This window comes from Micromonospora sp. WMMD812, from assembly GCF_027497215.1.
Taxonomy (GTDB): Bacteria; Actinomycetota; Actinomycetes; order Mycobacteriales; family Micromonosporaceae; genus Micromonospora.
The window spans coordinates 2,705,973-2,930,958 of record NZ_CP114904.1 but is presented as its reverse complement, the minus strand read 5'-3'; the positions used below and the strand labels follow the sequence as shown (position 1 = coordinate 2,930,958).

Below are 224,986 nucleotides of genomic sequence, written 5' to 3'. Positions count from 1 at the left end.
CCGAGCCGCATCCGTCCCGGCTGTCGTCCGGGCATCCGGACCGGGAGCGGATCCTCGCGGCGCACGCCGCCGCGCTGGCGTCCGGCGAGGCGGGCTACCTCGACCCGGCGACCGGGCTGTTCGTGCTCAGCGCGGGCTTCCTGGCCCGCCGCGGCACCTGCTGCGGCCGCGGCTGCCGGCACTGCCCGTACGTCGATGATCCACCCGGTGGCGCCGACGTGACAGCGGGGCGAAGCAACGGCTGAGGGCTTTCGCCCGGGCCGGACGTTCCGTACGGTGTCCGACGGACCTCGGGCGGGCGGCGCCCCGCCGTCGACGAGCGGGAGAGTGCGCGTGCGCGGGCGGATCGTGGTGGCCGGGCTGGTCGTGCTGGCGGTGTCCGGCTGTGGCGCGGAGCGCGGGCCGGTGCGGGTGCCGCCACCGGCGCCGATCGCGGTCGACGTGGCCGCCGCCTCGTCCGGCGGCGCCTGCCGGCTGCTGGACTTCGCGGTGATCGAGCAGCACGTCAAGGTCCGGTTCGACGTGGCGGCGGCCAGTGACCGGGGCGACACCCACACCTGCGTCGTCCGGACCGAGAAGGCCACCGTGCCGGAGCTGACCCTGACCGTCACCGAGACCTCGATGGACAAGGCGACCTTCGCCGCGGACCTGGTGCCCGACTCGGCCGCCAAGGTGGCCGGGCTGGGTCAGCAGGCGTACCGCCGGACCACCGCGGCCTCGGCCGGGCACGGGCCGGTCGTCGAGGTCGGCTGGCTCTCGACCGACGGGCGGTTGGCCACGCTGCACTGGACCAGCCCGCGCGGCACCGCCAAGCCGGCGGCGGACAAGGTCGCGGCCGATCTGACGGCGCTGGCGAAGAAGGTCAACACCCGCGCGCTGTGACGCGAGAAACAGCGCGCGGTGCCGCCGGGGTCAGCCGGCGGCGACGAAGACCCGGGACGCGACCTCGCGGGGCAGCCGCACCCGGTCGCCCGAGCGGTCGATCGACACGCCGTCGCGCTCCTGGGCCACGGTCACCGTGGCGCCCGGGTCGACACCCGCGGCGTGCAGCTGCCGCAGCACGTCCGCGTTGGTCTGCACGCTCTCGCAGATCCGCCGGACCACCACCGGCCCGGAGAGGCCGGGGAACGCCAGGTTGCGCTCACCGTCGACCACCGCGGTGTCCTCCGGCTCCGGCGAGCCCAGCTCCTCCAGCCCCGGGATCGGGTTGCCGTACGGCGACCGGGTCGGTCGGTTGAGCAGGTCGTAGACCCGCTTCTCGACCGCGTCGCTCATCACGTGCTCCCACCGGCAGGCCTCCTCGTGGGCCTCCTCGTAGGGCATCCCGATCACGTTCACCAGCAGCAGCTCGGCGAGGCGGTGCTTGCGCATCACGGAGACGGCCGCCGTGCGCCCGTCCGAGGTGAGCGCCAGGTGCCGGTCACCCTCGACGGTGAGCAGGCCGTCGCGCTCCATCCGCGCGACCGTCTGGCTCACCGTGGGACCGCTCTGCTTCAGCCGCTCGGCGATCCGGGCACGCAACGGCGGCACCCCCTCCTCTTCGAGCTCGAGGATGGTGCGCAGGTACATTTCGGTCGTGTCAACCAGGTCGTGCTTCACGTCAACGGCCCTCCAGTGATCGATGTTACCGCGCCGTCGGTGTAACGACCGAAACCGAATCGCGACCTCGCTGCCCGGATGGTGTTGACTGTTCGTCATGTCCGGTACCGACGACCTCCTGGTGGAGCCCGACCGGCTCGCCGCCGAGCTCGACTCCGCCGAGCCGCCCACCCTGCTCGACGTCCGCTGGCGGCTCACCGGCCCGCCCGGCCGGGACGACTACGCCGTCGGCCACCTGCCCGGCGCCGTCTTCGTCGACCTGGACACCGCGCTCTGCGGTCCGCCCGGCGCCGCCGGCCGGCACCCGCTGCCCAATCCCGGTGCGCTCGAGGCCGCCCTGCGGGCCGCCGGCGTCCGGGACGGTCGTCCCGTCGTGGTGTACGACGGCGGCGACGGCATGGCCGCCGCGCGCGCCTGGTGGACGCTGCGCTGGGCCGGGCACTCCGCGGCCCGCCTGTTGCACGGCGGCTACCCGGTCTGGGTGGCGGCGGGCCTGCCCACCAGCACCGAGGCGCCCGAGCCGGCCCCGGGCGACGTGACCGTCCGGCCCGGCGCGCTGCCCGTGCTCGACGCGGGCGAGGCCGCCCGCCTGGCGACGGCCGGGTCCGGGGTGCTGCTGGACGTCCGGGCGGCGCCCCGCTACCGCGGCGAGACCGAGCCGATCGACCCGGTGGCCGGGCACGTGCCCGGCGCGGTCAACCTGCCCGCCCCCGACTACGTCACCGACGGCCGGTTCCCCGCCGCGGCGGCGCTGCGTGAGCGGTTCGCCGCCGCCGGGGTGGCCGAGGGCGCACCGGTCGGGGCGTACTGCGGGTCCGGGGTGACCGCCGCGCAGGCGGTGCTCGCCCTGCACCTGGCCGGCCGGCCGGACGCCGCGCTCTACATCGGGTCGTGGAGCAACTGGGTCGCCGACCCGCAGCGACCGGTCGCCACCGGGCCGACACCCGGCGCGTGACCAGCGCCTACGCTGCTCCACACCGGTCCACGTGCGACGATGGGCCCATGTCCGACGACACGGTGGTGGTGTGGGACGAGTCCCTGCTCGCCTACGACATGGGTGACCATCCCCTCGACCCGGTCCGGGTGGAGCTGACCGTCGCGCTCGCCCGCGAGCTCGGCATCCTGGAGCGGCCGGGGGTGCGCCTGGTCAAGCCGGAGCCGGCCGACGACGCGCTGCTCACCCGGGTGCACGACCCGCGCTACGTGGACGCGGTCCGGTCCGCGCCCGGCGACCCGCTCTTCGCCGGCTTCGGGCTCGGCACCTCCGACAACCCGGTCTTTCCCGGGATGCACGAGGCCAGCGCGCTGGTCGCCGGGGCGAGCGTTGCCGCCGCCGAGGCGGTCTGGCGGGGCGAGGCCCGGCGGGCGGTCAACGTGGCCGGCGGGCTGCACCACGCCATGCCGGCCCGCGCGGGCGGGTTCTGCGTCTACAACGACCCCGCGGTGGCCATCGCCCGGCTGCTCGACCTGGGCGCGGAGCGGATCGCGTACGTGGACGTGGACGTGCACCACGGCGACGGCGTGCAGCAGGTGTTCTGGAACGACCCGCGGGTGTTGACGGTCAGCCTGCACGAGACCCCGCTCGCCCTCTTCCCCGGCACCGGTTTCCCGGACGAGACCGGCGGCCCGGGCGCCGAGGGGACCGCGGTCAACGTGCCGCTGCCGCCGGGCGTCAACGACGCCGGCTGGCAGCGCGCGTTCCACGCGATCGTCCCGTCGGTGCTGCGCGCGTTCCGGCCGCAGCTGCTCGTCAGCCAGTGCGGCGCGGACGCGCACCGGCTCGACCCCCTCGCCGACCTGCACCTGTCGGTCGACGGGCAGCGCGCCACCTACCTCGCCCTGCGGGCGCTCGCCGACGAACTCTGCGAGGGTCGCTGGGTCGCCACCGGCGGCGGCGGGTACGCGCTGGCCGAGGTCGTGCCCCGGGCCTGGACCCACCTGCTGGCGGTCGCCACCGGCGATCCGATCGACCCGGCGACGCTGATCCCGCCGGCCTGGCGGGAGCTGGCCAGCGCGCGCTGCCCCAACCGGGAGGTCCCGCTGCGGATGACCGACGACGCGGACCCGACGTACCAGCCGTGGCAGCCGACCGGCGAGCCGAACGCGGTGGACCGGGCCATCGCGGCCACCCGCAAGTCCGTCTTCCCGCTGCTCGGGCTCGACCCGTACGACCCGCGCGACTGAGCCGGCCGGGGGAGGACCGGCGGGTGACGACCGTGGACCAACCGGTGGACGTGCTGCTCAGCGACGGCACGACCGTCCAGCTGCGACAGATCCGCCCGGAGGACGGGCCGGGGATCGTGGCGATGCACTCGCGATTCTCCGAGCGCACCCGCTACCTGCGCTACTTCTCGCCGTACCCCCGGATCCCGGACCGGGACCTGCAGCGGTTCGTCAACGTCGACCACCGCGACCGGGAGGCGTTCGTGGTGCTGGCCGGCGGGCGGATCGTCGCCGTCGGCCGGTACGAGCGGCTCGGGCCGCAGGCGCCGGAGGCCGAGGTGGCGTTCGTGGTGGAGGACGAGTACCAGGGCCGGGGCATCGGCTCGGTGCTGCTGGAACACCTGGCCGACGCGGCCCGCCAGGTCGGCATCGTGCACTTCGTCGCCGAGGTGCTCCCGGCCAACGGGGCGATGCTGCGGGTCTTCTCCGACTTCGGCTACCAGGTGCAGCGGCAGTTCGCCGACGGCGTGGTGCACCTGACCTTCCCGATCGCGCCCACCGACGCGACCCTCGCCGTGCAGCGCGGCCGGGAGCACCGCACCGAGGCGCGCTCGATCGCCCGGCTGCTCGCTCCGCGGGGCGTCGCCGTCTACGGCGCGAGCGCCACCGGGCAGGGAGTGGGCGCCGCGGTGCTCGGGCACCTGCGCGACGGCGGCTTCGCCGGTGCGGTCGTCCCGGTGCACCCCGGCGCGGCGACCGTCGCCGGGCTGCCCGCGTACGCCTCGGCGGCCGACGCCGGCGTGCCGGTCGACCTGGCGGTCGTCGCGGTGCCGCCCGGTTCGGCGCCGGCCGTGGTCGCCGACGCGGCCGCCGCCGGGGTGCACGGGTTGGTGGTGATCTCCGCCGGCTTCGCCGAGTCCGGGGCCGAGGGCGCGGCCGCGCAGCGGGCCCTGGTCCGGGCCGCGCACGCCGCCGGCATGCGGGTGGTCGGCCCGAACTGCCTCGGCGTGGCCAACACCGACCCGGCGGTACGCCTCAACGCCACCCTCGCGCCGGCACTGCCGCCGGCCGGTCGGGTCGGCGTCTTCAGCCAGTCCGGCGCGTTCGGGGTGGCGCTGCTGGCCGAGGCGGACCGCCGGGGCCTCGGCCTGTCCAGCTTCGTGTCGGCCGGGAACCGGGCCGACGTCTCCGGCAACGACCTGCTCCAGTACTGGCAGGACGACCCCGGCACCGACGTGATCATGCTGCACCTGGAGACCTTCGGCAACCCGCGCAAGTTTGCCCGGCTGGCCCGACGGATCGGGCGCACGAAGCCCGTGGTGGCGCTCGCCTCGCCGGCCCGCCCGCTCGGCGTGGGTGACTCGGCCGGCCCGGACGAGGTGGCGGTCGCCGCGCTGTTCACCCAGTCCGGCGTGATCCGGGTGGACACCGTTGCCGAACTGCTGGACGTCGGGGTGCTGCTCGCCAACCAGCCGCTGCCGGCCGGCCCGCGGGTCGCGGTGGTGGGCAACTCGTCGGCACTCACCGGCCTCGCCGCGACCGCCTGTGCCGCCCAGGGGCTCACGCTCGCCGACGGCTATCCCCGGGACGTCGGGCCGAACGCCGGTGCCGCCGAGTTCGCCGCGGCCCTCGCCGGTGCGGCCGCCGACGAGCGGGTGGACGCCCTCGCCGTGATGGTCGCCCCGCCGCTGCCCGGGCAGCCGGCCGACGCCGACCTCACCGCCGCGCTGCCCGCGGCCCTCGGCACCGGCAAGCCGGCCGTGACGACCGTCCTGGCCGGACGGACGCCGGTCGGGATGCCGTCGTACGGAGGTGTGGAGGAGGCGGTCCGGGCGCTGGCCCGGGTGCACCGGTACGCCGACTGGCTGCGTCGCCCGGCCGGCAGCCTGCCGGAGTTGTCCGGTGTGGACCGGGCCGCCGGTCAGGCCGCGCTGCGCCCCGACGGCGCGGACGTCGACGGCCTGCTCGCCGCGTACGGCATCGATCTGGTGGCGTCGGTGCCGGCGCGGTCGGCCGACGAGGCGGCGGACGCGGCGCGGCGACTCGGATTCCCGGTGGCGTTGAAGGCCGCGGCGCCCGGGCTGCGGCATCGGCTCGACCTCGGTGCGGTCCGGCTCGACCTGCCCGACGCGGCCGCGGTCCGGCGCGCGTACGCCGAGATGTCCGCGGTCTTCGGCGCGGACGTCCTGGTCCAGCCGATGGTGCCGCCTGGGGTGGCCTGCGTGGTCGAGCTGGTCGAGGATCCGGCGTTCGGGCCGGTGGTCGGTTTCGGGCTGGGCGGCGTCGCCACCGAGTTGCTCGGCGACCGGGCCTGGCGGGCGGTCCCGGTGACCGACCGGGACGCCGCCGACCTGGTGGACGAGCCGCGGGCGGCGCCGCTGCTGCGCGGGCACCGGGGCGCCGCGCCGGTGGACCGGGCGGCCCTGATCGACCTGCTGCTGCGTGTCGGCCGGCTCGCCGACGAGCAGCCCCGGGTGCGCGCGCTGACGCTGAACCCGGTGCTCGCGCGACCGGACGGCCTGTCGGTGCTGCACGCCACCGTCCGCGCCGGCTCCGCGACGGTTCGCCCGGACACCGGTCCCCGCCGGCTCTGACGGGGGCCGCTCGCCCCGGACGGCTCGGGCCGGGGACAGGGGGGCGGAGACGCGGAGGGCCCCGGCGAACCGCCGGGGCCCTCCGTTCGAGGGTGCGTCAGCAGGCGTACGCCTCCAGGCGCTGCGCCCGCTCCGGCGCGCGCAGCTTGAGCAGCGTCACCTTCTCGATCTGCCGGATCCGCTCCCGGGACAGGCCGAACTCGCGGCCGACCTCGTCCAGCGTGCGCTGCCGGCCGTCGTCGAGGCCGAACCGGAGCCGGATCACCGCCTGCTCGCGCTGGGAGAGGGTGGCCAGCACGATCCGGACCTCGTTGCGCAGCTCGCCCTGCGCCGCGGCGTCGCCCGGCTCCTCCCGCGGGTCGACCGCGGCGACGAAGTCGCCGAGCGCGCTCTCGCCGTCCTCGCCGACCGCCTGGTCGAGGCTGACCGGCTCCCGGTCGTAGGAGATCAGCTCGATCACCTGGAACTCGGGGATGTCGAGCGCCCGGGCGACCTCGGCGACGGTGGGCTCCCGGCCCAGCGACACCGACAGCTCGCGGCGGGCCCGGACCATCCGGTTGACCTGCTCGACCATGTGCACCGGGATGCGGATGGTGCGGGCCTGGTCGGCCATGGCGCGGGTGATGGCCTGGCGGATCCACCAGGTGGCGTAGGTGGAGAACTTGTAGCCCTTGGTGTAGTCGAACTTCTCGACCGCGCGGATCAGGCCGAGGTTGCCCTCCTGGATCAGGTCGAGGAAGGCCATGCCGCGTCCCGTGTAGCGCTTCGCGATGCTCACCACCAGCCGCAGGTTCGCCTCGAGCAGGTGGTCCTTGGCCGCCCGGCCCTCCGCGACGATCAGCTCCAGATCCGCCGTCAGGTCCGGCGAGACGGGGGTGCAGGTCGCCAGCTTCTCCTCGGCGAACAGGCCGGCCTCGATCCGCTTGGCCAACTCGACCTCCTGGGCGGCGGTCAGCAGCTTCGTGCGGCCGATCCCGTTGAGGTACGCCCGGACCAGGTCGGTGGAGACGCCGCGCTCGTCGGTGGCGTCCAGGTCGGTCAGGGCCTCGCTGCCCGGGTCGTTCTCGGTGCCCGCGGCCGGGCGCATCTGGTGCTCCGTCATCTGCAGGGCCATTTCGTCTCTCCCCGTGTACGTGTGGCGCGATTCCCGGTCTGGTGCTGCCGGTGACACACAGCTTGGCGGCCGGGGCGTAAAACGGGAGTGAGGCGATCGGGGACCCGACAGCAATCCGGTCGGATCGGCGGACGCCGGCCCGTGCTCGGCGCCGGACCGATCCGCTCCCGCCGGCCGGGCGGTCCGATTTGTCGGCCTGGCGGGTCCGTGTGTCGGCCCGGTCCGCTTGCCACGCCCGGTTACCGTGCCAGCGGCCGGCCGACGGGGCCGGCACGGCACAGGCGACGGAGGGCGTTGTGGTCTTCAAACGGCTCATGCAGGCGATGGGCGTCGGTGGCCCGTCGGTGGAAACCGTGCTGGCCAACCCGAACTGCCGCCCGGGCGGCCAGCTCGAGGGCCGGATCCAGGTGGCGGGCGGCGACCACCCGGTCGACATCGAGTACGTGGCGCTCGGCCTGGTCACCCGGGTCGAGGTGGAGAGCGGCGACAACGAGTACAACACCAACCAGGAGTTCCACCGCCAGCGCGCCACCGGCGCGTTCCGGCTGGAGCCGGGGCAGCGCCACGACATCCCGTTCCGCTTCGACGTGCCCTGGGAGACTCCGGTCACCGAGCTGTACGGCCAGCACCTGCACGGGATGACCATGGGGCTGCGTACCGAGTTGGAGGTGGCCCGGGCGGTGGACAAGGGCGACCTGGACGCCGTGGCGGTGCACCCGCTGCCGGCGCAGGAGCGCCTGCTGGACGCGCTGCTGCGGCTGGGCTTCCGGTTCGCCCGGGCCGACGTGGAGCGCGGCCACATCTACGGCGTACGGCAGACCCTGCCCTTCTACCAGGAGATCGAGTTCCTCCCGGCGCCGCAGTACGCCCGGGCGATCAACCAGCTGGAGGTCACCTTCGTCGCCGATTCGCGGCAGATGCAGGTGGTGCTGGAGATGGACAAGCGAGGTGGCCTGCTCAGCGAGGGCCGGGACGCCTTCGGCCGGTTCACCGTCGACTACGCCACGCTGGACCAGACGGACTGGACCGCCCAGCTGGACGGCTGGCTGCGCCAGTCCGTGCAACGCCGCGGCCTCTTCTTCTGACCCCTCCCTCCCCGGTGTGCCCGCCCGGGTGTGGCGTCGGTGATCAAGAGGTTCGCGTCAGAGCCGGCCGGGGTTCTGACGCGAACTTCTTGATCAACAGGGCGGGGGTTTGGGGGATGGGGAGAGGGCCGGGGTCAGAGGTCCAGGAGGATGGTGCGGGGGCCGATGTTGACGCTCTCGACCAGCATGTGGGCGCGGAAGCGGCCGGTCTCCACCTTGGCGCCCCGGGCGCGCAGCGCCTCGACGACCTCCGTGACCAGGGGTTCGGCCACCTCCGCCGGGGCGGCGGCGGTCCAGGTCGGGCGGCGGCCCTTGCGGGCGTCGCCGTAGAGGGTGAACTGGCTGACCACCAGCACCGGGGCGCCGGTGTCCGCCGCCGACCGCTCCTCGTCGAGGATGCGCAGCTCGTACACCTTGCGGGCCATCGTCCGGGCGGTCTCGACGGTGTCGGTGTGCGTCACCCCGAGCAGCACCAGCAGGCCGTCGTCGATCGCGCCGACCACCTCGCCGTCGACGGTCACGCTGGCCCGGCCGACCGTCTGCACCACCGCCCGCATCAGCTCGCCCTCCCTACCCGTACCGATCCGCGGCCGGACGCCCTGACCGCCGCCATCAGCCGGCCACCGGCTCGATGATCCCGCGTTCCACCAGGTGCGCCACGATCGGTCCGGACGCCTCGGCCAGCTCGTCGGCCGTGACGTCGTGCGCCGCCGCGAGCAGGGCGAGCTGGTCGCGCAGCGGCAGCCGGCCGTCGGCGCCGCCGACCAGCGCCAGCACCAGCGGGTCGATCTCCTCGGTCCAGCGCAGCCCGTGCGGCATGGCCAGCACCTGCCGGTCCACCGCCCAACCGTCCTCGCCCATGGTCGCCTCCTGCCGCAGCTGGAGCCCGTCGGCGGCCCGGTAGCGCTCGGCGAGCAGCCCCTCGGTGTCGCGTACCCGCAGGAAGTCCTGTCGGTCGAACCAGGCGGCGATCCGGTCGCCCATCGGTGGCTCCACGCGCTGCCGCAGCTCCTCCACCCGGACCACCGGGTCGGCGTGCCCACCCCGGCGCAGCGACACGATGCCGAAGCCGATCGCCTCCACCTTGTGCGCGTCGAACCAGTCCAGCCAGGCGGCCATCCGCTGCGGGTCGGCCGTCTCCCCGACGTCGGTCAGCCACAGGTTCACGTACGCCATCGGGTCGGCCACCTCGCGCTGGATCACCCACGCGTCCAGGCCGGTGCCGGCGAACCAGCCGGCCACCCGCTCGTCCCACTCCTCGCCGGCGACGTGCACCCAGTTCGCCAGGTACTGCATGGTGCCGCCCTCGGTGAGCAGGTCGGGCGCGGCGGCGGCCAGCTCGGCGCCCATCGCGTCGCCGACCCGGCCGGAGTCGCGGTAGACGTGCGTGGTGGTGCCCGGCCCCACCACGAACGGCGGGTTGCTCACCACGAGGTCGAACCGGCGGCCGGCAACCGGCGCCACCATGTCGCCGCGGAGCAGCTCCCACTCCTGGCCGTTGAGCGCGGCGGTGGTGGCGGCGAACCGCAGCGCCCGCTCGGAGACGTCGGTGGCGGTGACCGAACGGGCGTGGGTGGCCAGGTGCAGGGCCTGCACGCCGGAGCCGGTACCCAGGTCCAGCGCGGCGTCGACCGGCCGCCGGACGGCGGCGCCGATCAGCGTCTGGGTCGCTCCGCCGATGCCGAGCACGTGCTCGGCGTGCAGCGGCCGGCCCGGCCGGGCGCTGGCCGGCACGTCGGCGAGCACCCACCACTCGTCGCCGTACGGTTCCAGGTCCACACCGGCGCGCAGCCCGTCGCCGTGCCGTTCCAGCAGCCCGCCGGCGACCGCCTCCGCGAGGTCGAGCGGGGCCAGCGCGGCGGCCACCGTCTCCTCCGTCTCGGTCTGGTCGCAGATGAAGACCCGGATCAGCGTGCCGAGCGGGTCGCGCTCCTCGGTGGCCCGCAGCGCGGCCCGGTAGTCGTTGCGGGCCACCCCGCCGGTGGCCTGCGGGCCGAGCCGGTCGGCGATGCCGTTCGAGGTGAACCGGGCCCGGGTCAGCGCCGTCCGCAGCGCGTCCACCCCGGCGGGGGAGAGCAGCATGTCGTGTTCGTCCACGTCGTCATCCTGCCTCCCGCGGTGTCCCGGCTCGGCGCCACCCGGCAGATCCGTGGGCGCCGGATGCGCGGGTGCCGGGGCGTCGGTGGCCCCTGTCCCCGGCGACCGGGCAGGATGGTGCACATGACGCTCGTGCTGCCCATCGACCCCGAGGCCAACCGGCTGCTGGAGCGCAGCCCGCTCGCCCTGCTGGTCGGCATGGTCCTCGACCAGCAGGTGCCGATGGAGAAGGCGTTCTCCTCGCCGTACGTGCTGGCCCAGCGGCTCGGCCACGACCTGGACGCCCGGGAGCTGGCCGAGTACGACCCGGAGGAGCTGGTCGCCGTCTTCGCCCAGCCGCCCGCGCTGCACCGGTTCCCGAAGGCGATGGCAGCCCGGGTGCAGGAGGTGTGCCGGGTGCTCGTCGACCGGTACGACGGCGACGCCGCGACGCTCTGGTCCGAGGTGACCGACGGGCGGGAGCTGCTGCGCCGGATCTCCGACCTGCCCGGCTTCGGCAAGCAGAAGGCGCAGATCTTCCTCGCGCTGCTCGGCAAGCGGTTCGACGTCCGGCCGGACGGCTGGCGGGAGGCGGCCGGCGGCTACGGCGACCCGGGTGCCCACCGCTCGGTGGCCGACGTGACCGACGCCGAGTCGCTGCGCCGGGTCCGCGAGTACAAGCAGCAGATGAAGGCCGCCGCCAAGGCCGCGAAGGGCTGATCCTGGCCGGCGGGGCCGGTCCGGGCCGGACCGACCGATCTCGTCCCGGCGCCCGCGCCGCGTGGTACGACTCTGGGGTATCTGGCACCGAGCGGACGGAACCGGCGGCCGATGACCACCGCGAACGGCGTTGGACTGCTGCGGGGCGGCGTCGCGGAGCCGCAGCGGGCGACGTTTCTCGAGCTGTTCTTCGACCTGGTGTTCGTGTTCGCGCTGACCCGGGTCTCGCAGCGGCTGATGGAGGACCTCACCGGGGGTCGGCAGATGGTCCTGCCGGCGGTCGGCCAGACGACGTTGTTGCTGTTGGCGCTGTGGCTGGTCTGGACGAACGCGGCCTGGGTGACCAGCCGCTACGACCCGCGCCGCCTGCCGGTCCAACTGATCATGATCGGGCTCATGTTCGCCAGCATGATCATGGCACTCGGGGTGTCCGGGGCCTGGGACGATCGAGGCCTGATCTTCGCGGTGGCGTACGTCGTCGCCCAGGTCGGCCGTCCCGCGGCCTTCCTGCTCGTGCTCCGCGGCCGGGAGCGGCGCATCCCGGCGCGGCTGGTCTGCTGGCATTCGGCGACGGGCGGGTTGTGGATCGTCGGGGCGCTCGTTCCGGAGGCGCCGGTGGGCGGCGCGCTGTGGACGCTGGCCCTGGCGATCGAATACGCCGGGCTCGTCCTCGGCTGGCCCACGCCGGGGCTCGGCCGGTCACCGATCACCCGGTTGGCGATCGCCAGCGAGCACCTGGCCGAGCGGTACGGGCAGTTTGTTCTCGTCGCGCTCGGCGAGTCCATCCTGCTCACCGGGGTGACCTTCGACGGCGGCCGATTCGGGGTCGGGCAGACGACGGCCTTCGTGGTGGCCTTCGCCACCACCGTGCTGCTGTGGCGGATCTACTTCTTCGGGTCCCGACGGGTGATCCCCAGGGCCATGACGGCCGGCCCCGGGGCGGAGGCCCGGATCGGGGCGGTGGGCGGCTACGGCCACCTGGCCATGGTGGCGGGCATCCTCGCCACCGCGGTCGGCTACGAGCTCGTCATCCGGCATCCGTCCGGGCACCTGGATCCGGCCTGGCTCGGGGTCATCCTCGGCGGACCCGCGTTGTTCCTGGCCGGCGGCGGCATGATCGAGTACTACACGCTGCGCCGGCCGCACTGGTCCATGGTCGCCGGGCTGGTGGTCCTGATCGCGCTGGCCCCGGTGGTGGCCCTCGGGCCGCCGCTGGCGGCCGCCGTCGTCGCCGTCGCGGCCCTGGCCGGGATCGCCGTGGCCGACGCGATTCGGCCGCCGGCCACGCCCCGTGCGGAGGTGCCGCCGCCGAGCTGACCCGGGACGCGCACCGTCCGCCGGCGCGCTCCCGGCCGGCCCCGGGGTCGGTGCCCGCGTCAGGCGGCGGTCGGGTGGGCCAGCGAGGCGAGCGCCCGGCGGACGTCGGCGAGCGAGACGGTGGCCGAGTCGTCCAGGTCGGCCAGGCCCGCCTCGATCCACTGCCGCATCAGGGTGGTCACCCCGATGCCGCGCGCGTCGGCCGCCGCCCGCACCCGTTCGTACGTCTCCAGCGGCAGCCGCACCGACCGGCTCACCATCGGCACGTCGGTGTCGGGGGTCGGCAGCTCCACCGGCTGACTCTCGTCGATCAGCTCCGCGAGCCGGTCGTCGCCGCTGTGGAACTGCTTGGTCGCGTCGTTACGGTGCATCGTCACCGCCTCCTCATCGGCGAGATCTCCGCACGGCCTCGTCGTAGCGCTTGGACTCGACGTCGCTAAGCTCGCGGGCGGAGAGGATGTCCCAGTCGTTGTCGGTGCCGTCGGCCTCGGCGAGCAGCACGGCCAGCCGGCGGCCCCGCCGGGCGGCGGCGTAGACGACCATCACGTCGTCGCCCAGGTGGCGGATGACCCGCCGGGCGCTGTGCAGCGCCTCCCAGACTTCCCCCGGTGTGACGTCGTAGACCTTCAGGTTGGCCAAGGCTTCGTCGGTGAAGCTGAACCTGCTGCCCACGACGGGAGCGTACCACGCACGTAACACGGACCGCTGCTGCGTCGAAGCTCGCTGATCACGGCAGGTGAGTGACAGGATGGGGCGTAATCCCCTCGAGGAGGTCCGTGGTGAAGCGTCAGGCGTACCAGCCGATTCTGATCACCGACGCCTCACGCAGCCAGGACGATCAGCTCACCACTCGTCAGCGACGCTATGTGCTGATGATGGGGATCCGGGTCGCGTGCCTGGTCGTGGGCGCGATCCTGGTGGGCGCGCAGCCCCCCCTGCTCTGGCTCTGGCTGTCGCTCTGCGCCCTGGGCATGGTGCTCATCCCATGGCTGGCGGTGCTGCTGGCCAACGACCGGCCGCCGAAGGAGGAGCACCGGCTGGCCAACCGGTTCCACCACCAGCACCGCGACGAGGCCCCGCCGATGAGCCTCACCGCCGAGGAGCGCCCCCACAAGGTCATCGACGCCGAACCCTGATCCCGGCGTCAGCGGGTCGGGCGGGCGCCGACGGTGGCGACCGCGAGCGCGCCGAGGTCGCCGGCCCGGGCCAGCGCGGCCTGCGGCTCGGCCCCGCCCAGCCACGCGGTCAGCAGACCCGCCGCGAAGGCGTCCCCGGCGCCGGTGACGTCCACCACCGCCACCCGCCGGGCCGGGGCCACGCTGACCGTTGCCGTCCGGTCCACCCACACCGCGCCGGCCGCCCCCCGCTTCACCACGACCCGGCGGGCCGTCGCCGACAGCACCCGCGCCTGGGCCGCCGGGTCCAGCCCACCGGCCAGCACGGTCGCCTCGTCGGCGTTGACCAGCAGCAGGTCGACATCGCGTACCCAGGCCAGGAAGGCCGCCGCCCCGACCCGCCGCAGGGGCGCCGCGGAGGCCGCGTCGACGCTGGTGGTGAGCCCGCGCTCGCGGGCGGCGGCCAGCGCCCGCAGCCCGGCCCCGCGCGACCCGGCATCCAGCAGGGTGTACGCGGACAGGTGCAGATGCCCGGCGTCGGGCGCCTCGGCGAGGGCCCGCTCGACGTGCGCGGCGGTCAGCCGCAGGTTCGCCCCGCGCTCGGTGACCATGGTCCGCTCGCCGTCGGCGGCCAGCACGACGACCGTGCCGGTCGCGGCGCCCCCGACGCGGTCGACCGCGCAGTCGACGCCACCGTCGGACAGTTCGGCCACCCGGTCGCGCCCGGCGGCGTCGTCGCCGACCGCGCCGACCAGCGTCACGGCCACCCCCTGGGCGGCGATCCAGGCGGCGGTGTTCGCCGCCTGCCCACCGCCGCCGAACCGGATCTCGGCCGGCGTGTCCGAGCCGGTGGCGAGGGGCCCGGACAGCACCGCGACCACGTCGGTGATCACATCGCCGACGATGACGACGCGCGACGCGCGGCTCATGCCGGGGCGTCGGTGCGGTGGGCGGCGGCCACCGCGATCCGCGCCGCCAGGTCGGCGTTGCGCAGGATGATCCGCACGTTCACCGCCAGGCTGGCGCCCTCGGTGGCGGAGTGGAAGTGGGCGAGCAGGAACGGCGTCACCGCCTTGCCGCTGATCCCGTCGCGCCGCAGCAGCGCCAGGCCCTCGGCGAGCGTACGGTCGTGCAGCGCCGGGTCGAGCTGCTCGCCGGCCGGGAGCGGGTTGGCCACGATCAGGCCCCCGGCGGGCAGCCCGTGCTGCGCGCGGGCGGCGAGCACGTCGGCCACCTGCTCCGGCGAGTCCACCGACCAGTCGAGGTCGAAGCCACCGTCGGTGAGGTAGAAGCCCGGGAACCGGCGAGTGCGGTAGCCCACCACGCCCACCCCGAGGGTCTCCAGGCGCTCCAGCGTGGCGCCCACGTCGAGGATCGACTTGACCCCGGCACACACGACCGCGATCGGCGTCCGGGCGAGGGTGACCAGGTCGGCCGACTCGTCGAAGGTCTGTGCCGCCTCCCGGTGCACGCCGCCCAGTCCACCGGTGGCGAAGACGCCGATGCCCGCCGCGGCGGCCACCGCGCTGGTCGCCGCCACGGTGGTCGCGCCGTCCGCCCCGGTCGCGGCGGCCACCGCGAGGTCGCGTACGGAGAGCTTGGCCACCCCGTCGACGGTGGCCAGCCGGGTCAGCTGCGCGTCGTCGAGGCCGACCACCAGCTCCCCGCCGACCATGCCGATGGTGGCCGGGACCGCGCCCGCGTCCCGGACGGCCGCCTCGATCTGCCGGGCCACCCGCAGGTTCTCCGGACGGGGGAGACCGTGCGAGACGATGGTGCTCTCCAGGGCGACGACGGGACGCCCGTCGCGCAGGGCCCCGGCCACCTCGGTGCCGTAACGGATGTGAAAGTTGGTCACGGTGATCACCGTACGTCCCGGCCCCGAAAGGGCTGAAGTGGACCGGACCGCGGTGACCTGCCAGACTTGTCGGTTGGAGGTGCAGACGTGAGCACACAGGTTCTCGAGCGTCCGGAGCTGAAGGACGCCGACACCGGTCCCGAGATGTTCCACTACGTCCGCAAGGACAAGATCGCCGAGAGTGCCGTGATGGGCACCTTCGTCGTCGCGCTCTGCGGGGAGACGTTCCCGGTGACCAAGGCCGCCAAGCCGGGTTCGCCGGTCTGCCCCAAGTGCAAGGAGATCTACGACTCCTGGGGCGAGTGAACCGGGGCGGCCTCCCCGGCCGCCCACGTAACCTGCGGCGGTGACCACCTCCACCGCCCTTCTCATCGCCGACCTCGTCGGCGTCGCGGTCTTCGCCGCGTCCGGCGCCTCCGCCGCGGTGGCCAAACGGCTCGACCTGTTCGGCGTCGTCTTCGTCGGCTTCGTGGCCGCCCTGGGCGGCGGGATCTTCCGTGATCTGGTCATCAACGAGGTTCCGCCGCTGGCCTTCGCCGACTGGCGGTACGCCACCGCGGCCGCGGTGACCGCGGCGGCGGTTTTCTGGTTGCATCCCCAACTGGCCCGGCTGCGGACCACCGTGCTGGTGCTGGACGCGGCCGGGCTCGGCCTCTTCACGGTCACCGGCACGCTCAAGGCCCTCGACGCCCGGGTCCCGGCGGTCGGGGCATGCGTGATCGGCATGCTCACCGCGATCGGCGGCGGGCTGGGCCGGGACCTGCTCACCGGCGAGATCCCGGTGGTGCTGCGCCGGGAGATCTACGCGGTGGCCGCTCTCGCCGGCTCGATCGTGGTGGCGGTGCTGCACGGCCTGGGGTACGTCGGCCCGGTGCCGCTGGTCACGGCGGCGGTGCTCATCTTCGGGCTACGGCTGGTGGCGCTGCGTCGACGGTGGGCCGCGCCGGTGGCGCCGATGCGTCCGCCGCGCACCCGGTCGGAGCCGGGGCCGGACGCGGAATGGTGACGGGCCGGGCCGCCGGCCGGCGCCCGGAGGTGGACCGCCGCCGGCGGTGACCGGCGGCACCTGAGTGGCGGATGTGACCAGCGTGGCGTCGCCTGGGCCGGGCGGCGCCCGCTGGTTATGCTGAGTCGGCCTTCGCGGCATCTTCGGCGCGGAGGCGTTTTCATGGGCGGCGGCACCCGTGGCCCTCGGCCGGGGTCCGCCTTCGTGCGGTCGGAGAGGAGCCTTCGCGTGGCAGCCCGGTTGCCGGCGATCGAGACGTTCCCGGCACTTCGCGCCTGGCAGCGCAAGGCGATGGTGGAGTACCTGCGCCGGCGTGCCGAAGACTTCACGGCGGTCGCCACGCCGGGAGCGGGCAAGACCACGTTCGCCCTGCGCATCGCCGCCGAACTGCTCGCCGACGGCACGGTCGAGGCGGTCACCGTGGTCGCGCCGACCGAGCACCTGAAGAGCCAGTGGGCGGAGGCCGCCGCGCGGGTCGGCATCCAGCTCGACGCCGCGTTCCGCAACGCCGACCTGCACTCCTCGGCCGACTTCCACGGGGCCGTGGTCACCTACGCCCAGGTCGGGATGGCCCCGCAGGTGCACCGGCGGCGCACCATGACCCGACGCACGCTGGTGATCCTCGACGAGATCCACCACGCCGGCGACTCCCGGTCCTGGGGCGACGGCGTGAAGGCCGCCTTCGAGCCCGCCGTACGCCGGCTGATGCTCACCGGCACGCCGTTCCGCTCCGACGACAACCCGATCCCGTTCGTCACCTACGAGCGCGGCGGTGACGGGCTGCTGCGCTCCCGCGCCGACTCGGTCTACGGCTACTCGGACGCGCTGCGCGACGGGGTGGTCCGGCCGGTGCTGTTCCTCGCGTACTCGGGGGAGACCCGGTGGCGGACCAACGCCGGGGAGGAGTTGGCGGCGCGGCTCGGCGAACCGATGACCCAGGACCTGATCGCGCAGGCCTGGCGGACCGCGCTGGATCCGGCCGGGGACTGGATGCCCCAGGTGCTGCGAGCCGCCGACGCCCGGCTCACCGTGCTGCGCGGGGCCGGGATGAGCGACGCCGGCGGCCTGGTCATCGCCACCGACCAGCAGACCGCCCGTGCGTACGCGAAGCTGATCGAGCGGCTGACCGGTGAGAAGGCGGCTGTCGTGCTCTCCGACGACGCCGGCGCCTCGGCGCGCATCGCGACGTTCTCGGCGTCCGACCAGCGGTGGCTCGTGGCGGTGCGGATGGTCTCCGAGGGTGTGGACATCCCGCGCCTGGCGGTGGGCGTCTACGCGACCAGCGCCAGCACGCCGCTCTACTTCGCCCAGGCGATCGGCCGGTTCGTCCGGGCTCGCCGCCCTGGCGAGACCGCCTCGGTCTTCCTGCCCAGCGTGCCGCACCTGCTCGGGCTGGCCAGCGAGATGGAGGCCGAGCGGGACCACGTCCTGGGCAAGCCGAAGGACTCCGACGGCTTCGACGACGACCTGCTCGAGCGGGCCCAGCGTGATGACCAGGCCAGCGGCGAGCTGGAGAAGAGGTTCGCCGCGCTCTCGGCCACGGCCGAGCTGGATCAGGTGATCTTCGACGGTGCGTCGTTCGGCACGGCCGCCCAGGCCGGCACCCCGGAGGAGGAGGAGTATCTGGGCCTGCCCGGTCTGCTCACCGCCGATCAGGTCTCCATGCTGCTCACCAAGCGGCAGGCGGAGCAGTTGGCCGCCCAGCGGCGTAGGGCGGCCGTCCGGACGGCTGAGCCGGCCGCTGCGGCCCCGGAGGCGCCGGCCGCGCCGATGAGCGCCGCCCAGCGGCGGGTGGCGCTGCGCCGCCAACTCAACGCTCTGGTGGCCGCCCGGCATCACCGCACCGGCCAACCGCACGGCAAGATCCACGCCGAGCTGCGTCGCCTCTGCGGCGGCCCGCCCAGCGCCCAGGCGACGATCGAGCAGCTCGAAGAGCGCATCGCCACCGTGCAGACCCTCTGAGATCCCCGCCCCGCCCCGGCGGGCTCCGCGGCCGTGGCGCCGGTTTGCGTTGATCAAGAGGTTTGCGTCAGGAATCGCGATCCGCGTGACGCGAACCTCTTGATCACGCGTGGGGCCGGACGGGGCGCGAGGGCGCGCTTGCGGGGCACGGGGCGGCCGGGGTGCGGGCGTGAAAAAGCCGGCCGGAGGCACCCATCGGGTGCCTCCGGCCGGCTGTGCCGGTTATGGAATCAGTTCGCCATCAAATCGGCGCCACGCCAGCTGAACTCGGGGTCCGCCGCGTACCGCACGGTGATCTTCACGAGATCCTCCGCGTACTTGTTCGCGTGGTGCCCACAGAACACCAACTCGCTCCCACCCGCCAGAGTGATGCGGAGCTTGCCGGCAGCATTGCAGCGGTCGCACCGTTCATCGGCGGCCGGGGGGCTCACCGTCTCGGGCGGCGGCGTGAGGGTCGGGGTCATCGCCTTCCTCCTCTGGTCGTCACCGATGAACACTCTCTTCGGTTGCTCACCTATCCTGCAACATCCTCGTCGGGCCTGGCCTTCCCTGTGTGCCCGCGGGGGACCGAGGTCACACATGGCAGGGACAGTGTGCCGTGTACCAAGGGTGCCACGTCAACGATCACAATCGTGCAACCGGTCGATCACCATCCGGCGTTGCACGCCAAGTGGTCAAACCGACACGCCGGGTTGACGATTCGGGCTCAGTCCAGGTAATCCCGCAGGACCTGGGACCGCGACGGATGGCGCAGCTTGGACATGGTCTTCGACTCGATCTGCCGGATCCGTTCCCGGGTCACCCCGTAGACCTGGCCGATCTCGTCCAGCGTGCGCGGCTGCCCGTCGGTGAGGCCGAAGCGCAGGCGTACCACGCCCGCCTCACGCTCGGAGAGCGTCTGGAGCACCTGCTGGAGCTGATCCTGCAGCAGCGAGAACGAGACCGCGTCGACCGCGACCACGGCCTCCGAGTCCTCGATGAAGTCGCCGAGCTGGCTGTCGCCCTCGTCACCGATGGTCTGGTCGAGCGAGATGGGCTCCCGGGCGTACTGCTGGATCTCCAGCACCTTCTCCGGTGTGATGTCCATCTCCTTGGCCAGCTCCTCCGGGGTGGGCTCGCGGCCCAGGTCCTGGAGCAGCTCGCGCTGTATCCGGCCGAGCTTGTTGATCACCTCGACCATGTGCACCGGGATGCGGATGGTGCGGGCCTGGTCGGCCATGGCGCGGGTGATGGCCTGGCGGATCCACCAGGTGGCGTAGGTGGAGAACTTGTAGCCCTTGGTGTAGTCGAACTTCTCGACCGCGCGGATCAGGCCGAGGTTGCCCTCCTGGATCAGGTCGAGGAAGGCCATGCCGCGACCGGTGTAGCGCTTCGCCAGCGACACGACGAGTCGCAGGTTGGCCTCGAGCAGGTGGTTCTTGGCCCGCTCGCCGTCCCGGGAGATCCACATCAGGTCGCGCTGCATCTCGCGGCTGAGCTTCTCCTCGCCCTCGTCGGCGGCGCGCAGGCGCTCCGCGGCGTAGAGCCCGGCCTCGATCCGCTTGGCCAGCTCGACCTCCTGCTCGGCGTTGAGCAGCGGGACCTTGCCGATCTGCTTCAGGTACGCCCGGACCGAGTCGGCGGAGGCGGTCAGCTCGGCGTCACGCCGGGCCTGCTTGAGGGCCTCCGACTCCTCGTCGTCCCACTCGAAGTCGTTGTCGGTGGCCGAACTCGCCGCGTCGGCTTCGGCGGCCTGGGTCAGCTCGGCCGGCTCCTCGACCACCACGTCCTCGATCTCGGCGGCGAGCGCCTCCGGATCGATCTCCGCCTCGCCGTCCTCGCCCTTGGCCTTCTCCGGCGCGGCCTTGGCCGGCTTGCCGGCGGCCGTGGCGACCGTCGCCTTGGTGGCCCGGGTCGACTTCGCGGCCTTGGCCGGCGCCGCCGCCTTGGCCACCGCGGCGGTGGTGCCGGCGGCCTTGCGCGCGGTCGCCTTCCGCGGGGCGGGCGCCGGCGACTCGTCGGCGGCGGGAGCCTGCTTCGGGGCGGGCGCGGCGGCCTTCTTGGTGGTCTTGGCGGTGGTGGCCCGGGACGCCGGCGTGGCGGAGCGGGCGGCGGCGACCCGGCGACGGGTGCTGGCCGAGCCGTCCACGACCACGGTCACTCCGGCCTCGGAGAGCGCCCGGAGGATCTTCTTGGCCTGGGCCGGAGTCACCTCGGCGGACTCGACGGTGCGCGCGAGCTGGGCCGACGTGAGCTGGCCGCCGGCGCTCTGCGCGTGGGCGATCAGGGTGTCGGTGAGCGAGCGAACGTCGGCGCCGGTCTGGCGGGGTTCTGTCACGAATGACCTTCCGGAGGCGAAGAGCGAGCACGGCCGGGTCGCCCGGCGCAGCAGGGGTTACCGTGCCGGACGATGTGGTTGAGGAACCCCCGTGTCCCGGGCCGGCCGGCCGGTCGTCGGCGGTCCGTGGCGCGTGGGCAGGGGTGAATTGTAACGCCGTCTGCGGCGATCATCCTGCGCCGCACGGCGTACGGGGCGCGGGGACCGCCAATTCGACGCAGATGTGGACTTTGTAAGGATGATACCCGCGCGTGAGCCGGAACGCCCCGGTCGTGCGGGAAGGGGACGAAGGATGGACCGTACGGTGCCGTCGCCGGGCAGTTTGCTGGAGATCGCGATCGAGGTCGCGCGGGACGCCGCGGCGACCGCGTACCGGATGCGGGCCGAGGGCGTCTCGGTGGCCGCGACCAAGAGCACGGTGACCGACGTGGTCACCGCCGCTGACCGGGCGGTCGAGCGGCAGGTTCTCGGCGCGCTGGGCCGGATCCGGCCGGCCGACGCGGTGCTCGGCGAGGAGTACGGGTCGGGTGACACCGGGCCGGTCGGCGCCGGCGGCGTGCGGTGGATCGTCGATCCGATCGACGGCACCGTCAACTACCTCTACGGGCTGCCCCACTGCGCGGTGTCGCTCGCCGCCGAGGTGGACGGCGAGGTGGTGGCCGGCGTGGTGCGCAACGTGGCCACCGGGGAGGAGTGGACCGCCACCGCCGGCGGCGGCGCGTGGCGCGACGGCGAGCGGCTGCGCTGCTCCACGGAGGCGGACCTGGGCCAGGCCCTGGTCGCCACCGGCTTCGGCTACGACCCGAAGCGTCGGGCGCACCAGGCTCGCGTGGTGGCCGAGTTGATCTCGCACGTCCGCGACATCCGCCGGTTCGGCGCCGCGGCGCTGGACCTCTGCCTGGCCGCCGAGGGTCGGGTGGACGCCTACTACGAGAAGGGGCTGGCCGCCTGGGACCAGGCGGCCGGAGCGCTGGTGGCCACCGAGGCCGGGTTGACGGTGGCCGGGCTGGGCGGCCGACCGGCGGGGCCGGAGCTGGTGATCGCCGCGCCGCCGGCGCTCTTCGCGCCGCTGCACGACCGGCTGGCCGACCTCGACGCGTCCGGCGGCCCCTGATCGCCCGCCGGCCGCGGTGCGGTCAGGTCACCTGTCCGCCGGGCCGGGGGCCGGGGGCCAGGTCACTTGTCGACCGGGGCGGGGCAGGAGCCGGGCGGCGCGACGGGGGAGCCCAGGTCACCGAGGGACTGGTTCACCTCGGTGGTGGTCGCGAGTTGCTGGAAGCTGTTGCCCAGCACGACATCCACCGTGTCGTCGGTCCGCTTCGCGTCGTAGACCGGCTCGGCGTTGTCGAGGAAGTACGCCCGGAGCAGGTGCGCCGAGCCGACGCCCTTCGGGCCGTACCGCAGCTCGGCGACGTCGTCCACCTGCTTCTTCTCGTTGCCGACCTTCTTGACCTGGAACTTGCGGTTGCGGAAGTCGTCGGCGACGGTCGCGGCGCGGCCGGCCTCGTCGGTCGCGTTCAGTACGTTGATCTTGACGTCCTTGGGCTCGTGCAGGGTGACGTCGGCGAGTGGCCAGCCGTCCGGGCAGCCCGCGGCGGTGCCGGCGTTGCCCTGGCTGTCGCGGACCAGCGCGACGACCACGAAGACCAGGGCGAAGACCGCCAGCAGGCCGACGACAACGAGTGCCCGCACTCGCGCAAAACTCATCTGGGCGCTCCCCGGACTTCAGAAGGGTGGCGGCGGCCGGCGGCGGATGCGCCGCCCCGGGCCGTCGGGTACGCCGCTGAGGTTAACGGTTGTCCGGCTGTCGCGTGGAAACAGCCGGACATGCCGGCGCGCCATCCCGGAACCAGGTACTACTACCCCTATCTTCGTGTCGCCTGAGTCACATTGGGAACATCTTCCCGTGCGGGGGCGTACATCTTTGCCACAAGGGCGGTATACATGCCTCGCCCAAAGGGGGGGTAAGGTACCGCGCTCGCTGGGGGGTTTCCTGGCGGCCCCGGGCCGGGATCGATTTCGGGTCGGGTGACCGACACAACGCGTGGCCGGCCAGCGGAACCGAAACAGCGTCGTCCGGCGTTACAACCGGAAGCGACAACATCGATATGGGAGAGTGAAACCGATGGCCACCGACTACGACGCCCCGCGTCGCGACGAGGTCGACCTCGGCGAGGACAGCCTGGAAGAGCTCAAGGCCCGGCGCGTCGACACACAGTCGGGCGCTGTGGACGTCGACGAGGCCGAGGTGGCCGAGAGCTTTGAGCTGCCCGGCGCCGACCTGGCCGACGAGGAGCTCACGGTCAAGGTGCTGCCGATGCAGCAGGACGAGTTCCGCTGTGCTCGCTGCTTCCTGGTCCACCACCGCAGCCAGCTGGCGGTCGAGCGCAACGGCGAGCTGATCTGCCGCGAGTGCGTCTGACCTCTGTCCACACCAGCGGCGGCCTCCCGATCGAGGCCGCCGCTGTCGGCGTCACCATGCGCCGCTAGCCGGGAACTGCTTGACTCGTAACGGTCAACCTACGACGACGTCAGCATCCGGAGGTCGGGACCGATGAGCGAGCAGGGCGGCGCACCCGAGCGCGACCCGGCGGAGCTGGGCGCCACCGTGGCGGCCTTGACCGAGGACGACATCGCGCCGGCGCGGCGCCGGCAGTTGCTGACCCGGCTCGTCGGCCAGGCCCGCACCCGCGGCCTGGGCGACCTGTTCAAGCCCCGGGCGGCGGTCCGCTGGATGGTCGACACCGTCACCGACATCGCCCCGCACGTCCCGGTCCGGGACCTGGCCACCCTGCGCCGGCACTTCGAGGGCCTGGACGATGAGGCGCTCGCCGAACGGCTGGTCCGCAACGCCGCCCGGGCGACCGCCGGGGTCGGCGCGGCCGGTGGCGGCGTGGCCGCGGTCGAGTGGACGGTCACCCCGACCCTGCTCTCCGCCCCGGTGCTGCTGGCGGCGGAGACGGTCGCCGTGGTGGCTGTCGAGCTCAAGCTGATCGGCGAGCTGCACGAGATCTACGGGGTCCCGCTGCCCACCGGCCGCAGCCAGCGGGCCGTCGCCCTGGTGCACGCCTGGGCCACCCAGCGCGGGGTCAACCCGATGATGCCGGGCGCGGGTATCGGGGCGGTGCTCGGCACCGCGGCCCGCCGGGAGCTGCGGGACACCCTGCTGCGGCGTTTCGGCCGCAACCTCACCACGCTGGGGCCGTTCCTCACCGGAGCGGCCGTGGCCAGCTTCCTCAACCGTCGGGCCACCCGCTCGCTCGGCGACCAGGTCCGCGGCGACCTGCGCCGCAAGCGCCTCGCGCTGCCCGGCCCGCCGCGCAACCTGCCCGGGCCGTCCGATCAGCCCTGAGCGTCGCGGGCGGCGAGGACCGCCTCGGCCAGCGCGACCGGATGCCGGGTGCTGACCACCCAGAACGGGGTCGGGTCGTCCGGATCGTCCAGCACCACCTGGACCGCGCCACCGATCCACGGACGCTGGACCACGAACGCCAGCGGGTCGGCGCCCACGCCGAGCACCTCGCGGCGGCCGGCGGCGTCCAGCGGGACCACGTCGGCGACGTACCGCACCGGCAGGCGGGCGTCGTCCACCAGCAGCTCGCCGTCGCGCACCGCCACCCGGATCCGGCCCAGCCACCACAGCCCGGCGGCGGTGACCGGCGGCAGGACCGCGAACGGCAGCCAGGAGCGCAGCCCGGGCGCACCCATCCAGATCTCCGCGGCGAGCAGGCCGGCGACCGCCAGCCCGGCCAGCCAGAGCCACCAGGACAGGCCGAGGCGCTCGGAGTACGCGGCGGGCGCCGCCACGGGCGGCGCCGGTGACGGCGAGGACGGCGACAGGCTCACAGTCCGAGGGTACGGCGGACGGCGGCCCGGGTACCCGGCAGGATGGCAGGGTCACCACTGGACCGGACGGAAGAGGGAATCGTGACCGACGTCGTACCCGTGCCCCTACGGCGGCTCGATCCCGAGCTGCCGCTGCCGGCGTACGCCCATCCCGGCGACGCGGGGGCCGACCTGGTGGCCGCCGCGGACGTCGAGCTGCCGCCCGGCGGGCGCGCCCTGGTCCCGACCGGGGTGGCGATCGCGCTCCCGGAGGGGTATGTGGGCCTGGTCCACCCCCGGTCCGGGCTCGCGGCCAGGCTCGGTGTGACGGTCCTCAACGCGCCCGGTACGGTCGACGCCGGCTACCGGGGGGAGATCCTCGTGAACCTGATCAACCACGATCGGGTGACGCCGGCGAAGATCGCCCGTGGCGACCGGATCGCCCAGCTCGTTGTGCAGCGGGTGGCGCGGGCGGACTTCCAGCCGGTGGCCGAGCTGCCGTCGTCCCGGCGGGGGACCGGCGGGCACGGCTCCACCGGCGGGCACGCCGGTCTGGTGCCGCCGCCGGCGGAGCCGCCGCGACCGGACCGGCGTAGCGAAGAGGTGACAGGGTGAGCGCGAACAGCGGAGGGTGGGCGCAGTGATCTTCTCCCGGAAGCGGGCCGGTGCCGGACGGCAGACCCGCGACGAGCGGCCCGAGGTCCGCGACGAGAACGAGATCGAGGCGGTGACCACGCCCGTCCTCACCCGTGGCCCGTACGACATCTCCGAGGCGCCGGCCGGCGTGGCTCGGCTGGACCTCGGCAGCCTGCACATCCCCGCGGTGCCCGAGGTCGAGGTGCGGGTGCAGGCCGACCAGCAGGGTGTGATCCAGCAGGTCGTGCTGGTGCACGGGGAGAACGCCCTGCAGCTCGGCGTCTTCGCCGCCCCCCGGTCCGAGGGGATCTGGGACGAGGTGCGCGAGGAGATCCGCCAGTCGCTGTTCACCGACGGCGCCGCCGCCCAGGAGGTCGCGGGCGAGTACGGCACCGAACTGCGGGCCCGGGTGACCACCCCGGACGGCGTGACCGACCTGCGCTTCGTGGGCATCGACGGCCCGCGCTGGATGGTGCGCGGTGTCTTCCAGGGCCCTTCGGCGAGCGATCCGGCGGCGGCCGGGCCCCTGACCGAGTGCCTGGACGGCCTGGTGGTCGACCGGGGCAACGAGGCCAAGCCGGTCCGCGAGCCGCTGCCGCTGCGGCTGCCGCGTGACGTCGCCGACCAGGCCGAGCTGCAGGGCGAGCCGGAGGGGGCGTCGCCGGACGGCGGGCGACCGGCCGCGCGGCCGCGCCAGGTCTGACCGCCCACCACCCGACCACCGGGACCGGCCCGATCGGCGTACGCTGGCGGGGCGGTCCCGGACGCCGGGTCCGGGCGGTGCCGGCGCGGGCCGGCCGGCGTGGAGAGGGTGACGCGGGGGTCATGACGACCGACGAGAGCCGGGTGTCGCTGCGGCGCATCCTGCAACGGCTCACCGCGAGCGAGGCCGAGATCGAGGCGGAGGAGCTGCAGCGCGAGAGCGCGGAGTGCGGCGGCACGCTGGCCCGGCAGTGCTCCCGGGGCCAGGTGGTCTCGGTCGCCGGGCGGCTGCGCACCGTGGTCTACACGCCGCGGACGAACCTGCCCACCCTCGAGGCCGACCTCTACGACGGCAGCGACGTGGTGACGCTGGTCTGGTTGGGCCGGCGGCACATCGCCGGAATCGAGCCGGGTCGGCACCTCACCGCCCGGGGGCGGGTCGCGATGCGAGACGACCGCAAGGTCATCTACAACCCGTACTACGAGCTGGACGCGCCGAAGTGAGTGACGGCGTGGGCACGGCGGACGGACGAGGGCCGATGACGACCGGACAGCACCCAGCGGCCGGGCCGGCGACCGGGCCGGAGGACGAGGAGCGGCTGCCCACCATCGCCGAGCAGATGGCCGACCAGCTCGGCGGCTGGCGCGGGCTGGTGGAGTCGAGCATCCCGGTGGTGGTCTTCGTGATCGCCAACATCGTCGGCGAGCTGCGCCCCGCGGTGATCGCCTCGGTGGCGGTGGCGCTGCTGATCGCCGGGCTGCGGCTGGCCCAGCGCCGCCCGATCCGGCACGCGGTCAACGGGCTCTTCGGCATCGCCATCGGTGCGGCGATCGCCTGGCGTACGGGGAACGAGCGGGACTTCTACCTCCCCGGCATCCTCTACGGCATCGGCTACGGCGTGGTCCTGCTGCTCTCCGCCGCCATCCGCCAGCCGCTGGTGGGCTGGATCTGGTCGGTGCTGGTCGCCAAGGGCCGGTCCGAATGGCGCGACGACCCCCGCCTGGTGCGGACGTTCACCTCGCTGACCGTGCTCTGGGGCGTGGTCTGGCTGGCCAAGGTCGGCGTGCAGGCCGGGCTCTACCTCGCCCACCAGGACACCGCGCTCGGTGTGGCCCGGCTGGTGCTGGGTTACCCGCCGTACGCGCTGCTGCTGCTGATCACCGTCTGGTGGGTGCGCCGGGTGACCCGGGAGACCCAGCCGGACCCGCTGCCCGGCAGCTGACCGACCCGCCCGGGCCGCCGGTCCCCGGCCCTCCGACCGGTGGTGGGGGAGCCGGGTGACGCGGTCGGCTCAGCTCGCCCCGCGGGTGCGCTCCACGCTGTCCGGGCCGAGGATCACCGCGCGCACGGCGTCCTCCACCTCGGCCGTGCACACGAAGATCAGCTCGTCGCCCGCCTCGATCGGGTCGTCCGAGCTGGGGACCAGCACCCGCTTGCCCCGCAGGATCGCCACCAGCGCGGAGTCGCGGGGCAGCGGCACCGCGTGGATCGGTTGGCCGACGTAGGGCGCGGTCGGCGGCAGGGTGATCTCGACGAGGTTCGCCTCGCCCTGCCGGAAGGTCATCAGCCGGACCAGGTCGCCGACGGTAACCGCCTCCTCGACCAGCGCGGCCATCACCCGCGGCTTGCTCACCGCGACGTCGACGCCCCACTGCTCCGTGAAGAGCCACTCGTTCTCCGCGCGGTTGACCCGGGCGACCACCCGCGGCACCGCGAACTCGGTCTTGGCCAGCAGCGAGACCACCAGGTTGACCTTGTCGTCCCCGGTGGCGGCGACCACCACGTCGCACCCGGCGAGGTTGGCCTCCTCCAGGCTGGCCAACTCGCACGCGTCGGCGAGAACCCACTCGGCGGTGGGCACCCGGTCCGGCCGGAGCATCTTCGGCTGCCGCTCGATCAACATCACCTGGTGGCCGTTGTCGATCAGCTCCTGGGCGATCGAGCGGCCCACGTTGCCGGCGCCGGCGATGGCGATCCGCATGGCTCAGTGCCCCCCTTCCGGCGGCGCCGCCGCCACCGACGTGACGGTGGTGGCGATGTCGTCGGTGACCAGCATGAACACCTGGTCACCCTCCTGCAGCAGCGTGGACGCGGTGGGCAGCGTGCCGATCCCGAAGCGGATCAGGTACGCCACCCGCGCCCCGACCGCCTCCTCCAGCCCACGTACCGACCGGCCGACCCAGTCCTTGTGCACCGGCACCTCGACGATCGACACCGTGCTCGTCGGATCGCGGAAGATCTCCACGTTCCCCTCCGGCACCAGGTGCCGCAGCATCCGGTCGGCGGTCCAGCGGACGGTGGCCACGGTCGGGATGCCGAGCCGTTCGTAGACCTGTGCCCGACGCTGGTCGTAGATGCGGGCCGCCACCCGGGACACCCCGAACGTCTCCCGGGCCAGCCGGGCGGAGATGATGTTGGAGTTGTCGCCGCTGGAGACCGCGGCGAACGCGTCGGCCCGCTCGATGCCGGCCTGCCTCAGCACGTCACCGTCGAAGCCGGCGCCCGTCACGGTGATCCCGGCGAAGTCCGGGCCGAGCCGGCGGAAGGCGTCGGCGTCCTGGTCGATCACCGCGACCGAGTGCCCCCGGGACTCCAGGCTGTGGGCGAGGGTCGAGCCGACCCGGCCGCAGCCCATGATCACGACATGCACGCTTCCTCCCAAGCTGCGACCCGTCCGCGCCGGGCCCGTCGACTGCGAGCCTGCCACGTCCCGGCCAGGAACGGGGACCGACCGTACCGCCGGCACGGGCGGTGATGATCGCCCACCCCCGCACCCCCGGCACGGTGGTCGTACTCTTGGCGTTCGTGGCCCACCCCACCTCGCTGCTGAAGCGGCTGCTCCTCGGTCGACCGTTCCGGTCCGACCGGCTGCAGCACACCCTCCTGCCGAAGCGCATCGCGCTGCCCGTCTTCGCCTCGGACGCGCTCTCCAGCGTCGCGTACGCGCCGGACGAGATCCTGCTGACCCTCTCCATCGCCGGGGCCTCGGCGTACGTCTTCTCGCCGTGGATCGCGCTCGCCGTGGTGGTGGTCATGCTGACCGTGGTGGCCAGCTACCGGCAGAACGTGCACGCCTACCCGTCCGGCGGCGGCGACTACGAGGTGGCCACGGTCAACCTGGGCCCGAAGTTCGGCCTCGGGGTGGCCAGCGCCCTGCTGGTCGACTACGTGCTCACCGTCGCGGTGTCGGTCTCCTCCGGGGTGGCCAACCTCGGCTCGGTGGTGCCCTTCGTGGCCACCCACAAGGTCATGATCGCGGTGCTCGCGGTGGTGCTGCTGACCGCGGTCAACCTGCGCGGACTGCGCGAGTCGGGCACCGCGTTCGCCATCCCCACGTACGGCTTCGTGATCGTGATGGGCGGGATGCTGCTTACCGGGCTGGTCCGGGTCTTCGTGCTCGGCGACGACCTCCGCGCGCCGAGCGCCGAGCTGGTCATCCAGGCCGAGCACAGCGTGACCGGGTTCGCCCTGGTCTTCCTGCTGCTGCGGACGTTCAGCTCGGGCGCCGCCGCGCTCACCGGCGTCGAGGCGATCTCCAACGGCGTGCCGGCGTTCAAGGCGCCGAAGAGCCGCAACGCGGCCACCACGCTGCTGCTGCTCGGTGTGATCGCGGTGAGCCTGCTGGTCGGGATCATCTGGCTGGCCCGGCTGACCCACCTGCAGTTCGTCGAGGACCCGGCCCTCCAGATCGTCTCCGGCCCCGAGGGGTACGTGCAGAAGACCGTGACCACCCAGCTGGGCGAGGCGGTCTTCGGGTCCGGGTCGATCCTGCTCTACGTGGTCGCCGGGGTGACCGCCCTGATCCTGTTCCTGGCCGCGAACACCGCCTTCAACGGGTTCCCGGTGCTCGGCTCGATCCTCGCGCAGGACCGCTACCTGCCCCGGCAGTTCCACACCCGGGGCGACCGGCTGGCCTTCTCCAACGGCATCCTCTTTTTGGCCGTCTTCGCGATCGTGTTGATCGTCGGCTTCCAGGCCGAGGTGACCCGGCTCATCCAGCTCTACATCGTCGGGGTCTTCGTCTCGTTCACCGTCTCGCAGGCCGGCATGATCCGGCACTGGAACCGGCACCTGCGGACCGAGCGGGATCCGGAGGCGCGCCGCCGGATGCACCGCTCCCGGGCCATCAACACGTTCGGCATGGGCCTGACCGGCACGGTGCTGGTGATCGTGCTGGTCACCAAGTTCCTGCTCGGCGCCTGGATCGCGATCGCCGCGATGGCGGTGATCTACCTGGTGATGCTGGGCATCCGCGCCCACTACGACCGGGTCGCGCGGGAGTTGACCCCGCCGGACGAGGGGCGCGCCGTCCTACCCGCCCGCAACCACGCGATCGTGCTGGTCAGCAAGCTGCACCAGCCGACCCTGCGGGCCATCGCGTACGCCCGGGCCACCCGGCCGGACACGCTCACCGCGGTGACCGTGAACGTGGACGAGAAGGACACCCGGGACCTCCAGGCGGAGTGGGAGCGGCGGGAGCTGCCGGTGCCGCTGACCGTGGTCGACTCGCCGTACCGGGAGATCACCCGGCCGATCCTGGACTTCGTCGCCAACACCCGACGGGAGTCGCCGCGCGACGTGGTCACCGTCTTCATCCCGGAGTACGTCGTCGGGCGCTGGTGGGAGAACTTCCTGCACAACCAGAGCGCGCTGCGGCTCAAGGGCCGGCTGCTCTTCGAGCCGGGGGTGATGGTGACCAGCGTGCCGTGGCAGCTCGCCTCGACCGCGAGCAAGGACCTCGACCGCCTGGACGCCACGCTGTCCCGCGGCCCGGCCCGCGGCCCGCGGGTGGCGCCGCGCAGCACCCTGCCGCCGAGCGTCCCGCCGGTGGTCTCCGCGCCGCCGGGCGAGGGCGGTGGCCGTGACTGAGCCGGCGGTGGGCCCGGGCGGCCCGGAGCTCGGCGAGCGCCCGGACGGGGCCGGAGCGGACGAGCCGGCCGGCGCGGACGACCGCCGCGGTCTGGCCGAGGCGGAGCGGGTCGAGCTGACCGTCGGCCCGGTCGCCCCCGGTGGGCACTGCGTGGCCCGGGTGGACGGGCAAGTCGTCTTCGTCCGGCACGCGCTGCCCGGCGAGCGGGTCGTCGCCGAGGTCACCGAGGTGCACAAGGGGTTCGTCCGCGCCGACGCGGTGACCGTGCTGAGCGCCTCCCCGGACCGGGTGGAGGCACCCTGCCCGTACGCCCGACCGGGCCGCTGCGGTGGCTGCGACCTCCAGCACGTCGCCCCGGCGGCGCAGCTGGAGTGGAAGGCCGCCATCGTGCGCGAGCAGTTGACCCGGCTGGGCGGGCTGACCGAGACCGAGCTGGAGCGGCTGGGTGTCCGGGTCGAGGCACTGCCGGGCGGGCCGCTGGGCTGGCGCTCCCGCGTTCGGTACGCGGTAGACGCGGCGGACCGGGCCGGGCTGCTCAAGCACCGCTCGCACGAGGTGGTGCCGATCGACCGGTGCCTGATCGCGCACCCGGCGATCCAGCGGCTGCGGGTGCTGACCCCGAGCGGCGCCCGCTGGCCGGACGCCGAGGCCGTGGAGACCGTCGCGTCCACCGGCGGCGACGTGGCCGTCGCGGCGGTGAGCGCGGGCGTGGCCACCCCGGCGGAGGGGCCGGCCACCGTCCACGAGGTGGCCGCCGGCCGGGACTGGCGCCTGCCCGCGACCGCCTTCTGGCAGGTCCACCCCGCCGCGGCGGACACCCTGGTCGGGGCGGTGCTGGAGCTGGTCGACCCGCGTCCGGGGGAGTCGGCCTGGGACCTCTACGGCGGCGCCGGGCTCTTCGCCGCCGCGCTCGCCGGCCGGGTCGGTGACTCGGGCCGGGTCACCCTCGTCGAGGCGGCCGAGCAGGGCGTCGCCGCGGCCCGGGAGAACCTGCGTGACCTGCCCCGCGTCGAGGTGGTGGCGGCCCGGGTGGAGACCGCGCTGACCCGCCGGCGGATCACCGGCCCGGTCGACGTGGTGGTGCTCGACCCGCCGCGTACCGGCGCCGGCGCCCGGGTGGTCCGCCAACTGGTCGCCGCGGGGCCGCGGGCGATCGGGTACGTGGCCTGCGACCCGGCCGCGTTCGCCCGGGACGTGCGCACCTTCGCCGAATCGGGCTGGCGGCTCGCCGCGCTGCGCGGTTTCGACCTGTTCCCGATGACCCAGCACGTCGAGCTGGTCGGCCTGCTGCTGCCACCCGACTGAGACCCGGTCGCCGGCGCTAACCTGGCGCGGTGAAGATCGTCGGGTTGATGTCGGGGACGTCGTACGACGGGGTCGACGTGGCCGCCGCCGAGTTCCGCACCGAGGGGGACACGCTCTGGCTGCGTCCGCTGGGGCACCGGGGCATCGACTACGACGCGGAGCTGCGCGCGCGGATCGGGGCGCTGCTGCCCCCGTCGGCCACCACCATCGAGGCGGTCTGCCAGCTGGACAACCGGTTGGGCGGGGTGTTCGCCGAGGCGGCGGCGATCGGGCTGGAGCTGGCCGGCGGCGCGGCCGACGTGGTGGTCTCGCCCGGGCAGACCGTCTTCCACTGGGTGGAGGCCGGGGTCGCCCGGGGCACCCTGCAACTCGGTTCGCCGGCCCGGGTGGCCGCCCGGGCCGGCGTACCCGTGCTCAGCGACCTGCGCTCGGCGGACATCGCCGCCGGCGGGCAGGGCGCGCCGCTGGTGCCGGCCTTCGACGCCCTGCTGCTGGCACCCGACGACGGGGCGCCCGCCGCGGCGCCGCGGGCCGCGCTGAACCTCGGCGGCATCGCCAACCTCACCGTGATCGCACCGGGCGCGCCGGTCCTCGGGTACGACGTCGGGCCGGCCAACGCGCTGCTGGACGCGGCGGCACGCCGTCTCCTGAACCGGCCCTGCGACCTCGACGGCGCGCGGGCGGCGGCCGGGCGGGTGCATCCGGGCCTGCTCGACGCGCTGCTCGCCGAGCCGTACTACGCCGCGCCGCCGCCGAAGTCGACCGGCAAGGAGCTGTTCCACGCCGGCTACCTGGACGAGCGGCTGGTCGGGCTCGGTGAGCCGGTCCCGGCCGACGACGTGCTGGCCACGCTGACCGAGTTGACCGCCCGGGTGGTGGCGGCCGAGTGCGACCGGCACGGGGTGGTCGAGGTGGTCGCGGCCGGCGGTGGAGTGCGCAATCCCACGCTCCGCGGCCGGCTCGCTGCGCTCGGCGCCGGCCGGTGGCGGCTGAGCACCACCGACGAGCTGGGCGTGTCGGCGCAGGCCAAGGAGGCGTACGCCTTCGCGCTGCTCGGCTGGCTGTCCTGGCACGGACTGCCGGGGGCGATCCCTTCGGTGACCGGCGCCTCCCGGCCCTCGGTGCTCGGCTCCTGGACCCCCTCCGGGCCCGGCCCGCGGACCGCGCCTCCGGCACCGCCGCGCCGGCTGCGAATCGACTGCTGACGCCCAGCTCAACGGCCGGATACACCCTGTACCCGGCACGCTCGGGCGTCGGGCCGGGCTGCGGAGTACCGGCCGGCCGATAGACTCTGCGGTCATGAGTGTTGAAGAGGACACGGCCAACCACGGCCGGCTGCTGGCCACCGTGCGGGGTCCGCAGGACGTCAAGCGGATGTCCGCCGAGCAGTTGGACATTCTCGCCGCCGAGATCCGTGACTTCCTGATCGCCAAGGTGTCCCGCACCGGTGGGCACGTCGGCCCCAACCTCGGCGTGGTGGAGCTGACACTCGCGATGCACCGGGTCTTCGACTCGCCGCGGGACCGCTTCCTGTTCGACACCGGCCACCAGGCGTACGTGCACAAGATCGTCACCGGGCGGCAGGCCGGTTTCGACCGGCTGCGCCAGCGCGGCGGCCTCTCCGGCTACCCGAGCCAGGCGGAGAGCGAGCACGACCTGATCGAGAACTCGCACGCCTCCACCGCCCTCTCCTACGCCGACGGGCTCGCCAAGGCGTACGCGCTGCGTGGCGAGCCGCGCAGCGTGGTCGCCGTGGTCGGCGACGGCGCGCTGACCGGCGGCATGTGCTGGGAGGCGCTGAACAACATCGCCACCGCCGGCAACCCCCTCGTCATCGTGGTCAACGACAACGGCCGGTCCTACGCGCCGACCATCGGCGGGCTCGCCGACCACCTCTCCTCGCTGCGGCTCAACCCCGGTTACGAGAAGGTCCTCGACACGGTCAAGGACGCCCTCGGCTCCACCCCGCTGGTCGGCCGGCCGATGTACGAGGTGCTGCACGCGGTCAAGAAGGGGATCAAGGACGCGGTCGCCCCGCAGGCCATGTTCGAGGACCTCGGCATCAAGTACGTCGGCCCGGTCGACGGGCACGACGTCGCCGCGGTCGAGTCGGCGCTGCGGGCGGCGAAGCACTTCGGCGGCCCGGTGATCGTGCACGCGGTCACCCGGAAGGGCTACGGCTACCGGCCGGCCGAGGAGGACGAGGCCGACTGCCTGCACGGCCCGGGGGGCGCCTTCGACGTCGAGACGGGCCAGCTGGTCGCCGCGCCGTCGGTGAAGTGGACCCACGTCTTCGCCGACGAGCTGGTCGCGATCGCCGACGAGCGGCCGGACGTGGTGGGTATCACGGCCGCGATGGCCGAGCCGACCGGCATCGCCACCCTGGCCCGCAAGTACCCCGAGCGGGTGTACGACGTCGGCATCGCCGAGCAGCACGCGGCCACCTCCGCGGCCGGCCTGGCGCTGGGCGGCCTGCACCCGGTGGTGGCGGTCTACGCCACGTTCCTCAACCGGGCCTTCGACCAGGTGCTGCTCGACGTGGCGATGCACAAGCTGCCGGTGACCTTCGTGCTCGACCGGGCCGGCATCACCGGCCCGGACGGGCCGAGCCACTACGGCATCTGGGACATGTCGGTCTTCGGGGTGGTGCCGGGTCTGCGGATCGCCGCGCCCCGCGACGCCGCCACGCTGCGTGAGGAGCTGCGCGAGGCGATCGCTGTCGACGACGGTCCGACCGTGGTCCGCTTCCCGACCGGCACCGTCGCCGCCGACCTGCCGGCCCTGCGCCGGGTCGGCGCGGTCGACGTGCTCGCCGAGTCGGCGCGCACCGACGTGCTGCTGGTCGCCGTGGGCGCGTTCGGCCACCTCGGCATGGAGGTCGCCGCCCGGGTCGCCGAGCAGGGCTACGGGGTCACCGTGGTCGACCCCCGCTGGGTCCGTCCGGTCCCGGCCGAGCTGGTCGAGCTGGCCGCCGGACACCGGCTCGTGGTCACCGTCGAGGACGGCGTACGGGTCGGCGGCGTCGGTGACGCCCTCGCCCAGGCGATGCGGGACGCCGACGTCCGGGTGCCGCTGCGCGACCTCGGCGTGCCGGCGGCCTGGCACCCGCACGGCACCCGTGCGCAGATCCTCACCGACCTGCGCCTCACCGCGCAGGACGTCGCGCGGGACGTCACCGGCTGGATCTCCGGGCTGGACGGCGCGCCGGTCGAGCTCACCGCCGACGACGCGGCCGCGCAGAACTGACGACCACACGGCGGGCGGCTCCGGCACCGGAGCCGCCCGCCGTCGCGTCTTTCCGGACCGGTGCGACGGCGGCGCCGAACCGGTCGTCGCTCAGCGGCCGCCGACCGAGCGGTAGTGCGTCTTCTCCGTACCGGCCAGGCTGAACGTCTCGGTGTGCTCGGGCTGCGGCACGACCGCCAGCCCTGGTCGCTCCACCAGCAGCGGCGTGTCCGGCGGCACCGCCAGGTTGGTGTCGCGGCTGGCCCGCCAGCTCAGCACAACCAGCGGCCGACCGGGCACCGGCAGCCGGTACGTCTGCAGTGGGGTCGACCGGTCGGCCGGCGACACCACCGGTGCGCCACCGTCGGCCGGCCGGTAGACCACCGCGGTCATCGTGTCGGTCGCGCTCTCCCAGGTGAGCTGCTGAAGCTCGGCCGGCCCGCCGCCGAGGGCCACCTCGCCCAGTGATCGGACGGCCACCTTCGCCATCGGCCAGGAATCCGGCACCGAGCGCGGCGCGTCCCGGTCGCCGACCCGGCGCGGGATGCTGCCGAACGGGCCCTTGTCGCCGGCCAGCGCGCAGGTGTCCAACCCGGTCAGTGCCCGCTTGCCGGAGCCCGTCTCGTCGCGGACCAGCGGGTACCGCGGGTCGGCGGTGTCGGTGCCGAGGTCGAGCAGCCGGTCAGCGGCCCGGCCGCGAGGCAGCGACTCGGTGGTCCGCAGGGTGGCCGTCACCGGCACCGCCCGGCAGCCCGGCACGTCGACCGGCGCGCTGATTCCGTCCCGGGTCTCCAGGGCCCGGCCGTCCGGCCCGAGCAGGCGTTCCACCCGGGCGGAGGTCAGGTAGCGGCGCCCGGTGGGGGTCCGCACCGGCAGCACGTCGGAGTAGACGAGGTAGCCGGGATCGGTGTACTCGGTGGCCCGGGTGACCGCGTACCGGCCGCCGTCGCCGGTGAGTTGCAGCAGCCAGGAGGCGCTCTCGCCGGGGACATCCGCGGCGACCAGGGCCACCGGCACGCCGTCCATCTCGCCGGAGAAGAGGATGCCGGACGACGACAGGTGCACCCGGTCGTCCGCCGGCGAGCGCCAGGCCCGTACCGCCCGGGTCACCGCCGCGGTGGCGGCGGTGTCGCCGGCCAGGCTGCCCCGGGGCGGCCAGACCGCGAGTGACCCGTCCAGGCTGTCGTAGCCGACGGGCAGGTCGTCGGCCTTCCGGTCGGCGACCGGACCGCAGGCCGTCACGGCCAGCAGCACGGTGAGAAGTGCGGTGACCGTCTTGCCGCTCGTGCGGACTGGCGCCACCTGTACGCCCCCGATCGCTCGACTCCTGCCGGAAGCGTCATGGTACGAGATGTCCGACCAGTGCGACCCGCCGCCTCGTGCCGGGCCGGCCGTGCACCGGACAGCCCACCACAAAGGACCGACTCCATGGCTTTGGCTGCCATTTCGGTGCCTGAGGTAGACTCCGCCGACTGTGACGCCTGCCGAGCTCCGCGCCGAGTCCGCTCGCGAGACCGACGCCGCCGCGGACGTCCCGTCCGGTCCGACCGTCAACAGCGTCGCCGGCGGCGCCGTCGCGACCCTGCCCGAGGTCGCCGATCCGTCGGCGTCGCCGATCGACGAGCTCGCCGACCGGGTTGACGGTGCCACGGCGGCCCCGACCGACAGCGCCCCGACCGACGGCCCTTCGACCGACGGTGCCCCGACCGACGGTGACCCGACCGACGACGACGGCGCACGGCGCGCCCCCGCGGCGCGCCGCCGGTGGACCCGTCGCCGGCAGGACCTGGCGGTGTACGCGCTGTTCCTGCTCGCCGCGCTCTGGGTGACCAGCCGAATCTGGGCGGACCCGGCCGGCCGGGTGGCCTCGCTCTACAGCAGCGACCCGGCGCAGGTGCAGTTCTTCCTCGCCCACTCCGTCCGGGTGGTGCTGCACGGGGAGTTCCCGTTCTACACCGACCAGTTCAACTACCCGGACGGCGTGAACCTGATGGCCAACACGGCCGTCCTCGCGCTCGGCATCCCGATGGTGCCGGTGACCCTGCTCTTCGGACCGGCGGTCTCCTTCGTGCTGCTGGTCACGCTCGGCCTCGCCGGTACCGCCGCCGCCTGGTACTTCGTGCTCTCCCGGCACCTGGTCCGCACGCCGCTCGCCGCCGCGGTCGGCGGCTGGTTCTGCGGCTTCTCCCCGGCCATGCTGTCGCACGCCAACTGGCACCCGAACATCATCAGCCAGTTCCTGCTGCCGTTCATCGTGTGGCGGGTGCTGGTGCTGACCCGCTCCCGCCGGCCGGTCCGCGACGGCGCGATGCTGGCCCTGCTGGTCACCGCGCAGGCGTTCATCAACGAGGAGATCCTGCTCTTCACCGCGCTGGCGTGCGGGGTCTTCCTGCTCGCCGTGCTCGTCCAGGAGCCGGCCCGCTGGTCCGCGGCGTGGCGCCCCCTCGCGGTCGGGCTGTCGGCCTGCACGGTGCTGGCCGGGGCGCTGCTGGCGTACCCGCTCTACATCCAGTTCGCCGGGCCCATGGCGTACCACGGGCTCAGCGACACGGTCCAGGACTACGGCAACGACATCGCCGCCTTCTTCGCCCCCGGCTCGCCGACACTCGGCGGCCACCAGCGCGCCAACACCAACCTCGCGCCCAACTACTCCGAGGAGAACGCCTTCTTCGGCTGGAGCCTGACGCTGCTCGCCGTCGGCATCGTCGTCTGGCTCCGGCGGGAGCTGCTGGTCCGCGCCCTCGCGGCGACCGGCGTCCTCTTCGCCGTGCTCTCCCTCGGCGAGCGGGTGTCCTGGTGGGACCGGGAGCTGTTCACCGGCCCGTGGCAGCTCCTGGTCGGGCTGCCGCTGCTCGACGCGGTGGTGCCCACCCGGTTCGGCCTGATCACCAGCGTGGCGATCGCCCTGCTGCTGGCCGTCGCCGTCGAGCGCGCCTGGTCGCTGCGGCCGGCCGACCGGCGTACGGTCCGGACCATCACCGCCGCCGGGCTGGTGCTCGCGCTGCTGCCGATCGCGCCGATGCCGCTGCGGGTGATCTCCCGCCCGCCGGTGCCGGACTTCATCACCGCGGACCGCTGGCGGGCGTACGTGGGGCCGGACCAGACGCTCGTGCCGATCCCGGTGCCGAGCATGGGCAACACCCACGGCATGCGCTGGGCGGCCACCACGAACCTCGACTTCAAGATCCCGGGCGGCTACTTCCTCGCCCCGCGCAACGGCAACACCGGCGACCCCGGGCGGTTCGGTGGGCGGCCCAGCGGCGTGGGTCAGTTGCTGGAGAAGGTGGCCACGACCGGCCGTACGCCGACGCTGGACGACCGGCAGCGCCGCCGGTCGCTGGACGAGCTGCGGCACTGGCGGGCGGCGATCCTGGTGCTGCCGGTGCGCCAGCAGAACGCCGAGCCGCTGCGGCGTACCGTCGAGCAGCTGGTCGGTCCCGGCCGCCGCGAGCTGGACGTCTGGGTCTGGGACGTGCGGGCGCTGACCGACCGCACCGCCTGATGGCGGCCGGCACGACCTCCGCCCCGGCCGAGGTCGCGGCGGAACCCCGCCGGCGTCACCGCCCGGTGTGGACGGTCGACGCGCTGGTGGTGGCCGGCTACCTCGGCCTGGCGGTGCTGCTGACCAGCGGGCAGTGGCGTCACCCCCGCCGGCTGTTCCACCAGGCGGGGGACCAGATCCTCTTCGAGTGGATGCTCGCCCGCGCGGCCCGGGCCGTGGTCGGGCTGGAGAACCCGCTGCACAGCACCGCCCTGAACGCGCCGGACGGGGTCAACCTCATGGCGAACACGTCCGTGCTCGGCCTGGGCGTGCCGTTGACGCCGGTCACCCTGCTGTTCGGCCCGCAGGCAGCGTTCCTGGTCACGGTGGTCTGCTGCCTGGCCGGCACCGCCGCCGCCTGGTACGCGCTGCTGCGCCGCCGGCTGGTCGATTCCCGGGCCGCCGCCGCGGTGGGCGGGCTGTTCTGCGGCTTCGCCCCGGGAATGGTCGCCCAGGCGGGCGCGCATCCCCACATGGCCGCTCAGTTCCTGGTGCCGGTGATCCTCGCGGTGGTGTTCCGGCCGGACCGCGGCCGGGTCCGCCGGGACGGGCTCCTCCTCGGCCTGCTGGTCACCTGGCAGGTCTTCCTCGGCGAGGAGCTGCTCGTCTTCCTGGCCCTCGCCGCCGGCGTGTTCGCGGTCGGGTACGCGCTCGCCGACCGGCCCGCGGCCCGCCGGTTGGCGCCCGCCCTGCTCGGCCGCATCGGCATCGGCACGGCGGTGGCGGGGGTGCTGCTGGCGTACCCGCTGTGGTTCCAGTTCTTCGGTCCGCAGCACTACCGGGGGATGGCCTTCGACGCGTACGGCTACCAGCTCGACGCCGCGTCGTTCACCGCCGCCGCCCGGCAGACCGTGGTCGGGGACGACTACCTGCCCGGGCTGCTCTCGCCCAACCCGACCGAGGAGAACTCCTTCTTCGGGCCGGGCCTGCTCGTGCTCGCCGTGGTGATCGTGATCTGGCTGCGCCGGCGGACGCTGGTCCGCGCGCTGGCCGGCTGCGGCGTGCTGTTCGGGCTGCTCTCGCTCGGCGCGGAGATCCGGGTGAACGGGACGGCTACCGACGTCCCCGGCCCGTACCGGCTGGTGGCCGCGCTGCCGCTGCTCGACCTGGCGGTGCCCGCGCGCTTCGCGCTGGTCTGCGTGCCGGTGCTCGGGATCCTGCTCGCTCTCTCCCTGGACCGGGTCCGCCCGCTGATGGTGCCGCGGCGGCTGCTCTGGGCCGGTGCGGTGGCCGCCGCGCTGCTGCCGCTCACGCCCACCCCCATCCGGACCGTGCCGGCCGTCCCGGTCCCGGCGTTCGTGACCGACGGCGGCTGGCGAGCGTACGTGCCGCCCGGGCGGACCGTCGTCCCGGTGCCGCCGGTCACCGGGGCGGCGGTCAGCCCGGCGATGCTGTGGTCGGCCCGGACCGGGCTGGCCTTCCCCGCCCCCGGCGGCTACTTCATCGGCCCGACCGGCCCGGACGACCCGACCGCTCGGTGGGGCGCTCCGGACCGGCCGACCGCGGCCCTGCTGCGCCGGGTCGCCGAGACCGGCGAGGTGCCGGTGGTCACCGACGCCGACCGCCGGCAGGCCGTGGACGACCTGCGGCACTGGCGGGCGGCGGTCGTGGTGCAGGCCGTCCCGCGCCACTCCGACCCGGTCCGGCGGACGCTCGACGCGTTGCTCGGCCCCGGCCGGGAGGTCGGCGGCGCGTGGGTGTGGGACGTCCGGGACCGGGTCGGCTGAGGTCAGCCCAGCTTCGGGCGGACGTCCCAGAGCCAGACGTCGTCGACCCGCTGCGGCGGCCCGAGCAGGCCGGTCATCAGCTCGCGCAGCACCGCCTCCCGCGGGTGGGCGCCGAGCACCACCACCGAGGCCCGCCACCAGCGCAGGTCCTCGATCGCCTGGCGTCGGTTCTCGTCGGTGAGCACCGGCACCGTGCCGGAGTCCATCGTGGAGTAGATGAGGGTGCTGGTGGGGCGGTTCGGCGCGCCGAAGACGCCCTCGCCGGTCTCGTTGGGGCCGATGAAGTAGCCGCCCGGGATGGGGAACTTCTGCCCGGTGAGCGCGCTCCAGCGCAGCGTCGGCAGGCCGTGCACGTTGCTCGGGATCGGCACCGGCACCAGGGTCCGGCCGGCCGGGACGTACGGCCGCCACCCGCCGTCGGTGATGAAGCGCGGCGGCGGGTCGATCGGCTGGGCCGGCAGCGGCCGGGGGAACAGCGGCAGCACGGCGAGGGTGATCGCCGCGTACCCCACCGGGCGCAGCCACCGCCGGCGCCTCGTGCCGGCCGTCGCCGCCGTGCCGACCGGGGTGGCGGTGCCGGCCGGCGTCGCGTCGGCCTCGCCGGTGCGCTGGGCGGGCACCCGCACCCTGGCGACGGCCGGGCGGCCATCGCGGGACAGCGTGTCCCAGGCCAGCGCGAGCAGCACGCCCACCGCGCCGGCGACGACCAGGGTCAGCCGGGTCGGCATCATCATCTCGACCAGCGGCAGGTCGTCCGAGATGTAGTGCCACGGGCCGTTCACCTCGGTCTCCACGCCGTTCAGCCGGATCCGCGGCCCGAGCGCGGCCACGGTGAAGACCACCACGAGCACGGCGAGGACCCGGGCCACCAGCGACCGGCGGACCAGGAGCGCCAGGGCCACCACGGCGACCAGCACGAGCGGCCAGCCGAACCAGGTGTTCTGCTCGGTCAGCCCGATGGTCTGCTCCACGGCGGGATCGCCGGCCCAGGTGTCGCGGGCGAACGTGACGAAGGCGGCGAGGTCCTCGCCCCAGTTGTGGAACACCCCACCCTGCAGGCCCCGGTAGGACTGCGGCCCGTTGAACTGGAACCAGATCGGGTACGCGGTCAGCAGCAGGGCCAGCCCGCCGCCGACGCCGAGCGCGGCGGCGAAGGTGCCGGCCCGGGCCAGCGCGGTCGCCGGCCGCTGCGCCGCGTAGGCCAGCACGACGACCAGGCAGGCCAGCGCGGTGAGCAGCAGCATCTCCTCGTTGATGAAGATCTGGTACGCCACCAGCAGGCCCAGCGCCAGCCCGTTGCGCCGCCACCGGCCCGGCTCGCCGAGTCGCAGCACCCGGACGACGATCAGCGGGAGCAGGAAGTTGGAGACGAAGTTGGGTTGCCCGTTCGCGTGGTGGACGATGCCCGGAGCGAAACCGAGGAAGGCGCCGCCGACGAAGGCCGCCGCGCGCGAGCGCACCAGGTGCCGGGAGAGCATCCAGTAGCTGGTCGCCGCCGTGGCCGCCAGCGCGCCGCCCAGGTACAGCGCGTACATCACCTGCGGGCCGAGCAGCATGGTCAGCGGCGCCAGCGGCAGGGTCACCCCGAGCAGCGAGGTGTTCGCCATCATGTTGACCCCGAGCGGCGCGTTCTGCCGGGCGGTGAAGAGCGGATTCTCCAGATGGCGCACCGAGTAAGCGCCGTGCGCGAAGAGCCACTCGAACCAGGTGTGGTCGGTGGGCAGGTGCGAGGAGACCCGGCCCTGCACGTCCCCCCAGTAGTTGAGGCAGACGAAAACGCCGAGCAGCACATAGGCTCCGAGAGCCACCAGGTCGACGCGGGCCGGTCGGCGTCGGGGCCGTCGCGACGGCCCGACCTCGACGGGGTCGGCGTCGACAACGGCACTGAGTGAGGGATCTACCACCGGCACAGCCACGACGCGCCATCGTACAGGCGAGGATGCGTCGCATTTGCCGGGCCGCTACGGTCACGGCCGGTTTGCCGGGGTGGCACCCGTCGCGGCGGGGCGACGGGAGGACGTGATGACGCTCATCGACCTGGGCGATCTGCGTGAAGACCCCGCCCCGAGCGTCGCTTCGCGTCGCCCCCCGCCGCTCGGCCGTCCACTGCGGACGTTGCTGGTGCTGCTGCTCGCGCTGGCCACGCTGTCCGCGGCAGCGCCCCCGCCGGGCCGGATGTGGGCCGTCGTGCCGGCAGCCCCGGTCGCCGAGGCCCTCTTCGCCGGCGACCTGCTCCTCGTCTCGCAACTGGTGCCGGGTTCGGCGGACGGCAGCCGCGATCTGGTCGCCTACCCGCTGCCCGATCGGGCGACCACCGCCGCCCAACGGCCCGAGCCGTTGTGGCAGGTCCGGCTGCCGGCCGCCGGCGAGATCTGGCGGGTGCAGGCGGGCAAGGGCGTGCTGGTCCTCTCCGGCTCCGTGGGATTGGACGGCACGCCCGAGACCACCGTGCTGGACGCGGAGACGGGGCGGGTCCGCTGGCGGTTGCCCGGCTTCAGCCAGCTCGACGCGACCGGGCGATTGCTGCTGGAGAACATGGTCGGCGCGACGAAGGTGAGTTCGGTCGACCTCGCCTCCGGCCGGGTGCTCTGGTCGATACCGTCGCCGCCGACCCCGCGGATGCAGGTCCGGGTCCGGGACGGCGTGATCGACCGGATCGTGGCGATCGGACCCGACGGGCTCGCGGAGGTGCGCGACGCGGCGACCGGCACCGTGCTGCGCCGCGCCGACCTGGGTCTCGACGCGAAGGTGTCCGAGGAACGCCGCCACCAGGTGGTAGCTGACTTGCTGCTCGTCGTCGACGGCTCGCGGTCGCGGGTGCGCGCGTACGACCTGGACCGGCTGGAGTCGCGCTGGGAGGCCGACCTGCCCCTGATGTCGTACCTGGTGACCTGCGGTGCCCTGCTCTGCGCCCAGGGGCCGGCCGGCGGGATCCGGGCGGTCGACCCGGCGACCGGCGCGGCGCGGTGGAGCGCCCCACCGGCGTGGGACGGGATCCTGGGCGCCCGGGGGGACCGGCTGCTGGTCATGGGCGGTCGGGTGGCCGGCAACGCGTTCGCGGTGCTGGACGCCGGTACCGGCCGGGTGGTGGCCGAGCTGGGCGAGTGGCAGCCGCTGCCCTCGACCGACCCGGACGGGCCGCCGGTCGGCCTCCGGCGCGCGGCCGACGGCCGGCTCGTCGTGGTCGAGTTCGATGTCGTCGCGGGGCGGGTCCGAGTCCTCGACGTGGTCACCGACACGGCCGGCCACTGCCAGGTCGGCGCGGACGCCGTCGTGTGTCGCCGGTTGGACGGATCGTTCGGGGTGTGGCGGTGGCGGCGATGACCAGTGGCCCCGTGATCGACCTGGGGGAGTTGCGGCACGAGCCGGAGCCGGAGGCGATGCCTCGGCCGCCCCGCGCGGCCGGCCGGCCACTGCGCTGCGCCGTGGTGCTCCTGCTGGTGCTGGCCGGCCTCGCCGGCGGCGCGCCGGCGCAGCGGCGGACCATGGTGGTCCTGCCGGCCCGGCTCGGCGCGGACGCGCTCGTCGCCGGGGACCTGTTCCTGGTCATCGACCCGTTCAACGGCCCTGGTGGGCAGCGCCGGCTGGTCGCCTACCGGCTGCCCGGCGGCGCGCCGGCCTGGGAGATGACCCTGCCGGTGGAGGGCCGGTTCTGGGGGATGTCGTCGACGGGCGACGCGCTGCTGGTGACCGGCTACCAGGGCGCGGAGGACGCGCGGAGCAGCGTCACCGTGGTGCTGGACCGGGAGACCGGGGCGTACCGGTGGCAGCAGCCGGGCACCCCGCTGGAGCTGGCGGACGGCAGCCTGCTGCTCGAGTCGGTCGACGGGGAGCGCGGCGGCACCCTCCGCGCGGTCGATGTCTGCTGCGGCACGCCGCGCTGGGCGATCGACGTCGCGCCCCGCCAGATCGCCTACCGGTTCGCACCGGCCGGGGTGGACCGGATCGTGCTGAGCAGCGCCGAGGGCCGGGTGGAGGTGCACGACGCGGCCACCGGCGCGCTGCGGGTCGCCGCCGACCTGTGGGAGCCCGTGAGCTACCGGAACGTCAACGTGCAGGTGATCGGGGACCTGCTGGTCACCATCGGTGACTACCCGGGCATGGTCACCGGGTACGACCTGGACCGGCTGCAGCGGCGCTGGCAGAGCCGGGTCGAGGACGCCCTCTACGGCGCGGACTGCGGCCCGGTGATCTGCGTGCAGGGCCGCGGCTCCGGGCTCCGGGTCCTCGACCCCGTCACCGGGCGCCGGCTCTGGGCGGACGACCGCTGGGCCGCGGTCTGGTCGAGCCGGGGGCGGCTGGTGGCCAGCGCGGTGAGCAGCGCCGGCCCCGGCGCCGAACGGTTCGCCCTGCTCGACCCGACCAGCGGCACGGTCCTCGGTGAGCTGGGGCGGTGGGAGCTGGCCCGGCCGGCCCGGATCGACGACCCGCTGATCGGGACGCGTCGGCACCCGGACGGCGGGCTGCTCGTCGCCGAGTTGGACGCCGGCACCGGCACGGTCCGGCCGCTGGACGTGCTCGCGGACGCGGCCGGCGACTGCCAGAGCAGTGGTGACCTGCTGATCTGCCGCCGGGCGGACGGGGCGTACGGGCTGTGGTGGTTGCGCCGCTGATCACCAGTTCGGCTGGGCGGGCGCCGGGGGCAGCGGCACCCCGGGCGGCCGGATGACGTACGCCATCCCACCGCTGCCGCGCTGCCAGACCGCCTCGAACCGGTCCCGGCGCACCGTCTTGCGCACCGCCTCGTCGTCCGGCGCGTACGGGTCGTTGAGGACCGGATCGCCCTCGGGGGTGAAGCCGACCAGCACGATGAGATGCCCCTGCGTGTCGTAGTCCAGCCCGGGCACCTCACCGGCCGTGAACGCGGCGGAGACCACCAGCGGGATGCCGGCGGCGATGAACGCCTCCGCCTCGGTGAGCGACCGCAGCCGGGTGACGAACGCCTCCACCCCGTGCAGCCCGGCGTACGCGGTGTTGAACGGCCAGTTGCCGGCTCCGGCGTAGGCGTGGTCGAAGCAGTGCCGGGCGGCGTGCACGACCACCGGCCGGGGGCCCGGCGGGTCGACCCACGCGTACCGGTCCGGCGGCGGGGCGGCGCCCCAGTAGGCCAGCACCATCGAGGTGCAGGTCGGGCTGCACCAGGAGTCGCCGCCGCCGCCCCACCGCGGGTACGCGCCGTGCACCCGCTGCGAGTACCGCGGCACGGCCAGCACGACCCCCCGGGCGGCGCCGCGCGCCCCGCCCGCCACCGCCCCGCTCGACTCCGCCCCGCCCGGCTCCGCCCCGCCCGGCTCGGCGTCGGCCCGGGCGGTGGCGACCGCGCCGGCGGACCGCAGCACCGGCGTGTGCCCGCTGCCGGCCGGCCGGAGCAGGGTCACCCGGAGCTGCCATCCCGTCACGGTGGCCCCGGTGACGACCAGCGTGTCGGTCGCCACCCGGGCGGCGTCGTCGCGCTGCCCCGGCACCGAGGTCCGGCGCGTCGACGTGTCGCCGGCCGTCCACCGGCCCAGCACGTACCAGCCGGTGGCCGGGGCGCCGTCGTGCCAGCCCCGCAGCTCGACCTCGACCCAGCAGCCGTCCGGGGCGTCGGCGGTCCACGACGGAACCACCTCGCCGACGGGAAAGCCGACCGGCACCGGCGGCGCGGTCCAGCTGCCCCACTCGTACCGGCGGTCGTCGCCGTCCGGGCCCGGCCGGACCGCGCCGCCCGCCGGCCCGGCCAGCACCAGCCCGCGTGTCTCGCCGCGCAGCCCGACCGTGTCGCCGGTGTCCCCTCCGGCCGGAAAACGGAAGCCCCGGTAGGCGATGTCCCGGCTCCGGGGTGGGGCCGCTGTGGTCATGGGCACGTCCGTCCGTCGGTGAAGCTGACTGCCGCAAGCTTCGCGTACGCCGAAGGTTTTCGGCAACGGCGGCCGACCCGGGCGGCGAGGGACGCTGGTTTGGTGGCCGGCACTAGGTTGTCGGTGGTCAGCAGGAGGAGGCCGGCATGCGGGTACTGGTGGTGGAGGACGAGCGCAACCTCGCCGACGCGATCGCGCGGGGCTTGCGCAAGCGGGGCATGGCGGTCGACGTCGCCTACGACGGCGACAGCGGACACGAGTTGGCCTTCGTCACCCGGTACGACGTGGTCGTACTGGACCGGGACCTGCCCGGCGTGCACGGCGACCAGATCTGTGCCGACCTGGCCGCCTCGGGCGCGCTGACCCGGGTGCTGATGCTCACCGCGAGCGGCACGGTGGCGGACCGGGTCGAGGGGCTCCAACTGGGCGCGGACGACTACCTGCCCAAGCCGTTCGCCTTCGACGAGTTGGTCGCCCGGGTGCAGGCGCTGGGCCGGCGGGCCACCCCGGCCGCGCCGCCGGTGCTGGCCGTGGCCGACCTGGTCCTGGACCCGGCCCGGCGGGTGGCAACCCGGGGCGGGGTGCCGGTGGACCTGACCAACAAGGAGTTCGGCGTGCTCTGCGAGCTGCTCAAGGCGCGCGGCGCGGTGGTCTCCAGCGAGGAGCTGCTGGAGCGGGTCTGGGACGCGAACACCGACCCGTTCACCACCATCGTCCGGGTCACCGTCATGACACTGCGCAAGAAACTCGGCGACCCGCCGCTGATCGAGACGGTCGTCGGGGCCGGCTACCGGACGGCCGAGGCAGCCGCGTGAGCGCGAGGAGTGAGCCGGATTTGCGAGCCCTGCGGTCGCGAACGGAGACGGCACTGTGACCCGGCGGAGGCGGCTGCGGCCGACCCTGCGGCTGCGGCTCACCCTGCTCAACGGAGTGCTGCTGGTCGGCGCGGGCGCGATCCTGGTGCTGCTCGCCTGGCTGCTGGTCCGCGACGCGCTCCGCCCGACCGACGAACTGCTGCCGGGCACCACGGTCGTGCTCGCCGACGGCCGCTCGCTGGACGCCGGCGAGTGGCAGCGGCAACTGGTCGACGCCGCGTCCGGCGAGCTGCTGGCCAAGGGCCTCGTGGCGCTGCTCGCCATCAGCGTGGTCGGCGTGGCCGGCGCGTACGCGGTGGCCGGGCGGGCGCTGCGGCCGCTGCACCAGGTCACCGCCACCGCCCAGCGGCTCGGCGAGGCCACGCTGGACCAGCGGATCGGCTACTCGGGGGCCGACGACGAGGTCGCCGAGTTGGCGAAGACCTTCGACGCGATGCTGGACCGGATCGCCGTCGCGTTCGAGGCGCAGAAACGCTTCGTGGCCAACGCCTCGCACGAGCTGCGGACCCCGCTCGCGGTGATGCGGACCGAGATCGACGTGACGCTCAGCGATGACGAGGCGGACATCGCCGAGTACCGCCGGATGGCCACCGTGGTCCGGGACGCCTCGGAACGGGCCAACGGGCTGGTGGACGCGCTGCTGGTGCTGGCTCGCAGCGAGGCGCAGGTCGGCCGCCGGCTCGGCCGGCGTACGGAGTGCGATCTGGCCGGCGGCACGGCCAACGCGCTGTCGGCGATGCGCCGGGAGGTGGAGCGGATCGGGCTGCGGGTGCAGACCTCGCTGGAGTCCGCCCCGGTGGTCGGCGACCCGGGCCTGCTGGACCGGCTGGCCGGCAACCTGATCGAGAACGCGGTTCGCTACAACCACCTGCACGGGCGGCTCTGGGTGCGCACCGGCACGGACGGCGAGCGTTCCTGGCTGGTGGTGGGCAACACCGGCTTCGAGGTGGACCCGGCGGACGTCCCCGGGCTGTTCGAGCCGTTCCGGCGCGGTGGGCGGGAGCGTACCGGCGCCCGGGGCTCGGGTCTGGGTCTGTCGATCGTCCGGGCGGTGTGCGACGCGCACGGCGGCACGGTGCAGGCGTTCGCCCAGCCCGGCGGCGGCCTGGAGGTGACGGTCACCCTGCCGTCGGCCGACGGCGTCGTCCCCGCGGCGCCCGTCCCGGCCGAGGGGCGCGGTGGGCCCGAGGCGGCCGGCGGGCGCTGAACCGTCGCCACCGCGGTCGGCGGCCCGCCGCGGCCGCGGTGGCCCCGCACGGCCGGGAATATCCGCTTGCTCGCCGTGAGAGGTTGGCGGCATGGCTGTGCGAGTGCGTTGGATCGACGTGGACTGTGCCGACCCCTACACGGTGGCGAGCTTCTGGGCGGAGGCGATGGGGCTGCGGCACCATCCGGAGAACGCGCCCGGCGAGGACGAGTGCGCGCTGCTGTCCGGTGCGGACATCGCCGAGGGCGGCATGCTGTTCCAGCGGGTGCCGGAGGCGAAGGAGGCGAAGAACCGGATGCACCTGGACCTGCAGCCCACCGACCGGACCCGGGACGAGGAGGTCGAGCGGCTGCTCGGCCTGGGAGCCTCGCTGGTCGCCGATCACCGTGAGCCGGACGGCACCGGGTGGGCGGTGCTCGGTGACCCGGAGGGCAACGAGTTCTGCGTGGAGCGCAGCGCCGCGGAACGGGCCGCGACGGGCGGCTGACCCGCCGGCGCCGTCGTTGGCGCGGCAGGGGTACGGCGATGAGCGGTATGACTCAGCGGCATAATTATGACGCAGCGTCATACCGCCCACACCGACAGTCGGTCGTCGAGGCCCTGGCGTGCGCCTCCCGTCACGACGCCTGACGGTGGGTCGCGGGCGCGCGGCTCAGTCGAGCAGCCAGTGGTGCAGGTGCCTGCCCTACGGAGTCAGCGCGGTGCTCCGGCCTGGGCCCGTGGGATCCCCGGCGGGTGGCGTCGGGGATCCCACGGTACGGCTCAGCCGCGCTTCTCGATCTCGCCGCGCATGGTGACGAAATCGGCCTTGACCTCCTCGGCGGACTTGAAGAACACCACGATGGCGCCGACGCTGCCCTTGTCGGCCCAGAGGCAGACGCCCAGTGGTGCGTCGTCGGCCTTGCCGTCGCCACAGCGGGCCTCGCCGCCGAGCGGGCCCGCCTCCACCGGCTTCATCTCCTTCACACCGAGCTCCGCGGCCATCCCGGACACGGCCTCGTCCAGCTCCTTCTTCGGGTCGGCCATCAGCCCGGAGACGCCGACGACCATCACCAGGTCCTGCTTGGCCGGGTCACCGTAGAAGCCGCCGACCGCGCTGGTCTCGCCCTGCGCCGTCTTCTTCATCTCGGTGACCATCTGGTCGGAGAGCGACTGCAGCGTCGGGTCGGTGACCTTGGGTCGCCCGGCGAGCGTGGCCGGGGCCTCGACCCGCGTCCGGCTCGCCTCGACACCCTCGCTCACCTCGTCCTTGACGGCGAACCAGGTGATCGCCGCGCCGCCCACGCAGAGCACCAGCACGACGGCGACCACGATCAGGACGATCCGGCCGGCGCGGGACTTCTTCGGCGGCGGGGCGGCCTCGGTCGGCTCACCGTACGGCTGCCCGGCCTGGTGCGGCGGGAAGCCGCCCTGCTGCGGCGGCGGGTAACCACCGTGCTGCTGGTCCGGCGGGTAACCACCGGGCTGGTGCTGCGGGTAGCCGCCGGGCTGCTGGTCGGGCGGGTAGCCACCCGGCTGCCGCTGCTGCGGCCCCGGGTAGCCGCCCTGCTGAGAACCGGGGTACCCGCCCTGCTGAGCACCGGGGTAGCCGCCCTGCTGCGGCCGCGGGTAACCGTCTTGGGGCGAACCCGGGTAGCCGCCGTGCGATCCGGGGTGGCCGCCCTGCGGGTAACCGGGGTAATCGCCCTGGTGGGACGTGGGGTAACCGCCCTGCGGCGATCGGGGCTGGCCGCCCTGCTGTGGCGGGGGGTAGCCGCCCCGCGGGGGCGGCGGGTACGAGCCCTGCCCGTGGGGCGGGGGATAGGAATCGGCCGGCGGGTAGGACATGGGTCAGCTCCAGGGGTGATTTGCCGAACGGGCGATGTTATCCAGCGGCGGCCCGCCGCCGCTGCCCGCCGAACGGCCCACACAGACGCTCGCGGTGGCCGGCCGCGTCCCTTTGGGACGCCGCCGACCACCGCGAGGTGGGGGAGCGGTGTGATCAGGCGCGCAGGCTCGCCGCCCCGAGCGGGAGGAACCGCTGGCCGGTGACCCGCTCGGAGGTGCCCGTCCGATCGAGGTACGGCGTGACGCCACCGAGGTGGAACGGCCAGCCGGCGCCGAGGATCATGCACAGGTCGATGTCCTGCGCCTCGGCCACCACGCCCTCGTCGAGCATCAGCCGGATCTCCTGCGCCAGCGCGTCCAGCGCGTTCTGGCGTACCTGCTCCGCGGTCAGCGGCTGGTCGCCGACCACGAGCAGCTTGGCGACCTCCTCGTTGACCTGGTCGTCGACCACGATGGGCTGGCCGGAGTCGGCGATCCGCTTGAGGTTCTCGCTGACGCCGAACCGGTCCGGGAACGCGGCGTGCAGGGTGCCGCCCACGTGGTACGCCACCGCCGGGCCGACCAGCTGGAGCAGGGCGAGCGGACGCATCGGCAGACCCAGCGGGTCCAGCGCGCTGTTCGCGACGTCCAGCGGGGTGCCGGCGTCGACGGCGGCGAAGACCGAGCCGAGGAAGCGGGTGAGCAGCCGGTTGACCACGAACGCCGGGGCGTCCTTGACCAGCACCGAGGACTTCCGCAGCTGCTTGCCGACCGCGAACGCGGTGGCCAGGGTCGCGTCGTCGGTCCGCTCACCACGGACGATCTCCAGCAGCGGCAGCACCGCGACCGGGTTGAAGAAGTGGAAGCCCACGACCCGCTCCGGGTGCTCGAGCTCCTCGGCCATCGCGGTGACCGACAGCGACGAGGTGTTCGTCGCCAGCACCGCCTCCGGCTTGACGATCTTCTCCAGCTCGGCCCAGACCTGCTTCTTGACGCTCAGGTCCTCGAAGACCGCTTCGATGACGAAGTCGGCGTCGGCGAAGACGCCCTTGTCGACCGAGCCGCTGACCAGGCCGTACAGCTTGGCGGCGGTGCCCTTGTCCATCCGGCCCTTGCTGACGGCCTTCTCGATCTGGCTGTGCACGTAGCCGACGCCCTTGTCCACCCGGGACTGGTCCAGGTCGGTCATGACGACAGGCACCTGGAGCCGGCGGGCGAACAGCAGCGCGAGCTGGCTCGCCATCAGACCGGCGCCGACGATGCCGACCTTGGTGACCGGACGGGCCAGGCCCTTGTCCGGCGCACCCGCCGGCCGCTTGGCCCGCCGCTGCACCAGGTCGAACGCGTACAGGCCGCTGCGTAGCTCCTCGGAGAAGACCAGGTCCGCGAGGGCCTCGTCCTCGGCCGTGGTGCCGGCCGCGAAGTCGGCGTCCTTCGCCGTGTCCAGCAGGTCCAGCGCCTTGTACGCGGCCGGAACCGCGCCGTGCAGCCGCTGGTCGAGGGTCTGCCGGGCGAAGTAGAGCACGCCGGCCCACATGTCCCGGTCCACCTCGGGGCGGGTCACGGTGACCTCACCGCGGACCACGCCGGCCGCCCACTCGAGGGACCGCTCCAGGAAGTCGGCCGGCTCCAGCAGGACGTCGGCGATGCCCAGCTCGGCGGCCTGCTTCGGCTTGAGCATCTTGTTCTGCATCAGCGGGTTCTGGATGATCACCTGGGTTGCCGCCGGGATGCCGATCAGGTTCGGCAGCAGCTGGGTGCCGCCCCAGCCGGGCACCAGGCCGAGGGAGACCTCGGGCAGGGCGAGCGCCGCCGCGCCGCCGGACAACGTCCGGTAGTGGCAGTGCAGCGCCAGCTCCAGGCCGCCACCCATCGCGGCGCCGTTGACGAACGCGAAGGTGGGCACGGCGCTGTCCTTGAGCCGGGCGAAGACCCGGTGGCCCAGCCGACCGATCTCCAGCGCCTGGTCGCGGTTCTCCAGCAGCGGCAGGCCGGTGATGTCCGCGCCGACGCAGAAGATGTACGGCTTGCCGGTGACCGCCACGAACGCCGGGTTGGCCGCGAGGGCGGCGGTGATCGCCTCGTCCAGGCTGGTCAGGCCGGCCGGGCCGAACGTGTTCGGCTTGGTGTGGTCGAGACCGTTGTCCAGCGTGATCAGGGCGGCGGGACGGTCCAGCCCCGGTACGTTCACCTGACGCAGCAGCGCCCGGGTGACGACCTCGTTCGGTGCGGCGAGCGCGCTCACTTGTTGCCCTCCGTCCAGTGCGGGTTCTCCCAGATCACGGTGCCGCCCATGCCGATGCCGATGCACATGGCGGTGATGCCGTAGCGGACCTCGGGGTGCTCGGCGAACTGCCGGGCGAGCTGGGTCATCAGCCGCACGCCCGAGGAGGCGAGCGGGTGCCCGATGGCGATCGCGCCACCCCACGGGTTGACCCGCGGGTCGTCGTCGGCGATGCCGAAGTGGTCGAGGAAGGCGAGCACCTGCACGGCGAACGCCTCGTTCAGCTCGAACAGGCCGATGTCGTCGATGGTCAGGCCGGCGATGCGCAGCGCCTTCTCGGTCGACGGGATCGGGCCGACGCCCATCACCTCGGGCTCCACACCGACGAAGCCGTACGACACCAGCCGCATGGCGACCGGCAGGCCCAGCTCGCGGGCGGTCTCCTCGGCGGCGATCAGGCTCGCGGTCGCGCCGTCGTTCAGGCCGGCCGCGTTGCCCGCGGTGACCTTGCCGTGCGGGCGGAACGGGGTCTTGAGGCCGGCGAGCTTCTCCATCGAGGTGTCCCGCGGCGCCTCGTCCACGGTCGCCAGGCCCCAGCCGGTCTCCGGGTCGCGGACGGCCACCGACACCAGGTCGTCCTGGAGCTTGCCGTTGGCGTACGCCTTGGCGGTCTTCTGCTGCGAGGCGAGCGCGAACGCGTCGGTGCGCTCCTTGGTGATGTGCGGGACGCGGTCGTGCAGGTTCTCCGCGGTGGCGCCCATGACCAGCGCGGACGGGTCGACCAGCTTCTCGGCGATGATCCGCGGGTTGGGGTCGACGCCCTCACCCATCGGGTGGCGGCCCATGTGCTCCACGCCGCCGGCGATGGCGATGTCGTACGCGCCCATGGCGATGCCGCCGGCCACGGTGGTCACCGCGGTCATCGCGCCGGCGCACATGCGGTCGATGGCGAAGCCGGGGACGGTCTTGGGCAGGCCGGCGAGCAGCGCCGCGGTCCGCCCGATGGTGAGGCCCTGGTCGCCGATCTGGGTGGTGGCGGCGATGGCGACCTCCTCGACCCGCTCCGGCGGCAGCTGCGGGTTGCGGCGCAGCAGCTCGCGGATGCAGCGGATCACCAGGTCGTCGGCGCGGGTGTTGGCGTACATGCCACCCGCCTTGCCGAACGGGGTGCGGACGCCGTCGACGAAGACGACATCCCGGACTTCACGGGGCACTTGAGCCTCCTCTTCGACCACAATCCGGCCTCCGGTCCGACAGGCGGCACACGGGACCGATCGCAGGTCGCCGGCACGGGCGTTTCCCTCGGATGCTACTCGCCAGTAACCAACCGGGACACCACCCCCCGTGTGGCCCAGCCCACACCCCGCCCCGGACCGGCGGGGCGGGTTTACTCCGTCGGGGCCGGTGGGTCGGTGAGGGCCGTGGCGAGGTCGGCCGTGAGCAGCGCGATCTGCCACTCGCGGGCGCCGAAGCCGCGCAGCGTCTCGGTCACCGTCTCCTCGGTGACCTCCTCGGGCGGCACCCAGGCGAGCCGGCGCACCGAGTCGGGGGCGATGAGGTTCTCCGCGGGCAGCCGGTGCTTTCCCGCGATCCCCAGCACCACCTCGCGGCACCGGGTCAGCCGGGCCGCGGCCACCGGGTCGCGCTCGGCCCAGCGGTGCGGCGGCGGCGGACCCTCGACCACCGGGGCGACCGGCAGCGCGTCGTCCGGCAGTTGCCGCGCGTCGTCCAGCGCGGCCAGCCAGGTGCGGGCCAGCCGTCGAACCGAGCGCCCACCGAAGCCGGGCAGGGTGAGCAGAGTCTTCTCGTCCTTCGGGTCCAGCTCCGCGGCGGCGATGATCGCCGAGTCGGGCAGCACCCGGCCCGGCGCGGCGTCCCGGCGGGCGGCGATCTGGTCGCGGGCGTACCACATCGAGCGGACGCGGGCCTGGGCGCGCGCCCCGCGCACCCGGTGGATGCCGGAGGTGCGCCGCCACGGCTCGGCGCGCACCCGCGGCGGCCGGGCGCCGGTGCGGACCAGCGCGGCGAACTCCTCCGCCGCCCATTCCGACTTGCCCTGCCGGGTCAACTCCTCGTCGAGCGCGTCGCGAAGGTCGGTGAGCAGCTCGACGTCGAGAGCGGCGTAGGTCAGCCACGACTCGGGCAGCGGGCGGGTCGACCAGTCGGCCGCCGAGTGATGCTTCTCCAGGGTGAACCCGAGCAACTGCTCGGTCAGCGCGGCCAGGCCGACCCGCTCGAATCCGGCCAGCCGAGCGGCCAGTTCCGTGTCGAACAGTCGGCGTGGTCGCAACCCCACCTCGGCGAGGCAGGGCAGATCCTGGCTGGCCGCGTGGAGCACCCACTCCGCCTCGCCGATCGCCTCGTCGAGCGCGGTCAGGTCGGCCAGTGGCAGCGGGTCGATCAGCGCGGTGCCGGCCCCGGCACGCCGGAGCTGCACGAGGTAGGCCCGCTGGCTGTAGCGGTAGCCGGAGGCTCGCTCGGCGTCGAGGGCGACCGGGCCGCTGCCCGCGGCGAATCGCGCCACGACCTCGGCGAGCTCCTCCGGGGTGGCCACCGGTTGCGGGGTGCCCTCGCGGGGGGCCGTCAATGGAACGGGGCCGCCGGAGGTCTCGTCGGTCCCCGCGTCCGCCGGCTCCGGCCGAGCCGACGGCGGGTCGTGCGAATCGTTACCCGTACGGCTTTCGACGGCCCGACGGCGCAGGGGTGGTTCGTCGGTCACCTGCCAACCCTAGTGCGCGCCGCGATCCGGCGGGGGCAGCCGGTCGTCGTGTGTGTCTGTCGGATGGCTGGCGGGCCGTCGTCGCAGGCCGGACATCGGGGAAGACAAACCCCGTTCGCGCAGGTACGGTCCATCGAGCCGCCGTCACGGCCCGATGTGACGGGCGGCGTGGCGTCAACGGGGAGGCGTGACGATCATGACGGCTGGCTACGGTTCGGCTGGCTACGGTCCGGCGGACGGGGAACCGGCGGACGGCCGGCCCCGCGACGCGGAAACGCCCGCCCCGGCACCGGACCGACCGGGTCCGCTACCCCCGCGGATCGAGCCGCCCCGGACCGGGTCGGCCTGGCCGGCGGCACCGGCGCCCGGCGTTCCCGCGCAGCCGGGCCCGCCCGTGCCGCCCGGCGTTCCCACCCAGCCCGGCGCGTTCGCGCACCCCGGCGTTCCCGCGCAGCCCGGCGCGTTCGAGCAGTCCGGCGTTCCCGCCCAGCCCGGCGGGCCGGTCCAGATGGGCGGGCCCGGCGTGCTGCCGCACCCGGCCAACCCCGCGGCGGCCCCGGCGGGCTGGCCGCCCGCCGGCCCGCCGGCTCCGGCGTGGCCGGCGAGCGGGCCGGGGTATCCGGTGCCGGGCGCCGTGCCGCCGCCGCGAGCCCGCCGCCGGCGCTGGCTCACCGTGACCGCCGCGCTGGTCGTGCTGGTGTTGGCCGGGTTGGCCGGCTTCCAGGCGTACCAGATCGACCGCCTGACCGACCGCCTCGCGGCCACCGACCGCCGGCTCGCGGAGGCCCAGAGCGGCGACGGGAGCCGTTTCGACGGCCTGGAGAAGCGGGCGGAGGCGCTCGAGAAGCAGGCCGGGGCGACCTTCAACCCGGAGGCGGTGGCGAGCGCCGTGCTGCCCAGCGTGTTCCGGGTCCGGGCCGGCCAGTTCACCGGCACGGCCTTCGCCATCGGCAAGCCGGCGGCCGGCGGCGGGACGAACCTGTTCACCAACTTCCATGTCGTGGAGGCGGTCTGGGACAGCGGCGGCCGGGAGGTCTTCCTGGAGCGCACCGACCAGCGTTTCCCGGCCACCATCGTCAAGGTCGACAAGACCAACGACATCGCCCACCTGCGTACCACCGGCAAGTTCAGCGGCCTGGCCGCCGCGCCCGACGCGCTGAAGTCCGGCCAGCAGATCGTCGTGGTCGGCGCGCCGCTCGGGCTGGAGGACAGCGTCACCACCGGCGTGGTGAGCGCGATCCGCAAGGCCGAGCCCGGCGGCCCGCCGGCGATCCAGTTCGACGCCCCGATCAACCCCGGCAACTCCGGTGGCCCGGTGATCAACGGCAACAAGCAGGTGGTCGGTATCGCCACCGCCAAGGCCCGTGACGCCGAGGGCATCGGCCTCGCTGTTCCCATCAAGACCGCCTGCGACGGTTTCAAGATCTGCTGACGGGCGCTCGCGCCCCGATCCACCTGCCGCAGACCACACCACGGCCGTGTCCGGCCGCGCGTTCGAGCCCGGCCGGGTCCGTACCACCCGGCCGGCACCTGCCCACCCACCTGAGGTCCGTCGCGCCCGACCGGCGCGGGGACCAGCACACCTTGGAGGAGAACCATGTCCGAGCCACCGACCGGGCCGCAGGGCAACCCGCCGGCCGCGCCCGGTCAGCCGCCGTCCGGCGGCACGCCGTACCCGCCGCAGCAGCCCGGGCCGCAGAACGACGCGCAGCAGACGGTCCCGCAGCAGACCGTCCCGCAGCAGCCGGTCGCCCAACAGCCGGTCCCCCAGCAGGCGGTCCCCCAACAGCCGGGTCCGCAGTACGGCGCCGGGCAGCCGGCGCCGCAGCAACCTGGGCCCTACGGCTCCGCCACCCCGGAGCCGCCCACCGTGCCGTACTCGGCGCCGCCCGCTCCGGCCGGGTACGCCGTGCCGGCCAGCGTCCCGCCGTACGGTGGTCCGATCTCCGGGCCCCCGGTCGCCGGGGTCGAACACCCGATGTCGGCGCCACCGGTGTCCGGCCCGGCCTACGCCCAGCCGATGTCCGCGCCGCCGGTCTCCGGCCCCGCCTACGGGCAGCCGATGTCCGCGCCGCCCGGCTTCGTCCCGCCGTACGGCCCGGCCGCCCCGGTCGCCCGCAAGGGCCGCGCGGTGCTGATCCTGGCCCTGGTGGCCGGTCTGCTGTTCGTCCTCGGCGGCGTGATGACCGGCCTCTACGTGACCAAGGGCAACGAGCTGGACCGGACCGAGCGGCGGCTCACCGGCCAGGTCAGCGAGCGGGACGGCACGATCGCGGCGAACGCCAAGGAGATCGAGAAGCTGAAGACCGATCTCCAGGGTGTGCAGGACAAGCTGGCCGACACCGAGCAGGATCTGACCGGCACCCGCAACGACCGTGACGAGCAGGCCCGGCAGAAGAAGGTCATCGCCGACTGCCTGGACAAGCTGACCACCGCGCTCGGCGCCGCGTCGGTCGGCAACAAGGCCGAGTACGACAAGGCCATGAAGGGCCTGGACAAGGTCTGCGACGAGGCCGAGAACTACCTCTGACCGGCCTGCCCGGGGTCAGGCCGCGCCGGCGGGGCGACGCTCCGGCAGCGCGGTCACCCCGGGCGGCGGCAGCCCGGCCGTCGACGCCAGCAGCGCGCACCAGGCCAGCAGGTGCGGTGCCAGGTCGTCGTCGACCGGCGTCCACGAGGCGCGGATCTCGATGTCCCCGACGGCCGGTGGGCCGGCCAGGTCACCGAACCGGGTCGACATGGTCTGGGTGACCGTCCCGCCGACGGCCCGATGACCGGCGCCCTGGGCGTCCAGCGCGTCGGTCAGCCAGGTCCAGCCCACCCCGGGCAGCAGCGGGTCGGCGGCCAGATCGACCTCCAGCTCGGCGGTCACGTACGTGACCAGCCGCAGCGTGCCCTGCCACACCTCGTGCCCGGCCGGGTCGTGCAGCAGGATCAGCCGCCCGGTGGTCACCTCGTCGCCGTCGCGCTGCACGCTGGCGGAGAGCGCGAAGGCGTACGGGGCGAGCCGCTGCGGCGCGCCGACCTCCTCGAGCACGATCTCCGCCCGGGGCGCCGCGGATCGGAGCCCGGCGACCGCGCGGGCGAACGTCTCCGGAAGCGCGATCGGGGGGGCCATGTCGGCAGCCTAAGCCGCTGTCCCCGCCGGGGCGGCGACGGCGCGCCGACTTGTCGTCGGGCGCGGCGGGTCACAATGCGGGGCGGGGGCCGCTGGGGCGGCTGTGGGCCGTGGCACGATGGCCGCGATGACCACGGACAGCACGGGCACCGCAGCCCGAGACGGAGCCCCCGCCCCCGCCCTCGCCGGACCGGGCGACTCGCCCTTCGTCCGCGCCTGCCGACGTCAGGCCGGCCCGCACACCCCGGTCTGGTTCATGCGCCAGGCCGGTCGCTCGCTGCCGGAATACCGGGAGATCCGGGCGAACGTGGCGATGCTGGAGTCCTGCCGCCGGCCCGACCTGGTCACCGAGATCACCCTCCAGCCGGTACGCCGGCACGGCGTGGACGCCGCGATCCTGTTCAGCGACATCGTGGTGCCGGTCGCCGCCGCCGGAGTGGACCTGGACATCGTGCCGGGCACCGGACCGGTGGTGGCCGAGCCGGTGCGCACCGCCGAGGACGTCGAGCGGATCCGCCCGATCAGCCGTGACGACGTCCCGTACGTGGACGAGGCCGTCCGTCAGCTCGTCACCGAGCTGGGCGACACCCCGCTGATCGGCTTCGCCGGCGCGCCGTTCACCCTGGCCAGCTACCTGGTCGAGGGTGGCCCGTCGCGCACCCACGCGAAGACCAAGGCGCTGATGTACGGCGACCCGGAGCTGTGGCACGCGCTCTGCGCCCGGCTGGCCGAGATCACGCTGGCGTTCCTGCGCGTTCAGGTGGCGGCCGGGGTCTCCGCGGTGCAGCTCTTCGACTCGTGGGCCGGCGCGCTGTCGCTGGCCGACTACCGCCGCTACGTGTTGCCGCACTCGACGACGGTGCTGGCCGGGCTCGCCGACGCCGGGGTGCCGCGCATCCACTTCGGCGTGGGCACCGCCGAGCTGCTCGGCGCGATGGGCGAGGCCGGCGCTGACGTGGTCGGCGTCGACTGGCGGACGCCGCTGGACGTCGCCACCCGCCGGATCGGCCCGGACAAGGCCGTGCAGGGCAACCTCGACCCGGCCGTGCTGCTCGCCGACTGGCCGGTGGTCGAGGCCGAGGTGCGCCGGGTGCTGGCGGAGGGGCGGGCCGCTCCGGGGCACGTGTTCAACCTCGGGCACGGTGTGCTCCCGGAGACCGACCCGGACGTGCTGACCCGGGTGGTCGCGCTCGTGCACGAGCTGACCGCCGGTCCGGACGACCGGGGCTGAGCGGCATGCGGCGGCCGTGGCGGGTGGCGGTGGTCGGCGGCGGGATCGCCGGGCTGGCCGCCGCCGTCCGGTTGCGCGACGAGGCGCCCGCCGGCACCGAGATCACGGTGTACGAGCAGTCCGGCGCGCTCGGCGGCAAGCTGCGCACCGGTGAGCTGGCCGGCGGGCCGGTCGAGTTCGGCGCCGAGTCGTTCCTGATGCGCGACCCGGCCGGCGGGGAGTCCGCCGCCGTGGCGCTGGTCCGCCGGCTCGGGCTGGCCGACCGGATCGTCCATCCCACGGTCGGGCAGGCCGCGCTCGCCGTCGACGGCGGGCTGCGCCCGATCCCGGGCGGCACGCTGGTCGGCGTACCCGGGGATCTCGACCGGGTGGCGACGGTGGCGACGCCGGCCGCGGACGCCGACCGCGACGAGGGCCGTGCCCTGCTCGGCCCGGACGAGGACGTGGCGGTCGGTGCCCTGGTCCGCTCGCGGTTCGGCGACGAGGTGGTGGACCGCCTGGTCGACCCGATGCTGGGCGGGGTGTACGCCGGCCGGGCCGACGATCTCTCCCTGGTCACCACGATGCCGGCACTGGCCCGGGCGGCCCGGGCGGAGCACACTCTGGTCGGCGCGGTCCGCGCCGCGCAGGCCGCCGCGCCGCGCGCCCCGGGCGCGCCGGTCTTCGGCACCCTGGCCGGCGGGCTCGGCACCCTGGTCGAGGGCGCGGCGCGGGCCAGCGGCGCGACGATCCGCCGGGACGCGGCGGTGCGGGAGCTGCGCCCGACGCCGGCCGGCTGGCGGCTGACCGTCGGCCCGACCCGGGATCCGGAGGACGTCGAGGTCGACGCGGTGGTGCTCGCCGTGCCGGCCCGGCCGGCCGCCCGGCTGCTCGCCGGGCCGGCCCCGGAACTGGCCGGCACCGTGGGCGGGCTGGACTACGCGAGCGTCGCGCTGGTCACCCTGGCGCTGCCCGAGCCGGCGCTGCCCGAGCTGTCCGGCTTCCTGGTGCCCGGCACCGAAGGGCTGCTCGTCAAGGCGTCGACGTTCTTCACCACCAAGTGGGGGCACCTGCGCCGCCCGGACGGCGTGGCCCTGGTTCGCGCCTCGGTCGGCCGGTACGGCGAGGAGGCGTCGCTGCAACGCCCGGACGAGGACCTGGCCGCGACCGTGCACCGGGAGCTGTCGGCCGTGCTCGGCACCCCGCTGCCCGCTGCGGTGGACGGGCACGTGCAGCGGTGGGGCGGGGCGCTGCCCCAGTACACGCCGGGGCACACCGACCGGGTGGCCGGCGTCCGGGCCGCGCTGCGGGCGAGCCACCCGACGCTGGCCCTGGCCGGCGCGGGGTACGACGGGGTCGGCATCCCGGTCTGCGTCCGTTCGGGTGAGACGGCGGCCGACGAGATCATCACTGCACTGGGAGGATCGGGGAGATGACCGAGCAGACCAACGCTGCCCGGCTGCGCGAGCTGAACGCCAGCATCCGCTACACCATGTGGTCGGTGTTCCGGGCCAACAGCCCGCTGCCGTCCCTGCGGGACAACGTCACCGCCGAGGTGCAGGCGCTGTTCGAGGAGTTGGCCGGCAAGGACGTCGTGGTCCGCGGCACGTACGACGTGGCCGGGCTGCGCGCCGACGCGGATCTGATGATCTGGTGGCACTCGGCCTCCAGCGACGCGCTCCAGGACGCGTACCTGCGGTTCCGGCGTACCACGCTGGGCCGGGCGATGGCCCCGGTCTGGTCGCAGATGGCCCTGCACCGGCCGGCCGAGTTCAACAAGAGCCACATCCCGGCCTTCCTGGCCGGGGAGAAGGCGCGCCGTTACGTCTGCGTCTACCCCTTCGTCCGCTCCTACGAGTGGTACCTGCTGCCCGACGAGGAGCGGCGCGAGCTGCTCGCCGAGCACGGCCGGTTGGCCCGCAACTACCCCGACGTGCGGGCCAACACGGTGGCCTCGTTCGCGCTCGGCGACTACGAGTGGATGCTCGCCTTCGAGGGCGACGAGCTGCACCGGATCGTGGACCTGATGCGCGACCTGCGCGCCTCGGGCGCGCGCCGGCACGTCCGGGAGGAGATCCCCTTCTTCACCGGCCGCCGCCGCTCCATCGCCGAGATCGTGACCTGCCTGGTCTGAACGGCGCGGCAGGGCCGCCGCTGACGCTGTCCGTACAGCGGCGGGCCCGCCGACGGCTCGACGGCGACCGCGACGTCCCCCTGGCTGGTGGTCCCGTGGCGTTACCGCGACGCCGGCCGGCCGGTGGTCAGCGGGTTGGTTCGCGGCGCATCGGGGTGTGCGGGATGCCGTCCTCGACGTACTCCGGGCCGGAGACGGTGAAGCCGTGCTGCGCGTAGAAGTCGACCAGGTAGGACTGGGCCTCCAGCACGCAGGGGCGGCCGCCCACGACGGCGAGCGCCTCGGTCATCAGCCGGCCCGCGTGTCCGCCGCCGCGCGCGGACGGGGCGACGACCACCCGGCCGATCCGCGCCACGCCCCCCGGATCGGCCAGGATGCGCAGGTACGCCAGCGGCGCACCGCCGTCGGTGAGCCAGAGGTGCCGGGTGCCCGGCTCGACGTCGCGCCCGTCGAGTTCCGGGTAGGGGCAGTTCTGCTCGACCACGAACACGTCCAGCCGCAGCTTCAGCAGGTCGTGGAAGGTGCGGGTGTCCAGGTCGGTGAAGGCGGCGGTGCGGACCTCGGTCGTCTGCGACGGCATCCTGCGATGGTAGGCCGCCGGCCTGTCCGGCCCGGTGCTACGTCCCGGCGCCGTGACCCGTGCCGTCACCGCCGTCGCGCGCCGCGCCGGCCAGTTCCCCCGGCGGCGCGACCGGCGTCGTCGACGGCGGCGCGGGGTTCCGGTCCGGCGCCAGGTACGTCGCCGCGACCGCGGCCAGCAGCAGCACCCCGCCGAGGAGCACCGGGGTCGGCAGCGGCTCGTCCAGGAGCGCCACGGCGAGCGCCGCCGCGGTGAGCGGTTCCACCAGGGTCAGCACCGCGGCGACGCTGCCCTCGGTGGTGCGCAGCCCGGCGTAGAAGAGCGCGTACGCGATCGCGGTGGTGACCACCCCGAGGTAGAGCAGCAGGGCCACCACGTCGGGGCGGACCGGCACCGCGGCACCGGCGGCGAGCGCGAACGGGGCGAGAGCCAGCGCGCCGATCACCATCGAGATCGTGGTCAGCGTCATCGGCGCGGTGTGCCGCGAGACGTTCCGGCTGACGATGGTGGTTGCGGCGTACCCGAGGCCGGACCCGGCCGCCGCGAGCAGGCCGAGCAGTGGTCGCGGCGCCGCCGCGGTGGGCTGCGCCGCCGCCCCGGTGATCAGGACGAGACCGACGACCGCGGCCCCGAGCGTGCCCAGCCGGACCGGTCTGGGCGCCCGCCGGACGCGGACAGACTCCCAGGCCGCGGTGAGCACGGGGGCCAGGCCCAGGCTGACCACGGTGGCCACGCCGACCCCGGCCAGCGCGACGGCGGCGAAGTAGAGCGCCTGGTAGAGGCCGAGCCCGACGCCGGTGAACAGCAGCGGCAGCGGGGTGGCGCGCAGCGCGGCCAGCATCGGGCGCAGCCGTGCGGCGGCGACTGCCGTGAGGACGAGCGCGGCGATCGCCAGGCGGTGGAAGCCGATGGCCACCGGGTTCAGGCCGGTGGTGTCGTGGACGAGATGTACGACGACTCCGGTGGTGCCCCACAGCACTCCGGTGACGGTGATCTGGATCAGTCCGGTGCGGTCGTGGTTGACCGCCGTCCGGCGGGCGGACGGCGTGCGACGAGAGGACATGCGTGCGCTCCGAGAGGGTGAGCCGCTGACGGGGACGACGTCGGCGGAGCGCACACGACGAGAAGGCCGACCCGGGTCACCCGGTCGGTGGCAGGCGCGGCGCTCCGGTCAGGAGCGCGGCGGGGGCAGGACGCCCGGGAACGGCTGCATGCGACGACCGTATCCCAGCGGGTGCCTCAGGCGGGGCGGGCGCCGACCGCGTCCCGGATCTCGGCGCCCTTGGCGCCCTCGACGGCCCGGGCGCAGTGCCCGGAGCAGAAGAAGCGGCCGGAGACCTCGACGCCGTGCCCGACGATCTTGATCTGGCAGTGTTCGCAGATCGGCGCCATCTTGTGGATCGCGCACTCGAAGCTGTCGAACGTGTGCGTGTCGCCGCTGACGGTCCGTACCTCGAACGCCATCCAGTAGTCGTTGCCGCAGACCTCACAGGTTGCCACGAGAAACCCCCCGATTCAGGACATGTACTCCCAGGGTGCGGCAGTCCTCGCCGCTGTTGGGCGAAATGGCGCAAGCCGGCCCGCCCGGGCGGCGTGTCGGCTCCGGCGTGTCGGCCGTTAGGCCTGGTGAGCGTCCCTCGAAGCCCCTGGAGGTCCCCCCGTGATCAAGCGCAACAAGCTCTTCGGCAACAAGACCCGGGTCACCTTCTGCCTTCCGGGGGACGCCCCGGCCGGCACGGTGAGCGTGGTCGGCTGCTTCAACGGGTGGGAGCCGGGACGGCACGAACTCGTCGCCCGCCGGGACGGCACCCGGACGGTGACCGTGCGGCTCGGGCCGGGCGAGTACCGGTTCCGCTACCTGGCCACCGGCGGGGTCTGGCTCGACGACGAGACGGCCGACGGGGTGGACGAACGGGGCTGCACCCTGGTGCTGTGACCGCATTCGCGTCTGACGATGTATTTATCGATGACGGTCTTTACTGTTAACAAAGTTTAAATTATGTTGGGGGGCACCTTCACCAGGCAGAGGAGGTGCCACCATGCGTCGAAGAATCACCGTCCCCCTCGTGGCGGCCGGTGCCGTCGTGTCCTCGCTGGCCGTCGCGGCGCCGGCGCAGGCACACGGCTACGTGTCGTCCCCACCCAGCCGGCAGGCGCTCTGCGCGCAGAACCGGGTCCCCGACTGCGGGCAGATCAAGTACGAGCCGCAGAGCGTCGAGGGCCCGAAGGGGCTGCGCAACTGCCACGCCAACATCGCCCACTTCGCGGTCCTGAACGACGACAGCCGCGGCTGGCCGGCCACCTCGGTCGGCAGCACGGTGACGTTCACCTGGATCAACACCGCGCGGCACGCCACCAGCAACTGGGAGTACTACATCGGCAACACCCGGGTCGGCGTGGTCAACGGCAACGGCCAGCAGCCCGGCGCCACGGTCTCGCACACCGTCAACCTCGGCGGCTTCTCGGGACGGCAGAAGATCCTCGCCATCTGGAACATCGCCGACACGGCCAACGCGTTCTACTCCTGCATCGACGTGCAGATCGGCGGCGGCGGAGGCCCGGGCCCCACCCCCACGCCCACCCCCAGCCCGACGCCCACGCCGCGTCCGACGCCCACGCCGACCAACCCGCCCGCCAGCGGCACTTGGACGGCGGGTCGCGCCTACCAGGTCAACGACCAGGTCACCTACAACGGGATCAGCTACCGGTGCCGGCAGGCGCACACCGCCATCGCCGGCTGGGAGCCGCCGAACGTGCCGGCGCTCTGGAGCCAGATCTGACCGTCCGGGCGCGGCCCGTACCGGCACCGGGCCGCGCCCTCCTTCGGGCCGGAAGATCGGAGGACGGCATGACGCGTCTGTCCGTGGTGACCCCACTCGTCGCCCTGCTGCTGACCGCCGGCTGTGCCGTCGGCGCGTCGGCGCCGCCCACAGCGACCCCGGCAGTCGGCGCCACACCCGGCGCGTCCACCGCGCCGGAGCTGAGCGGCATCGACCGGCTCTTCCTGACGATGATGGTGGCGCACACCGAGCAGACCCTGGAGATCGTGCGGCTGGCCCGCGACCGGGTGACCGACGCCGAGCTGCGGACCCTGGTCGCCGCGATCGACGTCACCGAGGCGGACGAACTGGCCACCATGCGGGACTGGCTGCGCTCCGCCGGTCCGTCGGCCGGCCCCGGCCGCCACGCGCACGACGGCCACGGGGTCACCGCCGAGGAGCTCACCCGGTTACGGACGGCCAGCGGCCCCGACGCCGACCGGGTGCTGCGCGAGGTGCTCGGCGCCCACCAGCGGTCGGCGGCCGACCTGGCGCGGGCGCACCAGGCCGCCGGCACCGATCCCGGCGTGCGTGACCTCGCGCGGCGGATCGAGCAGTCGCGCACCGCGGAGGTGCGGCTCCTGGCGGGCTAGCCGGCCACCCGCCTTCCGTCGACCGGGCACCGGTCGCCGGTCAGCGCGGCTCGAGGCGGATGGAGACCGAGTTGACGCAGTGCCGGGTGTCCTTCGGGGTGAAGCCCTCGCCGTGGAAGACGTGCCCGAGGTGGCTGTCGCAGCGGGCGCAGCGGATCTCCGTACGGACCGTGCCGAGGGAGCGGTCCTCGATCTCCTTGACCCGACCCGGGATGGCGTCGTCGAAGCTCGGCCAGCCGCAGTGCGAGTCGAACTTGGTGTCGCTGGAGAAGAGCTCCAACCCGCAGGCCCGGCAGTGGTAGACCCCCGGCGTCTTCGTGTCGACGTACTCGCCGGTCCACGGGCGCTCGGTGCCGGCCTCGCGCAGGACCCGGAACTCCTCCGGGGTCAGCCGGACCCGCCACTCGTCCTCGGTGCGGGGCAGTTCGGTGTCGTCAAGACTCACCCGCCAACGGTACGCCCCACGTCGTACCGGTCGCATATGGTCGCCTGATGGGTGGCACCACGAAGGCCAGCGTCACCGAGATCGAGGTGGCGGGGCACACCGTCCGACTGACCAGCCCGGACCGGGTGATGTTCCCGCGGCGGGGGTTCACCAAGGCCGACGTCTTCAGCTACTACCTCGCGGTGGGCGACGGGATTATGCGTGCACTGGGCGAGCGGCCGACCACGTTGCAGCGCTTCCCCGAGGGGATCGAGGGGGAGATGTTCTTCCAGAAGCGGGTGCCGGCCCGGGGCGTGCCCCCGTGGGTGGCGACCGCCGAGATCAGCTTCCCCAGCGGCCGGACGGCGGCCGAGCTCTGCCCGGCCGACCTGGCGCACGTGGCTTGGGCCGCGCAGATGGGCACCGTCGTGTTCCACCCGTGGCCGGTCCGCGTCGGCGACGTCGACCGCCCCGACGAGCTGCGCATCGACCTCGACCCGCAGCCGGGCACCGACTTCGCCGACGCGGCGCAGGCCGCCGGTGAGGTGCGTGCCGTGCTCGACGAGCTGGGGGCGACGGGGTGGCCGAAGACCTCCGGCGGCCGGGGTGTGCACGTCTATCTGCGCATCCACCCCCGCTGGACGTTCACCGAGGTGCGGCGGGCCACGATCGCGCTGGCGCGCGAGGTCGAACGCCGCCGGCCGGAGCTGGTCACGACCGCCTGGTGGAAGGAGGAGCGCGGCAGTCGGGTCTTCGTCGACTTCAACCAGATGGCACGGGACCGCACGATCGCCTGCGCCTACTCGCTGCGGGCCAACGCCCGGGCCACCGTCTCCACCCCCGTCACCTGGGACGAGCTACCCGACGTCGACCCGGACGACTTCGACCTGGCGACCGTCCCGGCCCGGCTGGCCGAGCGGGGCGATCCGCACGCCGGCATCGACGACGCCCCGTGGGACATCACCCCGCTGCTGGAGTGGGCCGACCGGGACGCGGCCGCGGGCCAGGGCGACATGCCGTACCCGCCGGACCACCCCAAGATGCCCGGCGAGCCGAAGCGGGTCCAGCCCTCCCGGGACCGCGACCGTCCGCGCTGACCCGACCCTGCCTCGGGTGGCCGTGCGGGCCACCCGGAAGACGGCAGCGAGGCGATAACGATCATGTAACGGGCGCGAACCTTTCCCACCGCGTGACCGCTTTCCCTGATCGTCGGCCCGACGGGGGCCAGGGGAGGGCGTCGGATGAAGCTGGTGTGGAGGCGGGCCCGCGAGGCACGGGGGCTGCTGGCGGCTGCGGTGATCGCCGCGCTCGTCGCGGTCGCGTTGGTCACCGGGCTCTCCGACTACAGCCGGCGTTCGGTGGCCGCCGGCCAGAAGGCCCTGCTCGCCGGCGCGCCGGTCGAGGAGCGCAGCCTGCTGGTCAGCGGCTCCGGTGGCCGGGACGCCGCGGAGTTCACCAACCGCGACCGGACCGTCCGCGACGGCCTCACCGCCGCCTTCGGTGGTGCGCCGACCACCGTGAACGGCGCCCGCTACGGCAGCGGCCGGGAGCTCACCGGAGACCTCGGCCCGGCTTCCCGGAGCGGCGACGACCCGATCTTCGCCAACCTGGCCACGCTCGACGACCTGCCGGCCCACGCCGAACTGGCCAGCGGTGCCTGGCCGACGCCGGGGGCGGCACCGCTGCAGGTGACGCTGCCGGAGAAGGTGGCCGCCGGGCTCGGGCTGACCGCCGGCGCACCGATTCCGACGCTCGACCGCAGCTCGGGCCGCCCCAGCCAACTGGTGCTCGCCGGGACGTGGCGGCCGCGCGACGCCAGCGACCCGTACTGGCGGCTGGCGCCCGGAGTGGGAGCGGGCAGCGCCGCCGAGTCCACCACCTCGTACGGGCCGTTCGTGCTCGACCGGGCCGACTTCGCGGCGACGTTTCCGGGTTCGGTGTCGGCGTCCTGGGTGGTCGAGCCGGATCTCACCGCCGTGGGGGCGGACCGGCTGCCCGGACTCTGGCCGGCGGTGAACGCCGCCCTCACCGAGGTGCCCGAGGCGGCCGGCCTGGGCTCCTCCGCGCAGACCATCACCACGATGGGCCGGCTGCTCGACCGGATCCCCCGGGCCGACCTGGTCGGCCGCTCGTCGCTGGCCACCCCGCTGCTGCTGATCGTGGTGCTCGGCGGGTACGCCCTCGTGCTGGTCGCCGCACTGCTGAACGAGGACCGGCGGAGCCAGACCGCGCTGCTGCGGGCCCGCGGCGCGGCGCGCCGGCAACTGGCCGGGCTGGCCGCCCGGGAGGCCACCCTCGTCGTGCTGCCGGCCGCCCTGCTCGGGCCGCTGTTCGCCAGCGAGGCGCTGCGGCACACCGACACCGGGAGGGCCGCCGGCACGGCACTCGTCGGCGGCGACGCCACCCTGCTCTGGACGGCGGCGCTGGCGACCGCGGTCGGTTGCCTCGTCGCGATGGTCGCGCCCACGCTGCGGGGGGCGGGCACGTACGTGGCCGACATGGCGGCCCGGTCCCGACCCAACCGGGCGGCGAGCGTCCAGCGAGCCAGCGTCGACGTGCTGCTGGTCGCGCTCGCCGTGCTGGCCTGGACGCAGCTGCGCCAGTACGACTCGCCGCTGGCCGGCGCCGGGGAACGCCTCGGGCTCGACCCGCTCCTGGTCGCGGCGCCGACACTCGGCGTGCTGGCCGGCGCGGCGGTGGCGTTGCGGCTGCTCCCGCCGGCCACCCGCTTCGCTGAGCGGTTCGTCAACCGCAGGCTGTGGACCGCCACCATGTTCGGCATGTGGCAGGCGGGACGGCGCCCGCACGCCGGCCCGGTGCTGCTGCTCGCCCTCGCCGTGGGCGGGAGCACCCTGGCCTGGTCGCTGGTCAGCACCGGCGAGCGGTCCCAGGGCGAACAGGCCGACCACACGGTCGGCGCCGACCTTCGGGTGACCGAACGCGCCGGGGCGGCGCCGCTCGGGCGGGCCGGTGAGCTGGCCACGCTGCCGGGCGTGCGGCACGTGCTGCCGGCCTGGCGCGACGAGGTACGGATCGGCCGGGACAGCCTGCCGGTCACGGTGGTGAGCCTCGACGCGGCGAACGCGGCCGGGACGGTGCGGCTCAGCGACCGCCTGACTGACGAGTCCGCGGCAGCGGTCTTCGACCGGCTGGCCCGGGACCGGGCCGCCCCCGCGGGAGTGGCGCTGCCCGCCGGCACCCGGGCGCTGACCGGCACCATCCGCACCCCGGTGCGGGAGTCCGTGCGGGCGCACCAGATCGCCGTCTCGGTGCTGCTGACCCGGGCCGACGGGCTTGCCCTGCGACTGCCCGCGGTCAGCGCCGAGAGCGACGGCCGGCCCGCCCCGTTCACGCTCGAGTTCCCGGAGGGGGCCGGCGATCTCCGGTTGGCCGGGTTCGTGGCGGACGCCGGTGACGCGGCCGGCACCGCGTACCGGCTGGAGGTGACCGACCTGCGGGTCGTGGGCGCGGACGGCGCGGCCCGACCGGCGCAGCTCGGCGACGCCTGGGCGGGGATCAGCGGCGACGGGGGCGAGCAGCCCCTGGTCTCCCGCACCCCCACGGGCCTGGACGTCGACCACAAGATCGAGCTGAGGCCGGGCGGCCGGTTCGCGTTCCAGCCGTCGTCCCGGTTCGCCGTCGTGCCGACCGGTGAGAACCCGCCGGTGCCGGCGCTGATGACCCCGGCGGTACGCGAGGCGCTGAGCCTGAAGCCGGGGGACACCTTCAAGTTGGCCCTCTCCGGGGCGACGGTGCCGGTGAAGCTGGTCGGGGAGATCGACGCAGTGCCGGCCACCGCCGGGAACGGCATGCTGCTGGACCTGCCCGCCGCGATGGACTGGCTGGTCCGCGCCGAGGGCACGGTCCGGCCGGTGTCCGAGTGGTGGCTGGGCACCGGCGACAGCGGGCACGCCGAGGCCCTGCGCGCCGCGGCGGCGCTGCCGCACACCGCCGTGCTCGATCGGCGTGAGGTGGCCGAGGCCGCCGCGCACGACCCGTACTGGCGGGGCGCTCGCACCGCGCTGCTCGCCGCCGCGCTCGGTTCGGTGCTACTGGCCCTGGTCGGGCTGATGGTGGACGTCTGGGCCACCGCCCGACACCGGTTGACCGAGTTCGCCGTCCTGCACACACTCGGCGCGACCCCACGGCTGCTGGCCCGGGCGCTGCTCGCCGAGCAGACCTTCCTGGCCGGGATCGGGGTCGGGGTCGGGCTGCTGCTCGGGGCGGTCGTGGGCGCGACCATGGCGCCGCTGGTCATCCTCACGCCGGCCGCCGGTCGGCCGGTGCCCGAGGCGGCCTTCACGCTGCCCTGGGCGCCGATCGGGCTGACCGCGCTCGGCCTGCTGCTGGCGGCGCTCGCCTTCAGCGCGTTCATCGCCGTCGGCATCCGGCAGCGGGTGGCGGCGGCGCAGCTTCGGATCGGGGGAGATCGGTGACCGGGTGCAGCGGACGGACGGAACGCGCGGAGGTGGTCCGATGAGCATCGGCGCGGTCGCCCGCCGGGTCCGGGCGTACGGCGGGCAGTTCCTCCTCCTGGCGGTGCTGACGGTGCTCGTCACCCTGCTGATCAGCGGGGTGCCCCGGGTCACGAACCGGCTCGCCGAGCAGGGACTCCGCGAGCAGATCGCGGCCGCCCCACCGGCGCAACGGGATCTCACCTACTCCACGGCACCGGTGACCAGCGGGGGCAACGGCACCTCCGTGATGGAGGCGCAGCAGCGTGAACTCGGGGCGTTGCAGTCGGCGATGCCGGCGGACGTGCGGGACCTCGTCGCGCAGCGCTGGTACGCCGCGGAGAGCGAGCCCGGCCGGCTGACCGGCCCGGACCTGAGAGCCCGGAACCTCCTGGTCGACCTGGTCCTGCGGGCCACGCCCGGGATCGAGGAGGCCGGCACGCTGGTCGACGGACAGTGGCCGCGGGGCAGTACGACGCCGGGGCAGCCGGTGCAGGTGGCCCTCGTCGAGGAGGTCGCGCGGAAGCTCAACCTGCGGGTCGGCAGCCGCCTGAACCTGGCCGCCCTGCGCGGGCCGGGCCGCCCGACCCCGGTGACCGTCGTGGGCGTCTTCCAGCCCCGCGACCGCGCGGACGGGATCTGGGACGCGTTGCCGCAGACGCTGCAGGTCGAGGAGCCGCCGGGCGACGGGATGCCGTTCGTGGCGGTGGGCGTCGTCGACGGACCCGACCTGGACCGGCAGGCCGCCGCCGATTGGCCGGTCCGGTTCAGCTGGCGGTATCGGCTGGGCGTGGACGGCCTCGACGTTCGACGGCTGGACCAGTTGATCGACGGTGTCCGGGAGATGGCGCGGACCAGCCCCGGGGGCCGGTCCCTGGTCCAGGGCGTCGACATCCCGCTCGGGAGGTTCGCCGCCGCGCTGGCCGCCGCGCGTACGGTTCTCGCGGTGATCGGTGCCGGCGTCCTGGCGACCCTGGGCGGGCTGGTCGTGCTCGCCTCCGCGCTGGCGATGCGCCGCCGGCGGCACGAGTTCGTGCTGGTACGCGCCCGGGGCGGGGCGGCCACCGCCGGCGCGCGCCGGAGCCTGGCCGAGTCGCTGCTGGTCATCCCGCCCGCGGCGGCGGTGGGCTGGCTGCTCGGCGGGCTGGTCCCGGGGCCGTCCGGCGACACCCTGATGATGGCGGTGGCCGCGACCGTGCTGCTCACCCTGGCCCTGCCGGTCGCCACGCTCCTCCTGCCGACCGGGAACACCGGGCGGCGTGACCCGGTCCGGTTGCGGCCCTCCGCCCGCCGGGCGACCGTCGAGGTGTTCCTGCTGCTGCTGGCCGCGCTGGCGGTCGTACTGCTGCGTCGCCGCGGCCTCACCCTCGGCGAGCTCGATCCGCTGCTGGTGTCGGTGCCGGTGCTGCTGGCCGTCGCCGCGGCGGTGCTGGCGCTCCGCGCGTACCCGTGGCCGCTGCGGCTGGCCAGCCGGATCGCCGCGCGGACCCGCGGCAGCGTCGCCTTCCTGGGCACCGCCCGGGCCGGCCGGTCCGTGGCGGCCGCCCCGCTGGTCGTCGTCGTGCTGGCCTTCGCCACCGCGGCGTTCTGCGCGGTGGTCGCCGCCGGCGTCGAGTCGAGCCGGGACCGGGCGACCAGCGGCTCACTGCCCGCGGACGCGCTGATCCGCGGCGACCGGCTCGCCCCGGAGACGGCTGCCGAGCTGGAACGACTGCCCGGGGTGACCGACGCCGTGCCGCTGGCCTACCAGTCGGCACAGCGGATCGCCCGGGACGCGGGCGGCACGGACGCCCAGGTCGGCACCGCCAACCTCCTGCTGGTCGACGGGCCGGAGCTGGCCCGCATCGTCCGGGAGACCGGCGTCGACCTGTCGGTGCCGGCGGTGCTGCGGAGCGCCGGCCGATCGGACGGACCGGTGCCCGCGGTGGTCTCCCCGGCGGTCGCCGACGACCTCGCCCGGGAGGGCCTCGACGGTTCCGCGTTCATCTCGGTCCAGGGCGTGCGGTACGAGTTCCGGGTGGCCGGTGGGATGTCGTCCTTCCCGCTGGCCGGCGCCGAGAGCGGCCGGTTCGTCATCCTGCCGTGGCAGGCGCTGCCCGAACGCCCCAACGTCCCGGTGCCGTCCGGCTTCCTGGTCGCCGGCGACGACCTCGACGCGGAGGCGCTGCGGCGGGTCGGCGACGAGGGGCAGTCCCGCTACCAGAGCAGCGGGGTCGTCACCGGCGGCGAGCGCCCCCGTGGCGTGGAGGTGCTCACCTGGGCGGAGACCCGCCGGCAGGTGGGTGGTGGCGGCGCGAACGGCCTGCTGGTGTTCGGCTTCCTCGCCGGAGCGGCCGGCGGGACCGCGCTCGGCCTGCTCGCCATCGCGTTCACCGTGCTGGCCGGCGCCCGCGCCCGCGGCCAGGTGCTGTCCCGGCTCCGCACGCTCGGCCTGTCGAGCCGGCAGTGGCGGGGCCTGCTGCTGGTCGAGTTGGCGCCGCTGGTCGGCGTCTCGGTGCTCACCGGCGCGCTGGTGGGTGCCGTGCTGCCGCTACTGCTCACCCCCGTACTCGGCCTGACCGCCTTCACCAGCGGCGCCCCGGTCCGGGTGGCGTTCGAGCCCGGCCTGGTCGCCGCGGTGCTCGCGCTCGGGGTGGTCGCCCTCGGCATGGCCGTCGCCGTCGAGGCCCTGAACAACCGCCGGCTGCGCCTCGGTGAGGTGCTCCGGCTCGGAGAGGAGAGCTGAGATGACCGCTACCGCCCAGACGCCGGTCGTGCCGGACCTGGCCGCCCTGCACCAGCGCGCCGCGCAGCGCGCGGCCGAGCGGGCCGGCGGCCAGGACCGGCTGCGCGGCCACATCGTGTGCGACGGACTGGTCCGCATCTTCAAGACCGAGGGGGTGGAGGTGGTCGCCCTGCAGGGGCTCGACCTGGTCATCGACCGGGGCGAGCTGGTGGCGATCGTGGGGGCCTCCGGCTCCGGCAAGTCGACGCTGCTGAACATCCTCTCCGGGCTGGACACCCCGACCGCCGGCATCGCCCGGGTGGCGGACTACGACCTGCTCAACCTCTCCGCCAAGCGGCGGCTGAGCTACCGGCGGCAGAAGGTCGGGTTCGTCTGGCAGCAGACCGGGCGCAACCTGCTGCCGTACCTGACCGCCCAGGAGAACGTCGAGCTGCCAATGCAGCTGGCCGGTCGGCGTGGCCGGCGGGCCCGGCGGGAACGGGCCCGCGAGCTGCTCGACCTGGTCGGGGTCGGCTACTGCGCGGACCGGCGGCCGGGCCAGCTCAGCGGCGGCGAGCAGCAGCGCTGCGCGGTGGCCGTCGCGGTGGCCAACGACCCGGAGGTGCTCTTCGCCGACGAGCCGACCGGCGAGCTGGACGAGGCCACCGGCGCCGAGGTCTTCGCCGCGCTGCGCACCATCAACGCCGAACTGGGCGTCACCATCGTCGTGGTCACCCACGACCAGGCGGTGGCCAGCCAGGTCCGGCGTACCGTCGCGATCCGCGACGGCCGGACCGCCTCGGAGGTACGCCGGACGGCGCGGATCCACGACGACGGCCGCACCGAGCTGGTCAGCGAGGAGTACGCGGTGCTCGACCGGACCGGCCGGATGCAGTTGCCGGCCGCGTTCGTCGAGGCGCTGGAGATGCGGGACCGGGTGCGGCTCAACCTGGAGCCGGACCACGTCGAGGTGCGGCCGGGCGACCAGCCCCGCACGGAACGGGAGGCGGGGGCATGAGTGGACGGGACGTCGCGGGGACCGGGCAGACCGGTGGTGCGGTGGGCACCGTGCCGGTGGGATCGGAGTCGCCCGACCCTCGGCGCACGGGGCGCTACGAGGAGGTGGTCCGGGTCGAGGGGGTGAGCCGGACCTTCGGCCGTGGGGAGCGGGCCGTACAGGCGGTGCGGAACGTCTCGTTCAACGCCGGGCGGGGCGAGCTGGTCGCCATCCGGGGCCGCTCCGGCGCGGGCAAGACCACGCTGCTGAACCTGGTCGGCGGGCTCGACCGGCCGGACAGCGGCCGGGTGACGGTGGCCGGTCACGAGGTGACGGGCGCGGCCGAGCGGGAGCTGCTGGAGCTGCGGCGCGGCACCATCGGCTTCATCTTCCAGACCTTCGGTCTGGTGCCGATCCTCTCCGCCGCCGAGAACGTCGGCGTGCCGCTGCGGCTGGCCAAGGTGCCGGCGGCGCAGCGGGAGGAGCGGGTGGCGGTGCTGCTCGAACTGGTCGGGCTCGGCGGGCACGCGGCGCAGCGGCCGTACGAGCTGTCCGGTGGGCAGCAGCAGAGGGTGGCGGTGGCCCGGGCGTTGGCCAACGAGCCGGATCTGCTGATCGCCGACGAGCCGACCGGTCAGCTCGACTCCGAGACCGGGCGTTCGATCATGGACCTGCTCCGGGCGGTGGTGCGGGCGCGCGGGGCGACCGTGCTCGTCGCCACGCATGATCCGGCCCTGATCGAGCTGGCCGACCGCACCCTGACGCTCCGCGACGGCCGCCTGTCCGACGGCTGATCCACCTCGGCTCCGTGGTCAGAGCGGGAGCTTCATGCCCTCGTGACTGGCCACGAAGCCGAGGTTCAGGTAGAAGCGGTGGGCGTCGTGGCGGGACTTGTCGGTGGTGAGCTGGACCAGGGCGCAGCCCCGCTGCTTCGCCTGGTCGATCGCCCAGGTCATCATCAGCCGTCCGAGCCCCTGCCCGCGCCGGTCGGAGCGAACCCGCACCGACTCGACCAGCGACCGCTCGGCGCCGTGCCGGCCGAGGCCCGGGATGTAGGTGATCTGGAGGCAGCCGACCAGCTCACCCTCCTCGTCGGCCACGATCAGCTGGTTGCGCGGGTCGGCGGTGATGTCCGCGAACGCCTTCTCGTACGCGGCGTCGACCTCGGTGAAGTCCCGCGCCTTGCCGAGGACGTCGTCGGCGAGCAGGGCGATGACGGTGGGCAGATCGGCCCGGACCGCCTCCCGGAAGATCACGTCAGTCATGCGGTGAGCCTGGCACACCGACGGCGGCCGATGGGCGGGCGCCGGTTGCGACGACGGGGCAGCATGGACCGGCATGGACGCCCTGCTGTTGCCGTTCCGGTGGATCTACCGAGCGCTGGTCTGGTTCGCCAACTCACCGCGGACCCTGATCGTCTCGTACCTGCTGATGATCGTGGTGGCCGGCGTCATCTACGCCGAGGTGGAGAAGCGCGACCCCGCCGACGCGGTCTGGTGGGCGGTGGTCACCGCGTCCACCGTCGGGTACGGCGACATCTCACCGACCACCTGGCAGGGGCGCACCCTCGCCGCGCTGCTCATCTCGACCATGGTGCTGCTGGTCATTCCGCTGATCACCGCGCACTTCGCCAGCCGGCTCATCGTCGACGACGACGCGTTCGAGCACGAGGAGCAGGAGCAGCTCAAGGCCGACGTCCGGCGGACGCGTGCGCTGCTGGAGGAGTTGGCCAGCCGGCACGGCATCGAGCTGCCGCCGGAGGAGCCGGCCCGGCCGGTCAGCGGGCCGGGCAGCGCAGCCCCGCCGTGGGAACGGTCAGCCCGATCACGTAGGCGTCGACGGCGTTGGTGATGCACGTGGTCTGGGGGTAGGCCGTGTGCCCCTCGCCCTCCCAGGTGAGCACCCGGCCCACGCCCAGCATCGAGGCGAGCGCTCCGGTCTGCTCGTAGGGCGTGGCCGGATCGCCGGTGGTCCCGACGACCACGATGGGCGGCGCTCCGGCGGCCGCGCCGGTCGGGTACGGGTCCCGCCCGCCCGGCCACTCGACGCAGCTGAGCAGGCCCACCGCCAGCGCCGGCCCGAACAGCGGGTACTTGTCCCGCCACTCCGACTGCAGCTGGCGGATGCGCGCCAGGCTCGGCTTCTCGTCCTCGTCCGCGCAGTTCACCGCCAGGTTCGCGTCGAACAGGTTCGAGTAGCGGCCGTCGTCCTCCCGGCCCGCGTACGCGTCGGCGAGCCGGAAGACCTCCGCCGGGTCGCCGCCGTCGAGCCGGTCGATCGCGCGGGCCAGCTCCTGCCAGCCGGTCTCGGTGTAGAGCGAGGAGATGACGGCGTAGAAGACCCAGCCGGCGGTCGCCTCCCGCCCGTCGGCGCCGCGCACCGGTGACACCCGCGCCTTGTCGATGGCCGATGTCACGGCGGCCCGGGCGTCGGGAGCGATCGGGCAGCGCCCGGCGTTCGCCGCACACCAGCGGGTGAAGTTGCCGAACGCCCGCTCGAAGCCCTTGGCCTGGCTCTCCGAGCCGGCCACCAGGCCCTGCCGGGGGTCGACCGCGCCGTCGAGGACCAGCGCCCGGACCCGCTGCGGATAGAGCTGGGCGTAGGTGGCGCCGAGCAGCGTGCCGTAGGAGTAACCGAGGTAGGTCAACTTGTCGTCACCGACGGCGCCGCGGACCGCGTCCATGTCCCGGGCGGCCTGCTCGGTCGCGTAGAGCGGAAGCTGGTCGCCGTACTTGTCGCCGCAACCGCGCCCGATCCGCTGGCTGAGCGCGGCGAAGCCGTCGAAGGACGCCTGGCTGCGGGGGTCGGGGTCGTAGCCGAAGCTGGCGTCCAGGTCGGCGTCGGAGATGCACTTCACCGGGCTGGACCGGGCCACCCCGCGCGGGTCGAACCCGACGATGTCGAACCGCTCGGTCACCGCGGCGGGCAGCCCGCCGAACGCCGGCCCGAAGGAGAGGTAGACGGCGGTGTCCACCCCGGAGCCGCCCGGACCGCCGGGGTTGATCACCAGCGAGCCGATCCGGTCGCGCTGCTTGGTCGAACGGGCCCGCAGCAGGGCGATCTCGAACGTCTCGCCCGCGCCCGGGCCCGCCGTGGCCCCGCCGCCGGTGCCCCAGTTGCGCGGCACCGCGATGCGGGCGCACTCGTAGCGCATGTCCGGCGCTCCCCGACCCACCAGCTCTTCGGCGACCTCCGGGCAGGCTCGCCAGGTCGGCGCGGTGCCCGGGGCGGCGGCCTCGCCGTCGGTGTCGGTGCGCGGCGCGAACGCGGGCAGGGTACAGCCGGCGGTGAGCAGCGCGGCGACGGCGAAGGCGGCGAGGGTGCGGCGGACCCGTTGGATCCGGTCGGCGGTGCGGGACACGAGTGGGCCTCCGTGATCGTTTCGCGGTCAGGCTACGCGGGGCCGGCGCTCGCCGGCGCCGCGGTGGCCGTCGGGTCGCCCCGCAGCACCTGGTCCACGTCGAACCGCACCGGGCGGTCGAGCTGGTCGTAGCCGCAGGAGCGCGGGTCCCGGTCGGGCCGCCAGCGGACGAACTGCGCGGTGTGCCGGAACCGGTCGCCCTCCATCGCGTCGTAGCCGACCTCGAGCACCAGCTCCGGGCGCACCGGCTCCCACTCCAGGTTCTTGGTGCCGGTCCACCGGCTCACCCCGCCCGGGATGCGCTGGCCGCGCTCGTGGTCGCCGTGCACCCACGGGTGCTCGCCGCCGGTGTCCCGGTAGGGGGCCAGCTCCTCCAGCAGCTCGGCTCGGCGGGCCATGCTGAACGACGCGCTCACCCCGACGTGGTGCAGGACGCCGTCGGTGTCGTAGAGGCCGAGCAGCAGCGAGCCGACCACCGGGCCGGACTTGTGCCAGCGGAAGCCGGCCACCACCACGTCGGCCGTGCGGGCGTGCTTGACCTTGAACATGAGCCGCTTGCCCGGCTCGTAGGGCAGGTCGGCCGGCTTGACTATCAGGCCGTCCAGGCCGGCGCCCTCGAAGACCTCGAACCAGCGGTGCGCGGTCTCGGGGTCGGTGGTGATCTGGGTGACGTGCACCGGCGGGCGCACCCCCACCAGCGCCTGCTCCAGCCGGGCCCGGCGCCGCGGGTAGGGCTGGTCGAGCAGCACCTCGTCGTCGATCGCCAGCAGGTCGAAGGCGACGAAGGCGGCCGGGGTGGTCTCGGCCAGCAGTTTCACCCGGGACGCGGCCGGGTGGATGCGCTGGCCGAGCAGCTCGAAGTTGAGCCGGGCCTGCCCGCCCGGGCCGTCCCGACGGATCACGATCAGCTCGCCGTCGACCGCGCAGCGCTCCGGTAGCTGCCGGCGGGCCTGCTCGACGACCTCCGGGAAGTAGCGGGTCATCATCTTGCCGCCCCGACTGGCCAGCTCGACCTCGTCGCCGTCGCGGAAGATGATGCACCGGAAGCCGTCCCACTTCGGCTCGTAGGTCATCCCGGGCGCGGTGGGGATCCGCGGGACGCTCTTGGCCAGCATCGGCTCGACCGGCGGATTGATCGGCAGCTCCACGGCGACCAGTCAACCAGACGGTGCCGACAGCCGTGAGGCACATCACGGCCCGACGGACGGCGTCGTGTCCGCGACCGTCCCTCCCGTCACCGGCGGGCGAATCAGGAAGCCGCAGGTCAGAGCTAGTTTCGCCGGGTGCCGGAGTGGAGTTGTGGCTGCTGCGGGCGCTACCGGGTGAGCGTGGAGCTGATCCGGGGTCGCTACCGCTACCGGCTCGTGCACCGGTACCCCCGGGAGTTCGGCGGCGGCAAGAACGTGCTCGGCGAGGTCGGGTCGATCACCGAACTGGAGGACCTGCTGCGCCGGCACACCCCGGTCACCCTCGCCGACCTGCACGAAGCCGCCTAGAGCAGGCCGCCGACCGTACGCTGGCCGGCAGACGAGCGTGGAGGTATCCGGCATGCCGGCACTGACCTACCCGGACGTCGGCGCCACCCGCACCGGCGCGTTGCCGCCGGGCTGGCGGCACGTCCGCCACCGGGTCCGGCTGCCCGACGGCTGCTACCCGGTGGCCGGCGCGGCCGTGCTCGGCTGGCGGCTGCACCGGGCGGCCGGGATCCGGATCGAGGCGGACGCACCCCGGGCGGCCCCCGGCGTGCGGGTGGTCTCCGGGCTGGGCGTCGGCCCGTTGCGGCTGCGTGCCCCGTGCGAGGTGGTCTGGGTCGCCGACGACGGACGCCGGATCGGCTACGGGTACGGCACGCTGCCCGGGCACCCGGCGCGCGGCGAGGAGGCGTTCGTGGTGAGCCGCGACGACGCCGGGCGTGTCTGGTTCGAGGTCGTGGCGTTCAGCCGGCCGGCCGGGTGGCTGATGCGGCTGGCCGGGCCGCTCGGGCGGGGCTTCCAGCACGCCTACGCCTGGTGGCTCGGCCGGACCCTGCGCCAGCTCTGCGCCCGGCCGTGACCGGGCGTGGTCGCGGGGTGGCGGCGGTCAGAACCGGGCGAACGAGCGGATCGGCGCCCGTGGCCCGTACTTCGGTGCCTGGATGCCGGCGGCCTCCAGCAGCACGCAGACCCGACCGCGGTGGCCGCGGAACGGCTCGAGCAGCGCCAGCATCCGGGCGTCGTCGGCGCGCGGCTCGCCGGCGAGGGCCCAGGCCACCGTGTTCGGGACGTGGTAGTCGCCCACGCTGACCGCGTCCGGGTCGCCGTACGCCACCCGCACCACCTCGGCGGCCGTCCACGGACCGATACCGGGCACGGCGGTCAGCCGGCGGGTCGCCTCGGCGGCGTCCGCGCAGCGCTCCAGCCGGTCCGCGACGGCCGCCGCGCGGCGCAGCGTGTCCGCGCGGCGCTGTTCGACTCCGAACGGGTGGAAGACCCAGTAGGGCGTGGCGGCGATCGCCGCGGCCTCCGGCGGGAGCAGCAGGCGCATCGGCCCGGGTGCGGGCTCGGCGAAGTGCCGGACCGTGGCGGCGTACGCGCGGTACGCCTCCTTGCCGGTCACCTTCTGCTCGAAGACCGCCCGCAGCACGCGGGGGAAGACCAGTCCGGTGGCCGGCATCCGCAGCCCGCCGTGCTCGCGGGCCAGCCGGGCGACCAGCGGGTGTGTCGCGGCCAGCTCGGCGAAGCCGGTCAGGTCGTCGCGGAGGCCGGCGATGGCGTCGGCGTGGTCCACCACCCAGTCGGCGCCCGGGCCGTACCCCTCGGCCAGCAGCTCGCCGTCGCTGGGCCGCAGGGCGAGCGTGGCCGGGCCGGCGGGGGTGCGGGCGGCCCACCAGAAGGTGCCGGCGGTGATCCGGGCGCACGGGTCGTACGGGCTGAAGGTCAGCGCGCGGACCGAGGCGGCGAGGCGGTAGCCGGTGGGTGGGCGCAGCGCCCGGCGCGCGGTCGGCTCGGTCCCGGTCATCCCGCCACTGTGCCAGAGAGGCGACCTGCGCCGACGGCGCGGGACGCCGGTGTGTCCGGCGTCCCGGCGTGACGGTGGCCGGCCGCGCCCTCCCCGGCTGCGACCGACCACCGTGTCCGTGGGATCAGTACGAGTAGTCCGCGCCCCCGCCGTTCGAGGCGCCCCCGCTGTCCGACGGCGGGGCGACCGGCTTCGGGGTGCCCTTGGGCAGGCAGCTCAGGTTCTTCTTGCCGTCCGGCTGGACCACGAACCAGGTTCCCCCGACGGCCTGGCCCTTCCACTGGCCGGGCTTCGTGTCGCCGATGTACCGGTACACCGGCCAGCCGCCGACGGTGAGCTGCCGGGTGCCGTCCTGCCGGGTGACCGTGCCGACCTTGTCGTCGGAGACGCCGCTGAGCTGCGGGTCGCCGTCGGTCAGGGCCGGCGGCCACACCTCGGCGCACTTGTCCACGCAGTTCGACGACGACGGGTCGGCGGTGTCCTTGTCGAAGCGGTACAGGATCCAGCCGTCCTGGTCGGTGACCACCTGGCCCATCCGGGCCACCTTCTTGCCGATCAGCTTCTCGGTCAGGTCGACGTCGGCCGGCGGCGCCTCGGCCGCGGGGGTCTCCGCCGAGGCCTCGGGTTCGGCCGACGCCGTGGGTTCGGCCGCGGCGACGGCGACCGGCTCCGCCGCGCTCTGGTTCGCTCCGTCGTAGCCCGCGGGAGCGCAGGCCGTCAGGGCGACGACCATCGCGCCCGCGACGATGACGGTCCGCTTCATCTGTGCCACGTGCCCTCCTCGATTCTCGGCAGTTCACCGATGAGTACGGGAGGGAGGCTGTCAACGATTAACCAGCAACCGTGGTCAATTTCACAAGGATCGGTTGAACCGATAGAGCGGTCCGCTCGTGTATCCGCTCACCACGATTCTTCAGCCGACGACAAATCGGCACCGGCCATTGTGCGTGGCCGGTGCCGATGTCGCGTCGGCGGCTCGTCAGAGCACGACCGTGACCAGCGGGCTGGCCACCCCCTTCGCGTCCACCGACTGCACCTGGACCTGCTTGATGTCCTCCGGCGGGGCCGCCGTCGACGCGGTGAGTTCGAGGCCCTGGGCCTGGTTGTTCGTGCCGTAGCCCTCCTCCGGGACGGACCAGGTGGAGATCACCTCGGTGGTGGAGTTCTTGCGGATCACCACGAGTCGGCAGGTGCGCGGACCAGGCAGTTTCCGGAGGCTGAAATCGATTTTGGTGCCGTATTCCTTGCCGGCCAGGAACATCGTGGCCTGCACACCGGTGGTCGGGTCGGTGGCGTCGACCTGGTCGCCCTCCTCCTCGGTGCCGCCGACACCCGGCCCGGACGGGCCGGCGGTCGGCGCATCAGTGGGCGGCCGGTCGACCGGCGCGGGGAGCGTCGGCTCGGCGACCACGTCGCGCGGACCCGTGTCACCGACGACGGTGCTGAATCCGATCCCGGTCAGACCACCGAGCACCACCACCGCGGCCGCGGTCGCCAGCAACTGGCGGAACCGGGCCCGCCGCCGGTGGGCGCGGACCGCGACCAGCGTGCGGTCCAGCAGGGCCGGGTCGGTCTGGGTGTGCTCCAGCGCGCTCATCGTCTCGCCGTCGATGTCGGAGAGCAGCCCGACCACCGGCACCATGGTCTCCAGCTCGGCGGCGCACGCCCAGCAGGTGGCCAGGTGCTCCTCGAACCGTTCGGTGTCCTGCGCGTCCAGCACGCCAAGCGCGTACGCGGCGACGTCCATGTGGTCCCGACTCATTCCGTCACCCCCCGCTCCTGCAGAGCCGTGCGCAGCGCGCGCAGCGCGTAGTAGACCCGCGACTTGGCGGTGCCGAGCGGAAGCCCCAGCTCCTCGGCCGCCTCGGGCACGGTCCGCCCCCGGAAGTACGTCGCGACCAGGATCTCCCGGTGCGACTGGCTCAGCGTACGCAGCGCGTCCGCCACCGTCATCGTCCGCAGCACCCGGTCGGTGCTGTCCGCCTCGGCGAACGCGGTCAGGTCCCGGTCGTACGTCTCCGCCGGCCGGGCCTGCTCACTGCGGTGCTCGTCGATGGCGATCCGGCGGGCCACGGTCACCAGCCACGGACGCAGCGAACCCTGCCCCTGCCCCCCCAGGCGGTGGGCGTTGCGCCAGGCCCGCAGCAGCGTCTCCTGGACGATGTCCTCCGCGCGCTGCCGGTCACCACCGGTGAGCCGCATGACGAACGCCAGCAGCGGACCGGCGTGCTCGGCGTAGAGCTGACGGACCAACTGGTCGGAGTGGCTCGCCTCGGGAGAAACCGCCTGGTGGCGTCCGGGCGCCGAGCGTGGCGTCACCGGACCATTCTGGCGAGGCGCCGGGCGGCCGTCGAGCCCCCGTGAGGTCGGCCGCGACTGGGACCGCGCGGACATCCAGTCCGCCCGCACCACATCGCCGTGCCAACCGGCCGCCACCGCATGCATGCAGACCTCCGGGTTGTCCAGTGACCCCAACGGCCCACCAGGCGGGCCGCCCGGTGGTACGAGCCGCCGGCGCGGGCGGATCAACGACGGCCGAAGAAATTTCGGCGGCGCCGTGCTCTCTGGGCGGCCGTCCCGGTCGGCGGGCCGTTCCGGTCGGCGGGCCGTTCCGGTCGGCGGTCAGCGGCCGGTGGAGAAGAGGCCCGGTGGCGGCGGCACGGAGCCGGTGGCATCCGCGTCCCGGACGACGCCCGCGCCGCCGGCGAACCGGTCCAGGTCGGCCCCCGCGACCACCCGGCCCGGGAACCAGTCCCCGGCGGCCCGCCGGGTCAGCTCCGGGACCGGCGGTTCGCTCCGCCCGGCGATCAGCACCAGGTTGCCGTAGCGGCGGCCGCGCAGCACCGCCGCGTCACCGACCAGGGCGGCGTGGGGGAGCACCGAGCGGGCCGTGGCGACCTGTCCCCGGGCGTGCCGCAGCGGGGGGCCGTCGGCGAGGTTGGCCAGGTACCAGCCGGCCGGGTGCAGCACCCGCGCCACCTCGGCGGTGTACTCGACCGAGGTCAGGTGCGCCGGGGTGCGGGCGCCGGCGAAGACGTCGGCCACCACCACGTCGTAGCTGCCGTCCCGGCTGGCGGCGAGCACCTGCCGTGCGTCGGCGACCCGTACCCGCAACCGCGGGTCGGCCGGCCAGGGCAGCACCCGGCGGACCAGCTCGACCAGCGCCCCGTCCACCTCGGCCACCCGCTGGGTGGAGCCGGGCCGGGTGGCCGAGACGTACCGGGGGAGGGTGAGCGCGCCGCCGCCGAGGTGCAGCACCCGCAGCGGGGCGCCGGCCGGGGCGATCAGGTCGATCGCGGCGGCGAGCCGCCGGACGTACTCGAACTCCAGGTGGGTGGGGTCGGTCAGGTCGACGTGCGACTGCGGCGCCCCGTCGAGGAGCAGCGTCCACGAGCCCGCGCGGTCCAGGTCCGGGACCAGCTCGGCCTCACCGGTGTCCACCTGCTCGACCACCCGGTCTCCGATCCGCTTCCGTCCCACCCGCCCAGTATCCCGGCCGGCCCGCACCGCCGCCCGCGCCGGTCGCCGTCCGCACTCGCGGAGGGCGACCGCGAGCGCGGCGAGCCCGGTCAAGATCGCGCAACATCAACGAAGTAGTGGCCTCGAACCCTTACCGAGGCCACTACTTCCGGGTTGTTGCGTGATCACGCGCGGCGCGGCACAGGGCGGCGAGGCGCGCGTCGGCGGGGCGGGGGCGCGGTCAGGTGCGGGGCGCGGCGGCGCGGGCGGCCGCGGTGAGCGCCCGGTGCAGCAGCCGGGAGTCGCCGAGGAGCGCCCGCAGCCGGCGTTCCAACCCGGCGATCGGGATCAGGTTCTGCGGCGCCCGCGGGTCCTTGTACGGGGTGGAGGCGAACCGCGGGAGCGTGACCAGGGAGAGGTCGGCGAGCGCCACCGCCTCGTCGATGCCCAGGTCGGCGGAGCACTCCACCCGGACGATCCCCGCCCAGGGGGCGCCGACCGCCACCGGCAGCCGTAGGTACCAGGACCAGCCGCCCCAGGCGGTGCCGACCCGGAACACCGGCGAGCGCTGGCCCACGCGCAGCCCGGTCACCACCGCGGTCAGCCGGGCGTCCAGGTACTGGCTGTGTTGGGTCTTGATGTAGCCCAGGGTGCGCGGCAGCTGACGACGGCTGCGCAGCGGGCCGTCCACCACGAGCAGGTCACCGTCGGTGCGGATGGCATCGGAGACCGCCACCTCCAGCGCGGTCAGCGGCCCCTGCACCGCGGCGGGCAGCTTGGCCAGCTCGCCGGTGCCGCCCACCCGGTGCACCGGGTAGCGGATTGCCCCGGCCACCACGTCTCGCGCCGAGGGGCTGGCGGTGAACAGGCCCCGGCCGACCCGGGTGCCGGCCAGCTGCGCCGCACCCCGTTGAAGATCGCAGCGGACCACCCCGGCGGCGTAGGAGGCCGCCAGACCCGGGAAGGACCCGCCGTCGGACTCGGCCGTCCAGATGCTGGCGTCGATCCGGCGTACCCCGTCGACGAGCAGCACCACGTCGGGCGCGCGCACCCCCGGCCGTACGTCGATCGCCCGCCAGTCGACCGCGGGCAGCTCCTCGTCCGTCTCTACCTGGGCGCTGCTCGGCGCGGCCGGCCCGGTGGCGGACGCCTCGAACGAGGCGCCGTACGACGGGTCCCACGCGTCGACGAAGAACCGCCCGGCGGGGTCGGTCACCGGCCGCTCCGTTCGACGCGGGAGGAGCGGGCGTCCTTGCTGACCTCGAACCGCACCGGGATGCGCTCGGCCAGCGCCGGGACGTGGGTGACCACGCCGACCATCCGGTCACCGCGGGCGGCCAGGTTCTCCAATGTCGCGGCCACGGTGTCCAGGGTGGCCGCGTCGAGGGTGCCGAAGCCCTCGTCCAGGACGATCGACTCCAGGCTCGCGGCGGTGGTGGACATCCCGGCGAGCTGTTCGGAGAGCGCCAGTGCCAACGCCAGCGACGCCTGGAACGTCTCGCCGCCGGAGAGCGTGCGGACGCCCCGGCGCAGCCCGGCGTCGTGGTGGTCGACGACGAAGAACTCGCCCTTGTCGTGGACCAGGTCGTACTGGCCGCCGGACAGCTCCCGCAGGATCCGCGACGCGCCGTCGACGAGCAGGTCCAGCGCCTCGGCCAGCAGCCACCGCTCGAAGTTGTTGGCCCGCAGGTGACCGGCGAGCGCCCGGGCCACCTGCGCCCGGCGTTCGTGCTCCGCCCGCTGCTCGCGCAGCTCGGCGGCCTGCTCGCGGCGCTCCTCCAGGCGGCGCAGCTCCGCCTCGGCCCGCTCCACCGCCACCGTGGCGGCGCGGACCGGGTCGTCGGCGGCGGGCAGCCCGGCGTCGGCGAAGATGCCGGCGATCCGCTGCTCCACCTCGGTCGCGGCGGCCTTCGCGGCGGCGACGGAGGCGGCCAGCCCAGCACGGTCGGCGCGTCGCCGGTCGGCCTGCTCGCCGGCCCAACCGGCCAGCGTCGTCCACGCGGCGGCGAGGTCGTCGCGGTCCGCGGCCGGCGGGCCGAAGCGAGCCAGCCCGTCGCGGGCAACGTCGAACGCGCGCCACGCCCGGCGCAGCTTCTCCTCGGCGCCGTCCAGCGCCCCGCGGGCCCGGCGGGAGGCGTCCCGCCCGGCCCGGACCGCGCCGGCCGCCTCGTCCAGCGCCTGCCGCAGCCGGGAGTGCTCGGCGAGCGCGGCCCGCAGCGCCTCCGGCGTGGCCGCGGTGGCGAGCTGGTCGTCGAGCTCGGCCAGCCGGGACCGGAGCTGGTCCTGTTCCGCGCGCGCCCGCACCAGCACCCGGTCCAGGTCCCGGGCCGCGGCGTCGCGCTCCTGGACCAGCCGCTTCGCGGCGTCGCTGGCGGCCCGGGCGGCCTTCCCGGCGGCCACCGCGCGCGCCACCGCCGACCCGGCCGGCACCGCCGGCACCGTCGACACCGGCTGCTCGCACACCGGGCACGGCGCGCCGTCGACCAGGTGCGCCCGCAGGGCCATCGCCTGGTCGGTGGCCTTCGCCTCCTCGTGCGCCTGGAACGCCGTCGCCAGGTCCGCCTCGGCCCGCTCGGCCGCCGCGCGGGCCTCGGCGAGCGCGGACGCGGCCACGTCGTGCTCGGCGCCCGCCGCGTCCACCGCCGCCCGGACCGCGGCAGCGTCGCCGGTGAGCCGGTCCCGATCGGCGTACGCCTTCAGCAGCACGCGCAGCGCGCTCTCGTCACCGGCGGCGGCCAGCTCGCCGCGGAGCTTCTCCTCGCGCTCCTCCGCCAGCGACACGGCGCCCGCCGCCGCGTCGGCCTCATCGCGCGCGGCCGCCACCGCCCGGGCCACCTCGGTCACCCCGGCCGGCGCCCGGACCGCGCCCAGCACGCCCAGCTCGGCGTCGAGCGCGGTCAGCGCCGCGGTCGCCTCCCGGGCCGTCGCGCGGGCCGCGTCCAGCTCGGGTACGGCGGCGCCGACCGCGCCGGCCAGCTCCCGCATCCGGTCGATCTGGCCGGTCGCCCGCTCCAGCGTCTCGTCGTCGACATCACGCAGACCGGCCAGCAGCTGGTCGACCGCCTCCAGCTTCGCCTCGGCCTGCGCGGCGCGGGCCGTGGCGAGCTTCTGCACCTCCTCGTAGACGCCGAGACCGAGCAGGTTGACCAGGATCTGCTGCCGGGTGGCCGGCTTGGCGTGCAGGAAGTCGGCGAACTGGCCCTGCGGCAACACCACGCAGCTGGTGAACTGCTCGTACGGCAGCCCGACCGCCTCCAGCACCGCCTCGTCCATCTCGGCGGGCGTGCCGGCCACCACCTCGCCCAGGTCCTCCGGGCTCAGCCCGGTGTCCAGCTTGGTCACGTCGAAGCCGGGCGGCATCAGCTGCAGGCCGGCGTTCGCGGTCTTCACGTTGCCCCGGCTGTCCCGCCGGACCACCCGGGTGGCCACGTAACGCGCCCCGCCCGACTCGAAGACCAGCCGGACCCGGCCTTCGGTCGCCGACGGGGCGAGGGCGTTGGACAGGCCCCGGGCGCCACCCCACCGGGGCACCGTGCCGTAGAGGGCGAAGCAGATCGCGTCCAGCACCGTCGACTTGCCGGAGCCGGTCGGGCCGACCAGGGCGAAGAAGTCGGCGTCGGTGAAGTCGACGGTGGTGTCGTCCCGGAAGACGGTGAAGCCCGCCATGTCCAGCCGCATCGGTCGCATCAGCGGTCGACCTCCTCGAAGAGCTCGTCGAAGAGTTCCCGGACCCCGTCGTCGGCGTGGCCCCGGCTGTCCAGATAGTCGGCGAACAGCTCCCGGGGCGAGCGCCCGGAGCGCTGGGCGATCCGGGCGCCGCTGCCGGGCGCCGGCACCAGCTCGGGGTCGATCCGGATCTCCAGCGCCCGGGGCAGCAGCTCCTGCACCTCCTCGCGCAGGCCGGCCCGGGGCTGCTCGCGGACGAACACCCGCAGCCAGGCGTCCGGCTGCTCCAGTTCGGCGAGCTGGGCGAGCGTGCCCCGCACGGTGCGCAGCGTGGCCGCCGCGGCCACCGGCACCTCCCGGATCCGGGCGGCGGTGTCGGCGGTGACCTCGACGACCGTCACCGAGGGCACGTTCTCCTGCTCACCGAAGTCCACCGCGAGCGGGCTGCCGCTGTAGCGCACCGGGCAGGGGCCGTCGACCCGCTGGGCGCGGTGCAGGTGGCCCAGCGCGACGTAGTGCGCGGTGCCCGGGAAGACCGTGGCGGGTACCGCGTAGCCGAGCACGGTGTGCGCGTCGCGCTCGCCGCCGCCGGTCGCCGCGCCGGTCACGGTCAGGTGGGCGGTGACCAGGTGCACCCGGTCCGGCTCGTTGAAGCCCTCGGTGAGCCGGCCGATCACCCGGCCCAGGTGGTCGGCGTACGTCTGGTTGGCCTCGGCCGCGGTCAGCTCGTACATCTCCACCGCGCGGACCGCGTAGCGCTGGGAGAGGAACGGCAGCGCGGCCACCCGCCACCGCTCCCCGCCGGCGGTGGTGCCGTCGACGACGTGCTCGTCCGGGTTCTCCCGGACGCCGCCGCGCAGGGTGATCCCGGCGGCCTCGGCCCACGGGCGCAGCGCGTCCAGTGCCGGCCCGTTGTCGTGGTTGCCGCCGATCGCGACCACGTCCGCGCCGAGGCGGCGCAGCGCGGTCAGCGCCCGGGTCACCAGCCGGGTCGCCTCCGGCGTCGGCGCGGCGGTGTCGTAGAGGTCGCCGGCGACGATGACCAGGTCCGGCCGCTCCGTGCGGGCGATGTCGATCACACCGGCCAGCACCGCCTTGTGCTCCTCGGCCCGCGACTGCCCCTTGAGGACCTTCCCGACGTGCCAGTCCGAGGTGTGCAGGATCTTCACCGTGCCGGCCTCTCGTTCGCGACTGCGGGGCTCGCAAGCTCACTCCTGGCGCTCACCGTGCCCGCCTTTCGTTCGCGACTGCCGGGCTCGCACGCTCACTCCTCGCGCTCACGTCCGCGCCTCCTAGAAGGGGATGTCGTCGTCGCTGCCGCCGGCGGTGCCCACCACCGCGAACGGGTCGGCCGTCTGGGTGATCGACCGGAGGGTCTGCGACGGCGCCCGCCCCGCCTCGCTGACCCGGGTCGCCCAGGCCGGAAACGGGAACTCCAGGCAGAGCGGCACCGGGATGTCCGGCTGGTTGACGAACATCGTTCCCGGCCTGGCCAGCAGGGCCCGCTGCCGCTGGGCCGGCGGCAGGAAGCCGTATTCGGGGCGGGACGCCTCGGCCGGGTCGAGCCGGCCGACCACCCGGATCGCCGAGTTGGTGACGATCCGCCGCTCCACCTCGCTCGCCGTCTGCTGCGCGCCGACCAGGATCACGCCCAGTGAGCGGCCCCGCTCGGCGATGTCGAGCAGCACCTCCTTGATGGGGGAGGAGCCCTCCCGAGGGGCGTACTTGTTCAGCTCGTCGAGGACGACGAAGAGCAGCGGCTTGGCCGTGCCCGCCTTCTCCTTGCGCTCGAACTCGCTCTTCAGCGTCACGCCGACCACGAACCGCTGGGCGCGGTCCGGCAGGTTGTGCAGGTCGACCACGGTGACCTGCGCGCTCTCGGCGGTGTTGATGCTGTGCGGGCGGCGGGTGGCCAGGTCGCCGCGGATCAGCCGGCCCAGGTCCTTCTTGCTGCCGATGAGCCGCCGGGCGAACGCGTTGACCGTGCCGAGCCCGACCGCGCTGCCGGCCCAGTCGGACCGGGTCTCGTCGTCGTTCAGCTGCTCGACGACGTGGTCGACCAGGTCGGCGTAGGTGCCGAGCCGGACCCCGTCGATGCTCACCCCGCCGTCGGCCGGCTGCGCGTAGCGGGCCAGGTGGGCGGCGACCGAGTGGACGACCATCGTGTACTGCTGGCGCTCGTCGTCGGCGTCGGCGAAGACGTACGGCAGGAGACGGTCGGCGCAGAACTCGGACAGCGTCCAGTAGAAGCTGTCCACCCCGGTGAGCCGGCTGCTGACGTCGGGGGTGCCGGAGGAGTCGCCGACCCGAGGCGGGGCGTAGACCCGCACGTCGGGGAAGGCGCCGGCGTCCAGACCGAGCTTCGCATAGCCGGCGCGGGTGGCGTCGTCCAGCCGGGTGTTGGGGTGGTCGAGGAAGAGCAGGTCCTCGCCCTTGACGTTGAAGATGAGGGCCTTGGCGTTGACCGCGTCGCCGCCGAGCACGCCGGAGCGGAACACCGAGTAGAGCAGGAAGGTGGCGAAGCTCGTCTTGGTCGCCACGCCGGAGATGCCGGAGATGGAGACGTGCGCGCCGCGAGTGCCGTCGAGGAAGTCGGCGTTGAGGTAGACCGGCACCCCGTCGCGGCCCATCCCCATCGGGATCCGCCGCTCCATCCGGTCGAAGTGCAGCGCGCGCGCCCGGGCGTCGCCCTCGGCGCGGTGCACCACCGCGCCCGGCGTCGGCGGCACGTAGAACTCCGGGTCGACCCGCGTGGTGGTCACCTCGGCCGCCTCCTGCACCTGCGCGGGCAGGGTGCCGTCGGCGATGGCGAACACGTCGGAGTCGAACTGGGCGCCCTCGTGCCGGGCGCGCACCTGGGTGACCACCCCGGCGATCGTCACCGGCTCGCGGTCGGGCAGCTCGCGGCGGGTCACCACCACGTCGTCGAGCTGCAGGTAGCTGCCGGGGGAGACGGCCGTCCAGAACTGCAACGGAGTGGCGTCGGCGGTGCCGAGCACGCGGCCGACCCCCTCGACCGGGCCGTCGAACCCCTCATCGGTCATCGGGCAACTCCGGTCGGTCGGTCGGCGCGGGCGGGACACACGTCCTGCATCCTGCCCGAGGAGTACGACAGGTTGCCACGCGACGCGGCGGACACCACGCGGGTGACGATGGCGACCTCACGCAGAGGCATTCGTCGAGCACCGACGGTCAGGGCCGGTGGCGGCGGGCGGGCCGGGATCGGGCCAGCGGGTCAGGCGGGGTTGGATGTGGCCGTGACCGCTCATTCCGTGGCGCGAGCCCTGCCGGAGACGGCGACGCTGCGTGACAGATGCCGTGCCCTGGCGATGCTGGACGCGATCATGAGTCCGGACTGGGAGCCGCGCTACTACTCGTACGACTCGCGCTGGGCGCCGGGCGAGGAGATGGCGTCGATGCGCAACGGCTCCGGCGACACCTACTCGATCGTGTTCTCGCCGGCCGGTGTGTTCATCCGGGGGTTCGATCACGAGTCGGTGATGAGCCCGGCCCGCAACGACGACGAACTGTGGCCGGGCCTGGTCGACACCGTTCCCGGGGTCTTCTCCGCGCAGCTGGCGGAGCCGGCGTTCAGCTACGAGGGCGTGTTGGAGGCAACGGTGTGCCTGTGGCGCCAGGTCGGCGACGGTCGGTGGCGGACCGGGGACATCGACCTACCCGGTGGCGCCGACCCGGACGGTGCCGATCGGCTGTTCGAGGTGCTGCTCGATCCCACGCCGGAGGGGTACCGACGCTTCGCGGAGGACTACTACGAGGTCTCCCTGGACGCGGACGCCCTCGGCGCGGTCTTCGCGCTGCGCCCGCTGACGGACGACCTCGTGCGACGTCTGAATCCCGACGTGACGGTGGCCGATCTCGCCGAGGACGTCGCCGAGATCGGTTACCCGGCCCAGCACCGGTAGCGGCTCAGGTCGGCCTTCAGGTACGCGCGTAGCGCAGCAGGAGCATCCCGTCGGTGGTGGTCAGCACGTGCCGCAGCGGGAGCCGGCGCGGCTCGGTGCCGTCGCCAGCCGTGATCCGGCCCGGGCCGGGCCCGGCGAGCAGCGGGGCGACGGTGAGGCACAGCTCGTCGACCAGGTCGGCCGCGGTGAGCGCGCCGAACAGGTGCGGCCCACCCTCGCAGAGCAGCTGGTCGAAACCGCGGCGGCGCAGCTCGGCGAGGCCGGTCACGAGGTCCACCCGGTCGGTGCCGCAGGGCACCAGGTCGACCACGTCGGAAAGCCCGGGCGGCGGTACGGCGCCGTCGCGGGTCAGCACCACCGGTCGCACCGGCGCGTCGGCGAACGCGGCCTGGGCCGGGTCGAGGTGGAGCGAGCCCGACACCACCACCAGCGTCGGGTACTGGGGCAGTCCGTGGTCGCGGCGCCAGGCCCGGCGCACCGGATCGAGCCGCACCGCGCGGTAGCCCTCCCGGCGCAACGTGCCGGCGGCCACCACGAGCGCGTCGCAGAGCATCCGCAGCAGGCCGAAGACGCGCTTGTCCGGCTCGCCGGAGAGCCCGGCGGAGTAGCCGTCCACGCTCACCGCGCCGTCCAGGCTCGACACGAAGTTCACCCGAAGGTGTGGCCGGTCGGTCCGGGCGTAGAGCCTGGTCAGCGCGGCGTCGTCGAGCTCCTCGGACGTCGCCGCCGGCCAGATCTGATTGATCGGGATTCTGACGCTCATTCGCTGGCCGGACCGGTGACCGGAGGGGTTGGTTCGGGGGTACGGTGCTGGCAGTCGCACCAGTTCCGGCCCGGACAGTCGTCGTGCCGCCTCGCCCGGCACGCTCGGCAGATCATGCTCGCAGCCTAAGCCGAAGGAGGATGGGACAGCATGCCGCGTCAGATCTTCCAGCTTCGGATTTCCCTGGCCGGGGTCCGCCCGCCGGTCTGGCGCCGGGTGCTCGTGCCGGCCGGCTACACGCTCGACCGGCTGCACCGGGTGGTCCAGCACGCGATGGGCTGGCGCGACTGCCACCTGCACTCGTTCGAGATCGACGGGCTGCAGTACGGCGAGCCCGACCCGGACGGCGAGCTGGCCCTGCACGACGAGCTGGACGTCCGGCTGGACGAGGTCCTCGGCAAGGGCAGCCGGTTCCAGTACACGTACGACTTCGGCGACTGGTGGGAGCACGACCTCGTGGTCGAGGACGCGGTCACCGCCGACCCGGACGAGCGCTACCCGACCTGTCTGGACGGTGAGCGAGCCTGCCCGCCGGAGGATGCCGGCGGTCCGTCCGGCTACCAGGCGCTGCTCGTCGCGCTCGCGGATCCGGGGCATCGGGACCACCGGTCCACGCGGGACTGGGTGGGCGACGGCTTCGACCCGGTGGCCTTCGACGCCGGCCGCGCCGGCACCCTGCTGCGCCGCTTCTGCTGAGCCGCGCCACACCCTGCTGCGCTGCGCCCGCCTCGGGGTGCGCCCGCCTCGGGGTGCGCCCGCCTCGGGTGCGCCCGCCTCGGGCTGCGCCGCTTGGGCGCCGCCGCGCCGGGCCGCCCCGCCGAGCCGCGCCGGCACCCCGCCGAGCCGTCCCCGGCGGGCCTGCCGGCCGTGACGTCGACCGCCAGCGGGTCGATGCGGTAACGAAATGGGAACGCTCCCAAACCACTATTGACACTCCCGTCACCCGCCGGCAATCTCATGGGAGCGCTCCCGTACGGTGGCCCGCGTCACTCCGCGCCCGCCCCGGGCGCCGGCGCCGGCCGTGCCGGTGCGGGCGCGGCGCCTACGCACCCCCCACCACACGCACCCAGCCTCACCACCGAGAAGAGGGGTCAGGATGAGCCTCACCATGCGGCGTACCCGCCTGGCGGCGGCCGCCCTGGCCGCGATCACCGCCGTCGGCGGTCTCGCGGCCTGCGGCAAGGACGACGACGCGCCGGCGGCCGGGGAGAAGCCCGCCAAGCTGGTCGTGGACACGTTCGGCGAGTTCGGCTACGACGACATCATCAAGCAGTACGAGAAGGACACCGGCATCAAGGTCGAGCTGCGCAAGACCGCGCAGCTCAACGAGTACCGGCCGAAGATCGTCCGGGCGCTCGCCACCGGCAAGGGCGCGGCGGACGTCGTCGCCCTCGAGGAGGGCATCCTCAACGAGTTCAAGGTCAACCCGGCCAACTGGGTCGACCTCGCCCCGCTGGTCGCCGACCACAGCAAGGACTACCTGCCCTGGAAGTACGAGCTGGGCAAGGCGCCGAACGGCCAGCTGCTGGGTCTGCCCACCGACGTCGGCAGCCTCGCCGTCTGCTACCGGCGTGACCTGTTCGAGGCCGCCAAGCTGCCGACCGAGCGCGACCAGGTAGCCGCGCTCTGGCCGGACTGGAACGCCTTCATCGAGACCGGCAAGAAGTACCGCGCGGCCACCGGCAAGGGGATGCTCGACTCGGTCACCACCGCGGCCAGCGCGGTGATGTTCCAGCAGGGCGGCGACCTCTTCTACGACAAGGACGACAACATCGTCGCCGACTCCAGCGCCGCGGTGAAGGCCGCCTGGGACACCGCGATCGCGATGGCGGACGCGAAGATCACCTCGCAGTCCGCCACCTGGTCGCCGGAGTGGTCCGCCGGCTTCAAGCAGGGCACCTTCGCGGCGACGTTCTGCCCGTCCTGGATGCTCGGCATCGTGTCCGACAACTCCGGCGCGGAGAACAAGGGCAAGTGGGACGTCGCGGCGGTGCCCGGCGGCGCCGGCAACTGGGGCGGTTCGTGGCTCGCCGTGCCGGAGCAGAGCAAGTACCCGAAGGAGGCGGCGAAGCTCGCCGAGTACCTGACCAACGCGCAGAGCCAGGTCGCGGCGTTCAAGCTCAAGGGCCCGCTGCCGACCAACCTCGAGGCGCTCAAGAACCCCGATTTCACCGGCTACACCAACGCGTACTTCAACGGCGCGCCGACCGGCAAGATCTTCGGCGACAGCGTCGCGAAGATCCAGCCGCTGCACCTCGGCCCGAAGCACCAGGGCGTGAAGGAGAACGCCTTCGAGCCGGCGCTGCGCGCCTACGAGAGCGGGCAGGCGACCAAGGACAAGGCGTGGGAGCAGTTCACCAAGGACGCCAAGACGCAAGGCGCCTTCTGAGCTGAGCCGTGTCCGTCACGGCGGTGGCGTCCGGGTGGACACCCGGACGCCACCGGCCGGTCCCGTTCCGCGTACCAACCCGGCCGCGCCGGCCTCCGCCGGTGCCCGGAAAGGACTTCGCATGAGCCTGTCGGCCACGACGGCGCCGCCGCCTCCCGCGGCGCCGCCACCCACCCCCTCCACCCACCGACGGTCCCGGTCGCTCTCGCTGACCCGGCTGGACCTGAAGCTCTCGCCGTACCTCTACATCGCCCCGTTCTTCGTGGTCTTCGGCATCTTCGGGCTCTACCCGATGCTGCGCACCGCCTGGATGTCGTTGCACGACTGGAACCTGATCGGCGACCACACCTTCGTCGGGTTCGACAACTACACCGCGCTGGTCACCGACGAGTACTTCTGGAACGCCACCGTCAACACGTTCGGCATCTTCCTGCTCTCCACGGTGCCGCAACTGCTCCTCGCCCTCTTCCTCGCGAACCTGCTCAACCGCACCTTCCTGCGCGCCCGGACGCTGTTCCGGATGGCGATCTTCATGCCGAACGTGGTCTCGGTGGCCGCGGTCGCCATCGTCTTCGGGATGCTCTTCCAGCGCGACTTCGGCGTCGTCAACTGGCTGCTCGGCACGGTGGGGATCGACCCGGTCGACTGGGACGCCGAGCGGTGGAGCTCCTGGACCGCGATCGCCTCCATGGTCAACTGGCGGTGGACCGGCTACAACACGCTGATCCTGCTGGCCGGCATGCAGGCCATCCCGCGTGACCTGTACGAGGCCGCCGCCATCGACGGTGCCGGCCAGTGGCGGCAGTTCTGGCGGATCACCCTGCCGATGCTCACGCCGACGTTCGTCTTCGTGGTGATCCTGTCCACCATCGGCGGGCTCCAGCTCTTCACCGAGCCGCTCGTCTTCGCCAACGGCAACATCACCGGCGGCGACCAGCGCGAGTTCCAGACGCTGGCCATGTACATGTACGAACTCGGCATCGAGAACCTCAACACCGCCGGCTACGGCGCCGCCGTGGCGTGGGCGATGTTCCTGATGATCGCGCTGGTCTCGCTGCTCAACTTCGTACTCGTCCGCCGTTCGGTGAAGTGAGGAGAACCGCCGTGACCTCCGCCTCCCGGCGCCTGTGGCGCACCAGCCCGCTGACCTACTGCGCGCTCGTGCTCGCGGTGCTCTTCTCGATCTACCCCTTCTACTACATCGTGGTCATCGCGACCCGCAGTCTGGACGCGATCAACGACGTGCCGCCACCCGTGACGCCGGGCGGCGCGTTCGGCGACAACGTCGGCCGGGTCCTCGACAACGACGCGGCGAACTTCCTCACCGGCCTGCTCAACTCGGTGATCGTCGCCTCGGTCGTCACCCTCTCCGTGGTGATCACCGGCACGCTGGCCGGCTTCGCGTTCGCCAAGCTGCGCTTCCGCGGCCGCAACGCGCTGCTGCTGTCGATCATCGTGACCATGATGATCCCCACCCAGCTCGGGCTGATCCCGCTTTGGGGCATGATCCAGGACCTCGGCTGGTACGACACCCTCTACGCGGTGACCGTGCCGTTCCTGGTCAGCGCGTTCGGCGTGTTCATGGTGCGGCAGTACGCCACCCAGGCGGTCTCCGACGAGCTGATCGAGGCCGGCCGGGTCGACGGGGCGAACACGTTCCGGATCTACTGGAACATCGTGCTGCCCGCGCTGCGGCCCGCCGCCGCCGTGCTCGGCCTGCTGACGTTCATGGAGACCTGGAACTCCTACCTGTGGCCGTACGCGGTGCTGACCCCGGAGAACCCGACGCTCCAGGTCTCCCTGGCCTTCCTCTCGTATGCCTACTACACCGACTACTCGCAGGTGTTCGCCGCCACGGCCATCGGCACGGTTCCGCTGGTCATCGTGTTCCTCCTGTTCGGCCGCCAGATCATCGGCGGGATCATGGAAGGTGCCGTCAAGTCGTGAGCAACCCCGCCAGCCCGCCCGCCGTCGGCGTCCTCGACCAGGGGCCGGAGCTGACCTTCCCGCCCGGTTTCCTCTGGGGCGCGGCGACCGCCGCGTACCAGATCGAAGGCGCGGCCACCGAGGGCGGCCGCACCCCGTCGATCTGGGACACGTTCAGCCGAACCCCGGGGCGGGTGCTCCACGGGCACACCGGCGACGTGGCCTGCGACCACTACCACCGGCTCGGCGAGGACGTCGCGCTGATGGCCGAGCTGGGGCTGCGGTCGTACCGTTTCTCGGTCTCCTGGCCCCGGGTGCAGCCCGGCGGCTCGGGCCGGGCGAACGCCGAGGGGCTCGACTTCTACCGCCGGCTGGTCGACGAGTTACTGGCGCACGGGATCGAGCCATGGCTGACCCTCTACCACTGGGACCTGCCCCAGCCGCTGGAAGACGCCGGCGGCTGGCCGGCCCGGGACACCGCCGGCCGGTTCGCCGACTACACCGCGCTGGTCGCGGACGCCCTCGGCGACCGGGTCCGCTACTGGACGACCCTCAACGAACCGTGGTGCTCGGCCTTTCTCGGCTACGGCTCCGGGACGCACGCGCCGGGCCGCGCCGACGGCGCGGACGCGGTCCGCGCCGGGCACCACCTGATGCTCGGCCACGGCCTGGCCGTGCGGGCGCTGCGGGCGGCCCGGCCGGAGGCCGAGGTCGGGGTGACGGTCAACCTGTACCCGGTCACCCCGGCCACCGACGCGCCCGCCGACCGGGATGCGGCACGACGGATCGACGCGCTGGCCAACCGGTTCTTCCTCGACCCGCTGCTGCGCGGGACGTACCCCGCCGACCTGATGACCGACCTGCGCGGGGTGACCGACTTCGGTCACGTCCGCGACGGCGACCTGGCCACCATCGCCAGCCCGCTGGACCTGGTGGGCGTCAACTACTACAGCCGGCACGTGGTGGCCGCGCCGGTCCAGGGCGCCGATCCGGTGCCGTACCGGCGGGCGCCGTCGTGCTGGCCGGGGAGCGAGGACGTCCGGTTCGTCACCCGCGGCGTCCCGGTCACCGACATGGACTGGGAAATCGACGCGCCGGGACTGGTCGAGACCCTGCGCCGGGTGCACGAGGAGTACACCGACCTGCCGCTGTACGTCACCGAGAACGGCTCGGCCTTCGTCGACCGGGTGGTGGACGGGCGGGTCGACGACACCGACCGCCTGGCGTACTTCGACGCCCACCTGCGCGCCGCACACGCGGCGATCGGCGCCGGCGTGCCCCTGCGCGGCTACTTCGCCTGGTCGTTGATGGATAATTTCGAGTGGGCCTGGGGCTACACCAAGCGTTTCGGCATGATCTACGTCGACTACGAGAGCCAGGCCCGCATCCCGAAGTCCAGCGCCAGGTGGTACGCCGAGGTGATCCGACGCAACGGTCTGGCCGCACACTAGGCTCGGGCCAGCCATCCGGGCGGTCCGGCGCCACCCTTCGCTGGCGGCGCCGGGCCGTTCGACGTCGGAGGAGCAGACGATGACAGCGCAGCGCACCCGGTCGCTCGGGCGCCCGACCCTCGACGCGGTCGCCGCCCGCGCGGGCGTCGGCCGCGGGACGGTGTCCCGCGTGGTCAACGGCTCTCCCCAGGTCAGCCCCGAGGCGCGGGCCGCCGTGCAGCAGGCCATCGCCGAGTTGGGGTACGTGCCGAACCGGGCCGCCCGGGCGCTGGTCACCCAGCGGACCGACTCGGTCGCGCTGGTCGTCTCGGAGTCCGGCGAGCGGATCTTCACCGAGCCGTTCTTCGCGGCGATCGTGCGGGGCATCAGCTCCGCGCTGCTGGAGACGCCGATGCAGCTCTGGCTGGCCATGGCCCAGTCGCCGGTGGAACGGGAGCGGGTCGAGCACCACCTGACCAACCAGCACGTGGACGGCGTCCTGCTGCTCTCCCTGCACGACGCCGACCCGTTGCCGACGCTGCTCGAGGAGCGCGGCCTGCCCGCGGTGCTCGGTGGCCGGCCGGCCCGCATGCTGCAGCCGGGGGCGCGGCCGGCCTGGTTCGTCGACGTGGACAACGTCGGCGGCGCCCGGAACGCGGTGGAGTACCTTGCCGGCCGCGGCCGACGGCGGATCGCCACCATCGCCGGCCCGCAGGACATGGGCGCCGGCCTGGCCCGCCTGACCGGCTACACCGAGGCGGTCGAGGCCGCCGTGGGCGAGGTGGACAAGGACCTCATCGCGTACGGGGACTTCAGCGAGGAGAGCGGCGCCGCGTGCATGCGGCGGCTGCTGGAGGTCTCCCCGGACCTCGACGCGGTCTTCGTGGCGTCCGACCTGATGGCGTTCGGCGCGCTGCGTACCCTGCGCGAGGCCGGCCGGCGGGTGCCCGAGGACGTGGCGGTGGTCGGCTTCGACGACGCGCCGATCGCCCGGCAGGCCGATCCGCCGCTGACCACCGTGTTCCAGCCCGTGGAGGAGATGGGCCGGCAGATGGCCCGCCTGCTCGTGGCCCGGATCCGCGGCGAGGAACTCCCCGCCCCGCACATCCTCCTGGACACCCAACTGATCGAACGCGCCAGCGCCTGACCCCACCCCCCGGGCCCCCCGCCGATCATAAGGTTTGCGGCGATGGAAGGGCCTGATCCTGCCGCAGACCTCATGATCGCCGATGGCGCGGGCTCAAGATCGCGCTCGATCCTGGGTGTAGTGGGGTCTCGCGCGGGTGGAGGCCACTACATCCAGGTTGCCGCACGATCTTCCCCGCCTCCCGGGGCGGGTCCGTCGGGGATCAGGCGGGGGTGGGGGACCAGCGGCGGAGTTCGCGGCGGGCCAGGGAGGCACGATGGACCTCGTCGGGGCCGTCGGCGAGGCGGAGGGTACGGGTCTGGGCCCAGAGGGCCGCGAGGGGCGTGTCCTGGCTGACCCCGGCGCCGCCGTACCCCTGGATGGCCTTGTCGATGACCCACTCCGCCGTCGCCGGGGTGGCGATCTTGATGGCCTGGATCTCGGTGTGCGCGCCCTTGTTGCCGACGGTGTCCATCAGCCACGCGGTCTTGAGCACGAGCAGCCGGGCCTGTTCGATGCGGACCCGGGACTCGGCGATCCACTCCCGGACGACGCCCTGCTCGGCGAGGGGCCGGCCGAACGCCACCCGCTCGCTGGTCCGCCGGCACAGCAGTTCGAGGGCCCGCTCGGCCATCCCGATCAGGCGCATGCAGTGGTGGATCCGGCCCGGGCCGAGCCGGGCCTGGGCGATCGCGAAGCCGCCGCCCTCGACGCCGACCAGGTTCTCCGCCGGCACCCGGACGTCGGTGAAGTCGATCTCGGCGTGCCCGCCGTGCGACGCGTCGCTGTAGCCGAAGACCGTCATGCCCCGGCGGACCGTGACGCCGGGGGTGTCCCGGGGCACCAGGATCATGCTCTGCTGGCGGTGCCGGTCGGCGCCCGGGTCGGTCTTGCCCATCACGATGAAGATCTCGCAGCGCGGGTCCATCGCCCCGGACGACCACCACTTGCGACCGTTGATCACATAGTGGTCGCCGTCGCGAGTGATCCGGGTGGCGATGTTGGTGGCGTCGGAGGAGGCGACGTCCGGCTCGGTCATGCAGAACGCCGAGCGGATCTCGCCCTCCAGCAGCGGCCGCAACCAGCGCTCCCGCTGTGCCTGGGAGCCGAACTCGGCGAGCAACTCCATGTTGCCGGTGTCCGGCGCGGCGCAGTTGAGCGCCTCCGGTGCCAGGTGCGGGCTGCGCCCGGTCAGCTCGGCGAGCGGGGCGTACTGGAGGTTGGTCAGCCCGGCGCCGTAGCGCGGGTCGGGCAGGAAGAGGTTCCACAGGCCGCGCTTGCGCGCCTCGGTCTTCAGCTCGGCCAGCACCGGTGACCGCGCCCACGGGTCGCCGGCCGCGGCCACCTGCTCGGCGTGCACCGGCTCCGCCGGGTAGACGTGCTCGTCGAGGAAGGCGGCCAGCTCGGCCCGCAGCTGCTCGGTGCGGCTGTCGTACGCGAAATCCATCAGCGCTCCCCGGCGGCGCTCAGACCGTGCGCGACCAGCGGTGCCACCATGTCGCCGATCCGGTCGAATCCCTCGCCGAGCGTCTGCCCGAGCGTGTGCCGGTAGTGGATCCCCTCGCAGATCACCGCGAGCTTGAAGCAGCCGAGCGCGACGTGCCAGTGCAGCGGGCCGACGTCGACGTCGCTGCGGCCGGCGTACCTCTCGATCAGCTCGGCGCCGGCCGGGAAGCCGGCCCGCGGACCGAGCCCGTCGGCGACCGGGTTGCCGGCGGACTCCTCGCTGCCGCCGAGCACATCCCAGTACGTGAGCAGCAGGCCGAGGTCGGCGAGCGGGTCGCCGAGGGTGGCCATCTCCCAGTCGAGCACGGCGCGGACGGCCGTCGGGTCGACGGTGGCGAGGAGGTTGTCGAGCCGGTAGTCGCCGTGCACGATCCGGCCGGCGTTCGCGCCCTCCGGCACGGTCGCCGCCAGGCGGTCCCGCAGCTCGTCGACGCCCGGCAGCGGGCGGCTGCGGGAACGGTCCAGCTGCCCGGCCCAGCGGCGTACCTGCCGCTCCAGGTAGCCCTCCGGCCGCCCGAAGTCGGCCAGCCCGACCGCCGCCGGCTCGATGCGGTGCAGCGCCGCGAGGGTGTCCATCATCGCCATCGCCAGCTCGCGGCGGCGCTCGTCACCGAGCGGGTCGGTCTGCGCCCGGGAGCGGAACACCTCGCCGGTCACTCGCTCCATCAGGTAGAACGGCGCACCGATCACCTCCAGGTCGGCGCAGTACAGCAGGGCGCCCGGAACCGGCACCTCGGTCGGCGCCAGCGCCGAGATCACCCGGAACTCCCGGGCCATGTCGTGCGCGGTGGCCAGCACGTGCCCGAGCGGTGGCCGGCGCAGCACGACCTCGCGGTCGCCGAGGCGCAGCAGGTACGTGAGGTTCGACTTGCCCCCGGCGATCAGCTCGGCCCGCAGCGGCCCGCCGGCCAGCTCGGGGCGGTGCGCGGCGAGGTACGCGGCCAGCCGGTCGAGCTCCACGCCGGCCGGTGCGGAGCCGGCTGCCCGACCCGGCACGGCCGGATCGGCCGTGGCGTCGGCGGAGCGGTCGGCCCCCGGGCCGGCGGGGTCGACCGGGCCGGGTGGGGCCGGGGCGGCCCCCGGCCGGAGCGCGTCGACGGCCGGATCGGTCATCCGAATAGTTGATGGCAGCTCCGCCATGTTGTCAAGGTCGGATTTTCCTCCCGGGACATGCCGCGGCAACAGGGACGAAATGGGCAACGACCAGGCTGGTGACCAGCCTGCCGGCCGCCACCGCCGGCCCGCCGAGCGGAGGGACAACCATGTTGCTGCGAGTTCGGGTCACCCTGCCGGACCGTCCCGGCACCCTCGGCCAGGTGGCCCGCACGCTGGGCGTGTCCGGTGCGGACATCGTCCAGGTGGTGGTGCTGGAGCGGCTCGGCGGGCGGGCGGTCGACGACTTCACCGTCGTCTGGCCGGGCGCGGCCCGGGTGGAGCGGCTGCTCGCCGGGCTCGCGGCGATCCCCGGCGTACGGGTGGACGGGGTGTGGCGGGCGATCGGCGCGCCCACCACCACCGGCCAGGACGCCGAACTGCTGGCGCAGGTCGCGGCGAACCCGGCCGACGGGCTGGCCACGCTGGTCGACGCGGTGCCCGGGCTGCTGGCCGCCGACTGGGCGGTCGCCGCGGTCGTGCCGGTCGACTGGGCCTCCCGGAGCGGCGGCGGTGAGGCGACCGTCGGGCACGCGAGCTGGCGTGCCCCCGTGCCGCCGCCGCTGCCGGAGGTGACGCCGCTGCGCGCCCGCTCGCTGACCACGCCCGACGGCACCCACCACGCCGTCGCGCCCTTCGGGCGGGCCGGTCTGGTCCTGGTGGTGGCCCGCGAGCACACCGACCCGCTCACCGCGGCGGCGTTCCACTCCACCGAGGTCGACCGGCTGGCCCAGCTGGTCCGGGCCAGCGCGGTCATCCTCGGCGACCGGCTCGACCTGGTGGGCGCACCGTCGGTGGGCACCGGGCTCTGAGCGCGTCACCGGCCCCCCAACGCGCCACCGGCCCCCCAACGCGCCGCCGGCTTCCCAGCCCGCCGCCGGCCCCCCACCCGGCGCCGGCACACGACGCGGCGCCGGCACTGGCACCGCGGGCTCCGGCACCCGACGCGGCAGCGGAGTGATCCCGACCACGGTCGCGAGCCGTCACCCGGGAGCAATCGGTCGGCAACAGCCGGCGGCGAGGGTGGTATCGGGAAGGGAGTCAACCATGACGTTGTGGCGGATCCGAGCCACCGTGGACGACCGGCCGGGCTACCTGTCGGTGCTCACGGCGAGCCTCGCCCTGCGCGGGGTCAACATCCTCACTGTGCAGGTGCACACCACCGAGCGGGGCGCGGTGGACGACTTCCTCGTCGACGCGCCGGACGCGCTCGGCGAGGCCGACCTGCTGGCCGCGGTCGAGCGTGGCCGGGGGCGGGACTGCTGGGTGGCGCGCAGCGAGGCGCGCGGGCTGGCCGACCAGCCCACCCGAGTGCTCGGGCTGGCCTCCCGGCTGGTCCGTGACCCCGACGCGACGGGCGAGGCGCTACGCGCGCTGCTCGGCGCGGACACGGTGACGTGGCGGCCGGAGGCGGTCCCGGGCGCCGGGATCACCGACACCACGATGCTGCTGGCCGACCCGGGTGGCGGCTCGTTCACGCTGCGCCGGGCGGCGCCGAGCTTCACCCCGGCCGAGTACGCCCGCGCCCAGGCGCTGGTCGAGCTGGCGGCGACCGTCGTACGCCGGGCCGCCGAGCAGGTCACCCTGGTGCTGCCCGACGGCGCCGAGCTGACCGTACGTCCGGCGGTCGCGGACGACCTGTCGGCCGTGCTCGACCTGCACGAGGGGTGCTCGGCGCGCAGCCGGCACCGCCGCTACCTGGGCGGGGCCTCGGTGCCGCCGCCGGCCCGGCTGCGCCGGCTGCTGGAACCGGCCCGCGGGCTGACCCTGGTCGCCACGACCACTTGCGCCGACGGGACGGCGGAGTCGGTGGTCGCCATGGCGCACCTGCTCGGCGAGGGCGACGAGGGCGAGGTGGCGCTGCTGGTGCGCGACGACTGGCAACGGCGCGGGCTCGGGTCCGCCCTGCTGCGCCGGTTGCTGCGGCACGCCGACCAGACCGGGTACGCCGCGCTGGTGCTGCACGTCCAAGCGGAGAACGGCCCGATGCTGCGGACCGTACGCCGTCTCGACCGCCCCACCGACACGGACCACGACGGCCCACTGGTGACCGTGACGATCCCCCTGACGACCCGAACCCCAGCCCACTACCCATGACCCAACCCCAGCCCCGCCCTCGCCCCGCCCCCGCGATCTTGCACTTTGCGCCCCGGCGAAACGGGACAGATACCGCGTCTCGGGGGCCAAAAGTGCAAGATCGCGGGGACTGAGGGCGGGGAGGGCGGGGGGAGCGGGGAGCCGGTCAGGTGGTGGGGTAGCGGCTGTAGTCGGGGAAGTTGCCGTAGAGGCGCTCGTCGCCGCCCTGGGTGACCGCCTGCACCAGCAGGTCGCCACCGACGAACGCACCCTTCCAGGAGGCGCCCCGGCCGCCGAAGGGCTCGTCCCGGTCGCCCCGCGAGCGCGGTTTGTTGATGCCGACCTTGAAGGCCTGCAGGTCCACCGCCAGCTTCGCCGCCTCGTCCTCGTCGTCGCAGGCGAGCGACGCGACCAGCGCGCCGTTGGAGGCGTTCATCGCGGCCAGCAGTTCGTCGGTGGTGTCGACCACCACGATCGTGTCGACCGGGCCGAACGGTTCGGCGTGCATGAGCCCGGACCGTCCGGGCGGGGCCAGCAGCACCGACGGCGCCACGTACGCCGAGGTGTCCTGCCCGTTCAGGAACGGCGCGCCGGCGAGCTTGCCCCGGTGCAGCGGCACCGCGCCGCCACGGACCGCCTCGTCCACCTTCCGGCGCAGCTCCTCGGCCTTGGCGGCGCTGATCAGCGGCCCGAAGTCCAGCTCGGGCAGCGGGTCGCCGGCCGACCAGCCGTCCTCGACGGCGAGCGGGTGTCCGAACCGGACCGAGCGGACCACCGGCAGGTACATGTCGAGGAACTCGTCGACCAGGTCGCGCTGGACCACGAACCGGGGGTACGCGGTGCAGCGCTGCTTGCCGTACTCGAAGCCCTTCTTGAGGTGCCCGGCGAGAAGGTCCCACTGGGAGAAGTCCCAGATCCCCCAGGCGTTCAGGCCCTCCTGCTCGATGAAGTGCCGCTTGTCGGAGTCGAGCAGCGCGGCGGCCACCTTGCCGCCGTTGGACCGGCCGCCGACGAACGCCACCGCGCCGATCTCCGGGGCCCGGACCAGCACCTCGGAGAGTTCCTCGCCACCGCCGGAGACCAGCGTCGCGGGCAGGCCGGCGCGGCGCATCAGGGCGTGCGCGACGGTCAGGCAGACCGCGCCGCCCTGGGACGGGGTCTTGGCGATGACCGCGTTGCCGGCGAGCAGTTGCACCAGTTCGGCGTGCACGAGGACGCTCATCGGGTAGTTCCACGAGGCGATGTTGCTGACCGGGCCGGGCAGTGGCTCCCGCCCGTCGGCGAGCATCCGGTCGATCTCGCCGACGTACCAGCGGACGCCGTCCAGCGCCCGGTCCACGTCCGCGCAGGCCAGCCGCCACGGCTTGCCGATCTCCCAGAGCAGCAGCAGCGCGAGCAGGTCGCGGTGCGCGGTGAGGGCGTCCAGGGCCGCGGAGACCCGGGCCTTCCGTTCGGCCAGCGGGGTGGCGGCCCAGTCGCGGTGCGCCGCGGCGGCGTACGCGACCGCGGCCCGGGCCGTGTCGGCGTCGAGCCGGGCCAGGTTAACCAGGACCGTGTTGTCCACGGGAGTGCGGGTCGGCGTCGGTGCCCCGACCGCCCGCCACTCGCCCTCGACGAGGTTCTGCAGCGTCGTGATGCCGTCGGTGGAGGCGCCGAACGCCTCCGGGGTGGCGGCCACCGCGCGGGCGAGAGTGTCGGGCCAGGCGGCGCCGTCGGCGAGTCGTAGGGCCATCGCGTTCTCCTCAGGGTTGACCGGGGAGCGGCGGCGTCGATGGCACCGCTGGTGACGGGTACTGTCGCGCGCCGCGTGGCGAGCCAGCAACCGTACGTTCGTATGCCAGGACGGTCCGTCCCGTCCCGGGAGCGGTGAGCCTCCCCTGTGGAGGCGGCCTGAGCTGGCAAGACTGGAAGACGGCATCGACAACCGCCGATGATGTGACGTATCTCCGGGCGCCGTCGACCGGGTTACCCGTCAGTACGGATCACCGGCCCGGACGGATCAACCGCGCGGTGGGTCAACCACCGAGGGCCGCGGTCGCCTCGGCCGTGGAGCAGACCGTCTCAGGTACGGAGCCTTCTGGCCCCGCGGAGCCGCTCGTAGCCGACCAGCGCGACGAGGAAGGCGGTGAGTAGGCCGATCGCTCCCAGGGCGGGAAGGAGCCCGGCGGCCGGCAGCAGGAGGAGCACCGCTCCGGCGGCGACGAGTTGCGCCGGCGCGGCGCCGACGGTCAACCGGAGGAACACGAACCGGCCGGCGAGGTAGACCGCCGCACCGCCGAACAGCACGACCGCCGGCATCCAGCCCAACCGCGCGCCGCCGGTCCACCCGGTGCCGGGATGGCCGACCACGTTCGCGAGGACCTCGTGGATGCCCAGTGCGACGTAGATGACCCCGGCGATCAGCGGCAGGTGCGCCAGGGTGTAGGCGTCCGAGGCCAACTGCTGGCGGCGTCGGGTGTGGCGCGGCGCCGCGGTCAGCGCCCGGGCGGCGGCCGGCGCGGCGTCCTCGAAGTAGAGCCACCACAGGCACACCGTCGCGGCGAAGCCGACCGCCGCGGCCACCATCACCGACGGGCCGATCGCCACCGCCCCGGCACCGGCTCCCGCCGAGATCAGGGACTCGCCGAGCGCGATGATCAACACCAGGTTGTGGCGTTCGGCGAAGTGCGCGCCGCTGCGCACCTCCCCGAGGCTGGCGGCGGTCGCGATCCGGCCACCGCCGAAGTCCACGAGGAACGCCAGGGCCCACAGCACCGTCTGGGCGGTCCCGCCGAGCACCGCGCCCAGGATCAGCGGCACCCAGGCCAGGGCCGTCGACACGGCGAAGCGGGCCGCCTGCCGGCGGTACCGCGGGTTGTCGCCCCCGGAGTAGAACATGAGCGCGAGGTGCAGCGCCCGCACCGTGAGGTAGGCGACGGCCAGGGTCAGCGCGGAGCTCATCGCCCCGCCGTCGTGCCGCCAGGCGTCGGGGATCACCAGCGCGGCCACGAAGATGGCGCCCATCGCCACGGTCATCCCCGCCCGGACCACGCCCACGTCAGCGCGGACCAGGTTGCCCAGCCAGGTGTAGCAGCTCCAGGCGTACCAGAGCCACAGGATCAGCAGGAAGCCCTGGAACAGGGTGAGGGCGGTCGGCTCCTCCGCCATGAAGTCGATGAGCCGGGTGAGGGCGAAGACCAGCACGAGATCGAAGAAGATCTCGAAGATCGTGGCCCGGTGCGCCTCCTCCACCAGCACCGGCCGGGACCGCGGCTCGTGGCTCATCGGCCCATCTTCGTGCGCCCGCCCCCCGCCGGACCGCCGAACGCGCGGGCGGACCCGCCGGACCGACGAAGGCGCGCGGCGGGTCCGCGACGGATCGCCGGTGGACGTGCGTGGCGGACGTCCCGTCGGGCGGGTCAGTCCACCAGTTCGTCGGCGAGCAGGTCCATGAGCACACCGTCGTGCCAGCGGCCGTCCGCACCACGCTCGTAGCGGCGCAGCACCCCGACCGGGCGGAACCCGACCTTGGCGTAGCCGCGGATCGCCGGGGTGTTCGCCGCGGCCGGGTCGATGGTGAAGCGGTGGTGACCGTACGCCTCGACCAGGTGGCGGACCACCGTGCGGATCGCGTCCGGCCCGAGGCCCTGGCCGTGCACGGCGGGGTCGAGGAAGATGTCCAGGCTGGCGTGCCGGTAGTCCGGGTCCTCCTCGGCGTACCACTGGATCGCGCCGACCACCCGGCCGTCGTAGCCGATGGCGTACACCGTCAGCGCCTCGTCGGCGAGGTCGGCGCGGACCGCGGCGGCCAGGTCGTCGCCGCCGCGCCACCAGCGTCGTACGGCCGGGTCCGCCCGGATCGCGGCGAGTGCCGGCACGTCCGCCGTGGTGGCCGGCCGCAGCGTCACCGCCCGGCCCCGCAGCTCCGCCACCGGGCTCAGCCCCGGATCTCGCCGTGCTCGACGCAGACCGCCGACCAGCCGACCGGCAGCACCTGCACCTTCATCCGACGACGGCAGTGCGCGCAGAACCGCGGTGGCTCCAGTGCCCGTGCCCGGCCGCACGCGTCGTGCCCGCCGAGCGCGGTGGCCGCACCGCAGCGGTCGCACCAGGTCGGCGCCGGTGCCGCGCCGTTCGGCACCGCCAGCCCCGCAGCATCCGTCACCAGCAGCCCCTCACAGCGTCGCGGAGAGCGCCTTGACCGGCATCTTCAGGTCGTCCAGCAGGGCCAGGTCCTCGGTGGCCGGCCGGCCCAGGGTGGTCAGGTAGTTGCCGACGATCACCGCGTTGATGCCACCCAGCAGGCCCTCGCGGGTGCCCAGGTCGCCGAGGGTGATCTCGCGGCCGCCGGCGTACCGGAGGATCGTGCGCGGCATCGCCAGCCGGAACGCGGCGATGGCCCGCAGCGCGTCCTTGCCCTCCACCACCGGCTGGTCGCCGAGCGGGGTGCCCGGGCGGGGGTTGAGGAAGTTCAGCGGCACCTCGTGCGGGTCCAGCTCGGCGAGCTGCGCGGCGAACTCGGCCCGCTGCGCGACGGTCTCGCCCAGGCCCAGGATGCCGCCGCAGCAGACCTCCATGCCGGAGTCGCGGACCATCCGCAGCGTCTCCCACCGCTCCTCCCAGCTGTGCGTGGTGACCACGTTGGGGAAGTGGGAGCGGCAGGTCTCGAGGTTGTGGTTGTAACGGTGCACGCCCATGTCGACCAGCTCGTCGACCTGCTCCTGGGTGAGCATGCCGAGCGACGCGGCGACCTGGATGTCGACCTCGGCCTTGATCGCGGCCACGCCCTCGCGCATCTGCTTCATCAGCCGGGCGTCCGGGCCGCGCACAGCGGCCACGATGCAGAACTCCGTCGCCCCGGTCGCCGCGGTCTGCTTCGCCGCCTCGACCAGCGAGGGGATGTCCAGCCAGACCGAGCGCACCGGGGACGTGAACAGGCCCGACTGGGAGCAGAAGTGGCAGTCCTCCGGGCAACCACCGGTCTTCAGGGACACGATCCCCTCGACCTCGACCTCCGGGCCGCACCAGGCCATCCGCACCTCGTGGGCGAGCTGGAGGGCGGCGGGCAGGTGCTCGTCGGGCAGGTTCAGCACGGCGAGGACGCCGGCCTGGTCGAGGCCGACGCCGTCACCCAGGACCTGGGTACGGGCCTGGTCGAGGATCTCTGGCATGGCTCGTACCCTACAAGGCCCCCTGACCGCGAGAAATGGCCGCGCCCGCCGGTGAGCGCAACCCCACGGGCTGGACCGAGGTTGAGGTCAAGACCGCCCGAGTGCATGTACCAGGGCGTTCCGGGCGGGTGGTAACTTCGCCCGGCGGAGGATCGGCGTGGGGGGTGACGGTGGCGGACTGGCTGGCGGCGCTCGACCGCCGCGCCGAGCTGCGGGCCAAGGCCGGGCTGACCCGGCGGCTGCACCCGCGCGCGGCCGGTGAGACTGTCACCGACCTGGCCGGCAACGACTACCTCGGCCTCGCCACCCACCCCGAGGTCACCGCCGCCGCCGGTCGGGCGCTGTCGGCGTACGGGCTGGGGGCGACCGGGTCGCGGCTGGTGCGCGGCTCGACCGACGCGCACCACGCGCTGGAGGACGGGCTGGCCGACTGGCTCGCCACCGACCGGGCGCTGGTCTTCTCCTCCGGCTACCTGGCCAACCTCGGGGCGCTCCGCGCCCTCGTGCAACCCCGTACGCTGCTCGTCTCCGACGCGCACAACCACGCCTCGCTGATCGACGGCTGCCGGATCTCCGGCGCGGAGACGGTGGTCACCCCGCACGCCGACGTGACCGCGGTGGCCGCCGCCCTCGCGGTCGCGCCCGGCCGGCCGGCCGTGGTGGTCACCGAGTCGGTCTTCTCGGTCGACGGGGACCTCGCCCCGCTCGCCCGGCTGCACCAGGTCGCCCGCCGCTACGGCGCGCTGCTGCTGGTCGACGACGCGCACGCGCTGGGCGTGACCGGGCCGTCCGGCGCGGGCGCCGTCGCCGCGGCCGGGCTGGCCGGCCAGCCCGACGTGGTGGTGACCGCCACCCTGTCCAAGGCGCTCGGCGGGGCGGGCGGGCTGGTCGCCGGCCCGGAGGAGTTCGTCCGGCACCTGGTCGAGACCGGCCGGACGTTCATCTTCGACACCGCGCTGCCGCCCGCGGTCGCCGCCGGCGTGCACGCCGCGGTCGGCCTGGCCCGCGCCGGCGACGACCTCCGCGCCGAACTGGCCGAGCGGGCCGCCCTCGCCGTAGCCCGGCTGCGCGCCGCCGGCCTGACCGTCTCCACCCCCGACGCGGGGGTAATCTCGGTGACCGCGCCGGGGCCGGAGGCGGCGACGACGTGGGCCGCGGACTGCCGCGACTGCGGGGTCGCGGTCGGGTGCTTCCGCCCGCCGTCCACCCCGGACACCCGGTCCCGCCTTCGGCTGACCGTCAACGCCGGCGTGCCCCGGACGGACTTCGAGCGGGCGCTGGACGTCATCGTGGAGTGTGCCCCGTGAGCGCGAGGAGTGAGCCGGGTCTGCGAGCCCCGCAGTCGCGAACAGAGGTGACGCCATGAGCGTGCCGTGGCGCGGAACGGTGGTGGTGACCGGCACCGACACCGAGGTGGGCAAGACGGTGGTGACCGCGGCGATCACCGCCGCCGCGCAGACCGCCGGGTTGCGGGTGGCCGTGATCAAACCGGGCCAGACCGGCACGGCGACCGGCGAGCCCGGCGACGTGGACGCGGTGCAGCGGCTGGCCGCCCCGCTGACCGGCCGGACCCTGGCCAGCTTCCCGGACCCGCTCGCCCCGCTCACCGCGGCCCGGGTCGCGGAGCTGGAGCCGCTGGAGCTCTACACCGCGGTCGACGCGGTCCGCGAGGAGGCGGACAAGCACGACCTGGTGCTGGTGGAGGGGGCCGGGGGGCTGCTCGTACCGATGGGGCTGCGCCCGTCGGGGGAGCCCTGGACGGTGGCCGACCTGGCCGTGTCGCTCGGCGCGCCCGCGGTGGTGGTGACCCGGCCCGGGCTGGGCACGCTCAACCACACCGCGCTGACCCTGGAGGCGCTCGACCGCCGCGCGGTGCCCGCCGGGGTGGTGATCGGCGCCTGGCCGACCGCGCCGGAGCTGGTGCACTGGACCAACCTCAGCGAGTTGGTGCCGAACCTGCTCGGCGCGCTGCCGACCGGCGCCGGCGCGATGGATCCCGGGGTGTTCCGGCGGTCCGCGCCGGGTTGGCTCACTCCGGCGCTGCACGGAGTGCTGGACGACTGGCGGGCCTGGGCCGAGGAGATCGGCTGAACACCTGACTTTCGTCGGTGCCTCCGCCGGTCGCCGGTGGGTAGCCTGGCCGCCGTGACCAGGTGGCGGTGGGTGCGCGCGGCCCGGCGGACGATGGCCGCCCGGCCCGCCCTCGTGCGTGACGTGCTGCTCTGGGCGGTGGTCGCCGCGCCGGTCGGGTATGCGCGGATGACTCCGCCCTACTCGTGGCGCTCGCTCACGCTGCTCGCCGGCGGGCTGCTGCTGCTCGCCGCGGCGGTGGCGGTGAGCCGCCGCCGCCCGCCGGCCGCTCTGGTGCTGGTGGTGCTCGGCTCGCTCGTCGACGGCAACTTCGTCTTCGCGATCCCGGTGTTCAGCTACCTCACCGGGCGGCGTAGCGCCGGCGCGGGTCCGGCCGCCGTCATCTTCGCCCTGATCGCCGCGGGTGGCACGGCACTGAACCTGGGGCTGCTCGGCACCGGCGCGGCCACCTGGTTCCTGCTCGCGTCGGTGCTGCTCTTCGCCGGGGTGTTCCCGTGGCTGGTCGGCCGGTACCGGCGGCAGCAGCAGGAGCTGGCCGAGGCCGGCCGCCGGCACGCCGACGCGCTGGTCCGGGAGGAGCGCGGCGCCGCCGAGCGGATCCGGCTGCGCGAGCGGGCCCGCATCGCGCAGGAGATGCACGACTCGCTCGGCCACGACCTCAGCCTCATCGCGCTGCGCGCCGCCGCCCTGGAGGTCGCCGCCGACCTCGACGCCGGACACCGGGCCGCGGCGGGGGAGTTGCGGGCCAGCGTCGCCGCCGCCACCGAACGACTGCACGAGATCATCGGTCTGCTCCGCGAGGAGGGCGGGTCCAGCCTCACCCGCCCGTCCAACGAGACGGTCGCCGAGCTGGTCGACGGCGCCCGGGAGGCGGGCATGGCGGTACGGCTCGCCGCCGCCCCGGACGCGGAGGAGTTGCCGGCGCTCGCCGGCCACGCCGCCCACCGGGTGGTCCGCGAGGCGCTGACCAACGCGGCCCGGTACGCCCCCGGCGCCCCGGTCGACGTGCGCCTGACCCGCGCCGGCGACCGGGTCGAGGTGGCCGTGGTCAACGCCCCGCCGCCGGCCGGCCCGCTGCCGGCCCCACCGTCGCACGGCAGTGGCCTGCTGGCGCTCGCGGAGCGCGTACGCCTCGCCGGCGGGACCCTCGACGCCGGCCCGCGGGCCGACGGTGGCTTCGCGGTGCGGGCCTCGCTGCCGGTCACCATTTCGCCACCCGGCGTCGCCCGGTCGCTGCCCGATGCCCGGCAACCGGCCGACGAGCCCGGGGCGGCTCCGGAGCGGCCCGCCGACGCCGCGCGGCGGCTGCACGACGCGCGCCGGCGGGTCCGGCGCAGCCTGCTGGTGGCGCTGGGCGCGCCGGCCGGGCTCGGGTTGGTGCTGTCGCTCGTCTACTACCCGGTGGCGACGGCGGGCACGGTGCTCGACCAGCAGACGTTCGAGGGGATGCCGGTGGGCGCGTCCCGCGGTGACCTGGCGGGGTTGCCCCGCCGGCAGCTCGACCGGCCCGTCGGGGTCGACCCGGCCGGCTGCGAGTACTACACCGACGGCAACTTCCCGCTGGCCCAGCCGACCTGGCGGCTCTGCTTCGCGGACGGTCGCCTGGTCAGCAAGGAGAAGATCGACCAGTGACGAGCATCGACACCGCCGGGGCCGGCCCGGTCCGCGTCGTCCTCGCCGACGACGAGGCGATGATCCGGGCCGGCGTCCGGGCGATCCTGGCCGCGGACCCGGGGATCGAGGTGGTGGCGGAGGCGGGCGACGGCCGGGCGGCGGTCGAGGCGGTCCGGGCGCACCGGCCGCGGGTCGCCCTGCTGGACATCCGGATGCCGAGGCTGGACGGGCTGAGCGCGGCCGCCGAGATCCGCCGGCTGGTGCCGCAGACCGCCACGGTCATGCTCACCACGTTCGGCGAGGACGACTTCATCGCCCGGGCGCTCGGGCACGGGGCGAGCGGCTTCCTGCTCAAGTCCGGCGATCCGCGCGAGCTGATCGCCGGGGTGCACGCGGTCGCCGACGGCGGCGCGTACCTCTCGCCGCGGGTGGCCCGCCGGGTGATCGAGCTGGGCGGTGGGCGGCTGGCCCGGCGTCCGGTGGCCCGGGACCGCACGGCCGGGCTGACCGACCGGGAGCGGGAGGTGCTGGCGCTGGTCGGCGCCGGGTTGTCCAACGCGGAGATCGCCCGTCGGCTGTATCTGGTCGAGGGGACCGTGAAGACCTATCTGACCAGCATCTTCACCCGGCTGGACGTCCGCAACCGGGTGCAGGCGGCGATCGTGGCGTACGAGGCGGGGCTGGTCGAGGAGTGACCGGGACCCCGGGGCGATGCCCCGGGGTCCCGGTGGGTACGCCCTCAGGCGTCCCGGCGGCGCAGCGCGGCCCGGCCGAGCGCGAGCGCGGCGGCCGCCCAAGCGGCGAGCAGCAGCAGTCCCACGATCGGCGGGTACGGGTCGGTGTCCCCGGCCAGGAAGTGCCCGCCCGCGACTCCGGGGAAGCCGTCCGCGATCCGGTTGAGCACGGCGATGTCCGGCTCCTGGAGCGAGAGCGGCACGATCATGAGGGTGGCGACGAGCACGGTCAGGGTGAGCACCGCGCTGCGCAGGGCGGCGCCCAGGCCGAGGGCCAGCACCCCGACCAGCGCCAGGTAGGCGGCCACCGCCAGCACGTCCCGGGCCGTACCGGCCACCGGGGCCGTGCCCCACCGGCCGAGCGCCGGTCGGGCCACCAGCGCGCCGACCCCGCCGAGCAACAGGCCGGCGAGGAAGGTCACGGTCCCGGCCACTACGGCCTTGGCCAGCAGTACGCGGCCCCGCGACGGCGTGCACTGCAACGTCGTACGGATGGTGCCGCTGGTGAACTCGCTGGTGATGGCGAGCAGGCCGAGCGCCAGGACGGCGTACTGGGTGAGTTCCATCGAGCCGATCAGGATGCTGCCGACGGTGACGATCCCGGCGTCGTCGGCCGGGTCGTCGTTGGTGTTGGCGTTGGCGGCGTAGATCGCCAGTTGCCCGGCGGCGGCGGCGGTCAGCAGCACCGCGGCCAGCAGGGTCCACCAGGTGCCGCGCACCGACCAGAGCTTGGTCCACTCGGCGGCGACGGCGCCGGCGAAGCCACCGGATCGGGTGGCGGGACGGGTGCGGGGGAGGACGGCGGTCATCGGGCTCCGCCTCCGGTCCGGGCGCCGGCGTACTCGACGCTGTCGGCGGTCAACTCCATGAAGGCCTGCTCGAGCGACGCGCCGTGCGAGCTGAGTTCGTGCAACCGCAGCCCCAGCTCGTACGCCACGTCGCCGACCCGGTCGACGGTGGCCCCGGTGACCGTCAGCTCGTCCGGGGCGACCGGCTCGACGGTGACCCCGGTCGCGGTGAGCCGCTCGGCGAGCGCGGCCAGGCCGGCCGGGTGCGGGCTGCGTACCCGGACCGCGACCGCGCTGCCGGCGATGACCTCGTGGATCGGTGCGTCGGCGAGCAGCCGGCCCCGGCCGATGACCACCAGTTGGTCGGCGGTGAGCTGCATCTCGGTCATCAGGTGGCTGGACACGAAGACGGTCCGTCCCTCGTCGGCCAGCGACCGCATCAGCTCCCGCGCCCAGCGCACGCCGTCCGGGTCGAGCCCGTTCACCGGCTCGTCGAACATCACCACCGCCGGGTCGCCGAGCAGCGCGCCGGCGATCCCGAGTCGCTGGCCCATGCCGAGGGAGAGCGTGCGCCCCGGTTTCGCCGCGGCCCGGTCGTCGAGGCCGACGACGGCGAGCACCTCGTCGACCCGGCGGGCCGGGACGCCGTTGCTGCGGGCCATCGCCAGCAGGTGCGCCCGCCCGGACCGGGCCGGATGGATGGCCTTCGCGTCGAGCAGCGCGCCGACCTCGTACAGCGGGTGGCGCAGGTCCCGGTACGCCCGCCCGCCGACCAGCGCCTGCCCGGCGGTCGGGCGGTCCAGGCCGAGGATCATCCGCATGGTGGTGGACTTGCCGGCGCCGTTGGGGCCGAGGAACCCGGTGACCCGGCCGGGTGCGATGTCGACGGTCAGGGCGTCGACCGCGGTCGTCGCTCCGAACCGCTTCGTCAACCCACGTAATGTGATCATGCGCTGACGCTAGGCGCGCGGACCGTCCGCGCGCCGCGCCCGAACGGCATCGCCCCACCCTGACTTTCGTCAGGCCGGCGTCGGCGGGCCCGTCACGCCACGTAGTCCTCCAGCAGCGCCGGGGTGAGGCCGGCCCGGTGGATCGCCTTCAACGCCGCGAGGAGGTCGTCCATGAGCGCCGGCCGGAAGTGCATCAGCAGCACGTCGCCGGGCTTCACCACCTTCTCCGGCGTCTGGTAGCGCACGATCCCCTTGTCGACGGTCTCGGTCCAGTGGAAGACCGCCTTCATGCCGCAGTCGTGCGCGGCCCGCAGGGTGGTCGCGTCCCGGTTGCCGAACGGGGGGCGGAACAGGGTCGGTCGCTTGCCGAACAGCTGCTCCAGCTTGTCCGCCGACCCGCAGATCTCGTGCTTCTGGAAGGCGTACGACCTGCCCGCCAGTGACGTGTGCGTGATCGTGTGGTTCGCCACGACCCCGCCCGCCGCCTCGATCTGCCGGAAGTAGTCGGTGTGCGCCTCCGCCGCCGGTGAGTTCAGGAACAGGGTGACCGGGAAGTGCGCGTCCCGGATGAAGTCGATCGCCGCGGGCGGGCGGGCCAGCGCTCCGTCGTCGATGGTGATGAAGGCGACCTTCTGCTCGGTCGGCAACCGGAACCAGAACGGGGCCGAGCCGCTCGCGGCCGGCGGCGACGGCTGCACCGGCTGCGGTGCCGGGGCGTCGGGGAAGGCCGGCACCTGGGACAGGTACCAGGCCAGACTCTTCGGCGCGGGCTTCCCCGACGGCGACGTCGACGGTGTCCCGGAGGGCGTCGTTTCGGCGGTGGCCGGCGGCGAGGCGGACGGGTTCGGCTGGTGAGCCGCGTGCGGGGCGATGAGCCGGGGCCGGTGCGCGGCCGAGCAGGCGCTCAGCGCCAGGAGAACCAGTAGCGGGCACGCGGCGGCCAGGATGCGGCGAGGAGTCGACGGCACGTCGGGAAACCTATCCGGCGAAGGTGAGGACGCGTGCAGCCCGCCCTGGTGCTCCCGCCGCCCTGGTCGCGCTACCCGACGACCGTGCGGTGGGCCACTCCACGGTTCGGCCGGGAGCTCGCCGACCCCGCGCGGCGCCGCCTGTGCGAGGTGGGCCGCCTATGCGGTGCGGCGGATGACGAAGGCGTCGGGCATCCGGAAGGTGAGGTTGTCCGGGCACCAGGGCGGACGGACCACCGTCACCCCGTCCAGCAGCGGCGCGGCCTCGGTCACCACGACGGCCGCCTCCATCCGGGCCAGCACGTCGCCGACGCAGCGGTGCGCGCCCGCCCCGAAGGCCAGGTGCCGGCGGGATCCGCGTTGGCCCGGGCGGAACTCGTCGGGCGCGTCGACGGTCTCCGGGTCGCGGCCGGCCCGGGCCAGCCAGAGCACGACGCTGGTGCCCGCTGGCACCGCCGTACCGCCGAGCGTGGTGTCCACCGCCGCGACGCGGCGCCAGGTGACGATCGGCGGTTCGAGCCGCAGCCCCTCCTCCACCACGTCGGCCACCGGGACCTCGCCGGTGCGCAGTCCGGCCCGCACGGCCGGCTCACCGGCCAGCCGGTGCAGCAGCAGAGTGAGGAACTGCGAGGTGGTCTCCTGCCCGGCCACCAGCAGGAAGAAGAGCGCGCCGACGACCACGTCCGGCGGATGCCCGGCCGCGCGCAGCCGGGCGGCCAGCCCGCCGCCGGTGGCCGCGAAGTCGCGCAGCACCCGGTGGAAGCTGCCGACCTCGGTGGCGAGCGCCAGTTGCCGGTCGGCGTCCAGCGGCGCCCAGAACAGCTCCAGGGCCGCCCGGGCGAACTGCTTGACCGCGCCGACCGGCGCGTCCGGCAGCTCGACCAGCCGGGCCAGCACGAGCAGCGGCAGGTCGGCGGCGAGCTCCGCGTAGAGGTCGATCGGCTCGCCGCCGTCCAGCGTCGCGGCGAGCCGGGTGACCCTGCCCCGCACCAGCGCGGTCAGCCAGGGCCGCTGCGCGTCGACCCGGGACGGGTGCAGCGCGTCGGCGACGATCGCCCGGATCTCCGGGTGGCTGGCGCCGGAGTTGTTCGCCAGCGTCGGCGGCAGCCGGAACCGGTGCCCGGCGAGCACCCGCAGGGCCGTCACCGGCATCGGGGTCACCGCGTCCAGCGCGTTGTCCGGCCGGAACGTGACCGGGTCGGTGAGCACCTGGCGAACCAGCGCGTGCCGGGTGACCACGAGATGCTTTACGCCGACGTGGTCCGCCACCCGGGCCACGTCCGGCCACCTGGTGTCGGCGACCTGCGCCCAGCTGCGGAACAGCACGCCGACACGCTAGTCGGCGGCCTTCGGCAGGCCGGGCCGCAGCTGCCAGACCGTGGTGCGCTTCACGCGTACGGTCTCCAGCGCCGGGGGGACCGGCACGTCGTAGGCGGCCAGCTCGTCGAAGCGGTCCCGGGGCAGGAACGCCCGGCCGGGGTCGCCGACCAGCACCGCGGCGCCGGCCCGGGTGGCCCGCAGCAGGAACCGCAGCATCCGCTTGGCCATCGCCTCGCTGTAGAAGACGTCGCCGGCGAGCACCACGTCCACGTCGCCGGCGTCGCCGTCGAGGATGTCGCCGTACTCGGCGGACACGCGTACCCCGTTGGCCTCGGCGTTGAGCGCGACGGCGGCCACCGCCAGTTCGTCCACCTCGACCGCGCGGACGGCCGCCGCGCCGGCGCGGGCGGCGGCGATGGCGACCAAACCGGAACCGGAGGCGAGGTCGAGCACCCGGCGGCCGGCGACCAGCTCCGGGTGGTCGGTCACGTAACGCGCCAGCGCCTGACCGCCGGCCCAGGCGAAGGCCCAGAACGGCGGCGGCCGGTCGCTGCGGAACTCACCCTCGGTGAGCTCCCAGAGCCCGATGGGCTCGTCCGCCTGGTGCAGCCGTACCTCGGGGACGAACGCCACCGGGGCGAGGCGGGCGTGCAGCCGGACGAAGGTGGTGGAGAGCTCGGACACCCGGCGATTCTCCCTGACGGGGGGCGGCCACCTCGCGGGACGGTCGAGGAAGCCACCGCCGGGCGGGGTGGGGATCGGTGACCGGTTCACCACGGTCGGTGAAATCCGCCCCCGTGCTTGCCGACCGGTGCGAAGACACCCGTCTGGTCGACCCACCCGCCCGCTTCTAGCGTTCCGAAGGGAAGCGGAGAGGCGAGGTGGTGGTGAACGTGTGGCGGTACGCGCTGCGGCTCGCGGTGGTGCTGGCCTGCCTGACCGGCGTGGAGCTGGCCCTGGCCGGGCCGGCGCAGGCGGCCTTTGCCACCCGGCTGAGCGGACTGCCGGAGCGCTTCACCGCCGGCGACCAGGTGCGGACGGTCTCCGCCGTGGTGTCCCGGACCGACGGCGGCGGCTGCGTGAAGGTCCGCTGGTCGCTGGTGCTCACGGTGGAGGGCATCCGGCTGGACCAGGTGCGGCTCGACCGGGTCGAGGAGACCGGGTCGTTCCCGTTGGACATCCGCACCGAGGGCGACGTCGCCCGACTTACCGACCGGCAGCTCGACCCGGGCACGCTCTGCCCGGACCGGACGGTGACCGCCCGCTACCGGCTGGCGTTCGCCGAGGACGTCGGCGACGGCCGGGTCACCCTCGCCGCCGAGGCGTACGACGCCGGGCTGCGGCTCCTGGCCCGGCAGACGGCGACCCGTACGGTGGTCGGCGCGGAGGTGACGCCGAGCGACGCGGCGCCGAAGCCGACGCGGACGACGCCGGAGCCCACCGCACCCGCCGCGGACGAGGACGCGCCGCCGGCCGAGGAGCCGGGCGCCGAGGAGACCGTCGCCGCGGCGCCGGTGGCCGACGCGGGCCGGCCGGCGTCGCGCTCCGGGGGCTTCGGTGTGGTGCAGGCCGCGTTCCTGATGGGCGGGCTGCTCGTCTCGCTGGGGTTGGGGCTGTTGCTGCGGATGCGGCACCTGACCCGGGCGGCAGAAGCGGGCACGGGCGACACCCCGCCGGTCGGCGTGGGCTGGGAGACGCCGGCCCCGCGCGACCGGTGGCGATCGACCCGCTGGTGACCGACGCCCAACCGGCGGCCCGGCCGGTGCGTCGGCGGGTGAGGGGTGGTCGGGGCCGGCGCCGGGTGGCGCCGGCCCCGACCGGGTTCACTTCGAGAACGCCTGGAACTCGGCGATGCGGACCTGGGTGCGCGCCGGGCTGGCCGTCGCGCAGTCGGTCGTGGTCGCCGGGTCGGCGTCCTGCTCACCGGCGTACGCCGGGCCGCCCGTGCACTGGCTGTCCAGCACCTCCAGCCGCAGGTGGGTGGCGACGGTGGTGGGCACCCGGAACGAGCGCAGGTTGATGTCCCGGGTGTACGCCCGGTACGCCCCGCCCGGGAAGGCGTCGTCCGCGCTGGTGTAGATGCGCCGGAAGTTCGCCGGGTTCGCGCAGTCGGTGGTCTTCGCGTTGCAGGCCAGCACCGCGAACGACCGCAGCGCGCTGAGCGCGTTCTGGCTGCCGGCGTCGGCGTCGCCGGTGAGAGCGGGCCGCAGCATGCCACTGACGTTCACCCGCTTCACCACCTGCGGCGCGTCGCCGGGCAGCGCCACGGTGACCTGCTTTCCGGTCACCCCGTCCAGGGAGGCCCAGTTCGTCGCCTCGGTGTCGTCGGCGAGCCGGTCCAGGTTGACCCCGTCGCCGCTGATCGTGGCGCCGGACGCGGTCGAGGCGAGGTTACGACTCATCCGCAGGTCGATGTACCCGTCGTGCCCGGCCTTGGCGACCACGCTGAGCCGCTGGTGCCCGAAGCCGGGCGCCACCGCGAGCAGGTCGTACGTGCCGGCCACCAGCTCCACCGTGTCCGGCAGCGCGGTCGCCGGGTCGGTGTCCGCGATCGGCGTGGCCCGCGCCTCGTACGCCCCGACGTAGAGCCGGATCGGCGCCTCGGCGCTGTCCCCCCGCGGCCGGAGCGTGAACGTCGCGTTGCCGCCCTGCGGGGCGGCGAAGCTCGGCGTCGGATCGGTGTCCGCGGCGCCGTTGGTGGCGGCGTCGCGGCCCATCCCGGAGCGGGCGAACTCGGCCCAGATCAGGTCCTGGTTCGCACCGCCGAAGCGGAGCTGGTCGGCGGTGAGCATGTTGTTGCGCATGTCGAGCATGCTCACCTGGCTCGCCGCCTGGAGCAGGAACGAGTCGAAGACCAGCTGCGACCAGCGCCGGTTGCCCGGGCACTTGTCGGCCGTCACCGTGCCCTGCGCGCACTCCAGCTGCCGCTGCGGCGTGCCGAGGCCGTACCGCTTCACCAACGCCGCGCGGACCCGGAAGTTCGTCGCGCTCCAGATCTCACCGTCGGCGTGCACCGCCGGCCCGCCGGTGTTGTAGCCGACGTCGGAGTAGTTCAACGGACTGCGGCTGAAGTCGTGGTTGCGGATGCCGCTGACCAGGTTGCCGGTGACGTAGCCGCCGGTGATGAACGGCGTCTCGCCGGGAGCCCGCAGGCCGTGCTGGTACAGGTATTCGGCGGCGAGCAGGTCGCTCCACGACTCACCCATCGACCCGCCCTGGTGGCCGCCGATCCCGCTGTCCGGGCCGGCGATCATCCGGTTGCTGATCGCGTGGGTGTACTCGTGGCCGATCACCGTCATGTCGTAGTCGCCGTCGACGCACGGCGGGTACGGCCCGCCGGCCTGCGGCTGCCACAGGTACATGTTGGTGGTCGGCGGCAGCCCGTCGCGCGGCGTGCCCTGGTTGGCGTTGTTCCGGTTGCCGCTCAGCGCGCCCTGCTGCGCCCGCCCCTGCTCGGCGTCGTTGCCCAGCCCGTTCGGGGTGAGGTTGACCGCCTGCAGGTTCCAGGCCGACTCGGTGAAGCCCAGGTGGTACGCCCAGTCGTGCATCCGGTTGTGCATGGCGAAGAGGTTGCCGATCGCCGCGTCCGCGTCGTTGCGCTGCGCCGACGTGAAGACCTCCGGGTTGCACTTGGCCTGGTGCCACTGGTCCGTGAACGGGTACTCGTAGCGGCGCTCCGGGCTGGCCGTGGCGGGCACGACCGGGCTGCCGGCGCCCCACGAGACCACCGTGTTGGCGGAGTTGCCCCGCGAGGTGAAGGTCGGCGTGTCGGTGGCCACGTCGACGTCCCACGGGTTGCCGCTGGCCGGGTCGCGGAACGCCGCCGCGCAGCCCGGCGCTGGGTCGCCGCACCAGCGGACCCGCGGGTCCTGACCCGGGCCGAGGTCGCGCGGCGGGGTGGCCGGGAAGACCGCCCAGCTCGGGTTGTCGGAGTCGAAGTCGACCAGGTCCTCGCGGACCAGCACCTTCCCGGTGATCCCGTCGACATACGTCGTGAACGCCGCCGGGTGGTCCGTGTCCGACCCGATGAGGGTCACCTCGTACGCGCTGCGCGGCCCCTCCAGCGGCGTCGGTACGGCCACCGTGCGGACACTGTGGCTGGCCACGCCGGAGGCGTCCAGCCCGGCGTCGGCGAGCGCCGCGGCGTACGCCTGGTCTCCGGTGAGGGTGGCCGGCGCGGGGGCCGCGGAGTCGCGGGAGAGCGAGGAGCTGACCGAGATGACCCGGCCACCGGTGACCGCGAGGGTGACCAGGCCGTCGTGCCCGGCCGGCAGGTCGCCGAAGCGCTGCCGGAGGGTGACCACGGCGCCGTTCCCGATCGGGCGGACCAGCACCCGCTCCATGGCGGACACCGCGTCGGCGTCCAGCCCGAAGAGGTCACGGTTGGCGGTGAGGTACGCGCGCGCGCCGGCCTCCGGGTCGGCGGGCAGCCCGGTGGCGAGCGGGGCGGTGCCCGGGCCGAGCGCGTGCGGCGTGCCCAGCTTGTTCCACCGCACGGACGGGTCGGCCTGGCGGGCGAGCCCGCGCTGCCGGGCGTCCGGGGCCGCCGTACCGGCCCGGTTGTCGACGTCGGCGTGCTGGTGGCCCTCGGCGAACGGGCCGGAGTGCCGCTCCGCGGACGGGCCGGCGGCCGGCGCGGCGGCGCTGACGCCGGTGGGCAGCAGCGCGGCGACCACCGCGGTCGCCGCCAGGACGGGGATGAGCCGGCGTCGGCGCCGGCTCATCCAGGGTGACCACTCCGGGTGTGGCACGGGACCTCCTCGTGGGAGCGGGATGGCCGGCCCTCCGCCGGCCCGCGCAGCATGGTGATGATGCATGCGCATCTGTGGATACCAGCCCGCTCCACCGGGGGACAAGGCCCGCACCCGCCCCGGCGGCACATTTGAGCAGAGCGAACGCACCGACCCGGGGTCGGTGATGGTCGGTGCCGGGGTGGTCAGTCGGCGGGCGCCCAGTCCGGGTCGCGGCCGAAGGCGGCGATGAGCCGGTCCTGCTCGTCGGCGTCGGCGGGCTGGTCCACGGGCGGCTCGGTCAGCTGCCCGCGCCGGTAGTCCTCGGCCCGCCCGGCGAACCAGCGCGCGCACTCGCGTACGGCGTCGGCGTCGAAACGGGGGTCGGCACCGATCGCCACGGCAAGGTCCCACCCGTGGACGAGGTGCTCGGCGATCAACTGGTGCAGGTACTCGGCCGCCGGGGTGTCGCCGCCGGAGAGGTGCACGGTCCGGTCCAACGCCCCGGGGCGGGTGGCGGCGATCTCGGCCTGGGCCGCGGAGTCGCGGGCGGTCTCGGCCGGATCGGCGCCGAGTTGGTCGCCCTCGAACCGGTCGCCGACCTGCGCGATGGTGCGGCCGGCGAGCAGCGGGACGCTCCACCGGATCTCGCCCACCACGTGGTTGACCAGCGTCCGGACGTCCCAGTCCGGGCAGGGGGTCGGCTCCGACCACTGCCCGGGGCCGACCTGGTCCACCCGGTCGATGAACTCGGCCAGGCTTCGGCGGTACGTCTCCAGCAGGTCCATGCCGCCGATTGTTCCGGCCGGACCGGTCAGGGTGAGCTGGTTTGCCCGGTTCGTCGGGTCGCGCGTGCCGGTGTCGCCGCCGGGGGGCGCTCAGTCGAGCTCGGTCGGGTCGAGCCCCAGCTCCCGGGCGCTGACCAGGCGGACCCACTCGGTGAACTGCCGTCGTGAGATCACCCGGTCGTGCACCGCCAGTTGAACCGCCAGCCCGTCCATCACCGCGCTGATCCGCCAGGCGGCGCCCGCCGGGTCGGCGCAGTCGAAGGTGCCGTCGCGCACCCCGTCGGCGATGATCTCGGCGAGGTCCTCCCGCCAGCGCAGGTCCAGTCGGCGGGAGATCCGCTCCAGCTCCGGAGTGCGCAGCGACTCGGACCAGCCGTCGATCCACATCGACCAGGATGTCGGGCGCCCGGCCGGGGTGTAGAGCTTGATGATCTTCCGGAGCTTCACCAACGGCGGGGCGGGGGAGTTCATCACCGCGTCCAGCCGGATCAGGTCCTGGTCGACCGCGTAGGCGAAGGCCTGGGCGAGCAGCCGTTCCTTGGTGGCGAAGTGGTAGAACACGAGGGCCTGGCTGACTCCGGCGGCCTGTGCGACGTCCGCCGTCCGGGTGTTCGCCAGACCGCGTTCCGCGATCACGTCGCAGGCGGTGCGCAGCAGGGCATCCAGGCGGATCTCGGCCGCACGTCTCGTCACGACCGTTACCGTAACCCATCGCGATGAACACGGGCAGTTACCGATCGGCCCTGATCGGCGGGACAACAGTCGGAAGCCGGACACTTTGCCGTCTGCCTGGCCCGTGCGTTTCGCGTCGGGTCGACCGGGCCGGATCCGAGCCAGTCCCCTAGGAAGCTGTACGCGCCGTCTGCTCGTCGCCTCGCTAGAGAAAACCGGTCGAACGGGACGGTGACGCGCCGACAGGGGCACCCGAGTTGGCAACCGTTCGCCGGCTCGGCTAGAGTTCTCATCCGTCACCGGGGAACGCCGATGACACGCGGACGTAGCGCAGTTGGTAGCGCATCACCTTGCCAAGGTGAGGGTCGCGGGTTCGAGTCCCGTCGTCCGCTCGGAGCTGCCGCCACGCATGACGGGGGCAACCTCGGTGGGGTGGCCGAGAGGCGAGGCAACGGCCTGCAAAGCCGTGTACGCGGGTTCAAATCCCGTCCCCACCTCGGTAAGGCACAGTCACAGACTCGGGCGATTGGCGCAGTGGGAGCGCGCTTCCTTGACACGGAAGAGGTCACTGGTTCAAACCCAGTATCGCCCACCATACGTTTGAGCAGGCCACGCGGCTCGTTACCGGATCTCCCGGTGACGAGCCGTCGCCGTTGGCGGCGACGGTGGCGCGCCGGTTCCGAGTCCGCCTCCGCGACGGTTGGTGGGTGATCCGCCCGCCCCGACCACCGACCGCATGTGTGGCGTCCGTGACGGTCGTCGTCCTCGGCGCGTCCTTCCCGACAGGAAATGCGCCGACCTCAATTCGATTGCGGTAAAGAAAGGGCCGAGGCCGCCCGGTCATTGGGGCCCGATGGTCCCGGTGAGATTCTTCACCCGGCAATCCGCATCGCAGACGACAACCATTCCAACGGCATCGATGCCGGCTGAGCCGGCTCGTGTCCGGCGTAGGTCGGAATCCCTTTGCTGACATGGGGATCGCCGCGATCCGGACTCGTCGGCCGGGGCTCGCAGCCGAGGCGGCACCCGCGATCGACCACCTGTCGGGGCGGTTACTGGGCCCCGGTAGGTGATCTCGACACGTCCTATCCTGAGCTTCGGGGGGCGGGTGTCCGCGGCCAATGCGGCAGGCGACGGCGAGGAATTGGCGGACCCCGATAATTCAGGAAAGGCGCACAACATGACGGGTCCCGCCACGCGGACGTGGGATGGCATGACGATTCCGGCGGCCGGCACCTATCTTCTTGACCAGGCGCACCGGCGAATCGGTTTCGTGGGCCGGCACATGATGGTGAGTCCGGTGCGGGGCGAGTTCACCGAGGCGAACGCCTGGATCGTCGTGGGTGAGGACCCGCTGCGCTCGTCGGTGGCGGCCACGATCCAGTCGGGAAGCATCGTCACCGGGCACGACGACCGGGACGTGCACCTGAAGAGTGCCGACTTCCTCAACGTGGAGCGCTACCCGACGCTCGAGTACCGCAGTACCGGCGTCACCGCGCAGAACGAGACCGACTCGATCTTCTACTGGGCCCGGTTGCGCAGCAGCAACCGCCTGGGGCGCCGCCCCGGCGCCGATGTGCCGCCGCAGGCGGCCCGCACCTCGGGCCGGTTCGTGGTCCACGGCGAGCTGACGATCAAGGACGTCACCCGGGCCGTCGACCTCCAGGTCGAGTTCGGCGGCGCCCGCACCGACCCCTACGGCCAGGACATCTTCGGGTTCACCGCGACAGCCGAGATCGACCGCGAGGACTACGGCCTGCTCTGGAACGTCGCCCTGGAGGGCGGCGGCGTGCTGGTCGGCAAGAGCGTGCGCATCGAGATCGCCGGCGAGGCGATCCGCCAGTCCTGACCCGACGGCATCACGTCGCGGTCCGCCGCCGCGTGCGCCGGGTCTCAGCCGGCGGCGGAGAGCAGTGCCTCGGCGAGGTCGGTGCGGGCGCTGAGCAGCGCCCGGCCCCGCCGGTGCGTGACCACCAGGCCGGCCGCCCGCAGCGCGGTCAGGTGCTGGGACACCCCGCCCGGCGACATGCCGGTGCGCCGGGCCAGCTCGGTGGTGCTCACCGGTGCGGCCAGCTCACCGAGCAGCCGGGCCCGCCCGCGGCCGATCACTGCGGCCAGCGCGTCCGCGGTGCCGGCCGGGCGTTCCCACAGCGTGCCGAGCCCCCGGGCCGGGTACGCGAGCTGCGGGGCGTCCCCGGCGGAGACGCTCAGCACCGACGGCCACACGAAGACCGACGGGACCAGCACCAGTCCCGGCCCGTCCGGGACGTCCGGGGCCAGACAGTGCCGCTGCGCGATCAGCAGGGTGTCGTCCTCCCACCGGACCTGCTCGTGCAGGTCGTTGAGGAGACCGCCCGCACCGTCCTCGGCCAGCCGGCGGGCGCGGGCGGCGACCTCGGTGTCGAGCAGCAGCCGCAGCCGCGGCCAGTCGCGCGCCAGCGCGATACGCCAGTACGCCTCGATCTCCGCGGCCAGCGTGCGCAGGCCCGCCACCGGGTCGGCGTAGAAGGCGGTGAGCGCCGGTGTGCGTTCGCCCGGATAGAGGTCCAGGTGGGCGCGGACGGTGCCGGCCGGGGTGGCGCGCAGGGCGGCCAGTTCGGCGTCCAGGTCGGGATTGAGGCCGGCGGGCGGCGGAGTGAGGAAGTCGGCCAGGTAACCGGGCGGGGCCGGAACGAGGTGCCAGAGCAGCCCGGCGTCGGGGCCGACCAGGCCGGCCTCGACCAGCCGCGGGCGGACACGGCGGACCCAGGGGAGGTGGACCGCGTGGTCCCCGGGATCGCGCAGCACCCGGACGCTCGCGACCACCTCCCACAGGCAGGAGACGGCGAACCGGATGCGGGCGACGGCACCCGCCGACAGGCCGATCGCGACCACGGCACCCCCGGTGGATTCAGCTGGAACTGAAACATTACTGCTTCCGCCGGGGCCGTCCGAGACTTGCCGGGTGACTGAACACCACACCCGAGCTGAGCTCTTCCGATCCCTGCACACCCCCGGGTCGCCGCTGGTCCTCGTCAACGCCTGGGACGCGGCCAGCGCCCGGATCGTGGCGGCCGCCGGCGCCCGCGCGGTGGCCACCACCAGCGCCGGCGTCGCCTGGAGCCTCGGCGCGCCGGACGGCGACGCCCTCGGCCGTGACGCCGCCGTCGATCTCGTACGCCGGGTCGCCGCCGCGGTGTCGCTGCCGGTCAGCGCGGACATCGAGTCCGGGTACGGGGCGACTCCGGCGGAGGTCGGCGCCACCGTACGCGCGATCGTCGCCGCCGGCGCCGTCGGCGTGAACGTCGAGGACGCCCGGCGCGACGCCGGTCCGCCGCTGCGGGACGTGGCCGACCAGTGCGCCCGGATCGCCGCCGTGCGCGCGGCGGCGGACGCGGCCGGTGTGCCGCTCTACGTCAACGCGCGGATCGACACGTTCCTCGGCGGTGCCGGGGGCGTCGACGAGACGGTGGCCCGGGCCAGCGCCTACCTGACGGCCGGCGCGGACGGAATCTTCGTGCCGGGGGTGGTCGACCCGGCGACCATCCGTGACCTGGTGGCGGCGGTGCCGGCGCCGGTGAACGTGCTGGCCGGGCCGGGCGCCCCGACGGTGTCCGAGCTGGCACGGCTGGGGGTGGCCCGGGTGAGCCTGGGCTCGTCGGTCGCGGAGGCCGCGTACGGGGTGGCGCGGCGGGCGGCGGACGAGGCTCTGGGCGCCGGCACGTACGGCGCGCTGGCCGATGCGCTCGACTACGGCGCGCTCAACGCCCTGATGCGCTGAGCCGACACGGCCGGGGCCGGCCACCTCGGGTGAGGTGGCCGGCCCCGGCGGGCGGTCGGGCCGCGGCCGTCCAGCTCCGCCGGCCGGCGCCGGCGAGCGGAGTCACAGCGGCGGGGCGACGTCCCGGCGCTCCTCGACCCGGCGGTACTCCACCGGCTCCTCGACCCGGCGGTACTCCACCGGCTCGCTGGTGGTGACCACCTCGCGGCGGCGGCGGCCCCAGATCATCGTGGTCATGACGAGGCCGAGCACGCCGGCCGCCATGAGGATCCAGCCGACGACGTCGAGGTTGATGCCGCCGAGGCTCGCGTCGAGCGCGAAGGTGAGGATCGCGCCGACCGCGATCAGGAAGATGCTGGTACCGATACCCACGACAGCCTCCTTCTCCTGGGGGATGTGGTGCGCTGTCGAGGACCTCTGTACCCCGACGGTGACCAGCGCAACCACGCGGGCGGCCGGGTGCCGTGCCCGGGCGATCTTGGCATCGGGTAGAGTTCATCCGTCGCCGGCGAACGCGGGCGGCACGCGGACGTAGCGCAGTTGGTAGCGCATCACCTTGCCAAGGTGAGGGTCGCGGGTTCGAGTCCCGTCGTCCGCTCGCGAACCGCCCGGCATGACACCCGGATCTCCGGGTGGGGCGGCCACCACGGGCGATTGGCGCAGTGGGAGCGCGCTTCCTTGACACGGAAGAGGTCACTGGTTCAAACCCAGTATCGCCCACCATCGATGTAAACGGGGCGGATCGGGCTCAGCGGGAGGCCGCCGACCGGACCCGTTCGTACCCGCCGTTCCACCAGTCGAGCACCAGCGCCACGTACTCGTCCGGGCGTTCCTCCCAGGTGAAGTGTCCCGCGTCGAGAAGGTCGAGCCGGCTCGCGGGCAACCGCTCGTGGAGGAACTCGGCGTTGGCCGGTGGCACGGCCGGGTCGTGTTCGCCGGCGATGATCTGGACCGGCGTCCGCAGCTCGGGTAGGGAGTCGCGCAGGATCGGCAGCTCGGTGGGGTAGGTGCGGACGTAGCGCATGGACTCCACGAACCGGTCGCCGTCGTACCCCGAGAGGTAGTCCTCGCGTACGTCGTCGGGAATCTCGTACCGCTTGATGGTCCCGAGCGTGGCGCCGAGGACAGTCCGCGGGTCCAGGTCGCGGAAGTGGTCGAGGTCCGGGTTCTCGACCCAGTCCTTGAGCGCCCCGCCCAACTGGAGGGGGACCGCCGCGCCTCCGCTGCCGACGACGAGACTCCGCAGCCGGCCCGGATGCCGGGCGGCGGCGAAGAGCGCGGACGCGGTGCCGACGTCCGGGCCGATGACGTGCGGCGCGTCGAGCCCGAAGGCGTCCGCCACGCGTACGACGAAGTCGCCCATGGCCCGCGGGGACAGCAGGTCGTCGCGGCGCTCGGAGTGCCCGAAGCCCGGCAGGTCGATGGCGACCAGATGGGCACGTTCGGCCAGCCGCGCCCACATCTGCTGGAAGGCGAACAGGCTCTCCGGCCACGGGTTGAGCAGCAGGGCGTGGTCGTCCCGATCCGCGCTCTCGGCGTACCGGATCGACACGCCGTCGATGTCGCGGAACCGCGGGCTGATGGTCTGGCTGGCCGAAAGGGTCATGGCGGAACTCCTCTCTGCGCTGGCTGGTCGACGTGCTCTGCTCGTCAGGGCGACCGTAACAACGGGCCCTGGCCAGGGCGTCCGTTTCCGCCGGACGGGTCCTCCGTTCGGCAGCCGACGGTGCGCTGTCTGCTGTCGGCAGATCCGCTCAGCGCTGAACACGGTTCCGCGTCTCGTGGACGCGCGGCACTGTGGAGCCCATGAGGCTGCTGGTGCTGGGTGGTACGGGATTCGTGGGCGGGGCGACGGTCGCCGAGGGGGTGCGCCGGGGCTGGTCGGTGACGGTGTTCAACCGGGGAGTGCACGGCGCGGCGCCGGACGGCGTACGGCGGCTGCGGGGTGACCGGACCGCACCCGGCGGTCTGGCGGCGTTGGCCGGCGGTGAGTGGGACCTGGTGGTGGACACCTGGGACGGCGCGCCGCGGGCGGCGTTCGACGCCGCCCGCGCGCTGGTCGCCTCGGTCGGGCACTACGTGTACGTGTCCAGCGGCTCGGTCTACGCCCACCCGGTCGAGCCGGGCTCGGACGAGGACGCGCCGGTGGTCGACGGCGCCGCGGACGACGAGGACGGCGACTACCCGCGGAACAAGGCGGGGGCCGAGCGGGCGGTCCGGGCGGTGTTCGGCGATCGCGCGCTGCTCGCCCGGGCCGGGCTGATCCTCGGCCCGGGGGAGGACATCGGCAGACTGCCGTGGTGGCTGACGCGGGTCGCCCGGGGTGGCGACGTGCTGGCGCCCGGCCCGGTCGACCTGCCGCTGCAGTACATCGACGTGCGCGACCTGGCGTCGTGGCTGCTCGACCAGGGCTCGGCGGGGCTCGGCGGCGCGGTCAACGTGGTGAGCCGGACCGGGCACGCCACGATGGGCGAGCTGCTCGACGCGTGTGTCGCGGTGACCGGGGCGGACGCCCGGCTGCGCTGGTCCGCGCCGGAGCCGATCCTGGCCGCCGGCGTGATGCCGTGGAACGACCTGCCGCTCTGGGTGCCGCCGGGCCACGAGTACCGCTGGTTGCAGGAGCGCGACGTCACGCGCGCCTACACCGCGGGGCTGACCTGCCGGCCGGTGGCCGAGACGGTCGCCGACACCTGGCGGTGGCTGCGGGAGGTGGGCACCGTGCCGCCGCGGGCTGGGCGTCCGGCCCGGGCCCCGGTCGGCCTGGACCCGGCGCGGGAGGCGGCCCTGCTCGCCGCCACCCAGGCCGCCTGACCGCCCCGGGCCACTCCGGCTCGACTGCTGACCGCCCCGGGCCACTCCGGCTCGGCTGCCTGACCGCGCCGGGCCGCCGCGGGCGCGCGCGAGCCGGCGGGCCGACCGACGGGGGCGGTCCGCCGGCGTCGACGGCGGAGGCCGTCTGCCTGCGCCGGCTCCGCAGGGGAGTCCGCCGGCGCCGACGGCGGGGGTCAGTGGGGCACCGGCAGGTCGAGCACGTCGGCGACCGGGCGGCGTGGGGTCGGTCCGCCGGGCTGGCCGTAGCCGACGCGCATCACCATCTGCGGCGTACCGAATCGGCCGAGCGACAGCCGCAGCTGCTCGCGCGCCGAGGGCACCTCGATCGGCTGGGACAGCATCGACACGCTCAAGCCGGCGTCGGTGGCGGTCAGCAGCACCCGCTGCAGCGCCTGCCCCGCGACCACCTGGTCGATCGCGGTGTTGCCGGTCGAGCCGAGCACCGCCACCAGCGGCTCCGGTTCGAAGTCCCGGCCGGGCGCCCGGTCCCGTCCGCCGAACCCGCGGGACGGCAGCGGGTCGTGCGGCTCGCCCCGCGGTCCGCCCGCCGAGGCGGGCACCCCGTCGGGAGCGTCTCCGGCGCGGACCCATTCCTCGCGTTCGGCCCGGTACGCCGGGTCGCGTTCGAGCACCCGGTGGGCGCCGCGGGCGATCTCGGCGAACGCGGCGACGGCGCTCACCCCGATCAGCAGCTCCAGCCAGCACTGCTCGGCCCGGGCCGCCTCGCCGAGCCGCCAGCGGGCGTCGGCGGGCACCGGGTTGGGCCAGAACGGCGCGCGGTTGCTGAACCGGCGGGGAATCGCGGCATACAGGGACTGCTCGGCGGGCGTCGGCCGGCGTGGGGTGTCGGGGCGCAGCCGGGCCAGCACGTCGGGCTCCGCCGGGTGGGGACGCAGCCGGACCGTGGCGGGCGTGCCGGCCACGGCGAGGGCGAGCCGCAGGTTGAACAGCGCCGCCCCGCAGGCGATCCGGACGCCCCAGCCGCTCGGGTCGGTGGCCGTCAGCCGGCGGGTGGGGTCGGCCAGCACCTCGATCGCGCCGTCGCGGAGCCGGAACCGCCACGGCTGGGTGTTGTGCAGGGAGGGTGCCCGGACGGCGTCCGTGGCGGCGGCCCGCAGCTGCGCGGTGGTGTAGCCGGTCTCCATGGCGGTGCTCCTTCGCAGCTCGTCGAGCTGGTCGACCGGGCCGGCGGTGGTGCGCCGGTCGGCTGGTTCAGTTCCACGGTGCGCCGGGGGCGACGGGCGCGGGCAGGGCCGGACGTCCCGTCCCACCGGGACCGACCGACCCGCCGCCGGTCATCGGGTCGGAGACCTTCGGCCCGTGCGGTGTCGCGCGGCGGCGGGCGGACGGGTCGGGACCTTCGGCCCGTGCGGCGCGGGGCGGCGGCGGGTAGAAACGAGGGATGATCCGGGTGTTCCTGCTCGACGACCACGAGGTCGTCCGCCGTGGCCTTGCCGACCTGCTGACCAGTAGCGGCGACATCGAGGTGGTCGGCGAGTCCGGCTCCGCGGCGGAGGCGGCGCGCCGGATTCCTGCGCTGCGCCCGGACGTGGCGATCCTCGACGCCCGGCTGCCCGACGGCAACGGCATCGACGTGTGCCGGGACGTGCGCGCCGTCGACTCCACCATCAAGGGGCTGATCCTGACCTCGTATGAGGACGACGAGGCGCTGTTCGCGGCCATCATGGCGGGCGCGGCCGGCTATGTGCTGAAGCAGATCCGCGGCACGGACCTGGTCGACGCGGTCCGCCGGGTGGCGGCCGGTCAGTCGCTGCTCGACCCGGCGATCACCACCCGGGTGCTGGAGCGGATCCGCAGCGGGGTGGAGCAGCCCCGGGAGCTGAAGTCGCTCACCGACCAGGAGCGCCGGATCCTGGAGTACGTGGCCGAGGGGCTCACCAACCGGGAGATCGCCGGGAAGATGTTCCTGGCGGAGAAGACGGTGAAGAACTACGTCTCCAGCGTGCTGGCCAAGCTCGGCCTGGAACGTCGCACCCAGGCCGCCGTGCTGGCCACCCGCCTGCTCGGCCAGCGTCCCTGACCCACCGCGCGGCGCCCCTGCCGGCGTGGACTCGCCGATCTGCACTTTCCGCCCCTGAAATGCCCCTGCTCGCCCCTTTTGCCGGGGCACAAACTGCAAGATCGCGGGGAGGGGGAGGGGAGCGCGCGGTCAGGGCAGGGGGACGGACCAGTGCAGCTCGGTGCCGTGCGGGGTCGCCGCGCGTACCTCGAACCGGCCGCCGTGGCGGTCGGCGCGCTCGCGCAGGTTGACCAGGCCGCCGCGGGCGGCCGCCGGGTCGCAGCCCACCCCGTCGTCGGTCACGGTCACCGACACCTGGCCGGCCGCCACCCGCACGGCGACCGTCACCCGGTGCGCCTGCGCGTGGCGTACCGCGTTGGACAGCGCCTCCCGGAGCACGGCGGTGAGTTCGGGGCGCAGCGCGTCGGGGACGGCGCTGTCGATCGGCCCGGTCAGCTCCAGGCCGGGCCGGAAGCCCAGCGACTCGGCGGCGACCTCGACGGCGTCGCGGATCTCGCTGCGCAGCGCGGCGGTCATCGGGGTGCGCAGCTCGAAGATGGTGCGACGGATGTCCTTGATCGTGGCGTCCAGGTCGTCGACCGCGGCGTTGATCCGCTTGGCCACCTCGGGCTTGACGCTCATCGGCGCCGCGCTCTGCAGTTGCAGGCCGGTGGCGAACAGCCGCTGGATCACCACGTCGTGCAGGTCCCGGGCGATCCGTTCGCGGTCTTCCAGCACCACCAGCAGCTCGCGCTCCTCCTGGCCGCGGGCCCGCTCCATGGCCAGCGCGGCCTGCCCCGCGAAGCTGCCCAGCAGGGCCACGTCGTCGTCGGTGGCGTCGCCGCGCCGCTCCGTGCCGTGCGCGATCACGAGGACGCCGTGCAGGGTGTCCGCGGTCGTCAACGGGGCGATCACCGCGGGCCCGGTGCGCAGCAGCGCCGGCCAGGGCGCGGCGTGGGCAAGGTCGTCCACCTGGTCGTGCCGGCCGTCGGCGGCGGCCGCGCCGAAGCTGGTCTCCGCGGCGGGCAGAACGGTGCCGGCCAGGGCACGGGTCGACTTCTCACCGCCGTCGACAACCTCGACGGTGAAGGCGTCGGCCTCGGGGTCGTACAGCAGGACCAGGGCCAGCTCCGCCTCGGCCACCTCGCGGGCCCGCCGGGCCACCAGCGTCAGGGCGTCGGTGCGGCGCACCTCGCCGAGCAGCACCGAGGTGATCTCGGCGGTGGCGGCCAGCCAGCGTTCCCGCCGGTTGGCCAGCGCGTAGAGCCGGGCGTTCTCGATCGCCACGCCGGCCGCGGCGGCGAGCGCGACGACGATCTCCTCGTCGTCCTCGGTGAACTCCGCGCCGCCCTGCTTCTCGGCCAGGTACAGGTTGCCGAAGACCCGGTCGCGGATGCGGACCGGTACGCCGAGGAAGCTGTGCATCGGCGGGTGGTTCGGGGGGAAGCCGTAGGAGCGGGGGTGCTGCGTGATGTCCGGCATCCGCAGTGGCCGCGGTTCGTCGATCAGCAGGCCGAGGACACCGCGTCCGTGTGGCAGGTCGCCGATCTTCGCGTGCAGCTCGGGCGAGATGCCGTGCACGATGAAGTCGTGCAGCATCCGGTCCGGCCCGACCACGCCCAGCGCGCCGTAGCGGGCGCCGACCAGCTCGCAGGCCGCCTGCACGATGCGTTGCAGGGTGCTGCGCAGGTCGAGGTCGGTGCCGATGCCGACCACTGCGTCGAGCAGGGCGCGTAGCCGCTCCCGGCTGGTCACCACCTCGCCGACCCGGTCCAGCATCTCCTGGAGCAGCTCGTCGAGGCGGACCCGGGACAGCGGGCTCAGCCCGAGCGACGGCCTCGGGCGGGACTCCGGCCGGGGGTGCGGGGTGCTGCTGGCCACGGGGCGATGCTATCGCCGTGGCGGCGCGACCCGTCAGCCGTGCTCGCCGCGCACCGCGGAGGTGTCCACCACCTGCTCGGTGGGGAGCCGTGGGGTGTGCGGCGGACCCGCGTGCGTCGGGTCCACGATTCCCAGCCGCAGCGCGAGGAACGGGAAGCCGAGCCCGGCCAGCAGCTGACGCAACGTCTCACGGGTGCCGTCGACCTCGACCACGCCGCTGAGCGGCACCATCGAGACGCCGAGCCGGGTGGCGGTGAGCCAGGCCGAGGAGAGCGCCTCGCCGGCGCGCAGCCAGCTGTCCGGCTCGTCGTCGTCGCCGAAGAGCATGGCGTACACGGCCGCGCGGTCGTGCCCCGGGCCGACCGGCAGGCTGCCGGGGCGCCCGAAGTCGCGGGTCGGCACGGTGGTCTGCGGCGCCTCCGCGGGCAGCACCTCCGGCGTCAACCCGGTGCCGGTGCCCGCCCGGTTGGTCCAGTACGCCAGCTCCTCGCGGGTCTCCGGATCCTCCGCCTCGACCGTCGCGGCGCGCGAGGCGGCGGCGGCCAGCTCCATCACCTGATCGGAGTCGAGAATCTGCCATCTGCTGCCCTCGGCGGCGACCGCGTGGGTGATCTCCTCGATCGCGCTGCGCGGCACCGGCTCCTCGCTCACCGGCCGGCGGTCGGTGTGCCGGACCCGCATGCACTGCACCAGCCGCATCGCGCTCGGGTCCGCGTCCGTGCGGGAGAAGCCGGTCAGCCGGGCCAGCAGATCCGGCTGGTCGGCGTCGGGCAGCCGCTCCACCATCGCGGTCCAACCCTCGGCCGCGAGCGCCACCCGGGCGTGGTGCAGGCCGATGCCGCAGCTGAGCACGAGCAGCCGCGCCTCCGGGTCGGCGGCGGCGAGCTGCCGGCTGCGCGCCATCCGCAGCTCCAGCGCGTCGGGCAGCACCCGCCACTGCCAGGGCTGGGTGTTGTGCACCGAGGGGGCGTGACCGGCGGTCGCGGCCGCCTCGGCGAGCGCGGTGGTCAGCGGGCGGTCCGCCGCCGGGGTCTGCTGGCTCATCGTCAGGACCTTTCGTCTGCGCCCATCGTGACCCACCGCGGGGCCGCGCGGGCCGGGTTGCCGGTTCATCGTCCGCCATCGCACCGGCCGGCGCACGGTACGGAGGTCCCGCGGCCACGGGCCGTTGGGCCCCCCGGGGTCAGCGCTCCCGCACGACCGCGATCGGGCAGAGCGCGTGCTGGATGAGCTGCTGGCTGACCGAGCCGAGCAGCATGCCTCGCAGCCCGCCGCGGCCCCGGCTGCCGACGGTCACCAGCTGCGCGGAGCGGCTCGCCTCGACCAGCAGCGACGCCGGGCTCCCGGCCACCACGTCGACGGTGACGGCCAGTTCCGGGAAGGTCTGCCGCCACGGGGCGAGGGAGTCCTCCACCGCGGCCCGCTCCGCCGCCACGGCCTCGTCCTGCCCGGTCGCCGGCCCGCCGCCCTGCCACGGCGGGCCCGGGGGTGACCAGGCCCGGACGACCCGCAGCGGCGCCCGGCGCTGCGCGGCCCGCTCGACGGCGAAGCCGAGGGCCACGAGCGACGGGTCGGAGCCGTCGACCCCGACCACCACCGGCCCGTCCGGGGGCGCGGCGGGCGCGGCGCCGGACGGCGTACGGACGACCACCACCGGGCAGTGCGCGTGGGCGGCGACGGCCACCGCGGTCGAGCCGACGAGCAGGCCGCCGAACCCGCCGTGGCCGCGGCTGCCGAGCACCAGCAGGGCGGCCCCCGCCGACCGTTCCTGGAGCAGCAGCGCGGGCGGGCCGTCGAGCACCTCGCCGGTGACGTCCAGGTCCGGGTGCGCGTCGGCGGCGTCGGCCGCGGCTCGGCGGACCAGCTCCTCGACCTCCCGCCGGGCGGTCTCGTCGGGCCAGACGCCGGGGGCCACGCCCGGACCGAGCCAGCCGACCACGGTGATCCACTCGAAGACGTACGCGAGCCGGACGGGCTGGCCGCTGCGGCCGGCCTCGTCCAGCGCCCACGTCAAGGCGAGCGCGGCGTCCGGGGAGCCGTCGTAGCCGACCAGGATGTGGTCGCCGCTCATTGCCCGCCCCGTAGGCCCGGCTCGGTCTCGCGGATCCACCGCCACTCGGACACGCGGGGGTCGTCCTCGCCGTGCTCGCGGGTGTAGTCCCGGCAGGCCTGCCGCAGGTCGACCATCTGCTGGCGGAGGTGGGCGGCGCGGGCGGCCAGCCCCGGCACCCGGTCGATGACGTCGATGACCAGATGGAAGCGGTCCAGGTCGTTGAGCATCACCATGTCGAACGGCGTGGTGGTGGTGCCCTCCTCCTTGTAACCGCGGACGTGCAGGTTGTCGTGGTTGGTGCGGCGGTAGGTGAGGCGGTGGATCAGCCACGGGTAGCCGTGGTAGGCGAAGATCGTCGGCCGGTCGGCGGTGAAGATGGTGTCGAACTCGTTGTCCGGCAGGCCGTGCGGGTGTTCGGTGGGCGGCTGGAGCCGCATGAGGTCGACCACGTTGACCAGGCGCACCTTGAGGTCCGGCAGGTGCCGGCGGAGCAGGTCCGCGGCGGCCAGCGTCTCCAGCGTCGGCACGTCGCCGCAGCAGGCGAGCACCACATCCGGTTCGCTGCCCTCGTCGGTGCTGGCCCACTCCCAGATGCCCAGGCCGCGCCGGGTGTGCTGGATCGCCTCCGACATCGTCAGCCAGTTCGGGGCGGGCTGCTTGCCGGCCACCACCACGTTGATGTAATGCCGGCTGCGCAGGCAGTGGTCCATGGTGGAGAGCAGGGTGTTGGCGTCCGGGGGCAGGTAGACCCGGACCACCTCGGCCTTCTTGTTCACCACGTGGTCGATGAAGCCCGGGTCCTGGTGGGAGAAGCCGTTGTGGTCCTGCCGCCAGACGTGGCTGGAGAGCAGGTAGTTCAGCGAGGCGAGCGGCTGCCGCCACGGGATGCCCCGGGTCACCTTCAGCCACTTGGCGTGCTGGTTGACCATGGAGTCGACGATGTGGATGAACGCCTCGTAGCTGGTGAAGACCCCGTGCCGGCCGGTCAGCAGGTAACCCTCGATCCAGCCCTGGCACAGGTGCTCGGAGAGCACCTCCATCACCCGCCCGTCGGGGGAGAGGTGGTCGTCGCCGGGCATGCGCTCGGCCACCCAGGCCCGGTCGGTGACCTCGAAGGCGGCGCCGAGCCGGTTGGAGGCGACCTCGTCGGGGCCGAACAGGCGGAACGTCTGCGGGTTGGCGGCGATCACGTCGCGGATCCAGCCGCCGAGCACACCGGTGGCGCCGGCCATCGGCTCGCCGGGCCGGGGCACGTCGATGGCGTAGTCGCGGAAATCGGGCAGGACGAGGTCCCGCAGCACGAGCCCGCCGTTGGTCACCGGGTTGGCGCTCATCCGTCGGTCCCCGGTGGGCGGCGGGGCGAGCACGTCGGCGACCGGCGCGCCGGTGGCGTCGAACAGCTCCTCGGGCCGGTAGCCGCGCAGCCAGGCCTCCAGTTCGGCGAGGTGCGCCGGGTTGGTGCGTACCTCGGCCAGCGGCACCTGGTGTGACCGGTAGGTGCCCTCGACGGGGGCGCCGTCGACCTCCCGCGGGCCCGTCCAGCCCTTCGGCGTCCGCATGATGATCATGGGCCAGCGGGGGCGTTCCACGGCGCCGCCGGAGCGCGCCCGGCGCTGGATGGCCGCGATCTCGTCCAGCGCCCGGTCCAGGGTGGCGGCGAGGGTCTGGTGCACGCGTGCCGGGTCGTCGCCGGCGACCACGTACGGCTGGTAGCCGTAGCCGTGCATGAGTTCCAGCAGCTCCTGCTCGGGGATCCGGGCGAGCACCGTCGGCCCGGCGATCTTGTAGCCGTTGAGGTGCAGGATGGGCAGGACCGCCCCGTCGCGGGCCGGGTTGAGGAAGACGTTGGAGAGCCAGCTGCCGGCAAGCGGGCCGGTCTCCGCCTCGCCGTCGCCGATCACGCAGGCGACCACGAGGTCGGGGTGGTCGAACGCGGCACCGTACGCGTGGCTCAGCGCGTACCCCAGCTCGCCGCCCTCGTGGATCGAGCCCGGCACCTCCGCCGCCACGTGGCTGGGGATGCCGCCGGGGAAGGAGAACTGGCGGAACAGTCGGGCCATGCCGGCCTCGTCGCGGTCGATGCCGTGGTACCGCTCGCTCCAGGTGCCCTCCAGCCAGGTGTTCGCCACGATGGCCGGGCCGCCGTGGCCGGGGCCGGTGATGAACATGGCGTTCAGGTCGCGGGCGACGATGACCCGGTTGAGGTGGGCGTAGAGCAGGTTCAGCCCGGGGCTGGTGCCCCAGTGGCCGAGCAGTCGGGGCTTGATGTGCTCGGGGGTCAGGGGCTCGCGCAGCAGGGGATTGCCGAGCAGGTAGATCTGCCCGACGGTGAGGTAGTTCGCCGCCCGCCAGTAGGCGTCGAGGCGGCGCAGCTCGTCGTCGGTCAGCGGGCTCTGCAGGTCGAGAGCGGTGTCCATGGTGACTGAGCCTCTCGCGGTTGGGGGACTGCTGCATCCGGAAGCGCGGATTCCTTCCGGCCGGTCCAGCCTGGCCGGCGCGGCCGGGCGGGTTCAGGGCCGTTGGTCCCGGACCGGGTGGCCGTTACGCCCCGTGCGGGGCCGTCCCGGTCACGCCGCGGACCACGATCACCGGCGCCGGCGCGTGGTAGAGCAGGGACTGCGCCACGGCGCCGAGCATGCCCCGCCCCGGTTCGTCGCCGCGGGCGGCGACCAGCGCCACCTGCGCCGAGCGGGACTGGTCGATCAGGACGATGCCGGGGTCGCCGCGAATGGTGTGGCACTCGGTGAGCACGTCGGGGTGCCGGTCGGTGTGCTGGGCGACGACGGCGGCCAGTTCCCGGCTGGCGTCGTCGACGGACGCGCCGGCGTCGACCACCCGGACGGCGAGCAGCCGGGCGCCCCGGCGAGCGGCGCAGGTGAAGGCCCAGTCCAGCATCGCGTGGGAGCTGGACGAGCAGTCGACCCCGACCAGGACTGGGCCCTGCGGCGGCGGTTCCGAGCGGGCCACGAGCACCGGGCACCCGGCGCGGGCGGCGAACTGCACGGGGAGAGCATCGGGGCGTACGCAGTCCTCGCAGTCGGCCATCCCACCGTCGCCGACGGCCAGCAGGAAGGCATGCTCGGCACGGCGCAGCAGGACGGGCACGGTGGCGCCCTCGGCGATCTCGCCACTGACGGTCAGCTCCGGCTCGACGTCCCGGGCCAGGTCGTTGGCCCGGGCGATCAGGTCCTCGGCCTCGTCGCGCGACGCGGCCACGGTCTCCGCCTCGAACGCCACGTTCCAGTCGAAGGCGTGCACCAGGTGCAGCGGCCGGCGATGGGCGGCGGCCTCCTGTGCGGCCAGCCGGACCATCGGGAGGTCGCGGTCCGAGCCGAGGCCGACCAGCACCCCTGGGCCGGCGGATGCGGCCATCCGACATCACCTCCCGGGCGTCGCGCCCGGCACGACCACGCTCCCTCGACCGAGGGTAGTCGGGTGACCGCGACGGCGGGCCGGATCGCAGCCACCGCCCGTGTCAACAGGGGTTGACACGGGCGGTGCTGTCAACGTATGTTGACAGCATGAGTCAGGCGACGGAACTCGCGGCGGCCGCCGGCAGCACCGACCCCCGGGTCGGGCTGCGGGCCGTCCGCGCGCTGCGCCGGCTACTCGAGCGACTCGAGGTCGTCCAGGTGGACAACGCCCGCCGACAGGGTTGGTCCTGGCAGGAGATCGCCGACGCGCTCGAGGTCAGCCGACAGGCGGTCCACAAGAAGCACGCCGGGCGACCGGCGGTCCCCACCTCCTGGGAGGCGTGATGTTCGAACGGTTCACCGACCGGGCCCGCGAGACCGTGCGCCGGGCGCGTGACGAGGCCCGGGCCGAGGGGCGACGGCCGGTGGGCACCGAGCACCTGCTGCTGGCCCTGCTCGCCGACGAGGCGAGCCTGGCCAGCCGGGTGCTGACCGAGGCCGGCGTCAGCGCCGACGACCTGCGGGGCCGGATCCGGCGCCACACCGCCGACGGCGGGGCCGGCCTCGGCGACGCCGACGCGGCCGCGCTGCGGGAGATCGGCATCGACCTGGCCGCCATCGTCGCCCGGATCGAGGAGTCGTTCGGCCCGGACGCGCTGCGCGAGGCGGTGCCGGAGCCGCGCCGCCGCTGGGGCCGGCGGCGCCGGTACGCCGGCGGCCCGTTCTCCCCGCGCTCCAAGAAGGTGCTGGAACTGTCGCTGCGCGAGGCGCTGCGGCTGAAGCACCGCCACATCGGCACCGAGCACATCCTCCTCGGCCTGATCCGCGAGGGGCACGGTCTGGCCGCGCTGGTGTTGACCGAGGCCGGCGTCAACCTCGACGACCTGCGCCGCCGGGTGGAGGTCGCGCTGCGCGCGGCGGCCTGAGCGGAGACCGGCCACCACGGCGGCCCGGTTGAAACCTGTCTGTGGCACTTCCGACGCCGCGTTCGCGGCGACTCGCTGAACCGTGCGGGTTGCTGCACACTGACGCCGTGGATGCAGGACAGGACAGGCGGCCCGCGGGCGGCGACGGGGGGCTGCGCTCCGCGGTGGTGGTCAACCCGGTGAAGGTGGCCGATCTCGACGAGCTGCGGCATACGGTGACCGACACCCTGGCCGCCGTCGGCTGGCCCGAGCCGCTGTGGTTCACCACGACCGTCGAGGACCCGGGCCGTGGCCAGACCGAGGAGGCGGTCCGGGCCGGGGTCGACCTGGTGTTCGCCTGCGGCGGCGACGGCACCGTGATGTCCTGCGTCAGCGCGCTGGTCGGCACCGACGTCGCGCTCGCCGTGCTGCCCCAGGGCACCGGCAACCTGCTCGCGGCCAACCTCGGCCTCTCCAACGACCTGGCCGCCGGGCTCCAGGTGGCCGTCGAGCGGGGCCGCCGGCTGCTCGACGTCGGCGAGGTCGACGGCCACTACTTCACGGTGATGGCCGGCATGGGCTTCGACGCCCAGATGCTCGCGGCCACCAGCGAGACCACCAAGGCGCGCATCGGCTGGCCCGCGTACGTGGTCGGGGCGGCGCGGCACCTGCGCGACCGGCCGATGCGGGTGTCGATCCGCGTCGACGACCGTCCGCCGGTACGCCGTCGGGCCCGGTCCGTCCTGGTCGCCAACGTGGGCCGGTTGCAGGGTGGGATGCGGCTGCTGACCGGGGCCGAGCCGGACGACGGCTGGCTGGACGTCGCGGTGCTCACCCCGCGTACGCTGCGCCACTGGGCCGAACTCGGCTGGGCGGTGATCCGCCGCCGCGGCCGCGTGCCGCGGATGGAGGTGTTCCGCGGCCGCCGCGTCGTCATCACCGCCACCCGCACCCAACCCCGGGAACTCGACGGCGACCTCATCGAACCGAGTCGCCGGCTGCGCGCCGTGATCCGGCCCCGGGCGCTCTGGCTCTGCGTGCCGCAGCCCGAACACGCGCCGGACCTCGCCGTCGACGCGGAGCGCGCCGCCGAGCGCGGCGAACGCCTGGTCGAGGAGGCGCGCCGTGAGTAGCACCCGCATGGTGCCGGAGACCCGGCTGATGGCCGACGAGGAGCTCTCCGCCGACGACGCCTGGCACACCCTGCGCCGCGAGGGCGGCTGGCACCTGCTGCGGGACGCGTTCATCCGGTTCCGCTACGGCGACGGGTTCAGCCACTCCCGCGCGTTCGCGCTGCAGCTCTGCCTCGCCGTGGTGCCGTTCCTGATCGCCCTCACCGGTTTGATCAGCGAACTCGGCGTGGAGGAGGGCGGCCGGGTCGTCGCCGACACGGTGCTGGCGCTCACCCCCGGCGCCAGCGAGCCGATGGTGGCCGAACTGCTCGGCGAGGGCGAGCGCGTCGAGGACGCCGGTGAGCTGGCCCTCACCCTCGGTCTGATCACCGGCCTGGTCGCCCTCACCACCACCATGGCGCAGATCGAGCGGGGCGCCAACCGGATCTACGGCGTCGAGCGGGACCGCCCCGCGCAGTTCAAGTACCTGCGGGCCGCCGTCCTCGCCGTCACCGCGGGCGTGCCGGCGCTGACCGGATTCCTCATCCTGGTCGGCGGCGGGCCGATGGGCGACTCCGTGCAGCGGCACTACGAGTGGGGCGAGTTCGCCAACGGCGTCTGGGACGTGGTCCGCTGGCCGCTGAGCCTGGGCCTGACCGTGCTCGCCGTGGCCGTGCTGTTCCGCTACGCCCCCCGGCGCCGGCAGCCCGGCCTGTCCTGGCTGTTCTTCGGCGCCGGCATCGCCACCGCGCTCTGGTGGCTGACCAGCCTCCTGCTCGCCGCGTACGTGAGCCTCAGCGACGCGTTCGGCCAGACCTACGGCGCGCTGACCGGGATGATGGCCCTGCTGCTCTGGGCCAACCTCACCGGCATGGCGCTCTTCGGCGGGCTGGCCTTCGCCGCCCAGCTGGAGGCGGTGCGCATCGGCGTGCAGGAGCCGGCCCAGCCGGACCTGTGGGAGCCCGAGACCGCCCGCGCGGAGGTCTTCGACACCGGGGAGATGACCTCCCTCTGACCCCGGCCCCGGCCGCCTCCGGTGTACGCACCCCGCCGATCGGGTAAAGCGCCTCGCCAGGGACGACGAGGGAGGTGCGGGGTGACCGCGGTCAAAGAGGTGCTGCGGCGTCCACTCGGGCATTTCACCGAGCGCAGCGTCGCGGGGCTGGTGGCCGTCACCGGCGCCGGCGTCGCCTTCGGCCTGCTGCTGATGCTGGTCCGGTTCCGGTGGAGCCCGTTGCAGGACGCCGACCACGCGGTCGCCGAGTGGTTCAACGACCTGGTCGCCCCGCACGGCCCGCTGGTCACGGTGCTCCAGGCGGTCACCGATCTCGGTGGGCGGCCGATCCTGATCTGGCTGGTCACCATCGCCGTGGTCGGGCTGCTGATCCGCCGCCAGCCCCGGTTGGCCGTCTACCTGATCATCACGGGCGTCGGCGGCCTGATCCTCGACCCGTCCCTCAAGACGCTGGTCGGCCGGCTCCGGCCGGTGGTCGACGTGCCGGTGGCCAGCGCGCCGGGCAACAGCTTCCCCAGCGGGCACGCGCTCGGCTCGTTCGTCGCGTACGCGGCGCTGGTGCTCGTCTTCCTCCCGGCGCTGGCGCCCCGCTGGCGCAAGCCGGCCATCGCCCTCGTCGCCGCGCTGGTGGTGCTGATCGGGCTGACCCGGATCGCGCTGGGCGTGCACTACGTCTCCGACGTGCTCGCCGGCTGGCTGCTCGGCGCGGCCTGGCTCGGCGTCACCGCGTACGCCTTCCGGCTGTGGCGGCGGGAACGCGGTCGCCCGGTGCCGCCGCTCACCGACGGGCTGGAGCCGGAGGCGGGGCACGACATCGCCCCCGCCCCGGCCGAGGAGCACGTGCTGGAGCACCCCCGCTCCAGCATCGCCGAGCTGCTGGTCGGCTGGGTGCTGGTCTTCGGGGCGCTCTACGGCTTCGGCATGTTCGTCAGCTACCACGCGGAGGGGACGTTCCTGGCCACCCTCGACACCGAGGTGCCGCGCTGGTTCGCCGAGCGACACAGCGACGTGCTGACCGAGGCGAGCTGGTGGTGGAGCAAGTTCGGCGACACGCACGCGATCCTGCTGATCTCGCTGGTGTTCTGCCCGCTGGTGCTCGCGGTGTGGCGGCGCTGGCGGCCGGTGCTCTTCGTCGCGCTGGCGATGGTCGGCGAGCTGACCCTCTTCCTCGCCTCCGCCCGGGCCGTGGACCGGCCCCGCCCGCCGGTGGAGAACCTGGACGGGCCGATGCCCACCTCCTCCTTCCCGTCCGGGCACATCGCCGCGACCATCTGCATCTGGCTGGCGATCGCCGTCATCGTTCTGCCCCGCACCGACCGCTGGTGGCGCTGGCTCTTCGTGGCGCTGGCGGTGGTCATGCCGGTCGGCGTGGCCGTCTCCCGGATGTACCGGGGCATGCACCACCCGACGGACTTCATGGGCGCGATCCTGCTCAGCGCGCTCTGGATCGGGCTGCTCTACTGGGTGATCCGCCCCAACGCCGACGTGCACGAAGGCAACCGCCCCAGCATCGAGTCGGAGGACGTGCACACCCTCGACGACGAGCTGGCCCGGGCCGGCCGACCGGACTGAGCACACCGTGCTGCGGGTGATGACCTGGAACATCCGCACCGGCGGTCGGGACCGGGGCGGGCCCGACCGGCGGGACGCGATCGTCGAGGTGGTCACCGCGCAGCGCCCCGACGTGCTGGCGCTCCAGGAGCTGCGCGGCTTCGACGCCGCCGGCGTGCTGGACGGGTTCGCGGACCGGCTGGGCCTGCGCCCGCAGTTGGCCCGCAGCTGTTTCGGGCAGCCGGTGGCGGTGCTGGTCCGCCCGCCGCTGCGTACCGTCTCGGCCGGCCCGCTGCGCCGGCCCTTCCACCACGCCGCCGCCCGGGTGGTGGTCGCCACCGACGCCGGGCCGCTCACCGTGCTCGGCACCCACCTCAACCCGTATTCCGGCGGCTGGCGCCGGATCGAGGTGGACTGGCTGGCCCGGGCCGTCCGCCGGGCGCCGGGCGACCTGACGCTGCTCGGCGGCGACCTGAACGCGCTCGACCCGGCGACCGACCACACCGCGCGGCTGGACGGGCTGCCCCCGGCGTACCGGCGCCGGCACCTGCGGCGAGACGGGCGCACCGTGGACACCCGCGCGGTGGCCGTGCTGCTCGCGGCCGGCCTGGTCGACCTCTACCGGGCGGCCGGCGGGCCGGACGAGGGGCTGACCGTGCCCACCCGGCACGGTGGCGCCGAGTTCAGCGGCATGCGGCTGGACTACCTGCTGGGCAGCCCGGCGCTCGCCGCCCGGGTGCGGGACTGCCGGGTGGTCCGCGGCGGTCCCGCGGACCGCGCCTCCGACCACTATCCGCTGGTGGCCGATGTGGACCTGGGTCCGGCCTGAGCCGTTGTCCGATCCGGCTACCGTGGCGGCGTGACCGACACCCCCACGGTCCGCCCGGCGCTGCCCGACCCGGTCGGCCGGCCGGCCCACGCCGTACCCGCCCCGCACACGGCCCGGCACACGCCGCAGCCCGCGGCGGCCCCACCGCCGCTGGTCGCGGCGGTCGCCCGGGGCATCGCGCTGGTCGTGGTGCTCCCGGTACGCCTGCTCTGGGAGCTGGTCGCGGCGACCGGCCGGCTGCTCGACCGCCACCTGCTCAGCCCGACCGGCCGGTTCGTGCACCGGTGGCTGCTCCGACCGCTGGTGTGGGTGGCGCGCACGCTGCTCTGGATTCCGCTGGTGTGGGTGGCCCGCACGCTGCTCTGGCTCCCGTTGGTCTGGGTGGCCCGCACGCTCGTGTGGCGCCCGTTGGTGTGGGTGGCGCGCACGCTGGTGTGGCGCCCGTTGGTCTGGCTGGCGTACGGGTTGGCGTGGGTGGTCCGGACCCTGATGTGGATTCCGCTCGTGTGGGCGGCGCGAACGCTGGTGTGGCGTCCGCTCGTGTGGCTGGCCTTCGGGCTGGCTTGCCTGGTCCGCACGCTGCTCTGGATCCCGCTGGCCTGGGTGAGCCGGACCCTCGTCTGGTGGCCGCTGGTTCGCGTCGGGCGGGGGCTGGCCTGGCTCGCCGACCACCTGCTGGTCCGCCCGCTCGCCTGGCTGCTCGGCGTGCTCACCCCGGCCGGCCGGGCGCTGTGGCGCGCGGTCGCAGCGCTCGCGAAGGCGGTCGCGGCGGTGTTCGCCTGGCTCGCCCGGGGCGCCGGCCGGGGGCTCCTGGCAATCGGCCGGGCGGTCGTCGACGCCCTGCGCTGGGCCTGGTGGGCCGCGGGACGCGTGCTCCGGCTCTGCTACCGGCTACTGCTGCGGCCGATCGGCCTGGGGCTGCGCTGGCTGTGGCGGCACACCGTGCTGCCGGTGGCCCGCGCCGTCCGGGCGGCGTGGCGGGTGACCGTCCTGCCCGTGGCGCGGGGGATCCGCGCGGCCTGGCGGGCCACCGTACGGCCGGCGGTCAGCTGGACCCGCGAGTCGGTGCTCGAACCGGCCCGGCTGGCGTCCCGCGAGGTGCTCACCGCGCTCGGCCTGCGCCGCTGACCCCGACCACCGGCCCGCTGCCCGACGGCCCGGACTGTCAGAGCACCAGGTTGACCAGGACGGTGAGCACGATCGAGGCGAGGAGCGAGAAGAGGATCATCAGCAGGCAGCCGACACCGCCACCGAGCGGACGGATCTCCGTGTTGCCGATGCGCATGGAACTCCCTGCCCTCGTCTCCGATGCCGGTGACCGCGACGGGCGCGGCGGGTGCCTACCGCGTGTCCTTTGGAGCTGATAGCGCCAACGACTCACTCGGTCGTGCGAGCACGCGAACGTCTCACCCAGTCGCGCGATGACGCGAACGACTCAGCTCCACAGGGCCCGAGACCCATCATCGCCGGGCGCGCCGGTCCGCGCGGCTGGTCGGGCGCAGGCCGCCGGCGTCGCCAGGGGCCGGGCCGGCAGCGCTCACAGTTGGCGCAGCCGGGGGAGGAGCTGCTCCTGGGCCCAGTCCAGGAACATCGGCTGGCTGTCGCCACCCACCTGGACGATCGCCACGTGGGTGAAGCCGGCGTCGACGAACTTCTTGAACGCCTCGACGTGCCGGTCGACGTCCGGGCCGCAGGGGATTCCGGCGGCGGCGTCCTCCTCGCTGACGAACTGGCTGGCGGCCGTGAACGCCTCCGGGCCGGGCAGGTCGGCGTTGACCTTCCAGCCCAGCCCGAACCAGCGGAACTGGTCGTGCACGATCTTGCGGCAGTCCGCCTCGTCCGGGCCGTAGCAGATGGCCACCTGGCCGTAGCGAGGCCGGCCGGCCCCGCCCGCGTCGTCGTAGAGCTGGATGATCCGGCGGTCCGGCTCGGTGGAGATCATGCCGTTGCCGTACTCGGCGGCGAGGGTGGCCGACTGCGGACCGGAGGCGGCGACCGCCATCGGCACCGGCTTCTCCGGCCGGTCCCAGACGTACGCGTCCGGCACGTCGAAGTGGTTGCCGGAGAAGGTCAGCGTCTCGCCGTTGAGCAGCGGACGGATGATCTGCAACGCCTCCTCGAACATCTCGTGCCGCTGCTGCACGTGCGGCCAGCCGCCCACCACGTGTTCGTTGAGGTTCTCGCCGGCGCCCAGGCCGAGGGTGAACCGGCCGTCCGAGAGCACACCGACGGTGCTGGCCTTCTGCGCCACCACGGCCGGGTGGTAGCGGCGGATCGGGCAGGTCACGAAGGACATCAGCTCGGCCCGGCTGGTGGCGTGCGCGACCGCCCCGAGCACCGACCAGGCGTACGGGGAGTGCCCCTGCGAGTCCAGCCAGGGGTAGTAGTGGTCGGATGTGACCAGGTGGTCGAAGCCGGCGGCCTCGGCGCGTACGGCGTGGTCGACCAACTGCTTCGGGCCGGCCTGCTCGCACAGCAGGGTGTAGCCGACGTTGACCATCGTGGTTTCTCCTTCCACCGGCGGGTCATCCCCGAATACCCCGGACGGCCCGGGTCAACCGTCCGCGTCCGATTCCCGCCCGGCGGGCGGAGGCGCGCCACCGCAGGTGGCGGACGGGTCAGTGGGCGCCGTTCAGGTTCACGATGACCACCCCCGCGATGATCAACGCGATGCCGGCGAGCTTCACCGCGCCGACCGGTTCGCCGAGGAACACCGCGCCGATCGCCACGATCGTCGCCGTGCCCAGCCCGGACCAGAGGGCGTACGCGACGCCGACCGGAATCTCCTTCACCGCCTGCGACAGCATCACGAAGGCCACCAGGTAGCCGCCGAGACAGGCGACGGTGGGCCAGAGCCGGGTGAACCCGGCGGTCGCCTTGAGCAGGCTGGTGGCCATCACCTCCGCCGCGATCGCGATGCCCAGCAGCACGTACGCCATGTGATCCCTCGTCAGTCGTCGGTCGGTCCGGGATCGGCGGCGGCCAGCCGCGCGGCCCGCATGGTCAGGTAGCGCTGCTCCGGCAGGCTGTTCGTCCGGCCGGCCGCGGCTCGGTAGTCGGCCACGGCGCGCGCCCGGTCGCCGGCCATCTCGTGCAGGTGCGCCCGGGCGGCGTGCAGCCGGTGGTGCCCGGCCAGGCGGGGGTCGTCCGCCAGGTCGGCCAGGGCGGCCAGGCCGGCGGCCGGGCCGTGCACCATGGCGGTGGCGACCGCCCGGTTGAGCGCGACCACGGGGCTGCCCGACTGTCCCTCCAGGACCTCGTACAGGGCGAGGATCTGCGGCCAGTCGGTCCGCTCCGCCGAGGGCGCCTCGTCGTGCAGCGCGGCGATCGCGGCCTGGATCTGGTAGGGCCCGACCGGGCCGCGCGGCAGCGCGTGGGTGACCAGGGCGATGCCCTCGGCGATCGCCGCCGCGTCCCACCGGCCGCGGTCCTGGTCGGCCAGCGAGATCAACTCGCCCGACGGCCCGGTCCGCGCCGGGCCGCGCGCCTCGGTGAGGAGCATCAGTGCCAGCAGCCCGGTGGTCTCGCTGTCGTCGGGCAGCAGCGCGTGCAGCGCGCGGGTGAGCCGGATCGCCTCCGCCGACAGGTCCAACCGATGCAGATCGGGGCCGGCGCTGCTGGTGTGCCCCTCGGTGAAGATCAGGTAGAGCACGTGCCGGACGGCGGCCAACCGCCCGTCGCGCTCCGTGCGGTCGGGCATCCGGAAGGGCACCCCCGAGTCGCGGATCCGCTGCTTGGCCCGGCTGATCCGCTGGGCCATCGTGGCCTCCGGCACCAGGAAGGCGTGGGCGATCTCGGCGGTGCTCAGGCCGCCGACCGCGCGCAGGGTCAGCGCGATGGCCGACGTCGGCGAGAGCGCCGGATGACAGCAGAGGAGGAGCAGGACCAGGGTGTCGTCGCGCTCCGCGGTCAGCTCCTCGTCCGCCGGCCGTGCGGTCTGCCGGTCGTCCGGCTCGCGCCGCGTCGCGAGGTCCTCCCGCCGCCGCCGCGCCACCTCGGCGCGGACCAGCTCGATCATCCGGCGGTACGCGACCTGGATCAGCCAGCCGCGCGGGTTGGCCGGCGTCCCCTCGGCCGGCCACTGGGTGGCGGCGGCCAGCAGCGCCTCCTGGACCGCGTCCTCGGCGGTGGTGAAGTCACCGAAGCGGCGGGCGAGCACGCCGAGGACCTGCGGCGCCAGCTCGCGCAGCAGGTCCTCGGTGCGTCGGTCGGTGGTGGCCAGGCGTCACAGCTCCTGCGGCGGCGCGGACATCACCGGGTGCACCTCGATCGGCATGTTCAGGGGCCGGCCGCCGGGCCCGGGCGCGGTGGAGATGTGCGCGGCGATCTCCACGGCCCGCTCCGCGGTGTCGCAGTCGACGATCCACCAGCCGGCGAGGAACTCCTTGGTCTCCGCGAACGGCCCCTCGGTGACCACCGGCGCGCCGTTCGCCCCGGCCCGGACGATCCGCGCCTGCTGCGGCCCACCCAGGCCCTCGCCCTGGACCCACTCGCCGTCGGCGGTGAGCTTCGCGTTGACCTCACCCATGAACGCGATGTGCGCCTGGATCTCCTCCGGGCTCCACGTGTCGATCGTCGGGAAGTCGGCCCCGGCGGCGCTGAACTGCATCAGCAACATGTACTTCACGGTCTGCTCCTCACGCCTGCGCACCTCATTCTCGGTGCTCTCACCCTGAGGTAGAAGCCGGCCGCGCCGTCCTCGACATGCCCGGCCGAGAATCTTCGAGAAATTTCGGCCGGGCATGCCAACAAGGGTCAGTCGACGGCGGTGACCTCGATGAGCAGCGCCTGTTCCGGGTGCAGCGCCGGCAGTTGCAGGCCCACCGCGGCCAGGGCCGCCCCGGTCAGCGTGGCCCCGTCCGCCAGCCAGGCCGGCGCCGTCCGGTCCAGCGTCGCCGGTCGCGGCACCTCGGCGGGCGGCCGGACGGCGTACCGGCGGCGGCTGTCCAGACCGGGCAGCCGGACCGCCCCCGGCACCTGGGCCACCGACGTGGCCAGCCGGCTCACCGCGTACACCGCCTGGGAGCCGTCGTGCGCGACCACGCCCTGCGCCCACACGGCCGGGTCGGGGTGATCGACCCGAATCGTCCGACCGGTGTGCACCAGGGGCCGGAGTCGCTTGTGGAGCGCCACCCAGCTGGCCAGCTCGGTACGCTCCGCCGGGCTGATGGAGGCGATGTCCCACTCGATGCCGTAGTGACCGAAGAACGCGCTGGTGGCCCGGAAGCCCAGGTCGTGCACCCGGTGCGTGGTGTGCGAGCGCTCCGGGCCGATATGGCTGCCGACCAGCTCCGGTGGGAGCAACAGCCCGGTCCAGCGCTGGATGGCCAGCCGTTCCAGCGCGTCGTTGCAGTCGCTGGCCCAGACCCGGTCGGTGCGGGCCAAGATCTCCAGGTCGACCCGGGCGCCGCCGGAGGCGCAACTCTCGATCTCGACGCCGGGATGCCGGCGGCGCAGCTCGTCCAGGAGCCGGTAGACCGCCGCGGTCTGCGCGTGCACGCCGGGCCGTCCGTGGTGACCGGCCTCGGTGAGGTCCCGATTGTGGTCCCACTTCAGGTACGCGATCCCGTCGTGCTCGTTCAGCAGCGCGTCCAGCCGGTCGAGCACGTGGGCGTACGCGTCGGGGTGGGCGAGGTCGAGCACCTGCTGGTTCCGCCACTCGGGCGGCAGCCGGCCGGGCACCTGGAGCAGCCAGTCGGGGTGGGCGCGGAACAGGTCGGAGTCGGCGTTGACCATCTCCGGCTCGACCCAGAGCCCGAACTGCATTCCGTGCTTGCGGACGTGGTCGATGAGCGGGTGCATCCCGTCCGGCCAGACGGCCTCGTCGACCCACCAGTCGCCGAGCCCGGCCCGGTCGTGCCGGCGGCCCCGGAACCAGCCGTCGTCGAGGACGAAGCGTTCCACGCCCACCTCGGCGGCCCGGTCGGCGAGGCGCGTGAGCCGGTCCAGGTCGTGGTCGAAGTAGACCGCCTCCCAGACGTTCAGCGTGACCGGTCGCGGGCTGCGCGGATGCCCCGGCCGGGCCCGCAGGTGGGTGTGCAGGACGTCGCTGAGCCCGTCCAGCCCCTCGTCCGACCAGACCGCGTAGAGCACGGGAGTGGCGTACGACTCGCCGGGGGTGAGCACCACCTCGCCGGGGGTGAGCAGCTCGCCGCCGCCGAGGGTGGCCTCGCCGGTGGGGCGGCGTTCGGCGAAGGTGACGTGGTCGCCGCTCCACGCGGTGTGCACGGCCCAGACCTCGCCGTGCCCGAAGCCGAACCCGGCGGATCCCGCTACCAGCAGCAGCGTGGCGTCGTGCCCGGTACGCCCGTGTCGGCCCTCGCGTACCCAGGTGCCCATCGGCCACGGGTGCCGCTGCGGGGACCGTTCCCGACACCACCGGCCGGTCAGGTCGAGCAGTTCGGTGGCGACCGCCGGCACCGGCAGCACCGGGGTCAGCTCGCGCAGTTCGTACGGGCCGTCCCCGTCGTTGCGCAGCCGGTGCCGGAGCAGCAGCAGGCCGGTCGGGTCGAGGGTGAGCTCGACGGTCAGCGCCAGCCCGGCCGCGGCGTCGGCGGCGCGGACGACGACCCGCACGTCGTGACCGGGAGTGTCGTCGACCTCGACGCCGTCGAGCCGGAACGCGGTGGCCCAGTCCGCCCGCCCGCGGTGCCCGGCGAGCGCCGGCCGGCCGCCCCAGCCGGCGCTCGCCTCGGGCAGCAGGGTGAGCGCGGTGGGGGCGTCGAAGCTGCTCGGCACCAGCGGCGGGACGGTGGCCGCGGCGAGGTGGCGCAGGCCGTCGTCGTCGAGGTCGCCGACGTCGGCGCCCCAGTGCACCACCCGGGGCAGCCCAGAGCCGCGCGCGTCGAGCACCAGGCTGGTCCGCGCGCGGCGCAGGTGGACCATACCTCCGCTAGCGCCACGGTCTGGTCCTTCGGCCGTTGCGTCGATGGGCGATGGTAGTGACCTGATGACCGCTCACCTCTCTAGGGAATGTCGTACCTGGTTGATAGAACGGGGGCGTGGTTGAGGTGGTGAAGCGGGCGTACAAGTACCGCTTTTATCCCACTCGCGAGCAAGCACAACAGCTCAATCGAACGTTCGGTTGCGTCCGCCTGGTCTACAACCGCGCTCTGGAGGCTCGCCAGCGCGCCTGGGTGATGCATCGCCAGACGACAACGTACGGGCAAACATCCGCGTGGTTGACGGAGTGGAAGAGGACGGAGGACCTGTCCTTCCTGAACGAGGTGTCCGCAGTTCCACTCCAGCAGACCTTGCGCCACCTTCAACGTGCCTTCGCCGCCTACTGGGAAAGGCGGTGCGGGCATCCTCGATACAGCGAGCGATCGCTAGAGTCCCGGCTCTTGACAGCCGGGATGATGTCAACCCTTGCTTGCTCCCAGGGTCAGGCCCCGGACGAAGTGCCGCTGGAGCATGAAGAAGATCACCAGGGTCGGGATCGCGACCAGGACGCTGCCGGCCGAGACCAGGTTGTTGTCGGTGAAGAACTCGCCGCGCAGGTTGTTCAGCGAGCTGGTGACCGGGAACTTGTCGCCGGTCCGCATGAGCACGGTGGCCCAGAAGAACTCGTTGTAGATCCAGGTCACCTCGAGGGTGGCCAGCGCCGCCAGGGCCGGCCGGCACAGCGGCATGGTCACCTGCCAGTACTGCCGCCAGACGCTCGCCCCGTCGACCATCGCCGCCTCGTACAGGTCGCGCGGCAGCGCCTTCATGTAGTTGCTGAGCACGAACACGCAGAAGCCGCACTGGAATGCGACGTTGATCAGGATCAGGCCCCAGTAGCTGTCGTACAGCAGCTCCGAGTCGCTCATGAACGCGGGCAGCGGCACCTCGGTGAAGAGCCGGAACAGCGGGATGAGCAGGGCCTGTTGGGGCAGCAGGTTGGCCGCGGTGAAGAGGCCGAGCAGCACCAGGTTGAGCTTCCAGCTGAACCGGGCGATGACGAACGCCACGCAGGAGGCGAGGAAGAGCGTCAACAGCACCGCCGGGACCGTGATGTAGACCGAGTTGAGGAAGTGCTTGCCGAACTCGGCGGTCCGCCACGCGGTGAGGTAGTTGTCGAGGGTCCAGCCGCCGAACGAGACGTAGCCGTGCGTGGCGGTGTACTCGTACGAGCGCAGGGAGGTCAGCACCGCCCACAGGATCGGGAAGAGCCAGCCCACCGCGACCGCGATGAGGAAGCCGTGCAGCACGACCCGCTGCGGGGTGAGCCGGCGGCGCCGTTCGGGCGCCTCGTCGGTGGCCGGCACCCGGGTCACGGTCGCGGTGCTCATCGGTCCTCCCGCATGACGGTGGCCAGGTAGATGGTGATGAAGACCAGCGACACGACCAGCATGATGGTCGCCAGTGCGGAGCCGAAGCCGATCCGGCTGGCCTCGCCCACCACGTTCTGGGTGACCAGCGCGGAGAGCAGTTCCAGGCCGTTTCGGCCCTTGTTGACCACCCAGACCAGGTCGAACGCGCGCAGCGACTCGATCACCGTCACCACGAGGACGATGATGTTGATCGGGCGCATCACCGGGAACACGACCCGGAAGAAGCTCTTCGTCTCCGAGGCGCCGTCGACGGCCGCGGCCTCGCGCAGCGACGGGTCGACGCCCTTCAGCCCGGCCAGGTAGAGCAGCATGATGTAGCCGACGTGGCGCCAGCCGGAGGCGACCATGACCGCCCAGATGTTCACGCCGGGGTCGCCGTACCAGTCGACGTTCGAGCCGGTCACCGCGTTGAGCAGGCCCTGGTCGCGGGAGTAGATGAGCTGCCAGACGAAGCCGATCAGCGCCAGCGAGAGCACCACCGGCAGGTACAGCGCGGTCTGGTAGAAGCGGCTGCCGCGCAGTTCCTTGTCGAGCAGCACCGCCAGGAACATGCCGAACGGCGTGGCCACCACGAACAGCGCCGCGAGCCAGAGCAGGTTGTGCTGCACCGCGGGCACGAACGGCGGGTAGATGTTCACCACGTCGCTGTAGTTGCGTCCGCCGACGAAGTCGATGTCGGACAGCGGCCCGATGCCGTCCCAGTTGGTGGTGGAGAGCAGCACGGTGGCCAGCGCCGGCAGCCATACCAGGGCGGTGACGAGCAGCAGCGGGACGAGCACCATCAGCGTGATCACCACGCGGTCGGTGCGGGACAGGAGCCGTAGCCGGCGGCCGCGACCACCCGTGGTGGTGGTCGCGGCCGGTGGCGGTACGGCGCGATCCGCTTGGATCAGGGGCAGGTCGGACACGGAGTCCTCCCCCTCTCGCCGTCAGCTGGTGAAGATCGACTTCTTCTGGTTCTCGATGCTGTTCGTGAGCCCGTCGATGTCCTTCGGGTCCTTGATGAACTGCTGCAGGGCCGGGATGATCACCGTCGAGGCGAAGTCCGGCCGGGTGTCCCGGTCGAGGAACTGGGCGATCTCGGTGGCCGAGCCGACCAGTTCGGCCGCCTTCTTCTGCAGCGCGCTGTAGCCGCTGGTGTCCGCGCCGGTGTTGGCGACGAGGGTGCCCGGGTCGGTCTTCACGGAGATGTTCCCCGCCTCGACGCCGCCGATGAACTCCAGCAGCTTCTTGGCGTTGTCCTCGGACTTCGGCTTGCGCGCCATCATGTAGCCGTCGATCGGCGCGTCCAGGGCCTTGGCCCCGATCGCCGGGTCGATCTCGGGGAAGGTGAAGAAGTCGATGTCGTCCTGCTCGTCGGCGTTGAACTGCTGCGCGACGAAGAGGCCGAGCAGGTACATGCCGCTCTTCTTCTGCTGGAGCGACTGGGCGGCCTCCTGCCAGGTGCGGCCCAGGGCGTCCGGTTGGTGCAGCGGCAGCAGGCCGGCCCAGGTGTCGAAGACCTTCTTCACCTTGTCGGAGGTCCAGGCCTCCTTGCCGGCCATCAGGTCGACGTGGAACTGGTAGCCGTTGATCCGCAGGTTGAGGATGTCGAAGGTGCCCATCGCCGGCCAGCCGTCCTTGTCGGCGAAGGCGATCGGGTTGAGGCCGTCCTTCTTCATCTGCGCGCCGAGGGCGTTGAACTGGTCCAGGGTCGTCGGCACCTGGTAGCCGTGCTGCTGCCAGACGGACTTGCGGTAGAAGACCGCCCACGGGTAGTACGAGAACGGCACGAAGTACTGCTTGCCGTCGTCGCCGGTGGAGGCCTTCTTGAAGGCGTCGGAGAAGCCGGAGAGCTTGCCCCAGACGTCGGACACGTCGCCGGCCAGGCCGCGGGAGGCGAAGAACCGCATGCGGTAGCCGGCGAACCAGGTGAACACGTCGTCCGGCTTGCCCTGCAGGTAGTTGTTGATGTTCTCCTGGAACGTGTTGTGGTCGACGGTGTTGATCGCGACCTCGACGCCCGAGGCGGTCTTGAAGGCGCCGGACACCTTGGCGAGGACGTCCTTCGGCGTCGGGTCGGACGCGTTCGAGCCCAGCGAAACCGTCTTGCTTCCGGACCCGCCGGAGTCGGAGTCGCCGCAGCCGGCGAGTAGTCCCGTGCCGAGCAACGCGCCGGCGCCGGTCGCGCCGGCGAGCAGCGTCCGTCGGTTGAGGCCGGCGACGGAGGGCGGTACGAGTCTGGCGAGGTACTCGGCTTGGGTACGGGGACGGGACATGGTTCCTCCTGCGGATGAAGAGGTGCGCTACGCCCAAGGGCCGTCATGGGTGGGGGTGCGGCTCTCGTGATCGCACATCGGGATCCACCGTGAATCCACATTGGCAAACACGAACTGCCAGTGGCGCCTGAAACTACCCCTCAGGGCGGCCCTGTCAAGAGGGTGGATACGAGTAGATGTCCCAGTTGTGACGGGCCTGTTATCAGGTAAACGTTGGAAAGAGCGGAGATGTTGGAAACTGTTGACTTGGTCGATCGATGGGGGCACGCTCTCCTGCCATGCGGCGATGGCAGGGCGATCGGATTTCGTTCGGCGGCGACTACAACCCGGAGCAGTGGCCGGAAGAGACCTGGGTCGAGGACGTCGAGCTGATGCGTCGGGCCGGGGTCAACCTGGTCTCGGTGGGGATCTTCTCCTGGGCGCTGCTCGAGCCCCAGCCCGGGCGGTTCGAGTTCGGCTGGCTGGACCGGGTGCTCGACCTGCTGCACGGCGGCGGGATCGACGTCGACCTGGCCACCGCCACCGCCAGCCCGCCGCCGTGGCTGGCCCGGGCGCACCCGGAGACGCTGCCCCGCCGGGCCGACGGCGCGATCCTCTGGCCGGGCGGCCGCCAGGCGTACTGCCCCAGCTCGCCGATCTTCCGCGAGCGGTCGCTCGCCCTGGTCGAGGCGGTCGCCGGCCGGTACGCCGACCACCCGGCGGTGGTGATGTGGCACGTGTCCAACGAGTTGGGCTGCCACAACGCTCACTGCTACTGCGATGTCAGCGCCGAGGCGTTCCGGTCCTGGCTGCGCGACCGGTACGGCGACCTGGACGGGCTCAACGAGGCCTGGGGCACCGCCTTCTGGAGCCAGCGGTACGGCGACTGGGCCGAGATCAACCCGCCGCGCACCGCGCCGACCTTCGCCAACCCCACCCAGCAGCTGGACTTCCTGCGCTTCTCCTCCGACGAGCAGCGGGCTCAACTGCGCGCCGAGCGTGAGGTCCTCGACCGACTGGTCGCCCAGCCGGTCACCACGAACTTCATGATCGGCACGGGCGTCAAGTACCTCGACTACCACTCCTGGGCCGACGACGTGGACCTCGTCTCCAACGACCACTACCTGACCGCCGCCGATCCCCGGGCGCACGTCGGGCTGGCGCTGTCGGCCGACCACACCCGCGGCGTCGCGCGCGGTGAGCCGTGGCTGCTCATGGAGCACTCCACCAGCGCCGTCAACTGGCAGCCGCGCAACGTCGCGAAGGCCCCCGGCCAGCTGCGCCGCAACAGCCTGGCCCACGTCGCCCGCGGCGCCGACGGGGTGCTCTTCTTCCAGTGGCGGGCCTCGCGCGCCGGCGCGGAGAAGTTCCACTCCGCGCTGGTGCCGCACGCCGGCCCGGACACCAAGGTGTTCCGCGAGGTCTGCCGGCTCGGCGCCGACCTGGCCGCGCTGGCCGAGGTCCGGGGCAGCCGGGTGGACGCCGAGGTCGCCATCCTCTTCGACTACGAGGCGTGGTGGGGCGTCGAGCTTGACTCCCACCCCAGCGTCGACGTCACGTACCTGGATCGGCTGGGCGCGCTCTACGACTCGCTCTGGCGGGCCGGGATCACCGCCGACATCGTCCACCCGTCGACCGACCTCGACGGTTACCGGCTGGTGGTGGTGCCCACCCTCTACCTGGTCCGCGACGCCGACGCGGCGGCGCTGCGCCGGTTCGTCGAGGCCGGCGGCACCGCCCTCGTGACCTACTTCAGTGGCGTCGTCGACGAGCACGACCACGTCCGGCTCGGCGGCTATCCCGGGGCGTTCCGGGAGCTGCTCGGCGTACGGACCGAGGAGTTCTTCCCGCTGCGCGAGGGCGAACAGGTCCGGCTCGACGACGGCGCCACCGCCGACGTGTGGACCGAGTGGCTGCACGCCGAGGGCGCGGAGGTGCTCGCCGCGTACGCCGACGGGCCGTTGCCGGGCGTGGCCGCGGTGACCCGCAACCCGGTGGGGGAGGGCGCCGCCTGGTACGTCGGCACCCGGCTGGACCAGCCGGCCACCGATCGACTGGTGGCCCGGCTGGTGGCCGAGTCCGGGGTGCGCCCGGCCGCGGCCGCCCTTCCCGGGGTGGAGGTGGTCCGGCGCCGCGACGGCGAGCGGAGCTGGCTGTTCGTCCTCAACCACACCGACGACGAGGTGCGACTCCCGGCCGCCGGCGTGGAGCTGTTGACCGGCTCACGGTGTGACGATGAGCTGGTGGTGGCCGCCGGCGAGGTGGCGGTGGTCCGCGAGGACGCCGCGCCGGTACGGGCCTGACCCGGTGACCGCGGCGGATCGAAGGAGGTCGACCAGATGTTGGCCCAGCAGCGGCAGAGCGCCATCCTCGATCTGATCCGGCAGCGCGGCGGCGTCCGGGTGAGCCACCTGGTCAGCCGGTTCGGCGTGTCGGACATGACCATCCGGCGGGACCTGGAGGTGCTGGCCGAGCGCGGCCTGGTGGACAAGGTGCACGGCGGCGCGACGCTCGCCGGCCCCGGTTCGGCCGACGAGCCGGGGTTCGCCGCGAAGTCGATCCGGCAGCAGGCCGAGAAGCGGGCCATCGCGGAACGCGCGGCCGCGCTGGTCGAGCCGGGCATGGCCATCGCGCTCTCCGCCGGCACGACCACCGCCGCGCTGGCCCGGCTGCTCTCCGAGGTACGCGGCCTCACCGTGGTCACCAACTCGGTCCCGGTGGCCGACGCCCTCTACCAGGATCCCCGCGCCGACCAGACGGTGGTGCTGACCGGCGGCATCCGCACCCCGTCCGACGCGCTGACCGGTCCGGTCGCCGAGGCGGCGATCAGCTCGCTCAACGTCGACCTGTTGTTCCTCGGGGTGCACGGGATGAGCCCGCGCACCGGGTTCACCACCCCGAACCTGCTCGAGGCGGGGGTGAACCGCTGCCTCATCGGCTCCGCCCGCCGGCTGGTGGTGCTCGCCGACCACACCAAGTGGGAGACCATCGGCATCGCCACCATCGCCCCGCTGGAGGCGGCCGATCTGCTGGTGACCGACTCGGGGCTGCCGGCCGAGGCGCGTACCGCGGTCGGCGAGCAGGTCGGCGAGCTGGTCGTGGTCGACGCGCGGTAGACCCGCCGGCCCGCTTCACAGGGACCTCACAGGGCCGACGGATAGGGTGCGGTCGAGTCAACCTCCGGCTCCACGGTGGAGCCGTCGGCGGTCGCACGGGAGTTCCGATGGTCTTCAAGAAGATGATGAGCGCGTTCGGTGTGGGCGGCCCCAGCGTGGACACGGTGCTGACCAACCCGAACACGCGGCCCGGCCTGGCCCTCGACGGGCAGGTCAACCTGCTCGGCGGGGACGCGCCGGCGAACATCGAGCAGGTGGTGCTGAGCCTCGTCACCCGGGTCGAGATCGAGGGGCACGACACCGAGTACGCCGGCATCATGGAATTCCACCGCATGGTGGTCAGCGGTCCGTTGCAGCTCGCCCCGAAGCAGCAGCTGGCGATCCCGTTCCAGCTGCCGGTGCCGTGGGAGACGCCGATCACCGACGTCTACGGCCAGCGGCTGCGCGGGATGACGATGGGCCTGCGCACCGAGCTGGCGGTGGCCCGGGCGGTGGACAAGAGCGATCTGGACCAGGTGGCGGTGCACCCGCTGCCCGTGCACGAGCGGATCCTGGACGCGTTCCAGCGGCTCGGCTTCCGCTTCAAGCACGCCGACCTGGAGCGCGGCCGGATCCACGGCGTGCAGCAGACGCTGCCGTTCTACCAGGAGATCGAGTTCTTCGCCGCGCCGCAGTACGCGCAGACCGTCGGCGAGGTCGAGCTGACCTTCGTGACCAGCCAGCGCGGCGTCGACGTGGTGCTGGAGTGCGACAAGCGCGGCGGTTTCCTCAGCCCCGGGCACGACGCCTTCGGCCGCTACCAGGTGTCGCACGCCGACGCCGACCGGGTCGACTGGATGCAGGTGGTCGACGGCTGGCTGCGGGAGACCACCTCCCGCTACGGCACCCTGCGCGCCGGCTTCGGTCACGGCGGTCACGGGCACGGGCACGGCCGGGGCAGCGGCATCGGCGGCATGGTCGCGGCCGGGGCGCTCGGCGTGGCCGGCGGCATGCTCGCCGGCGAGCTGATCGAGGACGCCTTCGAGGGCGACCTCGGCGAGGACTTCGGCTTCGACGAGTGACGCGGCTCCGCCGCACGGTGGAGCCGCGGTGACCGGCTCCGCCGGTTCGGCGGGCCGGACACGACGGCGGCCTCCGGGAGTCCTCCCGGAGGCCGCCGGTCGTCCGACGCGTCAGCGCCGGCCCATACGCCGCTCGCTCAGCGAGCGCTTCGGCGAGCCGGCCTTCGACAGGCCTCGGCTGACCAGGTATGCGGCGGTCAGCGCGGCGATGATCCACCAGGACTGGACCGGGTTGTTGATGTTCAGCCCGTTGGTGGCCGCACCGCCCCAGAAGGCGGCGACCACGACGGCCGCGACCGCGACGGCGTAGATGTAGAACTCCGTCGTCAGGAACGCCTGCTTGGTCTCGGTGCCGGTCTGCGCCGGCATGGGCTCCCGGTGTCCGTCGCCCACCATCGGCATGGGACGGGTGGGAGTCTCCTGCATCGACTGCCGGTTCTGGATCTCGGCGGCCGGCCGGTTCATCGGCCTGGTGGATGCAGCCTGCGTGCTCATCTTGTCCTCCTCAGGATGCGATGAGTCGTACCTGCATTCCCTCGCCCCGCTACCGCTTCTCGGCCACGGCACGGTTTCGCTTCTGTGGCGGGGACGCCCGTCGACTACCCGACGCCCAAGAGAAGGTAACGCCACCCGGCGGCCGGAATCCGCGCTCCGGACGGCTGCCCGGCCCGGAAACGACGCCGCCGGTGGCGCCCTCCGCGAGGGCGCCACCGGCGGGGTACGCGTGGGTCAGCGCAGGCCGTTGCGGATGGCGACGCCGATCAGCAGGTCCGGGTCGTCGGTGATGATGCCGTCGACACCGAGGTCGATCACCCGCTGCATCACCCCGGCGTCGTCGACGGTGTACGGGATCACCTTCAGCCCGTACCGGCTCTGGAGGGTCCGGACGTCCGGTCCGTGGAAGTACGCCGGGTTCTCCCGCAGGTACCAGTCAGGCGAGGCGACCGTGCCCTGCGCCGGGTCGTGCACCTGCCAGTTGGCGGACACCGTGGCGGCACCGGCGGCCCGGGTCAGCTTGCCCAGGTCCTGGTACTTCCACCAGTCCAGCCCGGCGGTCCACGGGCTCTTCACCGAGCGGTCGCCGTACACCGCCTGGAGCGAGCACTCGTCGGCGAGGGTGGCGCACTCGGCCGGGCCGTACTGCCAGACCAGCGCGACCGTCTCGATCCGCTTGTTGAGCTCGCGGGCGTACGTGATGGTCCGCCAGTCGAAGGACTGGATGGTGGCCCGGCTGGTGAGGCCGGCCCGCTCGATCGCGGTGACGAGCTTGCGGGTGAAGCTGCGGTACGGCTCGGTGTCGTTGACGACCGGGCTGATCTTCGTCTCGATGTTCATCCGGACGTCGGTGCGGCCGCTCGCCTTCACCAGCGCGAAGACCTCGTCCAGGGTGGGGATCCGGGCGCCCGGGGCGGGCACCTGCGCCGGCAGCTCCGGCAGGGTCTTCGTGCCGCAGTCGATCGTCTTGATCTGCGCGAGGGTCAGGTCGCGCACCAGCTTGCCCACGTACGGGAACTCCGGGTCACCGGGGCGGGCCGGGGCGGTGTCGACGCAGTGCGAGCCGTTGATCGCCCGGTCGTGCAGCACGACCAGCTTGCCGTCCTGGGTCACGCCGGTGTCCAGCTCCAGGGTGGAGATGGCCTTGTTCTGCAGGGCGTTGGCGAACGCGGGCAGGGTGTTCTCCGGCCGGGTCGCCCGGCCGCCGCGGTGCGCCTGGATGTCGAACGGCGACGCGTGGCCCTTGGGCAGCCGGTAGCCCCGCTGCGCCAGCAGGTCACGCAGCCGGTCCGGGTAGTCGGTGATGATGCCGTCCACACCGTCGTCGATCAGCTTCGCCATGGTCGGCACGTCGTCCACCGTCCACGGGATCACCTTGATGCCGTAGCGGTGCGCGTGCGCGACCATCTCGCGGGTCACGTACGGCTTGTAGTCGGGGTCGGTGATTTTGCCGTTCTGCGGGAAGCCGTGCACCGGCGAGAACGCGTCGGCGCCGAAGCTGCGGATGGCCCGGATCGGGTCGCCGCCGAAGGTGTCGATGTCCAGCCCGCCCAGCCACGGCGACGCCCCCGGCTGTCCGGTCTGGAGGAAGTCGTAGTTGGTCAGGGCGACCAGCGGCAGGCGCGGCTCGACCTGGCGCATCCGCATCAGCGCGCCCCAGTCGAAGCTCTGGATCGTGACCTGCTTGAGCAGCCCGGCGGCGCGGACCTCGGCCGCGGTGACCTGCACGAACTGCTCCCGCGGCGCGGTCTCGGTCGGCGCGCCGGCCTCCACCTTGGTCTCCACGTTGAGCTTCACGTCGTCCGCCCGGTAGCGCTTGACCAGCGCGAAGACCTCGCGCAGCAGCGGCATCCGGGCCCCCGGCACGGCGAGCTGGCCGGGCTTGTCCGACAGCGTCTTCGACCCGCAGTCGAGGGTGCGCACCTGGGCCAGGGTGAGCGTGTTGATGTACTTCCCGACGTACGGGAACTCGGGGTCACCGGGCGTCACCGGGGCGGTGTCGGTGCACTTGGCGCCGCTGATCTTCCGGTCGTGGGTGACCACGGCCTGCTTGTCCTCGGTGATCTGCACGTCCAGTTCGAGCGTGCTCACCCCGAGTTGGAGTGCGTTGCCGAACGAGGCCAGGGTGTTCTCCACCCGCAGCCCGAGGCCGCCACGGTGGGCCTGGAGATCGAATGTCCGGTCCGGACGCGGCTTCGCCACTGCGGGCGCCGTGAGCCCGGTCGTCACGGTCGTCGCCGCCAGGGCCGCGACCGCGATTCGGCGTACTGTGCGCACGCTGTCACTCCTCCTCCGGCGGGCCAGTCCCGCCGGTCCGCCGGACAGCATGCGTAGTGGGTACGGCGGGGAGGCTGCCGGCGGGAGACGTACGGATGAACCGGGGCGGACGGTGTCTGCCCGGTCCGGAGCCGGCGGCCGGACGGCGGGTGTTTGGCGTGGCCGGGGGCGGGCACGCAGAGAGACCGACGTTTCTGCGAGGTGGTGTGACGTGCGTGAGGACGATCTGCGACAGGAAGCCGCCCGGCGGGCCGAGGACCGGATCGCCGGCGGGATCTACGGCAAGGGCGCGATCGACGAGGTGACGGTGCCGCAGACCGACGTGGAGCGGGTGATCCAGGAGGAGGACCCGGGTGACCCGGCGCACGTCCAGGTCGACCCGACCGTCCTCCGCGACGGCGGTCCCGTCGGCGGGCAGGGTGCGGTGACCACGACCGGCGGCACCGCCGGCCCGGCCAGCGCGCGCCGGGTGGCCCGCCAGCCCGAGCGGCACCGCGGCAAGGTGGCGCCGACCACGACCGGTGACGCCACCACCGGCGGTATGAGCACCCCGGCGGCCGGCAGCACCAGCGACCAGTCCAGCGCGGCCAGCCAGGTCGGCAACTTCACCACCGAGACCGATCCGTCCCGCTGACGGTGGAGGGCTTGGCACGGTGCCCGGCGGGGATCCGCCGGGCACCGTGCGGTCGTGCCTACTTGTCGCCGGCGGCCTCGCCACCGACGGCGTCCTCCTCGGCCGGCACCGCCGAGGAGGACGCCGACGAGGTGGACACCGTCGATGAGGTCGGCGCCGCCGGTGCCGGCGGCGCGGACTCGGTCCAGGAGAACTCGATCTCGACCGAGATCTCCGCGTCGCCGTCGCGCTCGATCTCCAGCTCGCACGTCACCTGGTCCGCGACCGCGACCGCACCCGCGGCCCCGTAGAAGATCTTTCCGTCCGACTCCAGCTGGTTGGCCAGCTGGCGCAGCCAGGCGGCCAGGTCGGCGCGTGACACGGCGCGGGCGTCCTCGTAGATGTCCATGCGGCCATGCTCGCACTCCACACTGGACAGTCGAGGGGTGGGCGGCTCCGGTCAGCCCGGGCCGCGGTGGTATGGATCTCGCGCGCCTACGCCATTCCTACGCCGACGTGGGGCGCAGGACGCCGAGGCGTTGGGTCGCGCGGGTAAGGGCGACGTAGAGGTCGCTGCGTCCGCGCGGCGACTCTGCCACGATCCGGTCCGGGTCGACCACCAGCACCGAGTCGAACTCCAGCCCCTTGGCCTGCGCCACCGTCAGCACGACCACCCGGCTCTCCAGCTCCGGGTGCTCGCCGACCGTGGCCTCCGGCAGCGCCCCGGTGAGCGCCACGCCGAGGTCGTCCACCAGCCCGGCCGGGACGATGACCCCGAGCCGGCCGTCGTCCAGGCTGGACGCCTCCCGCGTCGCGGCGTCGACCAGTTCCGCCGTCAGCCGGCCCGCGCCCACCGCGCGGTCCCACGGGGGACAGCCGCTCTCCCGTACGGAACGGGGCGGCCGCAGTGTCGGGTCGATCTCGGTGAGCAGGTCGGCGGCGACCGCCATGATCTCGGCCGGGGTGCGGTAGCTCACGGTCAGCTCGGTCAGCCGCCACCGGTCCGCCACGTACGGCTCCAGCGCCTCCCGCCAGGACGGCGTGCCGGCGAGCGCGCCGGTCTGCGCGACGTCCCCGACGATGGTCATCGAGCGGCTGGGGCAGCGGCGCATGAGCAGCCGCCAGGCCATCGGCGACAGCTCCTGTGCCTCGTCCACGATGACGTGGCCGAACGCCCAGCTCCGGTCGGCCGCCGCCCGCTGGGCGGTGGTCAGCCGGTCCGACTCCTCCTGCCGTTCCAGGAGCCGGTCGGCGTCGATCAGATCGGTGACGCCCAGGATCTCGCCGCCGTCGGCCTCGTCCTCGACGTCGATCGACCGGGAACCGCGGGCGATCTCCAGCACGCCCTCGGCGTACTCCCGTTGCAGGGTCCGGATTCGCTCGCGGCGGGCCGCCGCGGTGCGCTCGTCCTCGCCCAGCAGCTCGGCGGCCTCGTCCAGCAGGGGCACGTCGGCCGGCGTCCAGCCGCCCGGTTCGCGGTGCAACAGGGCCCGCTCGGCCGGCGTCAGCACGGCCGCCGCGGTCGCGATCCGGTCGGCGTCGGCGTACAGGTCGGCGAGCAGCCGCTGCGGGGTGAGCACCGGCCAGAGCTGGTCCAGCGCGGCCCGCAGCTCCGGCTCGTCGCGCAGTTCGCGGCGGATCTCGGCGAGGTCGGCCTCGTCGAGCAGGTTCTCCCCGCCGAGCGGGTCCGCGCCGATGCGCTCGGCCACCTGGTCGGCGAGCGCGTGCACGACCTCGATGTCGAACAGCGCGCGGGCCAGGTTGTGCGGCCGGCCCGACCGGCGGGCCCGGTCCCGGGCGGCCCGGACGATCTCGGGGTCGAGAGTGAGCACCTCCCGCTCGATCTCGATCTCCATCGGCTCGTCCGGCACCCACTGCCGGTCGCGCACCGCCGAGGCCAGCACGTCGACCATCACGGCCCGGCCCTTCAGCGCGGCGACCTCGGCCGGCTCGGTCCGGCGGGCTTGCACGCCGGGGAAGAGGTCGGCCTGGGTGCGCAGCAGCACGCCGGTCTCGGCGAGCGCCGGAAGCACCTGCGAGATGTAGCGCAGGAACGTCGCGTTCGGGCCGACCAGCAGCACGCCCCGGGTGGAGAGCTCCCGCCGGTGGGTGTAGAGCAGGTACGCGGCGCGGTGCAGCGCCACCGCCGTCTTGCCGGTGCCGGGGCCGCCCTGGACCACCAGCACTCCGGGCAGGTCGGCGCGGATGATCTGGTCCTGCTCGGCCTGGATGGTCTCGACGATGTCGCGCATGCGGCCGGTCCGGCCGGCGTTCAGCGCGGCGAGCAGCGACGCCTCGCCGGTCAGCTCCTCGTGGGCGGTGGGGGAGGCGGTGGCGATGTCCAGCACCTCGTCGTTGAGGCCGGTCACCTTCCGCTGCCGGGTCCGCAGGTGCCGGCGGCGCCGTACGCCCTGCGGGTTGGCGGCGGTGGCCAGGTAGAACGGGCGGGCCGCCGGCGCGCGCCAGTCCATCAGCAGCGGGTCGTAGTCGCCGGTGGTGTCGAAGATGCCGATCCGGCCGATGTAGTGCCGGGCCCCGTCGTCGCCGTCGAGCCGGCCGAAGCAGAGCCCGTTCTCCACCGCGGAGAACTGCTCGACCTGGTCGGCGTACATGCGCACCGAACTGTCCCGCTGGGAGCGGGCCTGCAGCGTCCCGCCGGTCGCCCGTAGCTCGTCGGTGAGCCGGCGGGCGGCCTGGTCACGCAGCCCGTCAAGCCGGTGGTAGAGCATGGAGACGTACTCCTGCTCGTGGCCGATCTCGTCGTCGTGCGGCAATTCGCCGGTAACTCCGGAGTGCCTTGACAAGCCGTCTCCCTAAGCATTAGAATTCGTCCTAGGAACGGCTTTCAGAGCCGTTCTTTTTTGTGCCTGAACGGTGAAAGATAGCGCGTCGGCGCGGGCCGGACCAAGCCCGGCGGGCGCGTCGCGGCGCGGCGGCGGGTCCGACTCGACGACGCCTTCCTCGCCGCGCAGGCCGGGCCGGTGTAGCCGCCGTCGTCTCGGAGCGCCGCCGCCGTCGTCTCGGCTGGTCCCCGCCGAACTGACCGACCCGCGCGCCGGGTCCGGTTGGCGCGGCGCCGCCGACGAGGTCGCGGCCGGCTGGTCTCAGGCGGTGCCGGCCGGCGCCGGCTCGGTCCGGGCCGGCTCGGCCGACTCCGTCCGCCCGCCGGTACGCTCCGCGCCGATACCGGCCACCACCACGAACACGACGCCCAGCAGTGGCGCGACGCCCGGCACTTGGCGCAGCGCGACCAGGCCCACGAGCACGGCGATCGCCGGCTCCAGGCTCATCAACGTGCCGAAGGCGGCGGTGGTCAGCCGGCGCAGGGCGAGCAACTCCAGGGCGAACGGGATCACCGGCAGCAGCACCGCCAGACCCAGGCCGGCGAGCAGCACCCCCCAACTGAGGTCGGTGATGACCGACGGGCCGACGACCACGGTGGCCACCAGGGCGGCCACCGGCATGGAGACGGCCAGACCGCGCAGCCCGGAGACCTCGTCGCCGACCCGCTGGGTGAGCAGGATGTACGCCGCCCAGCAGGCGCCGGCGGCCAGCGCGTACGCCACGCCCAGCGGGTCGGCCCCGCCCCGCCACGGCTCGGTGAGCAGCAGCACCCCGGCACCGGCGAGCACCGGCCAGAGCTTCGTGCCGCCCCGCCCCCGTGCCACCGCGACCCCGAGCGGGCCGAGGAACTCGAGCGCGCTGGCCGTGCCCAGCGGCAGCCGGGCCACGGCGGCCATGAACAGGATGGTGATCCCGGCGGTCACCACGCCCAGCGCCAGGCAGGCGGAGAGCGCGGAGCGGGTGAACGCGGAGGGGCGCGGGCGGACCAGGACCGCGAGCAGGACCCCCGCCCAGGCCAGCCGGAGCCAGGCGGCGCCCTCGGGACCGACCTCGTCGAAGAGGCCGACCGAGGCGGCCAACCCGAGCTGCACGAGCATCATCGAGGCCAGGGCCATGGCCGAACCGGCGCGGGTGGGAGTCACGGGCCCAGTAGACCCGCTACCAACCGTTCACGTCCACGTGCCGTTGCTGGACGGTTCGTTCGACGAGGGTGAACAATGCGGGGATGGACCTGCGGCGGCTCCGGTTGTTGCGCGAGTTGGCCCGGCTGGGCTCGATGCGGGAGGTCGCCGACGAGCTGGGAGTGACCACCTCCACGGTGTCCCAGCAGCTCGCCGTGCTGGCCCGCGAGGTCGGGGTCGAGCTGATCGAGCCGGCCGGGCGGCGGGTCCGGCTCACCCCCGCGGGACGGCGGCTCGCCCGACACGCGGTGACGATCCTCGCCGCCGTCGACGCCGCCCGGCTGGACCTCGACCCGCACGCCGAACCGGCCGGCACCGTCCGCGTCGCCGGCTTCGCCACCGCCGTACGCCGGTCGCTGCTGCCGGTCGCCGCCGACCTCGCGGTCCGCCACCCGGCGGTCCGGCTGCGCATCCACGAGCATGAGCCGGCCGAGGCGCACGCCCTGCTCACGGCGGACGAGGTGGACCTGGCGCTCACCTACGACTACCACCTCGCCCCGGCGCCCGCCGACCACACCGTCGAGGCCACCCCGCTCTGGTCCGCATCCTGGGGCCTGGGTGTGCCGGCCGGCGCCCCGCCGGTCACCGGTACGTCCCCCGAGGTCTTCCGCCGGTTCGCGGCCGACGACTGGATCGTCAACTCCCGCAACACCGCCGACGAGGTGGTGGTGCGCGCCGTGGCCGCGATGGCCGACTTCGTGCCCCGCGTCGAGCATCGGGCGGACAGCCTGGAACTCGTCCAGGACATGATCGTCGCCGGGCTGGGCGTGGGACTGCTGCCGGCCGACCAGCCGACCCTGCCGGGCGTCCGCCTGGTCCCGCTCAGCGGGCCGGAGGTGCGCCTGCGCTCGTACGCGGTCACCCGCCGGGGCCGGGCGGGCTGGTCGCCGCTGGCTCTCGTCCTCGACCTTCTCACGGCCCGCGCCGCCACCGGATGAGTGCCAGCCCGGGGTCGGCGATCAGGCAGAACGGTGCCGGACGGCGAACGGCGCTGCCGGCGAGGTACGCCGGCAGCGCCGCACGATTCCGGTGGATCGGCCGGCCGTGGTCAGCCGCGCGCCACCTCGTAGAGCCGCTCCGGGGTCACCGCGCCGGCCAGCACCCGGCCGTCGTCGGTGAGCAGAACGCTGAACAACTTGCCGGTCAGCAGCCGACCGCTGCCCCAGTCACCGCGGACCGCCGGAAGCGACCCCAGCGCTCCGGCGAACTCGCCGCCGGCCGGGCCGGTCGCCCCGGTGGCGCCCTTCGCGCCGTCCTTCGCGCCGGCGGCGTCGGTCCGGGCCACCAGCACGGTGGTCCAGCCGGTCCCGACCGTACGCAACTGCGGCTGCTCCGCCGTCGTCGGCTGGCGGGTCGGCCCGGCGGGTCGGTCGGCCGTCTCCTCCTTCACCGTCGCCCCGGGCGGCGGGTTGAAGGAGAACTGGTCGGCGTCCGGCCGGCTCAGGGTGACCTGGGTGAACGCCACCTCGAACGCCGGCTGGTCGCTGCCGGTGGCGAAGACCTCGAACCGCAGCGGCACGTGCTCGCGGGCGTCGATGGCGATCCGCAGCTGGTGCACCAGCGAGGCCTTGTCGCGCGGCTCCAGCACCAGCTCGTACGCGTCCCGCCCGGCGACCGTGGCGGCCCGGCCCACGCTGACCGCGGTGGTCGGGTCGATCGCCGCGAGCGCCTTGTCGGCGGCCTCCTGTGGCGTGACCGGCGCCGCCGCGTCGCTGTCGTGGGCGCCCGGCTTCCCGGCCGCGTCGGCGCCCAGCGTGTGGTGGGTGGCCGCGTTGCTCCGGCTGTCCCAGGTCCACACGTCGCGGCCGTTGCGGATCACGTCCTTCTCGCCGAGCGTGTCCAGCAGCGCGACCCGCTGCCGGTCCGGCCCGGAGTACCAGACCCGCAGGGTGTGCGTGCCGGTCACCAGGGCGGTCAGGTCGTTGCCGCCGCCGACCAGGCCGGCGATCGGCGGCAGGCCCAGGTCGGCCCGCTGCACGACGGTGCCGGACAGGCCCTCCAGCTGGGACGTCTGCAGGTCGACAAGGAGCTGGGCGGCCGTGCGCGGCGGCAGGCTCGGCTCGGCCTCGGCGGCGAACGTGCCGATCGCGGCCCCGCCACCGATCACGGTGGCGGCGGCGGCCACGGGCACCAGCCAGCGCAGGACGGGACGGGTGTTCAGGACGGACATGACGGCACCTCCTGGTGACATCCTGCCCGGTGTCGGCTGTGAGGGCGCTGAGGACGCCGGTATCGGGGTGAAAGCGGGTGGCACCCTTGACGCGTGCGGCTGCTGGTGGTGGAGGACGAGGCGCGGCTGGCGGCCGCGCTGCAGCGGGGCCTGCAGGCCGAGGGCTTCGCGGTGGACGTGGCGCCGACCGGCCCTGCCGGGCTGGACGCGGCGCGGGGCGGCGGCTACGACGCGATGGTCCTGGACGTGATGCTGCCTGGCCTCTCCGGCTACGAGGTGGTCCGTCGGCTGCGCGCCGAGGAGAACTGGCTGCCGGTGCTCATGCTCTCGGCGAAGGACGGCGAGTACGACCAGGCCGACGGGCTGGACTGCGGCGCCGACGACTACCTGACCAAACCCTTCTCGTACGTCGTGCTGCTGGCCCGGCTGCGCGCGCTGCTGCGCCGGGGCGCGCCCGAACGCCCGACGGTGCTGGCGGTGGGCGACCTGCGGCTCGACCCGGCCCGCCGGCGGGTGACCCGGGCCGACGCCGAGATCGCGCTGACCGCCCGCGAGTTCGCGCTGCTCGACTACCTGATGCGCCGCCCCGGCGAGGTCGTCTCCAAGACCGAGCTGCTGGACCACGTCTGGGACGCCAGCGTGGAGACCGCGCCGAACGCCGTCGAGGTGTACGTCGGCTACCTGCGCCGCAAGATCGGTCGGGAGCGCCTGGAGACGGTCCGCGGCGCCGGCTACCGGCTCGCCACATGAACCCGCGGTCGCGCCGACCGCTCGCGCTCGGGCTGCGCGGGCGGCTGATGGCGCTCGGCGTGCTCGGCCTCTCCGTCGGGCTGGCCCTCGGCGGGTTCATGCTGCTCGGCGTGCTCGGCTACGTGCTGCAGCGCAGCGTGGACAGCGAGGCCTTCCGCACCGCGGACGCGGTCGCCCTCCTCGCCGCCGAGGACGCGTTGCCCGACCCGCTGCCGGTCGCCGGCGGACAGGTCCGGGTGCAGGTGGTCGACGCCCAGGGCCGGATACGGGCGGCCTCGATCGACGCCGACCGGCTGGTGCCGATGGTCCGCCCCGAACGGCTGGACCCGGAGCAGCGGCAGCGACTGGTGGTGTCGGGGGAGCGGGTCGGGCTGTCCGGCCCGGTCCGGGTGGTGACGGTGCCCGCCGGCACCGCCGCCGACCCGCTCACCGTCCTGGTCGCCAAGTCGCTGACCGACGTCCGGCACAGCACGCACGTGGTCCGGACCATCCTTCTGGTCAGCTTCCCGCTGCTGGTGGCCGTGCTCGCCGTCGTCGCCTGGCGGGTGGTCGGCGCGACCCTGCGGCCGGTGGAGGCGCTGCGCCGTGGCGCCGAGGAGATCACCGGGCGCGCCGGGCCCGGCCGGCTGCCGGTGCCCGCCTCGCGGGACGAGGTGCACCGGCTCGCGGTCACCCTCAACGGGATGCTGGACCGGCTGGAGTCGGCGCGGCGGCGGCAGCGGGCGTTCGTCGCCGACGCCGCGCACGAGCTGCGCAGCCCGGTCACGAACATCCGTACGGAGCTGGAGGTGGCCCAGCGGCTCGGCGACCGGACGGACTGGGCGGCGGTGACCGAGAATCTGCTCGCCGACACCGATCGGTTGGGTCGGCTGGTCGACGACCTGCTGCTGCTGGCCCGGCTCGACGAGTCGGACGCCGCCCCGGCCGCAGCCGCGCCGGGCGGGCGCGCCGTCGGTCCGGTCGAGCTGGGCGACCTGCTCGCCACGGTGGCCGCCCGCTACCCGTCGCCGCCGGTGCGGGTGACGCCGCCCGACGAGCCGCTGTGGACCGTCGGGCATCCCGACGAGCTGCGCCGGATCCTGACCAACCTGGTGGACAACGCGGTCCGGCACGCGCGGAGCCGGGTGGTGCTCGCCGCCGAGCCGGAGGGCGCGTACCACCGGGTGACGGTGACCGACGACGGGCCGGGCATCCCGGCCGCGGACCGGGAACGGGTCTTCGACCGGTTCACCCGGCTGGACGACGCGCGCGCCCGGGACGCGGGCGGGGCCGGCCTCGGTCTGGCGATCGTCCGGGAGTTGGTGCGCCGCGCCGGCGGCACGGTCAGCCTCGCCGACGCCGATGCCGACGCGCCGGGGCTACGCGCGTCGCTGCGGCTGCCGGTGCTGCCCGCGACCGACGACGGCCGATGATCAGGCGAGCAGGAGGACACCCACCACGACGAGCGGCAGGCCGACGAAGAGGAAGATCCCGACCCCGGTGAGCACCCGGCCACCGCCGCCGGTCTCCCGCTCGGGAGGGAGCCCGAACGTCGACCGGGCATCGAGCATGCCGATCCGGCTCAGCGTCAGGTCGCCGGTGACCCCCAACAGCACCCCGACGAGGATCGAGGCGAGACCGAATCGGGAGGCGAAGCCGCCGCCGGCCACCGCGACCCACACCACCGCGGCGACCGCGATGACCACCAGCGCGATCACCAACAGCAGCACCGCCTCCCGCAGACCCCGGAGGACCGTCATCGTCAGCTCCCACTCGTCGCGTCGTCCGAGACATCCGTCTGCGTCAACGTAGCGACCGAGGGCCACCGGGTCGTGGTCGGTGCGGCCACCCACGCCGGCGCGGCCGGCAGCCGAGAACAGGCCGACAGTTGGTGCGGCGGAGGTTGGAGTCGCCCGCCCGCCGGGCCGGCTCGACGCCGCCGCCGGTCAGGCGTTGGACAGCTTGCGGCGGACCAGCGTCGTGACGAGCGCGATCAACGCGGCGGCGAGGACCTCGACGGCGATCTTGATGAGAATTTCGGCCATGTTCTTCCGCTTTCAGATTGGATTGTGTTGATTCCAGCGAAAGCTAGACGTGCCTGGCGAACGACAGGTGTACGAGCGGTCATCGTTGCCTGCCAGCCAGGCGTCGGTGTGGCCACGGTGGCGCGTCCGCACCCGGCTTCGGTCACGGCGTGATCCTTCCGGAGTAGCCAGGTTCGCCGCGTGCCGTTGGAAGGGGCGGGCCGGGTCCGCCTCGGCGATTGGCCGGTTCTGCCCGGCCGCGGCGTGGTACGAGTGCTCGGTGAGTCCTGATGGTCGCCGCCGGTCCGGTGTCAGCCGCGCGCTGCGTGACCGTGTGGTCGGCCGCGCGAAGACGAGCGGTGCGCGGATCCGCGGTCGCGGTGGTCGGGCCGGACGACTGCGGCTGAGTCAGCTGGAAGTCGCCCTGGTGATCGCGGTGCAGGCGGGGCTCGCCGCCGCTCTGGCCTGGGCGATCGGACACGACCTGCTGGGCAACCCGTCGCCGGTGTTCGCCCCGTCCGCCGCGGTGGGCACGATCGTCGCCGCGCTCGGCCAGCGTGCCCACCGCACCGTCGAGCTGCTGCTCGGAGTCGGGCTGGGCATCGCCACCACCGACTTCCTGCTGACCTTTCTGGGCACCGGGTTCTGGCAGACCGGATTCATCGTCGGCTGCGCCATCCTCGCCACGCTCGTGCTGTTCGGGCGCAGCGGCGCCGCCGTCGGCCAGGCCGGCGGCACGGCCGTACTCCTCGCGACCCTGGCCCCGGCGCAGAAGGACCTGGAGTGGCCCCGGATCGTCGACGCGATGGTCGGCGGTGTGGTGGGCCTCGTGGTGGTCGCGGTCCTGGTGCCGCTGAATCCGATGCGGATCCTCGACCGCGACGCGGCCCCGATCTTCCACTGCCTCGCCGGTCAGCTGAGGGAGGTGTCCGCGGCGCTGACCACGGGCGACCAGCAGCGGGCCGTTCGCGCGTTGGACACACTGCGCGGCATGGGACCCGACCTCGACCGGATGCACGAGGCACTGAGCGGCGCCCAGGAGGTCGTCAGCCTGGCGCCGGCCCGGTGGCTGCGCCGCCAGGACGTGGAACGCTTCGCACGCGCGACCACGCACGTGGAACGCGTCATCGAACACAGCCGGGGAGTCGCCCGCCGGTCGGCGATGGCGTTGCAGTACCACGAGCCGATTCCCCCCGACCTGCCCGCCAGCGTCGGCCGCCTGGCCGACGCGGTCGAACTGCTGCGCCGGGAGCATCGCGCCGGCCGCCCCACCGAACGGACCCGCCACGCGGTCCGCGAGGCGGTCTATCGGGCGGGCCGAGCCCGGGGCCAGGGGGTCGACCAGTTCGGAGACGCGGTGGTGACCCAACTGCGCACCGCCGCCAGCGATCTCCTCCGTGCCACCGGCTGCGACCCGACCCCGGCGAACGAGGAAATACGGACCGCCGAGCAGCAGGGTGAGGACTCGGTGCGCGCTGATGGGGCCGCGGACGAGTAGCGGCCCGAACCGCCCGCCTGGCGGTCTGTACCGGTCGTCAGCGGCGGCGGGTGCAGATCTCGTCGGCGGCGGCGACGATGTCGGTGGACCAGACGACGGCCACCGTGAAGCAGTAGTCGGTGGTGCGGTTCAGCCCGTAGACGATGAAGCTGGTCTCCCCGGGCGGCAGGTCGGCGAAGACGCTCTTGCCCTGGCCCGCGCGGCCGCCGGAGATGACCACCGGCCCCTCGCCGCCGGCCGGATACGTCCACTGCAGCACGACGTTGTCCCGGGTGTCGCGCAGGTTGACCCCGGTGGGTGGGGTGCCGGGCGAGGCCAGGGCCGGGCCGGGGGTGGGGCTCGCCGTGCCGGGCGGACCGCTGCTTGTCGTGCCGGCCGGGGCGGGCCCGGTGTTGGCCGCCGTGCTGGGAGGTGGCGCGGCGGGCGGTTCGTCGCCGCCGTCCACCCGGGCCACGCCGGCGATCACCGCCGCCGTGCCCAGCAGCACCACGACCACCCCGGCGACGACCAGCGGGAGCAACCGGCGGCCCGCGGGCGGGGACTCCGGCCGGTGCACGGGTACCGGCAGCAGCCGGGACGGCTGGTAGGGCTCGGTCGGCTCGTCGCCGCGGCGGACGCGGTGCACCCCGTCCGCCTCGTCGTCGCCGGCGAGCGCGGCCACCGCCGGCGGCACCGCGCCGCCCGCCGTGGACGTCGCGCCGTTGGCCGGCGTTGTCTCGTCGGAGGTCCGGTCCGGCGGCCACCACGCCTGCTCCGCGCCGGCCGCCTCGCCCGCCGGCCGCCCCGCCGGCTCGTCGGCGGGTCGCCACTCCTGGCTGGTCGCCGCCGGCTCGTCGGCGGGCCGCCAGTCCTGGCCGGCGGCCGTCGGCTCGTCGGTCGGCCTCCACTCCTGGCCGGTCGCCGTCGGCTCGTCGGCGGGCCGCCAGTCCTGTCCCGTGGCCGTCGGCTCGTCGGCGGGTCGCCACTCCTGGCCGGTCGCCGCCGGCTCGTCGGCCGGCTGGCGCGGCGTGGGTACGGCCGGGCTCTCCTGGTCCGGGTCGGCCGGGCGGTACACCGGCTGGTGGGCCGCGTCGGCAGGCCCGTCCGCGTGGGGCGGGGTGCGGGCCGCGGGCACGACCGGCGCGTCCCGGCTGGCCGGTGGATTGTCCGCGCAGACGTGGTCGGGGTTGGCGGCGGCCCGGGCCAGCGCCGCCACCTGCGCGGCCAGCGGGTCGTCGGCCGACAGGTGCTGCCGGGCCAGCTCCCGGGCCAGGGCCAGGTTGTCGTGCCCCTCGGCGAACTGCCCGCAGTCGCGCTGCATCGCGCCGAGTCGGGCGAGCATCTTGATGCCGCTGGGCTGCCCGTCGCCGTAGACCTCGCGGTGCAGTTCCCAGGCGTCCTGGAGGCGGTCACGGGCGACCTGGCACTGCCCGCGCGCGTACTCGACGGTGGCCAGGTCGGCGTGGGCGGCGAGCACCCGCAGCGACTCCGGCCCGTCCTGCGCGGTCAGCTCGATGATCACGTCCTGGTACAGCCGGGCGGCCCGGGAGTGGCTGCCGACCCGGTGCAGCACCGCGGCCAGGGTCGCGGCGGCGGCGACCGCACGCGGATCGGAACGACCGTGCAGCCGGGTGGCGGCGGCGTACGCGAAGGCGGCCCAGCCCCGGGCGGAGTGCGGTTCGCCGAGCGCGACCAGCACCCGTGCCTGGAGGCTCGCCGCCTCGGCCAGCTCGGCGTCGGCGTTCGCGGGGCGCGGGTCGGCGTCGGTCAGCGCGTCGGAGAGCAACCGCTGCGCGCCGGCCAGATCGCCGGCGGACACCAGGTGGTGCGCCTGATCAGTCAGTTCGCCGAAGCCGGAAGGCACGCCCCATCGTGCTCATCCGACGACGGTAAGTACAAGACCCGCGCCGGTGTGGATTGGTCAGGAACCGGTCAGGTGGTCGACCAGGGTGTCGCTGATCCGGCGCAGCTGGTCCACCTGGGCCGGCGTGAGCGCGTCGAACAGGTGCCGGCGTACCCCCTCGACGTGACCGGGCGCGGCGGCGGCGAGCGCCGCGAAGCCGTCGTCGGTGAGGTGCGCGACCTGGCCGCGCCGGTCGCTCGGGTGCTCCTCCCGGAGGACCCAGCCGTAGGACTCCAGCCGCGCGACGGCGTGCGAGAGCCGGCTCCGCGACGAGCTGGTCTCCTCGGCGAGCTCGCTCATCCTCAGTCGCCGCTCGGGCGCCTCGGAGAGCCGGACCAGGATCTCGTAGTACGCGTGCGGCATGCCGGCGTCGCGTTGCAGCTCGCGGTCGAGCGCGTCCATCAGCCCGCGCGAGGCGGTCAGGAACGCCCGCCAGGTCCGCTGCTCGTTCGGGTCCAGCCACCGCGTCATGACGCCCATCATAGTCGGTTTAGTTGAACGCTCAACTAAACCGGGCTACCGTTGCGGGCATGGGAATCCACCGGCTCAACCACGCGGTCCTCTACGTCAGTGACCTCGCCCGCAGCGTCGCCTTCTACCGCGACGTGCTGGGCTTCCGTCCGGTCGAGATGACCCCGGACGGCTTCCGCGGCGCCACCTTCCTCCAGGCGCCCGACTCCACGAACGACCACGACCTCGGCCTGTTCGAGATCGGCGCCGCCGCCGGCCGGTCCACCGCCGGCCGCGCCACCGTCGGGCTCTACCACCTCGCCTGGGAGGTCGACACCCTCGACGAGCTGGCGGCGACCGCCGAGCGGCTCGCCGAGGCCGGCGCGCTGGTCGGCAGCTCCGACCACGGCACCACGAAGAGCCTCTACGGGCAGGACCCGGACGGGCTGGAGTTCGAGGTGGTCTGGCTGATCCCGGCCGACCTGCTGGACGACGCGGCGCTGTCGGCACGCAAGCGGATCGGCCGCCTCGACCTCGACCGCGAGCGGCAGCGCTACGGCGGACAGACCCGCGGCGGGGTGGGCATCTCCATTCCGGCCTGAGCGGCCGTGCGGTAGAACGGCAGCATGCCGAGCGACCCGACCGCCGCCGTCACCCGCGAGCTGCTCGTCCGCCAGTTGGAGACCTGGCTGCCGGGAGCGCTGCACCGCTCCCGGCGGGCCACCGTCGCTCTGGCGTACGTGGGCGGCGACGCCGAATCCGCCGACGACGCGCTGCGGGTGGTCGCCGAGTACGCCGACCGGCTGCGCGGGCGGCGGCTCAGCGTGCTGGTGGTGGCCGAGGCGGTGGAGCTGCCGGCCCGGCTCGGCCCGATCGAGGCCGGCCTGCCGGCGGAGGTCGCCGTGCACGTGGTGCCGGGTGACCCGTCCCGGCTGCCGGTCGCGTTCAAGGCGGCCGGTGGGGCCGGCGCGCCGACCTTCTCCTTCGTGGACACCGCCGGCGCGGTGCCGGCGGTGAACGCCACTCCCACCGGGAGCGGTGACCCGGGGGTGCCGGACGCCGCCGGCGCGGATCCCGCGGTGCTGGCGGCGGTGGCCACCGGTCGCCCGGCCGAGGTGCTGCTGCGCCTCGGCGCCGGGACCGCCCGGGCGGCGCTCACCGCGGCCGGCTTCCCGCTGGTGACCGAGGTGGAGTTGGTGCCGACCGACGGCGAGTCGGCGACGGTGGCCTTCGGCACCGGCTCCGATCGCAGCCTGGAGGCGTTCAAGGAGGCGGTCTGGGCGGTCGACGAGTTCGCCGGCGTGCGCTACCGCGACCCGGCGGATCCGGCCGGGCGGCTGCTGGACATCGCGCTCGACCCCGAGCCCGGCCCGCTGCGCCGGGAACTGCTGGTGGAGCTGTCCCGCTCCGGTCCCCGTACGGTCACCGAGCTGCGCCGCTACACCCTCACCTCGACCGTCTACCGGTCGTCGGACGCGGTCCGGGCGCTCACCGGCCTGCTCACCGCGGGGTCGGTCACCCGCGACCCGGCGCACGGCCGGCTCGGCGGCGACGTGGTCATCGCCGCCGCGGGCTCTGCACCGCCTGCCTGACCAGCACCGACACGCCGGTGGCGAGCACTCCGACACTGAAGATCATCTGCGCGCAGACGAACGCCCGGGCGATCTGCCCCTCGGCGCTGACATCGCCGTAGCCGATGGTGGTGAGAGTGGCCAGTGCGAAGTAGAGCGCGTCGACGCGGGTCTCCACGCCGCCGAACTGTCCGGGCCAGGTCCGCGCGATCTTGTAGTCGGCCAGCGCGAAGGTCAGCAACCCCGCGACAAGAGTGATCGTCAGCCGGAGCAGGGCCAGCGCCTGAGGATGTCCGGTCGGGGCGGCGGTGAGCTGCCGGCGGACCTGACGGGTCACCAGCCAGAGCACGGCGAGCAGTGTGAGCAGGGTGAGCGCGGCGCGGGTCGCCACCAGCGCGTGGTTCGCGTGCGGTTCGACCGGGATCACGAAGTACGCCAGCAGGAGCAGCGCGGCGCCGAGCGTCGCGCGTCGGCGTTCCCGCCGCCAGGGCCGTTCCGTGGTCATGGGGCGATTGTCGTGGCCCCCACCCCGGCCCCTGACCCGTTCCAGGAACCGGACACACAACGATCATGCAGTTGTGGTGGGGGACGAATGCCGCCGGTACGGAGAGATCCGGCACCACAACTGCATGATCGACGTGGGGGCGGGGGTGGGTCAGGAGCGGGACTTGTCCTGCTTCCAGGACAGCGGGCCCGGCAGGTCGACCCGGTGCGCCCTCGCCCGGGAGTTCCACGACCAGCGGCCGATCTTGATGCTCCACGACGAGAAGCCGTTCTCGGTGAAGTTGAGGATCAGCGGGCCGATCTTCTTGCGCTTGCGAAACATCAGGCCCATGGCGGGCTCCCTTCGTCACCGTTCCCTGCCGTACTGGGGTCGAACATTCCCGGTACGCCGATTCGCGAAACTCCGCGCGGATCCAGGCTGGACAGTGGCGGGTGAGCCGACGGGACGGCCGCCGGACCGGAGGAAGGAGGGGGTCACCGCAGGGAGCGCGACGGCTCCGGGCGGGCGTGGGCCGCCTCGACCGGCGGCCGAGGGCGGACGACCTGGCCGGGCGGCGGGTCCTCGCGGGCGGCCCGGAACGCGCCCGGACTCATGCCCACCTCGCGGGTGAAGAACCGGCCGAAGTTGGTCGGCTCGGAGAAGCCCAGCCGCCGGCCGATCCGGGCGATCGGCTCGTCGGTGGCCGCCAGCAACCGGCTGGCCTGCAACGCCACCCGCTCGTCGATCACCTGCTTGGCGCTGCGCCCGGTGACCGCCAGGCAGGCGCGGGTCAGCGTACGCACCGAGCACCCGAGGCGGTCGGCGTAGTCCTCGACCCGGCGGGTGTGCTGGTAGTCGCGCTCGACCTCCCGGCACAGTCGGCGGAAGGTGTCCTCCTCCGGCCGCGGGGCCGGCTGCGCCTCACCGGTCAGGGCGACCCGTAGCAGCAGCACGGCGAGCTGGTGGCGGAGCAGGCCACGGGCGCCGGGCACCCCCCGGTGCCGTACGCAGTCCACCGCGAGCTGGCTCACCTCGCTGATGACCGCGTCCTCGTCCTCGCCGGCGAGCTGCCGCCACGCCGGTACGGCGTCCGGGTCGACCTCCAGGCCGCGCAGCGCGCCGGCGTCCCAGCGCACCACCGTCGCGTCCAGCTGCGGGCAGGGGCAGCGCAGCACCTGCCCGGCGTGCACCCGCAGCAGGGTGCCGGGCCGGCAGGGCAGGAGCTGGAAGTCGAGTTCGGCGTCGCCGTGCCCGCCGGTGGTCAGCACCAGCAGGTCCCGCTCCAGGAGCACGGGGCGGCGCCAGCCCGGGTCGCGGGCGAGGTCGGCCAGCGCGAGCGTGTCGATCTCGACGGGAAACGGAGACGCGGCGTTGACCGGTGGCTGGGGGAGCTGACCGGAAGGGACCATCGCAGCCGACGGTAGCCGGAGCCGCAGGTCACCGCATCCCGACTGGCAGTCAGTTGGTCGACAGGCGCCGCCGCGCCACCTTGCGGCCCGTCCGGGTCGTCGGTCCGCTCTTGTCCCGATCCGGGCGGCCGGGCTACGTTACCGGGCGGTAGTGCCGTCCGGGTGCGGCACGACCGGCGGCCGCGTCGCCGGCCGGCCGCGGCCGGGCCACCGCCGACTCGCGATGGGATGGACATGACGGATCTGTTCTCGGTCGAAGGCAAGACGGTCCTGGTCACCGGCGGTTCGCGGGGGATCGGGCTGATGATCGCCCAGGGCTTCGTCCGCGCCGGCGCGCACGTGATCATCTCGTCCCGCAAGGCGGACGTCTGCGCGGCGGTGGCCGAGAAGCTGTCGGTCGAGGGCCGCTGCGACGCGATCCCGGCGGACCTGAGCGGCGACGCCGGCGCCGAGGGGCTCGCCGCCGCCGTCCGGGAGCGGGTGGACCGGCTCGACGTGCTGGTCAACAACGCGGGTGCGACCTGGGGAGCGCCGCTGGAGGCGTACCCGGAGAGCGCGTTCGACAAGCTCTGGGCGGTGAACGTCAAGGCGGTGTTCCGGCTGACCACCGCGCTGCTGCCCGAGCTGCGCGCCGCCGCCGGCGCCGACAACCCGGCCCGCGTGATCAACATCGGGTCCATCGACGGCATCCGGGTGCCGTGGATGGAGGTGTACGCCTACTCGGCGACCAAGGCCGCCGTGCACATGCTCACCCGCAGCCTGGCCCACCAACTGGCCGGCGAGCGGATCACGGTCAACGCGATCGCGCCCGGGCCGTTCGAGAGCAAGATGATGGCGTTCGCGTTGGACGACCCCGCGTCCCGGGCGGCCATCGAGAAGCAGGTGCCGCTGGGTCGGATCGGGCGGCCGGAGGACATGGCCGGCACGGCGATCTACCTCGCGTCGCGGGCCGGGGCGTACCTCACCGGGGCGGTCATTCCGGTCGACGGGGGCATCACCACGCACGGCTGACGCGTGGCCGCCCCGGGGGCGGGCGGCTGTGCGTACGCCAAGGTGTGCCGGAGCCGCGCGGACTCGGCAGATCCGCGCGGCCCCAGGTGGCCGGAAAGGCCGGTGTTACCCGGTGTGACGGTTTTAGCGGCCGGCGAGCAGCCGGTTCACCGCGGTGTCGACGTCCAGGTGCTCGGCCTCGCGGCCGCGCGGGACGACGACGTAGGTGCGCCGCAGGAAGCGCACCAGGACGCTCCGCGGCACCTCGAAGAGAGCGTTGCCGTCGGGTGACGACAGCGCGAGCGCGACGAAGTCGCCGCGCGGCGTGGCCCACGGCCACACCCGGACGTCGCCGATGCCGGCCGGCTCGTCGAGGCCGGTGACCAGCAGTTCGCGGGCGAAGGACCAGCTGACTGCTTCGCCTCCGGCCGATTCGGCGTGGAACAGGACATGGACCGCGTACGGGTCAGCAGGGTCGTAGCGCAAGCTGGCACGCACCGGCAAGGCGGTGGCGTCAGGCGCGACGAGCCTTAGCGACGTCTCGACCTCTACGGTCGTCGGTCGGATGACACTCATGGACGTTCTCCCCCCGGCACCGCTGCGGAACGCGCGTGTCCCGCTTTTCCCATACTCAGGCGCTACTCGTGGCTACGCTCCGCCATACGCTGACTTCACCCAGTGGTGGGAGGGGGGTCGGAAAGGCCGCCTGAATGTGAAAATTCATGTAGGATTTCCGGTTCTGCCCAGTGCGTCGTCCCGCCCGGCATCGGGTGGTTCAGTCGTCGACTTACTCCGGTAACGTCCAGTCGTCGGAAGGGGTGACGGTCCCGAGCGACACTGGGGGGTGAAATGGTCACGAAACGATCCTCAGTGGATCCGATAGTGGCGGCCAGCTCGCCGAACGTCGCGGTCCGAGCAGCCGAAAAGCGGGGGTACGCGGTGCCGATGGATCAAGACGACCGGCCCGGCGGCCGGGCATCCGGAGATGGGCCACCCGAGCCCGGCCCGGGTGGTATCGCCCTGGCCGAACGGCGGCGGTGGGCCCGTTGGCAGCAGCGCGTCTCCACCACTCTCGACCTGATCCGCGCCAACCCCACCGGCCGGATCGCCCTCAAGATCTTCATCTCCATCGCGGGCGCGCTCGTCGTCACCCTCGGCATCGCCCTCATCCCGCTGCCCGGCCCCGGTTGGTTGCTGGTGATCGCCGGCCTCGGGATCTGGGCGGTCGAGTACCACTGGGCGCGACGGCTCCTCGGCTTCACCCGCCGGCACGTCCACAACTGGACGCAGTGGGTGAAGGACCAGTCACTCGGCGTGCGATTCGTGCTCGGCGCCGTCGGCCTCGTCTTCGTCGCCGTCGTGGTCTGGCTCTCGCTCAAGTACAGCCTCGGCATCGACCTCGTCGCCCGGGTCATGCACTACCTCGCGACGCACTGACCCCAGATTCGCGGACGGGGGAGCCGATCAGGTACAGTCATCCGCGCTGAGGGCGATTAGCTCAGCGGGAGAGCGCTTCGTTCACACCGAAGAGGTCACTGGTTCGATCCCAGTATCGCCCACGCAGGTCAAAGGCCATTCCCATTCAAGGGGGGTGGCCTTTTTGCTGCCTGTACAGCAGCTAAGTACAGCAACCGCGGTCGTTGTGTGTGTGGCGCTGCCGAGAGGGTGGTGAACGTGACGGACGTGCTGAGAGTCCAGGACCTTCGCCAGGTGTGCGGAATGCTGCTGGATGCAGTGGAGGAGCGGTTCGGCGCGGAGATCGATCTGTCGGGCGTCGGTATCGACCTCTACTGGAACGTCGACGTGAGGACCGCCTTCGAGCTGAGGGACGACCCTGCACCGGGTATCGACGTCGGGCAGAGCAGCGATGACATCGCGGAGCTGCGTTCGTTCCTGGGTCGCCCGGCGGGCGACGTGCCGGTGCTCTGGCATGACCTGCAACACCTTGCCGGTGTTCTGCGGTTGCTGGCCTATCTCGACATGCCAGTTTCCGGAGCCGAAGAGAGCTGAGCCAGCGCACCGTGACCGGTGCCCGTCTCGGAGGTCACGAGGTGCTGGGGCAGTGGCCGAGAGAATCGCCGCGCTTGAGGGCTTCCTGCGTCGCCTTGGACGAGACCTGGGTGTAGATCTCCATGGTTATCGAGAAGCGGGCATGCCGGAGGATCTGCATGACGACTCTCGGATGGACGTCGAGGTCGGCTAGGAGCGTGGCACAGGTGCGCCTGGCGTCGTGGACGGTGATCGGCCTGACCCTCGCCTTCTCGCAGCGGGTCTGCCAGGAGCGTTGGAAGTTGCGTGGCTCGATGGGCGTGCCATAGCGGGTGGTGAATACGAGGCCGGCTTCGTGCCAGGCGTTGCCGGCGGCTGCTCGTGCCTCGTCCCGCTGTGCCTTCCTGATTCCTAGTGCCGTGGCGCAGATGTCGGGCAGGGGGAGGGTCGCGTCGGACGCCTGGGTCTTGGTGTCGCGGTGCAGGAGCTGGCCGCGGACGCGCTGCAGTTGGCGGCCGATGGTCAGCTCTCCGGCGTCGAGGTCGACGTCCTCCCATGTCAGTCCCAGCGCCTCGCCCTTGCGTAGGCCGGTGACGAGGACCAGGGCGTAGGAGGCGTAGAGCGGGTCCTCGTCGGCGCGGGCGGATTCGAGGAACTTGCGGGCCTCGTCGCTCGACCACGACTTGCCGCGACGGCGGCGGACGGTGGCGAGGGTGACCGGCACGGCCGGGTTCTTCGCGATGAGGTCTTCGCCTTGGGCGTGGGTGAGAGCGGCCCGCAGCGCCGCCCGGATGTCGCTGACAGTCCGCGTCGACGGGACCGCCTGGCAGCACCGGCCGAAGGCGCAGCAGCGCCGCTTTTCCTTGGGCCGAGCCGCGTCCTTGCCCTGGGCGCAGCACTGGCAGGTCCGGGCCACCTGGTTGATCCAGGTCTGCACGTCCCGCGACTGGAGCCGGTCGAGCCGCTTGGCCCCGAGGCCGGGGGCGATGTAGCGGCGGACGATCGTCTCGTAGGTCGCATAGGTCAACGGTGCCCGGTTCGGCTCGATGATCTCTGACAGCCACCGCGTGAGGAAGCTGCCGACTGTCGGCACGCTGGTCGCCACCGGTCCCTGCTTCGCCTGCTGGTGCAGCTTGATCCACTTGTCGTGGACGGCCTCTCGCGTCTTGCCGTAGACGTACTTGCGGGTGCGCTTTCCGTCGAGCTTGGTGACCCAGACGTAGGCGGCGAAGCCGTTGCGGTACGGAAGATGGAGCCTTCGCCGTTGGCGCGGGAGCGGGCGGACATCAGGCGGCCTCCTGGCGTTCGACCTGTTCGCGGATGTAGTCGTCGACCCACTCGGGGAGGATGCGCCGGTACTTACCGTCCTTGATGGAGCGCAGCTCACCGGTGGCGATCTTCATCTTGACTTTCGAGATGCCGAAGCCGAGCAGGACGGCGACCTCGGCGGGGGAGTACCAGCGCGGGGTGAGGTCATGGCTCATGTGGCGGCCCCGGCGAGCCAGGCTTCATGGGCGAGTTCTTCCCGGCCGATGCGTCTGCTCTCCCGGCGCTGTCTGGCGGCGGTGTTGGCGAGGAGAGCGTCACCGTCGGTGAGCCAGCCGGCCCCGACGTAGGTGAGGGCGCCGACGATGATGGTGCCGACGGTGTCGTCGTCTTCGGTACGGCGGTAGGTGGCGCGGGTGTCGCGCAGGAGGCCGAAGGTGACGGAGTAGCGGCGGGCCTTGGTGAGGAAGTGGCCGCCGAAGCCGAGCATGTGCGCCCAGCGACGCAACCCGGCGTAGGGGTTCGGTTCGCCGTCAAGGTGGCCTTGACGGTCTGCGGTCGTTGCGGCGCCCGTGGCCCTGGCGTTGTGGGTGGGGCGGCCGAGCCGCCAGCAGGCGTCGATGAGGCGAGCGAGATGGTCGCCTTCCGGGTCGGCGTAGTCGCCGATCTGGGCGGCGGTGAGCCGGGTGGAGCAGTGGCCGGTGACCTCGGTCGACTTGGTGGCGTACTTAGCCAGGTAGGCGGCCACCTTGCCGTCCGTCAGCTCGCCGCTGGCGCTGTTGACTCGCCGGACGTCGACCTGCTCGCCCCAGGCGACCGCCCAGCCTTCGGGCCGGTCGGGGTGCGGTGGCGTGGTGACGGTGATCTGGCGGGCGGCGGCGTGGACGGCTGCCTCCAGGTCGTCCATGGTGATGCCGGCCGGCGGCGGCACGATCGCTTCCGGGCCGTCGGGGTCGACGCCGTCCAAGCGCAGCGGGACGTGGAAGTGGACCGCTGCTCGGCGCTGCATCTCGGCGACCTTGCCGTGCGACACCCGCACCGGCGGGACCCAGCGGATCTTGCCGGAAGCAGTGACCACCCGGACGAAGGGGATGCCGTGCCGGCGGCAGAGGGTGGCGAGGTGACGTTCAATGGCCTGCTTGGTGCGCCGCCACAGCTCGCCGGCGAAGTAGTTCCAGACGACCTGGTGGGCGTGGTTGTAGCAGTCCAGGCACAACGGCTGACCGAGCCGCAGGTCATCGGCGTCGTGGCGGGCGAAGCACACTGCGGGCTGCCCGTGCGGGCAGGTGCCGGCGGTGCCCCGGGCGCGGCAGGGGGCGGGACGACAGTCACAGCGCTCGCGGGCGGCGCAGGTGTGATGGGGGACGTGCCGGTGGTGGACCGCGCCGAAGGACGGTGCGGTGAAGGTGGCGAAGACGACCGAGTGCTGTCCGACGGAGGCGGGTACGCCCTTGCCGCCGGTCAGGCCGCAGCGCACGACCTGGTAGGCGTCGCCCTGGTAGACCCAGGCGCAGTCGGGGCACTGGGCTTCGCGGCGGTTGCCGCACGCCTTGTAGAGCGTCCGATCGGGCAGTTCGTCGGTGTGCTGCTCGCTCAGAATCCGGCCGCTGTGGGGGTCGACGGCGGTCAGGGTGCCGGTCAGGCGGATCGGGCGGGCACAGCCGCCGGCGGGACGGGTGTGCTCCAGCCAGCCGGAGAACTCCGGCGTGGCAGCGCGAAAGAGGACGTTGGCGTCACGGCCGGCGGCGAGGCCAGGCCGGGACAGGTCGAGGGCGATGGACAGGACTCTCTCCTTACGGGGTGGCAGGGACGGGAGACGAAGCACCACCAGCCGTGGACGTCTGTCCGCTGGTGGTGTTCGTCGGGTCTCCTGGCACCGCCGAAAGGGTGGCTGCCGCCGGAGGGCGGAATCGTGGTGGTACCACTCACCGCCGATGGGGTCATGTCCTTTCGCGCCCGTCGACTCGGTGATTGGGGCCGGCACGGGCGGAAAGCCTGGGATATCAGCTTCCGGTTGCCGCAGGCTGCCCCACCCGTCGAGGTAAGCGAATCCGGGCCATCGTGGACGGCAGGAAAGGCCGTGCTGGGCCGCTCAGCGGATTCAAGAGACCGGCACAGCGGCCGGTGCGATCGAGAGCCGGCGGGACGTGGCTCGCATCAGCGGCAGGAAGGCCGCTCGGCATCTCCGACGTCGAGTTCAGCGATCCGGCGGGAGGGCCGCACTGGCGTCCTCGACGAGCACCAGAGTAGCACCGGGTACTGGCAATTCTCCGGTCGTTCTCAGGCCCCGTCTCGCACCGGCATCAGCAGGTCGATCCTGTCGTGACGGCGGTAGTACTCGATGCTCGGTCGAGTGTGGTCTCGCTCGCCCGAGCGCTGCAACGCTTCGAACGTTGGCGTGAGCAGAGCATATGCCGCCGGTTGCGGACCACGCACCGTTGCGCATAGGTACCGGCCTCCTGGAACGATGCCCGATTCCAGGCCGAGTAGGGCAGCGTCGTCACCGGCTCGGAGCTGCACGCAGCAGCGGTAGGTACCGGAGTCGTCGAACACGCCGAGGAACCTCCGCCCCCGCAGCGACCCGAGCATCGTCTCCAGACGATCCCAGGCAGGCCCGATTTCGTCGGACCCATCTTTGGCCGCCACAAACATGACTGGCGTCTCGATCCGATCGACCCGCCTGACCGGTGTTCCCATCCTCGGCCCCTTCGACATGTTGTCCGCGTGGCGTAGAAGCTACTGAATACGTACGACAACCGGTGTCCCGGGAAGCGGACTCCTGAGACCGGACAGCCGGCTGCCGGCCTGGGTGGGAGGACTTTCCTTACGTCTATCAAGGCGGCCCGAAACGGGCCGCACGCGCCGCCGATTGGGCGTCGCGCTGCGCAGCGGGCAAGCCCAAAGCTGCGCAGCACGCCCAGTGCCCATCGGCTGGCGCGGAGAGCGGGAACCCGGGGCCGCCGCAGACGATGGCGATCCGATGGGTGGAGGTTCCTGGTCCGGCAGCCGGCCGGGTGCGGCGGCCGTCGCTACCTCCGCGCCGTAGGGGGGTCGCCGCCGGCCGTGGTGGGGATGCGGCGCGGAGGATGCGGGGCCGCCCCTCCGACCTCAAGGGTGCTTCGCATCGCTGCGCGACGGCCCTTCGGGCCGCCCTTGACCCCGGAGCCTCTGCGACCCCTCAGGCCGGCGTTGCCGGCAGGCGGGGGCCTGCCCGTGATGCTCGCGCCACCTCCCCACCACGGCCTCGTCGCGGCACGCCACGTTTCGCGAGGCCAGCTCCGCCCGCATCGCCTGCTGAAGCGCGTTGCCGCCCTGGCCTCGCCGCCGCAGCCGGCCGGGCTGTCAAGGTCCGATCGACAGGGCGGCGGCGGGTGGTTCGTTCGCACCCAGAAGATCGACGGCGAAAGGGAAATCTAAGACGTTGGTGTCGTGGTTTGATCGGGGACGTACGGATCAGCTCACCTCGGCGATCGGTATGGCGGCGTGGAATCGATCGTCGATGCGAGGCGGGATTGGGTGCGGGCCGGCGCTGTCGGGGGCAGCGTGGCGATGATGTCGGCGAGTGACACGCTGGCGAGGGTGCGCCGCCACGCATCGTGTGCCTCGGCCATCTTCTGGGCGAGGATGCAAGTGTTCTGGCACTCGTCGGCGGGGAGCGCTCCCCGTCCTCGTTGGCGGATCTCGCGGCATTCATACGGCGGGGACGTGCCGTCGACCGCCTCCACGATCCGCAGCAGTGTGATCTCGGATGCCGGTTGCGCGAGCCGGAACCCGCCGTGTGGACCTGTCGTCGCGATCAGCACGCCGGCCTTGACGAGCGTCTGTAGCTGCTTGGCGAGATAGGCCGCCGGAAGATCGTAGTACAGCGCGAGTTGTGCCGCCGATGCGGTGGCGTTCGGGTCGAGCTGCGCCAGCGTTGCGGCGCAGTGCAACAGCCATTCGGTGCTTACAGGCAACTTCACAACGTCAGCATATCGCGGATATTGTGGATCTGCTTAGTCCGAGATATGGTCGGCTCGGTTGCTAGGGAGAGGAAGATCGTCATGCGGATCGCAGTCGCCGGGGCGACCGGGAACATCGGCGCGCTCACCGTCGCCGCACTCGAACGGGGTGGGCAAGACGTCGTACGCATCAGCCGCTCGCTGGGCGTGGACCTGTCAACCGGCGGCGGGCTCGACCGCGCCCTCGACGGCGTCGACGCGGTCATCGACGCCACCAGCGCGCCGGCTACCGGTCACGCGGAAACGGTGGCGTACTTCGGCACCGCCACCCGAAACCTGCTCGCCGCCGGGGAGCGGGCCGGCGTCCGGCATCACGTTCTGCTCTCGATCGTGGGGGTCGATCGCGTCGAGGGCACCGCACACTACGCGGGCAAGCGCGAGCAGGAGCGGCTCGTGGCCGCCGGTCCACTGCCGTGGACGATCGTCCCGGCCACGGAGTTTCACGATTTCGCCGCGATGGTCGCCAGTTGGACCGAGAGGGACGGCGTCGCCACGATCGCGCCGCTGCTCGTGCAGCCGATCGCGCCGCAGGACGTCGCCGACGTCCTCGCCGAGATAGCGGTGGGCGAGCCGCAAGGCCGCTACGCCGACGTTGCCGGCCCGGAGCCGCAGGACCTCGTCGACATGGCGCGACGCACCAACGATGCGCGCGGCCACACGGTGAAGCTCGTACCGACGTGGTCAGGCATCTTTGACTCTTCGATGGCCGGCACCGTGCGCCTGCCCGGCGAAGGGGCCCGCATCACGCCAACCACCTTCGACGAATGGCTCGCGGGACAGCGACAGGGCCACACACCCAACGGAGCACTCGCGGAACCCCGGCCAGCGTCGAACTGATCGGGCACGTTCCGAGCCTGAGCCTGACCACATCGGGCACCCGGCCAGGTTCTACCGGCTTAACCTGCCGTCAGCTGGTCCGCTCAGGAACCAGGCGTCTACCGCTGCCATCTCGGACACCGACGGCCGTCTGCGGGTGACATCCATTGCTGACATCAACCGTCATGGCCGTGTGTGGACCTGTCTGCACGCATGACAGGTGCCGAGCGGACACCGCGGACCTACGCGGACGCGGCACCCGTTGCCGTCCACGCCTTACAAGCGAGTGGTCACGGCGGGCGGGTGCCGGCTTTGGGCGGATCGACGAGGCCCAGGCCGTCACACAAGGCCGTCGGAGGCCGATCATGAGCGGCCAAACGACCACTGGTGACGACGTCTGCCCAGGCAACAAGGCGTGGTCGGCCCGATCACCCAGGCTTTTCAGAGGTGATTTGCCAGATCATTCGCCGCCCGACCGTTGGGTACCTCAGTGGTCGGAGTTAGGCCGTCATGCGGAGCGGCGTCGGACGCAGCCTGGGTCGGTCTTTCCTCCGGTTCCCGCCGCCGCTTGTTGCTCGGCTGGAACGTCGCACCGAGGCCGCCGATGATGACAGCAGCGGCGTATGCGGCTACCAGCACAAATACCGCCCATAACCACCATTGTTCCGGTGGCCACATCCAGTACAGGACGGGCAGGGCGGGTAGCCCGAACCCTGCGACGAAGAACAGCATCCCCCAGTCTCGGCGGCGCTGAACTTCCTTCTGCTCGTGCTCGATCAGCGCGGCGACCTGAGAGCGTATGTGGAGGCGGAGCCAGGTCGCCTCCTCAGACTGAGGTTCAGCGTCTTGGAGTGACCGAGCCAACTCGATGTTGCTGATGATCGATGCTCGGATCCTGGCCTCTCGCCGGTTCTGCATCCTCGATATGGCAAGTGGGCCCACAGCGGCGAGGATCGGTGCAGCGATGCTCGCGGCAATCTCGAAGTTGCTCGGCAAGCCGGACCTTCCTCTCGTACTCGTCGAGGATGGGACGTCGATGACGCGAATGCCATGCTAGCGAGCCTTACTAACGGGACCGAGTCGACCGGCCCGCCGAGCCGGGTCCTGACGTGGGACAGGGCAGCATGAGACGGTGCCACCCGCAAAACGGGTGGCTTCGACAGCAACGGTGACAGCAACCAGCCGGGATGGAGACGGCCGCCGGCTACCCGGGCATGGACAGCCGCCTGAGGTCGCGGATGCGGACGGACCCCGCCGGACGACGTGCCCAGAACTTACAAGCGAGGGGTCACAGTCCTGTTGGGCTGGCTCTCGGAGGGTCTACTCGGCGACGAAGACGCCTACGCCGGGCAGTGTCTCGGTCATGCCCTTGATCCGTAGCACCTGCATTGCGCGGTCGATTACCGGCTCAGTAACGCCGTAGTGCTCGATCAACTCGCGCCGGCTGGGCAGCTTGGAGCCGGGCGGGAACTCGCCGGACTTGATGCGTTCGGCGAGGTCGTCGGCGATCTGCTCGTAGCGGTAACGCGGTGGCACGGTGTTCCCCTCGGTTGGCAACACGAGTAGACCACCTACCTCAGCCCTTGACTACCCAACGGTACCTGTGGGAAGTTGCCGAGGAGGTCGATTCCCCCGGTTGGCGCTGTGGGCCGTCCTCGCCGGCGTGGATGTCCGGCGCATCCCCCGCGATCGGGCATCCACGCCTCCGCACACCTGCGGCACGAGGAGGCGGCAGTGCTCCCTTCCCATTTCTCCGCCCGGCGGTCCGTGGCCCCGGTGGGCTGTGGCTAGCCGATGAAGCGGGTCTCGTATGACGAGTACGTCCTGGCGGCAGCGCTCACCCTCGCCCGTCGCCATCGGCCCGTGTGGTCATGGCGGCGCTGGCGACATGTCTGCCGTTGCGGTGCGACCCTGCCGTGCCGAAGCCGTCACCGCATCCCGATCAACCGCGGCCACTGGCCCAGCCAGGACGCCCCGCGATGACCACTCACCACCCGATCAAGCCGGCCTGGACGTGCGGCGGTTGCGCGGGGGAGTGGCCCTGCCAGACCCGACGGCGGGAGCTGCGAGCCGAGTACGACCGCGCCCCGGTGTCGTTGGCGCTCTACCTGGCCGCCCAACTCGTCGACGCCGCCCAGGACCTGGCCCACGTCCCCGCCGGCCACCTGCACCACCGATTCCTCGGCTGGATCCGATGAGCATCCTGCGACCCGGGGACGAGAAGTTCCACTACAGCGACGGCTCCCACAGATGGATCCCGCCGGACCCGGACTACGACCAGGAGGTCTGGGACGAGCAGGTCCGCCAGCACAAGCACGGCCACCTGAGGAACGAGCGAGCGAAGGTCCGCATCCAGCGCCTCGTCTAATGCCAGCAGTACAGCAGCGAAGTACAGCAGCCGTGCCAGCCGAACCGAGCTGAGAAGCGCGTGAATAGGGCGTCTGACCTCCTATCAAGGCCGATCCGGCCCGCTCGCCGAGAGTTCACACCGAAGAGGTCACTGGTTCGATCCCAGTATCGCCCACCGTCTGTATCCACAGGTCAGAAGCTCGTTACCGGAGTATCCGGTAACGAGCTCTTTCGCGTATGGCCCTTACCTTGGGAGCAGTTCGGGAGCAGCGGACGGATGCCGACCCACCAACTTTCGGTGGGTCTCATCCAGCTCGCCTGGGTCGGCGCCGCCGTGGCGCCCCGACGTTGGATTGCGCGGCCCCGGTTGGCCTGCCGCACCAACTCTCGAACCCGGCTTTTGGCGATGACGGACCGGGTTGCCCGACTGGCGACTACTTTGGACTCCGACGGTATGGCGGTCCTGTTTCCGGGATCGGCCGGTCACGCTCGAGGCCCTGTGGCGTTGCATCACCCCGCGCTGGTCTGCGCTTGTCCATCCACACCCCCGCAGTGGAAGCTCGACCAGCTGACGTGACGCGTTCGCTCTGGAGAGGTGATCCGATGTCTCAGGCGGCGGGCTACGATCCGGATGATCTCCTTCATCCCGCCCGCGTGATCTCGGTGCTGTGCGGGCTGACGCGGGTGGTCGCTCGTCTCGCGCTGCCGCCCGACGACCAGCGGGAGTACCTGCGCAGGGCCGGCGTCGGCGGCTCGGCGGACGAGTTGGCGCTCCAACTCGAAGCGGTGGTCGCTCTCCTGGAACCGTTGGAGGAGGCCGAGCTGGTCGATCCGGCGCAGGCCGCGTTGGCCCGCCGCATCGACCAGATGCTCGACCTGATGAGCGGCGCGGACAAGGCCTACCTGTGGGAACCGAAGGCATTTTCGACGGCCCCGGAGTGGGTCGAGGTGCGTGCCCTCGCCAAGGAGTTCCTGTTCCTGCCCGATCCGTTCGGCGGGACGTAGCGGACGATCGGTGGTCCGGGGCGGGAGTTCGCTCGCCCCGGACCACTCGTCGTCGAGCGGCGATCATCTTCCTACTCGAGGACGCGCCGGTACGCGCCGTCGCGGGAGCGGGAGCGGGAGCCGGATTCGAACCGGCGGCCTCTGGGTTATGAGCCCAGAGCGCTTCCACAACTGCGCCATCCCGCAAGTGGACCGGATGCGGCAGAAACCGAACCGCATTCACGCTGTTCGGGGGCCTGCGATGGTCGTCACCGCCGTACGTCGGCGGGTCTGACGTTTCAACGGTCGGCCGGTGGTGGAGGGTGCCGATTGTGGTGTGGGCCGATTGGATGGGGTGGATCCAGTGTCGCGGTGCGGTCAGTGCGAGTTCGGCCCCGGGATGCGGACCCCGGCGGCGCGGAGCTTGGCTTCGAACAGGGCGAACAGTCGGGCTGCGGCCGGGGTTGGTTCTTCGCCATGGTGGGCGATCATCGCGTACCGCGCCGCGGGGTCGGTACGGCCCTGCATTGCGGTCACAGTCTTCAGCAGAACGGGGTCGGCGAGGTAGTGGGCGGCCGCGTCGGCGGCGAGTTCGGCGATGCGCGGGTCGTCCGGTTCCCAGGTGGCGGCTTCGGCGATGCGTCTGGTCAAGGCGGCGAGCCGGGTGTCTTCGAGGGCGTGTTCGAACTGGTCGAGGTAGTCATCGAAGCCTTCGGGGACCAGCGCCCGCGCCAGCACCCAGCCTTCTCTGGTGGCCGCGACCTCGTCCTCGGAGTAGCCGAGGTGGGGCATCCGCTCCAGTAGCGTCACGGCGCGGCCCGGCAACAGTGCCCGGTCGCCGTCAGCGAGCTGGCGCAGTGTGCCGCGCCGCGCGATCAGCTCCTCGATTCGTTCGTCGAGCTGGCGCTCGACCTGGGCGATTGCGGCGGTGAACCGTGTGGTGTCGGCGTCGAGGAGGGGCCTGATTTCGGCCAGCGGCACTCCGGCGGCGGCCAGTGTTCTGACCTGCACCAGGCGCAGCAGCTCATCCGATCCGTATCGCCGGTAGCCCGAGCGGTCACGCTCGGGCTCCTTGACCAGGCCGAGCTTGTGGTAGTGCCGCACCGTCTTCACCGTGATGCCCACGAATGCGGCTGCCTGCCCGATCGTGATGCCGTTCTTCATGTGATCATCCTGCCTCGTGTTCGAGCGGGCGATCACGTTCGCCGCTGCCGAGCGTGTGGACCGGCCACGCCGGGCTCGTCGAGCTCGGCGTGGCCTCGGTTCGCGTTTCTCGCCGCACGACCGCAAGCGGCCGCCTGCGGCGCTGGCCCTAGGCTTCCTGCCCGCCGCAGAACACCTCGTTGAGCAACCGCAGCTGGGCGCCCTGGAATGCGGCCGCGACGGTCAGGTTCGCATCGTCGACGCAGTTCAGTGCGCCGGTCAGCGTCTTGGATCCGTCGGGCGTGCTGTACATCAGCGCCGCGTGGCCCACGGAGGCGCCGTTGTGGGAGATGACGGTGTCGCCGTCGCTAGTGGTCAGCACGAACACTCCCAGGCCGTAGTCCATGTTCGGGATGCCGGTCGCGACCGGCGTGAACATCTCCGCCCTCAGCTCGGCGGGCAGGAGCCTGCCGCCGGCGAGAGCGGAGATGAATATGTGCAGGTCCTGGGTGGTCGAGATCATGTCACCGCCAGCCGAGACCCAGGAGGGATTCTGGCGGGTGACGTCGACCGTTTTCTGCTCGCCGTCCTCCACGTGCCGGTAGTAGGCGCGGGCGTGCGGCTCGGCGATCTCCGCGTCGTTGGGCACCACCGTGTGCGACATGCCGAGCGGTCCGAGGATCAGCCGCTGCATCTCCTCGTTGACCGTGCGGCCGGTGACCTTTTCGATCAGCAGCCGGGCCAGCACGTAGTTGGTGTTGGAGTAACTCCAGCCCGTCCCCGGCTCGAACCGCGCCGGCTTCGACAGCGCGATCTCCACCAGCTCCTGCGGCCGGTACGCCGCAAACCGGTTGCCGAGCCACTCGTTGCCCTTGGGGCCGTACGGCATGGGCACGCCCAGCACGATCGACCCGTCTTCGTAGATCTCGCCGGTGAAGTTGAACAGACCGCTGGTCTGCTGCAGCAGCATCCGCACCGTGATCCGCCCGTCGATCCCGAACTCGGGCAGATAGTCCACCACCGGGACGTCCAACCCGATCCGGCCTTCGGCCACCAGCTGCAGCACCATCGTCGCGGTGAAGGTCTTGGTGTTGCTGCCGATCCGGATGTGCCCGTCGACCGGCGGCTTCGCCGATCCGCCCAACTCGGCCGCCCCGGCACTGCCGACCCATGCGCCCCGCTCGTCGTTCACCCGAACCGACAACCCGATGATGCCGGGATCGATGATCTCCTCGATCGTCTTCTGCAGCTCGGGACGGTCAACGACAGCGGGGACCGCCTCGATGTCGCCGGTGGAGCCAGCGTCGAGGGCGGCGGTGATCTTGCGGGCCGTCTCGGCCGCGGTGACGCCGGGCTTCACGCCCTGGGCGGTCTCAACGGCGAGCAGGACGGTGCGACGGAAGTCATCGACCACTGTCGGCGACCGCTCGCCGAGGAGCTCCACGGCCGCAGTCAGGGCCGGCAGCACCCGGTCCGCGAGCTCCGCGACAGTCTTGCCCGTCAGGTCGATGTCCTTGGTCTTCGCGGTGAGCACGTACCCGATAGGGCCGGTCGCCGACGTCAGAGCGACGACGGCGCTCGGGGTGACCTGTTGCGGCGAGCCAGTGGCGGCGGCGATCAGCGACACCGCACCGTACGCAGCGGTGCGCAGGGTCTTCTTGTCCTGGTCGGGAAAGTCGATGGACATGATGGTTCGCTCCCTCAGAGCTTCGTTCGCTCTCGGCGACCTGCCGATACCAGAACGTTCCACCCCGACCTAAGGTCAAGGTCAACCGTGACCGACAGCACATGTCTCGGAGATCGTCGGCGAGTTGACGGCCGATCGGCGTGATGCGGACGACGCGACTGGCCGTCCGCCACAGCTTGACGATCGCCGGATACTGCCCACCCCAGGCGATGGCGAACTCGTCGAACCGGGTTGCCGCGGCGGCTTCGGTGGCGGCGGTGTAGACCGGTCGCAAGCTCTTGGACATGGCGTCCCAGTCACGGCGGGAGGCGTATCGGAAGGTGTTGCGGATCAGGTGGAGGAAGCATGCCTGGACGACGGCTTGCGGCCAGGCTGTGGTGATCGCGTCGGGGAGGCCCTTCAACCCGTCGCAGACGGCGATGCACACGTCCTCGACGCCCGGGGTCTTGATCTCGGTGAACACCTGCAGCCAGAAGTTGGCGCCTTCGGCGCCGTCGCCGGCCCAGAGGCCGAGGATGTCCCGCTCACGGTTGACCGTGACGCCGACGACGACGTAGACGGGTCGGTTGACGACCTGCCCGTCGTGCGCGCTCCGGTCAGGAGCGACAGCACCACATAGGCAGGTAGCCGGGTTCTCTCGGCGGCGTCGAGAACCGCCTTCGCCGGGGCGAGAGTGAGGGACTTGGGGGTAGGCAGCCTCCTGTCCCAGGTTCGGCGGCCATGCATATGATCATGATCGCTGTCCGTCAGGCAGCCGGGTCTATCTGCGGGGGCGACGATGACGGCAGGAAACGGAACCCGTCGGCAGGCGGGGCTGACCGCGCTGTATCTCGGGGTCTTCGCGGCCCTCTGGTTCAGCGTGCCGAAGGCGGAGCCGCCGCTGCACATGTTGCTGGTCATCCTCAGTGTGGCAGCCCTGCTGACCGCGGTCTTCGGCGCGGTCGTCGCCAGTCGCGGTGCCCGCAAGGCCGATGCGACGCCGCGAGACCGGGCCGCCGACCGGCGCTACCTGCTCATCGTCGGCGTGGAGTTCGCGCTGGCCGGGCTCGGGGCCTGGCTGCTCGCGCTTGCGGGTTGGTCGGCGTTCATTCCGGTTCTCGTCAGCGCGGTCGTCGGCCTGCATTTCCTACCGTTGGCGCCGGTGCTGCGCGATCCGCTGCTGCGACCGCTCGGCCTTGCGGTGTGCCTCGTCGCGCTGGTCGGCTTGTTCGTCGGGCTCGGCTCGTCCGCGCTGGTGGGGCAGGTCGTCGGCGCGGGTGTCGGCTTGCTGCTGCTCGGCTACGCGGTCATGGCGCTACTCCGAACGCGGGTGTCGCCCCGCTGACCGGTCGGGGGCCGTAGGCCACGGCCTGCGAGAACTGGACCAGTGCCTGTCTCTGCCCGTCCACGTCAGATGCCGAACGCCTCGACCTCGATCCTCGAAGATCACGATTGGGCTCCGATCGGGAGTCGGGTCCGACCGGGCCGTTGACGGTACGGTGCATCTCCCGTTCGCTGTGCGCGGGCAGGACGCTCGGATCGGGGGCACGACGATGGTATTCACGGCACCGGAAGCGGCACCCGTTGCGCCGCCGGGACCGGCGCCCGTAACGCCGTCGGGACCGCACCGATTTCGGGGATGGTTGGCGGTCGCGCTGGCCGGGGTGCTGGTCGCCGGGACCGCCGTGGTGACGGTCTGGCGGACGAGCGCGGCCCGGTCACCGGGACGCGCCGTGGTCGCCGCCCCGGTCACGGCCCGGGAAGCCGGCCCGGTCACGACCTGGGAGCTCCTCGCCGGTCTGCCCGACCGGCTGCTGCCGCCGGCCACTCCGACCGCCCTGCCCACCGATCGGGCCGTGGGACGGGGAGCCCTGCTCTACCAGATCAACGACCCCGATGTCGTCGACGTGACCGGCGGGTTGCCTCGATGGCCGATGTATCTGGTGACCGCTTCCGGTGAACAATTCGGCGTCGGGCTGGCGGACATCGCGGGCTCCAGGCAGGCGCTTTCCCCGGACGGGCGGTGGTTCGCCGAGCGCCGAGACGGGCAGTGGCGGATCCGCGACCTCACCGGGATCACCGAGCGGGCCGTCCCGCCCGGGTACGAGTTGCGGAAGTGGTCGACCGACGGACGGGCGTTGCTGCTCGGGCAACCCTCCGGCGCCAGCGAGGCGTACGCAGCGCTCACCCTGCCCGACGGGCAGCTGCGCCCGCTGGCGTTACGCGGGACGCCGAACCGCCGGATGCTGGCATTCCTGGACGGGCGTGAACTGGCCACCGCGGAGTTCAACGTCGGCCCCAAAATTCGGCCGCAGCGCCAGCTCACCATCGCGATTCAGGACGTCGACGGCGGCACCGCCCGCTCGGTGTCGCTCGCCACCACTCAAGAGGTCGGCCCCGGCGACCTGCGCAACGCGCTCGTCCCGCTCGTGCGCGGCGGCGGTGATCCGCCGGCGGTGTGGGCTCTGGTCATCGAGGATGAGGTCCCGACCGGCCTGCCGGAGGGGGCGCGGGCGGAGCCGCCGATGACGTTGGTCGGGGTCGATCTGCGGTCCGGCCGACCGGCCGGCCGAATCGACCTCGTGGTGCCCCAGGGCGGCGGGGGTGAGTACTTCGTCGGTCTCGCCGGCACCGAAGTCCTCCTGCAACGCTTCACCACGGGCGGCAGTGAACTGGTCGTCGCCGATCCGGCCACCGGCCGGCGTCGGGTGCTGACCTCGTTGCCCGACCTGACGCGGGTGAGCCTTCCCGGCGACTGAAGAGGGACGCCGACGAGTTGCCATCGTCCAGGGTGACCGACCTGCGGGTGCGCCCCGTCGCCGTCGTCAAGGGCATTGGGCAGCGAGCATGGCAGGCAGACACCGATACTTGGTCGATGGACGAACATCTCGCGCCAGTTCTTCGGGTCGCTGACGCCGATGCCACTGCCCGGTGGTACGAGAGGCTCGGCTTCGTCAAGCAGTGGGAACACCGGTTCGCGCCCGACCTGCCGCGCTACGTCGGGATCGCCCGCGGGGGCATGCACCTGCACCTGTCCGAGCACACCGGTGATGCCCGCCCCGGCACGCTGGTCTACCTCTACGTCAGTGACGTCGATGCGGCGGCCGCCGCCTGTGGCATCACGGAGATCGACGACATGGACTGGGGGCGCGACTTCGAGGTGACCGACCCGGACGGCAACAGGTTGCGCGTCGGCACACCGAAGGCTCCTTGAACCACTGGACGGCCGGGCGGACCGGTTGAGCTGCTCCTACTGGAGCTACCTGAGATCCAGCCGGGCCGTTTCGGTCCGGGACGAGACGCTGAGCTTCGGGAAGGCCTTGTACCGTTGCTGCCCGATGGTGCGCGGGCTGAGCAGGAGGGTGCGTCGCGATGTCGCGGTCGGTGGTGCTGGTGGTCGGTCTCGATCCCGTCCGGATCCCGGGCTGGGACCCTGAGCCGGTGGTGGCGGCGATAGCACGTGGTCAGGCCCGATTCGCCGATCTTGGCATCGAGGCCGACCTGTGCCTGGTGGCGCCCGGCGAAGACCCCGAGGGCGCGATCGTCGAGGCGCTGACCCGGAGGGACTACGCCTGCGTGGTGATCGGGGGCGGCATCCGCAAACACGAGCCGTTGCTCGAGCTGTTCGAGAAGGTGGTCAACCTGGTCCGGCAGCATGCTCCGGGCGCGGCGATCGCCTTCAACAGCAGCCCCGAGGACACCGCGGACGCCGCCCTGCGGTGGCTGCGGTAGGCCGGCAGGGGAGAGTCGGCCCGCGCCGTCGAGGCCGGAGACGTGCACCGGGTGAGGGTTGCCCCCCCCCGGCGCGGAGACGACCGGGGCGGGCCCGTGGAGACGACGAAGGCTCCGCCCCTATGGTGTACCGATGGCGTCGGTCAAACAGATCCAGGTCACCTTCGACTGCGCGGAACCTGAGCGCGTCGCTCGCTTCTGGTGCGAGGTGTTGGGGTACGTCGTGCCGCCGCCACCAGAAGGGTTTGCCACCTGGGACGACTTCGGTCGTACGCTGCCGCCTGAGCAGCGGGGTGCCTGGTCCGCCTGCGTTGATCCCTCGGGTGTGGGCCCGCGGCTGTACTTCCAGCGCGTTCCCGAAGGCAAGGTCGTCAAGAATCGGGTGCATCTTGACGTGCGGGTCGGCACCGGGCTCGTGGGTGACGAGCGCGTGGCCGCACTTGAGGCCGAATGCGCACGGCTGGTCGCGCTCGGCGGGGTACGTGTGCGCCTGCTGCCTGCCGATGACGACAACGAGTCGTGCCTCCTGATGCAGGACGTCGAGGGCAACGAGTTCTGTCTCGACTGAGTGCCCGCAGACGGCACCTTCCGGGGTCGACCGGTGCGGTTCGCGGCTGTCGGGGCTCAGCCGATGTGCGCCTCGCGGGACGGGACATGCGGTGCGGTGCGGGTAGCCGGTCGCCAGGCGATCGCGACGAAGGCGACGACGAGCAGCGCGTCGGCCAGGTAGGCGATCACGTCGATGCGGGGGATGCGGCTGAGCGGGAACGCGATCGCTCCCGCGCAGAGCAGGGCCGCCGTCCACAGCGGTACGAGGCGGGTGCGGGCCAGCACGACGCCGAGCGCGAGCAGGCTGAGCGGCATCACCGGGCCGGGTAGCCACAGCAGCAGGTTCGCGGCGAACGGGTGCTCGGCGAGCGCGGCGAGGGACGCCTCGCTCGACTGCGCGAAGATGTCCTCGAAGACGCCCTGGAACCCGAACGCCGCGCCGCCCATGGCGCCGTACAGGAACACCGGCAGCGCGACGGCGGCGTAGCGCGGCGCGTGCGGTCGGATCGCGTCGAGCAGGCCGATGAGTCCGTACGTCCAAACCACCATGGCGAGCACGAGGATGGTGCCGCCGGTGGCGCCGTAGCGTCCGTCGGTCCAGAAGTAGGTCGCGAGCGCGGAGCCGGCGGGGCCCAGGACGAGTGCGGTGCGGAAGGCAGCGGTCATGGTCTGATCGTGTGCCGGTGTGCGATGTGCCGAATCGGCCGTGGGCTGGATCCCGGCGTACGCAGATGTTGCGCGCGCCCCGGAGCCGTCACGGGGTGCCCGGCACGACCAGCCCTGACTCGTACGCCATGATCACGAGGTTGGCGCGGTCGCGGGCGCCGACCTTGGCCAGCAGCCGGCTGACGTGTGTGCGGGCCGTGGCCGGGCTGATCCGCAGAACGTCGGCGATGTCGGTGTTGTCGCGGCCGGCGACGACCAGGTCGAACACCTCCCGCTCCCGCGTGGTCAGCCGCTCGAGCGCGAGACGCCCGGTGTCCGGGGACGGGGACCGGGCGAAGACGGCGATGAGGCGGCGGGTGACGGCGGGCGCCAGCATGCCGTCACCCCGCGCGACGGCCCGCAGGCCGTCGACGAGGTGGCCCGGGTCGAGATCCTTCAACGCGAAGCCGCTGGCGCCGAGACGCAGCGCCCGGAACACGTACTCGTCCAGGTCGTAGGTGGTCAGCACGACCACGCGGACCCCGGCGGTCGCCGGGTCGCCGAGGATGAGGCGCGTCGCCTCCAGCCCGTCCAACTCGGGCATGCGGATGTCCATCAGCACCAGGTCGGGCTGATGCTCGTGGGCCAGCCGCACGGCCTCGGCGCCGGTGGCGGCCTCCGCCACCACGGTGAGGTCCGGCTCGTCCAGAACGACCCGCAGCCCGGCCCGGACCAGGTCGTGATCGTCGGCGACGAGGATGGTGGTCACCGGAGCATCACCGGGGAATCGTCGCCCAGACGCGGAACCCGCCACCCGGGCGGGGCCCGGCGCTGAACCGTCCGCCGAGCGCGGTCACCCGTTCCCGCATCCCGGCGATGCCGTGACCGCCGGGGGTCCGGTCGCCGCTGCCCGCGGTTCCGCCGCCCCGGTCGAGCACCTCGATCTCGACGTGGCGTGGCAGGTACGCGAGCCGGACCTCCGCCTCGGTCACGCCGGCGTGCCGGCGGACGTTGGTGAGCGCCTCCTGGGCGATCCGATAGGTGGCGGCGTCGACGTCGGGTGGCAGCGCGCCGGCCTCGCCGGACACGGTCATCGTGACCGCCAGTCCGGCCCGCGCCCCGATCGCCGGCACCGCGTCGCAGGAGTTCCCGCCGGCGGTGGCGTCGGCGCGGATGACGCCCAGCACCGATCTGACCTCACGCAGGGCATCACCGGCGACCTCGCGGACCGTCTCCAGGGTCGGATACGCCAGCTCGGGCCGGCTGTCGCGCTTACAGAGCGCGGCACCGGCCTGGACGCTGATCGCGGTCAGTTGATGGGCCAGCGTGTCGTGCAGGTCCCGGGCGATCCGCAGGCGCTCCTGCGCAACGGCGCGCTCGGCGTGCGCGTGTCGCTGCTCGCGGCGGGACCGGGCGAGTTCGCCGAGCCCGACCGCGGCGACCAGGACGGCGGTGACCGCCACCAGGTCCTCACCCTCGGGCGCCCGACCGGCAGCGACGTCGGCAGCCAGCACCAGACCGACCGCGAGCGGGACCGCCGTCACCGCGATCGACCGCCGCCCGGCCTCGGCCGTCGCGTACAGCGCCACGACGAACGGCACCGGCTCCGGTCCCAGCGGATAACCGAGCAGGTAGTAGCTGACCGCGGCGGCAGCGGTAACCGCGAGCACGACGGCGGGTCGACGGCGGCGCCAGTGCAGGGCGGCGGTCGCGGCGAGGAGAACGGCGGCACCAGCCAGCCGGTCCGCGGCGGAGACACCGCCGTCGGCGGCCTGCACCCCGCCGACGACCAGAGCTGCCACCACGATCAGCAACGCCACCCGCCGACGGTAACGCGCGTCCAGCCGACGCGGGAGGGCCGGCGGCGTCGATCGCCGTGACCGCTTCACCCAGGATGCGGGGTCACGACGGATCGGAGGGTGGCCTCGGCCCGGGAGCGTCCGCGCCGCGCCGGCGCCGCAGGTCGCTCGGGGTGATTCCGTACGCGGCCTTGAAGGCGCGGTTGAAGCCGCTGATGTCCCCGAAGCCGCTGCCGTGCGCGATCGCGGCGACGCCGTGGCCGGCGAGTCGGGGGTCGAGCAGCTTGTGTCGTGCGTCCTGCAGGCGCAGGCCCCGCAGGTAGCGGGCGACGGTCTCGTGCTCGCCCTCGAACAGCCTGTGGAGGTAGCGCGTGGAAATGTTCGCGGCCGCGGCGATGTCATCGGGTGTCAGGCGTCGGTCCCGGAAGTGCGTCTCGATGTGTGCCTTGATGCGGTCGAGCATGCTGCGCTGGCGGGCATCCGCGTACTCGGCGTTGGCGGACGTGGCGAACAGTGAGATCGCGAGGTCGCTCGCGTGCGCGAGGATCCGCTCCGACTGGGCGTTCGGGATCTGGGCTGCGTGGCGGGTGAGATCGAGGACGAGCCGCGCCACCACGCCGGAGAGGCCGTCCCGCCCGGAGAGCCGCCGTGCGCTCATGGCTCGTCGTTCCGAGTCGGTGAGCTTGACGGCGTCATGGGGGATCGACAGGACCGTGACCGCCCACCGGTCGGTGAACGTCCACGTGAACGGTCGCGAATTCTCGTAGACGACCAGGTCGCCGGGGCTGAGGTGGGCCATCCGGTCCTCTTGCTCCAGCGTTGCGGCGCCTCTGGTGAGGATCGCCGTCTGGAAGTACATGGCATCTGCTTGCCGGATCTGACGCGGCGTCCGACGGTGCACGTGCGGGGTGGCTTCCAACTCGGCGAACAGAAGGCGTCCGCGCCGTGTCGCGCTCAGCCGGGCGGCCGGTTCGCGATGGTCGGCCCACCGCTCGAGTTGGACGGCGGCGAACGTGTCGGCGAGCACGTGGTGCCAGAAGGATTCACGCTCGGACGGATCGACCGCGCCTGTGCTGACAACAGCCTCCGCCACGTCGCCCTCCTCGACGAGCAGCAGTAGACCACAGCCTCGTGCGCCCGACAACCGCTCGCGGACGTGCACGTGGGTCCGCAACGTGTGCGCTCTCGTCCGTGTCGCGCGGCGGTGGCGCGTGAACGCTGACGTCTTACAGGTCGTGGGTGCGCAGAGGTCGCACGCCGGTGACAGGAGGTCAACATGAGTGGTCCTACGGTCGTGCTGGTGCACGGCGGTTTCGTCGACGGGTCGGGGTGGCGGGGTGTCTACGACCGGCTCCGCTCCCAGGGCCGCCGCGTCGCCGTCGTGCAGAATCCCACCGTCTCCCTCGAGGGCGACGTGGCGGCGACCAGGCAGGTCCTCGACGGCATCGAGGGGCCGGTGGTCCTGGTGGGTCACTCGTACGGCGGCGTGGTCGTCACCGAGGCCGGCAGCGACCCCCGGGTCGCCGGACTCGTCTACATCGCGGCGTTCGCTCCGGACAAGGGCGAGTCCGTGAACACGCTCATCGCCGACCCCCCGCCCGGGGCGCCGGTCCCGCCGATCCTGCCGCCCCGAGACGGCTACCTTCTCCTGGACCGCGAGAAGTTCCACGCCTCCTTCGCCGGCGACCTGCCTGCCGACGAGGCGGCGTTCATGGCCGACTCGCAGGTCCCCTGGGGGATCGGCGCGCTCGGTGGCACGGTCACCGAACCGGCCTGGCGGTCCAAGCCGAGCTGGTACCTGGTCGCCGGCGACGACCGGATGATCCCGCCACCGGCCCAGCGGGCCATGGCCGAGCGGGCCGGCGCCACGGTCCGTGAGGTCCCCGGCAGCCACTCGGTCTACGTCTCCCAGCCGGAGGCGGTCGCCGACCTGATCCACACCGCCGTCGAGGCTCTGAGCTAACCACCTTTCGCTCAGCCAGGTGCGGCGCCCGCCGCGACGGCCCGGCTGACCCGGCACGTGGCAAGCCCCGCCGACTGACGCGCCACCTCGGCCGGTAGCAGCCCTGCCTACCGGCCGAGGACGCGGGCCGGGTCGGCCGGGCAGAAATGTGTCGTCGTTTTCGTACAAGACGGCCCCGGTGCCGATCCCTAGCATGGATGTGGGCACGCACCGCGGGCGCATTTCGGCGCTCTCCGCCCGCCGGTCGATCCACCCTGGCTCGTCGCCTGACTCGTGAGGAGAGAACAGCACATGCGTGATGTGGTCTACACCGGGTTCATGTCGCTCGACGGCGTTGTGGACTCTCCAGGCGGGCCGAGCGAGGGGCACCGCAGCGGTGGCTGGGTTTTCAAGGACATCGACTTCGTGGCCGACGCGTTCTCGCTCAAGGGCGAGGAGCTCGCGGACACCACGGCGCTGATGTTCGGCCGCCGCAGCTACGAGGCGTTCGCGCCGGTCTGGCGCGACTCGGAAGACCACGCCGCCTACAAGGATCTGCCGAAGTACGTGGTCTCGAGCACGCTTCCCGAGGACGCCCTCGTCGACGGATGGGGGCCGACCACGATTCTGCGCTCGATCGATGACGTCGTCGAGCTCAAGAAGAGCGAGGGTGGCGCGATCTTCATCCACGGGAGCGCGGAGCTCGCCCGACGCCTGTCGGACGCGGGTCTGATCAATCGGTACAACCTTCTCGTCTTCCCCGTGTTGCTCGGAGCCGGAAAGAGCCTGTTCAGCCAGGCGGACAAGGACAAGCAGGTGCTGAGCCTCCGGGAGTCCGCGCCCTACTCGAACGGCATCGTCAAGCTGATCTACGACGTCGTCGGCTGACTCAGGTCCAGACCGATCGCGCCACCGGCCCCCTCGCGCAGCTGCCGCGCCGTACGCCCGATGTACCGCTGCAGCGCGCGGGCCAGGTGCGGCTCGTCGAAGTACGCGAGCTGGGCGACGGCATCGGCGACCGGGGCGCCGGCGGCCAGGAGCGCCGATGCCGTGCGTGCGCGTTCGATCTGCCGTATCGCGCCCTGGGTCAGTCCGGTCGCCGATCGGAACCGGCGTTCGACGGTGCGTGCCGACACGGCGGGCCGGTGGCCCCGGCGGACCTCGGTGACCAGCGGGTCCCGCACCACGGCACCGGAGCGGACCAGGCGGTCGACCAGGGCCTCGGCGTCATCGGGGCCGGGCGTCTCCCAGCGGACACCGTCCACGCAGAAGGATCTGCGCGTGGCGTCGGGGAGGTCGGTGCCGCCGTCGACCAGGGCGGGCGTGGGAATGGCCCGGAGCGACGTTCCCACGGCGAACTCGATGCCGACGAAGGTAGCGCCTTCGGGCACCGGCGCGGCGCCGGTCCTGGTCTCGGGGCCGGAAACGGCGGCGTACGCGCTGCCCTCGCACTGCCAGAACACCAGGCCCCACGACGCCGTCGCGACGGAGGTCATCTCCGTGACCTGCTCGCTCGTGCAGGTCCACACGGCGTCGACCCACGGCGAGTCGGACGCGCGCGTCGTGAACCGCAATCCCACGGGAGGAGGATACGGCGGCAGCCGGAGCCGGGACGCCCCACTCGATCGTCGGTGTCGAGCGGGGCGACCGGTGGATCAGGCAGTTGCCGGGCGCTGCCGGACGAACAGCACCGTCGGGATCACCATGACGAGCAGGACGACGCCGCCGACGAGCCAGCCGAGGTGAAGGGCGTCGGTGAAGGCCCGCGGCACGGCCAAAGAGAGCGTGTGCTCCAGCGGGGCCGGTAGCTGACCCGTGCTGCCGCCGTGCGCGGCGCCCGCGGCGACCGATTCGGCCGTGTCGGACGGCACTCCGGCCGCCGTGAGCTGCTCGTGCAGGTACGTCGGGAAGCGGGTCGTGGCGAGGGTGCCGAGGATGCTCGGGCCGAGCACGCTGCCCAGCTGGCGGAACATGTTGACCGAGCCGGCGGCCATGCCGGCCTGCAGCGGTGGCACGCTGTTGACGGCTGCGGCGGTCGCCGGCGCCACCAGTAGCGCCGAGCCGACGCCGGCGACGAGCAGCCCCGGCCACATCGCCCCGTACCCGCTGGTCGGGCCGACCATCAGCAGCGCGAGGGCCCCGGCGCCCATGAGGACGAGCCCCGCGGCGAGCACGGGGGCGATGCCGACCCGGCGGGCCAGGCGACCGGCGAGTGCGCTGACGACGATGTAGGGGACGAACATGGGGAGCAGCTTCACCCCGGTCTCCAGGGCGCTCGCGTGGGCGATCCGTTCCAGATAGAGGACGGTGAGCAGCGAGATGCCGACGAAGCCGAACATCGTGACGGCGCCGATCGTCATCACGGTCGCGAACGAGGCGCTCTTGAACAGCCGCAGGTCGAGCATGGGGTCGTGGTGGCGGAGTTCGAGCCGGACGAAGGCCACCAGCGAGGCGGCGAAGACCACGTAGGCCGCGATGATCGCCGGCCGGCCGTATCCGCTGGCGCCGCCCTGGATGATGGCGTAGGTCGCCGACGCGATCGCGATGGTGCCCAGCAGCACGCCGGCGGGATCGAGTCGCCGCGACGGGTGCCGGCTCTCCGCCACGAACAGCGGGGCGAGCACGAGGGCGAGCACCCCGAGGACGAGGTTGGTGAGGTAGACCGCGTGCCAGGAGGCGTGGTCCAGGAGCGCGCCCGCCACCAGCGGCCCGATCGCCAGCCCGAGGCCGGCGCAGCTGGCCCAGACGCTGATGGCGCCGGTCCGCTCGTGGGGGTCGGTGAAGGCGTGACTCACGATCGACAGGCTCGACGGCAGCACGGCCGCGGCGCCGACGCCCATCACGGCCTGGGCCGCGATGATCAGGCCCGCGTTCGGTGCGGCGAAGGCGAGCGCGCTGCCGAGCGTGAGGATTCCGACGCCGTAGCAGAAGACCCGCCGGCGCCCGAGCAGGTCGCTCAGCGTGCCGGCGGAGAGGACCAGGCTCACCACGGCGAGGCTAAAGGCGCTGCTCACCCAGACCAGCGTGCTGGCGGACAGGTGCAGGTCGTCCTGGATCGGCGGTAGCGCCGAGATCGTCGACGACACGTTGACGAATGTCATCATCACGCCCAGGCAGACGACGAAGAGCGCGAACCATCGTCGCCGCGCCTCGGTCGTCGGCGCCGGTCGGGGCCCGGCGGCGGTGTTAGGCTGGCTAGTGGAGACCATAGCCAGACGGTAGCACCCCTGGCTATGCCATCGCCTAGCCAGAGGGGTGTGGGAGCCGTGACACAGTCAGCCGGGCCGGCAGGGCCCGACACCGACGCCGTCATCACCTTGACCGGTCGCTTCGCCGATCGCGACGCCTGGCAGGCGGAGGGCTGGTGCCGCATCGAGCACGCGCTGGAGCTGATCGGCACCCGGTCGGCGATGATCCTGATGCGCGAGATCTACTACGGCGGCCGGCGCTTCGACGAACTGGCCCGGCGTACCGGCCTGACCGAGGCGGTGGCTGCCAAGCGGCTCAAGCAGCTGGTCGCGGACGGTCTGCTGCGGCGGCGGCCTTACCAGGAGCCGGGCAAGCGGACCCGGTACGAGTACGTCCTCACCGACCTGGGCCGAGAGCTCTTTCCCGTGCTCGTCGCCCTGATGCAGTGGGGGGAGCGGCTCGGCCGGGAGGGCGGTGTCGAGCTCGTGCACGTCGGCTGCGGGAGTCCGCTCGGCGTCGTGGTCAAGTGTGCGAACGGGCACGAGGTGGAGCTACCCGACACGGCCGCCCGGCTGATGACGGACGGGAACGGCACCGACCTCCCGTAAGGCCGCTTCAGCGCTGCCGGCGACACGACGCGACCCCGCGTCCGGCAGCGCGCCGCAGCGGTGTCAGGCCGCCGCAGTCACCAGCTCAAGGGAACGCAGGCGGTCGGCGAGGTGATAGAGCGGCGTGGACAGCATGAGCTCGTCCGCGCCGGTCTGCGCGGCCACGGCGGACAGCCGGCCGTACACCGTCTCCGCCGAGCCGTACGCCTGGGTGGCCTGCATCTGGTCGAGCCGTTCCTCCAGTTCCGCGGGCAGCGTCTCCACCGCCGCCTGAGCGGGCGACAGCAGCGGTGCGTCGCCGCCTCGGCCCTGCACGGCCGCCGCCATGGCCAGTCGCGCCGGGCGGCCGAGCGCGATCGCGTCGCCGTCCGTCGCGGCGCAGACCGTCTCGACGCTCACCAGCGCGTAGGGCGCCTCCCGCCACCGCGACGGGCGGAACCGCTCGCGATAGCGGGCCAGCGCGTCCACGGCGTTACCGGGACGGATGTGGTACGCGAAGGCGATCGGCAGGCCCAGCTCGGCAGCGAGGTCGGCCCCCGTGACGCTCGACGACAGGAGCCACGGCTCCGGCAGGGTGTCGGCACCCGGCAGCACCCGGGTGCCGCCGCGACCGTCCAGGTGACCCAGCAGTTCGATGAGGTCGGCGCGATACTCGGCGTCGGTCGCCTGGTCCGCGCCGCGACGCAGGGCCCGGATGGTGGCGGGATCGCTCGTGCCCGGCCCACGGCCGATTCCCAGATCGACCCGCCCCGGATTCAGCGAGGCCAGCGTCGTGAACTGCTCGGCAACCGCCAGCGGGGCGTGGTGCGGCAGCAGCACGCCGCCCGAGCCGACCCGGATCGCGCTGGTCATCGCCGCCAGATGGGTGGCCAGCACGGGAGGTGCGACGCTGCCGACCGAGCGATAGCCGTGGTGCTCGGCGACCCACACCCGACGGAATCCCAGCTCTGCGGCTCGTTGCGCGGTCGAGACGACCGCCTGAAGGCCTTCACGCGCACTCGAACCCTCCTGCATCAGAGCCAGCTCCAGCACGGACAGCGGCGGCAGCGGCGAGCGCGCTCGCGCGGGAGTTTCGTCCAGCACTGACGTGTCGGCGAGGTGCGCGTTCATTTCTGAATCCCTATCGCTTGCAGAGGAAGGAGGTCACGCCCGGCGTACGACCCGACCAGCTGACCGCCCGGCAGTTGTCAGGTCGGGATCACGCGTCGGTGAACGCGGCGACGATCTCGTGCGTGGAGACGATGGCGTGGGCGTAGGTGGGGCCGTTCAACTCGTGTGCGGCGTGCAACTTCTCCGGGGTGAGGGCCGCGGTGGCGTCGCGGACCAGCGTGACGTGGTAGCCGAGTTCCATGGCGTAGCGGCCGGTGGACTCGATGCAGGTGTCGGCCAGCAGGCCGATGACCGCGACGTGGGTGATGCCGTGCTGCTTGAGCAGGAAATCCAGGTCGGTATTGGCGAATCCGCTCTGCCCCCAGTGTTCCTGGGCGACGACGTCACCCGCCTGCGGCTGGAAGTCGGGGTGGAACTCGCCGCCCCAGGAGCCTCGAGCGAAGTTGTGGTGCTGCTTCTGGTACCGCTGTCCGGAGGCCAGGTGCCCCCAGGTCTCGTAGTCGCCTCGCTCCCACCGGTGGTGCGGCACGAACACCACTCGCACGCCGGCCTCGCGGGCGGCGGCGATCACGGCACGCAGGTTGTCCAGCAGACCGATCTGCTTCGCCACCGGCTCCACTCGCGGCCAGACCTGGCCGCCCTCGGAGATGAAGTCGTTGTAGGGATCAACCAGCAGAACCGCCGTGCGTCGGCGATCGTAGGTCTCAGTCACAGTTTCTCCTTAGCGAAGATCCGGATCAGTCAGCCCGTCCCGACTCCGGGCTCAACCACCCTGAAGCCGCTTGTGGCCGATGAATGGGACGTTCCGGCTCCTGGCGCAGGTTGGCGTCGGTTGACCGGTCGGCGGCATGCGCATTCCCGGTTGGTTGCTACTTCTGCCACGGAGTTGGCCGGTCGGCCCCTCTGGTACGCCCGCGCCTGGCCGGACGCCGGCCGGCTCCCTAGAGCAGGCTGACGTCCGAGGCGGCGACCTCGTGGGTGTCGTCGTCGGCGATGAAGCCGACGTGGACCGGCCGTCCGGTGGACCGTTGGCGTCGCAGCGCCGAGGGGCCCGAGGGCCGGGGGCAGTGGTGATCGCCCCACTGCTGAAGCGCGGCGAGGATCACCTGTAGCTCCTGGCCGGCCGGGGTCAGGTGGTAGCTGTCGCGGTGCCGGCTGCCCGGCTCCTGGTACGTCCGCTTGCGGAGGACTCCCGCGTCGACCAGTGTCTTCAGCCGGGTGCTGAGCAGGTTTGACGCGATGCCCAGTGATGACTGGATCTCGGCGAAGCGGTGCCTTCCGAGGTAGATCTCGCGGATGATCAGCAGCGTCCAGCGCTCGCCCAACACCTGCAGGCTGCGCTCGATCGAGCAGGACGGCTCGTCATGCGTGTCGCTGGGCATGGAGCCTCCTTCACGTCGCCGGCGGCCGCGGGCACCCACAGTGTCGCTTGTATTTCATTATGCAATCCAGCCCTGGTTGCGGCAACCAGCGCGGTCGCCGCCTCCAGGTCGGGCCGTGCTTCGCCGGCTGCTGGCCTGGCTGGATCGGGTACGCCAGGCCTGCTCCCCGTCAGCGCGCCAGGTACAGCTCGGCGATGTCGTTCGGCAGCGCGGACTTGATCTGGCGGCTGAACTCGTCGACGAGCACTTCCTCCTCGTCGGAGACGACTGCCTTGATCGCGGCCCGCGCGACCTCCTCAGGGCTGATCTTGGGCAGGTCGACGCCGGCGGACAGGTCGGTGTCGACATACCCGACATGCACACCCAGCACGTGGGTCCCCTGCTCGCGCAGCGCCAACCGCATCGCGTTGGACAGCGACCACTGCGCGGCCTTGCTCGCCGCGTAGCCGGCCGCCTGCTGCAGGGCCAGCCAGGATGCGGCCGACAGCATGTTGATCACCGCGCCGCCTCCGTTGCGCGCCAGCGTCGGCGCGAACGCCTGGGTGACGGCCCAGGTGCCGAAGTAGTTGACCTCCATCTCGCGCCGGGCGTTCTCCAGCGACCCGGCGAGCACCGATCCCGCGAATCCGGTTCCGGCGTTGTTGACCAGGATCGAGAGGTCCCCGATCGTCTCGGTCGCCTCGGCGATGGTGGCCGGGTCCGTGACGTCCAGCCGGATCGGCACCACCCCGGCGTCGGTGATCAGTTCGGGGCGGCGTGCCGCGCCGTAGACCACGGCGCCGTGCTCGACAAGCTCGCGGGCGAAGGCCCGGCCGATGCCCCGGTTGGCGCCCGTCACCAACGCCGCTCTGCCTCGGATCTGCACTGTTTCTTCTCCTGTTCAGGCAAGGAAGGTCCGCCGACCTGTGCGGCGCCAATAGTACCTCCTGACTTCTAAACTGCAAGTCAGAGTCGAGGCCCACGGACCCGTGTAGTCACGGGCGTGCTGGCGTTCTGAGGCGAACGGGGTCTTCACGGGCCGCTCGGCCAAGCGGCACTTCGAATGGTCTAGCTTTCAAAACTAGATTCAGCTAGCCTTCCCGGCCGGAGGGAGCAGGGTGCCGACCCCGGGCGCCAGCAGGCTTCCGCCATCTAGACGTAGTAAGACCCAAGGAGGGCCCCATGTCGGAAATGTCTCCGCCGCACTCTCGACGGAAATTTCTCTCCACCTCTGCCGCCGCGATAGGCGCAGCGACCGCTGGATCCTTCGGTCTGCTCTCCGCCTCGGCAGCCGAAGCAGAACCCCGCCGCGGATGGCCGGCAGGCGGCGGCGTCACCGGTCTCGGCGGCGTCTCGCAGGCGCCACACCTGCCGCCGGGATTCACCAAGACCTTCACCAGCCGGTTCGTCCACGCCAACGGCCTGCGCCAGCACGTGGTCATCGGAGGCGACGGGCCGCCGCTGCTGCTGGTGCACGGCTGGCCCGAGACCTGGTACGCCTGGCGCCTGCTGATGCCCGCGCTGGCCAAGGACTTCACCGTCATCGCGGTCGACCAGCGCGGCATCGGTCTGACCGACAAGCCGCAGGACGGGTACGACAGCGCGACCCTCGCCAACGACCTGGTCGCGCTGATGGACGCGCTCGGCCACCAGCGGTTCGCCGTGGTCGGCCACGACACCGGAATGCCCATCGCGTACGCCCTGGCCGCGGATCACCCGCAGCGGGTCGACCGCTTCGTCGTCGCCGAGGCTCCCCTCCCGGGCGTGAGTGACTCACCGCCGGTGTTCGGCAGCCCCGCGTGGCTCAACGACCGGGTGTGGCACATCGGCTTCAACCGGCTCACCGAGGTGAACGAGCTGCTCGTCAGGGGACGGGAGGACATCTTCTTCGGGTACGAGTTCGAGATCAACGCCAAGAAGAAGCTGCCCGACCACGCCGTCAGGTACTACATCCGCCTCCTTGCCTCCCACCGCGACGCGCTCCGCGGCAGCTTCAACCTCTACCGCGCACTCGACACCACACTGGCGCAGAACGTGGAGCGCCAGAAGGCCGGCCGACTGACCATCCCCGTGCTGGCGGTCGGCGGAGCGGCAAGCATCGCCGATGGGGCGGGGACCACGATGGAGCGGGTCGCGGACGACGTACAGACCCTGGTCATCCCCGACTGCGGTCACTGGGTCGCCGAAGAGGCCCCCGAGGAGATGCTGACGGCACTGACCGCGTTCCTGGCCCCGTACCGCGAACGTCGGTGACGACTCTCGGCGACAGTTGATCGTCGGCGGGGTTCGTGACCTGGACACGGCCGCGCGGGCTCCTCGAATGTGATCAAGAGGGGCCCGCGCGGCCCGGTCCTACCCAGCCGTCGTCGCCGGCCGGCGGGATCGACCCGTGTTCGGTGCTGGATCGGCAGTGGACATCATGCTGTTCTGTTTCAGTGACGCTTGACCAGTATCTCGCCGCCGGCTGATCGACGAGCTGCGGCCGCACATCGTGCCGCTCACGCTCGGCGCCGGCACACGGCTGATCGAGGGCGACCCGCCACTCAAGCTCGAGCAGGTGAAGTCGCGGGCCGCGACGTCGGTCACGCACGTGACGTACCGCGTGCTGTCCTGGCCCGGCGGGCGGTGTCACCGCCCGCCCGATCGCCGTCCTGGCAGGATGGCGACATGGAACGTGTGCGTGGAATCGGCGGCTACTTCCTGCGGGCCGCCGACCCGGTGGCCCTGGTCGCCTGGTATCGCGATTGCCTGGGCCTGGACGCCGACGAGCACGGCCTGTGGCGTCAGGAGGCGGGGCCGACGGTGTTCGCGACGTTCGAGTCCGAGACCGACTACTTCGGGTCCCGCGCCCAGCAGACCATGCTCAACTTCCGGGTCCGCGACCTGGACGCGATGCTGGCACAACTGCGCGCCAAGGGAGCGGACGTGGCCGACGAGACACAGGACATGGAGGGTGTCGGTCGATTCGGCTGGGTCACCGATCCCGAGGGCAATCGAATCGAGCTGTGGCAGCCCGCCTGACCGCGCCTTCACGCGGGCGGTGACGTGCCCGGTGGCCCGGCGATGTCCCCGCCCGCCGGTCAGCGGGGCAGCGGCGCCCGGGCGCGCAACAGCGCCGCCGCCTGTTCACACCACTCGCGGTTCTCCTGCTCGAACCGACGGCCGCGCAGACACGTCAGGTACGGCCCGATCCGGTCGCCCTCGCGCAGGAACGTCTCCTCGTCCCGCTCGCCACGCAGCCGCTGCAGCATCCGATCGAAGATCTCCACCTTCGCCCGCGCCGCGACCGCGCGCTCCTCGAGCTGGACGATGACCGGCGACGGGTCCAGCATGTCGACGGCCTGGACCATGACGAGCAGGTCTTCCCGGATGGACGATGGCTTCGACGGCGTCGCGGTGAACGCGGCCAGCTCCGCGAGGCCGGCGTCGGTGACCGTGAACAGTCGCTTGTTGGGCCGCTCCCGCTGGATGACCTGGCGGCCGACGATCAGCCCCTCTCGCTCCAGCTTGGCCAGCTCGGCGTAGAGCTGCTGAGGCACCGCGTACCAGAAGTTCGCCAGTGACACGTCGAAGACCTTGGCCAGCTGGTACCCGCTGTACTCGCCGTCGAGCAGCGCCGCCAACACCGCGTGGCGCAGCGCCATCGCCCAACCTCCCGCTTCCGTCGTCGCATAGTCAGTGATATGACTACTCCTATCGTTGACTATAGGAGGCAGCCGTGACGACCGTCGAGCGGTTCCGTGTCGCCGTCGAGTCCCGAGACCTGGACGCGTTCGACGGGCTGTTCAGCCCCGACGTGCGTTTCTTCAGCCCGGTGAAGTTCACCCCGATCGAGGGGGCGCAGGCGATTCGCGGGCTCCTCGGCGTGCTCCTGCGCACCTTCGAGGACTTCCGCTACGTCGGGCAGTTGGCCGGCGAGGCCGAAATCGGCACGGCGGGCCGCCCGGCCGGCTCGCACATCCTGATCTTCCGCGCGACCGTGCGTGGCAAGCAGATCCACGGCATCGACCTGCTCCAGCTCGGCGACGACGGCTTGATCGAGGAGTTCACGGTCATGGTCCGTCCCCTGTCCGCCCTCACCACGCTCAGCGAGGCGGTCCTCGCCGGCCTCGCCGCCGACCAGATCTCCCTGTGATCCCGGAGGACGCGAAATGAAGCTCGGGTACACGACCGGCTACTGGTCATCCGGCCCCCCTGCCGGCGTGACGGAGGCCATCGCGGAGGCGGACCGCCTCGGCTTCGACTCGGTCTGGGCCGCCGAGGCGTACGGGTCGGACTGTTTGACCCCGCTCGCCTGGTGGGGCGCCGGCACCTCCCGGGTGCGGCTGGGCACCAACATCATGCAGATGTCGGCCCGTACGCCGACCGCCGCCGCGATGGCGGCGCTCACCCTCGACCACCTGTCCGGCGGCCGGTTCGTCCTCGGGCTCGGCGCCTCCGGTCCGCAGGTCGTGGAGGGGTGGTACGGCCAGCCGTACCCGCGGCCGCTGGCCCGCACCCGGGAGTACATCGACATCATCCGCGCCGTCCTCGCCCGCACCGGCCCCGTCGAGTACGACGGCGCGTTCTACCAGCTGCCGCAGCGCGGCGGCACCGGCCTCGGCAAGCCGCTCAAGTCCACCGTCCACCCGCTGCGCGCCGACATCCCGATCTTCCTCGCCGCCGAGGGGCCGAAGAACGTGGCGCTGGCCGCCGAGATCGCCGACGGCTGGCTTCCGTTGTTCTTCTCCCCGAAGGCGGACGACTTCTACCGCGCCGCGCTGGCCGAAGGCTTCGCACGACCGGGCGCCCGCCGTAGTCCAGACGCGTTCGAGGTCGCCGCGACCGTGCCGATCGTCATCGACGACGATGTGGAGCGGGCGGCCGACCAGATCCGGCCGTTCGTCGCGCTGTACGTCGGCGGCATGGGTGCCAAGTCGGCCAACTTCCACCGGGACGTCATCGCCCGCCTCGGATACGAGCGGGAGTGCGACGTCATCACCGAGGCGTACCTGGCGGGCAACAAGCGGGAGGCCATCGCCGCCGTGCCGACCGCGCTGGTGGAGGACATCGCACTGATCGGGCCGGCCGCGAAGATCAAGGACGAGCTGCAGCGGTGGCGCGAGAGCGTGGTCACCACCCTGCTGGTCCAAGGCGGTCCGCAGCAGCTGCGCCAGATCGCGGAGCTGGTCACCTGACGACCGTGCCGGGAAGGCATCCCGGTGCGGTCCACGTCTGGTGGCTTCGGCAAGGCCTACAGCCGGGTTGCGATCGTGGTGGCGAGGTCGGTCAGCGGTTTGCGGTTCTCCGCCGGGTCGTTGAGCCGGACGAGACGCAGCGAGACCCAGACCGTGCCCTTGCGGATGAACGCGGCGCCGTCCTCCAGGTACGCCTCCTCGCCGACACCTTGCAGCGTGGTGAACTCATGCTTGAGTTCGCGGTCGATGTCGAGGAACTTCTTGGCCCCGTCGCCGACGAAGATCTCCACCTGCGCCGTGGGTCCGGTCACCGGGCCGGTGTAGGTGCAGGTCTCCTTGACCAACTGCCCGTCGTCGAGCGGAGTTCCGGCGAGCTTCTCCGCCTCCGGCTTGGACACGAGCTCGCACGGGTTGATCGTCTTCGCCGGCGGTTCCGTGGTGGCGGCGGCGGTCGCCGCCGGCTGCGTCGGCGCCGGATCCTGCGGGCCGGCCTGGGCCGCCGGCGCGTTCGACGTGCCGCAGCCGGGCAGCGTCGCGGTCGCGAAGAGGGCCGTGACGAGCAGGGCCCTGGAGGTGGTGGTCACGGAGGTCTCCTCAGCTGCCGGTGCAGGTGATGTTCTCAGGGATGGTCTGTGACTTCTTGACGAAGGACTTCTGTTGCTCGAGGTCCGCGGTGATCTTCGTTTTGGGCCCCAGAACCTTCTTCAGGACGGCCGCCGCCTTCGAGGACACGGACAGCCCGACCCCGGCGATCTTGCCGTCGAGCGTGGCGCCGACGCAGCGGGGTATGACGGCCGAGAGCGCCGATCCGTTGGTGATCCCGACATCCGCGTTGAGCTTGATGTACGGCCCGGCGAACGCCGTCGGGACACCGATGCCGAACTGGAACTTCGACTCGATCGCGAACACGATTCCCGACGGCGCGAGAGAGATCCCGGCGATGCTGTTGACGATGCTCTTGACGACCGTGAAGGTGGGGACCACGACGCTGCCCCCGACGATCCCCAGCGGACCGGACAGGCCCCACTCGCCGTCGGCGGTGACGGTCGGAGTGGAATGGGTGGCTGAATCCGCCGGCAAGAACTGCGACTTTCGCTTTTCTCTCCGATTGGTGAGATCCGCTGCGCACCGATTGTGGCGAGGTAAAGCAAGACTGACCTAACGAAGGTAAGGCTTACTTTCATTCCTCGCAACGCGCGGCAGGAAATGAGGGAAAGGCTGCCCTGGCGACGTTTCGCTGCTAGAGTGCGTTGGTCGAAATGAATTGGAGGATGCTCGCCGGTGACGGTTTGCTCCTTCCGCTCAGCGGCAATTACGGACTGACATACGAGTACGCCGGGCCGGGCGCGCTCCTCTGCGCTACCGGCCTCGAGAGTGTGGAGGGCACCATGAAAACCCTGCTCCAGTCGCCCCCGGTGCGTGAATGTGCCGCCACGGCGTGCAGTTTCAACGACAAGGGCTGCCATGCTCCGGCGATCACCGTTGCCTCGACGGGTGATGCCGCGTCCTGCGCCACGTTCGTCGAGTCTTCGGTGAGCGGCGGAATCGCCGAGGTGACCGGCTCGGTGGGCGCGTGCGCGCGTTCCGAGTGTGTCTACAACACCAACCTTGCCTGCACGGCCGAATCCATCACCGTCGGCCCCGGCGCCACCGCCAGCGACTGCCTCACCTACCAGCCCGCCTGACGCCCGCGAGGCGCTGATCCACCCGGAACGCGGCGCGTACCGACGTGACCTCCCGCCCTGACGAAGGCAGCAGGGTCGGAGGTCACGTTGTGGTAGGTAAGCCTTACCTACTACAGTCAGGTCCCTAGGCCGAGTTGACCTGCACTATCAGGCCGGGGGGATCCACATGGCGCTCCATTCAGCCGGGCGGCCGGCGGAGCTGGCGCAGGCCGCTGACATCACCGTCGCAGCGGAGGTGTCAGGGGCGGAAGCGCCCGCCGCGCGTGCTCAGGCGGACGCCGTGACGGCACGCTCGGCCCTGTCCGCCGCTCCGTCCCTGCGGCTGGGGCTCGGCGACACCGCCGTCGACCTCGTCGATTCGCACGTCGCCCTGCCCGACGGCTCTGTTGTCCTCGCGGTTGACGCGATGACCCGACTCGGCGGCCTGCTGGTCGCCGCGCGTGGCCGCCCGGGCGCGGTGCGGCTCGACGTGACGCAACTCGTCCCGGTCGCCGTGCGGTCCCGTGTGCGGGCCAAGGTGCGGATGCTGGGTACCGTGCGCCGGTTCGACCCGGTCAGCCTGGACTCGTGCGACGGCGACACCCTCATGGCGTTGCTCGACCTGCCCCCCGTCGCGCTGTGGGCGGTCGACCCGGTCGAGGTCTGCGTCACTCAGGGTGCCGGTGAAGCCACGACGAGTATCGCCGCCTACCGTGCCGCGCTCCCGGACCCGCTCGCCGCCGTCGAAGCCGTGCACCTGCAACACCTCACCCAGCACCACTGCGACGTCCTCGACCGGCTCGCGGCACTGGTCGACCCGGCGTTGACCGCCACGTCGGCGCGGGTCATACCGGTCGCTGTCGACGCCGACGGCATCGTGCTCCGCGCGGAGGCGTCCGACGGGCACACCGATGTCCGGTTGCCGTTCGCCCAGCCGGTCACCGGCAGCGCCGGCCTCGCCGAAGGACTGCGGGAGCTGCTTGCCGAGGCGGCCGGGCGTGGACCCGCCGGTTCAACCCGCACCACCGCTGACGCGGAACGGACCCCGGCGGCGTGTGATCTACTCGCGGCTGGGTGCTACATTCCGTCGGTGTGACCGGGCCACCCGGCAGCGGTAATCGGGCGAGCAATCACCGGGCGGCGTCGGGTGGCCTCACAGCTCTCTGAGGCGGTACTCCTGTTCCGGGTCCACGATCTCGAAGAGCGCGTCGAACCCGTCCGCCTTGCGCGGGCGCCGGCTCAGCTGGCTGTACTCCGGCTCGTACTCGAGGATCCAGGGCATGCCCAGCTTCGGCGGCCGCGCCCAGTATCCGATCAAACGCGCGCGGTGGCCGGCTGCGGCAGTCATGACCGCCCGTCGGGTGGTTCGGGACGGGGCGTCGACGACCACGTCTCGGCCGTCCGCGAGGATCCGCCCGACCCGCTCGGCCAGGTGCTGGTCGCGGTGCCGCTTGACGGCTGGATCGGGGATGACGCGCACCGCCCCAGCCGGTAACTCGCGTTCCAGGAACGTGCGCGCCAACCTCAATGCCATGAGAACGACAACGGTCTGCACCCTTTCTCTGTACCCACCGATGGCAACAGGTCATGCCGTCCGGGGTCAATGTGCGCGCCTCATTGAATGACGGATGAGTCCCGGCGGTTGCCCATGCTGACCGCGGCCGCCGAGGACGGGCAGGGTCGTGTTGCGAGTCGTCAATCGGTCCGGTTGCGGAGGGCTCGCGCCAGGGTGGGAATCATCACCGCCGCGGGGACGAGGTGCAGCCCGAGAAGGGCGGTGGTGGTGGCGGCGTTCGCCCCGGAGAGGAGGGGCGGGATCAACGAGATCGCGGTCAGCGACACTGCCGTCCACACGAATCGCTCGGCGGGGCGAGCGCTCCACCGAAGAAGAGCGACGGCAATGACGATGCCCACGACCGAGAAGAAGCCGGTCACCACGGCGAACCCGGACAACGGGATCGTCTCGCCACCATCGGGCATCTCGAAGTCGACGCCGACTGCCTGGGCAAGCGCAGCGGCGAGGGTGGTGGCCACCATCGCCGCGAGCGTGGCCATGAGGCCGATGCCAGCGAGCCTGCGGAGCCGGTGGGTGCGGCGGATCTGGCCGGACGCCGGACCCGCGGCGACCCCGGTGTCATTCATGCTGTTCATGTCGTTCCTCCGTTATCTGGTAGCTGGCGTACGGGGTGTGTCGACTGGCATGTGAGGGTCCTGGCCCCGCGGGTGACGATGCGCACCGTCGCCGTGCGACGGCCCGGGTTCCGCAGGGCGCGGACGCCGGTGCCGCGGAGCCAGAACCCGGCGTCGCGTCCGAGGACCGGCCCGGGCTCGCCGTCGCGCAGCTCCAGCTGCACCCGTCCGCGGGTGACGACGCCGAACGCGTCGCACCACTCCGCCGCGACCACCGCGACACGCGCGCCACCGCGTAGCGCGAGCGTCCACACCGGGACTACTCCGTGCCGTCCGCCGGCAGGCGCTCCGGCAGCCCGAGCCGCGGGAACTGGTCGTCGTGGAAGATGACGATCTCGGCGATCGCCCCGCCGGTGACGCGCAGGACGTCGATCGTCAGCGGCAGGTACGCGTCCTCCTGCTTCCGCCAGAGGTAGAAGGCGACGGCGGGCTGCCGGTTGACGGACGTCAGGACCGCGCGCAGGTGCCCCAAGTCTGGGAAGCCATCCTCGACCCAGTCGTTCACCACCGCGTCGCGGCCGACGTGCAGGCCCGGCGTGGGCGGCATCGAGCAGCGCACGTCGTCCCGCAGCATGGCGGCGAGCCCGTCGATGTCCTTGGCCACGCTCGCGTCGGTGAAGCGGCGTACCAACTCGCGCGTCCCCGCGTCCTCCTGGCCAGCGGTCCAGTCCTGCCGCTCGGCGGGCAGGTGCTCCCGCATGCCGGCGCGGGCGCGCTGCAGCGCGCTGTTCACCGAGTTGACGGAGTCGCCGAGAAGCTCCGCGACGTCCTTCGCCGGCCAGCCGAGCACGTCCCGCAGGATCAGCACGGCCCGCGGGCGCGGCGCGAGGTGTTGGACCGCCACCAGGTACGCCAGCTCGATCGTCTCCCGCGCGACGGCGACGGTCTCCGGCTCGTCCGCGTCGCCCGCGGGCAGCTCGTCGAGCAGCCGGTCCGGGTAGGGCTGCAGCCACAGCACCTCGCCGCCGGTCGCGGGCTCCGGGCGGCACTTGGCTAGCAGGTCCAGGCAGGCGTTGGTGGCGATGCGGTACAGCCAGGCCCGGAACGTCGACCGCCCCTCGAAGGTCTCCCGCCGCCGCCAGGCGCGGAGGAACGTCTCCTGCACGGTGTCCTCGGCGTCCTCGAACGACCCGAGCATCCGGTAGCAGTGCACGTGCAGCTCCCGCCGGTGCCGCTCCGCCAGCCCCGAGAACGCCCGCTCGTCGACCTCGCCCAGCCCGCTCACGCCCAGCTCCTCCAGCCGCGTGTCCGCACTCATCACGTCATCCTTCCGCCTCGTCGTGTCCGGTCATAGGTGTGACGGGTGCGGGCGCGATAACTCATCACCGCGGTCGGGCGGCATGGCGGATCCGGGGACGGATCCGGTGGCGGAGCACGCGCGGTGCGACGCGGGGGGCGCTGGTGGGCGCGGCGCAGGTGATGAGCGGGGTTCAGCTTTGCGACGAGGGGCGGTGCGGCTTGGGTGTCGGTGGCGTACCTCGTCCCGGTGCTCGTCTCGCTGCCGTCCTCGTCCGTTGGGAATCTGGGTTGGGAGAATCGCTGGCGTGTACCCGGTCATGGATCTCGATCTCGGCGACCTGCGGCTGCGTACGCTGACCGCGCGGGACGCAGATCTGCTGGTGGAAGCCACTCGCGAGGAGTCGGCCCGTGCCTTGTGGGATGTTCTCCCCGCGGGCCCCTACTCGTTGCGGGAGGCACGGGCTGCTCTTCTGGCGTGGGATTACCGGTCAGCAGGGCAGGTCTCCTACGGGGTGCTGGACGGGTCACGGCTTGTCGCCGCGGTCGGCCTCATGCCGGACGGCGCGCAGGCTGCGGAGCTCGCGTACTGGGTTCGCCCGGATCAGCGCCGGCGTGGGTTCGGGCTGCGCGGCGTTCGGGCTGTCACCCGATGGGCTCACCAGGATGCCGGCCTGCAACGGGTCTGGCTGGAAATCAATCCAGCCAACGCGCCGTCGTTGCGGCTGGCGGAACGAGCCGGGTATCGCTTCGATGAACGCCTGCCGCGACACTGCCGTTCCTGGATCGCGGATGATCCTGAGCGGGACGTGTGGCACGACTGCCTGATCTGGGTCCACCGCGTTGACGGCGCGTCGCCTGGCACGACTGCCTGATCTGGGTCCACCGCGTCGAAGGCGGGTCGCCATCACCGCTGGGCGCGAGCCCGTGGCGGGCCACGCGGGCAGGCCATCGCCGGTCGCGCCATGCGGCCAGGGTGTGTCCGCGTGCCCGGCGACCACTCGCCGGCATGGCGGCGAACCTCGGTCCGGGTGACGTCGCCGGAGGGTTGACTAGTGCACCAGGCGACGTATCGCCCAGCGGGCAACGGGAATGTACAGCGCCACCACGGGCGCGAACCCGTCGATGTTCAAGCCAGTTCCTGTCCCGGTCCCCGCCACCTCGACGGTGTGGCGTAGACGAAGCTCGACGCCGGCCACCGACGCCGTCCAGGACCAACTCCGCACCGGGCCCTCACCGACAACGTCCGTGATACGGAAGGGGATCGGCAGGCGTCCTGGCCCGCGCGCCACCCCGGCCGTACCGGCGCGCAACGTCTCGTGCGGGTAGTCGACGGATCTGATCTGCGGCGACCACTCCGGCCAGCGCCGCGGCCGCACATAACGGTCCCAGACATCGTCGGCGGGGCGTGGACCCCGCACCCTCAGCGCGCACCGGAGCGTTGGCCAGTTCAAGATCGCTCCGCCTTCCCCGTTGGTGACGACCGCAGAGCTGCGACTCGTCACCATGTTTCTCCTGACCTGGAGCAGGCGCAGGAAGATCGGGTCAGTCGACTGGCTCGGCTGCACGACGACGGGTCTGCTGAACGGTGCCACCGGATTCGTCGGCCCGTTCGGGGCGGCGCAGCCGCGGCGGGCCGCATCCCCGGAACGCCCAAGACGGGCCGTGGGTCAGGAGGCTGTGGCGGACTTCTCGATGGGTTCGGCCGAGGTGGCGCCGTGAGTGGGGCGGCGGGTCAGGACCTGAGGGCCGGCAGCCGTGATGGCGACCGTGTGTTCGGAGTGGGCGGTGCGGGAGCCGTCGGCGGAGCGGATCGTCCAGCCGTCGTTGTCGAACTTGATCTTGTCGGTGGAGCGGCAGAACCACGGCTCGATGGCGATGGTGAGGCCGGGGTCGAGTTTCAGGCCGCGGCGGGCGCGACCGTTGTTGGAGACGTGCGGGGCCTCGTGCATGGTGCGGCCGATGCCGTGGCCGCCGAACTCGGCGTTGACGCCGTAGCCGTAGGAGCGGGCCACCTCGCCGATCGCGGCGGAGATGTCGCCGAGGCGGCCGCCGGGCTGGGCGGCGGCGATGCCGGCCTCCAGTGCGACCTCGGTGGCCTCGATCAGCTGCAGGTCGGCCGGATCGGGGGCGCCGACGATGACGGAGAGAGCGGAGTCGGCGACCCAGCCGTCGATGCCGGCTGCCATGTCGATGCTGAGCAGGTCGCCGTCGCGCAAGACATAGTCGTGCGGGAGGCCGTGCAGCACCGCGTCGTTGACCGACAGGCACAGCACGTTGCGGAACGGGCCGCGCCCGAACGACGGGGCGTAGTCCCAGTAGCAGGATTCGGCGCCGCGTTCCTTGATCCGGCGGCGGGCGTGGTGTTCGAGGTCCAACAGGTTGACGCCGACTGCGGCGACACTGCTCAGCTCGGCGAGCAGTTCGCCGACGAACTGGCCGGCCACCGCCATCCGGCCGATCTCCTCGGCGGACTTGAGCTCGATCACGACAACCTCCCTCTCCGTGTGCGGTATTTTTATACCACGTCGGGTCGGGGCTGCTCCGGAGAGATATCCTGCTGGCATGGTTCGCCAACCGCTCACCGCCGAACAGATCGCCGCGGGTCAGCGCCTCGGGGTCGCCCTCCGGGCCGCGCGGGCCGGCCGCAGCCTCGTCGAGGTGGCCCTGGCGGCCGGCATCTCCCCGGAGACGCTGCGCAAGATCGAGGCGGGCCGCCTTCCCGCACCGGCGTTCGGCACGGTGGTCTGCCTCAGCCAGGCCCTCGACGTCCCCCTCAGCGACCTGGCCGACGTCTGGCTGGCCGATCTGCCCATCCACCAGGCGTCCTAGCGGCCGGCCATCCACGGCCCCCGGTAGGAGATCCGTCTCCGGGTTCTGTGCGGGGTGTATTGGCCGGTCATGGCGGTGGCTTGAGGCCCGCGTCGGAAGAACCAGGCGGTGACGTCGGCGGTGTGCTCAGGCGGGGACCGAATCCGTGGGCGGGTTGTGCGGCGGAGACAGAGCGCCGTGGGGGCCAGGAAGCAGCGACTCGAGCGCGTCGGCCGCTGTTGCCGCACCGTGGCTGTCGCGGATCTGCTGGCCGAGCCGCTCGGCGGCCCGCCGGTGCGGGCCGTCCGCCAACAGTTCGGCGATCGTCGCGCGTAGCTCGCCGGGGCGGGCGCCCTTGCGGACCAACCGGCCGGCGCCGGCGTCCTGCACGGCGCGGCCGACCATCGGCTGGTCCATCATGGGATGCATCGGCATCACCACCAGTGGCAGGTCGTGCGCGAGAGCGCGCATCGTCGTGGCGTGGCCACCATGCCCGATCACCAGGGAAACCCGAGGCATCACCTCGTCGTGCGGGACGAACCGGTGCAGCTCGGCATTCGCGGGCGCGCGTAGGGCAGCCGGGTCCACGGCGGGCCCGGTGGTCACGATCGCGCGTGCCGGCAGGTCCGCGACGGCGTCGAGGATGGCCTGCAGCGCCTGCGGCTGGCCGGGGAAGTTGTTGGTGCTCAGGCTGACCAGGATCGCTTGCCGCTCCTCGGCCTCGCGGGCGGCCGGCGCCGGGGGGCGCAGGACGGGGCCGGTGTAGCGCACCCTTTGCGGCCAGCTGCGCCGGCCGGCCGGGTCGAGGTCGCGGAGCGTCGCGACCAGCGTCAGGTCGGCCGCCGACCAGGAGCGCTGAGGCCGGTAGCCGCGCAGCCGTGCGAGCAGGCCGACGGGTCCACGGCTCCAGCTGCCTCGAAGGTACTGGTAGAAGAGGTGCACCAGGGCGACGTGACGCAGCCCGGCCCGCTCGGCGGACCGCAGGGCGCTGAGCAACAAACAGTCGATCACCACGAGGTCGGCCGGTTGCCGGTCGACCTCGGCGAGCAGGTCGTGCCCGAAACCAGGGGTCGAGAACAGCGAGATCATCGTGGCGGGGGAGTTGGCCGCGAGCGAGGAGTACGGTCGCCCGGCGCGGTACGGCGTGAAGTCGAATCCTTGGGCCTCGAACTCCGCCGCCTGCTGTTGGTGTCCGAGGAACCGGACGCGGTGCCCGCGAGACCGCAGTTCGGCGGCGACGCCCACCGCGGGCGGCACGTTGCCGCCGCCGTCCCAGGTGACGAACAGGACATCAGCCATCGGTGTCTCCCTCGGTCTCCAGTGCGAGAACTGCATCGATCAGCTGTCGGACCCGCTGCTCGGCGCGACGACGACTCAGCCCGCGATCACGTCTGAGCAACTTCCACGTGTAGACGTCGGTGGCCACGACGAGGAGATCGGTCCGCGCCTCCGCGTCCGTGGCCGAACACTGGTCGAGCTGGGGCGCGAAGACCTCCTTGACCCACTCCCGGTGGACCTTGCGCCCGTTGTCGGTGATCCGACGGGCCCGCGGTTCGGTGAATTCCTGAGCCAGCAACATCAGCGCGGAGTCACCGCGCAGCTCGTAGTGGTCGAAGATCGCGCGCACGGCGGCCCTGAGGTCACCCGCCGGCGCCCGTCGTTCCTGCACGATCAACTCGTTGGCGAACTCGGTCGTCGCCTCGATCAGGTTGTCCCGGCTGCCGAAGTGTCGCAGGACGGTCTGCACGCTGACGCCAGCCCGGGAGGCGACGTCGTCCAGGGCGATGTCCACCGAGAGCTTCTCCTCGTGCAGGTCGAACACCGCCTGCAGGATGCGTTGGCGGGTCTGCGCCGTCGCGTCGGCCCGCGCCCGCATCACGTACTGCCGCTTGCTTTTCATGACAACAGCAGTTGACACGAAATCTGATTTGATGTCAACGGTTACGCACATGAAATCCGGGACAACGTGCGGTGCTCCGCCGGGACGACCGATGGGCCATC

Annotated in this window: 216 protein-coding genes, 7 tRNA genes and 3 pseudogenes (1 of these 226 running past the window's edge); 110 read left to right on the top strand and 116 right to left on the bottom strand. The window is 73.3% G+C overall.

Annotated elements, in window-relative coordinates; translation table 11 throughout:
- On the top strand, nt 1-245 hold the 3' portion of the coding sequence (locus O7603_RS13395) for a DUF5522 domain-containing protein (RefSeq protein WP_281576032.1). 40 nt of this gene lie to the left of the window's left edge; the window shows 245 of its 285 coding nt (coding positions 41-285); its start codon lies off the left edge, out of view; it ends in the stop codon at nt 243-245.
- Nucleotides 246-333: 88 nt separating this feature from the next.
- Nucleotides 334-882: a hypothetical protein gene (locus tag O7603_RS13390; RefSeq protein WP_281576031.1), complete on the top strand. Its 549-nt coding sequence runs from the start codon at nt 334-336 to the stop codon at nt 880-882.
- A 30-nt stretch (nt 883-912) separates the two neighbouring features.
- On the opposite strand, the gene O7603_RS13385 is transcribed toward O7603_RS13390, so the two are convergent.
- A complete protein-coding gene (locus tag O7603_RS13385) occupies nt 913-1,599 on the bottom strand; it encodes a metal-dependent transcriptional regulator (protein WP_281576030.1) in 687 nt (228 codons plus the stop codon).
- A 97-nt stretch (nt 1,600-1,696) separates the two neighbouring features.
- On the opposite strand from O7603_RS13385, the gene O7603_RS13380 reads away from it, so the two are divergent.
- The 3 genes from O7603_RS13380 to O7603_RS13370 are packed head-to-tail and all read left to right on the top strand — an operon-like array spanning nt 1,697 to nt 6,356.
- Nucleotides 1,697-2,554: a sulfurtransferase gene (locus O7603_RS13380; RefSeq protein WP_281576029.1), complete on the top strand. Its 858-nt coding sequence runs from the start codon at nt 1,697-1,699 to the stop codon at nt 2,552-2,554.
- Nucleotides 2,555-2,601: 47 nt separating this feature from the next.
- Complete coding sequence (locus tag O7603_RS13375; RefSeq protein WP_281576028.1) at nt 2,602-3,783, top strand: acetoin utilization protein AcuC; 1,182 nt, start codon at nt 2,602-2,604, stop codon at nt 3,781-3,783.
- A gap of 23 nt (nt 3,784-3,806) precedes the next feature.
- The gene (locus tag O7603_RS13370) at nt 3,807-6,356 is read left to right on the top strand and encodes a bifunctional GNAT family N-acetyltransferase/acetate--CoA ligase family protein (protein WP_281576027.1); all 2,550 of its coding nucleotides are present in this window, start codon (nt 3,807-3,809) and stop codon (nt 6,354-6,356) included.
- Between the two features lie 97 nt (nt 6,357-6,453).
- Here the strand turns inward: O7603_RS13370 and sigB are convergent, their stop codons facing one another.
- Nucleotides 6,454-7,458, bottom strand: coding sequence for an RNA polymerase sigma factor SigB (gene sigB / locus O7603_RS13365; protein ID WP_281576688.1), 1,005 nt, complete (start codon nt 7,456-7,458; stop codon nt 6,454-6,456).
- Between the two features lie 308 nt (nt 7,459-7,766).
- Between sigB and O7603_RS13360 the strand changes: the two genes are divergently transcribed.
- Complete coding sequence (locus tag O7603_RS13360; RefSeq protein ID WP_281576026.1) at nt 7,767-8,555, top strand: sporulation protein; 789 nt, start codon at nt 7,767-7,769, stop codon at nt 8,553-8,555.
- 134 nt (nt 8,556-8,689) lie between these two features.
- Here O7603_RS13360 and dtd read toward each other — a convergent pair whose 3' ends face one another.
- The gene (gene dtd, locus O7603_RS13355) at nt 8,690-9,112 is read right to left on the bottom strand and encodes a D-aminoacyl-tRNA deacylase (RefSeq protein WP_281576025.1); all 423 of its coding nucleotides are present in this window, start codon (nt 9,110-9,112) and stop codon (nt 8,690-8,692) included.
- A 55-nt stretch (nt 9,113-9,167) separates the two neighbouring features.
- Nucleotides 9,168-10,652, bottom strand: a complete 1,485-nt coding sequence (locus O7603_RS13350) for a methyltransferase (RefSeq protein ID WP_281576024.1) — start codon at nt 10,650-10,652, stop codon at nt 9,168-9,170.
- A 114-nt stretch (nt 10,653-10,766) separates the two neighbouring features.
- Between O7603_RS13350 and O7603_RS13345 the strand changes: the two genes are divergently transcribed.
- Both O7603_RS13345 and O7603_RS13340 read left to right on the top strand, forming a co-directional pair.
- Complete coding sequence (locus O7603_RS13345) at nt 10,767-11,351, top strand: HhH-GPD-type base excision DNA repair protein (RefSeq protein ID WP_281576687.1); 585 nt, start codon at nt 10,767-10,769, stop codon at nt 11,349-11,351.
- Between the two features lie 111 nt (nt 11,352-11,462).
- Nucleotides 11,463-12,668: a low temperature requirement protein A gene (locus O7603_RS13340; RefSeq protein WP_281576023.1), complete on the top strand. Its 1,206-nt coding sequence runs from the start codon at nt 11,463-11,465 to the stop codon at nt 12,666-12,668.
- Between the two features lie 59 nt (nt 12,669-12,727).
- Here the strand turns inward: O7603_RS13340 and O7603_RS13335 are convergent, their stop codons facing one another.
- Nucleotides 12,728-13,039: a hypothetical protein gene (locus O7603_RS13335; RefSeq protein ID WP_091590702.1), complete on the bottom strand. Its 312-nt coding sequence runs from the start codon at nt 13,037-13,039 to the stop codon at nt 12,728-12,730.
- Nucleotides 13,040-13,052: 13 nt separating this feature from the next.
- The gene (locus tag O7603_RS13330) at nt 13,053-13,340 is read right to left on the bottom strand and encodes a hypothetical protein (RefSeq protein WP_281576022.1); all 288 of its coding nucleotides are present in this window, start codon (nt 13,338-13,340) and stop codon (nt 13,053-13,055) included.
- 107 nt (nt 13,341-13,447) lie between these two features.
- Between O7603_RS13330 and O7603_RS13325 the strand changes: the two genes are divergently transcribed.
- Nucleotides 13,448-13,804 (top strand): DUF3099 domain-containing protein, encoded by a 357-nt coding sequence (locus tag O7603_RS13325; protein WP_281576021.1) that lies wholly within the window; start codon nt 13,448-13,450, stop codon nt 13,802-13,804.
- Between the two features lie 8 nt (nt 13,805-13,812).
- Here the strand turns inward: O7603_RS13325 and O7603_RS13320 are convergent, their stop codons facing one another.
- Both O7603_RS13320 and O7603_RS13315 read right to left on the bottom strand, forming a co-directional pair.
- Nucleotides 13,813-14,712, bottom strand: a complete 900-nt coding sequence (locus O7603_RS13320; protein ID WP_281576020.1) for a PfkB family carbohydrate kinase — start codon at nt 14,710-14,712, stop codon at nt 13,813-13,815.
- Nucleotides 14,709-15,641, bottom strand: coding sequence for a pseudouridine-5'-phosphate glycosidase (locus O7603_RS13315; RefSeq protein ID WP_281576019.1), 933 nt, complete (start codon nt 15,639-15,641; stop codon nt 14,709-14,711). The genes O7603_RS13320 and O7603_RS13315 overlap by 4 nt, the downstream gene beginning before the upstream one ends.
- Nucleotides 15,642-15,728: 87 nt before the next feature.
- Between O7603_RS13315 and O7603_RS13310 the strand changes: the two genes are divergently transcribed.
- The 3 genes from O7603_RS13310 (at nt 15,729) to O7603_RS13300 (ending at nt 18,609) form a co-directional block, all read left to right on the top strand.
- Nucleotides 15,729-15,947 (top strand): DUF3039 domain-containing protein, encoded by a 219-nt coding sequence (locus tag O7603_RS13310; RefSeq protein ID WP_120777989.1) that lies wholly within the window; start codon nt 15,729-15,731, stop codon nt 15,945-15,947.
- A gap of 40 nt (nt 15,948-15,987) precedes the next feature.
- Nucleotides 15,988-16,647, top strand: coding sequence for a trimeric intracellular cation channel family protein (locus O7603_RS13305; RefSeq protein ID WP_281576018.1), 660 nt, complete (start codon nt 15,988-15,990; stop codon nt 16,645-16,647).
- A 228-nt stretch (nt 16,648-16,875) separates the two neighbouring features.
- A complete protein-coding gene (locus O7603_RS13300) occupies nt 16,876-18,609 on the top strand; it encodes a DEAD/DEAH box helicase (protein ID WP_281576017.1) in 1,734 nt (577 codons plus the stop codon).
- Between the two features lie 230 nt (nt 18,610-18,839).
- Here O7603_RS13300 and O7603_RS13295 read toward each other — a convergent pair whose 3' ends face one another.
- On the bottom strand, nt 18,840-19,073 hold the full coding sequence (locus O7603_RS13295; protein WP_265008284.1) for a hypothetical protein: 234 nt from the start codon (nt 19,071-19,073) through the stop codon (nt 18,840-18,842).
- A gap of 242 nt (nt 19,074-19,315) precedes the next feature.
- Nucleotides 19,316-20,926, bottom strand: a complete 1,611-nt coding sequence (locus O7603_RS13290) for an RNA polymerase sigma factor (RefSeq protein ID WP_281576016.1) — start codon at nt 20,924-20,926, stop codon at nt 19,316-19,318.
- A 292-nt stretch (nt 20,927-21,218) separates the two neighbouring features.
- On the opposite strand from O7603_RS13290, the gene O7603_RS13285 reads away from it, so the two are divergent.
- Nucleotides 21,219-22,040 (top strand): inositol monophosphatase family protein, encoded by an 822-nt coding sequence (locus O7603_RS13285; RefSeq protein WP_281576015.1) that lies wholly within the window; start codon nt 21,219-21,221, stop codon nt 22,038-22,040.
- Nucleotides 22,041-22,102: 62 nt separating this feature from the next.
- Here O7603_RS13285 and O7603_RS13280 read toward each other — a convergent pair whose 3' ends face one another.
- Nucleotides 22,103-22,618: a LytR C-terminal domain-containing protein gene (locus O7603_RS13280; protein ID WP_281576686.1), complete on the bottom strand. Its 516-nt coding sequence runs from the start codon at nt 22,616-22,618 to the stop codon at nt 22,103-22,105.
- A 433-nt stretch (nt 22,619-23,051) separates the two neighbouring features.
- Here O7603_RS13280 and O7603_RS13275 point away from each other — a divergent pair, with 433 nt between their 5' ends.
- Together O7603_RS13275 and O7603_RS13270 are read left to right on the top strand one after the other, a co-directional pair.
- Entirely contained in the window at nt 23,052-23,348 is a 297-nt protein-coding gene (locus tag O7603_RS13275) for a DUF4193 domain-containing protein (protein WP_091269374.1), read from the top strand.
- A 132-nt stretch (nt 23,349-23,480) separates the two neighbouring features.
- Nucleotides 23,481-24,278, top strand: coding sequence for a hypothetical protein (locus tag O7603_RS13270; protein WP_281576014.1), 798 nt, complete (start codon nt 23,481-23,483; stop codon nt 24,276-24,278).
- Here the strand turns inward: O7603_RS13270 and O7603_RS13265 are convergent.
- Nucleotides 24,269-24,766 (bottom strand): DUF3093 domain-containing protein, encoded by a 498-nt coding sequence (locus tag O7603_RS13265; protein WP_281576685.1) that lies wholly within the window; start codon nt 24,764-24,766, stop codon nt 24,269-24,271. The genes O7603_RS13270 and O7603_RS13265 overlap by 10 nt on opposite strands.
- An 87-nt stretch (nt 24,767-24,853) precedes the next feature.
- Between O7603_RS13265 and dut the strand changes: the two genes are divergently transcribed.
- The 4 genes from dut (at nt 24,854) to O7603_RS13245 (ending at nt 27,312) form a co-directional block, all read left to right on the top strand.
- Nucleotides 24,854-25,366: a dUTP diphosphatase gene (dut, locus tag O7603_RS13260; RefSeq protein WP_281576013.1), complete on the top strand. Its 513-nt coding sequence runs from the start codon at nt 24,854-24,856 to the stop codon at nt 25,364-25,366.
- A gap of 25 nt (nt 25,367-25,391) precedes the next feature.
- Nucleotides 25,392-26,090 carry a DUF3710 domain-containing protein gene (locus O7603_RS13255; protein ID WP_281576012.1) on the top strand — a complete coding sequence of 233 codons (699 nt, stop codon included), beginning with the start codon at nt 25,392-25,394 and terminating at the stop codon, nt 26,088-26,090.
- 122 nt (nt 26,091-26,212) lie between these two features.
- Nucleotides 26,213-26,593 carry an OB-fold nucleic acid binding domain-containing protein gene (locus O7603_RS13250; RefSeq protein WP_281576011.1) on the top strand — a complete coding sequence of 127 codons (381 nt, stop codon included), beginning with the start codon at nt 26,213-26,215 and terminating at the stop codon, nt 26,591-26,593.
- A gap of 35 nt (nt 26,594-26,628) precedes the next feature.
- Nucleotides 26,629-27,312, top strand: coding sequence for a DUF3159 domain-containing protein (locus O7603_RS13245; RefSeq protein ID WP_281576010.1), 684 nt, complete (start codon nt 26,629-26,631; stop codon nt 27,310-27,312).
- Nucleotides 27,313-27,381: 69 nt separating this feature from the next.
- On the opposite strand, the gene O7603_RS13240 is transcribed toward O7603_RS13245, so the two are convergent.
- Complete coding sequence (locus O7603_RS13240; RefSeq protein ID WP_281576009.1) at nt 27,382-28,071, bottom strand: TrkA family potassium uptake protein; 690 nt, start codon at nt 28,069-28,071, stop codon at nt 27,382-27,384.
- 3 nt (nt 28,072-28,074) lie between these two features.
- The gene (locus O7603_RS13235; protein ID WP_281576008.1) at nt 28,075-28,740 is read right to left on the bottom strand and encodes a TrkA family potassium uptake protein; all 666 of its coding nucleotides are present in this window, start codon (nt 28,738-28,740) and stop codon (nt 28,075-28,077) included.
- Between the two features lie 155 nt (nt 28,741-28,895).
- Between O7603_RS13235 and O7603_RS13230 the strand changes: the two genes are divergently transcribed.
- From O7603_RS13230 to dxs, 4 genes are all read left to right on the top strand, one after another.
- The gene (locus O7603_RS13230; protein ID WP_281576684.1) at nt 28,896-30,959 is read left to right on the top strand and encodes an APC family permease; all 2,064 of its coding nucleotides are present in this window, start codon (nt 28,896-28,898) and stop codon (nt 30,957-30,959) included.
- Between the two features lie 91 nt (nt 30,960-31,050).
- On the top strand, nt 31,051-32,265 hold the full coding sequence (locus O7603_RS13225; RefSeq protein WP_281576683.1) for a TRAM domain-containing protein: 1,215 nt from the start codon (nt 31,051-31,053) through the stop codon (nt 32,263-32,265).
- A gap of 29 nt (nt 32,266-32,294) precedes the next feature.
- Entirely contained in the window at nt 32,295-33,470 is a 1,176-nt protein-coding gene (locus O7603_RS13220; protein ID WP_281576007.1) for an anhydro-N-acetylmuramic acid kinase, read from the top strand.
- Between the two features lie 94 nt (nt 33,471-33,564).
- A complete protein-coding gene (dxs, locus tag O7603_RS13215; RefSeq protein WP_281576006.1) occupies nt 33,565-35,511 on the top strand; it encodes a 1-deoxy-D-xylulose-5-phosphate synthase in 1,947 nt (648 codons plus the stop codon).
- A 90-nt stretch (nt 35,512-35,601) separates the two neighbouring features.
- Here dxs and O7603_RS13210 read toward each other — a convergent pair whose 3' ends face one another.
- A complete protein-coding gene (locus O7603_RS13210) occupies nt 35,602-36,792 on the bottom strand; it encodes a hypothetical protein (RefSeq protein WP_281576005.1) in 1,191 nt (396 codons plus the stop codon).
- A gap of 280 nt (nt 36,793-37,072) precedes the next feature.
- Here O7603_RS13210 and O7603_RS13205 point away from each other — a divergent pair, with 280 nt between their 5' ends.
- On the top strand, nt 37,073-38,992 hold the full coding sequence (locus O7603_RS13205) for a hypothetical protein (protein WP_281576682.1): 1,920 nt from the start codon (nt 37,073-37,075) through the stop codon (nt 38,990-38,992).
- Entirely contained in the window at nt 38,992-40,758 is a 1,767-nt protein-coding gene (locus O7603_RS13200; RefSeq protein WP_281576004.1) for a hypothetical protein, read from the top strand. The genes O7603_RS13205 and O7603_RS13200 overlap by 1 nt, the downstream gene beginning before the upstream one ends.
- A gap of 2 nt (nt 40,759-40,760) precedes the next feature.
- Here O7603_RS13200 and O7603_RS13195 read toward each other — a convergent pair whose 3' ends face one another.
- Nucleotides 40,761-42,662 carry a hypothetical protein gene (locus O7603_RS13195; protein WP_281576681.1) on the bottom strand — a complete coding sequence of 634 codons (1,902 nt, stop codon included), beginning with the start codon at nt 42,660-42,662 and terminating at the stop codon, nt 40,761-40,763.
- Nucleotides 42,663-42,780: 118 nt separating this feature from the next.
- Between O7603_RS13195 and O7603_RS13190 the strand changes: the two genes are divergently transcribed.
- Both O7603_RS13190 and O7603_RS13185 read left to right on the top strand, forming a co-directional pair.
- The gene (locus O7603_RS13190) at nt 42,781-44,082 is read left to right on the top strand and encodes a PQQ-binding-like beta-propeller repeat protein (protein WP_281576003.1); all 1,302 of its coding nucleotides are present in this window, start codon (nt 42,781-42,783) and stop codon (nt 44,080-44,082) included.
- Nucleotides 44,079-45,371: a PQQ-binding-like beta-propeller repeat protein gene (locus O7603_RS13185; protein WP_281576002.1), complete on the top strand. Its 1,293-nt coding sequence runs from the start codon at nt 44,079-44,081 to the stop codon at nt 45,369-45,371. Before O7603_RS13190 ends, O7603_RS13185 begins: the two co-directional genes overlap by 4 nt.
- Here O7603_RS13185 and O7603_RS13180 read toward each other — a convergent pair whose 3' ends face one another.
- Nucleotides 45,372-46,598 carry a peptidase C39 family protein gene (locus O7603_RS13180; protein WP_281576001.1) on the bottom strand — a complete coding sequence of 409 codons (1,227 nt, stop codon included), beginning with the start codon at nt 46,596-46,598 and terminating at the stop codon, nt 45,372-45,374.
- 146 nt (nt 46,599-46,744) lie between these two features.
- On the opposite strand from O7603_RS13180, the gene O7603_RS13175 reads away from it, so the two are divergent.
- From O7603_RS13175 to O7603_RS13165, 3 genes are all read left to right on the top strand, one after another.
- Complete coding sequence (locus O7603_RS13175) at nt 46,745-47,413, top strand: response regulator transcription factor (RefSeq protein WP_281576000.1); 669 nt, start codon at nt 46,745-46,747, stop codon at nt 47,411-47,413.
- Nucleotides 47,414-47,468: 55 nt separating this feature from the next.
- Nucleotides 47,469-48,680 carry a HAMP domain-containing sensor histidine kinase gene (locus O7603_RS13170; RefSeq protein WP_281575999.1) on the top strand — a complete coding sequence of 404 codons (1,212 nt, stop codon included), beginning with the start codon at nt 47,469-47,471 and terminating at the stop codon, nt 48,678-48,680.
- Between the two features lie 91 nt (nt 48,681-48,771).
- Nucleotides 48,772-49,167, top strand: a complete 396-nt coding sequence (locus tag O7603_RS13165) for a VOC family protein (protein WP_281575998.1) — start codon at nt 48,772-48,774, stop codon at nt 49,165-49,167.
- Nucleotides 49,168-49,442: 275 nt separating this feature from the next.
- Here the strand turns inward: O7603_RS13165 and O7603_RS13160 are convergent, their stop codons facing one another.
- From O7603_RS13160 to O7603_RS13145, 4 genes are all read right to left on the bottom strand, one after another.
- A complete protein-coding gene (locus O7603_RS13160; protein ID WP_281575997.1) occupies nt 49,443-50,507 on the bottom strand; it encodes a hypothetical protein in 1,065 nt (354 codons plus the stop codon).
- 154 nt (nt 50,508-50,661) lie between these two features.
- Nucleotides 50,662-52,731, bottom strand: coding sequence for a 3-hydroxyacyl-CoA dehydrogenase NAD-binding domain-containing protein (locus O7603_RS13155; protein ID WP_281575996.1), 2,070 nt, complete (start codon nt 52,729-52,731; stop codon nt 50,662-50,664).
- Nucleotides 52,728-53,924: an acetyl-CoA C-acyltransferase gene (locus tag O7603_RS13150; RefSeq protein ID WP_281575995.1), complete on the bottom strand. Its 1,197-nt coding sequence runs from the start codon at nt 53,922-53,924 to the stop codon at nt 52,728-52,730. The genes O7603_RS13155 and O7603_RS13150 overlap by 4 nt, the downstream gene beginning before the upstream one ends.
- A 173-nt stretch (nt 53,925-54,097) precedes the next feature.
- A complete protein-coding gene (locus tag O7603_RS13145; RefSeq protein WP_281575994.1) occupies nt 54,098-55,429 on the bottom strand; it encodes a ribonuclease D in 1,332 nt (443 codons plus the stop codon).
- Nucleotides 55,430-55,625: 196 nt separating this feature from the next.
- Here O7603_RS13145 and O7603_RS13140 point away from each other — a divergent pair, with 196 nt between their 5' ends.
- Together O7603_RS13140 and O7603_RS13135 are read left to right on the top strand one after the other, a co-directional pair.
- The gene (locus O7603_RS13140; RefSeq protein ID WP_281575993.1) at nt 55,626-56,861 is read left to right on the top strand and encodes a trypsin-like peptidase domain-containing protein; all 1,236 of its coding nucleotides are present in this window, start codon (nt 55,626-55,628) and stop codon (nt 56,859-56,861) included.
- Between the two features lie 165 nt (nt 56,862-57,026).
- Nucleotides 57,027-57,959, top strand: coding sequence for a hypothetical protein (locus O7603_RS13135; RefSeq protein ID WP_281575992.1), 933 nt, complete (start codon nt 57,027-57,029; stop codon nt 57,957-57,959).
- Nucleotides 57,960-57,974: 15 nt separating this feature from the next.
- On the opposite strand, the gene O7603_RS13130 is transcribed toward O7603_RS13135, so the two are convergent.
- Nucleotides 57,975-58,547 (bottom strand): DUF3000 domain-containing protein, encoded by a 573-nt coding sequence (locus tag O7603_RS13130; protein ID WP_281575991.1) that lies wholly within the window; start codon nt 58,545-58,547, stop codon nt 57,975-57,977.
- Nucleotides 58,548-58,665: 118 nt separating this feature from the next.
- On the opposite strand from O7603_RS13130, the gene hemE reads away from it, so the two are divergent.
- Genes hemE through hemQ form a run of 3 tightly spaced genes read left to right on the top strand, consistent with a single transcriptional unit; the run spans nt 58,666 to nt 61,891 of the window.
- Entirely contained in the window at nt 58,666-59,778 is a 1,113-nt protein-coding gene (hemE, locus tag O7603_RS13125; protein WP_281575990.1) for a uroporphyrinogen decarboxylase, read from the top strand.
- A 5-nt stretch (nt 59,779-59,783) separates the two neighbouring features.
- Nucleotides 59,784-61,193: a protoporphyrinogen oxidase gene (gene hemG, locus O7603_RS13120; protein ID WP_281575989.1), complete on the top strand. Its 1,410-nt coding sequence runs from the start codon at nt 59,784-59,786 to the stop codon at nt 61,191-61,193.
- Nucleotides 61,190-61,891, top strand: coding sequence for a hydrogen peroxide-dependent heme synthase (gene hemQ / locus O7603_RS13115; RefSeq protein ID WP_281575988.1), 702 nt, complete (start codon nt 61,190-61,192; stop codon nt 61,889-61,891). The genes hemG and hemQ overlap by 4 nt, the downstream gene beginning before the upstream one ends.
- A gap of 127 nt (nt 61,892-62,018) precedes the next feature.
- Here the strand turns inward: hemQ and O7603_RS13110 are convergent, their stop codons facing one another.
- From O7603_RS13110 to O7603_RS13100, 3 genes are all read right to left on the bottom strand, one after another.
- Nucleotides 62,019-62,471: a GNAT family N-acetyltransferase gene (locus tag O7603_RS13110; protein WP_281575987.1), complete on the bottom strand. Its 453-nt coding sequence runs from the start codon at nt 62,469-62,471 to the stop codon at nt 62,019-62,021.
- A gap of 37 nt (nt 62,472-62,508) precedes the next feature.
- Nucleotides 62,509-63,534, bottom strand: a complete 1,026-nt coding sequence (locus O7603_RS13105) for an EamA family transporter (protein ID WP_281575986.1) — start codon at nt 63,532-63,534, stop codon at nt 62,509-62,511.
- A 176-nt stretch (nt 63,535-63,710) separates the two neighbouring features.
- Nucleotides 63,711-63,971 carry a Prokaryotic metallothionein gene (locus O7603_RS13100; protein ID WP_281575985.1) on the bottom strand — a complete coding sequence of 87 codons (261 nt, stop codon included), beginning with the start codon at nt 63,969-63,971 and terminating at the stop codon, nt 63,711-63,713.
- Between the two features lie 160 nt (nt 63,972-64,131).
- Between O7603_RS13100 and O7603_RS13095 the strand changes: the two genes are divergently transcribed.
- The 3 genes from O7603_RS13095 (at nt 64,132) to O7603_RS13085 (ending at nt 65,883) form a co-directional block, all read left to right on the top strand.
- On the top strand, nt 64,132-64,407 hold the full coding sequence (locus tag O7603_RS13095; RefSeq protein WP_281575984.1) for an isoamylase early set domain-containing protein: 276 nt from the start codon (nt 64,132-64,134) through the stop codon (nt 64,405-64,407).
- A gap of 103 nt (nt 64,408-64,510) precedes the next feature.
- Nucleotides 64,511-65,251 carry a lytic polysaccharide monooxygenase gene (locus O7603_RS13090; RefSeq protein WP_281575983.1) on the top strand — a complete coding sequence of 247 codons (741 nt, stop codon included), beginning with the start codon at nt 64,511-64,513 and terminating at the stop codon, nt 65,249-65,251.
- A gap of 68 nt (nt 65,252-65,319) precedes the next feature.
- Nucleotides 65,320-65,883: a DUF305 domain-containing protein gene (locus O7603_RS13085; RefSeq protein ID WP_281575982.1), complete on the top strand. Its 564-nt coding sequence runs from the start codon at nt 65,320-65,322 to the stop codon at nt 65,881-65,883.
- 40 nt (nt 65,884-65,923) lie between these two features.
- On the opposite strand, the gene msrB is transcribed toward O7603_RS13085, so the two are convergent.
- Nucleotides 65,924-66,328, bottom strand: coding sequence for a peptide-methionine (R)-S-oxide reductase MsrB (msrB, locus tag O7603_RS13080; protein WP_281575981.1), 405 nt, complete (start codon nt 66,326-66,328; stop codon nt 65,924-65,926).
- A 47-nt stretch (nt 66,329-66,375) separates the two neighbouring features.
- On the opposite strand from msrB, the gene ligD reads away from it, so the two are divergent.
- The 5 genes from ligD to O7603_RS13055 all read left to right on the top strand — a co-directional run bounded on the left by ligD (nt 66,376) and on the right by O7603_RS13055 (nt 75,256).
- Nucleotides 66,376-67,404, top strand: a complete 1,029-nt coding sequence (ligD, locus tag O7603_RS13075) for a non-homologous end-joining DNA ligase (RefSeq protein ID WP_281575980.1) — start codon at nt 66,376-66,378, stop codon at nt 67,402-67,404.
- 144 nt (nt 67,405-67,548) lie between these two features.
- Nucleotides 67,549-70,743, top strand: a complete 3,195-nt coding sequence (locus O7603_RS13070; protein WP_281575979.1) for an ABC transporter permease — start codon at nt 67,549-67,551, stop codon at nt 70,741-70,743.
- Nucleotides 70,744-70,783: 40 nt separating this feature from the next.
- Complete coding sequence (locus O7603_RS13065; protein ID WP_281575978.1) at nt 70,784-73,486, top strand: FtsX-like permease family protein; 2,703 nt, start codon at nt 70,784-70,786, stop codon at nt 73,484-73,486.
- Nucleotide 73,487: 1 nt separating this feature from the next.
- Nucleotides 73,488-74,483, top strand: coding sequence for an ABC transporter ATP-binding protein (locus O7603_RS13060; protein ID WP_281575977.1), 996 nt, complete (start codon nt 73,488-73,490; stop codon nt 74,481-74,483).
- A complete protein-coding gene (locus O7603_RS13055; protein WP_281575976.1) occupies nt 74,480-75,256 on the top strand; it encodes an ABC transporter ATP-binding protein in 777 nt (258 codons plus the stop codon). The genes O7603_RS13060 and O7603_RS13055 overlap by 4 nt, the downstream gene beginning before the upstream one ends.
- Before the next feature lie 18 nt (nt 75,257-75,274).
- Here O7603_RS13055 and O7603_RS13050 read toward each other — a convergent pair whose 3' ends face one another.
- The gene (locus O7603_RS13050; protein ID WP_281575975.1) at nt 75,275-75,727 is read right to left on the bottom strand and encodes a GNAT family N-acetyltransferase; all 453 of its coding nucleotides are present in this window, start codon (nt 75,725-75,727) and stop codon (nt 75,275-75,277) included.
- A 73-nt stretch (nt 75,728-75,800) separates the two neighbouring features.
- Here O7603_RS13050 and O7603_RS13045 point away from each other — a divergent pair, with 73 nt between their 5' ends.
- Nucleotides 75,801-76,313, top strand: coding sequence for a potassium channel family protein (locus O7603_RS13045; RefSeq protein WP_281575974.1), 513 nt, complete (start codon nt 75,801-75,803; stop codon nt 76,311-76,313).
- Here the strand turns inward: O7603_RS13045 and O7603_RS13040 are convergent.
- Together O7603_RS13040 and O7603_RS13035 are read right to left on the bottom strand one after the other, a co-directional pair.
- On the bottom strand, nt 76,240-77,802 hold the full coding sequence (locus O7603_RS13040; RefSeq protein ID WP_281576680.1) for an alpha/beta hydrolase: 1,563 nt from the start codon (nt 77,800-77,802) through the stop codon (nt 76,240-76,242). The two genes, O7603_RS13045 and O7603_RS13040, sit on opposite strands and share 74 nt — an antisense overlap.
- Before the next feature lie 53 nt (nt 77,803-77,855).
- Nucleotides 77,856-78,971 carry an ATP-dependent DNA ligase gene (locus O7603_RS13035; protein ID WP_281575973.1) on the bottom strand — a complete coding sequence of 372 codons (1,116 nt, stop codon included), beginning with the start codon at nt 78,969-78,971 and terminating at the stop codon, nt 77,856-77,858.
- Nucleotides 78,972-79,106: 135 nt separating this feature from the next.
- On the opposite strand from O7603_RS13035, the gene O7603_RS13030 reads away from it, so the two are divergent.
- Together O7603_RS13030 and O7603_RS13025 are read left to right on the top strand one after the other, a co-directional pair.
- Entirely contained in the window at nt 79,107-79,319 is a 213-nt protein-coding gene (locus tag O7603_RS13030) for a hypothetical protein (protein WP_281575972.1), read from the top strand.
- 52 nt (nt 79,320-79,371) lie between these two features.
- On the top strand, nt 79,372-79,875 hold the full coding sequence (locus O7603_RS13025) for a DUF1990 domain-containing protein (protein ID WP_281575971.1): 504 nt from the start codon (nt 79,372-79,374) through the stop codon (nt 79,873-79,875).
- 27 nt (nt 79,876-79,902) lie between these two features.
- Here O7603_RS13025 and O7603_RS13020 read toward each other — a convergent pair whose 3' ends face one another.
- The 9 genes from O7603_RS13020 to O7603_RS12980 all read right to left on the bottom strand — a co-directional run bounded on the left by O7603_RS13020 (nt 79,903) and on the right by O7603_RS12980 (nt 90,989).
- On the bottom strand, nt 79,903-80,820 hold the full coding sequence (locus O7603_RS13020) for a DNA-3-methyladenine glycosylase 2 family protein (protein ID WP_281575970.1): 918 nt from the start codon (nt 80,818-80,820) through the stop codon (nt 79,903-79,905).
- Between the two features lie 124 nt (nt 80,821-80,944).
- The gene (locus tag O7603_RS13015; RefSeq protein ID WP_281575969.1) at nt 80,945-81,592 is read right to left on the bottom strand and encodes a hypothetical protein; all 648 of its coding nucleotides are present in this window, start codon (nt 81,590-81,592) and stop codon (nt 80,945-80,947) included.
- Between the two features lie 207 nt (nt 81,593-81,799).
- Nucleotides 81,800-82,582 (bottom strand): zf-HC2 domain-containing protein, encoded by a 783-nt coding sequence (locus tag O7603_RS13010; protein ID WP_281575968.1) that lies wholly within the window; start codon nt 82,580-82,582, stop codon nt 81,800-81,802.
- Nucleotides 82,579-83,265 carry a sigma-70 family RNA polymerase sigma factor gene (locus O7603_RS13005; RefSeq protein WP_281575967.1) on the bottom strand — a complete coding sequence of 229 codons (687 nt, stop codon included), beginning with the start codon at nt 83,263-83,265 and terminating at the stop codon, nt 82,579-82,581. The genes O7603_RS13010 and O7603_RS13005 overlap by 4 nt, the downstream gene beginning before the upstream one ends.
- A 177-nt stretch (nt 83,266-83,442) precedes the next feature.
- Complete coding sequence (locus tag O7603_RS13000; protein WP_281575966.1) at nt 83,443-84,300, bottom strand: fused MFS/spermidine synthase; 858 nt, start codon at nt 84,298-84,300, stop codon at nt 83,443-83,445.
- A gap of 220 nt (nt 84,301-84,520) precedes the next feature.
- Nucleotides 84,521-85,495 carry a hypothetical protein gene (locus O7603_RS12995; protein ID WP_281575965.1) on the bottom strand — a complete coding sequence of 325 codons (975 nt, stop codon included), beginning with the start codon at nt 85,493-85,495 and terminating at the stop codon, nt 84,521-84,523.
- The gene (locus tag O7603_RS12990; RefSeq protein ID WP_281575964.1) at nt 85,492-87,966 is read right to left on the bottom strand and encodes an SMC family ATPase; all 2,475 of its coding nucleotides are present in this window, start codon (nt 87,964-87,966) and stop codon (nt 85,492-85,494) included. The genes O7603_RS12995 and O7603_RS12990 overlap by 4 nt, the downstream gene beginning before the upstream one ends.
- Nucleotides 87,966-89,114, bottom strand: a complete 1,149-nt coding sequence (locus O7603_RS12985) for an exonuclease SbcCD subunit D (RefSeq protein ID WP_281575963.1) — start codon at nt 89,112-89,114, stop codon at nt 87,966-87,968. The genes O7603_RS12990 and O7603_RS12985 overlap by 1 nt, the downstream gene beginning before the upstream one ends.
- Nucleotides 89,115-89,237: 123 nt before the next feature.
- Nucleotides 89,238-90,989 (bottom strand): ATP-binding protein, encoded by a 1,752-nt coding sequence (locus O7603_RS12980; protein WP_281575962.1) that lies wholly within the window; start codon nt 90,987-90,989, stop codon nt 89,238-89,240.
- Between the two features lie 207 nt (nt 90,990-91,196).
- Between O7603_RS12980 and O7603_RS12975 the strand changes: the two genes are divergently transcribed.
- Nucleotides 91,197-91,868 carry a hypothetical protein gene (locus O7603_RS12975; protein ID WP_281575961.1) on the top strand — a complete coding sequence of 224 codons (672 nt, stop codon included), beginning with the start codon at nt 91,197-91,199 and terminating at the stop codon, nt 91,866-91,868.
- A 16-nt stretch (nt 91,869-91,884) separates the two neighbouring features.
- On the opposite strand, the gene O7603_RS12970 is transcribed toward O7603_RS12975, so the two are convergent.
- The gene (locus O7603_RS12970) at nt 91,885-92,631 is read right to left on the bottom strand and encodes a pyrimidine reductase family protein (protein WP_281575960.1); all 747 of its coding nucleotides are present in this window, start codon (nt 92,629-92,631) and stop codon (nt 91,885-91,887) included.
- A 150-nt stretch (nt 92,632-92,781) separates the two neighbouring features.
- Here O7603_RS12970 and O7603_RS12965 point away from each other — a divergent pair, with 150 nt between their 5' ends.
- From O7603_RS12965 to O7603_RS12940, 6 genes are all read left to right on the top strand, one after another.
- Entirely contained in the window at nt 92,782-93,327 is a 546-nt protein-coding gene (locus tag O7603_RS12965) for a plasmid pRiA4b ORF-3 family protein (RefSeq protein ID WP_281575959.1), read from the top strand.
- A gap of 400 nt (nt 93,328-93,727) precedes the next feature.
- Nucleotides 93,728-95,020, top strand: a complete 1,293-nt coding sequence (locus O7603_RS12960) for an extracellular solute-binding protein (RefSeq protein ID WP_281575958.1) — start codon at nt 93,728-93,730, stop codon at nt 95,018-95,020.
- Nucleotides 95,021-95,141: 121 nt separating this feature from the next.
- Nucleotides 95,142-96,113, top strand: coding sequence for a sugar ABC transporter permease (locus tag O7603_RS12955; RefSeq protein ID WP_281575957.1), 972 nt, complete (start codon nt 95,142-95,144; stop codon nt 96,111-96,113).
- An 11-nt stretch (nt 96,114-96,124) separates the two neighbouring features.
- Nucleotides 96,125-96,967, top strand: coding sequence for a carbohydrate ABC transporter permease (locus O7603_RS12950; RefSeq protein WP_281575956.1), 843 nt, complete (start codon nt 96,125-96,127; stop codon nt 96,965-96,967).
- Nucleotides 96,964-98,397 (top strand): GH1 family beta-glucosidase, encoded by a 1,434-nt coding sequence (locus O7603_RS12945; protein ID WP_281575955.1) that lies wholly within the window; start codon nt 96,964-96,966, stop codon nt 98,395-98,397. The genes O7603_RS12950 and O7603_RS12945 overlap by 4 nt, the downstream gene beginning before the upstream one ends.
- Nucleotides 98,398-98,476: 79 nt before the next feature.
- Nucleotides 98,477-99,523, top strand: a complete 1,047-nt coding sequence (locus O7603_RS12940; RefSeq protein ID WP_281575954.1) for a LacI family DNA-binding transcriptional regulator — start codon at nt 98,477-98,479, stop codon at nt 99,521-99,523.
- Nucleotides 99,524-99,725: 202 nt separating this feature from the next.
- On the opposite strand, the gene O7603_RS12935 is transcribed toward O7603_RS12940, so the two are convergent.
- Nucleotides 99,726-100,949: an acyl-CoA dehydrogenase family protein gene (locus tag O7603_RS12935; protein WP_281575953.1), complete on the bottom strand. Its 1,224-nt coding sequence runs from the start codon at nt 100,947-100,949 to the stop codon at nt 99,726-99,728.
- Entirely contained in the window at nt 100,949-102,121 is a 1,173-nt protein-coding gene (locus tag O7603_RS12930; protein WP_281575952.1) for a phosphotransferase family protein, read from the bottom strand. The genes O7603_RS12935 and O7603_RS12930 overlap by 1 nt, the downstream gene beginning before the upstream one ends.
- A 149-nt stretch (nt 102,122-102,270) precedes the next feature.
- Here O7603_RS12930 and O7603_RS12925 point away from each other — a divergent pair, with 149 nt between their 5' ends.
- Complete coding sequence (locus O7603_RS12925; protein ID WP_281575951.1) at nt 102,271-102,972, top strand: amino acid-binding protein; 702 nt, start codon at nt 102,271-102,273, stop codon at nt 102,970-102,972.
- A 235-nt stretch (nt 102,973-103,207) separates the two neighbouring features.
- Nucleotides 103,208-104,257, top strand: a complete 1,050-nt coding sequence (locus O7603_RS12920) for a GNAT family N-acetyltransferase (protein WP_281575950.1) — start codon at nt 103,208-103,210, stop codon at nt 104,255-104,257.
- A gap of 145 nt (nt 104,258-104,402) precedes the next feature.
- Here O7603_RS12920 and O7603_RS12915 read toward each other — a convergent pair whose 3' ends face one another.
- From O7603_RS12915 to bioB, 5 genes are all read right to left on the bottom strand, one after another.
- Complete coding sequence (locus O7603_RS12915; RefSeq protein WP_281575949.1) at nt 104,403-105,968, bottom strand: aldehyde dehydrogenase family protein; 1,566 nt, start codon at nt 105,966-105,968, stop codon at nt 104,403-104,405.
- Between the two features lie 329 nt (nt 105,969-106,297).
- Nucleotides 106,298-107,500, bottom strand: coding sequence for a low temperature requirement protein A (locus tag O7603_RS12910; RefSeq protein ID WP_281575948.1), 1,203 nt, complete (start codon nt 107,498-107,500; stop codon nt 106,298-106,300).
- 134 nt (nt 107,501-107,634) lie between these two features.
- Nucleotides 107,635-108,147, bottom strand: coding sequence for a GNAT family protein (locus tag O7603_RS12905; protein ID WP_281575947.1), 513 nt, complete (start codon nt 108,145-108,147; stop codon nt 107,635-107,637).
- 5 nt (nt 108,148-108,152) lie between these two features.
- The gene (locus tag O7603_RS12900; RefSeq protein WP_281575946.1) at nt 108,153-108,380 is read right to left on the bottom strand and encodes a hypothetical protein; all 228 of its coding nucleotides are present in this window, start codon (nt 108,378-108,380) and stop codon (nt 108,153-108,155) included.
- A gap of 10 nt (nt 108,381-108,390) precedes the next feature.
- The gene (gene bioB / locus O7603_RS12895; RefSeq protein ID WP_281575945.1) at nt 108,391-109,386 is read right to left on the bottom strand and encodes a biotin synthase BioB; all 996 of its coding nucleotides are present in this window, start codon (nt 109,384-109,386) and stop codon (nt 108,391-108,393) included.
- 170 nt (nt 109,387-109,556) lie between these two features.
- On the opposite strand from bioB, the gene O7603_RS12890 reads away from it, so the two are divergent.
- Genes O7603_RS12890 through O7603_RS12875 form a run of 4 tightly spaced genes read left to right on the top strand, consistent with a single transcriptional unit; the run spans nt 109,557 to nt 113,786 of the window.
- Nucleotides 109,557-110,693, top strand: coding sequence for an 8-amino-7-oxononanoate synthase (locus tag O7603_RS12890; RefSeq protein WP_281576679.1), 1,137 nt, complete (start codon nt 109,557-109,559; stop codon nt 110,691-110,693).
- A gap of 55 nt (nt 110,694-110,748) precedes the next feature.
- Nucleotides 110,749-111,477 carry a dethiobiotin synthase gene (bioD, locus tag O7603_RS12885; RefSeq protein ID WP_281575944.1) on the top strand — a complete coding sequence of 243 codons (729 nt, stop codon included), beginning with the start codon at nt 110,749-110,751 and terminating at the stop codon, nt 111,475-111,477.
- Nucleotides 111,478-111,531: 54 nt separating this feature from the next.
- Nucleotides 111,532-113,109, top strand: a complete 1,578-nt coding sequence (locus O7603_RS12880; protein ID WP_281575943.1) for a histidine kinase — start codon at nt 111,532-111,534, stop codon at nt 113,107-113,109.
- A complete protein-coding gene (locus O7603_RS12875) occupies nt 113,106-113,786 on the top strand; it encodes a response regulator transcription factor (RefSeq protein ID WP_281575942.1) in 681 nt (226 codons plus the stop codon). The genes O7603_RS12880 and O7603_RS12875 overlap by 4 nt, the downstream gene beginning before the upstream one ends.
- Nucleotides 113,787-113,830: 44 nt before the next feature.
- Here the strand turns inward: O7603_RS12875 and O7603_RS12870 are convergent, their stop codons facing one another.
- The 5 genes from O7603_RS12870 to O7603_RS12850 all read right to left on the bottom strand — a co-directional run bounded on the left by O7603_RS12870 (nt 113,831) and on the right by O7603_RS12850 (nt 118,535).
- Entirely contained in the window at nt 113,831-114,634 is an 804-nt protein-coding gene (locus O7603_RS12870) for an ABC transporter permease (protein WP_281575941.1), read from the bottom strand.
- Entirely contained in the window at nt 114,631-115,563 is a 933-nt protein-coding gene (locus O7603_RS12865; protein ID WP_281575940.1) for an ATP-binding cassette domain-containing protein, read from the bottom strand. Before O7603_RS12865 ends, O7603_RS12870 begins: the two co-directional genes overlap by 4 nt.
- A gap of 92 nt (nt 115,564-115,655) precedes the next feature.
- The gene (locus O7603_RS12860) at nt 115,656-116,531 is read right to left on the bottom strand and encodes a polysaccharide deacetylase family protein (RefSeq protein WP_281575939.1); all 876 of its coding nucleotides are present in this window, start codon (nt 116,529-116,531) and stop codon (nt 115,656-115,658) included.
- Between the two features lie 159 nt (nt 116,532-116,690).
- The gene (locus tag O7603_RS12855) at nt 116,691-117,857 is read right to left on the bottom strand and encodes a cytochrome P450 (protein ID WP_281575938.1); all 1,167 of its coding nucleotides are present in this window, start codon (nt 117,855-117,857) and stop codon (nt 116,691-116,693) included.
- Nucleotides 117,858-117,866: 9 nt separating this feature from the next.
- Nucleotides 117,867-118,535 carry a 50S ribosomal protein L11 methyltransferase gene (locus tag O7603_RS12850; protein ID WP_281575937.1) on the bottom strand — a complete coding sequence of 223 codons (669 nt, stop codon included), beginning with the start codon at nt 118,533-118,535 and terminating at the stop codon, nt 117,867-117,869.
- A 197-nt stretch (nt 118,536-118,732) separates the two neighbouring features.
- Between O7603_RS12850 and O7603_RS12845 the strand changes: the two genes are divergently transcribed.
- Nucleotides 118,733-119,587, top strand: a complete 855-nt coding sequence (locus tag O7603_RS12845; RefSeq protein ID WP_281575936.1) for a hypothetical protein — start codon at nt 118,733-118,735, stop codon at nt 119,585-119,587.
- Between the two features lie 87 nt (nt 119,588-119,674).
- On the opposite strand, the gene O7603_RS12840 is transcribed toward O7603_RS12845, so the two are convergent.
- From O7603_RS12840 to O7603_RS12830, 3 genes are all read right to left on the bottom strand, one after another.
- Complete coding sequence (locus O7603_RS12840) at nt 119,675-122,602, bottom strand: M36 family metallopeptidase (RefSeq protein ID WP_281575935.1); 2,928 nt, start codon at nt 122,600-122,602, stop codon at nt 119,675-119,677.
- 185 nt (nt 122,603-122,787) lie between these two features.
- Complete coding sequence (locus O7603_RS12835; protein WP_281575934.1) at nt 122,788-123,369, bottom strand: TIGR03086 family metal-binding protein; 582 nt, start codon at nt 123,367-123,369, stop codon at nt 122,788-122,790.
- Nucleotides 123,370-123,459: 90 nt separating this feature from the next.
- Nucleotides 123,460-124,062 carry a TetR/AcrR family transcriptional regulator gene (locus O7603_RS12830; RefSeq protein WP_281575933.1) on the bottom strand — a complete coding sequence of 201 codons (603 nt, stop codon included), beginning with the start codon at nt 124,060-124,062 and terminating at the stop codon, nt 123,460-123,462.
- A 298-nt stretch (nt 124,063-124,360) separates the two neighbouring features.
- Between O7603_RS12830 and O7603_RS12825 the strand changes: the two genes are divergently transcribed.
- The 4 genes from O7603_RS12825 to O7603_RS12810 all read left to right on the top strand — a co-directional run bounded on the left by O7603_RS12825 (nt 124,361) and on the right by O7603_RS12810 (nt 125,890).
- A tRNA-Gly gene (locus O7603_RS12825) sits at nt 124,361-124,433 on the top strand.
- A gap of 34 nt (nt 124,434-124,467) precedes the next feature.
- A tRNA-Cys gene (locus O7603_RS12820) sits at nt 124,468-124,538 on the top strand.
- Nucleotides 124,539-124,561: 23 nt separating this feature from the next.
- Nucleotides 124,562-124,636 (top strand) — tRNA-Val (locus O7603_RS12815).
- Between the two features lie 618 nt (nt 124,637-125,254).
- Nucleotides 125,255-125,890: a YceI family protein gene (locus O7603_RS12810; protein ID WP_281575932.1), complete on the top strand. Its 636-nt coding sequence runs from the start codon at nt 125,255-125,257 to the stop codon at nt 125,888-125,890.
- Nucleotides 125,891-125,934: 44 nt separating this feature from the next.
- Here the strand turns inward: O7603_RS12810 and O7603_RS12805 are convergent, their stop codons facing one another.
- Entirely contained in the window at nt 125,935-126,915 is a 981-nt protein-coding gene (locus O7603_RS12805) for a helix-turn-helix domain-containing protein (protein WP_281575931.1), read from the bottom strand.
- 70 nt (nt 126,916-126,985) lie between these two features.
- On the opposite strand from O7603_RS12805, the gene O7603_RS12800 reads away from it, so the two are divergent.
- Nucleotides 126,986-127,801: an isocitrate lyase/phosphoenolpyruvate mutase family protein gene (locus tag O7603_RS12800; RefSeq protein ID WP_281575930.1), complete on the top strand. Its 816-nt coding sequence runs from the start codon at nt 126,986-126,988 to the stop codon at nt 127,799-127,801.
- A 102-nt stretch (nt 127,802-127,903) separates the two neighbouring features.
- On the opposite strand, the gene O7603_RS12795 is transcribed toward O7603_RS12800, so the two are convergent.
- Nucleotides 127,904-128,173, bottom strand: coding sequence for a DUF6458 family protein (locus tag O7603_RS12795; RefSeq protein ID WP_281575929.1), 270 nt, complete (start codon nt 128,171-128,173; stop codon nt 127,904-127,906).
- Between the two features lie 153 nt (nt 128,174-128,326).
- Between O7603_RS12795 and O7603_RS12790 the strand changes: the two genes are divergently transcribed.
- Both O7603_RS12790 and O7603_RS12785 read left to right on the top strand, forming a co-directional pair.
- Nucleotides 128,327-128,399: transfer RNA gene (locus tag O7603_RS12790), tRNA-Gly, on the top strand.
- A gap of 50 nt (nt 128,400-128,449) precedes the next feature.
- Nucleotides 128,450-128,524, top strand: a tRNA-Val gene (locus O7603_RS12785).
- Between the two features lie 25 nt (nt 128,525-128,549).
- Here the strand turns inward: O7603_RS12785 and O7603_RS12780 are convergent.
- Nucleotides 128,550-129,407 carry an alpha/beta hydrolase gene (locus O7603_RS12780; protein ID WP_281575928.1) on the bottom strand — a complete coding sequence of 286 codons (858 nt, stop codon included), beginning with the start codon at nt 129,405-129,407 and terminating at the stop codon, nt 128,550-128,552.
- 200 nt (nt 129,408-129,607) lie between these two features.
- On the opposite strand from O7603_RS12780, the gene O7603_RS12775 reads away from it, so the two are divergent.
- Nucleotides 129,608-130,612: an NAD-dependent epimerase/dehydratase family protein gene (locus O7603_RS12775; protein ID WP_281575927.1), complete on the top strand. Its 1,005-nt coding sequence runs from the start codon at nt 129,608-129,610 to the stop codon at nt 130,610-130,612.
- Nucleotides 130,613-130,806: 194 nt separating this feature from the next.
- Here the strand turns inward: O7603_RS12775 and O7603_RS12770 are convergent, their stop codons facing one another.
- Nucleotides 130,807-131,778, bottom strand: a complete 972-nt coding sequence (locus tag O7603_RS12770) for a nitroreductase (RefSeq protein ID WP_281575926.1) — start codon at nt 131,776-131,778, stop codon at nt 130,807-130,809.
- 257 nt (nt 131,779-132,035) lie between these two features.
- Here O7603_RS12770 and O7603_RS12765 point away from each other — a divergent pair, with 257 nt between their 5' ends.
- On the top strand, nt 132,036-132,674 hold the full coding sequence (locus O7603_RS12765; protein WP_281575925.1) for a response regulator transcription factor: 639 nt from the start codon (nt 132,036-132,038) through the stop codon (nt 132,672-132,674).
- A gap of 129 nt (nt 132,675-132,803) precedes the next feature.
- On the opposite strand, the gene O7603_RS12760 is transcribed toward O7603_RS12765, so the two are convergent.
- The 5 genes from O7603_RS12760 to O7603_RS12740 all read right to left on the bottom strand — a co-directional run bounded on the left by O7603_RS12760 (nt 132,804) and on the right by O7603_RS12740 (nt 139,959).
- The gene (locus O7603_RS12760; protein ID WP_281576678.1) at nt 132,804-134,432 is read right to left on the bottom strand and encodes a GAF domain-containing sensor histidine kinase; all 1,629 of its coding nucleotides are present in this window, start codon (nt 134,430-134,432) and stop codon (nt 132,804-132,806) included.
- 135 nt (nt 134,433-134,567) lie between these two features.
- The gene (locus O7603_RS12755) at nt 134,568-135,647 is read right to left on the bottom strand and encodes a nitroreductase family protein (RefSeq protein WP_281575924.1); all 1,080 of its coding nucleotides are present in this window, start codon (nt 135,645-135,647) and stop codon (nt 134,568-134,570) included.
- 70 nt (nt 135,648-135,717) lie between these two features.
- Nucleotides 135,718-136,605, bottom strand: coding sequence for a universal stress protein (locus tag O7603_RS12750; RefSeq protein ID WP_281575923.1), 888 nt, complete (start codon nt 136,603-136,605; stop codon nt 135,718-135,720).
- Complete coding sequence (locus O7603_RS12745; RefSeq protein ID WP_281575922.1) at nt 136,602-139,004, bottom strand: phosphoketolase family protein; 2,403 nt, start codon at nt 139,002-139,004, stop codon at nt 136,602-136,604. Before O7603_RS12745 ends, O7603_RS12750 begins: the two co-directional genes overlap by 4 nt.
- Nucleotides 139,005-139,128: 124 nt before the next feature.
- Nucleotides 139,129-139,959 carry a universal stress protein gene (locus O7603_RS12740; protein ID WP_281575921.1) on the bottom strand — a complete coding sequence of 277 codons (831 nt, stop codon included), beginning with the start codon at nt 139,957-139,959 and terminating at the stop codon, nt 139,129-139,131.
- A 149-nt stretch (nt 139,960-140,108) separates the two neighbouring features.
- Here O7603_RS12740 and O7603_RS12735 point away from each other — a divergent pair, with 149 nt between their 5' ends.
- From O7603_RS12735 to O7603_RS12705, 7 genes are all read left to right on the top strand, one after another.
- Complete coding sequence (locus O7603_RS12735; protein WP_091590425.1) at nt 140,109-140,345, top strand: HTH domain-containing protein; 237 nt, start codon at nt 140,109-140,111, stop codon at nt 140,343-140,345.
- A complete protein-coding gene (locus O7603_RS12730) occupies nt 140,345-140,926 on the top strand; it encodes a Clp protease N-terminal domain-containing protein (protein ID WP_281575920.1) in 582 nt (193 codons plus the stop codon). The genes O7603_RS12735 and O7603_RS12730 overlap by 1 nt, the downstream gene beginning before the upstream one ends.
- A gap of 107 nt (nt 140,927-141,033) precedes the next feature.
- The gene (locus O7603_RS12725) at nt 141,034-142,038 is read left to right on the top strand and encodes a diacylglycerol kinase family protein (protein ID WP_281575919.1); all 1,005 of its coding nucleotides are present in this window, start codon (nt 141,034-141,036) and stop codon (nt 142,036-142,038) included.
- The gene (locus O7603_RS12720; protein ID WP_281575918.1) at nt 142,031-143,032 is read left to right on the top strand and encodes a YihY/virulence factor BrkB family protein; all 1,002 of its coding nucleotides are present in this window, start codon (nt 142,031-142,033) and stop codon (nt 143,030-143,032) included. The genes O7603_RS12725 and O7603_RS12720 overlap by 8 nt, the downstream gene beginning before the upstream one ends.
- An 81-nt stretch (nt 143,033-143,113) precedes the next feature.
- Complete coding sequence (locus O7603_RS12715) at nt 143,114-144,604, top strand: phosphatase PAP2 family protein (protein WP_281575917.1); 1,491 nt, start codon at nt 143,114-143,116, stop codon at nt 144,602-144,604.
- Between the two features lie 7 nt (nt 144,605-144,611).
- Nucleotides 144,612-145,412 (top strand): endonuclease/exonuclease/phosphatase family protein, encoded by an 801-nt coding sequence (locus O7603_RS12710; RefSeq protein WP_281575916.1) that lies wholly within the window; start codon nt 144,612-144,614, stop codon nt 145,410-145,412.
- A gap of 30 nt (nt 145,413-145,442) precedes the next feature.
- Nucleotides 145,443-146,540 (top strand): hypothetical protein, encoded by a 1,098-nt coding sequence (locus tag O7603_RS12705; protein WP_281575915.1) that lies wholly within the window; start codon nt 145,443-145,445, stop codon nt 146,538-146,540.
- Between the two features lie 409 nt (nt 146,541-146,949).
- On the opposite strand, the gene O7603_RS12700 is transcribed toward O7603_RS12705, so the two are convergent.
- From O7603_RS12700 to O7603_RS12665, 8 genes are all read right to left on the bottom strand, one after another.
- Complete coding sequence (locus O7603_RS12700; protein WP_281575914.1) at nt 146,950-147,912, bottom strand: TIGR03557 family F420-dependent LLM class oxidoreductase; 963 nt, start codon at nt 147,910-147,912, stop codon at nt 146,950-146,952.
- Nucleotides 147,913-148,030: 118 nt separating this feature from the next.
- Entirely contained in the window at nt 148,031-148,351 is a 321-nt protein-coding gene (locus O7603_RS12695; RefSeq protein ID WP_281575913.1) for a multidrug efflux SMR transporter, read from the bottom strand.
- A gap of 11 nt (nt 148,352-148,362) precedes the next feature.
- On the bottom strand, nt 148,363-149,634 hold the full coding sequence (locus O7603_RS12690; RefSeq protein WP_281576677.1) for a sigma-70 family RNA polymerase sigma factor: 1,272 nt from the start codon (nt 149,632-149,634) through the stop codon (nt 148,363-148,365).
- Between the two features lie 3 nt (nt 149,635-149,637).
- Nucleotides 149,638-150,030 (bottom strand): YciI family protein, encoded by a 393-nt coding sequence (locus O7603_RS12685; RefSeq protein ID WP_281576676.1) that lies wholly within the window; start codon nt 150,028-150,030, stop codon nt 149,638-149,640.
- A gap of 137 nt (nt 150,031-150,167) precedes the next feature.
- Nucleotides 150,168-152,297, bottom strand: coding sequence for an alpha-galactosidase (locus tag O7603_RS12680; RefSeq protein WP_281575912.1), 2,130 nt, complete (start codon nt 152,295-152,297; stop codon nt 150,168-150,170).
- A 476-nt stretch (nt 152,298-152,773) separates the two neighbouring features.
- Nucleotides 152,774-153,685, bottom strand: a complete 912-nt coding sequence (locus O7603_RS12675; protein ID WP_281575911.1) for a carbohydrate ABC transporter permease — start codon at nt 153,683-153,685, stop codon at nt 152,774-152,776.
- On the bottom strand, nt 153,682-154,635 hold the full coding sequence (locus O7603_RS12670; RefSeq protein WP_281575910.1) for a sugar ABC transporter permease: 954 nt from the start codon (nt 154,633-154,635) through the stop codon (nt 153,682-153,684). The genes O7603_RS12675 and O7603_RS12670 overlap by 4 nt, the downstream gene beginning before the upstream one ends.
- Nucleotides 154,636-154,656: 21 nt before the next feature.
- Entirely contained in the window at nt 154,657-155,985 is a 1,329-nt protein-coding gene (locus O7603_RS12665; RefSeq protein ID WP_281575909.1) for an ABC transporter substrate-binding protein, read from the bottom strand.
- A gap of 278 nt (nt 155,986-156,263) precedes the next feature.
- On the opposite strand from O7603_RS12665, the gene O7603_RS12660 reads away from it, so the two are divergent.
- The 3 genes from O7603_RS12660 to O7603_RS12650 all read left to right on the top strand — a co-directional run bounded on the left by O7603_RS12660 (nt 156,264) and on the right by O7603_RS12650 (nt 160,141).
- The gene (locus O7603_RS12660) at nt 156,264-158,267 is read left to right on the top strand and encodes a beta-galactosidase (protein ID WP_281575908.1); all 2,004 of its coding nucleotides are present in this window, start codon (nt 156,264-156,266) and stop codon (nt 158,265-158,267) included.
- Nucleotides 158,268-158,303: 36 nt separating this feature from the next.
- The gene (locus tag O7603_RS12655; protein ID WP_281575907.1) at nt 158,304-159,080 is read left to right on the top strand and encodes a DeoR/GlpR family DNA-binding transcription regulator; all 777 of its coding nucleotides are present in this window, start codon (nt 158,304-158,306) and stop codon (nt 159,078-159,080) included.
- Nucleotides 159,081-159,187: 107 nt separating this feature from the next.
- Complete coding sequence (locus O7603_RS12650; RefSeq protein ID WP_281575906.1) at nt 159,188-160,141, top strand: sporulation protein; 954 nt, start codon at nt 159,188-159,190, stop codon at nt 160,139-160,141.
- A gap of 111 nt (nt 160,142-160,252) precedes the next feature.
- On the opposite strand, the gene O7603_RS12645 is transcribed toward O7603_RS12650, so the two are convergent.
- Together O7603_RS12645 and O7603_RS12640 are read right to left on the bottom strand one after the other, a co-directional pair.
- A complete protein-coding gene (locus O7603_RS12645; protein WP_281575905.1) occupies nt 160,253-160,636 on the bottom strand; it encodes a hypothetical protein in 384 nt (127 codons plus the stop codon).
- A 234-nt stretch (nt 160,637-160,870) separates the two neighbouring features.
- The gene (locus O7603_RS12640; protein ID WP_281575904.1) at nt 160,871-162,913 is read right to left on the bottom strand and encodes a glycerophosphodiester phosphodiesterase family protein; all 2,043 of its coding nucleotides are present in this window, start codon (nt 162,911-162,913) and stop codon (nt 160,871-160,873) included.
- A 211-nt stretch (nt 162,914-163,124) separates the two neighbouring features.
- On the opposite strand from O7603_RS12640, the gene O7603_RS12635 reads away from it, so the two are divergent.
- Nucleotides 163,125-163,547 (top strand): hypothetical protein, encoded by a 423-nt coding sequence (locus O7603_RS12635; protein WP_281575903.1) that lies wholly within the window; start codon nt 163,125-163,127, stop codon nt 163,545-163,547.
- A gap of 58 nt (nt 163,548-163,605) precedes the next feature.
- Here the strand turns inward: O7603_RS12635 and O7603_RS12630 are convergent, their stop codons facing one another.
- The 3 genes from O7603_RS12630 to O7603_RS12620 form a co-directional block, all read right to left on the bottom strand.
- Nucleotides 163,606-163,935 (bottom strand): amphi-Trp domain-containing protein, encoded by a 330-nt coding sequence (locus tag O7603_RS12630; protein ID WP_281575902.1) that lies wholly within the window; start codon nt 163,933-163,935, stop codon nt 163,606-163,608.
- 97 nt (nt 163,936-164,032) lie between these two features.
- Complete coding sequence (locus O7603_RS12625) at nt 164,033-166,330, bottom strand: ATP-binding domain-containing protein (RefSeq protein WP_281575901.1); 2,298 nt, start codon at nt 166,328-166,330, stop codon at nt 164,033-164,035.
- 300 nt (nt 166,331-166,630) lie between these two features.
- Nucleotides 166,631-167,512: an EamA family transporter gene (locus tag O7603_RS12620; protein ID WP_281575900.1), complete on the bottom strand. Its 882-nt coding sequence runs from the start codon at nt 167,510-167,512 to the stop codon at nt 166,631-166,633.
- 83 nt (nt 167,513-167,595) lie between these two features.
- Between O7603_RS12620 and O7603_RS12615 the strand changes: the two genes are divergently transcribed.
- Nucleotides 167,596-168,489: a LysR family transcriptional regulator gene (locus O7603_RS12615; protein ID WP_281575899.1), complete on the top strand. Its 894-nt coding sequence runs from the start codon at nt 167,596-167,598 to the stop codon at nt 168,487-168,489.
- 110 nt (nt 168,490-168,599) lie between these two features.
- Here the strand turns inward: O7603_RS12615 and O7603_RS12610 are convergent, their stop codons facing one another.
- On the bottom strand, nt 168,600-169,721 hold the full coding sequence (locus O7603_RS12610) for a sigma-E factor regulatory protein RseB domain-containing protein (RefSeq protein WP_281575898.1): 1,122 nt from the start codon (nt 169,719-169,721) through the stop codon (nt 168,600-168,602).
- 93 nt (nt 169,722-169,814) lie between these two features.
- Between O7603_RS12610 and O7603_RS12605 the strand changes: the two genes are divergently transcribed.
- Both O7603_RS12605 and O7603_RS12600 read left to right on the top strand, forming a co-directional pair.
- Nucleotides 169,815-170,471: a response regulator transcription factor gene (locus O7603_RS12605; RefSeq protein WP_281575897.1), complete on the top strand. Its 657-nt coding sequence runs from the start codon at nt 169,815-169,817 to the stop codon at nt 170,469-170,471.
- On the top strand, nt 170,468-171,883 hold the full coding sequence (locus O7603_RS12600; protein ID WP_281575896.1) for an ATP-binding protein: 1,416 nt from the start codon (nt 170,468-170,470) through the stop codon (nt 171,881-171,883). Before O7603_RS12605 ends, O7603_RS12600 begins: the two co-directional genes overlap by 4 nt.
- On the opposite strand, the gene O7603_RS12595 is transcribed toward O7603_RS12600, so the two are convergent.
- Nucleotides 171,884-172,210, bottom strand: coding sequence for a hypothetical protein (locus tag O7603_RS12595; RefSeq protein ID WP_281575895.1), 327 nt, complete (start codon nt 172,208-172,210; stop codon nt 171,884-171,886).
- A gap of 544 nt (nt 172,211-172,754) precedes the next feature.
- On the opposite strand from O7603_RS12595, the gene O7603_RS12590 reads away from it, so the two are divergent.
- A complete protein-coding gene (locus tag O7603_RS12590; protein WP_281575894.1) occupies nt 172,755-173,972 on the top strand; it encodes an FUSC family protein in 1,218 nt (405 codons plus the stop codon).
- A gap of 37 nt (nt 173,973-174,009) precedes the next feature.
- Here O7603_RS12590 and O7603_RS12585 read toward each other — a convergent pair whose 3' ends face one another.
- Together O7603_RS12585 and O7603_RS12580 are read right to left on the bottom strand one after the other, a co-directional pair.
- Nucleotides 174,010-175,815, bottom strand: a complete 1,806-nt coding sequence (locus tag O7603_RS12585; RefSeq protein ID WP_281575893.1) for a tetratricopeptide repeat protein — start codon at nt 175,813-175,815, stop codon at nt 174,010-174,012.
- A 57-nt stretch (nt 175,816-175,872) separates the two neighbouring features.
- Entirely contained in the window at nt 175,873-176,334 is a 462-nt protein-coding gene (locus O7603_RS12580) for a MarR family transcriptional regulator (RefSeq protein WP_281575892.1), read from the bottom strand.
- A gap of 50 nt (nt 176,335-176,384) precedes the next feature.
- On the opposite strand from O7603_RS12580, the gene O7603_RS12575 reads away from it, so the two are divergent.
- Together O7603_RS12575 and O7603_RS12570 are read left to right on the top strand one after the other, a co-directional pair.
- Complete coding sequence (locus tag O7603_RS12575) at nt 176,385-176,906, top strand: VOC family protein (protein WP_281575891.1); 522 nt, start codon at nt 176,385-176,387, stop codon at nt 176,904-176,906.
- Between the two features lie 24 nt (nt 176,907-176,930).
- Entirely contained in the window at nt 176,931-177,896 is a 966-nt protein-coding gene (locus O7603_RS12570) for a hypothetical protein (RefSeq protein WP_281575890.1), read from the top strand.
- On the opposite strand, the gene O7603_RS12565 is transcribed toward O7603_RS12570, so the two are convergent.
- From O7603_RS12565 to O7603_RS12555, 3 genes are all read right to left on the bottom strand, one after another.
- Entirely contained in the window at nt 177,862-178,380 is a 519-nt protein-coding gene (locus O7603_RS12565; RefSeq protein ID WP_281575889.1) for a potassium channel family protein, read from the bottom strand. The genes O7603_RS12570 and O7603_RS12565 overlap by 35 nt on opposite strands.
- Before the next feature lie 150 nt (nt 178,381-178,530).
- Nucleotides 178,531-178,710, bottom strand: coding sequence for a DUF4236 domain-containing protein (locus O7603_RS12560; RefSeq protein ID WP_281575888.1), 180 nt, complete (start codon nt 178,708-178,710; stop codon nt 178,531-178,533).
- Between the two features lie 143 nt (nt 178,711-178,853).
- On the bottom strand, nt 178,854-179,768 hold the full coding sequence (locus O7603_RS12555; protein ID WP_281575887.1) for an AraC family transcriptional regulator: 915 nt from the start codon (nt 179,766-179,768) through the stop codon (nt 178,854-178,856).
- Between the two features lie 234 nt (nt 179,769-180,002).
- Between O7603_RS12555 and O7603_RS12550 the strand changes: the two genes are divergently transcribed.
- Nucleotides 180,003-180,779, top strand: coding sequence for an SDR family oxidoreductase (locus O7603_RS12550; RefSeq protein WP_281575886.1), 777 nt, complete (start codon nt 180,003-180,005; stop codon nt 180,777-180,779).
- A gap of 123 nt (nt 180,780-180,902) precedes the next feature.
- Here O7603_RS12550 and O7603_RS12545 read toward each other — a convergent pair whose 3' ends face one another.
- The gene (locus O7603_RS12545) at nt 180,903-181,334 is read right to left on the bottom strand and encodes an SsgA family sporulation/cell division regulator (RefSeq protein ID WP_007457244.1); all 432 of its coding nucleotides are present in this window, start codon (nt 181,332-181,334) and stop codon (nt 180,903-180,905) included.
- A gap of 273 nt (nt 181,335-181,607) precedes the next feature.
- Here O7603_RS12545 and O7603_RS12540 point away from each other — a divergent pair, with 273 nt between their 5' ends.
- The 3 genes from O7603_RS12540 (at nt 181,608) to O7603_RS12530 (ending at nt 182,768) form a co-directional block, all read left to right on the top strand.
- Complete coding sequence (locus O7603_RS12540) at nt 181,608-182,195, top strand: TIGR02611 family protein (RefSeq protein ID WP_281575885.1); 588 nt, start codon at nt 181,608-181,610, stop codon at nt 182,193-182,195.
- Between the two features lie 50 nt (nt 182,196-182,245).
- Nucleotides 182,246-182,317: transfer RNA gene (locus O7603_RS12535), tRNA-Val, on the top strand.
- Nucleotides 182,318-182,432: 115 nt separating this feature from the next.
- Nucleotides 182,433-182,768 (top strand): hypothetical protein, encoded by a 336-nt coding sequence (locus O7603_RS12530; RefSeq protein ID WP_281575884.1) that lies wholly within the window; start codon nt 182,433-182,435, stop codon nt 182,766-182,768.
- A gap of 34 nt (nt 182,769-182,802) precedes the next feature.
- Here O7603_RS12530 and O7603_RS12525 read toward each other — a convergent pair.
- The 5 genes and pseudogenes from O7603_RS12525 to O7603_RS12505 all read right to left on the bottom strand — a co-directional run bounded on the left by O7603_RS12525 (nt 182,803) and on the right by O7603_RS12505 (nt 187,975).
- Nucleotides 182,803-184,034, bottom strand: a pseudogene (locus tag O7603_RS12525) (site-specific integrase).
- Nucleotides 184,034-184,231, bottom strand: coding sequence for an excisionase family DNA-binding protein (locus O7603_RS12520; protein ID WP_089007694.1), 198 nt, complete (start codon nt 184,229-184,231; stop codon nt 184,034-184,036). The pseudogene O7603_RS12525 and the gene O7603_RS12520 overlap by 1 nt, the downstream one beginning before the upstream one ends.
- Nucleotides 184,228-185,796, bottom strand: a complete 1,569-nt coding sequence (locus O7603_RS12515) for a replication initiator (protein WP_281576675.1) — start codon at nt 185,794-185,796, stop codon at nt 184,228-184,230. The genes O7603_RS12520 and O7603_RS12515 overlap by 4 nt, the downstream gene beginning before the upstream one ends.
- Nucleotides 185,797-186,293: 497 nt before the next feature.
- Nucleotides 186,294-186,710: a GyrI-like domain-containing protein gene (locus O7603_RS12510; RefSeq protein ID WP_281575883.1), complete on the bottom strand. Its 417-nt coding sequence runs from the start codon at nt 186,708-186,710 to the stop codon at nt 186,294-186,296.
- A gap of 761 nt (nt 186,711-187,471) precedes the next feature.
- Nucleotides 187,472-187,975, bottom strand: coding sequence for an Rrf2 family transcriptional regulator (locus tag O7603_RS12505; RefSeq protein WP_281575882.1), 504 nt, complete (start codon nt 187,973-187,975; stop codon nt 187,472-187,474).
- Between the two features lie 81 nt (nt 187,976-188,056).
- On the opposite strand from O7603_RS12505, the gene O7603_RS12500 reads away from it, so the two are divergent.
- Entirely contained in the window at nt 188,057-188,851 is a 795-nt protein-coding gene (locus tag O7603_RS12500; protein WP_281575881.1) for an NAD(P)H-binding protein, read from the top strand.
- A 420-nt stretch (nt 188,852-189,271) separates the two neighbouring features.
- Here O7603_RS12500 and O7603_RS12495 read toward each other — a convergent pair whose 3' ends face one another.
- Entirely contained in the window at nt 189,272-189,826 is a 555-nt protein-coding gene (locus tag O7603_RS12495; protein ID WP_281575880.1) for a hypothetical protein, read from the bottom strand.
- 324 nt (nt 189,827-190,150) lie between these two features.
- Entirely contained in the window at nt 190,151-190,390 is a 240-nt protein-coding gene (locus tag O7603_RS12490; protein WP_113973358.1) for a GntR family transcriptional regulator, read from the bottom strand.
- A 419-nt stretch (nt 190,391-190,809) separates the two neighbouring features.
- Here O7603_RS12490 and O7603_RS12485 point away from each other — a divergent pair, with 419 nt between their 5' ends.
- The 3 genes from O7603_RS12485 to O7603_RS12475 all read left to right on the top strand — a co-directional run bounded on the left by O7603_RS12485 (nt 190,810) and on the right by O7603_RS12475 (nt 192,184).
- On the top strand, nt 190,810-191,028 hold the full coding sequence (locus O7603_RS12485) for a flavin reductase (RefSeq protein WP_281575879.1): 219 nt from the start codon (nt 190,810-190,812) through the stop codon (nt 191,026-191,028).
- Complete coding sequence (locus tag O7603_RS12480) at nt 191,025-191,198, top strand: hypothetical protein (RefSeq protein ID WP_281575878.1); 174 nt, start codon at nt 191,025-191,027, stop codon at nt 191,196-191,198. Before O7603_RS12485 ends, O7603_RS12480 begins: the two co-directional genes overlap by 4 nt.
- 584 nt (nt 191,199-191,782) lie before the next feature.
- Entirely contained in the window at nt 191,783-192,184 is a 402-nt protein-coding gene (locus tag O7603_RS12475) for a hypothetical protein (RefSeq protein ID WP_281575877.1), read from the top strand.
- A gap of 111 nt (nt 192,185-192,295) precedes the next feature.
- Here the strand turns inward: O7603_RS12475 and O7603_RS12470 are convergent.
- The 5 genes and pseudogenes from O7603_RS12470 to O7603_RS12450 all read right to left on the bottom strand — a co-directional run.
- A tRNA-Met gene (locus O7603_RS12470) sits at nt 192,296-192,370 on the bottom strand.
- 171 nt (nt 192,371-192,541) lie between these two features.
- Entirely contained in the window at nt 192,542-193,327 is a 786-nt protein-coding gene (locus tag O7603_RS12465) for a MerR family transcriptional regulator (protein ID WP_281575876.1), read from the bottom strand.
- Nucleotides 193,328-193,475: 148 nt separating this feature from the next.
- Nucleotides 193,476-194,993 (bottom strand): serine hydrolase domain-containing protein, encoded by a 1,518-nt coding sequence (locus O7603_RS12460; RefSeq protein ID WP_281575875.1) that lies wholly within the window; start codon nt 194,991-194,993, stop codon nt 193,476-193,478.
- Between the two features lie 202 nt (nt 194,994-195,195).
- A pseudogene (locus O7603_RS12455) lies at nt 195,196-195,519 on the bottom strand (transposase); the annotation flags it as partial.
- Between the two features lie 56 nt (nt 195,520-195,575).
- A pseudogene (locus tag O7603_RS12450) lies at nt 195,576-195,677 on the bottom strand (integrase); the annotation flags it as partial.
- Between the two features lie 94 nt (nt 195,678-195,771).
- On the opposite strand from O7603_RS12450, the gene O7603_RS12445 reads away from it, so the two are divergent.
- The 5 genes from O7603_RS12445 to O7603_RS12425 all read left to right on the top strand — a co-directional run bounded on the left by O7603_RS12445 (nt 195,772) and on the right by O7603_RS12425 (nt 199,272).
- Nucleotides 195,772-196,317 (top strand): hypothetical protein, encoded by a 546-nt coding sequence (locus tag O7603_RS12445; RefSeq protein WP_281576927.1) that lies wholly within the window; start codon nt 195,772-195,774, stop codon nt 196,315-196,317.
- Between the two features lie 298 nt (nt 196,318-196,615).
- Nucleotides 196,616-197,731, top strand: a complete 1,116-nt coding sequence (locus tag O7603_RS12440) for a hypothetical protein (RefSeq protein WP_281575874.1) — start codon at nt 196,616-196,618, stop codon at nt 197,729-197,731.
- A gap of 32 nt (nt 197,732-197,763) precedes the next feature.
- On the top strand, nt 197,764-198,186 hold the full coding sequence (locus O7603_RS12435) for a glyoxalase superfamily protein (protein WP_281575873.1): 423 nt from the start codon (nt 197,764-197,766) through the stop codon (nt 198,184-198,186).
- 158 nt (nt 198,187-198,344) lie between these two features.
- Nucleotides 198,345-198,704, top strand: coding sequence for a hypothetical protein (locus O7603_RS12430; RefSeq protein ID WP_281575872.1), 360 nt, complete (start codon nt 198,345-198,347; stop codon nt 198,702-198,704).
- A gap of 133 nt (nt 198,705-198,837) precedes the next feature.
- Nucleotides 198,838-199,272, top strand: coding sequence for a VOC family protein (locus O7603_RS12425; protein WP_281575871.1), 435 nt, complete (start codon nt 198,838-198,840; stop codon nt 199,270-199,272).
- Nucleotides 199,273-199,328: 56 nt separating this feature from the next.
- On the opposite strand, the gene O7603_RS12420 is transcribed toward O7603_RS12425, so the two are convergent.
- The 4 genes from O7603_RS12420 to O7603_RS12405 all read right to left on the bottom strand — a co-directional run bounded on the left by O7603_RS12420 (nt 199,329) and on the right by O7603_RS12405 (nt 202,859).
- Complete coding sequence (locus O7603_RS12420; protein ID WP_281575870.1) at nt 199,329-199,919, bottom strand: hypothetical protein; 591 nt, start codon at nt 199,917-199,919, stop codon at nt 199,329-199,331.
- An 88-nt stretch (nt 199,920-200,007) separates the two neighbouring features.
- Complete coding sequence (locus O7603_RS12415) at nt 200,008-200,667, bottom strand: response regulator transcription factor (protein ID WP_281575869.1); 660 nt, start codon at nt 200,665-200,667, stop codon at nt 200,008-200,010.
- A 7-nt stretch (nt 200,668-200,674) separates the two neighbouring features.
- Nucleotides 200,675-201,718 (bottom strand): sensor histidine kinase, encoded by a 1,044-nt coding sequence (locus O7603_RS12410; protein ID WP_281575868.1) that lies wholly within the window; start codon nt 201,716-201,718, stop codon nt 200,675-200,677.
- Between the two features lie 82 nt (nt 201,719-201,800).
- Nucleotides 201,801-202,859, bottom strand: a complete 1,059-nt coding sequence (locus O7603_RS12405; RefSeq protein WP_281575867.1) for a helix-turn-helix domain-containing protein — start codon at nt 202,857-202,859, stop codon at nt 201,801-201,803.
- Between the two features lie 114 nt (nt 202,860-202,973).
- On the opposite strand from O7603_RS12405, the gene O7603_RS12400 reads away from it, so the two are divergent.
- Nucleotides 202,974-203,660, top strand: coding sequence for an alpha/beta hydrolase (locus O7603_RS12400; RefSeq protein WP_281575866.1), 687 nt, complete (start codon nt 202,974-202,976; stop codon nt 203,658-203,660).
- 291 nt (nt 203,661-203,951) lie between these two features.
- Complete coding sequence (locus O7603_RS12395) at nt 203,952-204,527, top strand: dihydrofolate reductase family protein (RefSeq protein WP_281575865.1); 576 nt, start codon at nt 203,952-203,954, stop codon at nt 204,525-204,527.
- Here O7603_RS12395 and O7603_RS12390 read toward each other — a convergent pair.
- Complete coding sequence (locus O7603_RS12390; protein WP_281575864.1) at nt 204,509-205,219, bottom strand: helix-turn-helix domain-containing protein; 711 nt, start codon at nt 205,217-205,219, stop codon at nt 204,509-204,511. The genes O7603_RS12395 and O7603_RS12390 overlap by 19 nt on opposite strands.
- Before the next feature lie 75 nt (nt 205,220-205,294).
- A complete protein-coding gene (locus O7603_RS12385) occupies nt 205,295-206,848 on the bottom strand; it encodes an MFS transporter (protein ID WP_281575863.1) in 1,554 nt (517 codons plus the stop codon).
- A 57-nt stretch (nt 206,849-206,905) separates the two neighbouring features.
- On the opposite strand from O7603_RS12385, the gene O7603_RS12380 reads away from it, so the two are divergent.
- Nucleotides 206,906-207,436: a helix-turn-helix domain-containing protein gene (locus O7603_RS12380; protein ID WP_281575862.1), complete on the top strand. Its 531-nt coding sequence runs from the start codon at nt 206,906-206,908 to the stop codon at nt 207,434-207,436.
- A gap of 63 nt (nt 207,437-207,499) precedes the next feature.
- On the opposite strand, the gene O7603_RS12375 is transcribed toward O7603_RS12380, so the two are convergent.
- The 4 genes from O7603_RS12375 to O7603_RS12360 form a co-directional block, all read right to left on the bottom strand.
- The gene (locus O7603_RS12375) at nt 207,500-208,546 is read right to left on the bottom strand and encodes an LLM class flavin-dependent oxidoreductase (RefSeq protein WP_281575861.1); all 1,047 of its coding nucleotides are present in this window, start codon (nt 208,544-208,546) and stop codon (nt 207,500-207,502) included.
- Between the two features lie 88 nt (nt 208,547-208,634).
- Nucleotides 208,635-209,258, bottom strand: coding sequence for a cysteine hydrolase (locus tag O7603_RS12370; protein ID WP_281575860.1), 624 nt, complete (start codon nt 209,256-209,258; stop codon nt 208,635-208,637).
- A 229-nt stretch (nt 209,259-209,487) separates the two neighbouring features.
- Nucleotides 209,488-209,928 (bottom strand): helix-turn-helix domain-containing protein, encoded by a 441-nt coding sequence (locus tag O7603_RS12365; protein ID WP_281575859.1) that lies wholly within the window; start codon nt 209,926-209,928, stop codon nt 209,488-209,490.
- Between the two features lie 169 nt (nt 209,929-210,097).
- Complete coding sequence (locus tag O7603_RS12360; protein WP_281575858.1) at nt 210,098-210,793, bottom strand: SDR family oxidoreductase; 696 nt, start codon at nt 210,791-210,793, stop codon at nt 210,098-210,100.
- Between the two features lie 296 nt (nt 210,794-211,089).
- Between O7603_RS12360 and O7603_RS12355 the strand changes: the two genes are divergently transcribed.
- Nucleotides 211,090-212,160: an alpha/beta hydrolase gene (locus O7603_RS12355; protein ID WP_281575857.1), complete on the top strand. Its 1,071-nt coding sequence runs from the start codon at nt 211,090-211,092 to the stop codon at nt 212,158-212,160.
- A 414-nt stretch (nt 212,161-212,574) separates the two neighbouring features.
- Nucleotides 212,575-212,928 carry a VOC family protein gene (locus tag O7603_RS12350; protein WP_281575856.1) on the top strand — a complete coding sequence of 118 codons (354 nt, stop codon included), beginning with the start codon at nt 212,575-212,577 and terminating at the stop codon, nt 212,926-212,928.
- Between the two features lie 59 nt (nt 212,929-212,987).
- Here the strand turns inward: O7603_RS12350 and O7603_RS12345 are convergent, their stop codons facing one another.
- Nucleotides 212,988-213,551, bottom strand: a complete 564-nt coding sequence (locus O7603_RS12345; RefSeq protein WP_281575855.1) for a PadR family transcriptional regulator — start codon at nt 213,549-213,551, stop codon at nt 212,988-212,990.
- 74 nt (nt 213,552-213,625) lie between these two features.
- On the opposite strand from O7603_RS12345, the gene O7603_RS12340 reads away from it, so the two are divergent.
- Together O7603_RS12340 and O7603_RS12335 are read left to right on the top strand one after the other, a co-directional pair.
- Entirely contained in the window at nt 213,626-214,042 is a 417-nt protein-coding gene (locus tag O7603_RS12340) for a nuclear transport factor 2 family protein (RefSeq protein WP_281575854.1), read from the top strand.
- 16 nt (nt 214,043-214,058) lie between these two features.
- A complete protein-coding gene (locus tag O7603_RS12335; protein WP_281575853.1) occupies nt 214,059-215,084 on the top strand; it encodes an LLM class F420-dependent oxidoreductase in 1,026 nt (341 codons plus the stop codon).
- A 56-nt stretch (nt 215,085-215,140) separates the two neighbouring features.
- Here the strand turns inward: O7603_RS12335 and O7603_RS12330 are convergent, their stop codons facing one another.
- Nucleotides 215,141-215,668 (bottom strand): hypothetical protein, encoded by a 528-nt coding sequence (locus tag O7603_RS12330; protein WP_281575852.1) that lies wholly within the window; start codon nt 215,666-215,668, stop codon nt 215,141-215,143.
- A 10-nt stretch (nt 215,669-215,678) separates the two neighbouring features.
- A complete protein-coding gene (locus O7603_RS12325; RefSeq protein ID WP_281575851.1) occupies nt 215,679-216,068 on the bottom strand; it encodes a hypothetical protein in 390 nt (129 codons plus the stop codon).
- Nucleotides 216,069-216,472: 404 nt separating this feature from the next.
- Between O7603_RS12325 and O7603_RS12320 the strand changes: the two genes are divergently transcribed.
- A complete protein-coding gene (locus tag O7603_RS12320) occupies nt 216,473-216,769 on the top strand; it encodes a DUF1540 domain-containing protein (protein ID WP_281576674.1) in 297 nt (98 codons plus the stop codon).
- A 235-nt stretch (nt 216,770-217,004) separates the two neighbouring features.
- The gene (locus O7603_RS12315) at nt 217,005-217,844 is read left to right on the top strand and encodes a DUF2470 domain-containing protein (protein WP_348651075.1); all 840 of its coding nucleotides are present in this window, start codon (nt 217,005-217,007) and stop codon (nt 217,842-217,844) included.
- Nucleotides 217,845-217,901: 57 nt separating this feature from the next.
- Here O7603_RS12315 and O7603_RS12310 read toward each other — a convergent pair whose 3' ends face one another.
- The 3 genes from O7603_RS12310 to O7603_RS12300 all read right to left on the bottom strand — a co-directional run bounded on the left by O7603_RS12310 (nt 217,902) and on the right by O7603_RS12300 (nt 220,196).
- Nucleotides 217,902-218,282 (bottom strand): hypothetical protein, encoded by a 381-nt coding sequence (locus O7603_RS12310; protein WP_281575849.1) that lies wholly within the window; start codon nt 218,280-218,282, stop codon nt 217,902-217,904.
- Nucleotides 218,283-218,443: 161 nt separating this feature from the next.
- Entirely contained in the window at nt 218,444-218,803 is a 360-nt protein-coding gene (locus O7603_RS12305; RefSeq protein ID WP_281575848.1) for a DUF6069 family protein, read from the bottom strand.
- A 394-nt stretch (nt 218,804-219,197) separates the two neighbouring features.
- Nucleotides 219,198-220,196: an RNA polymerase subunit sigma-70 gene (locus O7603_RS12300; protein WP_281575847.1), complete on the bottom strand. Its 999-nt coding sequence runs from the start codon at nt 220,194-220,196 to the stop codon at nt 219,198-219,200.
- A gap of 286 nt (nt 220,197-220,482) precedes the next feature.
- Here O7603_RS12300 and O7603_RS12295 point away from each other — a divergent pair, with 286 nt between their 5' ends.
- Nucleotides 220,483-221,049 carry a GNAT family protein gene (locus O7603_RS12295; RefSeq protein ID WP_281575846.1) on the top strand — a complete coding sequence of 189 codons (567 nt, stop codon included), beginning with the start codon at nt 220,483-220,485 and terminating at the stop codon, nt 221,047-221,049.
- Between the two features lie 177 nt (nt 221,050-221,226).
- Here O7603_RS12295 and O7603_RS12290 read toward each other — a convergent pair whose 3' ends face one another.
- Nucleotides 221,227-221,769 (bottom strand): SRPBCC family protein, encoded by a 543-nt coding sequence (locus O7603_RS12290; RefSeq protein WP_281575845.1) that lies wholly within the window; start codon nt 221,767-221,769, stop codon nt 221,227-221,229.
- A gap of 75 nt (nt 221,770-221,844) precedes the next feature.
- Nucleotides 221,845-222,663, bottom strand: a complete 819-nt coding sequence (map, locus tag O7603_RS12285) for a type I methionyl aminopeptidase (RefSeq protein WP_281575844.1) — start codon at nt 222,661-222,663, stop codon at nt 221,845-221,847.
- A gap of 76 nt (nt 222,664-222,739) precedes the next feature.
- Here map and O7603_RS12280 point away from each other — a divergent pair, with 76 nt between their 5' ends.
- A complete protein-coding gene (locus tag O7603_RS12280; protein WP_281575843.1) occupies nt 222,740-223,006 on the top strand; it encodes a helix-turn-helix transcriptional regulator in 267 nt (88 codons plus the stop codon).
- Nucleotides 223,007-223,132: 126 nt separating this feature from the next.
- Here the strand turns inward: O7603_RS12280 and O7603_RS12275 are convergent, their stop codons facing one another.
- Both O7603_RS12275 and O7603_RS12270 read right to left on the bottom strand, forming a co-directional pair.
- Nucleotides 223,133-224,284, bottom strand: a complete 1,152-nt coding sequence (locus tag O7603_RS12275; protein ID WP_281575842.1) for a glycosyltransferase — start codon at nt 224,282-224,284, stop codon at nt 223,133-223,135.
- Nucleotides 224,277-224,885 (bottom strand): TetR/AcrR family transcriptional regulator, encoded by a 609-nt coding sequence (locus tag O7603_RS12270; RefSeq protein ID WP_281575841.1) that lies wholly within the window; start codon nt 224,883-224,885, stop codon nt 224,277-224,279. Before O7603_RS12270 ends, O7603_RS12275 begins: the two co-directional genes overlap by 8 nt.
- Nucleotides 224,886-224,986 lie beyond the last annotated feature (101 nt).

Excerpts from the sequence above, each read along its gene's own strand:
- O7603_RS13380 (WP_281576029.1), top strand. The coding sequence starts at position 1,697 with ATGTCCGGTACCGACGACCTCCTGGTGGAGCCCGACCGGCTCGCCGCC.
- O7603_RS13375 (WP_281576028.1), top strand. The coding sequence starts at position 2,602 with ATGTCCGACGACACGGTGGTGGTGTGGGACGAGTCCCTGCTCGCCTAC.
- sigB (WP_281576688.1), bottom strand. The coding sequence starts at position 7,458 with ATGACGGAGCACCAGATGCGCCCGGCCGCGGGCACCGAGAACGACCCG.
- dtd (WP_281576025.1), bottom strand. The coding sequence starts at position 9,112 with ATGCGGGCGGTGGTGCAGACGGTCGGCCGGGCCAGCGTGACCGTCGAC.
- O7603_RS13345 (WP_281576687.1), top strand. The coding sequence starts at position 10,767 with ATGGTGCACATGACGCTCGTGCTGCCCATCGACCCCGAGGCCAACCGG.
- O7603_RS13340 (WP_281576023.1), top strand. The coding sequence starts at position 11,463 with ATGACCACCGCGAACGGCGTTGGACTGCTGCGGGGCGGCGTCGCGGAG.
- O7603_RS13335 (WP_091590702.1), bottom strand. The coding sequence starts at position 13,039 with ATGCACCGTAACGACGCGACCAAGCAGTTCCACAGCGGCGACGACCGG.
- O7603_RS13320 (WP_281576020.1), bottom strand. The coding sequence starts at position 14,712 with ATGAGCCGCGCGTCGCGCGTCGTCATCGTCGGCGATGTGATCACCGAC.
- O7603_RS13295 (WP_265008284.1), bottom strand. The coding sequence starts at position 19,073 with ATGACCCCGACCCTCACGCCGCCGCCCGAGACGGTGAGCCCCCCGGCC.
- O7603_RS13285 (WP_281576015.1), top strand. The coding sequence starts at position 21,219 with ATGGACCGTACGGTGCCGTCGCCGGGCAGTTTGCTGGAGATCGCGATC.
- O7603_RS13275 (WP_091269374.1), top strand. The coding sequence starts at position 23,052 with ATGGCCACCGACTACGACGCCCCGCGTCGCGACGAGGTCGACCTCGGC.
- O7603_RS13270 (WP_281576014.1), top strand. The coding sequence starts at position 23,481 with ATGAGCGAGCAGGGCGGCGCACCCGAGCGCGACCCGGCGGAGCTGGGC.
- O7603_RS13250 (WP_281576011.1), top strand. The coding sequence starts at position 26,213 with ATGACGACCGACGAGAGCCGGGTGTCGCTGCGGCGCATCCTGCAACGG.
- O7603_RS13245 (WP_281576010.1), top strand. The coding sequence starts at position 26,629 with ATGACGACCGGACAGCACCCAGCGGCCGGGCCGGCGACCGGGCCGGAG.
- O7603_RS13240 (WP_281576009.1), bottom strand. The coding sequence starts at position 28,071 with ATGCGGATCGCCATCGCCGGCGCCGGCAACGTGGGCCGCTCGATCGCC.
- dxs (WP_281576006.1), top strand. The coding sequence starts at position 33,565 with ATGAGTGTTGAAGAGGACACGGCCAACCACGGCCGGCTGCTGGCCACC.
- O7603_RS13200 (WP_281576004.1), top strand. The coding sequence starts at position 38,992 with ATGGCGGCCGGCACGACCTCCGCCCCGGCCGAGGTCGCGGCGGAACCC.
- O7603_RS13190 (WP_281576003.1), top strand. The coding sequence starts at position 42,781 with ATGACGCTCATCGACCTGGGCGATCTGCGTGAAGACCCCGCCCCGAGC.
- O7603_RS13185 (WP_281576002.1), top strand. The coding sequence starts at position 44,079 with ATGACCAGTGGCCCCGTGATCGACCTGGGGGAGTTGCGGCACGAGCCG.
- O7603_RS13180 (WP_281576001.1), bottom strand. The coding sequence starts at position 46,598 with ATGACCACAGCGGCCCCACCCCGGAGCCGGGACATCGCCTACCGGGGC.
- O7603_RS13175 (WP_281576000.1), top strand. The coding sequence starts at position 46,745 with ATGCGGGTACTGGTGGTGGAGGACGAGCGCAACCTCGCCGACGCGATC.
- O7603_RS13165 (WP_281575998.1), top strand. The coding sequence starts at position 48,772 with ATGGCTGTGCGAGTGCGTTGGATCGACGTGGACTGTGCCGACCCCTAC.
- O7603_RS13160 (WP_281575997.1), bottom strand. The coding sequence starts at position 50,507 with ATGTCCTACCCGCCGGCCGATTCCTATCCCCCGCCCCACGGGCAGGGC.
- O7603_RS13140 (WP_281575993.1), top strand. The coding sequence starts at position 55,626 with ATGACGGCTGGCTACGGTTCGGCTGGCTACGGTCCGGCGGACGGGGAA.
- O7603_RS13135 (WP_281575992.1), top strand. The coding sequence starts at position 57,027 with ATGTCCGAGCCACCGACCGGGCCGCAGGGCAACCCGCCGGCCGCGCCC.
- O7603_RS13130 (WP_281575991.1), bottom strand. The coding sequence starts at position 58,547 with ATGGCCCCCCCGATCGCGCTTCCGGAGACGTTCGCCCGCGCGGTCGCC.
- hemE (WP_281575990.1), top strand. The coding sequence starts at position 58,666 with ATGGCCGCGATGACCACGGACAGCACGGGCACCGCAGCCCGAGACGGA.
- hemG (WP_281575989.1), top strand. The coding sequence starts at position 59,784 with ATGCGGCGGCCGTGGCGGGTGGCGGTGGTCGGCGGCGGGATCGCCGGG.
- hemQ (WP_281575988.1), top strand. The coding sequence starts at position 61,190 with ATGACCGAGCAGACCAACGCTGCCCGGCTGCGCGAGCTGAACGCCAGC.
- O7603_RS13110 (WP_281575987.1), bottom strand. The coding sequence starts at position 62,471 with ATGCCGTCGCAGACGACCGAGGTCCGCACCGCCGCCTTCACCGACCTG.
- O7603_RS13105 (WP_281575986.1), bottom strand. The coding sequence starts at position 63,534 with ATGTCCTCTCGTCGCACGCCGTCCGCCCGCCGGACGGCGGTCAACCAC.
- O7603_RS13090 (WP_281575983.1), top strand. The coding sequence starts at position 64,511 with ATGCGTCGAAGAATCACCGTCCCCCTCGTGGCGGCCGGTGCCGTCGTG.
- O7603_RS13085 (WP_281575982.1), top strand. The coding sequence starts at position 65,320 with ATGACGCGTCTGTCCGTGGTGACCCCACTCGTCGCCCTGCTGCTGACC.
- ligD (WP_281575980.1), top strand. The coding sequence starts at position 66,376 with ATGGGTGGCACCACGAAGGCCAGCGTCACCGAGATCGAGGTGGCGGGG.
- O7603_RS13070 (WP_281575979.1), top strand. The coding sequence starts at position 67,549 with ATGAAGCTGGTGTGGAGGCGGGCCCGCGAGGCACGGGGGCTGCTGGCG.
- O7603_RS13065 (WP_281575978.1), top strand. The coding sequence starts at position 70,784 with ATGAGCATCGGCGCGGTCGCCCGCCGGGTCCGGGCGTACGGCGGGCAG.
- O7603_RS13060 (WP_281575977.1), top strand. The coding sequence starts at position 73,488 with ATGACCGCTACCGCCCAGACGCCGGTCGTGCCGGACCTGGCCGCCCTG.
- O7603_RS13055 (WP_281575976.1), top strand. The coding sequence starts at position 74,480 with ATGAGTGGACGGGACGTCGCGGGGACCGGGCAGACCGGTGGTGCGGTG.
- O7603_RS13050 (WP_281575975.1), bottom strand. The coding sequence starts at position 75,727 with ATGACTGACGTGATCTTCCGGGAGGCGGTCCGGGCCGATCTGCCCACC.
- O7603_RS13045 (WP_281575974.1), top strand. The coding sequence starts at position 75,801 with ATGGACGCCCTGCTGTTGCCGTTCCGGTGGATCTACCGAGCGCTGGTC.
- O7603_RS13025 (WP_281575971.1), top strand. The coding sequence starts at position 79,372 with ATGCCGGCACTGACCTACCCGGACGTCGGCGCCACCCGCACCGGCGCG.
- O7603_RS13020 (WP_281575970.1), bottom strand. The coding sequence starts at position 80,820 with ATGACCGGGACCGAGCCGACCGCGCGCCGGGCGCTGCGCCCACCCACC.
- O7603_RS13010 (WP_281575968.1), bottom strand. The coding sequence starts at position 82,582 with ATGAGTCGGGACCACATGGACGTCGCCGCGTACGCGCTTGGCGTGCTG.
- O7603_RS13005 (WP_281575967.1), bottom strand. The coding sequence starts at position 83,265 with ATGCATGCGGTGGCGGCCGGTTGGCACGGCGATGTGGTGCGGGCGGAC.
- O7603_RS12990 (WP_281575964.1), bottom strand. The coding sequence starts at position 87,966 with ATGCGACCGATGCGGCTGGACATGGCGGGCTTCACCGTCTTCCGGGAC.
- O7603_RS12980 (WP_281575962.1), bottom strand. The coding sequence starts at position 90,989 with ATGACCGATGAGGGGTTCGACGGCCCGGTCGAGGGGGTCGGCCGCGTG.
- O7603_RS12970 (WP_281575960.1), bottom strand. The coding sequence starts at position 92,631 with ATGAGCGTCAGAATCCCGATCAATCAGATCTGGCCGGCGGCGACGTCC.
- O7603_RS12965 (WP_281575959.1), top strand. The coding sequence starts at position 92,782 with ATGCCGCGTCAGATCTTCCAGCTTCGGATTTCCCTGGCCGGGGTCCGC.
- O7603_RS12960 (WP_281575958.1), top strand. The coding sequence starts at position 93,728 with ATGAGCCTCACCATGCGGCGTACCCGCCTGGCGGCGGCCGCCCTGGCC.
- O7603_RS12955 (WP_281575957.1), top strand. The coding sequence starts at position 95,142 with ATGAGCCTGTCGGCCACGACGGCGCCGCCGCCTCCCGCGGCGCCGCCA.
- O7603_RS12940 (WP_281575954.1), top strand. The coding sequence starts at position 98,477 with ATGACAGCGCAGCGCACCCGGTCGCTCGGGCGCCCGACCCTCGACGCG.
- O7603_RS12935 (WP_281575953.1), bottom strand. The coding sequence starts at position 100,949 with ATGGATTTCGCGTACGACAGCCGCACCGAGCAGCTGCGGGCCGAGCTG.
- O7603_RS12930 (WP_281575952.1), bottom strand. The coding sequence starts at position 102,121 with ATGACCGATCCGGCCGTCGACGCGCTCCGGCCGGGGGCCGCCCCGGCC.
- O7603_RS12925 (WP_281575951.1), top strand. The coding sequence starts at position 102,271 with ATGTTGCTGCGAGTTCGGGTCACCCTGCCGGACCGTCCCGGCACCCTC.
- O7603_RS12920 (WP_281575950.1), top strand. The coding sequence starts at position 103,208 with ATGACGTTGTGGCGGATCCGAGCCACCGTGGACGACCGGCCGGGCTAC.
- O7603_RS12915 (WP_281575949.1), bottom strand. The coding sequence starts at position 105,968 with ATGGCCCTACGACTCGCCGACGGCGCCGCCTGGCCCGACACTCTCGCC.
- O7603_RS12910 (WP_281575948.1), bottom strand. The coding sequence starts at position 107,500 with ATGAGCCACGAGCCGCGGTCCCGGCCGGTGCTGGTGGAGGAGGCGCAC.
- bioB (WP_281575945.1), bottom strand. The coding sequence starts at position 109,386 with ATGCCAGAGATCCTCGACCAGGCCCGTACCCAGGTCCTGGGTGACGGC.
- bioD (WP_281575944.1), top strand. The coding sequence starts at position 110,749 with ATGAGCGTGCCGTGGCGCGGAACGGTGGTGGTGACCGGCACCGACACC.
- O7603_RS12870 (WP_281575941.1), bottom strand. The coding sequence starts at position 114,634 with ATGACCGCCGTCCTCCCCCGCACCCGTCCCGCCACCCGATCCGGTGGC.
- O7603_RS12865 (WP_281575940.1), bottom strand. The coding sequence starts at position 115,563 with ATGATCACATTACGTGGGTTGACGAAGCGGTTCGGAGCGACGACCGCG.
- O7603_RS12835 (WP_281575934.1), bottom strand. The coding sequence starts at position 123,369 with ATGGACCTGCTGGAGACGTACCGCCGAAGCCTGGCCGAGTTCATCGAC.
- O7603_RS12810 (WP_281575932.1), top strand. The coding sequence starts at position 125,255 with ATGACGATTCCGGCGGCCGGCACCTATCTTCTTGACCAGGCGCACCGG.
- O7603_RS12780 (WP_281575928.1), bottom strand. The coding sequence starts at position 129,407 with ATGACCCTTTCGGCCAGCCAGACCATCAGCCCGCGGTTCCGCGACATC.
- O7603_RS12775 (WP_281575927.1), top strand. The coding sequence starts at position 129,608 with ATGAGGCTGCTGGTGCTGGGTGGTACGGGATTCGTGGGCGGGGCGACG.
- O7603_RS12770 (WP_281575926.1), bottom strand. The coding sequence starts at position 131,778 with ATGGAGACCGGCTACACCACCGCGCAGCTGCGGGCCGCCGCCACGGAC.
- O7603_RS12765 (WP_281575925.1), top strand. The coding sequence starts at position 132,036 with ATGATCCGGGTGTTCCTGCTCGACGACCACGAGGTCGTCCGCCGTGGC.
- O7603_RS12760 (WP_281576678.1), bottom strand. The coding sequence starts at position 134,432 with ATGCTGGACCGGGTCGGCGAGGTGGTGACCAGCCGGGAGCGGCTACGC.
- O7603_RS12755 (WP_281575924.1), bottom strand. The coding sequence starts at position 135,647 with ATGAACCGGCAACCCGGCCCGCGCGGCCCCGCGGTGGGTCACGATGGG.
- O7603_RS12750 (WP_281575923.1), bottom strand. The coding sequence starts at position 136,605 with ATGAGCGGCGACCACATCCTGGTCGGCTACGACGGCTCCCCGGACGCC.
- O7603_RS12745 (WP_281575922.1), bottom strand. The coding sequence starts at position 139,004 with ATGGACACCGCTCTCGACCTGCAGAGCCCGCTGACCGACGACGAGCTG.
- O7603_RS12740 (WP_281575921.1), bottom strand. The coding sequence starts at position 139,959 with ATGGCCGCATCCGCCGGCCCAGGGGTGCTGGTCGGCCTCGGCTCGGAC.
- O7603_RS12735 (WP_091590425.1), top strand. The coding sequence starts at position 140,109 with ATGAGTCAGGCGACGGAACTCGCGGCGGCCGCCGGCAGCACCGACCCC.
- O7603_RS12730 (WP_281575920.1), top strand. The coding sequence starts at position 140,345 with ATGTTCGAACGGTTCACCGACCGGGCCCGCGAGACCGTGCGCCGGGCG.
- O7603_RS12700 (WP_281575914.1), bottom strand. The coding sequence starts at position 147,912 with ATGGTCAACGTCGGCTACACCCTGCTGTGCGAGCAGGCCGGCCCGAAG.
- O7603_RS12695 (WP_281575913.1), bottom strand. The coding sequence starts at position 148,351 with ATGGCGTACGTGCTGCTGGGCATCGCGATCGCGGCGGAGGTGATGGCC.
- O7603_RS12685 (WP_281576676.1), bottom strand. The coding sequence starts at position 150,030 with ATGTTGCTGATGCAGTTCAGCGCCGCCGGGGCCGACTTCCCGACGATC.
- O7603_RS12680 (WP_281575912.1), bottom strand. The coding sequence starts at position 152,297 with ATGGTCCACCTGCGCCGCGCGCGGACCAGCCTGGTGCTCGACGCGCGC.
- O7603_RS12675 (WP_281575911.1), bottom strand. The coding sequence starts at position 153,685 with ATGAGCACCGCGACCGTGACCCGGGTGCCGGCCACCGACGAGGCGCCC.
- O7603_RS12665 (WP_281575909.1), bottom strand. The coding sequence starts at position 155,985 with ATGTCCCGTCCCCGTACCCAAGCCGAGTACCTCGCCAGACTCGTACCG.
- O7603_RS12660 (WP_281575908.1), top strand. The coding sequence starts at position 156,264 with ATGCGGCGATGGCAGGGCGATCGGATTTCGTTCGGCGGCGACTACAAC.
- O7603_RS12655 (WP_281575907.1), top strand. The coding sequence starts at position 158,304 with ATGTTGGCCCAGCAGCGGCAGAGCGCCATCCTCGATCTGATCCGGCAG.
- O7603_RS12650 (WP_281575906.1), top strand. The coding sequence starts at position 159,188 with ATGGTCTTCAAGAAGATGATGAGCGCGTTCGGTGTGGGCGGCCCCAGC.
- O7603_RS12645 (WP_281575905.1), bottom strand. The coding sequence starts at position 160,636 with ATGAGCACGCAGGCTGCATCCACCAGGCCGATGAACCGGCCGGCCGCC.
- O7603_RS12630 (WP_281575902.1), bottom strand. The coding sequence starts at position 163,935 with ATGGACATCTACGAGGACGCCCGCGCCGTGTCACGCGCCGACCTGGCC.
- O7603_RS12615 (WP_281575899.1), top strand. The coding sequence starts at position 167,596 with ATGGACCTGCGGCGGCTCCGGTTGTTGCGCGAGTTGGCCCGGCTGGGC.
- O7603_RS12610 (WP_281575898.1), bottom strand. The coding sequence starts at position 169,721 with ATGTCCGTCCTGAACACCCGTCCCGTCCTGCGCTGGCTGGTGCCCGTG.
- O7603_RS12600 (WP_281575896.1), top strand. The coding sequence starts at position 170,468 with ATGAACCCGCGGTCGCGCCGACCGCTCGCGCTCGGGCTGCGCGGGCGG.
- O7603_RS12595 (WP_281575895.1), bottom strand. The coding sequence starts at position 172,210 with ATGACGGTCCTCCGGGGTCTGCGGGAGGCGGTGCTGCTGTTGGTGATC.
- O7603_RS12580 (WP_281575892.1), bottom strand. The coding sequence starts at position 176,334 with ATGGGCGTCATGACGCGGTGGCTGGACCCGAACGAGCAGCGGACCTGG.
- O7603_RS12575 (WP_281575891.1), top strand. The coding sequence starts at position 176,385 with ATGGGAATCCACCGGCTCAACCACGCGGTCCTCTACGTCAGTGACCTC.
- O7603_RS12570 (WP_281575890.1), top strand. The coding sequence starts at position 176,931 with ATGCCGAGCGACCCGACCGCCGCCGTCACCCGCGAGCTGCTCGTCCGC.
- O7603_RS12565 (WP_281575889.1), bottom strand. The coding sequence starts at position 178,380 with ATGACCACGGAACGGCCCTGGCGGCGGGAACGCCGACGCGCGACGCTC.
- O7603_RS12560 (WP_281575888.1), bottom strand. The coding sequence starts at position 178,710 with ATGGGCCTGATGTTTCGCAAGCGCAAGAAGATCGGCCCGCTGATCCTC.
- O7603_RS12555 (WP_281575887.1), bottom strand. The coding sequence starts at position 179,768 with ATGGTCCCTTCCGGTCAGCTCCCCCAGCCACCGGTCAACGCCGCGTCT.
- O7603_RS12550 (WP_281575886.1), top strand. The coding sequence starts at position 180,003 with ATGACGGATCTGTTCTCGGTCGAAGGCAAGACGGTCCTGGTCACCGGC.
- O7603_RS12545 (WP_007457244.1), bottom strand. The coding sequence starts at position 181,334 with ATGAGTGTCATCCGACCGACGACCGTAGAGGTCGAGACGTCGCTAAGG.
- O7603_RS12540 (WP_281575885.1), top strand. The coding sequence starts at position 181,608 with ATGGTCACGAAACGATCCTCAGTGGATCCGATAGTGGCGGCCAGCTCG.
- O7603_RS12520 (WP_089007694.1), bottom strand. The coding sequence starts at position 184,231 with ATGAGCCATGACCTCACCCCGCGCTGGTACTCCCCCGCCGAGGTCGCC.
- O7603_RS12510 (WP_281575883.1), bottom strand. The coding sequence starts at position 186,710 with ATGGGAACACCGGTCAGGCGGGTCGATCGGATCGAGACGCCAGTCATG.
- O7603_RS12500 (WP_281575881.1), top strand. The coding sequence starts at position 188,057 with ATGCGGATCGCAGTCGCCGGGGCGACCGGGAACATCGGCGCGCTCACC.
- O7603_RS12485 (WP_281575879.1), top strand. The coding sequence starts at position 190,810 with ATGACCACTCACCACCCGATCAAGCCGGCCTGGACGTGCGGCGGTTGC.
- O7603_RS12480 (WP_281575878.1), top strand. The coding sequence starts at position 191,025 with ATGAGCATCCTGCGACCCGGGGACGAGAAGTTCCACTACAGCGACGGC.
- O7603_RS12475 (WP_281575877.1), top strand. The coding sequence starts at position 191,783 with ATGTCTCAGGCGGCGGGCTACGATCCGGATGATCTCCTTCATCCCGCC.
- O7603_RS12465 (WP_281575876.1), bottom strand. The coding sequence starts at position 193,327 with ATGAAGAACGGCATCACGATCGGGCAGGCAGCCGCATTCGTGGGCATC.
- O7603_RS12460 (WP_281575875.1), bottom strand. The coding sequence starts at position 194,993 with ATGTCCATCGACTTTCCCGACCAGGACAAGAAGACCCTGCGCACCGCT.
- O7603_RS12445 (WP_281576927.1), top strand. The coding sequence starts at position 195,772 with ATGACGGCAGGAAACGGAACCCGTCGGCAGGCGGGGCTGACCGCGCTG.
- O7603_RS12430 (WP_281575872.1), top strand. The coding sequence starts at position 198,345 with ATGTCGCGGTCGGTGGTGCTGGTGGTCGGTCTCGATCCCGTCCGGATC.
- O7603_RS12425 (WP_281575871.1), top strand. The coding sequence starts at position 198,838 with ATGGCGTCGGTCAAACAGATCCAGGTCACCTTCGACTGCGCGGAACCT.
- O7603_RS12420 (WP_281575870.1), bottom strand. The coding sequence starts at position 199,919 with ATGACCGCTGCCTTCCGCACCGCACTCGTCCTGGGCCCCGCCGGCTCC.
- O7603_RS12400 (WP_281575866.1), top strand. The coding sequence starts at position 202,974 with ATGAGTGGTCCTACGGTCGTGCTGGTGCACGGCGGTTTCGTCGACGGG.
- O7603_RS12395 (WP_281575865.1), top strand. The coding sequence starts at position 203,952 with ATGCGTGATGTGGTCTACACCGGGTTCATGTCGCTCGACGGCGTTGTG.
- O7603_RS12385 (WP_281575863.1), bottom strand. The coding sequence starts at position 206,848 with ATGGTCTCCACTAGCCAGCCTAACACCGCCGCCGGGCCCCGACCGGCG.
- O7603_RS12375 (WP_281575861.1), bottom strand. The coding sequence starts at position 208,546 with ATGAACGCGCACCTCGCCGACACGTCAGTGCTGGACGAAACTCCCGCG.
- O7603_RS12365 (WP_281575859.1), bottom strand. The coding sequence starts at position 209,928 with ATGCCCAGCGACACGCATGACGAGCCGTCCTGCTCGATCGAGCGCAGC.
- O7603_RS12355 (WP_281575857.1), top strand. The coding sequence starts at position 211,090 with ATGTCGGAAATGTCTCCGCCGCACTCTCGACGGAAATTTCTCTCCACC.
- O7603_RS12350 (WP_281575856.1), top strand. The coding sequence starts at position 212,575 with ATGGAACGTGTGCGTGGAATCGGCGGCTACTTCCTGCGGGCCGCCGAC.
- O7603_RS12345 (WP_281575855.1), bottom strand. The coding sequence starts at position 213,551 with ATGGCGCTGCGCCACGCGGTGTTGGCGGCGCTGCTCGACGGCGAGTAC.
- O7603_RS12335 (WP_281575853.1), top strand. The coding sequence starts at position 214,059 with ATGAAGCTCGGGTACACGACCGGCTACTGGTCATCCGGCCCCCCTGCC.
- O7603_RS12320 (WP_281576674.1), top strand. The coding sequence starts at position 216,473 with ATGAAAACCCTGCTCCAGTCGCCCCCGGTGCGTGAATGTGCCGCCACG.
- O7603_RS12310 (WP_281575849.1), bottom strand. The coding sequence starts at position 218,282 with ATGGCATTGAGGTTGGCGCGCACGTTCCTGGAACGCGAGTTACCGGCT.
- O7603_RS12305 (WP_281575848.1), bottom strand. The coding sequence starts at position 218,803 with ATGGCCACGCTCGCGGCGATGGTGGCCACCACCCTCGCCGCTGCGCTT.
- O7603_RS12300 (WP_281575847.1), bottom strand. The coding sequence starts at position 220,196 with ATGAGTGCGGACACGCGGCTGGAGGAGCTGGGCGTGAGCGGGCTGGGC.
- O7603_RS12280 (WP_281575843.1), top strand. The coding sequence starts at position 222,740 with ATGGTTCGCCAACCGCTCACCGCCGAACAGATCGCCGCGGGTCAGCGC.
- O7603_RS12275 (WP_281575842.1), bottom strand. The coding sequence starts at position 224,284 with ATGGCTGATGTCCTGTTCGTCACCTGGGACGGCGGCGGCAACGTGCCG.
- O7603_RS12270 (WP_281575841.1), bottom strand. The coding sequence starts at position 224,885 with ATGAAAAGCAAGCGGCAGTACGTGATGCGGGCGCGGGCCGACGCGACG.